This is a genomic window from Pandoraea sp. SD6-2, from assembly GCF_000389825.1.
GTDB classification, from domain to species: domain Bacteria; phylum Pseudomonadota; class Gammaproteobacteria; order Burkholderiales; family Burkholderiaceae; genus Pandoraea; species Pandoraea communis.
In genome coordinates this window covers 57,001-238,447 of sequence record NZ_KB944431.1, presented here as the reverse complement: position 1 = coordinate 238,447, position 181,447 = coordinate 57,001, and the positions used below count along the sequence as shown (strand labels likewise).

Genomic DNA, 181,447 nt, shown 5'->3' with positions numbered 1-181,447 from the left:
GTCAGGTGCGAGCCGTACAGACCCACGCTCACGCTGTTGACCTTCGACTCGCCCGGCAGACCCTTCGCCTTCGACTCCTGATTGCCAAAGCCAATCGAGCCACCCACCAACGTGTTCTGATTCAAGCGCTTGTCAACACCGATCGCACCGTCCAGACCCTTCACGTCGAACGACATGCCGTCGCCGCGCTGGCTCGTCTTGCCTCCGTTGAACGACGCCCAACCCGCGACGCCGTTATCGGTCACCATCGCACCGTTCGCGGTCTTGTCGTCGAACATCGCCCCGCCGGCGATCATCCGCGTTTGCATGCCGCGCTGGAACGACGTCGCTGCCGCTTGCGCTGCCACCGCGTTATTCACCAGCGACTCGCCCGAGAGCATACGAGCCGAACGGCGTTGCTCTTCCGTGCCTGCCGTTTGCAGGGCCATGGCCGACAGCACCTTGCCGCCGATCTTGCCCGAGGCCAGATCGCCCACCGTCACGCCGTCAACCGACGCCAGCACCGCTTGCTCGTTGGCGCTGTAACCACCGTCGGCCACCAGGAACTTCACGATGTTCTTGTCCGTGATCTTCGTGCCCGGCTCGCCAATCGGTTCCTGCCCAACATTCGGGTCCGCTTGCTTGCCGCCGGTGATGCTACCGACTTTCAACTTCCCGCCGGTCACTTCGACTCCATCGGCAGCTTCCACCACCTGGAACTTGCCCACAACATCGGAAAGTTCGATGTCATCGGCAACGGCGACCTTAATTTCCGTATTGCTGAAGTCGCTCTCCTGCTCGACCTGAATCGTGCCTCCGGTGGCCTGACCGTCGACCTTGGCAAAGCGCGAGTTGATCTTCGCGCCCGCTTCAGACTTGTAGCTCCCGACGCTGAGCTTGTTCGTGCCCAGATTGATCGTGCCAGCGTTGCTCATCTCCTTCACACCGCTCACGTCCTTATTCAGCACCACCGCAGCCGATTGCGCGACGCTCAACGCGCCCGAACCGAGGGCCTTTTCATGTGCCGCCGTCAGCGTGCCGCCTTGAACACTGATGACGTCGACTTGGCTCTGGTCGCCCGAGAGGGTCAGGTTGCCCGTGCCGACCTTAGTCAGAAGCATCGGCACTGCGGCCACCTGCGGTGCTGCCGGTGCTGCCGGTGCGCGTAAGGCGAGCGATTCGGATTCCTGATTCACCGCTGTCAACCACTCATCGACGAGCGATCCGATACCCGCCCCGGTTTTCACAAAACTGCCGCCAAATTCGCCATCCAGATTCGCAGCCCCCACCGTCAGTGCCGTTTCCCCTGTGATGACATTGCCAGTCCCCGACAGCGAACCGATCTCGATGGACTTCTTGACGCCGGGGACGAAAATCACCGTGCGCGCCATCGTCGTTTCCTCATTCGGTGAGGTCACCTCGACGGTATCTCCAACGAACGAAACGTCCAGCGTGCCACCGTTCATTCTGACGACTGCTTTATCTGCAGTAGTCTCGCCAACCAGGCCAATCAGGCCTTGATTGGACAGTTGGACGTTCTCAAGTGCCGTATCGTGAAACACGACCTTGCCCGATGCACGATTGTCGATGATCGCGTTCCCACCGGAGGCACCGGTAACAATCGCCGCCCCTTCGTTTCGGAGTGTGAGATTTTCGAGAGCGCCGTCGTCGAAAACGATCAATCCCGACGTCGTGTTCTCGATCTTCGCCGCACCGCCGGAGGATGCCCGCAACTCCGCAAACCCACCGTTGGATAAGCGCATTCGCTCGAGTGCCGAAGCATCGACTCTCAGATCACCATCGACCTCATTGAAAACTTCGGCATCCCCGCCCGATGATCGCGCTATGTCCAGGATCCCCGAGCTAACGATCGACGATTGCTCGACGTTTGCCCCTTCGAATCTGACAGTCCCGCCTTTCAAGATGGAGATTTCGCTGACACCGGCATCGGCGCCTTCCGCGAACGATACCTCCCCCTCGTCGAGCGCCCAGATCCATGCCCCTCCTGCGCTGGTACCCGATTCGAACTTAACGATCCCGCCTGCATCCAGCATGCTGGCATTCGCATTACCATCACGACCGACCAACAACGTCACACCGTCGGCGTCGCGATCAATCCCTTGACCGCCTTCCTTAAACGTCAAGGTTCCATTTGAGCCTACGGCAATCCCCAGCGTTCCTTTGCCCTCGATTCCCTGGTGGATGTTCAGTTGGCCCTGACGGACATCGAGGGAGTGATCCGCGCCCGCCGAAACACGTAACGTACCGACATTACGTGTCGAGTCCGTCAATCCAGTGATCGGGTTCGATCCGGTTCCAGAACGCTGCGTGATTTCGAGTAACGTTTGAGCACCGATCTGGACGTTCCCTTCGGCATAGCTCTCATCGAAATGCGAGTTGAACAGGTTGTCGTCGCGCCATGTCAGCGCGGCGTCGGCGCCGTTTTGCGACGGCGCCACCAACTCCCTGGTATTGGCCATGACCTTGAATGTCACGTCGTCGGCCTTGCCAAGCGCGTCGATACGCGCTTTCAGAGCAGCGACTTTTGCGTAAACGCCCATTGCCGCATCACTGCTCTTCGAGTGTTCTGCATTGTTATTCAGGAAGATATCAAGTTGCTTGCGTGCACTAGCAAATTCGTCCGGATCGGCGCCAATAACTTTCTGGATCTGCTGTTTGACATCGGCCAGATCCGTCACCTGCAATTTTCGCTCCCAATCAAAGCTCAGTGCCTTTCCTCCATCCTTTTCCAACTCGACAATCAAACCGTCGATTTGGCCGGTGATTTCCGCAAGCTTATTACCGTAAGCAACTACATCGGCGATATCCTTGGTACTCGAGTGAATGCTTGATCGCACCGTTTTCAACGCGTCCAGACGATCGAAGATATTGTCCTTTTCTTCACGTTCGCCCTGAACTTCTACGAGCCGTTCGTTCATTCTCTTGGCGACGTTTTTCTTTTCTTCGCTCCACGTTACCGTTTCACTTTCGATGACGTCTTCCGCCTGCGTGGGCATACTCATCGCCGCAAGCATCGTCGCGACCGCCAGACAGATTTTGGATTGACGAAGTGTTTTCGACGTCTGAAATTTGCTTTGCATTCGATAATCCCCAAAGAATTCTCTACGACGACGAATCAACTCATCGTCACCACAACGGCGGCACCCCACCGCGAAGTGGCGGATTCTAGATACAAGTTATCGAAAGCAATGCAATTGCTGATATTTTTGGTAATTAACCCAAACACCTCGCCTATTTTAAATTGCGATTAATCCCATTATTTTTGTTTAATTTTCCTCGGAAATTTCCTAAATTACTCCCCCAATCGACGTCAACATCCCAAAGCAGTCAGAACAATAGGTACGCATACAACGTTATTTGACCAAGATTCAGTGATTCCCCATCGTCCATGTAATGGGCTCGCGTCGCCGTATTCGCACTGCCGCCCGGTCATGGCAACTCAGCCCGCACGGGCATAAAAAAACCCGTCGCGCCCTTTCAGGCACGACGGGTTTTCCGTCATTCATTTCGTCAGATCAGCCTCATGGCCGCCTTCCGACGCTCACACGCACTGTCGTCGCATCGTCCTCTCGCTCAACCCACCGGCTTACGCTTGGGCTTGATATCGGTACTGTCGATTTCCTCGAGCACATCGCGAAACTCGGCAATGTCCTCGAAGCTCCGGTACACCGATGCGAAGCGGATATAAGCGATCTTGTCCAACCGCTTCAACTCGCGCATGACCAGTTCGCCGATGCGCTGGCTCATCACTTCGCGCTCCGCGCCGGCCAGCAACTTGTACTCGATGCGCGCAATCGCGGCATCCATGGCCTCGGCGCTCACAGGACGCTTGCGAATCGCCAGTTGCATGCTGGCGCGCACTTTCGCGCGGTCGTATTCGGCGCGGCTGCCGTCCTTCTTGACGACAGCCGGCATCGCCAGTTCGACACGCTCGTACGTGGTGAAACGCTTGTCGCACGACGGGCATTTCCGGCGCCGCCGGATGGCGGCGCCGTCTTCCGCTTCACGCGAGTCGATGACCTGCGTGTCGTCGTGCCGGCAGAACGGGCAACGCATGCGTCGGCGCTCGGCTTAGCCGTAGACCGGGAAACGCTTGGTCAACTCGGCCACTTGCTCGCGCACGCGTTCCAGGTTCTTGGCGTCTTCCGGGTTGTCGAGCACGTCGGCGATCAGGTTGCCGACCAATTCCGCTTCGGCTTCCTTGAAACCGCGCGTGGTCATGGCCGGCGAGCCCAGACGCACGCCGCTCGTCACGAACGGCTTTTCCGGGTCGTTCGGAATCGCGTTCTTGTTGACGGTGATATGCGCTTCGCCCAGCGCGGCTTCTGCCGCCTTGCCGGTAATGTTCTTGGCGCGCAGGTCGACCAGCATCACATGCGATTCGGTACGGCCCGACACGATACGCAGGCCGCGCTTGACCAGCGTCTCGGCCATCACGCGGGCGTTCTTCGCGACTTGTTCCTGGTAGGCCTTGAATTCCGGCGAGGCGGCTTCCTTGAACGCGACGGCCTTACCGGCGATCACGTGCATGAGCGGGCCGCCCTGAATACCCGGGAAGATCGCCGAGTTGATGGCCTTCTCGAATTCCGCCTTCATCAGGATCACGCCACCGCGCGGGCCGCGCAGGCTCTTGTGCGTGGTCGTAGTCACGAAATCGGCGTGCGGCACCGGGTTCGGATACACACCGGCAGCGATCAGACCGGCGTAGTGCGCCATGTCGACCATGAAGTACGCGCCGACCGACTTGGCGATCTGCGACATACGCTCGAAGTCGATCTTCAGGGCGAAGGCCGATGCGCCCGCCACGATCATCTTCGGCTTGTGTTGCTGCGCGAGCTTCTCGGCAGCGTCGTAATCGATGTCTTCCTGTTCATTCAGACCGTAGCTCACCACGTTGAACCACTTGCCCGACATGTTGACCGGCGAGCCGTGCGTGAGGTGACCACCGTGCGCGAGGCTCATGCCCATGATCGTGTCGCCCGGCTTGAGCATGGCGAAGTACACGCCCTGATTCGCCTGCGAGCCCGAGTTCGGCTGCACGTTCGCGGCGTCTGCACCGAACAGCGCCTTCACGCGGTCGATGGCCAGTTGCTCGACGATGTCGACGTATTCGCAACCACCGTAATAGCGCTTGCCCGGATAACCTTCCGCATACTTGTTGGTCAGTTGCGAGCCCTGCGCTTCCATCACGGCCGGGCTGGTGTAGTTTTCCGAAGCAATCAGCTCGATGTGGTCTTCCTGACGCTGATTTTCTTTCTGAATCGCGGCCCAGACGTCGGGATCGACGGAGGCAACGGTAGATTTCGATTTGTCGAACATGGCGTTTCCGTTGAATTGAACAGGTTTTCCGGGAGGGGATGGTGCAGCGCGCCTTCCTTTGTGCTTCGGAAGACGAGAGACAGGGCAGCACCAACCATCACGGCTGCCCAGGCGAACGGCAAATAAGACCCCGGCGCTTCCCGGTGGGTTGCTCCACCTCGGGCACACAAGGCTGTGGCCCTAATCGCCAGTCACGCGGGGTTTGTGGCGTCGATAGTTTATGCGAGCTTGCGGCGTTAGGCAACCGGCCCGGCCAACCGCACGACCACCTCGCCGAACGCCCCCTCGGCGGCCGTGGCGCCCGATCATTGCCAACGCCTTCTCCCGATATGAAATGCACGATATGCCGGGTGGACACGCTTAACTCACTGGTGAATATATCGCATATATTGCTGAAATAATTTCATCAATCGGCAACCTATGGGAATCTGAGTGACACACATCCCCAACCGGCTTTCCAGCATGTTCGCCTTTGTGGGCGACGCCAAACGCGGGCGGCGTGCCAGCCCGCGCGGGTCATGACGCCAGCGCCCCTACATGCCTCGCTCAGATGTCAGAAATGGCGACTGTTGTGCCTGGATGGCTGCGGCGCGCGTCGGATATAGCCGCTCCCAAGCTTGCGCTGCCCACGTACCGCCCAACAACGTCACAAGGCAGTCGCGGCGCGACAGAATGCGATGCGCCTGCGAATCCGGGTCGTCGGTACTTCCATCGTTGGTGGTGCCGGCCGGGAATGCCCGCGCAATGTCATGAGCATTCGCCGCCCACGGCAAGATGTCCGATGCGCCAATCCGGCCTAACCGGTAAGCCATCTCGGCCGCCAGTGCGTGCACGCCGGTCGGGTCCTTCAACTCATCCAACACGGTCTTGCCATCGGCGGCGGGCGTCAATGCGTCAAGCCGTCGCGCAAACGGTGCGCAATGCCCGCCGTGCCGAAACTGCGTCAGATCCGTCAGCGCACCTTCCGGAATCACCGCACCGTAATGTGACGCAGGCGACCTGTGCGACATATCCGGACGCCCGGAGAGTCCGGGCCAACGTGACGCCTCAGACGATGCGAACGCCTGCCCACGCGGCAACGTCACGCCATCGCCATCACGCTCGCCCTGAACCTCCGAGCCGAGACAAGCACTGAAGTCGACGGTCATGATGTAAGGCAAATCGTTCTTGTCGCGCCAGACGCCGATGTTCCCCATCGCGGCGTCACAGAGATTCCAGTTGCCGAGCCATAGTGCGGCGATGTAATGCCGCTCCAGCGCACATTGGTAGACGTCGGGAAGTGCGCGGCAAAGCATCGCGCGTCTGTCGTTGCGCGCTTTGACGATGGCGGCGTACGCCTGAGCGTCGGTCCGGGCTTGCGCGGCATTCGCGCCGCGTTGCTCCATCCGCCGGCCGATCTCGTGCACTTCGGCCCGGGCTTGCTTGCAAGCCTCGTCGGCACCGCCGCGCACACCGTCGATCACGCGCCATGCCGTATCGGTTTCGAGCCACTGACCCAGCGCCCGGTAGGCCGGCAGATACGCCGTCGCCAGATAAAGGCGCTCGGGCGCATGCGTCCCATCGAACGCGGACGAGCAGCCGCGCACCAGAAACGCCGCCGGCGTCGCCAGTCCCAGCGCGCCGCATAACCGCGAGGCAAACCACGACTGCGCAGCACGCCATGCGCTCGGACAAGCGCGGACAACGAACTGCGCTGCCTCCGCGTGTGGCGCCAGCCACAGGCGCGCCGTCTCCCGGCTCACCCCCGACGGCACGGCATCGTGCACGGGCTGCGCCTCCGAGAAGTCATGCGGGCCGACAGGGGGCAATGGCGAACCACTACCATCGTGTCCGGTGACGGGCCCAAATGCCGCAAGCGGCGCGGTGCCCGGCAGTGCCCCCTCCCGTTGTGCCCCGACTGCGGAGAAGCGGCCGGAAGCGATGCCCGTCGGCGAACAAGCGTTGATGTCCATCACGACACTCCTTGGTCGTATGGCAGGGCGTTCACGCGATAACCGCATGTCGGCCGCCCCGGTTGAGATCGGCAGATCTTGCTGCGCTAGCGGGCGGCGAGCTTTGGAAAATGTGGCAAGTTCGGATAATTCCGCCGCGCATGATAGGCTCGCGCCATGCCTACGTCGCCCCGCATTCTTGTCAGCAGTTGTCTTCTGGGCCATCCGGTCCGCTATCACGGGCGCCCCGCACCCTGCGAATCCGATGCCGCCGCTATTCTCGAGCGCTGGTGCGCCGACGGTCTCGTCATGCCGATCTGCCCCGAAGTGGCAGGCGGATTACCCACGCCGCGCGCGCCCGCAGAGATTGCCGGCGCAGCAGACGGCCACGCGGTGTGGCGCAAGCGCGCGCGCGTGGTGGACGACACCGGGGCCGACGTCACCGATGCCTTTCTCGACGGCGCGCAACGCGCGCTCGCGTTGGCGCAGCGTTACGGCATCCGCATTGCGGTACTGAAGGAAGGAAGCCCATCGTGCGGCAGCACATCGATCTACGACGGTTCGTTCAGCGGCAGGAAGATCGCGGGCGATGGCGTGACGGCCGCATGGTTGCGACAGCACGGCATTGAAGTGTTCAGCGAGCACACGCTGGCAGAGGCCGACGAGAAACTGCGCGCCATCGGCGACAACCGATAGCGCGCCCTCCCGTCACACGCGAGGCAGTCGTCTGCCAGGCATCAAAGCTCGATCTTCGTTCCCAGCACGGCAAGGAACTGCGCGATCCATGCGGGATGCGCCGGCCACGCGGGGGCAGTCACGAGATTGCCGTCGGTATGCGCCTCGTCGATCGCGATCTCCATATACTTCCCGCCCGCCAGACGCACCTCCGGCGCGCACGCCGGGTACGCCGAACACTCGCGCCCTTCGATGACACCGGCGGCCGCCAGCAACTGCGCGCCATGACAGATCGCGGCAATCGGCTTGTCGTTCCCGGCGAAGTGTTTCACTGTCGTGATCACCTCGTCGTTCAGACGCAGATACTCAGGCGCGCGGCCGCCGGGGATTACCAGCGCGTCGAAGTCCGCCGGCGAAAGTCCGTCGAACGTGGCATTCAGCGTGAAGTCGTGGCCACGCTTCTCGCTGTACGTCTGATCGCCCTCGAAATCGTGAATCGCGGTGCGCACCTTGTCGCCCGCCTTCTTGCCCGGGCAGACGACTTCCACCCGATGCCCCACGGCAGTGAGTGCCTGCACGGGCACCATCAACTCGTAGTCTTCGACGTAGTCGCCCGCTAGTACCAGAATCCGCTTCTTGCCCATGTGACTCTCCGTTCAGAGAAATGGAAGGGAAACAGCCCTTCCATGTTACTCAATTCCGGTGACACCGCCGGGACGGCGTCGAACCTCTCGGTTTCCCGCGCCGGACGAAAAAAAACCGCGTGCCGAAGCACGCGGTGTCAAGCCGGCGCAGAACGCCGTCGGTCAACCTGAAGCCCGCGCCACCCGGTCGTGTCCGGTAGGCGCGAGCCGATATCGTCAGAAGTCGTCAGTAGGTCTCAAGATGCAGACGCCCTTCCGTCTTCATCCGCTGCCAGAGAGACTGCCAGTCGAGTCCGGCTTCGCCCGCGATGGTTTGCAGCACTTGCAGCACGCCGTCCTCCATGCCTTTCAATCCGCACACGTAGATGTAGGTGTGCTCGTGACGCAGCAGCGCCGCCACATCGGCCGCGCGCTCGCGCATCGCGTCCTGAACGTAGCGCTTGGCTTGCCCCGGCGTGCGCGAGAACGCGAGATTCGTGTCGATGAAATCCTTCGGCAAATTGAGCAACGGGCCGAAGTACGGGAGTTCGCCCTGCGTGCGTGCACCGAAGAACAACATCAACTTGCCGGTCGCGCCCTTCAGACGGCGACGGCGGCGATACTCCGTCATGGCTCGCATAGGCGCCGCGCCCGTGCCGGTGCAGATCATCAGCAGATGCGAATCGGCGTGGTTCGGCATCAGGAACGTGCTGCCGAACGGGCCCATCACGTTCACCACGTCGCCCTTCTTCAGATCGCACAGGTAGTTCGAGCACACCCCGCCGACCGCTTGTTCCTGATGGTCCTTGGTCACGCGTTTGACCGTGAGCGCGAGGTTGTTGTAACCGGGACGCTCGCCATCGCGCGGCGAGGCAATCGAGTACTGACGTGCGTGATGCGCCCGCCCGTCGGCCGTTGTACCCGGCGGGATGATGCCGATCGACTGCCCTTCGAGCACCGGGAACGGCTGCTTGCCGAAATCGAGCACGATGTGATGGATATCGCTCTCGGTACTCGTGTCGGTCAAGCGATAGTTGCCCACCACGGTGGCCTGAACAGGCGTCTTGTGGTTGTACAGATTGACGTAGGGCTTTGCGGCAGACCACGGCGGCACGACCGAGCCGCGCACGAGATCCGAGCCGCCGATGACCGGCTCGGGCGCGTCGGCCAAGGCATTGCCGGCGGCGCCCTCTGCCGCGTCGCCGATCGTCCCCTGACCGGCGATGGCGTCGTCCTGAACGGGCAGCTCATCCCACGTGAGTTGCTCGTCAACGGAGTAGGCCTCGGCCGTGAGCACGTCGCGCCAGTTGTCGATGGCCCCCGTCGGGCAGGGCGAGATACACGCCATGCACCCATTGCACGTGTCTGCGCGCACAACGTAGTTGTTCTCGTCGTGCGTGATCGCATCGATCGGACACGTTTCCTCGCAGGTATTGCAGCGAATGCAGATCTCCGGATCGATCAGATGCTGCTTCAGAACTTCGACCGGAACGGGGCCGTTCATGATGCTGTCTCCTTGTGGGGAATGCGCTGCTGCTCTTTTAGTTGAAGCGCACGTACTCGAAGTCGATGGGCTGACGGTTGATGCCCAGCGGGGGCGGCGCAATCCAGTTGGCGAACTTGCCCGGCTCGACCACCCGGCCCATGAGAGACGCCACATACGCACGATCTTCCGACGACGGCAGCCACTCGCGCTCGTGGGCGGCCCATTCGGTCTCGTTCACCACGCGGCCGTCCGGCGACACACGTACCCCCGCGAACGTGCCGATCTGGCGGTTGAACGCCTTGTGCGGCACCGTCAGGCGGAAGTCGATACCGGCCTTCTCCAGCACTTTGTTCCAGCGATTCACGCCCGCGACCGAATCCTTGATGTAGTCGTCGCGCAGCACTTCGTTCATGGCGTTGAGCATCGGCACTTCGCGCTCCACGAGCTTGCCGTTGTCCACGTCGAGCAGGCGGTACATCTGGCCGTTCAGTCGATGGTCGTCGTCGCGCTTGCTTTCTTCATAGCGCCCCTTCAGGCCCGAACTGTAGAAGATCGCGGCGTTCGACGACTGGTCGGCGCCGAACAGATCGATCGTCACCGAATAGTGGAAGTTGACGTAACGCTGGATCGTCGGCAGATCGATCACTCCCGCCGCACGCAGTTGCGAGACGTCGTCCGTCTTGAGTTCGTTCATCACCTGAGCGGTGCGCGCGATCACGCGCGAAACACCCGACTCGCCCACGAACATGTGGTGCGCCTCTTCGGTCAGCATGAACTTCGTGGTGCGCGCAAGCGGATCGAAACCGGACTCGGCCAGTGCCGAGAGCTGGAACTTGCCGTCGCGATCGGTGAAGTACGTGAACATGTAAAACGCCAGCCAGTCCGGCGTCTTTTCGTTGAATGCACCGAGAATGCGCGGATTGTCGTCGTCGCCCGAGCGGCGGCCGAGCAGCGCTTCGGCTTCTTCGCGGCCATCGCGGCCGAAGTAGCGATGCAGCAGGTAGACCATCGCCCACAGGTGGCGGCCCTCTTCCACGTTGACCTGGAACAGGTTGCGCAGGTCGTACATCGACGGCGCGGTCAGCCCGAGGTGACGCTGTTGCTCCACCGAGGCCGGCTCCGTGTCGCCCTGCGTGACGATGATGCGGCGCAGGTTCGCACGGTGCTCGCCCGGCACGTCCTGCCACGCCGCTTCGCCCTTGTGCTCGCCGAAGTGGATCTTGCGGTCGGCTTCGCCCGGCGTGAGGAAGATGCCCCAGCGATAGTCCGGCATCTTCACGTGATCGAAGTGCGCCCAGCCGCTCGGGTCCACACTCACGGCCGTGCGCAGGTAGACGTCGAAACCGTGCGAGCCTTCCGGCCCCATGTCGCCCCACCAGGACAGGAAGTTCGGCTGCCACTGTTCGAGCGCGCGTTGCAAGGTGCGGTCGTCCGACAGATTGACGTTGTTGGGGATTTTCTCGCTGTAGTTGATCGAAGCCATCGTGGGAATCCTCGTGTCTCTTGCGTATTTTGTGAAAAACGTCTCGTCTGATGTTGCCGCCGCCCGGTGCGATTCCCCCGCGGCGGCACAGCGCATTCGTCAGACGCGGTTCAGATCGAACTGCGCCTTGTTGCCCTTGCCGTAGACCTTCAGTGCGCCCTTCTCGCCCACGGCGTTCGGACGGATGAAGATCCAGTTCTGCCACGCCGACAGACGGCCGAAGATACGCGTGTTCATCGTCTCTTTGCCGTTGAAGCGCAGGTTCGCTTCCATGCCGGTGAGCGCGTCGGGCGACATGGCCGCACGCTCTTCGATTGCGATACGAATTTCATCCGGCCAGTCCAGGTCGTCGACGGCGGCCGTTACCAGCCCCAGACGCTCGGCTTCATCCGGACGCACCGCGCGGCCAATGGTGGCGCGCACGGCGTCCAGCTCGGTCGCGTCTTCATAGAAGCGGCGCGCCAGACGCGACTGATCGGTGACCATCGGCAGCAGGCCGAAGTTGACCTCGGTCAGCGTGATCGCCGGCTCGTCTTCCTCGCTCGCAGGCAGCGCAGCCATATACGTGCGGTCGGCCGCGAAAGCGAATTCGGCGAGCGTGCCGGTGAAGCACGAGTCCGGCTCGATCAGTGCGAAGAGCGAGCGCGACGACACGTCGATGCGCGCGAACGTGCGGCGCAGCATGCCGATGGTCTCGCGCACGAACCAGTGATCCTGATGAGCCAGCAGCGAGGCGTCGGCGGCCAGCACGTGCTTGGCTTCGCCTTCGGTGCGCAACAGCCAGGTGCCGATGTCGAGTTCGTTCGTGCGCAGATTAAGGATGGCGTCGTCGAGTTCGCGCGCCATCTTCAGCGGCCACCAGTTCACGCCTGCGGCTTCAATGCCGGCGATGTCCGATGGCGGCACAGACGTCGGTGCCTTGACGGTCAGGCTGGCGGTGCGGTTGGTGCGATCGATTTCCACTTCGACGAATTCGTAGCGGATGGCATCCGGCGCATCGGTGCGCTCGATGCGCGTAAGCGTCACGCCCTTGCCCCCCGGACGATGGCTGTCCTGGGCCAGTTCCAAGGCGCGGGCCGAGATCGTCTGCGCGAATTGCGCGGGCTTGACCACTTCATCGACCAGACGCCATTGTTTGGCGCGCTCGCCGCGAATGCCCTCGACGATGGTGCAGAAGATGTCGGCGCGGTCGTTGCGCACATGACGCTTGTCGGTCAGACGCGTGAGGCCGCCGGTGCCCGGCAGCACGCCCAACAGCGGCACCTCCGGCAGCGCGACGGACGACGAGCGATCATCGACCAGATAGATCTCGTCGCAAGCAAGCGCCAGCTCGTAGCCGCCGCCTGCGCATGCGCCGTTCACGGCGGCGAGGAACTTCAGGCCGGAGTGGCGGCTGGAATCCTCGAGGCCGTTGCGCGTTTCGTTCGTAAATTTGCAGAAGTTGACCTTCCACGCATGCGAGGACAGACCCAGCATGAAGATGTTGGCGCCCGAGCAGAACACGCGGTCCTTGGCGCTCGTCACCACCACCGTCTTCACTTCCGGATGCTCGAAGCGGATGCGTTGAACAGCATCGTGCAGTTCGATATCCACGCCGAGATCGTACGAATTGAGCTTGAGCTTGTAGCCCTCGCGAATGCCGCCGTCTTCCGCGATGTCGATCGCGAGGGTGGCAACCGGGCCTTCGAAGCTCAGTTTCCAGTGCTTGTACTGCGTGGGGTCCGTACGGTAGTCGACGCGGGGTTTGCCGAACATGATTGCCTCCAACACGAATAATGATCTTGTTGAATTGCAATATAGTGCAGCACACCCCAACCGTCAATCGTTTATTTGATAAAAAATGAATTATTTTGCAGATTCAAGGATCTCAGTCTGACGACAGCTGCACTGCAAGGCGTCCGCGCAGTTGCAGATAGGCGTCGGCCAGTGCACGGCCGCCGGTGTCGAAGCTCATGTCGGCCTTGGCGTAGAAGTCCTGCCGGCCCGCCAGAATGCGCTTGAGGTCGTCCATAGCTTCCGCATTGCCCGACATCGGACGCAGATCGCCCTGCGCCACCACTCGTTTCATGTGTTCTTCGGGCGACGCCTGCAACCACACCGTATAGCAGTGCGTCAGCAGGAAATTGAAGGTGGCGGCATCGCTCACGATACCGCCGGGCGACGCGATCACGGCACGCGGATGCTCCGCCACCACGGCTTCCAGCGCGCGCAATTCGTAGCGCCGGTACGCAGAGGCACCATACAACGAATAGATTTCCGTCGGCGGGCAGCCCGCCAGTTGCTCGATCACGCGATTGAGTTCGACGAACGGCACATGCATGTCGTCGGCGAGCATGCGGCCCAGCGTCGACTTGCCCGCGCCACGCAGACCGATGAGCGCAATGCGCCCGCGCCGGTCCGGGTCGCGCTCGCTGCCGGCAAATAACTCACTCAATGCCTGACGCGCGCGCGTGAGCGCCTCGCCGTCGCGCCCGTGGAGGATCTCGCGGATGAGCAGCCACTCCGCCGACGACGTGGTCTCGTCGCCCACGATTTCCGCCAATGTGCAATTTAGTGCCTGCGCGAGCTGACGTAGAAACAGCACGGACGCATTGCCCACCCCCGACTCCAGATTGGCCACATGACGCTCGGAGACAGCCGCATCCAGCGCCAGCGCCTTGCGCGTCAGGCCCCGCCGAGCGCGCAGCGTGCGCACTCGCTCGCCCAGCGCGACCAGGAACGGGTCTTTCTCCCCGGCGCCCCGCCCCGTCGGCACCCCATCGGCTTGCGCACTCTTATTCATCAGGCGAGATCCTCGAAGCAGGTAACATGTAATATATTGCTTGACAGAGAAATTTGCATGCTCTAATTTTCACCATGCGTCGATAAAAAAGCAAACGCGGGCCAGACATTCTGCGCACCGCCATTGATCGGCGTCATATCAACAGACAGTGCGCAGACCGCGCTGCGCGAGCGACAGCGCATTGCACAGGCAATGCCGGCCCCGAACGATTCAGGCCCGCCACTGCCGCCGCGACCGGTACAGCGACTGCGACGTCCCCAGGAGACATGGATGGATGTGCCCCAATTTCAGGCGCTGATCGCCGAACTCACCCGGCAACTCGACGGCCGCGCCGTCGACGCCCCCCTCGCCGATTGGCTCAACGCGCACTACGGTGCCGGTTCTCCGGGTTATGAAGCGCTGGCCGACGCCTGCCGCACCGGTGTTGCCGAGGGCTGGCTGTGCAATCGCGAAGGCGGTGGCATTCGCTACGGGCGCGTCATCAAACCCACGCCCGACACGCACGGCTTTTCCGTCGACGTGGTGGACATGGCCGATCTGGCCGGCCCGCACCATGTGCATCCCCATGGCGAAATCGATCTGATCGTGCCGCTCACGCCGGGCGCGACCTTCGACGGGCATCCGGCGGGCTGGTGTGTCTACGGTCCCGGCTCGGCGCATCGGCCGACGGTCGCCAACGGACGCGCGCTCGTTCTGTATCTGCTGCCCGAAGGCGCTATCGAGTTCACGCGCAGCGCCTGATACGGCGTGCGCACGTTCCCCTGCTGGATTCACATCGGTTCATGGTCATGAGTACCCCTGCCTTGCTGGAAAACTACGTCGCCGGCCAATGGGTGGCCGGCGCCTCGCGCACGTCGAACACGAGTGAGCGCACCGCACTCATCGATCCCGTCACCGGCGAGACACTCGCCTACGTGTCGAGCGCGGGCCTCGATCTCGACGCGGCATTCACCTTCGCACGCGAGACAGCCGGCCCCGCACTCCGCGCCTTGTCGTATGGCGAACGCGCGCAACGGCTCTCGCAAATCGCCGCCACCTTGCAGACAAAGCGCGACGACTACTACGCCATCGCCACTGCCAATTCGGGAACGGTCGCCACCGACTCCGCCGTCGATATCGACGGGGCCATCTACACGCTGTCGACCTACGCAAAGCTCGGCGCCGCACTCGGCGACGCGCATACGCTGCTCGACGGCGCCGCCGTGCCGCTGGCCAAAGACGCATCGTTCGCGGTGCGTCACGTGTTCCGCCCAACGCCCGGCGTGGCGCTGTTCATCAACGCGTTCAACTTCCCCGCATGGGGACTTTGGGAGAAGGCGGCCGGCGCCCTGCTCGCGGGCGTGCCTGTCATCGTCAAGCCTGCGACGTCGACGGCCTGGCTGACGCAGCGCATGGTTGCCGACGTCGTCGCCGCAGGCATTCTTCCCCCGGGCAGCCTGTCGGTGATCTGCGGGAGCGCCGCCGGGCTGCTCGACCGGATCGGGCCGTTCGACGTGGTCTCCTTCACCGGCTCCGCCGACACCGCAGCCACGCTGCGCGCGCATCCGGCGTTCACGCAACGCTCGGCGCGCATCAACGTGGAAGCCGACAGTCTGAACAGCGCCATCCTGTTGCCCGACGCCGCACCGGGCACCACCGCCTTCGACCAGTTCGTGCGCGAAGTCGCGCGCGAGATGACCGTCAAGTCGGGCCAGAAATGCACGGCCATTCGCCGCGCGATGGTGAGCGTCGAACACTTCGATGCGGCCGCCGCCGCCATTGCCGAGCGTCTCGCCAAAACGGTCGTGGGCAACCCGCGCAACGAGACCGTGAAGATGGGGTCGCTCGTGAGCGCCGCGCAGAAGCGCGCCGTGCTCGACGGCATCGCCCATTTGCAGGCAGAAGCGGAAACGCTTTACGACGGCAATCGCGATGCCGTCTTCGTCGACGCCGGCCCGGACAGCGCCTGCGTCGCCCCGGTGCTGCTCGGCTTGCGCGATGGCGCGGCGGGCAAGCGCGTACACGACACGGAAGTCTTCGGTCCCGTGGCGACGCTCGTCGGTTATCGCGATCTCGATGAGGCCGTAGTCCTCGCCAAGCGCGGGCAAGGCTCGCTCGTCGTCTCGCTCTATAGCAACGACGCCATCGCCATGCGCGCGCCTGCCCTTGCACTGGCCGACGCCCATGGCCGCGTGCACGCAGTCGATCCGTCGGTCGGGAAAACGCAGACCGGACACGGCAACGTCATGCCGCAGTCGCTGCATGGCGGCCCCGGCCGTGCAGGAGGCGGCGAAGAACTGGGCGGCCTGCGCGCGTTGCGCTTCTATCACGTGCGCTCGGCCGTGCAAGGCCCTGCGGCACTGGTCGAAGCGCTGACGCAGGACGCTGTCGAATTTCCGAAGTCTTAACCTATAACGTCAGTAGCCATCGCAAGCCGTCGCAGTCAAGGTGATTCAAACAGGCGCCGTCAGAGCGCCATAAAGCACTCACGCCACGCGTGCGCCGTTCATTTGTGAGCGGTGCGTCGCGCGGTGATCCACCGGAGGCAACATGCAAGCCGTACTCACCCCACCGCCGGCGAACTTCAACTTCGCTGCGCATCTGGAGGCGCTCAATCGCGGGCGCGCTGCCAAGACTGCTTATCTCGACGACACGCGTACGCTCACCTACGGCGAACTGGCGGAGCAAAGCCGGCGGTTCGCGACCGGACTCGCCCGCGCGGGCATCCATCGCGAGGAGCGCATCCTGCTCGTCATGCTCGACACCGTCGACTTGCCGGTTGCGTTCCTCGGCGCGCTGTACGCCGGTGTCGTGCCCGTGGTCGTCAACACGTTGCTCACGGACGACGATTACGCATTCATGATCGCGCATAGCAAGGCGCAACTCGTGATCGCGTCCGGCGCGCTCATGCCGACGGTGCAGGCAGCGCTCGGGAAAGTGCCTTCGCCCCCGCCGTGTGTCGTCTCGCAACCGATTGCCGCCGAGGCAGACGCCGCGACCGTCTTGCCGACGTTCGACGCGCTTGTCGACGGCCCGCCAAGCGCACTGCCGGCCGAGACCGCGGGCGACGACATTGCGTTCTGGCTGTACTCGTCGGGCTCGACCGGCAAACCCAAAGGCACGGTGCATACGCATGCCAACCTTTACTGGACGGCCGAGACCTATGGCCGCCACGTACTCGGCATCCGAGAGGACGATATCGCCTTTTCCGCGGCGAAACTCTTCTTCGCGTACGGGCTGGGCAACGGGCTGACGTTTCCGCTGTCGGTCGGCGCCACGGTCGTGCTGATGGCAGAACGCCCGACCGCGCAAGCCGTAGCGCAACGGCTTTGCCAACATCGCCCAACGATCTTCTACGGCGTGCCGACGCTCTACGCCAACCTGCTCGCATCGCCGCACCTGCCCGCGCGCGAAGACGTCGCGTTGCGTTTGTGCACCTCGGCGGGCGAAGCGCTGCCGCGCGAAATCGGCGAGCGGTTCACGGCGCATTTCGGTGCGGAGATTCTCGACGGCATCGGCTCGACCGAAATGCTGCACATCTTCCTGTCGAACCGCGCGGGACAAGTCGCCTACGGCACGACCGGCGAGCCGGTGCCGGGCTACGCCGTGGCGTTGCGCGACGAGAACGGCCAGCCCGTGCCCGATGGCGAGATCGGCGACCTGTACATCAAAGGGCCGAGCGCGGCGCTCATGTACTGGTGTAATCGCGAGAAGTCGCGCTCGACATTCCTCGGCGACTGGCTCAAGAGCGGAGACAAATACCAGCGCCTGCCCAATGGGTATTACGTCTATGCCGGGCGCAGCGACGATATGCTCAAGGTGAGCGGCCAGTACGTCTCGCCCATCGAAGTGGAGATGGTGTTGATGCAGCACGACGCCGTGCTCGAAGCCGGGGTCGTGGGACGCGACGACAATGGCCTGACCAAGACGCAGGCATTCGTCGTCCTCAAGCCGGGCGTCACGGCGACCGAGGCGATGGCGACCGAGTTGAAAGCCTTCGTCAAGGCCCGGCTGGCACCGCACAAATATCCTCGCGAGCTGGTGTTCGTCGACGATCTTCCGAAGACGGCCACCGGCAAGGTGCAGCGCTTCAAGCTGCGCGAATTGCTTTAGGAGATGACAAGACGATGTCGGACGTACAGTTCGCCCGGATCGAGACGGCCTCGCACGGCCCGCTCTCGCTGGAGTATCGATGGATCAACCGCGAGCGCACGCACGCCCCGCTGCTGGTGTTTCTGCACGAGGGGCTCGGTTCCGTTGCGATGTGGAAGGACTGGCCGCAGCAGTTGTGCGACGCGGGCGGATATCGCGGCCTCGTGTATTCGCGCAACGGCTATGGCCGCTCCACGCCGCGCGCGCATGACGAGAAGTGGCCGGTGGATTTCATGCACCGTCAGGCGCGCGAGGTGCTGCCCGCGTTTCTCGATGCGGTCGGTGTCGGCCCCGAGCAGGCCGATCGCGTGTGGCTCGTCGGGCATAGCGACGGCGGTTCGATCTCGCTGCTGTTCTCGGCCGCGTTCCCGGACCGGCTCGCCGGTGCCGTGGTGCTCGCGCCGCACCTCTTCGTCGAGGATCTGTCGGTCGAGAGTATTGCGAAAACGAAGACCGTGTACGAGACGACCGATCTGCCCGCGAAGCTCGGCCGCTATCACGACGACGTCGAGTCGGCGTTCTGGGGCTGGAACGATATCTGGCTGAACCCGGCGTTTCGCGAATGGAATCTGGTAGGCGCAGTGGCAAGCATCTCGAAGCCGTTGCTCGCCATTCAGGGCGAAGACGACGAGTACGGCACGATGGCGCAGATGGACAGCATTGCTGCACATGTGCCGCATGCGAAGGTGGTGAAGCTGCCGGCGTGCGGACATTCGCCGCATCGCGATGCGCCGGCGCCGCTGGGTGAGGCCATCATCGCCTTCATTGCCGCTCACGCAGACCGTCAGGCAGCATGACGCGTGCGGGCGCCCCGCTTCGCAAGTTCGCGAGAAGCGCCCGCTGACAACGCGGCTCAGATCACGCGCACACCGGGGGTGCCCGGACGCATCGCACCGACGATGCCCGCTTCGTCGAAGCCGTCTGCACGGAACACCGCCAGCACATCATCGACCGCACCGGGCGCGCAGGACACCAGCAAGCCGCCTGCCGTCTGCGGATCGCACAGCAGATCGCGGTCACGCGCCGTCAGACGCTCGCCCATTTCCACGGACGCCCCATAGGACGCCCAGTTACGCCCGGACGCCCCCGTGATGCACCCGTTGTCGGCCAATTCCCGCACACCGTCGAACAGCGGCACATCGGACATGCGCAGATACGCCGCCAGATTCGCGCCGCGGCACATCTCCAGCGTGTGCCCGAGCAGACCGAAGCCGGTCACATCCGTGAGCGCATGCACGCCCGGCAACGCGGCGAGCGCCGGGCCGACGCGATTCAGGCGCGTCGTGGCATCGATCATGCGGCGATAGCCCGCCTCGTCCAGTTGATTCTTCTTGAGCGCCGCCGACATGACGCCCACGCCGAGTGGCTTGCCGAGGACCAGCACGTCACCTGCCTGTGCGTCCGAGTTGCGCTTCAGACGCTTCGGATGCACCACGCCAAGGGCGGCGAGGCCATAGATCGGCTCGACCGAATCGATGCTGTGCCCGCCTGCAATCGGAATGCCCGCCTCGGCACAGATCGACTCGCCACCGCGCAGAATCTCGCGAATCGTCTCGCGCGGCAGCACGTTGATCGGCATGCCGACGATGGCCAGCGCAAAGATCGGCTTGCCGCCCATCGCGTAAATATCGGACAGCGCGTTGGTCGCGGCGATACGGCCGAAATCGAATGGGTCGTCGACGATCGGCATGAAGAAGTCCGTCGTCGCGATGATGGCTTGCTCGTCGTTGAGCTGGTAGACCGCGGCATCGTCAGACGTCTCCGTGCCGACGAGTAGCGCTGCCGGCGCCGGCAGCGGCGCTTCGTTACGGGCGAGCAGTTCGGAAAGCACGCCCGGCGCGATCTTGCAGCCGCAGCCGCCACCGTGCGAGAGCGAAGTCAGACGCGGCGCGGCCGGTGCGGCGCCTGCTTGAGTTGCATCGATTGCGGTCATGGTCGTTGGTGTTCGTTGGGAATGGCCGGGAACCTGTCGCAAGGCGTACCGCAGTACCGCTCAAGGCGTCGTTGATACGCTCCGCTCCCGGAATGACAACAGTTTGCCAAAAGTCGACGTATTATGAAGCAGCTTTGGCGCATCGATAGGTTTCGGTCTGGTCGATAGACGTCTGTCGATGCCGCCATACTACCGATTCACATCGTCCCTGCATCGCGGGACGCCATTGCTGCCATATTGCCGCACGCTATCGCAACGCCCTAACCACCATGCGCCGTGAGCGCTGACGCCAAAAGGGGATCTCATCATGCAACGCCGCCGTTTCCTCTCGCTGGGTGCCTGCGCCCTGCCCGCCTCTGTCCTGTCGACTTCGCTGCTGTCCGCCCATGCGCAGGCAGCACCCTCACGCACACCGGCAGGCACGCCGTCGGCCGGCCCCGGCGAAGGCTGGCGTACCTTCGAACTGACGACGCAGGTCGACCTGCCGGCCGGTAACGGTAATGGCCCGGCAAACGTCTGGCTGCCGGTGGCAGCCTCGCCGTCCGGAGGCTACCAGCGCGCGCTCGGCGCACGCTGGGAGGCGCTGGGGGCCAATGCCGAGTTGCGCACGGTGCGCGGCGCGTCAGGCATCGATGTGCCGATGCTGGCCGTAGTCTGGCCCGATGGCGCAACACAAGCCCCGCGCACGGTCACGCTGGTGAACACCTTCGCCACGCGCGACCGGCATGTGGATCTGGCGCAGCCGCCCTCGGCCAATGCGCCACGCGAAGCGCCCGAAGTGCTGCGTCAATATCTCCGCCCGACGGCGCTTCAGCCGACCGACGGTCTCGTGCGCGAGACGGCCGAGAAGATCACACGCGGCGAAAAGGGTGACGTGGAGAAAGCGCGCGCCATCTATCAGTGGATCGTCGAGAACTGCCGCCGCGAAGGTTCGGTGCGCGGCTGCGGCACCGGCGACGTGCGCTACATGCTCACCACCGGCAACCTCGCGGGCAAGTGTGCCGATATCAATGCGCTCTTCACTGCGCTCGCACGCTCGGTCGGCATTCCCGCACGCGACGCCTACGGGGTGCGCGTTGCGGCGTCGAATGGCTTCAACAGCCTGGGCAAGGCAGGCGACGTCACGCGTGCGCAGCATTGCCGCGCCGAGTTCTACGCCGCCGGCTACGGCTGGGTGCCCGTCGACCCGGCAGACGTGCGCAAGGTCGTGCTCGAGGAAGTGCCGGGCGGCCTGCCGGTCGACGACCTGCGCGTGCGGGCGGCGCGTGCGATGCTCTTCGGGCAGTGGGAGATGAACTGGGTCGCGTTCAATCACGGCGCTGACGTGCCGCTGCCGGGCGCGCGAGCCGCGCAAGACAACACCGTCCCGTTCCTGATGTATCCGAACGGCGAAGTGGCGCGTGCCCAGCTCGACAGCCTCGATCCGGACACCTTCCGCTATCGCATGAACGCCCGCGAGATCACGGCCTGATACGAACCCTACGACCTCCGGAACATCACACGAAGGAGCGCATCGCCATGCAGCGCCGCCATTTTCTTCACACCCTCGGGGCTCTCGGGACAGCCGGCGCGCTAGGCGGCACCGGGGCACAGGCGTTGGCGGCCGGTCCGGCCAAGGGGGCGGCGGAAGTCGATGACAGCACGCTCGCCGGCACCTCCGGCGGCACGCTGTCGGCATGGCGCGGCACCACACCGGCGTTCTCGCTCGACGGACTCGATGGCAAGCCGTACGCGTTGTCGGAATGGCGCGGGCGCGTGGTCATCCTCAACTTCTGGGCGACGTGGTGCGGCCCCTGTCGCGAAGAAATTCCGGCGATGGGCGCGGTGGCGCGTCAATACCGTCAGCGAGGCCTCGCGCTGGTCGCGGTCAATTACAAAGAGCCGCTCGCCACAGTCAAGCCGTTCATCGACAAACTGCCTATCGACGGTACCGTTCTGCTCGATGCCGACGGCGCGGTCTACAAGCGCTTCGGATCGCTCGGCTTGCCCGCCACGTATCTCATCGATCGGGCGGGCAACGCGCGCTTCTGGCGCATGGGCGAACTGGAATGGAGCGACGTGGGCCTGCACGGCCACATCGAGGCGCTGCTCACGCAAAAGGGTGGCGCGACGGCCTGACGCTCCCCCACGCTGCGGCGCAGCCCGCATCGTTCGTCACTCGGCGGCGAGCGTCTGTGCCGTTTCATTGACGTGATCCAGCAGTCGCGCCGCCGGTCCGGCGAGCACGCCTTCGCGATGCGCGCAATACAGCGGTGCGCGCGGCGCTGGGGCGAGCGGCCGATAGACGATGCCCTCGACCTGCACGCGCATGAGCGAGGCGGGCACCACCGACACCCCCAGCCCGGCCGCCACGAGCGAGAGCGTCGTGAGCAGGCGCGGTGCTTCCTGCTCGATGTTCGGGCTGAAGCCCGCGCCATGGCACGCCGCGATGATGGCGTCGTATAACCCTTGCCCGGTGCGACGGCGATAGAGAATCAACTTCTCCGCCGCGATGGATGTCATCGGCACGGCCGCCTTGCCGGCGCGCCCCGTAAGCGCCAGCGGGTGCGCCGAGGGCACCGCAAGCACCATCGACTCTTCGAGCACCGGCACGAAGACGATCTGCCCGATATCGCCCTGCGGCTGCCGAATGAACGCGACGTCCAGATGACCGTCTCGCAGACCGTCGAGCAATTCGCTCGTGCTGCTCTCGTCGAGCATCAACGACACCGACGGGGCATCGCGCCGGAACGCGCGAATCACCGTCGGCACGAACGGATGCAGCGCCGCCGAACTGGTGAAACCCACAGACAACCGCCCTTTGACACCCGCCGCGACACGGCGCACGTCGTCCACCGCCTGGTCGAGCTTGCGCACGACGTCATACGCGTCGCCGAGAAACGCCTGACCGGCGTCCGTGAGCGCCATGCCGCGCGGCAAACGCTCGAAGAGCGTCACGCCCAACTGCGTTTCGAGCACCCGGATCTGCTGCGAGAGCGGCGGTTGTCCAATGCCCAGACGCTCCGCCGCACGCGTCATGTGCCCTGTTTCGGCCACGGCAATGAAATAGCGCAGCAGACGTATGTCGATATTTGCCATATTGTCTCGATATGAATCAAGTCACTTCCATATATTGGACAATATAGCGCAATCGTCCTACGCTCAAGGGGTTCCGCGCGGCGACTCGTGCATCACTGCCCCGATGACACGCCCTGCCCGGCGGCCCCCACCGCAGTTCAGTTTTTATATCGACCCCGCCATGAGCACTCCGGCCCCAACCGCCTCCGCCACATCCGGCACGGTACAAGTCTCCCCTGTCGCCGACGTCCCCGGCATTCGCGCCCTCTTCTTCGGTTTCCTCGGTCTCGGCATGACGGCGTTCGGCGGCGCGTTGCCGCTGGCGCGGCGCATGATCGTCGAGAAACATCGATGGCTCACGCCGGCCGAATTCACCGATCTGCTGGGCCTGTGTCAGTTTTTGCCCGGCGGCAACATCATCAATCTGTCGGTCGCGCTCGGCATGCGCTTTCGTGGCTGGCGCGGCGCGCTCGCGTCGATTCTCGGCCTGATAGCGGCGCCGTCTGCCGTGGTTATCGTGCTGGGCACGATCTATCGGCACTTTCAAAACGATCCGCATGTGAAGCATCTCTTCGCAGGACTCGCGGCGGCCGCAGCCGGCCTGTTGATTCAGATGGCGTGGAAAGTCGCGTGGCCACTGCGCAAGTCCCTCGCACTCGCCGGCGTGGCGGTCGCCTGCTTCATCGCGATTGCCGTACTGCGCGTGCCACTGGTGCTCACCATGCTTGTGATGACGCCAATCTCGATTTACGCCACGTGGCGGGTTTCGCAATGACCGGCACGCTCGTCTCGCTCGCGCTCATCTTCACGCAGTTGTCGGTGCTGGCGTTCGGCGGCGGCAACACGATCCTGCCGGAGATGGAGCGTCAGGTCGTCGATCTGCACCACTGGATGACGTCGGAGGAATTCAGTGCGCTGTTTGCGCTAGGGCAGGCAGCCCCCGGCCCGAACCTCATGATCGTCACGCTCGTTGGCTGGCACGTGGCCGGCTGGCAAGGCATGCTCGTCACGTCGCTCGCAAAGTTCGGGCCGTCCTCGCTCATCACCGTCGGCGTGCTGCACTTGTGGGAGCGCTTCAAAGACCGGCCGTGGCGTCGCATTGTGCAGGCCGGCCTCGTGCCGATGACGGCCGGTCTGGTCGCCGCGAGTGCCGCACTCATTGTCGAAGCGTCGGCAACGTCATGGCTGCTCGCGGGCATCACTGCCAGCGTGGCAGTATTCGCGATCCGCACCCGCGTGCATCCGTTGTGGTGGCTCGCGGCAGGCAGCGTTGCGGGGCTGCTGGGCGGGGCATATCTATAACCCCGCGTGGGCGATGCCGGTTACGCCCTGCCTTCCTCACACACCTGCGCAAAATCCGCACGCCAGTGGTCACGGCCTACCGCGCGAATACCGTCGACCAGATGAATCCAGTCGTTGGACCCGATCACCAGCGACGGCGGGGTATCGCCGCGCGCCAATGCGGCGAGACGGGGTGGGCAAGGTTCCCGTATCTCGGGCTTGCCGGCCACCAGCATCACGCGGGCAAGCCATTGCGAGACATCGACCGGGATCGTCGACGTGACGGCCTGCCCGGCCTGCGCCTGCGGCTCGTCGGACCAGCGCCATGCGAAGCGCGCACTGACGCTCGCGCGTATTGCGATACCCAGGGCGTCGAGCACGCGTTCGCAGGTCTGCCCTCGCTGGGCACCAGCCCTCAAGGCGAATTCGCCGATATCGCGCCAGTCGGCGGCACTCCCGCAATCCTCCCGCACGCTCGCCGCCATCAACGCGACGACACGAGACCGGACACGCCGCAGCGCGTCGGGATGGGTCAGTAGCCGCCGCTCCCTGCGCGTTTCTTTCGAAAGATCGTTCGTTGTCTCGGCCGGATCGAAAAGCTGAATGTCGACCGGATGAACGGTAAACGTCGGCGAGCCCGCGACGTCGTGGCGCCAGTCGGGTTCGAGACAGTCGCGCAGGAGCGCAAAGGCGCCGTCGAATCTGACCAGCGAGGGGTGAGCGTCGTTCACACGCAATGCCTCACGCATCGTCTGAGGCAGCCTGAAGCCCAGACCGTGCGCCAGAAGCTGACACAGCGAGGCCACTCTGTCGCTTTGCGCAACGCAGGTTTGCGGCGCATCGGCGATGTGAAGGATGAGGGCCTCCGCGATCTTCCGCTCGGCCAGCCTGCGCCCCGACGATGCGGCGCCTTGCGTGGAACCCTCCGGGAGTGACGCATTAGCGAACATCTGCGTCGCGTCGAATGCCGCGAGGCATTGCCGCATCGAAGTGAGATCCGCCGGGGTACGGCGACGAAGTTGCGTCTGCGTCTGAAGCGCCCACTGACGCTGCGCTTGGGCGCCCTCCCCCAAGGCGTTCTCCAGCGCACGCCACTCCGGCCATAGATAGCGAACCGCCGCGCCAATGGTCAGCGCACTCAGCGCACAGGCGAACGCCACGTCCGCCACACCTGCCACGCCTGCCGCGCCCGGCACGCTGAGCGCGCGTTCCTGATAATGGCGGCCGGTGCTTTGCCATGCGTCGCTCAGAAAATGATGCAGGCCGCTGTCTCTCAGACATGCGGCGGCGCCTTTGAAGTCGCCCCGGAACCCGTCGTAGACACAGTTCGCCACGTCGTAAGCCAGGTGCAGGAACGTACTGGCGGATGAGGAGGCCGCATGAGGCACAAATGGCATATCGCTTCCTTGTTTTGACGTCGGAAAAGCAAACATCCTCCGCTGAAGCCGCGCGAGAGGCTTCGGCATTCGCCCAGCCCCCTTTCGGGCACGTTGCCGCGGAATCTGGGATGATGTCGCCATTGCGTCGCCGCCGATTGCCCTGGAGAGAGCCCATGCCGACCTTCGCCACCCTCACCACGTTCGTTGTTGTCGTGCTCGGGCTGTTTCTGATTCCCGGCCCGGCGGTATTGCTGACCATCACCCGTACCGTGCAAGGCGGGCGGCGTGCAGGCATCATGACGGGGATGGGGATTGCGCTGGGTGACCTCGTGCACACGCTGTGTGCAGCCGTGGGGCTCTCGGCAGTGCTGATGACCTCGGCACTGGCGTTCGATGTAGTGAAGTATGTGGGGGCGGCGTATCTGATCTATCTGGGTATCAAGGCATTGCGCGAGCGCCCGTCCGATCCGCAACTGCCCGTGGCCCCGGAAGTCTCGCCCGGACGCGCCTTCGTGCAGGCCGTGGCCACCGAAGTGCTCAATCCGAAAACCGCCCTCTTCTTCCTCGCCTTCATGCCGCAGTTCGTGCATGCGAGCGAAGGCGATGTCTTCGCGCAGTTCTTGGGGCTGGGGCTGGTGTTCGTCGCGATGAGCGCGCTGTATACCGCAGCGATCGCGCTGTCGGTGCGCCCGCTCGGCAAGGTCGTTCGCCGCTTCAGAGGATTGCTGCGCTGGCAGGGCAAGATCATCGGCACGATCTTCATCGGCCTCGGTCTGCGGGTTGCCATGCAGCAGCGCTGATCCCCCTGCCGTTCAGTCGTCGATTGCCGTTGGTTTGGGGGGCGAGTCCCCCCGGAGGCACGGGTCAACCGGCCGGTGCCAGCGGTGTCCCTGCCTACACCGGAGTCGCTCACCATGCCTCGCATCGTCTCGCCGCTTCGCTTGCCGAGCCACGTAAGCTGCCCTGTGCGCGGACCATCACACCGGGCTTCCTCGCTCATGAGGCCCCTGGCGCTCGCGCTCAGCCTGATCGTCTGCGGGCTCGTGGCCAAGGCGGTCAACGCGGCCGATCCTGCCGCAGCCGCCGCCCCGGTAGCCATCTCCTTCTCCAAAGCGAATTCGGGTAACGCGCTGCCGCCCGGCTGGCAGAATTTGCCGGTCGTGAGCGGCAAGAAGCTCACCACCTACACGGTCGTCGCCGATGGCGGACGCAATGTCATCGAAGCCAACTCAGTCGATTCGGCTTCGGCACTGATGGCCAAGGGAGACAGTGTCGACATCGCTGCGACGCCGGGCGTGGCGTGGCGCTGGAAGGTCGACAAGGCCATCCCAGGCGCCGATAACCGCGTCAGCGACAAAGAGGATTCGCCCGCGCGGCTGGTGTTTTTCTTCGATGGCGATAAATCCACGCTGCCATTCGGCGACCGTGCGGCGATAACGCTGGCCAAGGTCGGCGGCGAAGATCTGCCCTACGCCACGCTGATGTACATCTGGTCTAACGACGCGGCACCGGGCAGCGTCATCCAGAACCCGCATAGCGACCGGGTGCAGATGCTTGTGGTAGCGGGCGGCGATGGGTCGCTCGGCAAATGGCAGACCTTCTCGCGTAACCTCGCGGCGGACTACGAACGCATCTATCAGGAGAAGCCGGGCAAGCTGCTCGGCTACGGCATCTTCACCGACAGTGACAACACCCATGCAAGTGCGCATGCATGGTACGGAGACATCCGGTTCGGCCCGGCAAAGTAGCGCGCGATGTCCTCCCCGGCAGACGAACCCTCTCGCCGGGAAAATCCGCTTCTGGTTTCACTAGCCGACACCCATGCGAGAAGTGTGCGCGAAAGCATCGAAAATAACGCTGAAAGCCCCGTCCGACGGGGCTTTTGCGCTATTGCAACAGTCGCTTGCATGCTACGCTATCTCGCCTAGAATCTGAGCCAGAGTTTGTCGATCGGCTCATTGCTGTTCACGCCTCTCACCGCCTTCGCGAGCGCCATGCAAAAGAATCGCCAGCCCAAGGACGTCACGTTCGCCTCCAGTCCGGTATTGCAGTCGCGCATGTCGTTGTGGCGCTCCAAACTCGTCGTCATCATGATCACCCTCGCGTTCATCGGGTTGGTCGTGCGAGCGTTCTGGATTGCCGGCCCCGGCAACGGTTTCTATATAGCGCAGGGCGAAAAACGTTACGAGCACACTATCGTCATGCCTGCGGTGCGCGGCAAGATCGAAGATCGGGATGGGCGCGTGCTCGCGACCAGTCTGCCGATGCGCACCGTCTGGGCGGTGCCCGCCGAAGTGCCCGACGACCTGTCCGACAGCGACATTCAGAAGGCCAGCAAGCTGCTCGACATCCCCGCGAAGGAACTGCGCACCAAGCTCATCGGCGAGAAGAAGTTCGTCTATGTGAAACGGCAAGTGTCGCCGGAAATCGGCAAGCAGGTCGAAGCGCTCGGTATTCCGGGCGTCTACGAAAGCAGCGAATACAAGCGGTTCTACCCCGAAGGCGACGTTGCGGCGCACGTCGTGGGCTTCACCAACGTTGAAGACAAGGGGCAGGAAGGCATGGAACTGGGCGAAGAGCCGCTGCTCGAGGGGACGGCGGGCGTGCGGCGCGTCATCAAGGACCGCATCGGCCGTACCATTCAGGACCTCGACGACTCCAGCCCGCCGCGCGACGGCAAGGACATTCACCTCACGCTCGACACCCGCGTGCAATACATCGCCTACGCGGCGCTGAAAAACGCGCTGGATCGCACAGGCGCGAAAGCTGCCATGGCGGTCGTGATCGATGCCAAGACGGGTCAGGTGCTCGCGTTGGCCAACTTTCCGACATACAACCCGAACGACCGCGAGCATCTGACGGGCGAACAACTGCGCAACCGTGTGTTCACCGACGTCTTCGAGCCGGGCTCGATTCTCAAGCCCTTCACCATGGCGCTGGCGCTGGACCTGCATCGTCTGACGCCGGCCACGCTCATCGACACCGGTCCGGGGCGATATGTCTTCGAAGGCGCGACCATCAGCGACGACAGCGCGAACGGCGTGCTTACGGCGGCCGGCGTGATCCAGAAGTCGAGCAACATCGGCATGACCAAGGTGTCGACCATGCTGCGCGCCGAGGAAATGTGGGACATGTTCACGGAGATCGGTCTGGGTCAGCAGCCGAAGCTGGGCTTCCCGGGAGCGGTATCGGGCCGTTTGCGCCCGTATAAGTCGTGGCGGCGCATCGAGCAGGCGACGATGGCCTACGGCTACGGGATTTCCGCGTCGCTGTTCCAGTTGGCACGCGCTTACACGATCTTCGCCAACGACGGCGTGCTCGTGCCCATCTCCATCATCAAGCCGGATACACCGGCGCAGCCCGAGGGCGTGCGCGTGATCGATGCGCGCACGGCTGTCGAGATGCGCAAGATGCTGGCCGCCGTGGTCGATACGGGTGGCACCGCCACCACGGCACAGGTAGCCGGTTACAGCATCGGCGGGAAGACCGGCACGGCCTACAAGGCGGGCGCGCACGGTTACGACCATTCGAAATATCGGGCGTCGTTCGTGGGGATTGCGCCGTTGTCGGCGCCGCGTCTGGTGATTGCCGTGTCGGTGGACGAGCCCAAGGCGTCGCAACACTTCGGCGGGCAGGCCGCCGGGCCTGCATTTGCGGAGATCGCGTCGCAGGCATTGCCGTTGCTGGGCATTCGACCGGATCTGCCGGTGCGTCCGGGGGTGATTCTGGCGGCACCGACCTCGGATACGCCGCCGGACGACAAAGCGCCTCGCGGATAAACCTCTCGCCGGTTCGGTGAGGCATCGGCGCTCAACGCCCTCTGTCCTCCCCGAATACCCGTCACGAATACCCATAAAAAAAGGCGGCTCGGAATTCCGAAGCCGCCTTTTTCACTTGCCCCGAACTGACGGGCAAGTCCGGGAACTTACATCCCCGGCATCATCAACGAGTTGGCGTTGTGCATGATCCACAGCGAGCCGACCAGCACGATGGCCACGATCAGCACAGTGAACAGAAACGCCATCACATTCCAGCGCTGTTCCGACGAGCGGTCCATGTGCAGGAAGTAGATCAGGTGGACGATGATCTGCACGAGGGCAGCGCCGAGAATCAGCGGCAGCACCGTCGACGGCGGCATCGTGCCATCCATCACCAGCTTGAACGGCACGACCGTCAGGATCACCGCGAGCACGAAGCCGATCAGGTACGACTTCACGCTGCCGTGGCTGCCACCGGCCGCATTGTGGCCAGCGTCGTGGCCGTGCGATTGCACCGATTTGCTATTGCTCATTTACATCGCTCCCATCAGGTACACGACCGTGAACACGCCGATCCAGACCACGTCCAAGAAGTGCCAGAACAGCGACAGGCATTGCAGACGCGTGGTGTTGGTGGCGCTCAGGCCCTTCTTGCCGATCTGGAACATCAGAACGGCCATCCACAGCAGGCCCGAGGCCACGTGCAGACCGTGGGTCGCCACGAGCGCGAAGAACGACGACAGGAAACCGCTGCGGTTCGGGCCGGCACCTTCGAGAATCAGGTGATGGAACTCATACAGTTCCATCGCGATAAACGCAGCGCCCAGCAACCACGTGATCGCCAGCCAACCCTGCACAGCGCCCTTCTTGCCGTTGTGCAGACCGATCATGGCAAAGCCATAGGTGATCGACGAGAACAGCAGGATGAACGTTTCGACCAGCACGAACTTCAGGTCGAAGAGTTCCTTGCCGGTCGGGCCGCCGGCCGTCGCGTCGCGCAATACGGCGAACGTCGCGAACAGGCTGGCGAACAGCACCAGGTCGGTCATCAGGTACACCCAGAAACCGAAGATCGTGTTGCCCCCGGTGTCGTGGTGCGCGTGGTCGTGCGCATGCGCATCGGCATGCGCGCCAGAGTGTTTGAGAACTTCGCTCGTCATGATTAAGCCTTTGCTGCTGCGGCCAGTGCCTGATGGTGAGCCGATTCAATGGCCACCACTTCCGGCGACTGCACGTAGTAGTCGATCGAATCGTCGTTGCTGCGGCAGATGAACGTCAAGATCATGCCGGCGAAGCCAACGATAGCCAGCCACCAGATGTGCCAGATGGCCGCGAAACCGAACACCAGCGAGAACGCACTGATGATGAAACCGGCACCGGTGTTCTTCGGCATGTGAATCGGGGCGTAGCTCGTCTTCAGATCGCTCTTGATGCCGTGCGCCTTGCGATAGGCCAGCTCGTCGACGTCATGCACGCGCGGCTCTTCGGCAAAGTTGTAGAACTGCGGCGGCGACGACGTCATCCACTCCAGCGTACGGCCGTTCCAGGGGTCGCCCGTGGTGTCGGCCAGCGCCTTGCGGTTCTTGATCGAGACAACCAGTTGCAGCACCTGGAAACCGATACCGGCGGCGATGAACAGCGCACCGATCAGCGCGGCGATCAGCCACGGCTGCCAATCCGGGTTGCTGTAGTGGTTCAGGCGACGGGTCATGCCCATCAGGCCCAGCACATACAGCGGCATGAACGCGAGGTAGAAGCCGATCAGCCAGCACCAGAAGCTTGCCTTGCCCAGACGTTCGTCGAGCTTGAAGCCGAAGGCCTTCGGGAACCAGTAGTTCATACCGGCGATGTAACCGAACAGCACGCCGCCGATGATCACGTTGTGGAAGTGAGCAATCAGGAACAGCGAGTTGTGCAGCACGAAGTCGGCGCCCGGCACGGCCAGCAGCACGCCGGTCATACCACCGATCACGAACGTGACGATGAAGCCCAGCGTCCACAGCACCGGCACGGTCATTTGCACGCGACCGCGGTACATCGTGAACAGCCAGTTGAAGATCTTCACGCCGGTCGGGATCGAGATGATCATCGTCGCGATACCGAAGAAGGCGTTCACGTTGGCACCGGAGCCCATCGTGAAGAAGTGGTGCGCCCACACGAGGAACGACAGCACCATGATCGCGGACGTGGCGTACACCATCGACTTGTAGCCGAACAGCTTCTTGCCCGAGAACGTCGAGATGATTTCCGAGAAGATACCGAACGCCGGCAAGATCAGGATGTACACCTCCGGGTGACCCCAGATCCAGATCAGGTTGAGGTACATCATCGGGTTACCGCCCAACTCATTCGTGAAGAAATGGAAGTCGAGGTAGCGGTCCAGCGAGAGCAGCGCCAGCGTCACCGTCAGCACCGGGAACGCAGCGCACACCAACACCATCGTGCACAGCGAGGTCCAGGTGAAGATCGGCATCTTCATCAGGTTCATGCCCGGCGCGCGCATCTTCAGAATCGTGACGACGAAGTTCACACCGGTGAGCAACGTCCCCAGACCCGATATCTGCAAGGCCCAGATGTAGTAATCCACCCCCACGCCCGGACTGTATTGAATGCCCGAGAGCGGCGGGTATGCCAGCCAGCCCGTGCGGGCGAATTCACCCACGCCCAGCGACAGGTTCACCAGCGCAGCGCCGGCCACGAACAGCCAGAACGACAGCGTGTTCAGGAACGGGAACGCCACGTCGCGTGCGCCAATCTGCAGCGGCACCACGAGGTTCACCAGCCCCGTCATGAACGGCATCGCCACGAAGAAGATCATGATCACGCCGTGGGCGGTGAAGATCTGGTCGTAGTGATCCGGCGGGAGAATGCCGCCCGAGTTGTGGGCGAGCGCCAGTTGCGTACGCATCATCATGGCGTCGGCAAAGCCGCGCAACAGCATGACGAGCGAGACGAGCACGTACATCACGCCGATCTTCTTGTGATCGACCGACGTGACCCACTCGTTCCACAGGTACTTCCATTTGCCGAAGTAGGTGAGCAACGCGACGATGCCCAGTACCCCGAGCACCATCATGCCGACCGCGCCGACGATGATCGGCTCGTGGTACGGAATGGCTTCGAGAGTCAGTTTGCCAAACAGCGTTGACATTGTTGTTTACTCCTTGTGCGCGTGCGCGGCCGTACCGGCGTGCATCGCGTGCGCGCCGGCGTTGTCCATGGCCATGGTCATCGACTGGCCGTTCTGCCCATTCGCAGCGGCGGCCGGAGCCGTCGCGGCGTCAGCGCCCGCGCCCTTCATTTCCATCTTCATGTCCATGCCCTTCATTTCCATGGCGCCGTGGTTTTCATGGCCTTCGTGCTGCTCGGCCATGCCAGTTGCCATCGGGGCGTGCAGGATCGATTCGAACATCTTCGCGTCGACCGAGCTGTAGTACGTGACCGGCGTGTTCTCGCTCATCGGCACGAGCGAAGTGTAGGTATCCTTGTCCAGGACCTTCTTCGACTCACGCACCTTGGCGACCCATTGCTGGAAGTCGCTGTCGGTCATCGCCAGCGTCTTGAAACGCATGCCCGAGAAGCCGCCGCCGCTGTAGTTCGCCGAAATGCCGTCGTACGAGCCGACATGATTGGCGATCAGGTGCAGCTTCGTTTCCATACCGGCCATCGAGTAGATCTGGCTACCCAATTGCGGAATGAAGAACGAGTTCATGATCGATTCCGAGGTGATCTTGAAATTCACCGGGGTATCGACCGGAACGGCCAACTCGTTGATCGACGCAATGCCCTGTTCCGGGTAGATGAACAACCACTTGTAGTTCATCGACACGACTTCGACCGTAATCGGCTTTACTTCGCTTTCCAGCGGCTTGTACGGATCGAGTTCGTGGGTGGAGACCCAGGTGATGCGCGCGAGAATCGCAATGATGATGATCGGCACGAGCCAGACCACGACCTCAATGGCCGTCGAGTGCGACCAGTTCGGCTCATAGCGCGCCGACTTGTTGCTCGCGCGATACTTCCACGCGAACCACAGCGTCATCAGGATGACCGGAATCACCACAATCAACATCAGCCAGGTGGCCGTGAGGATCAGGTTCTTGTTCTCTACTCCGATCTGCCCCTTAGGGTCGAGCAGCGTCATGCCGCAGCCAGCCAAAAGCAGCGGCGAGCACAAGGCGAGGAGCCTAAACAATCGCGGGTTTCTGTGTTTCTTCATGTCACACGACAGGGTTGAGTTGGCCAGCGAACGGCGCAACACGGGCTTACCGGCCTGATGCAGGGTCGCAGAAGGTTGGCAAGGGTTAAGGTGGGACGGGAGCAGTCGTCGCGCCGGTATTGCACCGGTCGAACTACGACGACTGTGTCATCGAAAAGACGGGAACCGGGGCAGATTGCCGACCGCAGACCTCAAGTCACTGTCCGACTTCTTGTCTTTTACTTCCATCACGGTGCGGCATTATGCCGAAGTTTAATTAGACCGGACATCGCGCACCCGCCGGCGCGACAATGTGTCGCGCAGGGCTCACGCGTACGCGCGCGACGATTTCCAAGCAGATCGGCACCTGTTTGGCGGTAAACGCTGTGCAATGCAGCAATTCGGGAAGGTTCTTGGATTTCAAGAGGTGCGACGTTGTGTCGCACCTCGTTTTGCGGTGTCGCAGCGAAATGCACCAATTTAGTGCGAAAGATCGCTGGAATGTAGGTGTGATGTATTGTGCCCGGCTTTTCAGTCGAGCGACAAGCGCACGGCAAATGCCATGAGCGCGGCGCCGAACGACCAGCGTTGTACTTTTTGTGCAAGCGGACGGGTGCGCAGCCAGTGCGCGATGCGCGCCGCACCGAACGCGAGCGTGGCATCGAAAATCGCCCCCACGACCAGCAACAGCGCGCCGAGTTCAAGCACCTGGGTCCAGACCGGGCCGGCTTCGGGGCGGATGAACTGGGGCAGCAGCACCGAACAGAACAGCAGCGCCTTCGGATTGAGCACGCTCGAGAGCACACCGCGTCGCACGGCGTGCGAAAGCGGCACGGCCGCCTGCGGCGGCGCCTCGGCCATCTCCATGCCGAAGGCCGGCGAGCGCCAGATCTGGATGGCCACCCAGGCAAGATAGAGCGCGCCGGCGATACGCACCGTCTCGAATAGCCACGGCGCCGCGCGCAAGAGCGCCGCCACACCGCACGCCGAGAGGGTCACATGTCCGGCGCGCGCCAGCGCCAGTCCGCCGGCAGTGGCCAGGCCGTGTCGCACACCGCGCGTCATGCTCGTCTGCATGACCAGCGCCATGTCCGGACCAGGCAATGCGTAGACGACGATCAGAGCGCCGATGAAAACGGTGAGCAACTGCAGCGAAACCATGATTTTTCCCCTAACGGCAAGAGTGGCCAAAACGATCTCAATGATCTCGCCAAATCACAGGAGATAAATAGCGTTTTCCACCCACTATGATTTACATATATGGTGTATTCCACCAACATATAGCGTCACACCGAAAAATCCCCCGACATCCCCATGTACCGCATTACCGCCAGGCTTAATCCGGACGGATGAGGGCAACACTTTCCCGCCATCGCAGATCGTGGTGGAATGCCATCTTTGCAGCAGCTTTTGTAGCGGGATACCGACAATGAACGAACTCGACGCCATCGATCAGGCGATTCTCGCCATCGTCCAACGCGATGGCCGCATCTCCAACGCCCGGCTAGCCGAGCGTGTGGCGCTCTCCGAAACGCCCTGCGCACGGCGTTTGAAACGGCTCGAAGCCGAGGGCTACATCACGGGCTATCGGGCCGAACTGTCGCATCGCGCGCTGGGTCTGGGCGTGACGGCCTTCGTCCATGTGCGCTTTGCCGTGCACGACCGCGCGCTGTCCGAGCAATTCGAGCGCGAAGTGCAAGCCATCGACCGTATCGTGTCGTGCCACAACATCTCCGGCAGCGCCGACTATCTGCTCGGGGTAGTCGCCACCGATCTCGACGACTACGGCATGTTCACGCGCGACGTACTGCGCGCCCTGCCCGGCGTGTCGTCGATCGAATCGATGCTGTCGCTGCGCGAGGTCAAACGCGATACCGGCGCGCCGTTGCTGTAATCCGACTCACAGTGGCGTGGCGCGAGTTTGCCCGTAAAATGTCGGGCTGACCCGACCTTAGGTGCCTCATGCCGGACGCCATGCCTGCCGTACCTTCCCAGCCGACCGCCTCGCCTTACGCTGCCAGTGGCGCGAGTGACGACGCGCTGATGTTCGACCTCGCGCCGGTCTCCCTCTGGCTCGAAGACTTCAGCGGCGTAAAGCAGTTGTTCGACGAATGGCGTGCGCAGGGTGTCACCAACCTGCGCGCCCACTTCAAGACCGACCCGGCGCACGTCTCGGCATGCTCGCGGCGCATTCGCGTCATCAAGGTCAATCGCCGGACATTGACGATGTTCAACGCATCGTCGCTCGATACGCTCGTGGCCAACCTGCCGCGCGTGTTCCGCGACGACATGCTCAAGACCCACGTCGAAGAGCTTTGCCAACTGTGGGACGGCCGCACGCACTTCACGAGCAAGACCGTCAACTACACGCTCGACGGCCGCCGTCTGGATGTGCTGCTCAACGGCTCGGTGCTGCCCGGCCACGAAGGCACCTTCGAGCGCGTGCTGATCTCGCTCGAAGACGTGACCGAACTCGAACACGCACGCCAGCGCGTGACAATGGGCGAGGAATACGCGCGAGGCCTCTTCGAGTACTCACCGGTCTCGTTATGGGTCGAGGATTTCAGCGCGATCAAACTGCTGCTTGACGATGCCCGCTCGCGCGGCATCACCGACTTCCGCACTTTCACCGACGTTCACCCCGAATTCGTCGAGCGCTGCATGAACGAGATTCACGTGCTCGACGTGAACCGCCACACGCTTGCGATGTTCGTCGCGCCCGACAAGGCCACCCTGCTCGCCCGCCTGCCCGACGTGTTTCGCGACGACATGCGGCACAACTTCCGCGAGCAGTTGATCGACCTGTGGGACAACAAGCTCTTTCAGCAACGCGAAGTCATCAACTACGCGCTCGACGGCAACGAGATCAACGTGCATCTTCAATTCGCGGTGCTGCCGGGTCACGAGTCGCGCTGGGATCTGGTGCTCGTTGCCCTCACGGACATCACCGCGCGCAAGAAGGCCGAGTCGTATCTCGAATTCCTCGGCAAGCACGACGTGCTTACCAAGCTGCGCAACCGCTCGTTCTATGTAGACGAACTCAACCGGCTCGAACGCAAGGGGCCGTACCCGGTGACGGTGATCGTGGCCGATCTGAATGGGCTGAAACTCGTGAACGATCAGTTAGGGCATGCCGCCGGCGACGGGCTGCTGCGACGCGCCGGTGAAGTGCTGAGCAAAGCCATTGCCGCACCGCAGATTGCTGCGCGCATCGGCGGCGACGAGTTCGCCTTGCTGCTGCCCTCCACCGACACCAGCGGCGGCGCGGCGATGATCGAGGGCATTCGCCAACTCGTGGAGTTGAACAATTCGTTCTATCCGGGCACGCCGCTCTCATTCTCGATGGGCATGGCGACCTGCGAAGCCGGCGAGCGGCTCGAAGCCACGATTCAACGTGCCGATCTGCTGATGTACGAAGAAAAACGCAGTCACTATGCCGGTAGCGTGAACGAGCGGCGTGCGACCGGCGGCACAGGCGGCAGCGGCGCGTAATCTCGTGCGTTGCCTAACGGCTCGCAGATTTGCGCGAGCCAGTCGACGAATGCGCGCACCCGTGGCGACACCCGCTTTTGCGCCGGATACGCCGCCGAGAGGCGCAGCGGTGGCGGCGGACACTCCGGCAGCACCGGCACCAGACGCCCCGACGTGAGATAGGGCGCGGCGGCCAGCAGCGTCGGTTGAATCAGCCCGAGGCCTTCGAGGCCGGCCGCCAGATACGCCACTTCATCCCCCACATGCAACTGACCGCGCGTGCGCACGCACGTCGCGCGTCCACCGACCATCAACCTCAGATCGCCGCAGCGCGTTGTGAGCGAGGTCGCCGGGGCGAGCGCTGACGGCGACGCCAGAGACTCCGCCGGCGCCGTCAGCCATTTCACCGACGTATGCATCGCGAGGGCATCGAGATCGGCGGGTGTGCCTTGCATGTCGAGATAGCGACGGCTCGCACATGTCACGCGCGGCAGATCGCCCAGATGGCGCGCCACCAGCCGCGAGTCGGGCAACTCCCCCAACACCACACCGCAATCCACGCCGTCACCGCGCCAGTCGCCGTGCGCCGGTGTAGCATCCAGCGCGATCTCGAGGCCCGGATAGCGCGCCTGGAATTCGACGAGCGACGGCATGACGACCTCGCGCGCGATGACCGGCGGCAGCACGACGGCGAGGCGTCCACGCAGTTGCGCCTGCGCGCCGAAAAGGCCCGACTCCACCTCCTCGACATCCGCCAGAATCGCCGCACACCGCTCGAAGTACGCGGCCCCCTCCATCGTGAGGGCGACACGCCGCGTCGAACGCGTGAAGAGCGCCACGCCGAACCATCGCTCCAGATGCTGCACCTGGGTGGTTGCGGTCGTACGCGGTATGTCGAGCGACGCCGCCGCCTTGGTGAAGCTGCCGACTTCGGCTACACGCACAAAGGTGCGCATCGCGGTGATGCGATCGATCATGCTGCCTCCTGCTTCGTGACGGGAACGGCTACCCTGCCGCGCAAGGTAATGACTGCCGCGCCCGCCGGTGCGAGGGCGAACAGCGCGAACAGCCAGACCGACGCACGCTGCGCTTCGTCCAATGCGCCTTGCGCCAGCCCCGCAGAGTTCGCCACAAGCCCCGCGAGGGCCGACCCCAGCGCCATCGAATACAACTGCACTGTCGTGATCGACGCCGACGCAAGTGCCGCCTCGCCGGGACGCGCCGCCGTCATCACGCGTGTGAGCAAATGGGGCCAGCCGATACCCACTCCCACGCCCACGCCGAACAGCGCCACGCAAATGCTCGCCACACCTGCGGCACTCGCGAAGAGCGACGGTTGCGGCAGCAGCCACGCGAGGGCCAGCATGCCGAGCGCGACAATCACCGGGCCGAGACGCACGCGCCGCTCGGCGGCATCGCCATGTCGCCCCGCACTCGTCATCGCCCCCACCGACCAGCCCGCCGCCATGAGCGCGGCGAGATATCCGGCGGTGAACGGTGTCTGAGCGTGAATCGTCTGCAGGAAATACGGGATATAGATTTCGCTCGTCATTGCCAGACCGAGCAGACTCATGACCGCGTACAGTCCGCCCAGCCGCGTGCGCAGCGAATACGCCCCCGTCGGCATGAGTCGCGGCAGCGCGTGCCGCGCGCTACGCTCGCGTTGCGCGAGCCACCAGGCGAACACGAGTCCCACGAGCATCCATATCGCCGCCAGCAAGTACGAGCCAACCACGGCGCCCAGCGATATCGCCACGGCCGACGCACACAGCAAGACCACTTTGAACCACGGGATGACATGCGCGTCGCCGTGAGACGGCGACGACTCACTCTCGCTCGCCACGGTGCGTCCGGCAGGCACCTGCGCGCGAATGATGAGGCCGAGTCCGACCACCACCGGCAGCAGCGACCAGAATGCCCAGCGCCAGTGACCGAACTGCGCAAAGACGCCGCCCACGGCAGGCCCGCAAAGCGTCGCGACACCCCACATGCCGGAGACGAGCCCCATCGCCCGCGACCACAGGGCCGGTGCGAAGACGATGCGGATCAACGCATAGCTGAGGGCCAGCAAAATGCCGCCGCCGAAGCCCTGCAAGGTGCGCCCCGCGAGCATCCACGGCATGCTCGGTGCGGCCGCACACAGGATCGTGCCCGCGCTGAAGCCCAGCAATGCCGCGACGTAGGCGGGGCGAGGACCCAGCGCCGTGAGCATCTTGGATGCCAGCACCGAGCCGAGAATCGATGCCACCACAAACAGCGTGGTGTTCCACGAATACAGATCCAGCCCGCCGATCTCCTTGACGATGGACGGCAGCACGGTCGTCGCCACATAGACGTTGGTAGCATGCAACGCCACCCCGCCCGCCAATGCCAGCGAACGCCAACCGTTACTGCCGCTCAACAGATCGCGCCAGCCCGGCGCTGTGAAATTCGTCGTGTTCGTTGTCATAGATGGACAGCCGCGTGTCGGGCGACTAATATGCAAGAAAGTTCTTGGATATTACATGCCTCACCATGAATTACCCAAATAACCACTTGGATAATAGGGCGGCGACACCCGGCCCCGGCTACGAGCGCGTGCTGCATTGGTTGAAGACGCAGGGCCCGGCCTCGACGGCGGAGGTCGCTTCTGCGTTGGGGATCACAGCGGAGGCGGCACGTCAGCAGGTACAGAAGCTGGTGGCGGATGGGCTGCTCGCCGGCGAGGCGATGCCGTCACGCGGCGCGGGCCGTCCGCGTCAGGCGTGGGCACTCACGGAGGCGGGGCACAGCCGCTTTCCCGACGCCCATTCCCATCTCACTATTCAGTTGATTGGCTCGATTCGTCAGCTCTTCGGCGAAGACGGGCTGGACCGTCTGATTACGCAGCGTGCCGAGGAAACACGTGCGCAATACCGGCAGGCCGTCGACCCGCTGCCGGGCCTGTCGGCACGGCTGGAAAGGCTCGCGGAGATTCGCTCGTCGGAGGGCTATATGGCGCGCGTGGAGCGCGACGGCGACGACTGGCTGCTCATCGAAGATCACTGCCCGATCTGCGCAGCCGCCAAGACGTGTCAGGGCTTTTGCCGCACGGAGCTTGAGCTGTTTCAGGAACTCGTCGGCGAGCGCGGCACCGTGACACGCGAGACGCATATCCTCGCGGGCGGGCAGCGTTGCACATACCGCGTGCGCACGCCGTGACTCACCGCCGCCTAGCGCGGCTGAAACGCAATCAGGCTCATGCCCGCAAGGGCGACGGCCACACCGGCAACGTCCCACGGTGTCGGACGCATGCCGTCCACCAGCCACAACCATACGATGGCCGCGCCAATGTACACGCCGCCGTATGCGGCATAAACACGTCCGGCCGCTGCCGGATGCAGCGTGAGCAGCCACGCGAACAGCGCCAGTGAAATGGCACCGGGTACAAGCAGCCATGCACTGCGATCCTGCTTTAGCCACAGCCAAGGCAGATAGCATCCGACGATTTCCGCCACGGCGGTCAGGATATAAAGCAGAAAGGTTTTCATCGCGCAATTATGCCCGGCGCCAATGCCACGCGTCATGTCGCACCCGGTGCGGGCTCGCGAAGCACGCAATGACCTACAATGCCGCGTTCACCGGAGAAGCCCATGGAATCGTTGGAAACACGCGTCGTCGAACTCGAAGTCAAGGCCGCGTTTCAGGAAGACCTGCTCGAGACGCTCAACGAGATCGTCACGCGTCAGGAGCAGCAAATCGATCTGCTGCAAAAGCAGCTCAAGGCGTTGTACCAGCAAATGCAGTCGCAGGGACAGAGTGGCCCCGACAGCAACCCGCGTCACGAAATCCCGCCGCATTATTGAAACGCGGAGAAAAATTGAGCCCGCGTGGCCGCAGCACCACGGCCGGCACGCTTGCGCGGTCCCTTTCGTTGCCAGCGCGGGTCGACGCGGTGTTCAGAACGAATCCGCGCCGTCCGGGTCACAATCTTCATTGACGACTCAGGCTCGACCGCGCCCTGCCCGTCCTTCGGACCTTCGCCCTATGATCTCTCGCCGCAAGCCTCTCACGACTAGCCTCGTCGATACCGTCGACGCCCTCGAGTCTGCCGTGGCCTCACGCCGCGACGCGCTGCGCCTCGCCGCCGCCGGGCTGGTCGGCCTGACGCTCGCCCCGCTCATGCGTTCCGCCGATGCCGCGTACAACATCTGGACCGGCGAGTACACGATGACGCGCAAGGAAATCGAGACGGCTATCGACAAGCGGTTTCCGACGACGCTCAATTACGGTCAATTGCTCTCCGTCGCACTGGCCCATCCGCAGATTGGCTTCAATCCGCAGACCAATCGCATCACCACACAGGTCGATGCGCAGGTGCAGAACGTGTTGCTGCAAGGCCAGCCACTGGCCGGAGTGCTCGCCATCTCCAGCGCGCTGAAATACGACCCGGTCAAACGCGCCGTGCTGCTCGACAACCCGAACGTCGAGCGCGTGGACCTGAACGGCATGCCCGCTGCGTACAGCCAGCAGTTGACGTCCGTTGGCGGCACCGTCGCTCAGCAGGTACTCAACCAATATCCGATCTACACGTTCAAACCCGAGCAATTGCGTTACGGCGGACGTGACGTCGAGCCGGGAGCCATCACCGTGCTGCCCGACGGCATCAAGGTCGAAGTGAAAACGAAGTGATCGGCGCCACGACGCGCGTCGCATAATACAAAAAGGGCAGCCCTGGAGCTGCCCTTCTTTCATCCGGCTACGTTCACCGGTGTACGACCAGGCCCTCGACGAACTCAGACCACCGTCAACGTCACATCGATGTTGCCACGCGTGGCGTTGGAGTACGGGCACACGATGTGAGCCTTCTGCACCAAGGCTTCGACCGTGGCGCGATCCACGCCCGGCACGCTGATCTTCAGTTCAGCCTGAATGCCGAAGCCGGTCGGGATCTGGCCAATACCGACGCTGCCATCGATCTTCGTGTCGGCGGGCAACGCGACCTTCTCTTTGCCGGCGACGAACTTCAGTGCACCCAGGAAACAAGCCGAGTAACCGGCGGCGAAGAGTTGCTCCGGATTGGTGCCGCCAACGCCGGGGCCGCCCATTTCCTTGGGAACGACCAGCTTGACGTCGAGCACGCCGTCGGAGGAAACGGCACGGCCGTCGCGGCCTCCAGTTGCGGTGGCGTGGGCGGTATACAGCACTTTTTCGATCGACATGACGAACTCCTGGTAAGTAGAAAATTTCACTTCCAAACTTCGACCGCCCCGGACCGGCACGCCATCGTGGCGTTGCCTTCTGGCCGGACGATCAACCTGACATACGCGCGTCGGATAACTGTCTTGACGCCTGCCCGTGCGCGTGTGTTCCTGTGTCAACGGTGCCGATGCGAGGTCCGTGCTTCGCGTGCCGCGCTTCGTTCAGCGGCTCGCATGCACGGCGCTCAACGCCGTCAACGATCTTAATCCACCTGCGGGACACCGTTCGTGAACGCCGGTCTGAACCCCGGCACCCGCCGTCCCGTTTCTTGACTATCCATGCAATCTATCTATTGACAGATAGATAACTTGACCCAAATAAACGGGAGGCCAACTCCCGTTGTTCTGCTTCCCCCACCTCGCCGGCCTTTCTCAGACCACGCCGCAAACGGAAGCCACCACATCCTCCACCCGCGAGGGTGCCCGAAACAATCGCGAGGCCATCACACTGCCCTGAAACCCTGCGAACAGCGCACGTGCCGTGGCGTCGGGCGACGAACTCAGTGTGAGCGATCCGTCTGTCACCCCCTGCGCCAGCACACGCGCCAACCAGGCTTCGTGGTGCGCAAAGAAGCGCTGCACAGCGTCACGAACCGTCTCGGGCAACGTCTCGATGTCAGCGGCCAACATGCCGCACAGACAGATCCGATGACCGTCGGCCACGATGCGCCCGAACCCTTGCGCATATAGCGCCAGCTTCTGTGTCGGCGGCAACGCATCGTCGATACCGGCCAGCCCTTCGTCGACGAACGCGTCATATGCCTTGATCGCCTCAAGCACCAGATCTTCCTTGGCCGGAAAGTAATAGTGGATGCTCGACGTCTTCACGCCCACCCGCTCGGCCAAATCCCGATAGCTGAAGCCGTTGTAGCCTCGCGTCATCAGCAACATCTGCGCATGTTCTAGCAGTTGCTCCCTGACGGTCGGTGCAGCCGGCGATGTGGTTGTGCGGTTCATGAAACGAACTTTATCTACTAGTAGGTAGACAGTCAAGCCCTTTCGTGAATCCGGTCGATTGATTTTGTCGATGGCGGCGATAGCTCACGAGACCGCGCTCGCGGCATTACCGGTCGTCACTCCACCGTCGAAGGTTGCTTCGGTGTACTCACCAATGCCGACATCACGTCACGCATCCAGACGTTGGCCGGATCGTTGTGAAATCGCGAATGCCAATGCAGATGGAGGTCGTAGGCAGGGACATTGAACGGCAACGGCATGAGCCTTACCCGCGCGAAGTCGGCAAAGCGGCGTCCGACCATGAGCGGCACCGTGGCAATCATGTTCGAGTCGGCGACGATGAACGGCACCCCCATGTAACGAGGCAGGGACAATCGCACATTGCGATGCACACCGAGCCGCTCCAGAGTCTTCTCGAACTGGTCGGCGCGACGCCCCTCCGGACGCACCGCTACATGGTCGGCCGCCTCGTATTCTTCCTTCGTCATCGTTTGCCCAATGTCCGGATGATCGATCCGCATCACGCAGACAAACGAGTGCTGATACAACAGCTTCTGACGGATCGATGCGCTCTCCAGATCGGGGAACACGCCCACCGCCAGCGCGATATCGCCTTCGGTCAGTCCCACCTCCAACTCCTGCGGTGTGGGAGCAACCGTCTTGATCTTCACATGCGGCGCCACGCCGTCGAGATGTCTGAGCAAGCGCGGCAAGAACACCATTTCTCCGATGTCCGACATGCACATCACGAACGTCTCACGCGAAGACGCCGGGTGGAACGTCGGACGCGGCAGGATTTCATCCTGAATCAGATACAGCATGCGCGTCACCGGCTCCGCCAGTTCCTGCGCACGCGCTGTAGGTTCCATGCCGCGCGCCGAACGTACAAACAGCGGATCGTCGAACATCTGACGCAATTTCGACAGCGCAAAACTCATGGCCGGCTGACTCAACCCGAGCACGATGCCCGCCTGCGTCACGCTGCGCGTGCGCATCATCGCGTCAAAGGCCTTCAGGAGATTCAGGTCGACCTGATGAATATCCATATTTTGGATTTGCCAAATAAATTGAATCGAATTGACGGATTATATTCGGCTACCTAGCATGAGTCACCGTCTTCGAGAGGCTCCGGAGAGTGCGTCCGAGACGGCGTTTTTCACCTAGAAAAAACGTTGGAGTGAGACACCATGCCTCGTCGTTTGCGAAGCAATTTCCCCCGTGGTTCCTATCTGTGGGCGGTGCGTGCCGCCCAATGGCGTGCCTTGGGCATCGCCGAAGAAGATCTCGAAAAACCGAAGATCGCCATTGTCAACTCATCTTCCGAGCTTGCCAGTTGCTTCAGTCACCTCGACGGTGTCGCGGCCGCGCTCAAGGAAGCCATTCGCGCCGCCGGCGCCCTGCCCTTCGAAATCCGTACGGCCGCGCCGAGCGACTTCATCACCGGTGCCGGTGCACGCGGCGCGTACATTCTGTCGGCGCGCGATCTCGTCACCAATGACATCGAAGTCGCCGTCGAAGGCGCACTGCTCGACGGCATGGTATGTCTGGCCTCGTGCGACAAGACCGTACCCGGTCAGTTGATGGCGGCAGCCCGGCTGGACATCCCGAGCCTTATCGTGGCTTGCGGCTATCAGGCCAGTGGCGAATATCGTGGCAAACACGTCGATATCGAAGACGTTTTCGTCGGCGCGATGCATGTGGTCACCGGCGGCCTGCCGGTGGACGAACTCGTCGGCATGGCGCGCAATGCGATTCGCGGGCCCGGCGTGTGCTCGGGGCTGGGTACGGCAAACTCGATGCACCTGGTGTGCGAAGCCCTCGGCATGGCGCTGCCGGGCAGCACACCGGTGGCCGCCAACAGTGCGCAAATGTTCGAGACGGTGCGTCAGGCAGGCAAACGCATCGTCGAAATGGTGGAGGCCGACCTCACCCCCCGCAAGATTCTCAGTCCCGGTGCATTCGCCAACGCCGCGATGGCGGTGCTCGCCGTCGGCGGCTCGATCAACAGCGTCAAGCATCTGCAAGCGATTGCCAGCGAAGCGCAATGCGATGTCGACGTCTATCACTTGTTCGAATCGCTGGCCGACCAGATTCCGGTACTCACGGGCATTCGCCCGGTCGGAGACGACACCATCGAAGCGTTCGATGCGGCGGGCGGGTCACGCGGCGTGCTGCGCCGTCTGTTGCCGTGGCTGCATGGCGACGCGATCACGGTCACCGGAACGACGATGGCGCAGAACGTGCAAGACGCGCCCATTCGCGACGACAACGTCATACGTCCGATCGAGCGCCCCTTCGCGTCGCGCCCGGCCATCGTGCTCGTGCGCGGCAATCTGGCGCCGGAGGCCGGCATTGTGAAGTTCGGCATCTCCCCCGGCAAGGCCCGCCGCTTTGAAGGCTCGGCGGTGTGCTTCGATACCTCCGACGCTGCGGTCGAGGCCCTGCGCCGTGGCGACATCCGTCCCGGTCACGTGGTGGTCATGCGCGGCGCGGGCGTCTGTGGCGGTCCTGCGATGGGCGGCGGCGCGTCGCGCGTGGTGTTCGCTATCGACGGCGCGGGGCTCAGCGAGTCGGTCGCGCTGCTCACCGACGGGCACCTCTCGGGACTCGTGTGCAAGGGCCTGGTCGTTGCGGAGATCTCGCCCGAAGCCGCGACCGGCGGACCGCTCTCCCTCGTGCGCGACGCAGACACCATCGTCATCGATCTCGACACCCGCCGTTGCGACGTGCAACTGAACGACGCGCAATGGGCCGAGCGCAGCGAACAGCCGCGCGCACCGTCTGCCTCATCGGCACGCGGGTGGCTCAAGCTGTATCGCGAGAACGTGTCATCGATGCCGCAAGGCGCCGTGCTGAGCGGTCGGCGTGACGACGGAGATCGCTCATGAGCGCCGCGGCCACTGTCGACGTCGATCAGGCGATCGAAACGCAGAAGGTTGGGAAGTTCTCGATTCGCATCATCGTCCTGATGGGCCTGATGATGCTCACCGAGGGCTACGATCTCGGCGCGCTCTCGTTTGCCGCGCCCGCCATCGGCCGTGCCTGGGGCATCGGTCGCGGCGCACTGGGTCCGGCATTCGGCGCGTTCGTCTTCGGCACGATGCTCGGTGCATTTGTCCTCGGTTATCTGGGCGACGTCATCGGACGCAAGCGCACGATTCTCATCGGCTCCGTCATCCTCGCCGTGCTCACGCTCGCCGTCGTCTTCGCCAGCGACCTGCGCACCCTGCTCGTGTTGCGCTTTATCGCGGGCATCGGCATCGGCGGTGTCGTGCCCAATGCCATCGCGTACATGACGGAATTCGCCCCTCGCCGGTTGCGGGCCACCTGGGTCACGTTGATGTACACGGGATACAGCATCGGTACCGGGCTGGGCGGTGTGGTCGCGGCGTGGATGATTCCGCACTTCGGCTGGCAGGCCATTTTCGTCATCGGCGGTGTCGGGCCGTTGCTGGCCGCTGTCATGCTCGCCCTATGGGTGCCGGAGTCGATCCGCTTTCTCGCGCTGAAGGGCCGCCGTGCCGACGAGATCGCACGCGTGATTTCACGGCTTCATCCTGGAAAGGTCTTCAACGCGCAGATGCGTTTCGTCGTCGGCAGCGAAGCCTCCGGGGCGCAACATGCCCGGCTGCGACAACTCTTCGCCGGGCGTCTGCGACGCATCACCCCCGTGCTGTGGGCCGTGTATGTCGCAAACTCCATGGCGCTGTTCTTCCTCGTGAGCTGGCTGCCGATGCTCATCGAAGCCATCGGTGTGCTTCCGGCGCGTGCGGCCCTCGTGTCCAGCGCATTCTCGGTGGGCGGCACCATCGGAGGACTCGCCCTGATGCGATTCGTCGACACACGCGGCGCACTGATCGTCGCGGTGTTGCCCGTCATCGGCTGCCCGCTTGTCGCCGCGCTCGGCGCCAGTATTCCCGAGGGCATGCTGATCGCGGCGGTCTTCATGATCGGGTTTTGCGTCATCGGCACGCAATTCGGCCTCAACGCGGTGGCAGCGATGGTCTATCCCACCGCCTTGCGCGCCAAGGGCGTGGGCGTGGCGGTGGGCATCCAGAAAATCGGCGCGATTGCAGGCCCGGTCATCGGCGGCGCCCTGCTCTCGCTTCACTGGCCTGTCAGCGCCTTGTTCTACTTCGGCGCGGTGCCAGTGGGCCTCGTGGCGATCTTCGCCTTCGCGCTTGGCATGCTCCAACGGCAAGACGATCCCGAACGCGCGGAGCACGCACCGCACGCCGCAGGTTCCGCGTGACATCGCCCCTCAACGAAATGCGCAAGAGGAACCAACATGCTTGACATCACACCGCTGCGCGCGCCGACGGCGAACGCGAGCCGAACAGGTGAAGCGAATGGGACGAGCGAGACCGCCTTCGCTTTCGATTTCGTCGGTCAGGTGCATGGCTTCGACACCGCCGCGCCGGTCGACGCGGACACCGCGCACGCCATCGACGACGCGATGACCCGCTACGGTGTCCTCGTCTTTCGCGGCCAGTCGCTCACACCGCAGCAGCAACTGGATTTCGCCAGCGCGCTGGGTCCGCTCGATATCGGCTTCAAACGCGTCGCCAAACCGCACAACCGCCTCGGGTACGACACGCTCGCCGACATCTCCAATCTCGACGAAAGCGGTGCCGTCGCCAGTCGCGAGCATCGCCGCATCGTGGGCAACATCGCCAACCAGTTGTGGCACAGCGATAGTTCGTTCCAGCGCCCGTCTGCCCGCTACTCGATGCTCTATGCCGTGGTAGTGCCACCGGAGGGCGGGGAAACGGAGTTCGCCGACATGCGCGCTGCGCTCGAGGCATTGCCGGCGTCTCAGCAAGCGTCGCTGCGCGAGTTGCAGGCCGAACACGACGCCTTGCACTCGCGCATTTTTCTCGGCGATACCGAGTACGACGCCGCCCAACGCGCCGCCATTCCCCCAACGGTCTGGCCGTTGGTGCGCCGGCACCCCGGTGGCCGATCGTCGTTGTTCATCGGGGCGCATGCCAGCCGCATTCTCGACATGACCCTCGCCGAGGGCCGCATGCTGCTGCTCGATCTGCTCGAACACGCCACGCAACCCGCCTTCGTCTATCGCCATACCTGGCAACCGGGCGATCTGGTGATCTGGGACAACCGATGCACGTTGCATCGCGGCCGGCGTTTCGACCTGACGCAGCGGCGCGAATTACGACGGGCCACCACACTCGACGCCTGAACGGCCCTCATCATATTCAAGGAGACACCCCCATGCGACTGACCCCCGACGAGCAAGCCATGCTCGACGGCACACAGGGCCCCGCCGTGCAGAAGGCGATGGATCTGCTGGTGCGTTACGGCGAAGCGCTCGGTGCCGAACGCTTCGTCGATACCAACAACGTGTGCGGCACGCTCGGCGCCACCACGCCGTTTCTGCGCGACTTCGGCACGCGCGGCGGCGCGCTCGATCTCGACGCCGTCTTTTCCGAGTTCAACCTCGACAGCGCCGAAGTCGTGCCCGTGCCACGGATGAAGGCCTACAGCAGCCATCTCCAGCAAGGCTTCGATCCCGAGCATGCCGAGCGCCAGGGCATTGCCCCGGAAGTCGTCAAGCTGTATCGCGCAGGCGAAGCGTATGCGGGCCGGCTTGGCGTTCAGCCCCTGCACACCTGTGCGCCATATCAGGTCGGCAACGTGCCGGTGCGCGGCGAGCATTGCGCGTGGATGGAGTCGTCGGCAGTGGTGTATATCAACGCCGTGCTCGGCGCACGCAGCAACGCCGAAGGGCGCGAGAGTGCAGGCGCCGCCATGGTCACCGGCAAGATTCCCTACTGGGGCCTGCATCTGACGGAGAACCGCTACGGCACCGACCTCGTGCAGGTCGACGTGCCGATCGACAACGTCTTCGAATGGGGACTGCTCGGCTATTACGTCGGCGAAGTCGTCTCTGAAGGCATTCCCGTTTTGCAGGGCATCCAAGGGCCGGCCAACCTGCCGCGCCTCAAGCACTTCGGCGCAGCGGCGGCATCGTCGGGCGGCGTGGAGATGTATCACATCGTTGGCACGACGCCGGAAGCGCGAACGCTCGACGAAGCGTTCGGTCCGCGCAAGGCCCGCCAGACGCTGCGTTACGGCGCGGCCGAACGGCGTCTCGCTTACGAACGCGTGAACACGACGGCGCGCGACAGCGACGTCGACTTCGTGATGCTCGGCTGCCCGCATTACTCCATCGAACAGATCTGGGAAGTCTGCCAACTGCTCGAAGGCCAAAAGGTGCATGAGAACACCGAACTCTGGATCTTCACCCCGCGCGCCACACGTCACCTGGCCGATCAGGCGGGCTACACACGCATCATCGAAGCCGCCGGCGCGCATCTCATGAGCGACACATGTTCCGCGCTCGGGCGGGTCATGCCCAAGGGGACGCGGGTGGCCGCTGTCGACTCGGCCAAGCAGGCGCATTACCTGCCGGCCATCATGAACATTCAGGCCTGGTGCGGCACCACGGCCGAGTGCATTTCGGCCGCCGTCAGCGGTCGCTGGACAGGAGCACTGGCATGAACGCCACGACTCACATCGAACGGCAGGACACCCCGCAAAGCGCCACGCAGACCTTCGTGCTGCACGGCCGGCGCGTTGTCGGCGGGCGCACCGAGGGCGAGGCGCTCGTCACCCATGACCGCATCTCCGGCTGGGGCGGCATCGACCCGCGCACCGGCACGGTCATCGAAACGCGTCACGAACTTCGCGGCGTGAGCTTCGCGGGCAAGGTGCTGGTGTTCCCCGGCGCGAAGGGTTCGTCGGGATGGTCGAGCCAGTTTCACATCGCACGACTGGCGGGCACCGCGCCGATCGCCATGTTGTTCAACGAGATGACGACCAAGATGGCGCTCGGTGCCGTGGTCACACACGCCCCCGCGTTGACGGACTTCGATCGCGACCCGCTTTCGCTCATCCAGACGGGCGACTGGGTGGTGGTCGATGCCGATCGCGGCGTGGTCGAAGTGACCCGGCGCGTCGCCGGCGCTTGAGCGTTTCCATGCGCATGGCGAGGGGCTTCCGCCCCCGCCATGCGCGAGTCGTTGCCCGCCTTTTTTCCCTGACCTAGCTTTACTGGAGATGCAATTGGACACCAATACTCGCGTGGTACGCCGCGCGACCCACACCCCCGCGTGGCACGTCGATGCCGATATCTGCATCGTGGGCGCCGGTATTTCAGGCACCTCCGCCGCGCTGGAAGCTGCTGCGCTCGGCCGCAAGGTCGTTCTCGTCGACAGCCTTCCCTCGCTTGGCGGTCAGGCCGTCAATTCCATCATCGGCACCTTCTGCGGGCTGTTCTCCAACGGCCCGAAGCGCTTTCAGGTCACGCACGGCATCGCCGACGGCATTCTGCGCGACCTGGGCGCCCAAGGCGCATTGCACTACAAGGAAGGCCCGCTCACGACGGTGGTGCTGTACGACGAAGTCGCGCTCTCGCGCTGGATCGAGCAGAAGATTCTCGACGCAGGGATCACCGTGATTCTCGGCGCCGTCATCGGGCATGTGGCCACCGAAGGCCGCCGTGTGCAGCGCGTGACGCTCGCCACGCGGTACGGCGACGTGCACGTCGATGCCAAGGGCTTTGTGGACGCCAGCGGCGACGCAGCGCTTGCCTGGAACGCCGGACTGTCGTGCCGCGAACCGATCACGCCCGTGCACGGCACGCAGATGGTCGTGATCGAAGGGCTCGACGAGACGCACGCGCCGACCCAGGCCGAGTTCAAGGAACGCGTGGCGAGCCGCGCGAACGCTTACGGACTGGAGCGCAAGGACGGTCTCGTCTTCTATTTCCGCGGCCGCAACATCGGTATCGCGAACATGACGCACATCGAAACGCCGCTGGAGCCGGTGGCCGCATCGCACACGGCGCTGGTGGGGCGCGACCAGGCAGACCGCGCCTTCGAATTCCTCAAGGCGGAATACTCCGAGGTGTATCGCAACGCACGCATTCGCAGCTACGGGCTGCCGGGTATCCGGCAAACGCGCTGGATCGTCGGTACCCACACGCTCACTTCCGAAGAAGTGATTGCCGCGAAATCGTTCCCCGACGCGGTGGCGCGCACCGCCTGGCCCATCGAGCTGCACGATCGTCCGGAAGGGTACGTGTGGCAGCCGTTCGGCGACGACCACCTGCACACCGTGCCGCTGGGCAGCCTGCTCGCTGCCGACGCCGATAACGTGGTGGCCGCGGGCCGCTGCATCGACGCAGACTCCAGTGCGCTGTCGAGCGTGCGCGTGATGGGGCCGTGCATTGCGATGGGCGCCGCCGCCGCGCACGCGCTCGATCTGGCCGATACGGGCAGCGTTCACGACATCGACCGTGCGGCGTTGCGCCAGCGAATTGCCGACAACGTCGACCGGATCGATCCACCGCATTTGTCATGAAACAGCGCGAGCATCGCGGCAGGACTACATAACGACATTTGCCGGGAACGCACGCGAATCTGCGCGGCGTCCCGGTTTCCTGAAGCCGGCGCTTACGGGCGATTCGGCATATGGAGGAGACATGGCAACGCTGCAAACGATGGACATTTCGCGTCTCATCGACGCGCAAAAGCCCGGGCGCTTCGCATTTCTGACGATCTTCTGCGCCTGGATTCTCATGCTCACTGATGGGTACGAGCTCACGGCCCTCGCCTATGCGGCCCCATCGTTGGTGCGAGACTGGCAGATTCCTCGCGCGGCGCTGGGCCCCGCCTTCGGCATCAACGTGTTCGGGATCATGGTCGGCTCGATCCTGTTCGGTTTCCTCGGCGATCGCTACGGACGCAAACGCGCGCTGCTCTGGGGCACGGTTTGGTATGGCGCTCTCACACTGGTGACGGTGAAGGCAACCACCATCGACCATCTGCTGGTTCTGCGGTTTCTCGCCGGCATCGGCATCGGCGGCGCCGTCCCCAACGCGTTCGTGCTCATTTCGGAGTTCGCCCCCAAGCGCCTGCGCGCAACCTGGGTGACGCTCATGTTTACCGGCTACACGATCGGCGCGAGTCTCGGCGGTGCCGTCGCGGCCACGCTCATCGGGTCGTACGGATGGCACGTCATCTTCCTGATCGGCGGCATCGCGCCGCTCGCGGTGGCGGCCGTGCTGGCGCTCGTGATGCCCGAGTCGCTGCGCTTTCTCGTGCTCAAGGGCTGGCGTCCCGCAGAGGTCGTGCGACTGGTGCGCAAAATCGATCCGGCGGCCAATGTGGATACGTCCACTCGCTTCTACGCCGGCGACGAACCCGCGCCGTCGCCGTTCCGTTGGGCAATGCTGTTCGAAGGACGCCTGCGCACGCTCACACCGGTGCTGTGGCTCGCCTACATCGCCAATTCGATGGCCCTGTTCGCGTTGCAGAACTGGCTGCCGATCCTGGTCGAAGCCGTGGGGGTGCCCGCACGACAAGCCGCGCTGGTGTCGGCCATGTTCTCCATCGGCGGCACGGCGGGCGGCCTTGCGCTGATGCGTTTCATCGACCGCTACGGCGCCCGCATGATCGTGTTTCTGCCGCTCTTCGGATGCCCGCTCGTTGCCCTGCTAGGCAGCGGCATGCCCGCCATGCTGCTGACCGCCGCGGTGTTTCTCGTGGGATTTTGCGTGGCCGGGACGCAGTCAGGTCTGAACGCCGTGGCACCGACCGTGTACCCCAGTACGATCCGGGGCAAAGGCACGGGTATCGCCATCGGCGTGGCCAAGGTCGGGTCCATCTCGGGGCCGATGATCGGCGGCCTGCTGCTCTCGCTCTCGCTACCGGTGTCGACGCTGTTCGTCGCGGCTGCCGTGCCGGTGGCTGTCGTCGTGTTGCTGGCGCTCGTGCTGGGGCGCACGACACGCCGTGCCAACCCGGACGACGGCGCGGGGCCGCACCCGGCCTCGGCGGCCGCAAAAAGTTGACCTGGTTGATCTGAGCCTGCCAGGGAACACAAGACACCGCCTAATCATTACAAGACATTCTGGAGACAACATGATCCAACGCCATTCGCGCGCGGGACGGCCCTTCTCGTCCCCGCGTTTGCACAAACGCCGATCCGCCCGTACTTCGACCCGGGCCTTGCTGAGCATTTCCCTCGCCATTACGTCACTGCCCGCCCTCGCACAAAGCTCGGTTCAGCTTTACGGCATCATCGACAACGGCATCAGCTATACCAACAACGTCGCGTCTGCGGTCGGCGGCAAGGGCGCGAGCCGTGTGGGCCTGGCCACCGGCTTCGGCAGCGGCGACCGCTTCGGTCTGACGGGCAGCGAAGATCTCGGCGATGGCAACAAGGCCATATTTACGCTCGAGAACGGTTTCAGCGGCATCACCGGATCACTCGGTCAAGGCGGGCGCATGTTCGGACGGCAAGCATTTGCCGGTCTGTCGAATCCGCGCTGGGGCACCCTCACCTTCGGACGCCAGTACGAGTTCGGCTTCGTCTATCTGTCGCCGTTCGAATCGTGGACACAGTTCGGCAGCATCTACGGCGCTCACATCGGCGACGTCGACAACACCTTCTCGACGTTCCGGCTGAACCAGTCTGTGAAGTACGAATACTCACCGATGGCGGGCCTCACGCTCGGCGCCCTGTACGCGTTCAGCAATCAGAGCGCGACCAGCGGCAGCACCGGCTTCTCGAATAACCGGGCGCTCGGTCTTGGTATTCAGTATCAGCGCGGGCCGATCGGTGCAGCGGCGACCTTCCTGCATCTGAGCAATCCGTCGGCATCGGCGGCCAACTCGACCAATCCGGGCGGCGCCATCGGCGACGAATACACGTTGTCGACGAGCCTGTTCTACAACTCGGCCTTCGTTTCGCGTCAGGACGTCATCGGTGTCGCCGGCAGTTACAGCTTCGGTAACGCGCGCGTGAGTGCGGTCTTCACCGACACACGGCTTCGTTATCAGAACGGGCAGGACTTGCGTGTCGACAACTACGAAATCAATACGCGTTATCAATTCTCGCCGGCCGTCGTTGCCGGGATCGGCTACATCTTTACCGACGCATCGGGTTACACCGGTACGGGGGCGACGTCGTTCGCCTCGGGCACGCGCCCGCGCTGGCATCAGATCGACGCGGGAGCGGCGTACTACTTCTCGAAGCGCACCGACCTGCATGCGTCAGTGATCTATCAGCGTGCCGCAGGCGACGCGACAGTGGCCGCCATCAACGCGTTCGGCCCCGCCGGGGCCGGCGTGAAGAATCAGGTGGCTGTGCTCGCGGGTCTGCGTCATCGGTTCTGATCGTTTGCGATACGTGCTCTCCCCCACCGATACCTTCGGCATCGCTTTCGGTATCGGTGGGCCCCGCGTTTTTTTAGCGACCGCAGCCAAGCACGTCGTTGGCGAGAAAGCATGCCTGTCGATTGGCGAACCGATAAATAAGCTAGTATTGCGGCACTGTCGCCTACCGAGCGGCTAATCGACTGGAACGCCGGCCCCCATCCGGGGCGCGTGCGCAATGTGGTATGGAACTCGACGCCATTGATTTGAAGATTCTGCGGGAGCTGCAAGCCGACGCCCGCCTCACCAATGTGGAACTCGCCTCGCGAGTCAGCCTTTCGCCGTCGCCCTGTCTGGCGCGCGTGAAGGCGCTCGAAGCGGCGGGCTATATTCGCCAGCGCGTCACGCTGCTGGACCCGTCCCGGCTCGGGCTGCATATCAACGTTTTCATCCACGTCACGCTCGAGAACCAGAATCGTGACCGCCTGGATGCCTTCGAAGCAGCCGTCACCGCGCTGCCGAACGTCATGGAGTGTTACCTGATGTCGGGAGACGCCGACTATCTGTTGCGCGTCATGGTGAGCGACATGAGCGCTTACGAAACGCTGATTACCGATCGTCTGTCCCGCATCCCCGGCATCCGCAACATCCGCTCGAGCTTCGCGCTCAAGCAGGTCATGTACACCACGGCAGTCCCGGTGCCGGACACCTCAGGCGATGCCTGAGGCGGCCGCTGCCGGCAAACCCGCGACACCCCAAGCCGGCCAGCCCCCGCATGGCGGGGCCCGCCAGCAGATCGCACTGCATGTCGCAGCGATGTTGTTCGGCGCGTCGGCACTGTTCGGCGAACACATCGCCGCGAGCAGCACCCTGATCGTCTTCGGTCGCGGCCTCTTCTCATGGCTTGCGCTGAGCGCCATCGCCCTTGCCGGGCTGGCGGGCATGCGCAGCGCGTCACGACTCTCGGGCGGGGCACCGTGGCGGGGACTTTCCTGCGCATCGGCGTTGCGACTCATCGTGGCTGGCGTGTTGCTCGCCGTGCACTGGCTCGCCTTCTTCCTCGCGATCAAAGCGGGCGGCGTCGCCGTCGGCACGCTCGGTTTCGCGTGCTTCCCCGCGTTCGTGATCCTGCTCGAATGGCCCCTGCGCCGCGAACGTCCAACGCTTGGCGACGCCGGGGTCATCGGACTCGTGTGCATCGGACTGGCGCTCGTCACACCGGCGTTCGACTGGCAGGCAGGCGCCACAGTGGGCCTCGCATGGGGCGTACTTTCCGGCGCCATCTACGCAGTAATCGCGCTGTCCAATCGTGTGCTGGGTGCGCAAGCGTCGCCGTTGCAGGCCAGTTGGTGGCAGTGCCTGGGCATCCTTCTCGTGCTCGGCCCGTTTGCATGGCGCGAGGCACTCACACTGCCCGCCCCCCAATGGGGATGGCTCGCGTGCCTTGGCGTTGTCTGTACCGCGCTGGCGTACACCCTTTTCATTCACGCACTGCGCACGGTCAAAGCCAGTCGGGCGGCAGTCGTCATCGCCCTCGAACCGGTGTATGCCATTGCCTTCGCCTGGGTGCTGTTCGGCACCTCGCCCACGCTCAAGATGGCGGTGGGTGGCGTGTGCATCGTCGGTGCCGTCGCCTGGTCCGGTTCGATGCGCTCGCGCCGCAGCCCTCACTGATGCCCTCGCCCCTCAGACGAACATACCGCCCGACGCTTCAATGCGCTGCGCATTGATCCAGCCCGTCTCCTCTGCCAGCAGTGCCGCCACCATGCCGCCGATATCGTCAGCCTCGCCCACGCGGCCGAGTGCCGTATTCGCCGCGACCATCTGATTGACGCCCGGATTGTCACGCACCGTACCGCCGTTGAAATCCGTGGCGATGGCCCCCGGCGCGACGGTGTTGGCCCGAATGCCGCGCGCCCCCAGTTCCTTCGCCAGATAGCGCGAGAACACCTCGATACCGCCCTTCATCATCGCGTAGGCCGAAGCGCCCGGCAGCGAGAAGCGTGCCAGACCGCTCGACACGTTCAGAATGCGCCCGCCGTCGGCGATCAGCGGCAGCAACGCCTGCGTCAGGAAGTACGGCCCCTTCAGATGAACACGCACCAGGTCATCGAACTGGGCTTGCGTCGTTTCGGCAAATGCGCTGTGCAAGCCCGTGCCGGCGTTGTTGAGCAGGAAGTCGAACGTGTCGCGCTTCCACACGTCGCTCAACACGCGTTTGATCTCTGCAGCAAACGAGGCGAACTGCGACGCGTCCGACACGTCGAGCGGCAACGCCACGGCATTCGCCCCAAGCTTGACGATCTCGGCCACGACCGCATCGGCTTCTGCGTGCTGGCTGCGATAGGTGAGGATGACGTCGATACCGCGACGGGCGGCAGCCAGTGCCGAAGCACGGCCCAGGCCGCGGCTGCCACCGGTGATGAGAACGATTTTGCGGGTCATGGTAATTCTCCTGAATGCTGAGGGCGGTGCACGCTGGCAGCGCCCCGTCGAACAATGTCGGCTGCCCGTTCTATCCGGGCCGTTTCATCCCCGCACCTGCCGGCTCTCGCCTGCGCGCTTGGTCATCGATTGCCGACAGAGCGCTTCAGGTGCTGCGATATGTTCAACATGCTATTGCAACGAATTTAACCAATAAACCCGTCTAATTTGATTAAACTGATCAAATTCAAATAACAATGGATCGGCCGATCAACGCGCCGATCCTCTCTCTCCATGCATCAGCTCGACGCCATGCGCATCTTCGTGCGCGTCACCGAAACGGGCAGCTTCACGCAGGCCGCCGACAGTCTCGGCCTGCCGCGCGCCAGCGTTTCCAACGCCATCAAGCAACTCGAAGCCAAGTTGGGCACGCGCCTGCTGCATCGGACCACCCGGCGTGTGCAGCTCACGCAGGACGGTCAGGCGTGTCTCGAGCGATGCATGGATTTGCTCGCCGACATGGAAGAGTGGGAGACGATGTTCGCCGCGCGCGACGAAGCACTCACGGGCCGCCTGCGCATCGATCTGCCCGCCACGCTCGCGCGTACGACCGTCATTCCGCAATTGCCCGGGTTTCTGGCACAGCACCCGGCGCTACGCGTGGAATTGTCGAGCACCGACCGGCGCGTCGACCTCGTGCGCGAAGGGTTCGACTGCGTGTTGCGCGTGGGTGCCATCGCAGACTCGACGCTGATTGCGCGTCCGCTCGGTCACATGCGTCAGATCAACGTCGCAAGCCCGGCCTACCTCGAACGTTACGGCGTGCCACACACGCTCGACGATCTGCGCAAGCATCAGTTGATTCACTACACGACGACACTGGGCACTCGCCCGGTCGGCTGGGAGTACTTCGATGGCGAGCGCTACACGCAATGGCCGATGGAAGGCGTGCTCACCGTGAACAATGCCGACGCCTATCAGGCGGCGTGCCTCGCCGGGCTCGGGCTGATTCAGGCGCCGGAGAGCGGCGCGCGCGAGCATTTGGCCATCGGCGCGCTCCAGGAAGTGCTGCCCGAGCATCAGGCAGAGCCGTTGGCCGTGACGCTGCTCTATGCGAACCGGCGTCACTTGCCGCGGCGCGTACACGCGTTCATGAACTGGCTCACCGACTTGCTGACACCCCGTCTGACCCATCTCTGAGGCGGCGGGGACGCGCCCCGCACTTGGGCGTCTACAGCCCGCGCTCGACCATGGCGACGAGCCGCTGCCCCAGCACGTCGACCTGATCGCCGGGCAGATCGCGCAGCGGGCCGTCGATCACCAGCACCGCCAGGCCATGCACGGCGGCCCACGCCAGATACTCTGCGCCGGGCCGCTGCGCCGCGCCGATAATGCCGGCGGCAACCATCCCGTCGAGTGCCGCCCCCAAAAGCTGGAAGGGATTGAGCCCGCTCGTCCCCGCTTTCTCCGGCGTCGCCGCCGAACGCACATTCTCCGACGGTGCAAACGCCGTACGGAACAGCCCCGGCTGCGCACGCGCAAAGTGCAGATAGCCAATGCCGACAGCCCGCAAGCCCGCACGGGCACGGCCGGCGGCGTCGAGCGCCGCCATCCCCGGTGCCGCCATCTCGTGCTCAATCGCCAGCGCCAGTTCGGCCAACGCCGCCGAGCGCACAGCATCGAGCAAATCCTGACGATTCGCAAAATGACGATACGCCGCGTTGGGCACCACCCCGGCGCGACGCGTGGCCTCGCGCAGAATCACAGCGTCCGGCCCCCCATCGCGTGCCAGCGCTATCCCCGCCTCCAGCAACGCCCGGCGAAGGTCGCCATGCCGGTATGTCGTGCGTGCCGGCCCGGTCGCTGCGTCTTGTTCTGTCATGACAACTCCTTGTGGACAGTGTCCATTATGTCTGCTATTGTTTGTGTACACTGTCCACAAAGGCAAGTTGCAGCGCGACATATCAGCGCAACACGGGAGGAGGCACTATGGTGGAGACATATCCGGCACATGGCGACGAAGCGGCCATTTGTGCGATCAATGCGGCATGGCTCGACGCCGTGCGCAACAAGAAGGTCGGCACATTGCTCGATCATTACGACCCCGATGTCGTGGTGTTCGACGTGATGCCGCCTGTCGAGCATCGCGGCCTTGAGGCGTATCGCCGTTTGCTCGAGGGTTGGTTCGGCCATGCGGCCGGGCCGATCCATTTCGAAGTCACGCAATGGCATCTCGAGCACGCCGGCGATCTGGCGTTCAGCCACAGCGTGAATATCGTGCGCAACACCGGTGCCGACGGACAGACATACGGCGCCACCGTGCGTGCGACGGTGTGCTATCGCAAGACACAAGGCCGTTGGCGTGTGGTGCATGAGCATGCCTCGGTACCCATGTCGTTCGCGCCTTAGCACTTTCCTGCCGGGGCGTCGTCATGCCCCTTTTTAAGACATCGAGAGGAGCGCTCCATGCAAGTCCATTCCTATTTGTTTTTTGAAGGTCGTTGCGAAGAAGCCATTACGTTTTACGAGAAAACGCTGGGGGCGAAGCGCGGCATGCTCATGCGCTACAGCGAGAGCCCCGAGCGTTGCCCGGAGGGGATGCTCCCGCCGGGAAGCGAGAACAAGATCATGCACGGCGAATTCACCATCGGCGAATCGATGGTGATGGCCTCGGACGGCAGGGTGAGCGGCAAGCCCAAGTTCGACGGCTTCTCGCTGTCGGTCGACTTTACGGAAGTGGGCGCGGCCGAAAAGGCCTTCAACGCCCTCGCGGACGGCGGTGAAGTCAACATGCCGCTCGCCGAGACCTTCTTCGCGAAGACGTTCGGCATGGTCAAGGATCGCTTCGGCATGAACTGGATGGTGATCGTGCCGAAGGAAATGCAGAAGGGCTAAAGATTCAGGATGCACCGGGGGCCAACGCGGTTGCTTGGCTGCCTGCGGGCGGGCATGCGGGGACAGACGACACCCCCCGATGCCCGCCGTTCTTTTGCCTGCGCAGCCTACCCAACAAGTTCCGCACGCCTGTGCTATCGTCGCCGCCATGCCATCCGTGATCTCAATCCAGAATCTGTCGAAGACGTACGCGACCGGCTTCCAGGCACTCAAGAACATCAACCTGGAAATCCAGCGCGGCGAAATCTTCGCCCTGCTCGGCCCGAACGGTGCCGGCAAAACGACCCTCATCAGTACCATCTGCGGCATCGTGCGCCCAACCTCGGGCACGGTCACCGTCGACGGTCACGACATCGTCACGGACTACCGCGCCGCGCGTGAAGCCATCGGCCTCGTACCGCAGGAACTGACCACCGACTCGTTCGAATCGGTGTGGGCCACCGTCTCTTTCTCGCGTGGCCTGTTCGGCAAGCCCGCGAATCCCGCATACATCGAAAAGGTGCTGCGCTCGCTCTCGCTGTGGGAGAAGAAGGACAGTCGCATCATGCAGCTCTCGGGCGGCATGAAGCGACGCGTGCTGATCGCCAAGGCGCTCTCGCACGAACCGCGCGTGCTGTTCCTGGACGAGCCCACGGCGGGTGTCGATGTCGAGCTGCGCCGCGACATGTGGCGTCTCGTGCAATCGCTGCGCGAGACCGGCGTCACCGTGATCCTCACCACGCACTACATCGAAGAAGCCGAGGAAATGGCCGACCGCGTGGGCATCATCACCGGCGGTCAGATCACGCTCGTGCAGGAGAAGACCGAGCTGATGCGGCACATGGGCAGCAAGCAGCTCACGATGCAACTCGCCGAGCCATTGTCTGCCGTGCCCGAATCGCTGGCCCGCTACGGCCTTGCGCTCGGCAACAACGGCACCGAACTTGCCTTCAACTACGACGCCAATATCGAGCAAACCTCCATCGCGACCCTGCTGCGCGACATGGAGCATGCCGGTCTCTCGGTGAAGGATCTGCACACGACGCAAAGCTCGCTCGAAGACATCTTCGTCTCGCTCGTACACAAAAAAGAAGGATGAGCCGCGCCATGAATTTCTACGCCGTCAGGGCGATCTACAACTTCGAGATGGCTCGCACGCGTCGCACGCTGATGCAGAGCATCATCTCGCCCGTCATCTCGACGTCGCTTTACTTTGTGGTGTTCGGCGCAGCCATCGGCTCGCGCATTCCCGAGATCGAGGGCGTGCCGTACGGCGCGTTCATCGTGCCGGGCCTCATCATGCTTTCGCTGCTTACGCAGAGCGTGACGAACGCCTCGTTCGGCATCTATTTCCCACGATTTACCGGCACGATCTACGAGGTACTCTCCGCGCCCGTGTCGTATATGGAGATCGTGGTGGCGTATGTGGGGGCCGCGGCGACCAAGTCGATCATTCTCGGTGTCATCATGCTCGGCACCGCCGCGCTGTTCGTGCCGCTGCGCATCGAGCATCCGCTCTGGATGGTGCTGTTTCTGGTGCTCACCGCCGTGACGTTCAGCCTGCTCGGCTTCATCATCGGTATCTGGGCCGACGGATTCGAGAAGCTGCAACTGGTGCCGCTGCTCATCATCACGCCGCTCACGTTCCTCGGCGGCAGCTTCTATTCGACAAGCATCCTGCCGCCGTTCTGGCGCACGGTCACGCTGTTCAATCCGGTCGTGTATCTCATCAGCGGTTTTCGCTGGAGCTTCTACGGGCTGGCAGACGTGAGTGTGGGTGTCAGTCTCGGCATGACGATCGTCTTCCTTGCCGTCTTCCTCGCCATCGTTGCCTGGATGTTCAAGACAGGCTACCGGCTCAAGAACTGATGCTGCGTGCCGGACGGTGAATCGTCCGGCACCGCCCATCCCTCCCACCCCTCCCCTCCCTGCACCGGCCCTGCGCTCCGGCCATCCGCATCAGAGCGGCGGCGTTTCCCGGAATGCAGGCAGCGCCTCGGCCTGCGCGGAGAACTTGGCGACTTCCGGAAAGTCGTTGCCGAAGTCGATTTCCGGCAACATCAATTGATGGAAGCGCCACGCCACGGCAATCGCCACACCATGCTCGCCGATACCGTCCGGCGTCGCCAGCACGGGCTTGCGCGCCAGTTCGGTCTCCAGTTCGCGGAACGCCGCGTGCACCTGTTTGCGAACGCGATCCGTCCAGGGCGTGTGGCGCTTCTCGCTCGGGCGCAGCTCGCGCTCGTACACCAGTTGCACCGACTTCTCGCATGCCGCCAGTGCCAGCCCCGTGAGGCGCAACGCGCGCAGGTGTTCGGCGGGGTCGACGGGCACGAGCCGCCGCGCCGGTTCGACCAGCGTCTCGGCGTATTGCAGGATGAGCGTCGAGTCCATGAGCACCGTGCCGTCGTCGGTCACAAGTGTCGGGGCTTTCACGACCGGGTTGATCGTCGAGAATTCGTCGAACGTTCGAAAGACGGACAGCGAGCGATGTTCGTACGGCAACCCCAGCAGCTTCAGACAGATCGCCGTGCGGCGCACGTACGGGGAATCCAGCATTCCAATCAATTGCATGTCTTGCTCCTGTGGTCGGCAGTCTCTGCCGGTGCTCGTGTGATCGGTTCGGTTGTCATGCGACGGGCAGCGCCCGCATCCGCACAAGCATAGCGGACGTCCAACGCCGCGCAAATCGAATTCGATTGCGGTTTTCTGTGAATCCGGCTCACAAGCGGCCTGTGGCGCGACACCGGGCCGGAAACCTGTCGCACCGCTTGCCGACACCTGCGAGCGCGTCGCATGACAGGTAGAATGTGCCGCATGGCCGACTCGACAGGGAGACATCTCATGAACATCCTGATGGTTCTGACCTCGCACGACCGCCTTGGCGACACGGGCAAGAAGACCGGCTTCTGGCTCGAAGAATTCGCCGCGCCTTACTACGTATTCATCGACGAAGGGCTGGATGTCACGTTGGCATCCCCCGCAGGCGGTCAGCCGCCGCTCGATCCGAAGAGCGACGAGCCCGATGCGCAGACCGACGCAACGCGGCGCTTTCGCGAAGATCCCGAGGCCCAGAAGGCGCTTGCCAACACCCTCCGGCTGGCCGACGTCAAAGCCACCGACTACGACGCCCTCTTCTACCCCGGCGGCCACGGCCCGCTGTGGGATCTGGCGCAAGACCCGAACTCCATCCATCTGATCGAATCCTTCGAGCGCGCGGGCAAGGCGACCGGCTTCGTCTGTCACGCACCGGGAGTGCTGCGACAGGTGCGCAGCGAGAACGGCGAGCCGCTCGTACGTGGCCGTCATGTGACCGGTTTCACCAACGCCGAAGAGGCGGCGGTCGGCCTCACCGATGTGGTGCCGTTCCTCGTCGAAGACGAACTCAAACGTCTGGGGGGTCTGTACGAGAAAGCCGGCAACTGGCAATCACATGTGGTCGGTGACGGACGGCTCGTGACGGGCCAGAATCCCGCCTCGTCGGAAGAAGCGGCGCGTACCGTGCTTGCAATGATAGAGCCTCGTCTGCCATGAATTCGCGGGCGCCATCCGTCGACGTGCGGCGTCTCGTGCCGGGCGATGCGCTCGCATTTCAGGCATTGCGGCTCGCAGGTCTGCAAGCCCACCCCGAGGCGTTCGGATCGACTTATGAGGAAGAGAAGGACTTGCCGGTCGAACGGGTGCGTGAACGGCTGGTGGCGCGCACCGATGGCGGTGTCTTCGGCGCGTTCGAGAACGAACGGCTAATTGGCGTGCTGGGTCTGGGACGCGGGGAGCGCACGAACTTCGCGCACGTCGGCTTTTTGTGGGGAATGTATGTGCACTCGGACGCAGCGGGGCGCGGCGTCGGGCGTGCGCTGGTCGAAGCGGCACTCGCGCTCGCGCGCTCGCAGCCGGGGCTACGTCACGTCACCTTGCAAGTGAGCGCCGACAATCGCCCTGCGATCGCGCTTTATCAATCGTTCGGCTTCGTCGAAATCGGGCGCGAGCCCGACGCCATGCGCGCCGGCAACGGTTTCCAGGACGAACTGCGCATGTACCTCCCCATCGCCACGCGCTAACGTGCGGGAGCCTCCGGGCCCCCGCGCCGCCGCGCATCGTACATCGCGCAAATCAGATCTTTTCCATCTCGTACGGGCCGAGATAATCCTTCTTGCCCACGTCCACCCCTTGTGCACGCAGGATGTCGTGCGTGGTCGTCACGTGGAAATAGAAGTTCGGCAGCGCGAACTTGAGCAGATAATCGACCGCATCCATCGTGGTCTGATATTCCTTGAACTTCAGCGTGATCTGGCGCGACTCAGCGCCGTCGAAGCGGTCTTCGAGCACACCGGCAATGAACGCCTCGGTATTTGCGATGCGATCACGCAATTGATCGAAGGTCGTCTCGTTATCGTCGAACTTCGGCGACTCCACGCCGGTGAACCGAGCCACGGCAAACTTCGCCGTGTCGCTCACGCGCTGCACCTGCGCGACGAAGTCGAGCATGTCGGGGGCGAGCTTCGCTTTCAGAATCGTTTGCGGGTCGAGTGACTTCGCCTCGCAATGGGCACGGGCCGTCTTGATGTAGTCGGCCATCACGGTCAGACCACGGAGATAGACGGGGATGGTGGCGCGATAGAGTGAAATCGACATCATGAAACTCCTCGGGGGATGGCGTTGCGGGTAACGCGCACAAGTCGCGCAGACGCCCATGCTATCAGCGCCCGGGAATTCTCGCCGTGCACCGGACGGCTTACGGAAACTCGACAGGAGCGCTCGTCGGGCGCAAATGCGCGAAGCATTCGCCGTAAGCCTCGCACCCCGGACATCCCGGCGCGGGTGCGGGCGCACGGCCATACGCTCTGGCGCACGCCTCGGCGAGGAAGCGCTTCCAGCGCAGGTTGGCGGTGTTCTCAATCACCAGCGACGGGAAGCAATGCGTGAGCAGGGCCGTCACATCTTCACGACCGGTCAGGCCGAGGTCTCGCCACAGATGATCGGGACGCAGACACGCCGTGGCGAGAATCGTCGCCATATCGGCCGCATCCGCCGGGTGCAGGATCGGATCGGCCCGGCGGCGCAGCATCTCGCGCATCTCCGCGACGAAAGTGGCGTGCGATGCCCAGGCGGGCGTCGGCAAATCGGCCGCGAGTGCGTGCCACGCCTGGGGCACCGGTGCGAAATGGCGACGCAGCAACGCTGCCATTGCCGCGCCCGAGAGCCCCAGACGCGCCACGCGCTCGGGCGTCGCATTCGCGCGCAATAGCGACGCGAACAGCGCCGCCTCGGTGCGCGAATGCGATGGGGTCAGCGAAACGCTCATGGCCATTCAGTCCCTCGACACGTCGAATGGGTAGGGGATGAGGCAAGACGGGGCGTCGTCAGGCAGCAATGGCGCCCAGTAGCATGCCGAAGTATAGCGGGTCGGTGCAACGCCGCCCGTCACGGGGCGATGATATGCTCCATCAGCGCCCGGAGCCGCTCCCGCACGCCGCTCCACAGGGACAAGATCCACACAACAGCAGTCGTCAGAGGAGCCATCATGGGTACCCCGCGCCACATCCCCACACCGACCGAGGCCTCCAGTTTCGCCCGCGCATGGGTCAGTCATTTTTCCAAACCGGCCGCCATCGGCATGGCGCTCGCGTTCGTGGCGGGTTACATCGACGTCGTGGGCTTCATTGCACTCTTCGGGCTTTTCACCGCGCATGTGACCGGCAACTTCGTGATGATCGGCGTACAACTGGTCGCCAGCACGCATGTGGGCGTGCTGGCCAAACTGCTGGCGCTGCCCGTGTTCGTTGTCTTCGTCGCGCTCGTGAAGCTGGTCGTGCAAGGCTTTTCGCGCACCGAGCGCCGACCGCTGCGCCTGCTGCTCGCGGTGCAGACGCTACTGCTGCTCGGCTTCATGATCGTGGGCATGGCGGCACAGCCCATCGTCTCGGCAGACGCACCGCTCGCAATTCTGTCGGGCATGTTCGGCGTGGCCGCCCTCGCCATCCAGAACGCCGTCGGACGCCTCGTGCTCGCCGACCTCGCACCAACGACGATCATGACCGGTAACACCACGCAGATCGTGATCGACATGGTCGAGTTGGCAAGCGGCAGTTGCGGCGACGACAAGGCCGCACGCGCCCGTTTGCGCAAGATGATTCCGGCGCTTGCCGCGTTTGCGGTCGGCGCCGTTTTCGGCGGCTTCGCGTATCACGGCGCGGGCTTCTGGTGCGTGATGCTGCCGGTGGTATTGCTCATCGCACTGGCGGTGGCGAACGAGTGACTTGCCGGTGCCCGCCGTCTTCGCGCGAAGCGAGGCACGCCCGACGCGTTCGCCGGCGGCAGGCGGGTCAAGCGTTGACGCCCGGGTCTCCCTACGCAATACGGCGAACGCGTCCGCGCCTCGGCCGGACGCGGTAAAATCACCGCTTTCGCAAGCCCACGTCCCGACGCGCCTTGCGCATACCGCACTCATCTCCCCAAGCCCAGATTTCCGACAGTGACTGCCACCTCCACCGACCTTCATCCGACCGACGACACCCTCGACAACACCGATGCCATCCACGAAGATCGCCTGTGGCGCGACGACGGATGGACGGCGAAGGTCGTCAAGAACGAGGAAGACGACGGATGGGCCGTCGCCATGTACCAGGATGGGGAGTCGGAACCGGCGCTCGTCGGGCCGTGGACGATGGGGCGCGACAAGAAGAATCCGAAACCGCTCGACGTCAACGCGTTTCACACGCTCGTGAAGACGGCTGACGAAGTGCTGCGGCGTCACGAACAGCAATTGCGCGCGCAGTTGCACAAACGTGTGAGCGTCGACGGTCCCGACGGCGACATCGACGTCACGCTCGACATCGTGCCCGACGACTACGATCCGTACGCCATGCTGAGCGCCATCGACCGCTTCGGTGAAACGCTCGCCTCGGTCAAGGTGCCACCCACGTTCAAGCTCTCACGCAACAGCGCCCGCGCGTGGGTCGAGAACGACTTCCAGCGCCCCCAGTAAGCGCCCGCTCACTCACGCCTCCCCCTGTCACGACGCCGGCTCGATGCCAGCACGACGCCGGCGAAATCGGCTGGCCATCCGCGCCATCCAGTTACGCCGGATACCGGGATAACCTGCCGTCTGGCAGAGCGTCCTGACGACATCTAGGATAGGCCTCGTCGATCCTATCGATCTGATCGACCTCGATAGCTCGCATCGCGAGCGGGCACTCACATCGCCCTGCGTCGATGCATTGCCATACCCATGTCAGGAGCCCCCATGAAACGCTTTCACATCGCGCTCGCCGTGCGCGATCTCGACGAATCCATTCAAGACTATTCGACGCGTCTCGGTCAGCCGCCTGCGGCGGTCGTGCCCGGCGCCTACGCCATGTGGCGCACCGACCTGCTGAACTTCTCGATCAACCAGTCGCCCGCGCAAGCCGGTACGCTGCGGCACATCGGCTTCGAAGACGACAGCGTCCCCGAATATTCCAGCAGCACCGACTGCAACGGCCTGCTCTGGGAAGCGTTCTGCGCAGCAGAGCAGGACCGTCGCATAGTGAGCACTTACGGGGTCGCGGTACGTGGTTCGTAACGCGTAGCCCCCTTCCCTTGCTGCCGCAGCATCGCCGCGCGGCAGCGGGCTTACGCCGCCTCAGGGGCTGTACCGAAACCAGGCAACGGCCGCTGCCAGCGCTGCGCAATGAACACCCCGGCAAGCGCCACACCGCCGCCGATCAGGTGGAACGTGTGCAAGCGCTCACCCAGCAACACCACCGCAATCGCCGCCGTCATGACGGGCAGTACGTTGATGAACATGCTGCACCGATTCGGCCCCAGATGGCGAATGCCCTGAATCCAGAGGATCGGCAACAGAATCGACGCCCCCAGCCCCGCGTACAACACCAGCGGCACCGTGGCGGTGTTGAGTTGTGCCTGACCGGCGGGCACGAGCGCAAGCATCGGGATCATCGTCACGAGTGCTGCCCAGGCCTGCACGTAAGTCGACTGCGCAGGCGGCACGGCCACGTGCCAGCGTCGCAGCAACACGCTGTACAGCCCGTAGGATGCCGACGCGATCAACATGAGCACGTCGCCCAGATGTACGCCGCCGTCGAGCAGTTGTGACGGATGCCCCTGCCCGATCAGATACACCAGTCCCGCCAGTGACAGCAGGCCACCGACGAGCATGCCGAGCGTTGGCGGCTCACGCAGCAGCACGACGCTCCACAGCAACGTGAGCAGCGGCGCGAGGGCCGTCACGATGGCCATGTTCGTCGCCGTCGTGCTGTGCGCCGCCAGATACGACAGGCTCTGATAGAACGACATGCTCAGGAAACCGAGGAAGCCGAGTTTGGCCAGTTGAGGGCGAATGTGCCCCCAGTTGCGCGCCAGCGGGCGAATGACGAATGGCGTCATGACGGCAAGCGCCAGCACCAGCCGGTAGAACGTGATGGCCGACGGCGCGATGGTCGTGGCCGAGAGCTTCGAGACGATGACATTGCCGGCCCACAACAGCATGGCGCCCAGCGGATACAGGAGGTACCCCATGACGATTTTCCGCAAGTATGAAAAGGAAGCGTCATCGTCGGGCATGCCGCAATGGGGTGTCTCACGCTAAAATTCCAGAACCTGTCTTGAAAAGGACACTCATGAATACCGTCCACCGGCCCCGGGATACCCGCTTGACCGACCACCTTCGCTTCGAAAATACGCCCATGCCAATGGCGGCGATGGCGGTCGACTATGCGCACAACGAGTTCATCGCGTCGCATTCTCATCGCCGCGCGCAACTGCTCTACGCCATCGAGGGCGTGATGATCATCGCGTCGGCGTCGGGTCGCTGGGTGGTGCCGCCCACGCGCGGCGTCTGGCTGGCAGCCGGGCTGGAACATACGGTCCAGATGAGCGGCAACGTCAAGATGCGCACGGTGTTCGTCGAGCCCGGCACGGAACCCTTACCCAATGAGAGTTGCGTGGTGGAAATCACGCCACTCATGCGCGAACTGATTCTCGCGGCCATTCATGTGCCGATCGATTACGCGGACGACTCGCGCGACGCACGCCTCATGCGTCTGCTGCTCGACGAACTGATCGCCCTGCCAGTGCTCCCGCTGTATCTTCCGTGGCCGCGCGACACGCGTTTGGCGCGCACATGCGACCGCCTGATGCAGGCCCCATGCGACGACGCAACCATCGACGACTGGGCTCGCGACACCGGCCTGTCGGCGAAGACCTTCCAGCGACGCTTTGCCCGGGAGACGGGTATGACGTTCGGCCGCTGGCGTCAACAAGCCCGCCTGCTTCAGGCCCTGGAAGCGCTCGCGCGGGGTGAGAAAATCGTGAATGTCGCGCTCGATCACGGCTATGCAAGCCAGAGCGCGTTTGCCGCCATGTTCAAGCGTCATTTCGGCGTACCACCGTCGGCGTTTTACCGATAATGCAGGGGTACGTCGTCGATACCGTAGCGAATTCAAAGGAGACAACCCCATGCATTACCTGCTCACTTACGACCTCGTCGACGATTATCTCGAGCGTCGTGCCCAATACCGCAACGCCCATTTGGCGCTCGCCTGGCAAGCTGCCGATCGCGGTGAACTGCTGCTCGCCGGTGCGCTCGAATCCCCCGTAGACGCGGCGGCATTGCTCTTTGAAGGCGAATCTCCCGCAGCGGCCGAAGCGTTCGCAAAAGCCGATCCGTATGTCGTGAATGGTCTGGTGAAGGCGTGGCGCGTGCGGCCGTGGAAAACCGTCGTGGGCAAAACAGCGAGTTCGCCGGTGCGCTAAGCGAGACGCATGAGGATATGCGGCACAGGACGCCGCCTGCCATGCGGCGCCGAGAAGAGAATTCCGTCGCGGAAAAAACAAAACGCGCTTGGCAGTGAAGCCAAGCGCGTTTGTCGACAACCGATTGTACGTCGTGTTTTCGGACATTTCCGAGAATCACGCCGATGAATCTGGCGTCCCCTAGGGGATTCGAACCCCTGTACTCACCGTGAAAGGGTGATGTCCTAGGCCTCTAGACGAAGGGGACATAAAGTCTTCCGTTTTGGTGGAGGTAAGCGGGATCGAACCGCTGACCTCTTGCATGCCATGCAAGCGCTCTCCCAGCTGAGCTATACCCCCGTACGGCGAAGAAACGAGACTATAACGTGGTTTTCGAAAGTTGTGAAGCCCCCTGCGCGAAAATTTTTCGACGCCGTTAGCCTTCACTGACTCAGGCCGCGCGCTTCGATGGGCCACAGCCCTTCGACACGGCCATGCCTTACGGCCACATACCGATCGTAGAGATTGACTGTCGGATCGCAATGCCCAGGCACGAGCAGAATTGGCTCGCCGAGCCACGGTGCGCTGTCCTCGCCGGAAGCCCCCAGCTCAAGCACGCCATGCTCATCCGACGCTGTGCGATAGTACGGCTTGCCCGCCTGTTGCGACGACCAGAAACGCGGCAGCCCCGAATCCGTCGCCACGCTCTTGAGCCCCGCATCGCACACGATGATGCCCGCGCGCGCCGTGCTCATGACCGTCGACGCGAGAAACAGGCCATGGCGGAAGCGCCACTCGTCGCGCCACTCGAGCGAGCCGTAGTGACCGTCGAGAAACACATACGAGCCGGGCTGAATCTCGGTATAGACGCCACTCTCGATATCGAACTCGGCCGTGCCCGTGCCGCCGCCCGTCACCACCGGGCAGGCAATCCCGCGTGCCTCGAGAAAGCGCACGTAGGTCGACGCGCGGTCGGCGGCAAGCCGCGCCGCGTCACGACGCCGGTCCCAGCTATCGATGTGTTGCGCACTGCCGTGATACGCCTGCAACCCGCCAAAGCGCAGCCCTTCGTAATGATCGATGGCATCGACCAATTGCGCTACGGCGTCCGTCGAATCCACCCCGCAACGCCCCTGCCCCACGTCGACCTCAGGTAGCACCGCGATACGCACACCGGCGCGCTGTGCCGCCTTACCGAGCGGCGCGACCTGACGTACGTCGTCCACACAGACGGACAGCGTGACGCGCGACGCCATCTCCACGACGAGCGCCACGCGCGCTTCACCCACGAACTCATTGCTGATGTGGATGTTGCCGATCCCCGCATTGACGAAAGGAATCGCTTCCGTGACCTTCTGACAGCAGATGCCGACGGCGCCCGCCGCGATCTGCGCTCGCGCAATCGTGACGGACTTGTGCGCCTTGGCGTGCGGACGCACCGCGACACCCCGCACGGCGGCGGCACTCGCCATACGGGCGACGTTCGCGTCGAAGGCGTCGAGGTCGAGCAGCAAGGAAGGCGTTGCCACCTGCGCGAGCGAATCGCCCACGCGGGCAACCGGGGGTACCGCTACATTGGCAGACGTCAAAACCGTATTGAGTGAATCGGGCATCACAATCCCCTGGAGGGCATTTGCAAGAAAATTGCAGCATTCAGACAGGCAGCGCCCGGGCCAGCACACACGCGACGTGAAGCGCATCCGTGTGCGCACCATCGTGAATCTGATGCCGGCAACTGGTGCCGTCGGCCACAACGATAGCGTTCTCCTTGCGCTTCCGGATCGCCGGCAACAGCGTCAATTCGGACATGGCGCGAGAGGTATCGTAGTGCTCGGCCTCATAACCGAAGCTGCCCGCCATGCCGCAGCATGACGACTCGATCGATGATACCTTCAGCCCCGGCACCCAACCAAGCACGGCCCTCACGGCCGAGTAGGCATCGAACGCCTTCTGGTGGCAGTGCCCGTGCACGAGCGCCTCGCCCACGCCGTCTGGCAAGGCCCGCCACGCCACATCGAAACGCCCTGCCGCCTTCTCACGAACCAGAAATTCCTCAAACAGGAACGCATTGTCCGCCACCTTGCGGGCCGCATCGCCGAAACCGTAGCCGAGCACTTCGTCGCGCAACGACAGCAGGCACGACGGCTCCAGCCCCACAATCGGCACGCCGCGTTCGACGAACGGCATCACGGCGTCGAGCAACCGCCGGGCTTCCGCTTTCGCTTCGTCCACCAGCCCCGCCGCGAGGAACGTGCGCCCACAGCACAGCGCACGCTCGCCCGCGCGCTGGTTCACGTGAACGGTATATCCGGCGGCTTCGAGCACACGCTTGGCGGCACGCGCGTTCTCCGGCTCCATGTAGTTGTTGAACGTATCGACGAAGAGCAGTACCTGACGCTGCCCGGCCGCTTCCGGCACCGGCGTTGCAGCGAGCGGCGCCTGACACGCCAGGAACGACGGCTTTAACGCCGGCACCGAGCGCTCCAGCGCCAGACCGAGCCAGCGCTTCGCGGCGTTGCTGCCCGGCAGACGCTGCGCGGCATCGAGCAGGCCGCCTACGCGGCTGGCCCACGGCGCATAGCGCGGCAGGTAGGCGATCAGCTTGTCGCGCAACGATACGCCGTGACGCTTGGCCCGCGCATGACGCGCCTCGATCTTGAAGCGCGCCATGTCGATGCCCGTCGGGCAATCGCGCTTGCAGCCCTTGCACGACACGCACAGATCGAGTGCTGCCTTGACGTCGTCGCTCGCGAGCCCTTCGTCGCCCAATTGTCCGGACACGGCGAGACGCAGCGTGTTGGCGCGTCCGCGCGTCACATGCTGTTCATCGCGGGTGACGCGATAGCTCGGGCACATCGTGCCTGCGTCGAACTTGCGGCAATGTCCATTGTTGTTGCACATCTCGACGGCCGACGCGAGGCCGTGCGTGACATCGGTGCCGGTATCGGGCGCGCTCTGCTCGCCGGTCAGCGCGTCACGCGTCACGTTCCACGCCGTCCAGTCGAGCGCGGGGGTAATCGGCCTGGCTGCGTAGCCCGGCGCGAAGCGGAACAACTCGCGCGTATCCATCTTCGGCGGACGCACCATCTTGTCCGGATTGAAACGGTTCTGCGGATCGAACAGTTGCTTGATCTCGCCGAACGCCGCATTGATGCGCGGCCCGTATTGCCAGGCCACCCACTCGCCGCGGCACAGCCCGTCGCCGTGCTCGCCCGAGTACGCGCCCTTGTATTCGCGCACGAGCGCCGCCGCCTCTTCGGCGATGGCACGCATCTTCACCGCCCCGTCACGACGCATATCCAGAATCGGGCGCACATGCAGCGTGCCCACACTCGCGTGCGCGTACCAGGTACCCTCCGTGCCGTTGCGATGGAACACTTCGGTCAGCCGCCGCGTGTACTCCGCAAGATGTTCCAGCGGCACCGCGCAGTCTTCGATGAACGACACCGGCTTGCCGTCGCCCTTCATGCTCATTATGATGTTCAGGCCTGCCTTGCGCACTTCCCACAGCGCCTTCTGCGGCCCCGCTTCGGGCATCTTCACCACGCTGCCGGGCAGTCCGAGATCCCCCATCAGCGAGGCGAGATCGTCGAGCTTCGCGCGCAGCGCGTTAGCGTCGTCGCCCGCGAACTCCACGAGCAGAATCGCTTGCGGATCGCCAGCGAGCGCCGTCTCGATCACCGGGCGGAACGCCGGGTTGTCCATCGCCAGATCGATCATCGTGCGATCGACCAGTTCCACCGCGACCGGCCCCAGCCTGACGATGTGCTGCGCGAGAGCCATCGCCTGATAGAACGTGGGGAAGTTCACCACACCGAGCGTCTTGTGCACGGGTAGCGGCGCCAGCTTGAGCGTGATCTGACGGCTATACGCGAGCGTGCCTTCCGAGCCGACCAGCAAATGCGACAGATTGGCCACACCGTCGTGTGTGTACGCCCGCGGATTGAGGCAGTCGAACAAATCGAGGTTGTAGCCCGCCACGCGTCGCAGCACGCGCGGCACGCGCTCACGCAGTTCGTCACGCTCACGCACGGCAATCTCGTGAACGCGCTCGAGAATCGCCCGCATGCGAGCGTCGGTGGGCGGCGTGCGCAGCGAACCGAAGTGCAATGGCGCGCCATCGGCCAGCACCGCATCGATGGAGAGTACGTTGTGCACCATGTTGCCGTACTCGAGCGAGCGCGAACCGCACGAGTTGTTGCCCGTCATGCCGCCGATGGTGCATTGCGCCGCTGTCGATACGTCCACCGGGAACCACAGGCCGTGCGGCTTGAGCCACGCGTTCAGGTGATCGAGCACGATGCCCGGTTCGACGGTGACGGTGCGCGCCTCGGCGTCGAACGCCACCACGCGGTTGAGCCACTTGCTGTTGTCGATGACCAGCGCCTCGCCAATAGTCTGGCCGCATTGGCTCGTGCCCGCGCCGCGTGCGAGCACCGGCACCTGTTGGTCACGTGCGATGTCGAGGGCGCGAATCAGGTCCTCCTGATCGCGCGGCACTACCACGCCGATCGGGAATATCTGGTAGATCGAGGCATCAGTCGCATATCGGCCACGACTCGCGCGATCAAAGCACACATCGCCACGCATCTCTCGACGCAGACGATCCTGCAAGGGCGTGAGGGCCACGCCGGCACGCTGCATCGGCATCAGATGCACGGGCTGGGCGACGGGATCGGCGTGGGAAGTCTCGCGGGCGTTCGATTGGGCATTCATGACGTTGCTGGCGTTGAGCTGACAGGGCCGTTGCGCGGGCCCGCCCGGGCGGGCAGAAGATATGGCGAACGTAAAGGTAGAGCGTGTCCGGCTGACGTTTTGCAGGAGATGTCGCCGATGCCGCCCGATGCCGCGCGCGCCGAGCCTCCGGCACGCGCGGCGATCAGGCGCACATCACATGGACATCGCACGCCCATCAGGCCGGCTGGCGCGCGTTGCTCGCTTTGGCGGCATCGCCGGCCATCGAAAACTTGCTCTCGGGCTGCATGCGGAAAGCCAGCACCACACCGAGGGCCATCAAGATCATGCTGCCCACGAACGGCAGTTCCCAGTTACCCGTGCGGTCGATGAGATAGCCCGAAATCACCGGCGAGAGGATCGCGGCCAGCGCCGAACCGGTGTTCATCATGCCGCTGGCCGTGCCCGAGTATTCCGGGGCGACATCCATCGGGATCGCCCACATCGGGCCAATCGTCATTTCGGCGAAGAAGAAGCCGAACGCGAGACATGCCATTGACACGTACAGATGGTGCGTGAACATCATCGGCACGAGCGAGATCAGCGTGAGCAGCATGCACACGGACACCATCCAGCTACGTGCGCGCTTCAGGTTTCCGGTGCGCTCGTACAGCTTGTCCGTGACGATCCCGCCGAGCGTATCGCCGATCACACCGGCGAAGAACACGCTCGATGCGAACAGCGCCGACTTCTTCAGGTCGAGGTCGTAGCTGTGCAGGAAGTATTGCGGAATCCACGACAGGAAGAGCCACAACGTCCAGCCGTAGCAGAAGTACACGATGGTGACCGGCATCATGCGCTTGAACAGCGGCCCCCACGGCACCGACGCACTCTTTGCCTTCAGGGCAGGCAGCACGGCGAGTTCTTCGGTCGTGATGCGCGGATGATCTTGCGGACGCTCCGTGAACGTGAGCCCCCAAAGCACCACCCAGACCAGACTCACGATCCCGCACAGATAGAACGATTCGCGCCAGCCGTGCGTCGTCATGATGAACACCACCACGGCCGGGGCAACGGCATTGCCGATGCGCGACGCCGCGTGCGTGATGCCCTGAGCGAAACCGCGCTTTTCTTTTGGGATCCAACGGGACATGGCCGACGTTGCCGCCGGAAACGTTGCGCCCTCACCAAGACCCAGCAGCAGACGTGCCAGCAACAGTGTGACGAGACCGCCCGCCATGCCGGTGAGAATCGTCGCAACGGCCCACAACGCACCGCAAAAGAGCAGCGTACGCTTCGCACCGAAGCGGTCGCTCACCCAGCCGCCGATGATCTGAAAAACCAGATAGGGATAAGCGAAAGCGGAGAAGACGAGACCGATTTCGGTCTTGTTGAGATTGAATTCCTTGCCGAAGCCGGCGGCAGCCGTACTGACGTTGACACGATCGAGATAAGTGATGAAGTACATGACGCATAGCATCACCAGCACGACCCGCGTCGCTCTGAAAAGCTTCATTGCATGTCTCCTGAAACATCCTGTGAAGCGCCCCTGCCTGCAGATGGCGCAAAAGGTGTTGCTGCGGTACGAGCCCTTCTGTGGTGGGGCCCATTACCGCCTGAATGACAAGTAAAGCGTTCACTGCAAGGGCACCGGCAACGGCGGCGGCGCCCTTCGTCTCCTGTTAAGGATAACTAACGGCTCGTCAGGCAGCGGCCTTGAGCGACGGCGTGTCTTTTGCCTGTGCCAGATAGTCCATCGCGGCAACGACACCCGAACCGGCGAGTTTGACGCCGGAAATCTGCAGACCCATTTCGCAACCCGCGAGCGTTGCCATGAGCGTGAGGTCGTTACAGTCGCCCAGATGGCCGATGCGGAACATCGTGCTGCGAATCTTTCCGAGCGCCTGCCCCAGCGACATGTCGAAGCGTTCGTAGATACGCTTGCGCACTTCGTCGGCATCCACGCCTTGCGGCATGACCACACCGGTGAGCACCGGGCTGTACACCGCCGGGTCCTGACACTGGATCTCGAGACCCCAAGCGCGCACGGCGCGGCGCGTGGCTTCGGCCAGACGCTGGTGGCGCGCGAACACGTTGTCCAGCCCCTCTTCGAGAATCATGTCGAGCGCCTCGGACAGGCCGTACAACAGGTTCGTGTTCGGCGTGTACGGCCAGTAGCCGTTCTTGTTCGCTTCGATGATTTCCTGCCAGCCCCAGAAAGCGCGCGGCAGTTTGGCGCTGCGGCCGGCGTCGAGCGCCTTGGGCGAGACCGCGTTGAAGCTGATTCCCGGCGGCAGCATCAGGCCCTTCTGCGACCCCGAAACGGTAACGTCCACGCCCCATTCGTCGTGACGGTAATCGGCCGAGCCGAGGCCCGAGATCGTGTCGACGAGCAGCAGCGCGGGATGCCCGGCAGCGTCGATGGCGCGACGCACCGCCGCGATATCCGAAGTCACGCCGGTCGAGGTTTCGTTGTGAACCACGCACACGGCCTTGATGTCATGCGCGGTGTCGGCGCGCAGGCGCGCTTCGATCATGTCCGGCTGAACGCCGCGACGCCAACCGTCGGTGCCCGGCAAGCCGATGAACTCCGGCTTCAGGCCAAGGTTCTCGGCCATCTTCTTCCAAAGCGTGGAGAAGTGTCCCGTCTCGAACATGAGCACGTGATCGCCGGGCGAGAGTGTGTTCGTCAGCGCAGCTTCCCATGCCCCCGTGCCCGAGGCCGGATAGATCACCACCGGCTGCTCCGTCTTGAAGATCTTCTTGATGTCGGCCAGTACCTTGCGACCGAGCGCGCCAAATTCCGGGCCACGGTGATCGATCGTCGGGTAACTCATGGCGCGCAGAATGCGATCGGGCACCGGGCTGGGACCAGGGATTTGCAGGAAGTGGCGACCCGAGGGGTGGAAATCGAGCTTCAGCATGAACGTCTCTCTCCTGTTCAAAAATTCTCTTTTGAATTTTGCATTCAAAATACTTTAACAGAGCCGAGGACTTTCGCAATAGGTGAGAAGCGCTTTCAATACAGGCGTTTACCCTAGAGATACGGGTGCCTGACACCGTACGTTACAATCGCGGACATGAAGGCTTGATGATTTTGAATGCAAAAAATGGAAAACACGTCGACGATTGCCGCCCCAGACATTCCGCGCGTGGAGCGCTTGCGTTTGCACGACACGGTGGTCGAGCATCTGCGCAAGCTCATCATCGAGGGGGTTCTCTCACCCGGTGTCAAACTCAACGAACGCGAGTTGTGCGAAACCCTCGGCATCTCGCGCACCCCGCTGCGCGAAGCCTTCAAAGTGCTTGCCGCCGAGGGTCTTATCGAGATTGCGCCAAATCGCGGGGCGAGCGTCGCCCGCATGACGGAAAAGGAAATCCGGGAGATGTTCGAGTTGATGAGTGGGCTCGAGGCATTTTCAGGCGAGTTGGCTGCCGAGCGCATGACGCCCATCGAGCTGGCGGAAATCAAAGCGTTGCATTACGCAATGCTCGCGTGCCGCGCGCAACAGGACCTGCCGGGCTATTACGCGCGCAATCAGGCCATTCACGATCGCATCAATGAAGCGGCGCGCAACGGGGCGTTGCGCCAAACTTATGTGTCGATCAATCGTCGTCTCATGGCGCTGCGCTTTCGCTCGAACTTCCATGCGGACAAGTGGGACCGCGCTATTGCAGAGCACGAGCAGATGATCGATGCGCTGGAAAAGCACGATGGCAAACGCCTCGGCGAGATCCTGCGCAAGCACCTGCTGGCCAAGCGCGACGCCGTCCTGCAAATCCACGCCGAACCGGCGAGCGACGCGCCGAGCAACTGAGCCGGCACTTCCAAAACAAAAAGGCGTGGGCACCCTATCCGGCGCCACGCCTTTTTCATTGGTACTGCGATTCGTCTCTAGCGAGCTTTCGCGGGCCCGCCTGCCGCTCACGCGTCTTGCCGAATCAACCCTGGCTCAGAGACGGCGCTCGGCCGCTTCGCGCGCGCGACGCGCAAGCACGGCGGGCGATTCGAGGACCTCACCCGCGAGACGGGCGACGAGCGCCGCGACGTTGCGGCCGTACTGCTTGCCGGCGATCACATCCGCCGGATCGAGTGCATAGGCGGCGTCGACTTCCATGCCCGACGCCGTGACGGCCGGAAAATCGCTGGCGTGACGCTTGCCGGCGGATGCGCCCGGTGCAATGCCGGATGCGTCGACATCGGCCCACACCATGCCCTGCTGCACGGCAAGCGCCGCGAAGTAGTCGAGGGTATTGCGCTTGTCATCGGACGAACGGCAACTGAACGAGAATCCGCCAGCGACCTTGTCGCGCCAACTGGGTGCCCGCCACAGGCCGGTCGTTGCGTCGGCAAATGCCTTGAACGGGGCGGCGATACCGCCCTGATAGGCCGGAGCACCGAAAATGATGGCGTCGGCGGCCGCCAGACGCGCGAGCATGGCTTCGTCGTGCCATTGCCCGTCGACGAGTTGGTGCGGCTCGATACTGAGCAATTGTGCGTGTGCGCCGGCGTCGTTCACGCCTTGCGCGACGGAATGGGCAATCATGGCGGTTGCGCCGCCTTGCGAGTAGTACACGATTGCGATATTGGACATGGCGTAGTGCTTCCCGAATGGATGTCCGCCCCATGGCACCGCCGGGATCGCGCTTCCCTACGCTTCCTCTGGCTTGTCTGGACATCAGTCAAGTCCAAATAATGCCAGTGATAACCCCTAGGGAATAGCCCGCATAACTGGACATGACTGTTCCGCCAAAGATAACAATCCAATGGCTGCACCACGCTGTCGGTCAATCAGCACCCAGCTGACGGGAAGATGGCGCCACGCTGACCGCGCGCGGATACGCGCTAACGGCGGGCCGGTGCGCCAAGCCGCACGGAGAGTTGATCGGCCAGTTCGCGCATCTGGCATCCGATGCGCCGACCGGTCTCCGAATCGATCTCATTTGTGAGAAAACTGACGGCAAGCCCGGCCACGGCGCGCTCGCCGCTGGCATCGAACACCGGTGCACCGAAGCAGATCATGCCTTCGCGCATCTGCCCGTTGTCGATCGAATAGCCATCGCGACGCACCTGCGCCATTTCCTCGGCCAACGCCGCATAAGTGCTCACGCTCGCCCGCGTAAGCGGCGCAGGCCATACACCGGCCAGCAGATCAGCAGCCTCGCCGGGCGGCAGTGTCGAGAGCATGGCCTTGCCGGTCGCGGTGTAGGGCGCGGGCAGCCGCATGCCAATGCGGAAGGTCACGCCGAGCGGCCGGTTGCCGTTATGGCAGGCCAGATAGATCACCTCCGCGCCGTCGAGCACGGACAGTGTCACGGTTTCCTGCGCAAACGCGCGCGACGCCTCCCAGACCGCCCGGAATTCCTCGGTAATGTTGGTCTGCGTCAGAAACGCGTTCGCCCATCCCATCACGTAAGAGCCCATCGTCATGCCGCCATTGGCATGGCGCTTGACCAGCCGCAGCTTGACCAGCGTATCGCACAGGCCATGCAACGTGCTCTTGGGCACCCCCGTCTCGCGCGCCAGATCGGCCAGCGCCACCGGCTCGGACGAGGCCGCAATCACATCCAGGACGTGCACCGCGCGCACCACGGCAGGCGCCGTGGTCTTGATCGGCTCGGTGGCAAGGGCGTCGGAAGAAGCGTTGGCGGGTACGTCGAGTGTGCGCTTGGGCATGAACGGGGTGTCGGCTTCGAAATCGTGAGGATGGATCGGGTGGCGGGCCACGCGCGAGCATGGTACGGGCAAGTCATTCTCATTCCGCCCTAGGAAAACCCCTTAGTTGCCCCCGAAACGTTCAATACGTAGAATCATGTTCAATACATAGAATATCGTTCAATAGATAGAACGGCAAGCAGCAACCGAGAGACTGCCGCGCGCCGTTTCGCCAACAGGAAAAGCCGGCGAGCCCGGTCAACAGCCATGCAACTCAAAGACACTACCCTCTTCAAGACACTCGCCTGGGTCGACGGTCAATGGATCGCGGCCGACAGCGGCAAGACGTTCGACGTGCTGGACCCGGCCACGGGCGAGGTGCTGGCCAAGGTGCCGGAACTTGGCGCCGAGGAAACCACGCGTGCCGTGGTGGCGGCCGAAGCCGCACAAAAGCCGTGGGCTGCCCGTACCGGCAAGGAACGTGCCGCTGTGCTGCGCCGCTGGTTCGATCTGATGATCGCCCACACGGAGGATCTGGCGTATCTGATGACGCGTGAGCAAGGCAAGCCGCTCGCCGAGTCGCGCGGCGAGATCGCCTATGCCGCCAGCTTCGTCGAGTGGTTCGCAGAGCAAGCCAAACGCGTGGATGGCGATGTGCTCGCCACGCCCGCCTCGGACAAGCGCCTCGTCACGCTCAGGCAGCCCGTTGGCGTGTGCGCGGCCATCACGCCGTGGAATTTCCCCGCGGCGATGATCACACGCAAGGTCGCCCCGGCACTGGCCGCCGGCTGCGCCATCGTGGTCAAGCCTTCCGAACTCACGCCGCTCTCCGCCTTTGCGCTAGCCGAACTGGCACACCGCGCCGGCATTCCGGGCGGCGTGTTTCAGGTCGTGACGGGTGACGCGCGTGCCGTGGGTGGCGTGCTCACTTCGCACCCGAGCGTGCGTAAGTTGTCGTTCACGGGGTCGACCGGCGTGGGCCGCCTGCTCATGGCGCAGTGCGCACCGACCGTCAAGCGCATGTCGCTGGAGCTGGGTGGCAACGCACCGTTCATCGTGTTCGACGATGCGGACCTCGACGCCGCCGTCGAAGGGGCGATCGCGGCGAAGTACCGCAATGGCGGCCAGACGTGCGTGTGCGCGAACCGTTTCTATATTCAGGACGGCGTCTATGATGCGTTCGCCGCGAAGTTCGCGCAGCGCGTGGCCGACATGAAGGTCGGCAACGGTCTGGAAGACGGTGTGCTGATCGGCCCGCTGATCGAAGGCAAGGCGGTGGAAAAGGTGGTCACGCTTGTGGAAGACGCCAAGTCGCGCGGCGGCCGTGTGCTGGTGGGCGGCGAAGCGCATGCGCTGGGCGGCACCTACTACGCACCGACGGTGATTGCCGACGCAACGTCGCAAATGCGCGTGGCACGCGAAGAAATCTTCGGCCCGGTAGCGCCCTTGTTCCGCTTCACGGCCGACGCCGAAGCCGTCGCACTCGCGAACGACACGGAATTCGGTCTCGCGGCGTATCTGTACACACGTGACATCTCGCGCGCATGGCGCACGGCCGAAGCGCTGGAGTACGGCATGGTCGGCCTGAACACCGGCTTGATCTCAAATGAAGTCGCCCCGTTCGGCGGCATCAAGCAATCGGGCGTGGGCCGCGAAGGCTCGCACTACGGCATCGAGGAATACCTCGAACTGAAGTACCTGTGTCTGCAAGTGTGATGGACGGGCCTGGAAACAGGCCCCGCCATCGCACCGAAGCGCCGGAGCATCAGAACTCCGCAAGTTCATAAATCGACAGACAAGTCGCAACACCACCAAAGGAAACCAGTATGAAGCGCGTTATCCAGCGCGGCATGAAGCCGCTCGCTCTCGCACTCGCGGCCGGCGCCGCCATCGCCTCGGTTGCCACGACGGCGCAAGCGCAGACGTCAACGGCCGCGAAGCCGATCAAGATCGGCATCGTGACGTTCATGTCGGGCGCCGCCGCAGGTCCGTTCGGCGTGCCCGCCAAGAACGCCGCCGAAATCACGGCAGCCGAACTCAACGCCGGCAAGGTGCCGGCCCCGTACGCCACGAAGGGCTTCGGCGGCGCACCGATCGAACTCGTCTACATCGACGAAGCGGGCAGCACGAGCAAGCAAGTGAGCGAATACCGCAACCTGCTGAATCAGGGCGTGGACTATGTGGTGGGCTACACGTCGTCGGGCAACTGCCTGGCCATCGCACCGGTCGCAGAAGAACTGAAGAAGGTCACGCTGCTCTTCGATTGCGGCACGCCGCGCGTGTTCGAAGACGCCAGCTTCAAGTACGTCTTCCGCCCAGTCGCCACGGCCACGATGGACAACGTAGGCGCAGCCCGCTACGTTGCCGAGCGCAAGCCGGATCTGCAAACGTACGCCGGCATCAATCAGAACTACGCCTGGGGTCAGGACGCCTGGGCCGACTTCGAAGGCACGCTGAAGGCGCTTAAGCCGAACGCGAAGGCTGTCAGCTCGCAAATGCCGCAGTTGGGCGCCGGCCAGTACAACGCTGGTATTTCGAGCCTGTTGTCCGCGCACCCGGACGTGCTGCATTCGAGCTTCTGGGGCGGCGATCTGGAAGGCCTCGTGGTACAGGCCGGTCCGCGCGATCTGTTCAAGAAGTCGCTGACAGTGCTCACCGCAGGCGAGACGGCCACGCACGGCAAGACGCGTCTGCCGGACGGCGTGATCATCGGTGCACGCGGCATGTACGGCATGTTCGCGCCCGACAACGCACTGAACCGTTGGCTGCGCACCGCTTACAGCGCGAAGTTCAACGATACGCCGAGCTACCCGTCGTACAAGATGAACCAGAGCATCCTCGCGCTCAAGGCGGCTTATGAGAAGGCGCAGGCGGCCAATGGCGGCAAGCAGCCCACGCCCGAGCAGGTTATCGCTTCGTTCGAGCACCTCGCGTTCGACGCACCGGCCGGCAAGATCGGCCTGACGCTGGGCAAGGGGCATCAGGCAGCGCAGGGCACGGCGTTCGGCATTGTGAAAAACGTGAACGGTAAGGTCACCGTGACCGACGTGAAGCAGTATTCGATCGCGGAAGTCACGCCGCCCGAGGGCGTGAAGTCGGCCGATTGGATCAAGGGCGGCCTGAAGCACTGAGGCGTCTCGTTCAGGAGGACTCACGAGTCTTCCGCGCAATAAAGCTGCAACGACCTTGAGTCGTACCCGCAAAGCGGGCGTGGCGGACTGTGTGCCGCCCGCCGCTTTGCGTTCCAAGGAGAATGCGAGATGTCGCAGATCTACGCCGTCCTGGTGGACGGGGTGATGTACGCCGCGTGGCTGTTCCTGGTTGCCCTGGGACTGACCCTCGTCTACGGCGTGCTCAAAATCTTGAACATGGCGCACGGCAGCCTGTACGCGTTGGGTGCGTACGCTGGCGTGACGTTGATCGGCCCGTGGGTTGCCCAGGGCGGCAACCTTTACGTGAGCTATCTGTTGCTCGTGCTGGCGGCCATTGTCGCGGGCGGAGCCATCGGTTTCATCATGGAGCGCGGGGTGCTGAAGCGTTTCTATGGGCAAGACCCCGTGGTGCTGCTGCTGGTGACCTATGCGCTCTTCCTGATCATGGAAGACGCGATCAAGCTGGTATGGGGCGTGGACCCATACACGGTGTCGGAGCCGTACAGCTTCCTCGGCAATTTCGATCTGGGCGATCTTTCGTACCCGAATTACAACTTCCTGATCGTGGGCGTGGCGCTCGTGGCCGGTATCGGCCTCACGTCGTTCCTGAAGTTCACGCGCAGCGGCCGTTTGCTGCGCGCGGTGATTCACGATCGTGAGGTCAGTCAGGCGATGGGCATTCGCGTGAGCCGCTATTTCGTGGTGACGTTCATGGCCGGCGCCGTGCTGGCCGCCATTGGCGGTGCGCTGACAGCGCCGACGGTGTCGGTGGCGCCGGGCATGGGGGTCGAGATCGTGGTGCTCACTTTTGCGGTGGTGGTGATCGGCGGGCTCGGCTCGCTGCCCGGCGCGGCGTTTGGCGCGCTGCTCGTGGGTCTGGTGCGCGCGAGTGCGGTGCATTACTGGCCGCAAGGTGAGCTGTTCTCGATTTACATCGTCATGGCGCTGGTGCTGGCTGTGCGTCCGAAAGGCATCTTCGCTCCGATGGAGGCTCGCAAGATATGAGTTCCGCAATCTGTTCTCACCTGCGCGCGCCCGGCACGTGGCTCGCAGTGATCGGTTTCGCCACCATCGGTGCGGCAGGTCTGGCGCTGCCGCAGTGGCAGTTTCTAGTGTCGGTGGCACTGTCGAAGGGTATCGTCGCGTTGGGACTGGCGCTGTTGCTGCGCACGGGACTGGCCTCGTTCGGGCAGGCGTTGTTCTTCGCAGTCGGCGCGTACTGCGTGGGCCTCGGCATGAACTATTACGGGCTGACGGCGCTGTTCTCGCTGCTGGCGATCTCGATGATCGTCTCGGCCGTTCTCGCACTGGTGCTGGGTTTCCTGCTGGCACGCTACCGCGACATTTTCTTCGCGATGCTCACGCTGGCGCTGTCGATGATCTGCTACGGCCTGTTGCTCAATAACGTGGAACTCGGCGGCAGCGACGGCTTCAACGTGAACGCTCCGACACTGGGCAGCAGCGCTGAGCCGTGGCAGCTCACGGGCACGAATCTGTTCGCGGTGGGTTTCATCGCGGCGATTGTCTGTGTGATGGCGGTTGCGCTGTATATGCGCTCGACGCCGGGCCGTCTCGGCCCCGCGATCAAGGACAACGAGATCCGCGTGGAGTATCTGGGTACGTCGGCGCGCGCGAACATTCATCTGACGTATGTGATTGCCGGCGCCCTTGCGGGTCTGGGCGGCGCGTTGCAGGCGTTCAACATCGGTCACATCGATCCGGACATGGCGTTCTGGACGACCTCGGGTGAGTTCGTTTTCATCGCGGTGCTCTCGGGCACGCGCTTCGCCTTCTCGCCGTTCATCGGTGCGTTGTTGCTGGAAGTGGCGCGCGCGATGGCGTATCGCTACGCACCGAACACGTGGCAGATCGTAATGGGCGCGATCATGCTGGCGATCATTGCGTTCCTGCCGGGCGGGCTGACGAGTCTGGGGCTGGCGCGTCGCAAGCGGGGGGCTGTGCATCCGGTCACGCAGACGGCAACGACGACGGCGACCGCTTCGGGCGACGCCGCATGAAGGGGCACGAGATGGCATCGAAACACATCATTGAGGCCACGGGCCTGTACAAGACGTTCGGCAGTGTCTCGCCGGCGAAGGACATTACGGTCAATATCGACGCGCAAAGCGTGGTAGGGCTGATCGGCACGAACGGTGCGGGCAAGACGACGTTCGTGAACATGCTCACGGGCTATATCAAGCCGGATCGCGGGGAGATCGTGTTCCGCGGCAAGCGCATCACGGGGCTCGCACCGCGCAAGATTACGCGTCTTGGCATTGCACGTTCGTTCCAGATTCCGCAGCTCTTCGGCTCGCAGACGGCGCGCGAGAACATCGAGATCGCGCTGGCGATTTCGGGGCTATCGGCCGAGCTGGCGAACGAGAGTCTGGCGCGTCTTGGCGTGCTGGAGTTCGCGGACATGATGTCGGGCACGTTGCCCGAGGGCGTGCGCAAGCTGCTGGATATTGCGCTGGCGATGGTCTGCAAGCCGGAAGTGTTGTTGCTCGACGAGCCGACTTCGGGCGTGGCGGCGGAAGAGAAGTTCGACGTGATGAATCGTGTGCTGGATGCAGCACGCGCGCTGGGCATTACGGTGCTTTTCGTGGAGCACGATATGGAAATCGTGCGCCGCTACAGCGATCGGGTGCTGGCGTTTTGCGACGGCCGTATTCTGGCGGACGGCACGGCCGATGTGGTACTGGCCAACGCCCAGGTGCGCGAGTTGATCATTGGCGAGACGGTGGCTGCGGTGCCGGGCGCCGGGAATGTGGCAAGCGAGGTGGCCCATGCTTGAGGTCGGAAATCTGAATGTGCGCTTCGGCGCGACGGACATTCTGCGCGGGGTGCAGTTCTCGGTGCCGAAGGGCGCGATTGTCGGTCTGATCGGCCGCAACGGTGCGGGCAAGACGACGACGTTGCGCGCGATCATGGGACTGGTGAAGCCGAACGGCGGCACGCTGACGTTCGACGGCGTGGATCTGGTGAAGGCGCCGCCGCACGAGCGCACGTCGCTGGGTATCGGCTACGCCCCGGAAGATCGCCGTCTGATTCCGGACATGACGGTGGAGGAAAACCTGTGTGTGCCCGCCTGGGCACTGAAGGCGAAGGACGTGCAGGAACGTCTGGACAAGGTTTACCGCATCATTCCGGAAGCCCGGGAGTGGGCGCCGCGCCGTGCCTTGCAATTGTCGGGAGGCCAGCAGAAACTGGTGGCTGTCGGACGCGCGCTCATGACCAGTTCGCGTCTGCTGATGCTCGACGAACCGTTCGAGGGCGTGGCCCCGGCGCTCTCGAAGCGCATTGCCGAGGTGATCGGCCAGATGCGCGGCGCCGGTCTCGCGGTGATTCTGTCGGGCGCAGATCTGCAACACGCAGGCGCGGTGCTCGATAGCGTCTACCGAATCGATCGCGGCCAGATGGTCGCGTCAATCTGAGAAGGTCTCAAGAGGAAAACGATGATGAACGCTTTTCGTTTCCAGACGGTTCCAACGGTCGTCGTGGAATTTGGTGCAGCACGCCGTCTGGGCGCGCTGTTGCGCGAGCAGTATCCGGCGGGCAAACGCCTGTGCGTGGTGACGGACGGCTTTTTGCACAAGAGCGGTCTGCTGGCCCCGGCGCTGGCAGATCTCGCCAAGCACGACTGGCAGGTCTCGGTGATCGACGACGTAATCGCCGACCCGCCTGAGCATGTGGTGCTGGAAGCCGCCGAACGCGCCCGCGCCGCCGACGCAGAGATCGTGCTGGGGCTGGGCGGCGGCTCGTCGATGGACGTAGCCAAGCTACTCGCCGTACTGCTGCCCGGCACGCAGTCGATCAAAGAAATGTACGGCGTCAAGAATGTCACGGGCACACGCCTGCCGCTGGTGCAAATGCCGACGACCGCCGGTACGGGCTCGGAAGTGACCGCCGTGTCGATCGTGACAACCGGCGAAACGACGAAGATGGGTGTCGTAGCGCCGCAACTTTACGCAGACCTCGCAATTCTCGATGCGGAACTCACGCTCGGTCTGCCACGCGTCGCCACCGCCGCAACGGGTATCGACGCGATGGTGCACGCCATCGAAGCCTATACGTCCGCGCATCTGAAGAACCCGATTTCAGACACGCTCGCCGTGAAAGCCCTCGAATTGCTCTCGCGCAATCTGCTGCCCGCCTGCAACGACGGCAACCACCGCGAGGCCCGCGAAGCTATGCTGCTCGGCGCCATGTTCGCCGGACAAGCTTTCGCAAACTCGCCCGTCGCCGCCGTTCACGCCCTCGCCTACCCGATCGGTGGCATCTTCCACGTCGCCCACGGCCTCTCTAACGCCCTCGTGCTCTCGCATGTCATGCGCTTCAATGCCCCTGCCGCGAGCAAGCACTACGCCGAACTGGCCGATGTCATCCTTCCCGCCAAGATCTCCGGCAGCGATGAGGCAAAAACCAACGCGCTCATTCAACACATCGAGCAACTCATCGTCGATACCGCGATTCCCCGTACCCTGCGGGAAGTTGGCGTCAAGCAAGACGACATCGCCCGCATGGCCAGCGACGCCATGCGCCAGACGCGCCTTCTCGTGAATAACCCGCGTGAAGTCACCGAGGCAGACGCTTTCGCTATCTATAGCGCCGCGTTCTAAATCGACAGGCCCCTTGCCCTGCACCCCGGGTCGGCTTGATCGGCCGACCCGTTGCTGCACCCGCCCAGAGTACCTCTCCGACGGACCGAGGCCCCTTTCCGCCTCTCAGACATAAACCCAACTCGATTCAGAAAGGGGCCCCGATCCGTCTCTTTCCCCGTTCTCCCCCCCTAACGCTAGCGCAGCGGCACCGATGCCAAGGTGGCAACGACCGTCTCCGCCAACTCCTCCGGATCCACCGCACTCACGTCTGAATCTGTCTGCAACGGCACCGATTGACACTGCGGCGTCAGTCGCAAATAGGGGGGCTCAGCCTTCGCAAAGAGCGTCACGCTCGGCGTGGATGTCGTGTGCGCCACATGCATCAAACCACCATCGGCACCCACGAAAAGTGCAGCGTTTGCAATCACTCGCTTCGCTTCACGCAACGTCAACTGACCCACGTACGACGCCAATTGCAGATTGACAAATTTCGCCGTCATCAACGCCTTCGCCGCATCAGCTCCATTGCCCGATCCCAACAACACAATGCCCGCCGGCATCCCCGGTTGGTACGCTATGTCGTATGCCTGCAAGAACTCACGCCATTGCGCATATGTGCGGCGCGGCTCCACACCCCCCATCGCAAGCACCAGAAACGGCCCCGCCGGCAGTTGCTGCGCCACAGCCTCCGGTAACTCCGACTCCCTGCGTAGATACGGCTTTGCACGCGCAAACAAGTCGTCGGACGCCAGCCCCAACGAGAAGACATCGTTGACGGCCGCAAAGCTGAACTGTGTCTGATTACGATCCGGGCCGTGGAAGAAGCGGAACAAGCAGGCAAAGGGCAGCGACGGGAAGAATTTTCGCTTCAGCCGCAGAGTCGGATAGTTGAATTCCTGCAATACGATGACGTCGTATTCGCCCGGATTCACGCTCGCGGGATCGTCGTAGACGTGACGGAAGATATCGTCACCCTCGAACAACGCCTTCAGCCCCGGCGTAATCAGCAGATCGACAGGCCCCTCACGTCCACGCAACAGCGCCCGGCCTGACATGTCCATCACGGCATCGCCCACCGACGCCTTGCCGCCATAGATCCACAACACCCGCGCATTCGGCGCCACATGACGCACTTCTCGATTCGACTGCCCGCTTATCGCGAGACGCAAGCGCCGGTGCAGATATTTTTTGGCAACGCTCAACGACGACGTGCGTTGCATGAAGACGTCGGGCTCGTGATACACCCACGCATAAGGAATGCGGGTGCTCGGCTCGGTAAGGGCGCCTAGACGGCGGGCAATGAAGCGCTGCAATGGCATGGTCGAATCGAAAGCAGGTGGGCCGCCGCCTCGCCCCCGCATGCCCGTGAAATAAGCTCACGCCGCGAGTCAGGCGACAGCGCCGGAAGTTCGGGAGTATGCCACGTCTGTCCGCGAAAACGGCACCGCAACCCCTTCCCTTGCCGCCCGCCCGTCGCCGCCTGCATCTCCCGTTTTCCCTCGACAAGGCCCGTCACACCACCTGAAAGTGGTGCGTGCCGTCTCGATGCAGTTGATCGACGAGCCCAAACTCCCAGTCGAGATATGCCTGCATCGCCTCAGCAGCGTTATCGGTGCCTTCATACGGACGGCGATATCGATCATCACGCACACTGGCCAATCGCGTCTCGCCCGACTCCAACGGCAGTCCGGCATTGATCCACGCCTGCGTACCACCATCGAGCACCACGATCTCGGCATCGCTCAGACGTCGCAGATCCGCAGCCGCAAAGCGCGCGAGCAAGCTCGAGCCGCAGGTGAGCACGTAACGCTGTGCAGGTCCGATCTTGCGCAACGCCTCAGCCAGCCGCGCACGAATGACGAACCACGCGCCCGGTATGTGACGTTTGACGTAATTGACACCGGACGTGAAGTCGAGCACCGCGACCTGCCCCGGCACCGCCTCGTCGAGCCACCGCGCCAGCAACGCGGGTGAGACGGTCGCCACGTCAGGCGCGCTCGGCGTATGCAATGGCCAGCCACCCCGCGCACTGCGCGCCTCGGCGCTGTGCGGTTCGACCACGTACACGGTCCAGCCCATCTGCGCCAGCCACGAACCGGTCATATCGGCACGCACGCCATCGTCGTCCGCCAACACGATCCACGCGCCACGCACCGGCACCTGATGGTCGGTCTCCTGCACGAGTTGCCCGCCCGGCGCACTCGCAAAGTCAGGCAAGTGCCCCGCTTCATATTCTTCCGGCGTGCGCACGTCAAAGCGATACACGGTGCGCCCCGGCGCATTCAGCGACGCCACGTCGGCTAGCGCGATGCGGCGTACCCCGGCACGATCGGCAACGGCTCTCGCCCCCTCCCGCGCAACCGCCAGTGTCGCTTCACGCACGGTGGACGGATGACGGCGATCCGCCCCTCGCTCGAGGGTCTGACCGGCCAGCGTCCAGCCAATGGTGCCGTTGCGCAATGCCGCCACCGGATTCGGCAATCCGGCATTGACGAGCGATTGCGTGCCGATGATGCTTCGCGTGCGCCCCGCGCAGTTGACGATCACGCGCGTGGCCGGATCCGGTGCGAGTTCACGAACACGCAGCACCAATTCGGCACCGGGCACGCTCGTCGAACCGGGAATGTTCATGGTCTGGTATTCGTCGAAGCGGCGCGCGTCGACAACGACCATGTCGGCCTCGGCATCGAGCAGTGCCTGCACTTCCTGCGCCGACAGCGACGGCGTATGACGCAATCCCTCGACCCACTCGCCAAAAGCCTTGCTCGGCACGTTGACGTCGCGGAACACTTCACCGCCCGCAGCAATCCAGCCGTCGAGGCCGCCCGCGAGCAAATTGACGTTCGTGTAGCCCAGTTTGCGAAGCACACTCGCTGCGAACGGCGCGAGATCCTGAGCGTTGTGCTCGCCGTACACGACGACCCGTGTGTCGCGTCGCGGAATGCGCGCCCATGCGTCGATTTCTACACGCGAGAGCGGAAGATTCGCAGCCCACAACGGATGTGTCTGCGCATACGGATCTTCTTCACGGACGTCGAGCAGAGCAATTTCCTCGCGCGCGAGCAACGCGGCGCGCACGTCGGCAAAGGTCAGTTCGGGGAAGGTGAAATCGGCGGCGGCGAGCGCCTGGTCAGCCGTCTGCGACGGCGCGTCAGTCGAGTGAGCGGACACGGTGGTTCCTTGAATTCGTCGAACGTTGCTTCGGTATCGTGTGTCGGCACGGCGAGGTGCCCCGTCTGCGTATGCCAGCGGCCATTGTCGCAGAAGGGCCCCGCACAAGTGGCACACCATGTGGTGCACTGCGGCATGTGCAGTGCGGCTGATGGGCGCGCGGCTCTCAGACGCGTGGCGCCGCTCTGCCCCAAGGGTTCGGTAACTGCGCGTTCGCATAGCCGGAGACGAAGCCTTTGCGCTCGCCCGACTCGGTGAACACGCTGCGATGCACCGCACCAATGTTGGCGCCATACACGTGAATGCTCACCGACACCCGGTCGGCGTAGGCGTTGGTCACACGGTGAATGTCCCCCAGACGCGGCGACAGCACCTCCACGTCGCCCGGCGACAAACGCACCGGCTCGCCCGCAATGACAGGCACGCCCTTTGCGTCGAGCACGTAAGGCAGGGAGTCCTCCGCGCCGCGCAGCATGCCGATCAGGCCCCACACGGTGTGGTCGTGAATCGGTGTGCGCTGCCCCGGCCCCCATACGAAACTCACGATGGAAAAACGCTGTGCGGAATCGCAATGCAGCAGGTATTGCTGATAGTGATCGGGATGCGGGGTCGCGAACGCCTCGGGCAGCCAGTCGTCGCGAGCGACCAATTGGGCGAGCAGCCCGGCGCCCTCTTCAAGGAGCGTCGTCTCGTGCGGACGGCGTTCTAGCAGTCGCGAGAATGCGGCAACAAAGTTGCGCAGCGGATCGAGCGCTTCGTAATCATGGTCGGGCACATCACCGCTCAGTGCGATGCCATCCAAAATGGCGGTCATACGGATTCCCGGAAAGCAGCGAGCGCCCGCCGGCCGGCAGCGCCCAGAATGGTGTCGTTTTGCGGCGTGTGAATGCGGCTGCACAGCACGTCGCGGTGGTAACGCTCAAGCGGATTGTTACGCGAAAGTCCATGATTGCCAGAGAGCTGCAAAGCGAGTTCGAGAACCCGAATGGCATTGCCCGTTACCGTGAACTTTAACGCACCGCTGGCGATGTCGTCATCCGGCACGCCGGCGTCAGCCGACTCGGCCGCCCCATCGAGCAATCGCTGGTTCACATGCAGCAATGTCGCAATCTCGCCCACCGTCTCCTGAATGCGTGGCACGCTGGCGAGCGGCGCGCCAAGATTACCCGGCACGCGCGTGTTCAGGAACGTCACGAGCCAATCGACACCCGCGCGCGCCACCGCGTCATAGAGGGTGCCCAGCAACACGCTCATCCACGCCTGTTGTTCCATGTGCGCGTCGTTATCCGGCTGACCGATGCCCGCCGGCGCCCACTCATGGGGCAAGCGAATATCGACAGCATTGCCGAAAGGCAGGTCGACATCTTCAAGAACGACTTCGTGACTGCCCGACGCGCGCAGCCCAAGGTGATCCCAGTTCTGAATGACGCGAATACCCGGCCGGTCGGGCAGCGCCTGCGGACCATCAGGACGTGGCACGAGAAATACCCCGACACGCGGCTCCGGTTCGTCGGTTCGTGCCCAGACCGACAACCAGCGTAACGCCGGAATGCCGGTGCAGTAGAGCTTGCGGCCAGACAGCCGCCAGCCGGACTCGGTACGTCGTGCCATGGTGGACGGCAAGCCGCCCCGGGCTGGCGTGCCCAGATCGGGCTCGACGCGCAGCGCATTGATCAACGCGCCGTCGCGCACCGCACTATCGAAAACCGCACGTCGTTGCGCCTCGGGCCAGTGCGTGCTCGTCCGGACGAGCGAGCGGTGCTGAAGGTAGGTCATCGTCAGCACGAGCGCGGTGGCCGATTCGCCCGCCGCAACGGCGCCGACGATGCGCCGCGCCGCGACCAGCCCGCCACCACCGCCGCCCTGCGCACGCGGCACGATTTCGGCAATCAGCCCGTGACGATGCAACAGGGCGAAGTTCTCGAACGGGAAGCGTGCCTCGCGGTCGAGCGCCGCCGCACGCTCGGCGAGCGTGCGTGTAATGGGAGGCAGCAAGGCAGCCAGTTGCGCAAGACGTGCCGGACCATCGGCCCGCGGCAGAGGTAGCACCGCGCCGGACGGCGCCTGGTTCGCTGGCGACGGCAACGCGTCGGACAGCAACGGCGATTGACCAAGAGAAGACATGGCTTTTGGAATAAGCAAATACGCGTTTGGCACAGCGCGTGCCTTCTTACGCAGTGCTCATAGCGTAAGGCCCGGCTCAGCCTCGCCCAACCATCCATATCGAATAATCTTTGCGGAAATGATTATTTAACGGCCGCGAATTGTTTGCGTAGGCTCACTCACGTTCACCGTCTGTTTCCGATCGATGGGCGTGTAGCGCAAACCGACCCACGTCGCCGTGCACGCGTCCTGCCCCAAATAAGGAGAGCGTTCATGAGCGTCGAGATCATCGGCATGATTCAAAGCAGTAAGCAATCCGAAATTCATCCGCAAAACGGCCCGGCGGTCGACCGCGACTACGTGCGTAATTTCGCCCGCGCCCACGAGCAGTCCGGCTTCGACCGCATTCTCGTACCGCACCATTCCACCAGCCCGTCCGCCACGCTCACGATCGCCTACGCGACGACGGTGACCGAGAACATCCACTTCATGCTCGCGCACCGCCCGGGCTTCGTCGCGCCGACGCTGGCCGCGCGCCAGATCGCCACGCTCGATCAGTTCAGCGGCGGCCGTCTCGGCGTTCACTTCATCTCGGGCGGCTCCGATGACGAACAGCAACGCGACGGCGACTTTCTCTCGCATGACGAGCGCTACGCGCGTACCGACGAGTATCTGAGCATCCTGCGTCGCATCTGGACTGAAGACCGCCCGTTCGACCATGACGGCACGTATTACCGCTTCAAGCAGGGCTTCTCGGAGGTCAAGCCGGTGCAACAACCACACGTGCCGATCTTCTTCGGCGGTGCGTCGGAAGCCGCGCTGGAAGTCGCCGCCAAGCACGCAGATATCTATGCCCTGTGGGGCGAATCGCTCGATCAGGTGCGCGACATCACCACGCGCGTACGCGCGGCCGCCGCAGTGCACGGCCGCGTGCCGCGCTTCTCGGTGTCGTTCCGCCCGATTCTCGGCGAGACCGAAGCGAAGGCCTGGGCGCGCGCCGATCAAATTCTCGCGCAGGCGAAAGCTATTCGGGAAGCCGCTGGCCTGACGCAAGGTTCGGCGCTGCAAAGCGAAGGCGCACGACGCCTGCTCGCCGCCGCCGATAAGGGGGCGCGCCTCGACAAGGTGCTGTGGACGGAGATCGCCAAACTCATCGGCGGACGCTCGAATTCGACCGCGCTCGTCGGCACGCCCGAGCAAGTCGCCGACGCGCTGCTCGATTATTACGACCTCGGTGTGACGACGTTCCTCATTCGCGGCTTCGATCCGCTGGGCGACGCCATCGACTATGGCCGCGAACTCATTCCGCGTCTGCGCACCCTGGTGGCCGAACGCGATCGTCAAAACGACGCCACGCGCCGCGCGGCCTGATGAAGGAGAGACTGCCCATGGCTGCCGTTCTGCCCGTCGACACGCATACGTTCGCACGCTCGACGTCCACCCCCGCCCCGACACGCACCACGCCCACCGGGCTCGTGCTCAACGCCGCGCCGCAGCAGCGCTTCTGGTTCGACGCGCCGCCGGTGCGCAACGATGTGCTTGCCGAGCGCCGCCACCGCCAGACACGTCTGGCCGCCGCGTTTCGCATCTTCGCGCGCCACGGCTTCGACCTCGGACTGGCCGGACACATCACGGCGCGAGATCCCGAGCTGACCGACCACTTCTGGGTCAATCCGCTGGGCGTGCACTTCTCGCGCATCAAGGTCTCCGATCTGCTGCTTGTCAATGCCAGGGGCGAGACGGTCGTGGGCGACAAGCCGCTCAACAAGGCGGCGTTCGCGATCCATGCCGCCATTCACGAGGCCCATCCGCATCTCGTTGCCGCCGCACACACGCACTCGACCTACGGCAAGGCATGGTCGACGCTCGGACGCGCGCTCGATCCGCTCACGCAGGATTCGTGCGGTTTCTTCGAAGACCACGCACTGTTCGACGACTTCACCGGCATGGTGGTCGACGACAGCGAAGGCAACCGTATCGCCCGCGCGCTGAACAAGCCCGACGGCAGCGGCACGGTCAAGGGCGTCATTCTCAAGAACCACGGCATTCTCACAGCGGGCCCGACCGTCGAGGCCGCCGCATGGTGGTACATCGCCCTCGAGAACGCCGCGCACACGCAGTTGCTCGCGCAAGCCGCCGGCACGCCGCAGCCGATCGACGATGCGACGGCGCGCCACACGCACAGTCAGGTCGGCGGCCCGGAAGGCGCGCTGTACTCGTTCGAAAGCCTCTACGAAGGACTGGTTGCCGCCGAGCCGGATCTGCTCGACTGACGTCGCGGGGCGTGCCTCACGCGCCCCATTTCGCCACCCGCACACAAACATCAGAAATCATCAGGGGAGTCGTCTCCATGAAGTTTCGTCACACCGCCAACGGCTCGGAAGTCACGACGCAACACGAAGTTCACCCCGGCCGCCGCAAGGTGCTGCGCGCGGGCACGGCCGCCGCACTGGCCGCCCCGGCCCTCTTGCTCGGACGCCGTGCGTGGTCGCAACCGCGCAAGCTCACGTTCGCATGGAATCAGAACTCGTTCTGCCTCACGCCGATCGTCGCCGCGCAGGAACGCGGCTTCTTCGAGAAGAACGGCCTGCAAGTCGACCTGATCAACTACAGCGGCTCGACCGACCAGTTGCTCGAATCGATTGCCACCGGCAAGGCAGACGCCGCCGTCGGCATGATCCACCGCTGGCTCAAGCCGCTCGAAGCCGGTTTCGACGTGAAGATCATCGGCAGTTCGCACGGCGGCTGCGTGCGCTTGCTGGGCGCGAAGGCCGCGGGCGTGACGTCGCTCGCCGCGCTCAAGGGCAAGACCATCGGCGTCTCCGACCTTGCCGCACCGGGCAAACACTTCTTCCAGATCCTGCTCGCCAAGAACGGCATCGACGCCGAGCGCGACATCACCTGGCGTCAGTACCCGGCCGACCTGCTTGGCGTGGCCGTCGACAAGGGCGAGATTCAGGCGATTGCCGACGGCGACCCGAATCTGTATCTGCTGGAGAAACGCACCAAGGGCGCGTACGTCGAACTGGCCACCAACCTGAGCGGCGAATACGCCCGCAAGGTGTGCTGCGTAATCGGCGCGCGCGGGGAACTGGTGCGCAACGACCGCGCAGCAGCTAGCGCGCTCGCACGCTCCATCGTGCAAGCCACCGAGTTCGTGAACGAGAACCCGAACGAGGCCGCGAAGATCTTCGCCAAGTATTCGCCGAAGATCAGCCCCGAAGACCTGCGCAAGCTGTACGCAACGCTCACCTACTCGCACCATCCGACCGGCGCAGACCTGCGCGATGAAATCGCCTTCTTCGCCGACGACTTCCGCCGCATCGGTGTGCTCAAGAAGAGCACCGACCCGCAGAAACTGGCGCAGCACGTCTACGCCAATGTCCTGGGATAAACGACCATGAGTGCCATTCTCGACAACGCTGCGCTACGCGGGGCCTCTCCTGCCGGCGCACTGGAACTCGCCGAACAGACGGCGGGCACAACGCTGCGTGTGCCCGTGCCCCGCTTCGACGACACCGACATCGATCAACGCTTCGCCGCCCCCCGCACGCCCGCCTTGTGGGGCACCGGATTCGCCGCCGCGCTCGCATGGGCCGCCTTCGGCGCGCTCACGCTGCGCTGGCCCAACAAGATCGTGGGCTTCTCCGACTGGGCCTTTACCGACGAACTGGGCGCGTTCGCACTCGTCGCCGCCGCCATACTCGCTGTGCTGTCGGTCGCAGGCCGCGCCACCCCGCCGTTGCTGCGTTTGCGCGAAGCACTTACCGGTGCGGGCCCGTGGCTCGTCGCCATCGCGCTCGTGCTGGCCGCGTGGGAAATCCTCACCGCAAAGACCGGATCGCTGCCCACGCCGTTCTTCGCCCCGCCGCAAGCCCTCATCGAGGTCTATACGGACGATTGGCGACGCCTCGGCGACAGCGCCGTGAACACGCTCAAGCTGCTCGGCATCGGCTTCGGACTCGGTGCCATCGCAGGCTTTCTGATCGGTGTGTCGATCGGCTGGTCTCGCGCGATCGGTTACTGGGTCCATCCGGTACTGCGCGTACTGGGCCCGGTGCCTGCCACCGCCCTGCTGCCGCTCACGTTCTACTTCTTTCCGTCGAGCTATTCGGCCGCAACGTTCCTGATCGCGCTGTCGACGGCATTTCCTGTCGCGGTGCTCACGTGGTCAGGCGTCGCAGGGGTGAACAAGAGCTACTACGACGTTGCCCGCACGCTCGGCGCGTCGGATGCATTTCTGGTGCTGCGCGTCGCGATTCCCGCTGCACTGCCCAACGTTTTCGTCGGTCTTTTCATGGGGCTTGGGGCATCGTTCTCGGTGCTCGTCACCGCCGAGATGATGGGCGTGAAGTCCGGCCTCGGCTGGTACCTCACGTGGGCGCAGGGCTGGGCCTCCTACGTGAACATGTACGCCGCCCTGATCGTCATGGCATTGCTCTTCTCCGGTGTCATTACGCTGCTCTTCACCGTGCGTGACCGCGCGCTTGCGTGGCAGAAAGGAACCGTCAAATGGTAAGCGCCGCAACGTCTTCTCCTACACTCGACCCGCGGGACGCTGGCGCTCCGGCGTCTCATCCCGCGAGCGACAGCGCCGCCTCCGCGAACGACACCGGCGCGCGGATCGATATTCGCGGCGTCGATCATTGGTTCGGCACGCGGCAGGCACCGTTGCAAGTGCTCGACGGGGTGAACTTGAGCGTCGCGCCCGGCGAGTTCGTGGCGTTGCTCGGCCCAAGCGGCTGCGGCAAGTCCACGTTGCTGCGCCTCGTTGCCGGACTCGAGACCGCGACACGCGGCACGATCACGCAGGATGGCACGGCGATTACGCGTCCCGATCCGTCGCGCATCGTGGTGTTTCAGGACCCGACGCTTTACCCGTGGCGGCGCGTGCGCGATAACGTCGCACTCGGTCTGCAAGCCCGCGGCGTGCTCGGCAAGGAACGCCAGCGAGTCGACGCAGCGCTCGCACGCGTGGGCCTTTCGGAGTTTGCCGATGCGTTTCCGCATCAACTCTCCGGCGGTATGGCGCAGCGCGTGGCACTCGCCCGGGCGCTCGTCAACGACCCGCGTCTGCTGGTGCTCGACGAGCCGCTCGGCAAACTCGACTCGCTCACGCGCCTGGCGATGCAAAGCGAACTGGTCGATCTGTGGCAACGCGCCGGTTTCTCGGCGCTGCTCGTCACGCACGATGTCGAGGAAGCCCTCTTCCTGGCGCAACGCGTAATCGTGTTCAGCCCGCGCCCGGCGAAGATCGTGGCGGAGCTACGTGTCGATCTGCCCTATCCGCGCCATCGCGGCGACGCGCGCATTACCGAACTGCGCCACGAAGCGCTCCGACACCTGGGGCTCGATGCAAGCTGGTAATCGCGCAGGTCGTGGTGTCACGAAGCGAATGAAGTCGACGTACCGGCCGTCATCGGCGTTATCGGCGTCATCGGAGCGCCTCCCGGCGGAGCGCGCCCGATGACGTCGCCCCCCTCGCATCTCTGGCTTAACGCCCTGCTGCAAGCCCTTCAGTTCGTGCAGTCCGCCGGGCTGGACACGCTCTATGCGCTCGGCATCACCGGCGACTCGCATGGCGCGCCGGCGTGGCCGTGGGACGTGCGCATCGCCGGTGAAAATCTCGTCATCGACGTTGCCCTCGCCCGTCAGTTCGGCGGGATGCTCGCGGCCATCGCGTTTGCGCTCGCCTGCGTGCTGCTGGCGCTGTTCTGGCGACGCGCGTGGCGCTGGCTGCTCGCCGCCGCCCTTGGCGCACTTGTGCTGGCCCCATGGCCGTCCCCATCGCTTTGGCTGACGGCCGCCGTGCCGACCAGTTTCCATACGAGCCCGACGGGCTTCTCCGTGCAGAGCATCTCGCGAGGCTCACGTGTGTATGCGGCCCAGTGCGTTGCATGTCACGGCGCCGACGGACGCGGCGAAGGCCGGCTGGCCTCCACGTTGCACCGGTGGCCGCCGACCATGGCGAGCGCCTTACTAAGCCGCCGCGCAGACGGTGAACTGTTCTGGCATGTGTTGTATGGCATGCGCGACGATCGGGGCATGACGATGCCCGGCTTCGCCGGACGGCTGAGCGATCGCGAAATCTGGGCCGCACTCGATTACATGCGCGTGCTCTCGGCGTCGGCCGGCATGGCCGCTGGCGGCAGTTGGCCCGTGCCGATTGCATTGCCCTCCCTCGCAGTGACGTGCACCAACGGCCCCACCCGGAATATCGCCGTGTGGCGCGGCAATCAGCGGGTGCGCGTCGTCGCGGTCGATGCCAATCATCCGCCCCCGTTTGAAGACCCGCGTTTCCTCACCCTGCTGGTCGAGCGCAATGGCCCGTCACCACATCAAGGGGCCGGCATTCGCAAGGTGGCAGCGCAACGTCCGGAGCGCACGCCGGCGGCCAATGTCACAACCCTGTTCGGTGCGCGAGCCGACTGCGTGGCCGATGACCCCGAGGCATGGCAGGTCTTCGCACAGATTGCCGGGGCTTCCCCGTCAAGCGTCGCAGGCACCGAATGGCTGGCAGACCGTGACGGCTGGTTGCGCGCCCTCGCCCCCGCCGGCCGCCGGGGCTGGGCCGACGGCGGCCTGATGTGCACAACGTCGACCGCCCTGCCGGACGGCGCTCTGGCGGCCCTTCGCGCAGACCCGCTCACCACCGCGCTGCGCCAAATGGACGACGACCCCGTGCGCTTCGTCAAAGGCGGCTTCGTGCACTAGCCATCGCTCAGCGTCCGCTCCGGACTTCCCCTTTTCCAATCCACCACAGGCATTCATCATGACGATTTCCCGACGCCGCTTTCTCCAATACGTCACGACCACCAGTGCGGCGGGTGCGCTGACCACACTCGCGCTGCCCGGTGTGTCTTACGCGCAGTCCGGCCGCCCGATCCTCAAGGCTGGCGATCAGAAAGGCGGTCTGCGTGCGCTGCTCGAAGCCGCAGACGAACTCAAGGCATTGCCCTACGACATTCAGTGGACCGAGTTCCCCGCCGCCGCACCGCTGGCCGAAGCGCTCAATGCGGGTGCCGTCGATTGCGGTCCGATCGGCGACGCGCCGGTGATCTTTGCGCTGTCGGCGGGTGCCGCCATCAAGATCATCGGGGCCAATCGCTCCGATGCGTACGGCACCGCCGTGATCGTGCGGCCAGACGCCACGCTGCGCACCGCCACCGACCTCAAGGGCAAAAACATCGGCACGACGAGAGGCTCCATCGGTCACTTCGTCACGCTCAAGGCGCTCGCCGCCGCCGGTCTGGCACCGAACGACGTCAACTTCCGCTTCCTGCCGCCAGCCGACACCATCACCGCGCTGGCCAGCGGCTCGGTCGACGCATGGGCGACATGGGAGCCCTACACCGCCGTGGCGGAGACCACCGGGCGCGGACGCGTGCTTGTGAACGGACGCGGACTCTGGTCGGGGTTGAGCTATCTCGCGGCGACCGACACCGCCATCGCGAGCAAACAGGACGTGCTGCGCGATTTCCTCGCGCGTGCCGTGCGTGCCCAGGTCTGGTCCTATCAGCATGTCGATGCATTCTCTGCGGCCATGGCGCGTATCGTCGGCATCCCGCCCGAGGCCGCGAAACTACAGTTCTCGCGACGCGCCACGAAATGGCGCAACATCGACGACGCGCTCGTCGCAGAGCAACAGCGTACGGCCGACTTTTACTCGCAAGTCGGCTTGCTCCGGCAACCGCTCGACGTGAAGACTACGTTTGACCGGCGCTTTCCCATCAAGGCCTGATGGCGGCAGCGGAGGGCGGGGAAAGCTCCGCCATGCACGCCAGCGCATGAGCCGTCGCGGGAATTGTTGGGATACGCAGTCTAAGATCGACTTTGAACGCGCTTCGGCGTGAGGCTGGAAAGTGTCTTAATTCCGGCAGCAGTCAATAGGCCAGAAGTGCTGACGATCCCGGCAGCAGTCCACGAACACCACGCAGGTGATGTTGCAATAACAATAAGGAACGGACGCCGATCGCAAGATCGTACAAGCTACTCAAGTTCAGCTCGATTACCCTATGAACCTTTTTGGGAAAGAACAGGATCGGTCAGATCATGATGCGAAAAATTTTCTGGGACGAACCTTACAAAACAACGCTGGATACCATCGTCAGTCAAGTTGACGGTGAGCAAGTCCAGGTCGAGTCGACGATATTTTTTGCGTTCTCCGGCGGCCAGGAGAGCGATTATGGTTCGCTTGGCGGATACCCGGTTATCAAGGCCGAAAAGCTTGGTCTGGAAATCGTTTATACCTTGCCGCACGACCATTCGCTACGTGTGGGGGACTGCGCCACATGGCGAATTGACTGGGAGCGGCGCTATCGTCTGATGCGCCTGCACTTTGCCGCAGAAATGGTCTTGCAGTTGGTATATCGGCTACGCCCGGGCATCGAGCGCATCGGCGCCCACATCGCACAAGATAAGGCGCGCATCGATTTCGCGAGCGATGTCAGCCTGGCACCGTTGTTTCCCGAGATTGAATTAGAGGCAGCGAATTTGACGTCGCGCAACCTCCCTATCCTCACAGGTTTCAGCGACGTCCAAACACAGCGAAGGTACTGGAAAGTCGATGGCTTTGCGATGATGGCATGTGGAGGCACGCATCCAAAATCGACTCGCGAGATTGGTGCGGTGAAACTCAAACGCAAAAATACGGGGCGAGGAAAGGAGCGAATTGAGATCTTGCTGGTGCAAGCCTAGTGTGTTGCATTGACCGGGGGAATCCACAGCCAGAATCCGACACTCAAATGGATTTTCGTAGCAGCCAATCACGAGCGAATAGTGCGCGGCGTCGTCCGGTGGCCTTCAACAACGATCGACCTTCCTGGCCTACGGATGAATGGTTTCGCCGCGATTCAGCGTGCTGTTGAACGCCTCGATTTTACGCACCCGTGTTTCGGGCTTTTTAGCGTTCTGCATCCGAAACAGGATCGCGTAGCGGTTATGGCCGCCAGCGCGACGAGTGCCGCCTGTGGTAGCGTGACGCTTTCCGTCTCACTTGCGTGCGCGTCACGCCGCGCCCTTTCGCCATGCTCGACTTCGACGCCGACGCGCTGATGCGCCTCGTCACGACGCCCATGCCATTCGGCAAACACAAAGGCACCTACATCGCCGATCTGCCGGGCAACTACCTGAGCTGGTTCGCCCGCGAAGGTTTCCCGCCGGGCGAGATCGGCCGCCTGCTCGCCCTCATGCACGAGATCGATCACAACGCCTTGGGTGAATTGCTGCGGCCGCTGCGCGCGAAAGCGCAGGCCGTGCGCGCCCGATAAGCCGGAATCGGCCGGCGCGCCGCCCGCACGTCCAGGCACATCCTCGCAGGGCCGTCAGGCCCGCACGGCGCCAGTGAGCATCGGCGGCAGATGGCGGCGTACCCACTGCGTTTGCTGCTCGTAGGCGTGTGCCAGTTGCAGCACGGCAAGATCCGCTTGCGCAGGTCCGATGATTTGCAGTCCCATCGGCAAACCGCGTGCATCGAACCCGACCGGCACGCTGATCGCCGGCAACCCGGCCAGCGTCGGCCCGATCACGACTTCCATCCACCGGTGGTAGGTGTCCATCGGCTTGCCCGCCAAGGATGTCGGCCAGTGCATTTGCGCATCGAACGGGAACATTTGCGCCGACGGCAGCAACAGGAAGTCGTAACGCTCGAACAATCGTGCGAGCGAGCGGTACCACTCACTGCGATCGACGCTCGCGCGAAACACGTCGGCAGCGCGCAACGCGTCGCCCCCTGCGACTTCCCATTGCGCCTCCGGCTTGAGCTTGTCGCGACGTGCCGGATCGGCATACATCGCGCCCAGCGAACCGTTCACGAGCCAGTGACGCAGCGTAAGCCACGTCTGCCACAGCCGGTCCGGTGCAAAGTCGGGCATGCACGGCGCCACTTCGCATCCCATCGCCGTGAAGTCGCGCAACGATGCTTCGCACAACGCCATCACGCCGTCTTCCATCGGCAGATAACCGCCGTAGTCGCCGAGCCAGCCCAGCTTCACGCCCTTCACGTCACGCGATAGCGCACTCGCGAACGGCGGCGTCTCGCCAGCGAGCGAAAGCGGGCTTCGCGCGTCGTAGCCGGCCTGCGTTGCGAGCAATTGGGCGACGTCGGCCACCGTTCGGCCCATCGGCCCTTCGGTGCTCAGTTGCTGGACGAAGACTTCGGGTGTCGGGCCATACGGCACACGGCCCTGCGACGGCCGCATGCCGTACACGTTGCCGAACGCCGCCGGGTTGCGCAGCGATCCCATCATGTCGCTGCCGTCCGCCACCGGCAGCAGGCGCAGCGCCAGCGCACTGCCTGCCCCGCCGCTGCTGCCACCGGCGATGCGCGTTGTGTCGTAGGCGTTACGCGTGGTGCCGAAGACCGGGTTGTAGCTGTGCGAACCCAGTCCGAACTCGGAAACATTGGTCTTGCCGATGAAAATCGCGCCCGCAGCGCGGATGCGCGCGACGCTGATGCTGTCCTGCGTGTCGGGGGCTGCCGACGTCAGAGGCGAGCCCTTGCGTGTGGGAAATCCGGCACAGGCGGCCATATCCTTCACCGCGTGCGGCATGCCGTGCATCCAGCCAAGATACTGACCGTTCGCCAGTTGCCGGTCGCGCTCGTCGGCCTGCGCCAGCAACGCGTCGGCATCTCGCAGCGACACGATGGCGTTGACCGCCGGGTTGTACTGCGCAATATGAGTGAGATAGGCCTGCATCACCTCACGGCACGAAACCTGACGCGTGCGAATGGCGCCGGACAGTGCGAGCGCGTCGAGCGCGACGATATCGTTCAGGGGAGTGTCGGGGGTAGCCGTGGTGTTGGCTGCGGCTGCACTCGTTTGGGCAGCCATGGGGGGCAGGTCTGGCACGATGGCCATGCGTCTATCTCCTTGGCGGTGGCGTCGATCGGTGCGACGCCGTTGTCTGTCACGCCATTGTCGGTCAAACCCGCCAAGGATGCCGAGGGGAAAATTAAGTCCGCCACGGCGGTGGAAATACGTCAGTTCTCATCTTCAGCGATGCCCGGCGCATCAGTGCGTCAGCGGATCGAGACCGGTCGATTCGACATCCTTTGCAACGGCAGGCGCGGCCATGTACGTCAGCAGCTTCTTCGCCTCGTCAGGATGCGGCGCATTCACCGGTACGCCGCCCGCGAAGCGCGTGACCGATTGCAGCGACTCGGGAATCTTGCCCGCGAACACGGCGCCCTTGACCGGCAGCAGTTCGCTCACCTGTTGCAATCCCAGTGCGTAGTCGCCGGCGGCCACCTTCTCGGCGACGGGCGTCTTCTGCACCATCACCGATTTGCCTTGCATCTGCTCGGCGATGCCCAGTTTCTTGAAGAGCTCACGCTCGATATACACGCCGCTGGCGCTGTCGGAGTACGCGACCGACTTCGCGGCCAGCAGCGCCGCCTTCAGCTTCTCGGGGGTGCTGACATCCGGCACGGTGTCGCCCGCTTTGACGACGACACCGATACGCGAATCTGCCAGATCGACGCGCGAATCGGGGCGCACCTTGCCCGCCTTGATGAGATCGTCGAGCGCGTAACCGACCATGATGACGACGTCGGCCGACTCACCCCGCGCCAGACGATTCGGGATCGCCTCCGGCGCTTTGCCCATCGACGGCCCCCAGGCTGTGTCGACGTGGTCGCCGCTCGATGCCTCGAACTTGGGCAGCAGCAGCTTGTACGCGGCCGTGAAGCCGCCGGAGTTCATCACGCGCAGGTCTTCTGCGTGAGCGGATGTGGCAGCGAACAGCGCCGTCATCGCGACGCCCGCACCGAGCGTGGCAAACAGGCGTCGGGCTGCGCTCGTGCGCACAGAGATGGAAGTGTTTTTCATGGCGCGCGCTCTCAGCCTGCGGCAAGTTCGGTACGGGTGCGGCCTTGCCCGCCGGGGCGGCCACGATAAAGCGCCAGCGTCGCACAGATTGCGCATAGCGCGGCGAAGCTCATCCAGTAACCCGGCGCAGCCTTGTCGCCCGTGGCATGGATCAGATACGTCGACAATGCGGGCGTGAAGCCGCCGAAAACCGCCGTCGCCAGGCTATAGGCCAGCGAGAATCCGGCCACGCGCACGTCTGGCGGCATCACTTCGGTGAGCGCTGGGATCATCGCGCCGTTGTACATGCCGTACAGGAACGAGAGCCACAGCAACGCGATCAGCATGCGCGTAAAGCTCGGCGCCTGCACGAGGAACGACAGAACCGGATAGGCGCTCACCAGCGTAAGGCCCGCGAAGAGCAGCAGCACCGGACGACGGCCAATGCGGTCGGAGAGCGTGCCGCCGATCGGCAGCCAGATGAAGTTCGACACGCCCACGCACAGCGTGACGAGCAGCGCATCGGCGCTCGAGAGGTGCAGCACGCTCTTGCCGAACGTCGGTGCGTAGACAGTAATCAGGTAGAACGCCGTCGTGGTCAGCGCCACGAGCATCGTGCCGCCGAGCACCACGCCGGCATTGGCGGCCATCGAACGGAATACTTCGCCGACCGACGGGTGATGCTTGCGTTGCTTGAACTCCTCGCTCTCTTGAAGCGAGCGGCGCAGCGCGAAGATCACCGGCACGATCATGCAGCCCACGAGGAACGGCAGGCGCCAGCCCCACGAGGCAATCTCTTGCGCCGTCAACGTGAGCGAGAGCACAAAGCCAAGGCCCGCCGAGACCACGATGGCGACCTGCTGGCTCGCGGACTGCCAGCTCGTGTAAAAGCCCTTACGGCCCGGCGTGGCGATTTCCGCCAGATACACGGACACACCGCCCAGTTCGGCACCGGCCGAGAAGCCTTGCAGCAGACGGCCGATCAGCACCAGCACCGGCGCGGCCAGACCGATGGTTTCGTAACCCGGCACGAAGGCGATGAGAATGGTGCCGCTCGCCATGATGGCCAGCGTGGTGACCAGCCCTTTGCGACGGCCGACGTTATCGATGTACGCGCCCAGCACGATGGCGCCGAGCGGGCGCATCAGGAAACCCGCGCCGAAAACGGCAAAGGTCAGCATGAGCGATGCGAATTCGCTGTCCGTCGGGAAGAAGACGCGAGAGATCTGGGTGGCGTAGAAACCGAACAGGAAGAAATCGAACTGCTCGAGGAAGTTGCCGGCCGTCACACGCAGAACCGCGCCGGCTTTCGATGGGCGACGCGAAACCGCGTCTTGGGGGCGCTGTGACATGCGCTGTCTCCGTTTTGCATGCAGCCCGGGGGGCGGGCCGCCAATGAATCGTCGCATTGCGTCTCTGCCAGGGACGTGTCGAACCGTCGTGGACGCTTTTTTGAAACCGCCAATGGTGCGCCGGAAGTTCCCCGGTTGTGAATTGCAAGTTTTGGAAAGATTGATGCGCATACGCTATCAATCATAGGATGCTAATGCGCCTACCGATCGGTAACACGTTACACTCTGCGCCACGCCCGAACCCGCGGCTATCCCCCGGTGTCCGTGCCGCGTGCGGCGCTTGCCCGACTCTCATCCCCCCAATGTCATGGCGATCAATTTCGATCTGAACGATTTGCAGGCCTTTCGCGCGGTGGCGCAACTCGCGAGCTTTCGCCGCGCGGCCGAAGCCATTCACCTCTCGCAGCCCGCACTCTCGCGCCGCATCGACAAGCTCGAGGAGGCGCTGGGCGTCAAGCTCTTCGAGCGCAGCACGCGGCGCGTGGCACTCACCAACGTCGGGCGCGCGTTTGCACGCGATGCCGAACGGATTCTCGACGATCTGGATAACGCGCTACTGGGTATTCGAGACGTGGCGTCGTCGAGCCTCGGGCATGTGACCATCGCCTGTGTGCCGTCTGCCGCGTATTACTTCATGCCGCAGGTGATCTCGCGCTACCACCAGGCGTATCCGCGCATCCGCATCTCCGTGCTCGACGCCAGCGCCAACGAGGTGCTTGCCGCCGTGGTGAACGGCGATGCCGATTTCGGGTTGAATTTCATCGGTAGTCAGGAGCCGAACATCGAGTTCAAGCTCCTGCTGCAGGAGCGTTACGTGGCGGCGTGCCGGCGCGATCATCCGCTCGCGGGCAAGAAGCGGGTGACGTGGCGAGAGCTTTACGAGTACGACTACATCACTGTCGGGAAGGCCTCGGGTAACCGCCTGCTGCTCGATCAGGCGCTGACGGCGCTGCCGCAACGCCCGCCGAGTATCTGCGAGACACAACATGTGACGACGATGCTCGGACTGGTCGAAGCGGGCCTGGGTGTGGCGGCCGTGCCGACGATGGCGATGCCGGGCGGCGACCACCCGTTGCTCACGAGCGTGCCGCTGGTCGATCCCGTGGTGACGCGCCGCGTCGGCATGATCCGGAGCAAGGCGCGGCCGCTCTCGCCAGCGGCCGCCCAGTTGTATCGCTACGTGGCCGAGATGAAGGTGCCGTCGCGGCGCCGCACGGGCGGCGAGGCCGTATAGCCGAATCGCAGCGAATGCACGCAAGGTAACATTTCGTTACCGACCTTACGAGAAGTGAAACATTGAGGTAGCGGCGACGGAACGATGCGTCTTTATACTTGCCTCGCGTTCATTCGAATCCACTTCAAGACTCATGCTCAAGCGAATTTTCCCGATGGTGGCGATCGCCGCCGTGGCAGCAACGACTTCCCTGACGGCTTCGGCCAGTGACATGAACAATGCCCTTGGCGGCGCGCTGGGCGGCGTGGCAGGCGCGGCCGTGGGCGGTGCGCTTGGGGGCAGCACCGGTGCTGTGGTGGGAGGTGCGGTTGGCGGTGGCGCCGGCGGCGCAATCACGTCGAACCGGCGCGAGCGCACGGGCGCCATTGTCGGTGGTGCGCTGGGCGGTGGTGCCGGTACGGCGGCAGGCAATGCGATGGGCGGGCGCTCCGGCGGCCTGATCGGCGCGGCCGTCGGCGGCGGCGCGGGTGCCGCGCTCGGCGGCAACATGTCGCGCTCGAACTCGTACGACGATGACGACCACTACCGCGGAAAGCGCCGCGGTCATCACAAGCACCATCATTGATCGGTCTGCGCCGGTCTTCACCGAAACGAAGCGTCCCGTGATTGCAGGGCGTTGTCCGGATGGGGTTGCCCCCGACGGAAATAAAAAAAGCCGCAGCGCGATTCGCTGCGGCTTTCGTGTTTTTCCAGCCGGCCGATTACCGTCCGCCTGGCTCCGGCAGGTACGGGCCAATGCCCGTCGGATAACTGCCCGGGATCAGCATCGACGAATCGAGACGGTCAATGGTCGTGCGGCCGGTCAGTGCCATGGTCACATCCATCTCCTTCGCAATGACCTCCAGCGCGCGGCGCACACCCACCTCGCCCATCGCCCCCAGACCGTACAGGAACGGACGCCCGATGAGCGTCCCCTTCGCGCCCAGGGCCATCGCCTTGATCACGTCCTGACCGGAACGGATGCCGCCGTCGAGCCAGACCTCCGTGTCGCGCCCCACCGCCGCCACAATGTCGGGCAGCGCGCGAATCGTCGAGATCGCACCGTCAAGCTGACGCCCGCCGTGATTGCTCACCACGATCGCGTCGGCCCCGGTGTCGCGTGCGGCACGCGCATCTTCAGGGTCGAGCACGCCCTTGAGCACGAGTTTGCCGCCCCAACGCTTCTTGATCCACTCGACGTCGTTCCACGACAGACGCGGGTCGAACTGCGCCGCCGACCAGGCGGCAAGCGAACCGATGTCATCCACGCCCTTGGCATGACCCACGATGTTGCCGAAGGTGCGTCGGCGTGTTCCCAACATGCCCATGCACCAGCGCGGCTTGGTCATCATGTTGGCAATGTTCGGCAACGTCAGCTTCGGCGGCGCCGACAGGCCATTCTTGATGTCTCGATGACGCTGACCGCTGATCTGCAAGTCCATCGTCACCATCAGTGCCGAACACCCTGCGGCCTTGGCCCGGTCGATCAAACGCTCGATGAAGTCGCGATCGCGCATCACATACAACTGGAACCAGAACGGCGCCTTGGTGTGTGCCGCCACGTCTTCGATGGAGCAGATCGACACGGTCGAGAGCGTAAACGGCACACCGAACGCTTCAGCCGCACGCGCCGCGAGAATCTCGCCGTCCGCATGCTGCATGCCTGTCATGCCCGTCGGCGCCAGCGCCACCGGCATGGCGACCGACTCTCCCAACATCGTCGTGCGCGTGCTGCGATGCTCGATGTTCACGGCAACGCGCTGCCGGAACTCGATACCGCCGAAATCCGCCGCATTCGCCCGATAGGTCGCCTCCGTCCACGACCCCGAATCGACATACTCGTAAAACATGCGCGGCACGCGCCGCTGTGCGAGAACCCGTAAGTCCTCGATGGTGGTAATCACTGCCATGCTGTGTCTCTTCTTCCGGGAAATTCCAACCGTCTTTTGGCGATTAGTTAATATGTTATATAATTTTTACTTCGGCTTGACGAGGTCCACGAGGGACTGCGTGTGTTTAATTGTCTTGAGCACGATGTTCGACTGAATCGACATCACGGCAGGCGCCCGGTATAGCTCATTGACGATGAAATCGGAGTAGTGCGCGAGGTTACGGGCTCTTACCGTCAAGATGTAATTGGCCGAGCCGGTGACGATTCGCGCAGTCACGACTTCCGGCCAGTTCTGCACACATGCGAGAAATTTTTCATGCCACTGATCGACGTCCGGTCGGAGCGTGATTTGCACTAACGCCTCGAACTCCAGGCCGATATGCTGTGCGTCCACGATGCAGCGGTATCCGGAAATCACCCCGCGGTCCTCGAGCAATTTCACCCGGCGAAGGCAGGCCGACGGCGACAAGCCGACGGCATCCGCCAACTCCTGGTTGGAGATGCGTCCGTTGAGTTCCAGATGGCGGAGGATGCGCAGATCGGCAAGGTCGAGGTTCATTGGCAGAATCCGTCAAGTTTTGACGAATTCTGGCAGATCCTTCGATTCACCGCCAGTTGCCCGGCAGGAATGGCAAGCCGATTCGTACCGAGAAGAATCCGTGACCGTCTATATCGGAAGGCGCAGCGGATCCGTTTTTAAGTCCGTCGCCCGTCTACAAGAGAAAGGAGACCCATGAAGTCTGCAATTCCGGCCAGTCTGGCCATCCTCTCGGCCGCTTGCGGCCTCGCCTTCAGCACCACCGCTACCGCCCAAAGCGCCGTCACCCTGTACGGAATCGTCGATCAAAGCGTGCGGTATCAAACCAACGCCAACGCCAACAACGACGCCCTGTGGCAAGTGACCAACGGCGCCGTAACCAACAGCCGTTTCGGCTTCAAGGGCTCGGAAGACCTCGGCGGCGGCACAAAGGCGATCTTCCAGTTGGAGTCGGGCATCAACCCGCAAAACGGTCAACTCACGAACGGTCCCCGACTGTTTGACCGCTATGCTTTCGTCGGCCTGCAAAACCAGTACGGCGCGATCAAGATCGGCCGTCAGGCAACCGAGGCGTTCAACGTCTACGGCGACTTCGATCCGCTCACGATCGGCAACTATGCGAATAACTCGTGGATGTACAACATCACGCGTGGCCGTGTGGACAACGCCGTGAGCTATGCCGGCACGTTCGGCGGCCTGTCGGTCGGTGCGACTTACGGTTTCGGCAACACCGCCGGCACGATGGCCGCGAGCAACTACTGGGGCACCCGTGCTGCCTACACGATGGGACCGTTGCAGGTCGCCGGCGTGTATCAGCAAGCGCGAGACGCCGCCAAGCGCGTGCAGCAGATGTGGGGGCTGGGCGGTATCTACAGCGTCTCCATCGCCAAGGTGTTCGTCGGCTACATGGGCGGTCGCGATCGCAGCGGCTGGCTCGACGGCACGCTCAACGACCCCGCGCACGCCGTCACCACAGGTAACCTGAACGACAATCCGCGCAAGGACATGACGTTCTATCTCGGCACGACGATCCAGGCCATGCCGAACCTCGCGATCACGGGTGCCGCGTATTTCGACGACATCAAGAACATCAACGCGCAGGCGAGCGATGCCGGTTCGGGCCGTCGCTACACGTACGTGCTGCTCGCCGAGTACGCCCTGTCGAAGCGCACGCAAGTCTACGGCACCGTCGACTACAACAAGGTCAGTGGCGCCGCACGCGTGGAACTGCCGGGTAACGCGACGCAAGTGGGCGTGGCAACGGGCATCCGTCACATCTTCTAAGCCGATGGCGCGAAACGCAGACTCGCGTTGCCCGCCTCAAGCGTGACGCTTGCTGCCGTACTCCATCATTGAAAACGACTCGGGGGCACCGAAAGGTGCCCCCGAGTTCGTTGCCTGCCTGAACTTATTTGGCCGACTTGCGCTGCTTGACGATCCGCTCCAGCAATTGCCGTGTCTGCTCGAGTACCGCCTCACGCACCATCCGATTACGATCGGCATTCGGTTCGCTGGCCCATCCCATCGAACAATCGACGGAGCGGCGCATCACGCGAAATGCCATGCCCAGCGTGCTGATGCACACGGCGCGAATGCGCATCTCCTCGTTGTCAGGCGCCACCCCCGCGAGGCGGGTCACGATGTTCGCGCCAACCGCCGCGAGCCGGCTTGAAAAGCGCTCGTGAAACGCCTTGAACCCGGCTTCCGGCCCGAGCCCCGCTTGCTCGCGAGCCATGAACATGTGCCAGCCATCGATCTCCGGGACCTCCTCCATGAAGCCTGCCTTGCGGATCTGTAGCTCGCAAAAGGCGTCCATGAGTTGCTTGTCGGTCGCGCCGGGATCGGCCACCACACGCTCGGCCGACTCGATGGCCTCTCCCATCTGGCCCAGCACAAGACCCAGGATGTACTCGACGCACGCCTTGTACACCCCTTCCTTGTTGTCGAAGTAGTACTGCAGCGCCGGCGCGTTCACCCCTGCCTCGTTCGCGATGTCTCGCGTAGACGCGCCGGCAAAGCCGTACTCTCCGAAACACTTGATCGCCGCGAGGACGATGCGCGCGCGCGTTTCCTCGCCACGTTGATACCCCGTGTCGACTGCATGCCGCGCACGCGTTGCCACGCCCCGAGCACGCCCTGCACGTGAAGTCCCTGTCATGTATGTCCTTGCTTGCCAAAACTTTCGTCAAAAATATAACACTTGACACAAATCGATCAACTGGAATAATTGTGCCGAATGGAATAATTTGAGGAAATTCCCATGACCAACGCAGCACAGGTCGAACAGGCGGAAGCGGCGCCGCCCACCGCACGTCAGGCGCAAGCGCCGGCCGGCAAGGTCGCAGAGCCCAGCCAGACGAAGGCCCCGGCCAACCCACGTCGCAAACAGATCCTGCTCGGCGCGCTGGCGCTGGGCGTCGTCGCAGCGCTGGGTTGGGGCGGACACTGGTGGTTTGCCGGGCGCTTCATCGAGTCGACCGACGACGCCTATCTGCAGGCCGACAGCATGACCGTCGCACCGAAAGTGGGCGGCTATGTGACCGAAGTGCTGGTGCGCGACAACGAAACGGTGACGGTCGGCCAGCCGCTCGTGCGTCTCGATGGGCGCCAGTACCAGGCTGCCTACGACGAGGCGCAAGCGACCGTCGTGGCCCGCGAAGCCGACGTGGCCCGGGCACAGGCGGAACGCTCCCAGCACTCGGCGACCATCGCACAGGCACGCGCTGAACTCGACAGCGCACGTGCGAACGCCGCGTACTCGTCCGGTCAGGTCAAACGCTACGTGCCGTTGGTCGCGACCGGTGCCGAAACCGACGAGCGTCTCGCGGAACTGCGCAATGCCAGCGCCCGCGCCGACGCCTCGCTCAAGAGCAATGAGGCCAGCCTGCAAGCGAGCGAGCGGCAGACGGACACGCTCACCGCCGCGCTGGCGCAGGCCAAAGCGCAGTTGACGGTGGCACAGGCAAGCGCGCGCAAGGCAGACCTCGACCTCGCGGACACGGTGGTCAAGAGCACGCTGGCCGGACGCGTTGGCGATCGGGCGGTGCGCGTCGGCCAGTTCGCGCAGCCGGGTACGCGACTGCTCACCGTCGTGCCGGTGCAAAGCCTCTATCTGACGGCAAACTTCAAGGAAACGCAGGTCGGCCGCATGCGTCCCGGCCAGCCGGTGACGGTGCATGTCGACGCCTTGCCCGGCGAGCCGATCCATGGTGTGGTCGATTCGCTCTCCCCCGGCACCGGCGCGCAGTTTGCGCTGCTGCCCGCGCAGAACGCCACCGGTAACTTCACGAAGATCGTGCAGCGCGTGCCGGTGCGCATCCGTCTCGATGTGCCGGCGTCGCTGCGTTCAGTGTTGCTGCCGGGCCTGTCGGTCACGGCAGACGTCGATACGCATCGCAACGCCCCGGCCGCGCCAGCCAAACAGGCGGCCCGCTCGGGCCAGGCCAGCAGTGCCACCGCCCAACAGCTCTCGCTCAGTGCGCCGCTCGATGCCACCGTTTGCCCCCTTGCGAGCACGGCGCCGTCGCCCACGAACGTTGGAGTGCAATGTGGCTGACGGTCGCGTTGTGAGCGCGTCGACGCCGTCGCTCTCGCCGGTCACGCCGACGCGCGATCAGGCGCTCAGCACCGTGGCGGCGGGCGGCGACGGCGGTAGTGGTGGTGCACACGTTGGCGCCGTAAGCGCCGCTGCACCCCGCAACGCGTCGGCGTCGGACTGGATCGCCGTGGCCGCCGGTGCGCTGGGCGCACTGCTGGCCACGCTCGATATTTCGATCACGAACTCGGCACTGCCGCAGATTCAAGGACAGATCGGGGCCTCGGGCACCGAGGGCACCTGGATATCGACCGGCTACCTGATGTCGGAAATCGTCATGATTCCGCTCGCCGCGTGGCTCACGCGCGTGCTCGGGCTGCGACGCTTTCTGATGCTCAACGCCGTCTTCTTCACGCTCTTCTCGATGATGTGCGGTGCGTCGAGCAGCCTGCCCGAGATGATCGTCGGCCGCATCGGACAGGGCTTCGCCGGTGGCGCCATGATTCCGACGGCGCAGATGATCATTCGCACGCGTCTGCCACGCCATCAGATGGCGGTCGGCATGGCGATGTTCGGTCTGATCGTGCTGCTGGGGCCATTGCTCGGCCCGGTGGTCGGCGGGTGGCTGACCGAGAACGCCAACTGGCGCTGGTGCTTCTTCCTGAATCTGCCGATCTCGGCGGCCATCGTCACGCTGCTCATGCTCGGTCTGAAGCGCGAGCCGGCCAATCTGCAAGCCTTCTTCAAGGCAGACTGGCTGGGCATCGTGGGCCTGACCATCGGCTTGAGTTCGCTCACCGTGGTGCTAGAGGAAGGACAGCGCGAACGCTGGTTCGATTCGCACCTGATCATCGGGTTGTCGATTGCGTCGGTCATCGGCATCGGCATGATGCTCGTGGCGCAGTTCACGGCCGAGAAGCCGATCGTCAAGCTCTCGCTGCTGGGCAACAAGAATTACGCGAGCGTGATCTATATCGTCTTCACGGTGGGCGCGGGACTCTACGGCGTGTCGTATCTGCTGCCGCAGTTCCTCTCCACGATTGCGGGCTACAACGCGCAGCAGTCGGGCAACATCATGCTGCTCTCGGGGCTGCCCGCGTTCCTGATGATGCCGTTCTTGCCGCGCCTCATCAGCCGGGTGGACATCCGTCTGCTCGTGATTCTCGGGCTACTGTGCTTCTTCGCGAGTTGCATGCTCGACATCAGCCTGACGGCACAAAGCGTGGGCCACGACTTCACGCTTTCGCAATTGCTGCGTGGCGTGGGGCAAATGCTCGCGATGATGCCGCTCAATCAGGCGTCGATGGCAGCCGTCGACGCGCACGATGCCGGCGACGCGGCAGGTCTGTACAACATGGCCCGCAATCTCGGCGGGTCGGTGGGACTCGCATTGCTCGGCACGCTGATCGACCGGCGCACCGACTATCACGACGCCATGCTGCGCGAGACAATCACCGCCAATAGTGCGCTGGGGCAGGAACATCTCGCGGCCAATGCGGCGGGCTTCTTCGCACAGACGGGCGACATGATGCACGCGCAACTCCAGGCCACAGCACAGCTCGCCGCCGACATTGCGCGGCAGGCGAGCGTGATGACGTTTTCCGAAACTTTCTACGCACTAGGTATCGCGCTGCTGCTTTGCGTGCCCCTGGCCCTACTGCTCAAGCAACCGACCGGATTCAGATCCGGCGGCCATTGAATCATCATGACGTTTCCTATCCGAACACTGGCCCTCGCGGCATGCCTTCTCGCCACTGGCTGCACCGTCGGTCCCGACTATCGTGGCGCGCCCGAAGTCGCGGGCGACGCCCTGCGTGCCGGGGCAACGTTCGCGCATGCGGGCGAAGGCGTGCAGGCACACACGCCCGGCGCCGCCCGGTGGTGGACGGCGCTGAACGATCCGCAGCTCACCGCGCTGATCGACGACGCCATCGCGCATAGTCCGGACATCCGGGTGGCACAGGCAAAGGTGCGTCAGTCGCGCGCGAGCCTGCGCAGTCATCAGGCCGACCTGCTGCCGAAGGCGGGCGTCGATCTGGCGATGGTGCGCACCCGCTCGCCCGATCTGAGCCTGCTTGGCGGCAACAACGGTAGCGGCAATGGCCGCGGCCCGCTCGACCTCTACGTCGCCGGGTTCGACGCCAGTTGGGAAATCGATTTGTTCGGCGGCACGCGACGCGCCGTCGAAGCCGCCGGTGCCGACGCCGACGCGGCGTCGGAGGATCTGGCCGATGCCCACGTGCAACTCGCCGCCGAAGTCGCCCAGACTTACGTTGCGCTGCGCGATCAGCAGGCACGGCTTGCTCTCGTGCACGATTCGGCGCAATTGGAAGGCGAAATGCTCGATCTCACGCGTCAGCGCCGGGCGGGCGGTGTCGCCTCGGAACTCGACGTCGAACGGCTCGTGACGCAAGTGGAGCAGACGCAATCGCGCGTGCTGCCGCTCGAAGCGGACGTCATCGAATCGCTCGATCAGTTGGCACTGCTGACGGGGCGCGCACCGGGCGCACTGGATGCCGAATTGCAGGCATCCAAGGCACTCCCTAGCGTGCCCGCGAAGGTGGCTATCGGCGATCCGTCTGCGCTGTTGCAAGCGCGACCGGACATTCGCGCCGCCGAGCGCCGTCTGGCATCGCAGAACGCGCAGATCGGCGTGCAGACCGCCAACTGGTTTCCGAAGCTCTCGATCATGGGCGAACTCGGATATTCGGCGCTGGACCCCGGCCATCTCGTGCGCAAGGACAACTTCAGTTGGATGACGATGCCGCGTCTGCAATGGAACGTGCTCGACTTCGGACGCGTGCAGGCCGGCGTCGACGGCGCAAAGGCGGGCCGCGATCAGGCGCAGGCGAAGTACGAGAGCGCCGTGCTCACCGCGTTACGCGACGCCGACGTGGCACTTGCCCGCTACGGGCATCAGCGCGAGAACGTGTACCGGCTGCGCAGCGTGGAGGCGTCGGCCACGCGGGCGGCGACGCTCACACGTCAGCGCTACCGCGCGGGCACCGCGAGCACACTCGATTGGCTGGATGCGGAACGCACGCGCTTTTCCGCCGAGCAAGACCGTATCGCCGGTGACGCACAGCTTCTCAAATCGTTCGTGATGTTGCACAAGGCGCTGGGTCTGGGATGGCAGGTCGCCCCGGAAAGCGGCGAAGGCTGACGCGACGGCGCTGGCACGATGGCGTTCGATGCGGGACGTCGTCGCGCCTGACGATGGCGGGAACGATGAATGCCGAACCGTGCGATACTTTTCGTCGGCACAAACGAAAACGCTCCAGAAGCTTTCGCCTCTGGAGCGTTCTTGCCAACTGGGTTGGCGCGGCTGGCAGGATTCGAACCCACGACCCCTTGGTTCGTAGCCAAGTACTCTATCCAACTGAGCTACAGCCGCACTTACTGCACGTGAGACATCGATCAGACGATCCTGCTGCTGTCGATCTGCCTTCTCATCGACGCGGGCCGAATGTACATGACATGCGGCGCGTCACTGGGAAAGACTCTCCCGAAAAACTAAGGGTCTCCCCGTGAGGAGACCCTCGAATTAGGTGGCGCGGCTGGCAGGATTCGAACCCACGACCCCTTGGTTCGTAGCCAAGTACTCTATCCAACTGAGCTACAGCCGCGTCGTGAGAACAGAATTATGTAAGAAACCGGACCGCCACGCAAGCGTTTTTTGCAATTCTTTTGTCACATCTGCGGTTTGTCCGTTACATCGGCCATTCCGTGCGGGATTAGCGCGGAATCCCCCGCACTGGCAAGCCTTTGCCGCTAGAGCAATTACTCCATGCAAACCCGCATCAAATCAGGGCTTTCCATGTGCTCGCCCTGGAGACGGCACGGTATGCTACGGCTTTTTGCAGCGCGTCGATGGGCGCGTTTGCCGCGCATGCGAGACCGGACAGGGGAGACGACACGTCCGGAGCCCCCTCTCGTATTGCCAAAATGTACTGCGATGAAACGACGCACCGCGCGCCCAATCTCTTCCCCCGGCGACGACGATGCGATAAAAATCAAATTCAAGGAGGCGCTCATGGAAAAAGTCTGGCTCAAGAGCTATCCGCCCGGCGTGCCGGCCGAGATCGACGTCAACAAGTATCGTTCGCTGAACGATCTGTTCCTGCAAAGCTGCCAGAAGTTCGCGGACCGCCCGTCGTTCACCAACCTCGGGGTAACGATGACCTTCGCGGACCTCGAGCGTAAATCGCGCGACTTTGCCGCGTATCTGCAAAGTCTGCCCGGACTGGAACGCGGCTCGCGCGTGGCAATCATGTCGCCGAACCTGCTGCAATATCCGGTCGCCGTCTTCGGCATCCTGCGTGCGGGGATGGTTGTCGTCAACGTCAATCCGCTCTACACGGCAGGCGAACTCGAGCACCAGCTGATAGACGCCGACTGCGGTGCCATCGTGGTGATCGAGAACTTCGCCGCCACGCTGCAAAAGGCACTGCCCAACACACCGGTCAAGCACGTCGTCACGACGGCCATCGGCGATCTCGTGCCCGCGCCGAAGCGCTGGATCGTGAACTACGTCGTGCGTCACGTGAAGAAGATGGTGCCCGAGTGGAACATCCCCCACGCCGTGCCGTTCCGTACCGCGCTTGCGCAAGGTGCACGTGCACAGCATCAGGAAGTGCAACTGGGTCACGACGACATCGCGTTCCTGCAATACACCGGCGGCACCACGGGGGTCGCCAAGGGCGCCATGCTCACGCACGGCAACATGATCGCCAATATGTTGCAGGCGCGCGCCTGGATCGGCTCGGGTCTCGAGGAAGGCAAGGAGATCATCGTCACCGCCCTGCCGCTCTATCACATCTTCTGTCTGACGGCGAACTGCCTGGTGTTCCTCCAGTTGGGCGCACTCAACCTGCTCATCACCAACCCGCGCGACATGCCCGGCTTCGTGAAAGAGCTGGGCAAATGGAAGTTCACGTTCATGACGGGCGTGAACACGCTCTTCAACGGGTTGCTCCACACCCCCGGCTTCGACCAACTCGACTTCAGCGCGCTCAAGTGTGCGCTTGGCGGCGGTGCTGCCGTGCAGCGTGCGGTGGCCGATCGCTGGCAGAAGGTAACCGGCCATCCGCTCATCGAGGCGTACGGTCTGACGGAGACGTCGCCCGCCGTGTGTATCAACCCGCTCGGCAGCGAGTTCAACGGGTCCATCGGCCTGCCGATCTCGTCAACGGACGTCAGCATCCGCAACGATGCCAACGAAGCCCTCGGCTTCGGCCAGGAAGGTGAAATCTGCGTGCGTGGCCCGCAGGTCATGAAGGGCTACTGGCGTCGACCGGACGAGACGGCAAAGACCATCACGCCGGACGGTTGGCTGCGCACCGGCGACATCGGCACGATGGACGAGCAGGGCTATGTGCGCATCACCGACCGCAAGAAGGACATGATCATCGTGTCGGGCTTCAACGTGTATCCGAACGAGGTCGAGAGCGTGCTGGCCATGTGCCCGGGCGTGCTCGAAGCGGCAGTCGTCGGCGTGCCGAGCGATCGCACCGGCGAAGCGGTGAAGGCCGTGATCGTCAAGAAATCGCAGGATCTGACCGAGAAGGTCATCATCGACTTCTGCCGTCAGCACCTGACAAACTACAAGGTGCCGCATTTGATCGAGTTCCGCAAAGACCTGCCCAAGACGCCCGTGGGCAAGGTGCTGCGCCGCGAACTGCGCTGATGGCTTTGCCCCGCAAGTTGTTTCGTCGTACGTAACGAAGCGAAGCGGAACAGAAATTCGCACGACAACACAAATGGCCGGGAGCGAACCCGGCCATTGTCATTTCAGCTATCGAGACGTCGATCGAGGCATTCGCCTCGACCGGTAACCTTTGGTTACAGACGTCTCCTGCGCTCCTTGGTAAAACACGGATACGTCTGGCGGGTCATCAGGCCGAACGCCCGGTGATTCGCGTCAACACATGGGCAGCGGCCGCCATGCCGAATGTGGCTGTCACACACATGCTCGATCCGAAACCCGCGCAATTCAGGCCCTGTGGCCCCGCAGCCGCTTCGGGGCTTTCTCCCGGTGCACAGACCGCTTCCGGATACTGCAAGGGCTCGTCCGAGTACACGGCGGGCACATTGAACTTGGCTTTCGGCCCACGGACAAAACCATGTTGCTTGCGTAATTGCGCACGCACTTTCGCAAGCAGCGGATCCTGGATCGTGCGGGCGAGATCGTCGATACGGATACGTGTCGGATCGAGCTGGCCGCCCGCCCCGCCAACGGTGATCAGACGCTGCTTATGCGCGACGCACCAGGCGATAAGCGCAGTCTTCACCCGTACGCTGTCGATGGCGTCGACGACCCAGTCGAAGCCGCCGCTCAACATGGCATCGAGGCTCTCCAGCTCCACGAAGTCCTCGACAAGCGTAAGCTGGCAAGCAGGATTGATGGCCACGATTCGCTCGGCCATCGCGGCAACTTTCGGCTTACCGTAGTTGCCGTCCAGGGCGTGCACCTGACGATTGGTATTGCTCTCGGCGACGTTATCGAGATCGATGAGCGTGAGTCGGCCCACGGCGCTGCGCGCGAGCGCCTCGGCCACCCACGAACCGACGCCGCCGATGCCGATGACGGCCACGTGGGCATCGCGCAAGCGCGCGAGACCGTCGTCACCGTATAAACGCGCGATGCCGCCAAAACGGCGGTTCGCGTCAAAATCTTCCTCCGATGGCGGGGCAGGCACCGGAGCAACAACAATCGACGGGGTACTGTTCATGATGCGATGGGTAACGTCCTTGAAATGGCTAGCGATCACGATAGTCGCCATCGTGCTGGCATTCGCGGCGTTCATCACGTGGTTTGACTGGAACTACGCCCGGCCCTTTATCAACCGGGAAGTGAGCACCGCGACCGGCCGCCCGTTCGAAATCCGGGGCGACCTCTCGCTGCACTGGCTGGCGCCGAACGCACAGGCCCCTGGACTGGGGCGCTGGCTGCCGCAGCCTCGCCTGATCGCGAATGATATCGTGTTAGGCAACGTTGCGTGGAGTCAGACGCCGGACATGATCACGCTCGGACGCCTCACGTTCTCGCTCGAATGGCTACCGCTGCTCGACAAGCATGTGGTGCTGCCCGAAGTCGCCTTATCTGCGCCCAAAGTCATCGTGGAGCAGCGCGCCGACGGACAGAACAACTGGACCTTCACGAAGGGCGATGGCCAGCCGTCCCCGTGGAAACTGGCCATCGGCCGCCTGATTCTCGAAGATGGGGTGGTGCGCGCCAATATCGCTCCCCAGCAACTCGATCTGACCGCGAACATCGCGACCATCGATGGGCAGGCCCCCTACGGCATCGGTGTCTCGCTCAAGGGCACTTTCCGAAAAGTTGCCGTGACCGGCAAGGCGCGGGCCGGCGACGTCCTCTCGCTCGAAGACGCCGGCGACCCTTACCCGCTCGACGCCAGCGTGCGCATCGGCCGCACGCAGATCGCCGCGACGGGGACGTTCACGAATCCGGCCACGCTGTCGGCGCTCGACATGCATCTGCGCCTGGCCGGCCCGACGATGGCCGACCTCTATCCGATTACCGGCGTGTTGCTGCCGGAAACGCCTGCCTACGAGACCAACGGGCATCTGCTGCACACGGCCGGCGTATGGCGCTATGAACGCTTCCAGGGCAAGGTCGGCCAGAGCGATCTGTCGGGCACGCTCGTGTTCCGCCGGCGCGAGCCGCGCAACATCCTGCAGGGCGCAGTCGTATCGAATCAGTTGCGGCTGGTCGATCTCGGGCCGGTCGTGGGCGGACGGAATCCGTCCGGCGGCAGCGATCTGTCGGGCAAACCCAAAGCGCCGCCGTCAGACAAGGTACTGCCGGTCGATCCCTTCAAGACCGACCGCTGGCGCGCCATCGATGCCGATGTGCAATTCACCGGCCGCAAGATCATCAAGGACAAGAGCCTGCCGATCGACAACCTAGTCACGCACATCGTGCTCGACGACGGCGTGCTCTCGCTCCGGCCGCTGGAGTTCGGTGTCGCCGGGGGACGCATCACATCAACACTGGTCCTCAACGGCCAGACCGAACCGATGAAGATGGACTCGCAGGTCTCGCTGCGCCACCTGAAAATAAAACAGTTGCTGCCCGACGTCGATTTGATGAAGACGAGCGTGGGCGAAGTGAACGGCGACGCGGCACTGACGGCAACCGGCAATTCGATTGCCGCACTGGCCGGTTCGGCCAACGGCGAACTCAAAACGCTGATCGACCGCGGCTCGGTGAGCAAGTTGCTGCTGCAATACCTGGGGCTCAACGTGGGAAACATCGTTCTGACCAAAATCTTCGGCGATAAACAGGTCGAGATGCGATGCGCGGCAGCAGACTTCGCGGTACGCGACGGCCTGATGGACACACGCACGTTCGTGATCGACACCGAGGACACGAGCATCGGTGTCACCGGCCAGGTCGATCTCAAGCGCGAGCGCTTCAACCTGACGATCCGGCCTGAGCCGAAGCACTTCGGCCTCCTGTCGCTGCGCTCGCCGTTTTATGTGCGGGGAACGTTCAAGCACCCGGACGTCGACGTCAACGTGCCGATGCTGGTTGCGCGTGCCGGAGGCGCCATTGCACTGGGCGTGCTCGCTCCGTACACCGCGCTCGTGCCACTGCTTGAACTCGGCCCTGGCAAGGACAGCCCGTGCGGCGAACTGCTCGCCAGCCTACAACATCCGGCGAGCCGGAATCCGTCGACCGTCAAATCGGCGCCCGACGCCAACGGTGCCAAAACGGGTGCGCAACGCAGCCGAACCAATGGTCAGCGCACGCCAACGCCGGCGGCCACGGCGCCCGTTTCCGGTAACGGCCGGGAAGCACCGTGACTCCCGGTCGCTTCGCGCATGGGTTTCGCACCGCCGAAACGATGTCCATGCCATGCGCAGGGATTTGCCGCCGTCACGTCACGCGACTTCGAGACCCGCGACGGCCATCCGGCAAAACTACTTCACTCCTTAAATATCAAGCACATGGCGTGAGATGACCGCCTCGCGGGGCATTCGAAGCATTGGTGCCCCCCTATGCGACGAATCGCCACGCGCGCACGTTCGCCGACTCTTCGCTATACTGTGTCGCAACCCCAACCGCAACAGACTGATATTGACCGTCGTGACTCAGACGCTTTCGCTCGCGGACCTGCGCAAAAACTACGCCCTCGGCTCACTTTCCGAGACCGACGTGGCGTCGAGCCCATTCGGACAATTCCGACGATGGTTTGAGCAAGCGCTTGCCGCCGAACTGAACGAGCCGAACGCAATGACGCTCGCCACGGTCACGCCGGACGGTCGGCCGGACGCCCGTATCGTGCTCCTCAAGGGTGCGGACGAACACGGGTTCACGTTCTTCACGAATTACGAGTCGCGCAAAGGCCAGGAACTGGCCGCCACGCCATACGGCTGCCTGCTGTTCCACTGGATCGAACTTGAGCGTCAGGTGCGCATCGAGGGCCGTGTCGACAAGGTAAGCGAAGCCGAGAGCGACGCTTATTACCACTCGCGCCCGGTGGGCTCCCGTCTGGGCGCCTGGGCCTCGGTGCAAAGCGCCGAAGTGGCCGATCGCAGCATCATCGAGCAACGCGAAGCGGACTTCCGGCGCCAGTTCGGCGACGCCCCGCCGCGCCCGCCGCACTGGGGTGGCTACCGGCTTGTCCCGGAGACCATCGAATTCTGGCAGGGCCGCGAATCGCGCCTGCACGATCGCATCAAGTATTTCCGGCTTGCCGACGGATCATGGCGCGTGGCGCGCCTGTCCCCCTGAACGTTTTGTGTCGGCTACGCCGACGCGGTACGCCTGCCCGCCCGTTCTGACGAGGAGACGTCACCGTGCCGTGCGGTACGGATTGCAGTTTTTTTGGTGACACTTGGAGCATATCCATGTTGTGGGAGAAAAAACTCGAAAACTGGGTCAGCGGCGTCAAGACATCATCGAACCTGCCGATCCGGCTCGCACTCTGGAATGGACAGCACTATGATTTCGGTGCCTTCGACAACCCCAGCGTAACGTTGCGCATCAATGGCCCTGCGGCCATGACGCGTCTACTGAGTCCCAGCCTCGATAATCTCGGCGAGGCGTACGTGAAGGGCGAAATCGACGTCGAGGGTAAGCTCGCCGACGTCATCAACATGAGCTACGCGCTCGCCGGTAGCAGTCTCTCGGCTATCGGCCCGCTGGAACGTGCCGTACGCCACTTCAATCACAGCAAGAAGTCCGACAAACGCTCGATCGAGTTTCACTACGACGTGTCGAACGAGTTCTACCAGTTCTGGCTGGACAAGAACATGGTTTATTCGTGTGCCTACTTTGAAAACGGCGACGAAGACCTCGACACGGCTCAAGAGAAAAAGATCGATCACATCCTCACCAAGATCCAGTTGCAGCCGGGGCAGACCCTGCTCGATATCGGCTGCGGCTGGGGCGCCCTGGTGATTCGTGCTGCGCAGAAATTCGGTGCGAAATGTGTCGGCGTCACGCTCTCCGAGAATCAGTTCGCTCTCGCCACGGAACGGGTCAAGCAACTCGGTCTCGAGAATCAGGTCGAAATCCGCATTCAGGATTATCGCGACGTGACAGGCGAGTTCGACCGCATCACGAGCGTGGGGATGTTCGAGCATGTCGGGCGCAAGAACCTGCAGGACTATTTCGCCAAGATTGCATCGCTGCTCAAGGACGACGGCATCGCCATGAACCACGGCATCACGTCGACCGATCCGGATAGCGGCGAGACGGCGATGGGCGGCGGAGAGTTCATCGATAAGTACGTGTTTCCGAACGGCGAGTTGCCGCACATCAGCCTCGCGCTGGAATCGATGCAGCGCGGCGGGCTGGAAGCTAGTGACGTGGAAAGCCTGCGCCGTCACTACGCGCACACGCTCACGCTCTGGTCCGAGCGCTTCGAAGCGCACGCCACCGAGTTGCGCAGGTTGGCCGGCGAAGAGCGCTTCCGTGTCTGGCGCGTGTATCTCGCGGGTTGCGCGTATGCGTTCGAGCACGATCACGTCTCGATCTATCAAATCGTTTGCCGCAAGGCGGGCCTGTCGGCCAAGCGTCTGCCCTGGTCGCGCCGTTACATGTACGAGAACCGATGAGCCAGTTCGATCTGTTCGGCACGCCGCCTGACGATCCTCCGACAGGCGGGCGTGCCGGGCAGGTCGATGGCAACGCTCCCGCGCAGCAAAGCACCGAACCTCGCAAGCGCGCAGCGCGCCGTGGCGGCGTCGGTGCTGCCGATATTCCCCCTGCCATGCAGACGCTGGGCAATCAATTGCCAGGCCGCATTCGCCTGGGCACCTCGTCGTGGTCGTTTCCCGGCTGGAAAGGCATCGTCTGGGACGACGATTACAGCGACGCCAAACTCTCCCGCCAAGGACTGACGGCCTACGCGAACCATCCGGTGTTGCGCTGCGTCGGCATCGACCGGTCGTTCTACAAGCCGATGTCGATCGTCGAGTATCAAAAGTATGCGCAGCAGGTGCCGGACGACTTCCGGTTTCTGGTCAAGGCGCCGAGCGCTGTGACCGATGCGGTCGTTCGCGGCGAGAAAGGCGAAGGGCTGAGCCCGAACCCCTGCTTTCTCGATGCACGGATCGCCACCGAGCAATTTGTCGCGCCCTGTCTGGCCGGACTCGGGCCGAAGGCGGGCGTATTGGTGTTTCAGGTGTCGCCGCTGCCCGTCGAGTTGCTGCGCGACATTCCCGCGCTGGTTCAACGCATAGAAGCGTTTTTCGCCGCCCTGCCGCCATTGCCTCAAGGGGAAATATCGCCCGAAGGCGCCGCCACTGCGGGGCCGTGCTATGCGCTGGAAATTCGCGACGGCGCATTGCTCACACCACGTCTCATGCGCGCGTTGGGACAGTTGGGAGTGCGCTATTGCATCGGCCTGCACGCGCGCATGCCTCACGTGGAACGTCAGGCGGCAGCGGTGGCCATGCTCGACGAAACGGGGGCGGGCCCGCTCGTCGTGCGCTGGAATCTGAACAGTGGGCATCGCTACGAACAAGCCAAGGCGAAATACGCGCCGTTCGACAAAATCGTCGATCCCGATCCGGCAACGCGCGACGTGCTCGCCGCTCTCGCCACGCATTACGCCCTCGCCGGACACCCCGTCTACGTGATCGTCAACAACAAGGCCGAAGGCTCCTCCCCCCTGTCATGCCAAGCGCTCGCCGAACGGATCAACGAGTTGTCTCGGGCGTCGTCCGCCGCCGACGCGAATTGACGACGATCGCCTAGCCCTCCAAGCTCAATTTCGCCGCCCTGAAACGACGATGGCCCGAGCCGGCAAACCGCCGGACCCGAGCCATCGTCATCGCACTGAGCGTGGAGGCCTTACGCTACGAGATGCGCAATCGGCACGTCAGGATTCACATCGGCCTCGTAATCGACACCGTCGATCTCGAAGCCGAACAGACGCAGGAACTCGTGCTTGTAGCCCGCGAAATCCGTGAGTTCATACAGGTTCTCGTCGGTCACCTTATCCCACAGCGCCGAGACTTCCGCCTGCACATCCGCCGAGAGTTCCTTCTGGTCGGTACGCACGCGGCCTTCGTCGTCGAGTCGAGGCGTCGCGCCGTACAGGCTGTCCTGGTACAGACCGTAGATCTGCTCGATGCAACCTTCGTGCGTGCCCTTGGCCTTCATGACCTTGAACAGCAGCGAGAGATAAAGCGGCATCATCGGAATGGCCGAGCTGGCCTGCGTGACCAGCGCCTTGAGCACGGCAACACGTGCGTCGCCACCGCTCGCGGCGAGCTTGGCGCGAATATTCAGCACCTTCTCGTCGAGGTCCTTCTTGGCCGCGCCGATGGAACCGTTCCAATAGATGTCGTGAGTGATCTTCTCGCCGAGATACGTGAACGCCGTCGTCTTGGCGCCCGGGGCGAGCACGCCGGCCTCGGCAAGTGCGTCGATCCACATCTGCCAGTCTTCGCCGCCCATCACGGCCACCGTATTGTCGATCTCTTCCTGCGAGGCCGGCTCGAACACCGAAGCCTTGACGACTTCCTTGTCGGTATCAATACCGCGCAGCGTCACCGACTTGCCGATCGGCTTGAGCACCGAACTGAACACCTGCCCCGTTTCCGGATGCGTACGGCGCGGCGCCGCGAGGCTATAGACGACCAGATCGACCTGACCGAGATCGTTCTTGATCGTCTCGATGGTCTTGGCCTTGATTTCCTTGGAGAACGCGTCGCCGTTGATGCTCTTCGCGTAAAGCCCCTTCTCGGTGGCGAACTTGTCGAAGGCCGCGGTGTTGTACCAGCCCGGCGTTCCCGGCTTGGTCTCGCTGCCCGCACGCTCGAAGAACACACCCAGCGTCGCGGCATCGGCGCCGAAGGCGGCGGTAATGCGCGCGGCCAACCCGTAGCCGGTCGACGCACCGATCACGAGCACCTTCTTCGGGCCATTCGCGATCGGACCCTGAGCCTTCACGTAGTCGATCTGTTGCTTGACGTTGGCTTCGCAGCCGACGGGGTGGGTGGTGACGCAGATGAAGCCGCGCACGCGTGGCTTGATGATCATGGAAACCTCGTTCACAAAATTCGTTGATGCCGGCTCACCCGGCAAACACCGCGCATTGTAAACGAGGTCGGGCCTGGCCCGGCATTTTGACGGGCTTTTGCCCGCTCTAGGCTTTGCTTTTGCGCCGTGCGGCGTCGCCCGTTCGGACAACGCCGAACCGTTTTCGGCTTATTCCGGCGCCACCACGGCCGAACGGTCACGGCGCTTGGGAAACTGAATCTGCCGGATGCGCCGCACCAGCAAGGCGGCAACGATCGCCGCAATGCCCGTGAGCAGCACCCCGGCATGCACAGCGTTCACGAGCGTCTGCCGGGCGGTTTCCACCAACGGGGCGCCGTCGATGCCCATGGCGCGCAGGTCCGTCAGCAGGTCGGCGCGCAAAGCCTGATCGATCAGAATGCGTGGGTCGAGTGCTCGCGCAACGGCGTGCGCCGCCGGCGTGCCATCGTAGCTCGACACGGCGCCGGCCACGCCATTGGCGTACCAGTGATTGACGAGCGTGCCCACGATCGTCGTGCCCAGCATGCCGCCGACCATGCGAGTGGACTGCAGCAACGCGGTGGTAATGCCGAAACGCTCGCGCCCGGCGATTTCCTGTCCGAACACGTTCATGTTGTTCAGGATGAAGCCGATGCCAATGCCCGCACAGGCCATCATCAGCGCCAGCAAGCCGTGCGACGTATCGCGATGCGCCAGCCCCACGCCCGCCGACGCCACCGCCAGCAGACAAAAGCCGAGGATCAGCATATTAGTGGGCCGCGACAGACGCACCACGATCGGCGTATTGATGAAACTGCCCAGGGCGATGCATGCCGCGATAGGCGTGGCAATCAAGCCCGCGCCCTGCGGACTCAAGCCGAACCCGCCTTGCAACAGCAACGGCGCGAAGAAGATCAGCGAATACATCACGAAGCCGATCAGTACCGACAGCGTGAAGAGCACGATGAGCTGCGGGTGCCGGAACATATCGAGCGGCACGATCGGGTGCGTGGCTCGGCGCTCTGCGCGCAGCAGCATCCAGAAGCCGAACACGACGGCAGCGATCAGCAGCAGATTCCCGAGCGATGCACCATGCGCCGGCACGTTCTCGATAAACACCTGGAAGCCGCCGAGCACGACGGCGATCCACGCTGCGCCACGCCAGTCCACGCGAACGTCGCCCTGATGGGCCGGCGGGAATTTCGGCAGGTATCGCCATACGAAATACAGCGCTGCCAGGCCGACCGGCAAGTTCACGAAGAACGTCGAACGCCAGCCGAAATGCTCGGAGAGCAACCCGCCCAGCGACGGCCCGGCCGCCGTGCCGATGCCGTAAGCCGTGGTGATCACGACCTGCCAGCGCACGCGCGAGCGAGCGTCGGGGAACAGGTCGGGCACCGACGCGAACGCCGTGCCGACCATCATGCCGCCCCCGATCCCCTGCAACCCGCGCGCGAACACGAGGAACGGCATGTTGGGGGCCAAACCGCATAGCAGCGAGGCGATGGTGAAGGTCAACACTGAAGCGATCACGAACTGGCGGCGGCCGAAATAATCGCCGAGGCGCCCGAACACCGGCACGGTGACGACGGAGGCCAGCAGGTAAATGCTCGCGATCCAGGCGTAATACTCAAACCCTTTGAGTTCGGCGACGATCGACGGAAGGGCAGTACTGACAACGGTCTGGTCAAGAGCGACCAGCATGTTGACGAGCGCGATGCCGATCATGGCCATCAACGCATCGCGAAAAGGCAGGGGGCGCACGGCGGACTACCTGAAGACTTCATGGAGGGAAGCGGCCATTCTATGCGAAAAATAATGAATATATGAACGTCCGGAGGCCACGCGCCCATACGCGTTCCGGGCCAATTCGCCCGGCGCACCTTGACGCTCCGCCATCCTCGCGCCCACGGCGTCCGATGACGGAACGGCATGAGGGAAATTCAACGGCAGGCCGCGCAACATTCACCTGGCCAGGCGACGGCCCTCTTGTTTTTCTCTCGCTTCGTCAAAACAGGGTGTTGTCCGATACCCCTTTCGGACGCTCCTTTACCCCGTAAGCCGGCGTACTGAGCATCATCGACAGGGTTGGCCCGATGCCGCAAGGCCAGCCCTTTTGGGGGCTCGGATGACGTCCCGACACGACGGCTGGCATCCATATGACGTGGCAGCCTCGGCGGCGCGATGCAAATTCGGCAACGCCCCGGCCATTTCCGAAAACCGTGCCTTGACAATGGCCGCACCATCGCTCGACGCCTCAGGAAGCGTCGTCGTCACTTCTCGGGAGATACGACCATGAAAAATCGACCTGTGCGCGAAGACTATCGACGCTGGCTTGAAGCGCAGACCGTCACGGTGTCAGACGACAAGTCGCACACGGCGAGCACCGTCCCGGCGCTGCCATCGGTACTGCCATTTTCCGGCTATGTGGTCTGGTTTCACACGAGTCTCACGTATCTCGACATTCGCTTCGATCACCATCGCTTCGAGATCGTGACGCAGAAGGTGCAGAGCGCGGCAGAAGCGTTCTTCTTCGACAGCCTCGACGCTGCCTACGGACATGCCGCCCATGTGGGAGAGCCCTGCCTGATCCTGTTTGCGGCAGCCAGCGGTGCGTCCGTTAGTGTCGTCGGCTGATGTCGAGCGTACGGCAAAGGCTACCGTCAGGCGCACGTTGATTTGCCTCAGCGCCCCCCCCCTTTCCCGCATCACCTACCCTCAGGGAGCATGAACTATGCCGTTCCTCGCCATAGCAATTCCTTACGCGCAACTCAACCCCGTTTCGTATGAGATTGATGCTCGCGCGAATCGCCATGAGATCGTCATCGATATGGAGAATATCGCGAACCAGCCTCGCGCCTCGCAACCCACGTCGTCCGAGGCGAAGCTGGACGTTGCTCACTTTCGCCGTGCCACCATCCAATGCCATCCCGTTCCGGTGAACGACTACTTCAATAACGTGCTCGCTGAACTCGTCACCCCGCAGAGCGAGTGCGGAACCCGGCGATACGCCAGCAACGCCGAACTGCGCAAAGTGCTTGGCGAACTTCTGACGTTTCACCCCGCAGCGGGCACAATCTCAGTCGACGCGCGAATCAAGGCAATGGGCCTGCCTTCGCTGCTTCGCGACGACCCGGAGTATTTACCGGGAACGCTGAGCGCATTGAGCTATGACGTCGGGGCGCACAGCATCGACATAGGGCGGTTCACGTTCCCGGCGCTTGACACGGTGGACGAGGCTGCGTTTCTCTTCGCCGGCGAGAGCGAACTGGCGTTTCTCCATGAAGGCAATCCGCACGCTTCGCGTATACGGGAAGATCACGCGCAGATTCTCGGCTTTCACTACCGGGCAGCGGGCATGCGCGGACAGACCACCTTGCCGCCGGCCGGATATGCCCCTGCGACACAGGACGAAACGACCCTCAACGATTTCACGGCCCAGTTGGCGCGATGTCGGCAACGCTCCGATCTGGGCCGCTCACCACGGTCGAGTGATAATCGCTACACCCGCCACGATCCCCGCGACCCAATGCAAAACGGCCCCTGCTCGATTCTGTGACGCAGCGGTAGCGCACCGCCGTCCCGAGTCTGCGAAAGCGGGCCGATATCTCGGGAATGGCGGCGGCCGCCGCGATTACGCTGCCGACTTGAGCCGGCGCGCGAACTTCTCGCGGAATTTCTTGAGCTTCGGGGCAACCACGTAAGCGCAGTAGCCCTGATCGGGATGCTGGCGGAAGTAGTTCTGGTGATACGCCTCGGCGGGCCAGAACGTCTGCGTCGGCACCACTTGTGTGACGATCGGTGCGGGGTACGTCATCTCGGCCATCAGTTCGGCGATGAGATGCTCAGCGACCTCCTTTTGCTTCTCGTCCTGATAGAAGATGGCGGAGCGATACTGCGTGCCGACGTCATTGCCCTGACGATTGACGGTGGTCGGGTCGTGAATCTGGAAGAACACGATCAACAGTTCCTCGAAGGAGACCACGTCCGGATCGTAGGTCAATTGCACCACTTCCGCGTGACCGGTATCGCCTTCACAGACCTGATCGTAGGTCGGGTTGTCGACGTGACCGCCTTCATAACCCGAGACGACGGACTTTACGCCGTCCAACTGCTGATAGCAGGCTTCGAGACACCAAAAACAGCCACCCGCCAGCGTGGCGACTTGGGTACGGGTATCGCTCGGGGAGTTCGTCTGCTCTGTCATCATGACCTCGCTTGTCGGCTATGTTTTATGCGGCAGCGCACAAAAGAAATAGGGCGGGCGATCGATGGCTCGATCGCCCGCCCTATTGTCGCGCAGAAGTCCTGCAAACGGCGCAAATTGCGCCTACGGGAGGCTCGCGCGGCGCATCGGCGCGTTCAGGCCCGCAACTGCGTGATGAGCGGATGCAGGAGACGAGCGCCAACGCGTGCGGTCAGACCGTCGCGATCATACGTCGGGTTGTACTCGGCAATATCCGCCACACGCAACTTGCCCGAACGGCGCACCACGCCGATGAGCGTTTCCACAACTTCCAACGCCACGCCATGCGCCGCCGGCGCAGACACGCCCGGGGCTTTCTCGCCGGGCAGCACGTCCATATCGATGGTCAGGTACACATGGCTCACCTGTGCGAGCTTCTTCTCGAGCTGCTCGCACATTTCCGGCAGACGGTGCGCAAGCATCGTCTCGTCCAGCCAGTAGTCCACATTCAGCGCATTCGCACGCTCGAAGAGTGCGTCGGTGTTGCTGTAGCGGCTCACGCCAAGGCAGGCGTAATGGAACGGCGCCTGACGTCCCGCGAGCAACTGCGAGATCTGCCAGAACGGCGTACCCGAGCTGGCCGTCGGCTGCGCACGCAGGTCGAAGTGCGCGTCGAAGTTGAGGATCAGGATCGGCTCGTCGCGCAGGCGGTCGCCGAAATGCTCGGCAACGCCAAGGAACGTACCGTAGGCAATCTCATGTCCGCCACCCAGCACCACCGGAAGCGCACCTGCGGCCAGCACCCCGGCCACGCGGTGGCCGAGCGCCGCTTGCGCCGCTTCGAGCCGGTCGTCCGCGCACACGATATTGCCGCCGTCGAACACGAGGGGCGTGCCCTTCACGGGCAGGCTCGCCAGCGCGCGGCGCAGCATGTCAGGGCCAGCGACCGCGCCCTGACGCCCATGATTACGGCGCACGCCTTCGTCACTGCAAAAGCCCAGCACGACCGCGCCACCGGCAGCCTGCGACGCATCGTAATCGCGCAGCACCTGATGCAGACGCAGGGTATGGCCGGCCTCGCCGGTATCCACACGGCCTTGCCAGACCGTTCGATCAATTGTCATACGTTTTCCCGCCTTGCCTTATCGTGCGATGACCGCTTGCAGGAATTCACGCGTACGCGCTTCGCGCGGTGCGGTGAAAATCTGCTCAGGCGCACCCGCTTCGATGATCCGGCCCTGGTCCATCACAACCACGACATCGGCCACTTCTCGTGCAAATCCCATCTCGTGCGTAACCACCAGCATCGTCATGCCATCGTTCGCGAGTGCCTTCATCACCTGCAGCACTTCACCCACGAGTTCCGGATCGAGCGCCGAGGTCGGCTCGTCGAACAACATGACTTGCGGCTGCATGGCCAGCGCGCGCGCAATTGCCACACGCTGCTTCTGACCACCCGAGAGCGTGCTCGGGTAGACGTCGGCCTTGGCCGCCAGCCCCACCTTGGCGAGCAATTCGCGGGCGAGCTTCTCGGCATCGGCGCTCTTCATGCCGCGCAGCTTGCGCGGTGCGAGCGTGACGTTATCGAGCACGGTCAGATGCGGGAACAGGTTGAACGACTGAAACACCATGCCCACTTCGGTGCGCAGATGATTGAGCGCGTTCTCGCCCATCATCTGGCCGTGATCGACGAGCTTCTTGCCCACGATTTCGATGGTGCCCTGCTCGGCTGTCTCCAGCCCGTTGCAACAACGCAGGAACGTACTCTTGCCTGAACCGCTCGGGCCGATGACCACCACCACCTGACGCGCATCGACTTCGAAGTCGATGCCCTTGAGCACCTGATGGCTGCCGTAGGCCTTGCCCAGCCCTTCGATCTTCAGGATCGGGGCGCCGAATTCCTTCTTCACTTCGCTCATTGCACGGCACCTCCGGCACGCAGGGACTTCTCGGCGCGCTGCAGGAGCAGCGTGGTGGCACCGGTCAGAATCAGATAAACAAACGCAATCGCCAGATACACTTCCAGCGAGCGGTACGACACGCTGATGATCTTCTGGCCTTCGTGCATCACGTCGTGAATGGTGAGCAGCGACACGAGGGCCGAGTTCTTGATCAGCGCAATGAATTCGTTGCCCAGCGGCGGAATCATGCGCACGACGGCCTGCGGCAGAATCACCGAACGCATGGCCTGACCGTAAGGCATGCCGAGCGAGCGTGCCGCTTCCATCTGACCGCGCTCGATCGACTGGATGGCACCGCGCACGATTTCCGAGACATAGGCACCGCTATAGATGCCAAGACCCAGCACACCGCACATGAATGCCGGCAGCAGAATGTCGAACTGAGGCAGGCCGAAGAACAGGATAAAGAGTTGCACCAGCAACGGCGTGCCACGGATAAACGTGACATAGGCGGTACAAATGCCGTAGCGAATGCGATGCGCCGGATTCAGGCGGCCCATGCCGACCAGCAAACCCAACACGCAGCCCAGCGCCAGTGCGCAGGCAGTTACCTCGACGGTAACGAGCGCGCCGCGCGCGAGGTCCTGCCAGTTTGCCCACACCGGCGAAAAATCGAGTTCCATGCGTACTCCGTCAGTTGCTCTACTGCTTCATTGCATCGGCGGGTGCCGTCGTCCCATTCAGAGGGACGGCGGACCCGCCCGGGTATTACGTTAGCGACGTGCTTACTTCGCGGTACCGAAGTACTTGCTGACCAGCGCGGCGTAGGTGCCGTCTGCACGGACCTTTTCCAGCGCCTTGTTCAAGTCGTTGGTCAGTTCGGTGTCGCCCTTGCGCACGGCGAAGCCATAACGCTCGACGGTCAGCGTCTTGTCGAGCACCTTCACGCCGGGGTTGGCCTTGGCGTACAGCAGCGCTGCCGGCTTGCCGGTCACGGCAGCATCGGCACGGCCGATCTTCACGAGTTCGAACATCTGGTCGTTCTTCTCGACTTCCACGCGCTCGACCTTCGGATAGCTTTCCTTCAGGAACTGCACCGACTTCGTACCCACCTGCACCGACACCTTCTTGCCTGCCAGATCGGCCGGTTCCTTGATGCTGGTGTTGTCAGCCTTGACCATGATGGCCAGACCGCCGGTGTAATACGGATGCGTGAAGTTCACGACCTTCAGACGCTCGTCGGTGATGTAGATCGCCGAAGCGGCCACGTCGACACGCTTGGACAGCACGGCCGGGATCAGGCCCTTGAAATCGATATCCGTCCATTCGACCTTCTTGCCCATTGCCTTGCCCAGCGCTTCGATCATTTCGACGTCGAAGCCGGTGCGCTTGCCGTTTTCCACGTATTCGAACGGCGGGAAGGTCGCGTCGGTGGCAACACGCAGCACGTCGTCGGCAGCGAAGACCTTGCTCGAGCAGGTGACGGCCAGCGCCATCGTGAACAGGATGTGACGCAATTTCATCTGGTACTCCTTCGTGTAGTCTCGGTCGGATAAAACCGGTTAAAAGTACTGCAATCGATTCGAAATACGCTCGGCTGCCGCCACCGTGAGGCGGATCAGCTCTTCGTGGCGCTGAGCCACACGCACGGCCGGCGCCATCAGGGTGATGGTGCCTTCCAAACGTTCCTTGGCGGCGAACACCGGGGCTGATACGCCCCAGACGCCGAAATCCACTTCACTTTCGGACACCGCATATCGCTGCTTGCGAATCTCTTCGACCTGTGCGGCGAGACGCTCCTGCGCCACCGGCTGGCCGGCCAATTGGCGGCCGATCAGGCTTTCGCGAGTGGCTTGCGGCAGGAACGAGAGCAGCGCCTTGGCGGAGGCGCCGTGCACCAGCGGGTGCGCGCGTCCCTTGGCAAAGGAGCAACGCAGCGACTGCTCGCTCTCGTGCATGTCGAGGCAGACGACCTGGCCATTGGCGGCCACGAGCAGACCGACGGTTTCGCCGGTGCGCTGCACGAGCGCGTCGATTTCCTCACGTGCCTGGGTGACAAGATGCGAGTTGTGGTCGAAACCCCACGCCAATTGCACGCCGACCGGCCCCGGTTCGTAGAGCGCCTCATGGGCGTGCTCTTGCACCAGGCCCCACTTCTTGAGCGGCACGAGGTGGCGGTAAACCGTGGAGAGCGGCAGGCTCGTTTGCGCGGCGATCTCGCGTGCCGCGATCGGTCGTCCGTGACGCGCCACAGTCACAAGAACTTGCAGCACGCGCTCGGAGACCGATTGAGCTTCGGTGGTGTCCATCGTCTTGAAAACAAAAGAAAGCGGAAAAATCAGCGGGCTAGCTGCCGATGACGACATGGGCGCTATCTTGCGATGCAATTCCCAAAGTAAAAAATTCGATTCTCACCGCATGGTAACAAATTGGGAGATTGCGCATAGGTATTTTCCCTTATGCAGTGCAGAATGCAGGCACAAAAAACGCCGAATCCCTGTTCACACAAGGGATTCGGCGTTTTTAAGCGAAACCGGGATAGAGATTCCGATTACCGACCGGCAGTAGACTTTTGCGAATCCGGCGCCGCCGATAACCAGGCGATGAGAATCGGCTTTTGCACTTTCCCAAGTGCGCTTTTGGGTAGCGTGTCGAGAATGACGACCCGTCTCGGCAATTTGAAGCGAGCGATGCGCTCGCCAAGGAAGTCGAGCACGGTTTGCGGCGTGACACTCGCCGATGGCAAAGGCACGATGACGGCGACGGGCACCTCACCCCATCGTTCGTCCGGCACGCCGACGACGGCGGCCTCCAGAACGCCGGGGCAATCAACCAGCGCATTCTCGATTTCCGCTGGATAAATGTTCTCGCCACCCGAGATGATCATGTCCTTGCTGCGGCCCACGACTTCGAAGCAGCCGTCCTCGTGCAACCGCGCCAGATCGCCCGAATGGAACCAGCCGTGCGCGAACGAAACGTGTCCGGGCGCACGCCAGTATTCGCGCATCACGTTCGGTGCGCGCAAGAGTATTTCGCCGACGTCTCCCGCAGGCACGTCCTGCCCGGCCACGTCGGTCAGCCGCACTTCGACGCCCGGGCATGCACGGCCGACCGCACCGGGATGCGCCTTCGCTTCGCCGAAGCGCAGCGCAATCGACACCGGGCCGGTTTCCGTCGCTCCGTACACCTGCCCGAGCGGGATACCTCGCGCGTGGAACGCATCGATGGCGGACATCGGCACCACGCTGGACCCGGCCATCACCCCACGTAGCGACGACAAATCCGTGGTCGGCCACGCCGGATGCAACTGCACGGCCCGCAGCGTGGCGGGCACCATCAGCGAGAGCGTCGGACGATGCTTTGCGACGTCCGATAGCCAGGCGCCCGGATCGAAACGCGGGTGCAGCGTAACGCTCGCCCCGCGCAGCAATGCAGGCAACGTCTGGATACATAGGCCGCCGACGTGGAACATCGGCAAGGTCGACAGGATGTGGTCGTCGGCGCGCATGTCGTGCGCCCACCAACTGGCTTCGGCATTGGCGAGCAGCCCCGCCTGTGTGTGCAATGCGCCCTTGGGTTCTCCCGTCGTGCCGGACGTGTACACGAGCAGCACCGGCGCATCGGCCGCAACGTCGGGATAGTCGACCGGCTTGGTCGATGGCACGGCGATAAGCCCTTCGATCGGTGCGATGGCGGGCGGCGGGAGGCCGGTGACAGCCTCCTGTTCAAGCGAGTCGCGAATCTGACGAGCGGCATCGCGATGCGTCGCGTCGAACCACAACACACGCACGCCTGCGTGGCGCACGATGGCGGCCAGTTCGGGCACGGCAAGGCGGAAGTTCAACGGCAGGAAGATCGCACCGGCGCGGGCGCACGCGAACAGCAGCGCCAGTTGCAACTCGTCGTTCAGGCCGAGACACGCGACACGCTCGCCCGGCGCGATGCGCCAGGTGCTGCGCAAATGCCCGCCCACCCGCTCGACGCGTCGCCACAACGCGGCATAGTCGGTCTGCTCCGATTCATCGCCAATGCCACACCGCAACGCCAACCGCTCCGGCGTGGCGCGTGCGTGACGGGCAAGCGCTTCTACAAAAGGCGTCAACTTGTTCTCCGTAACAAGACAGACGGCGAGACGCCGGGCCGACGACCGGTTCGTGATGGCCTTCGACAGTGCGTTCCATGCGCCCCGCCCACCTCGCCGCTTCGCTGATTCGCGATGCCGGCGCGCTGCTTACTCGTCGGACTCGCCCGGTTCGTAGAGCGCCTCGCGGCCGATACGATCGAGGCACAGCTCTGCCGTCCACGGCAGCATCAACGCGCCGCAACGCGAATCGCGATACATGCGCTCGAGCGGCAGCGTTTTGAGCATCGACTGCCCGCCGCAGGTGCGAATGGCGAGACGGCACAGCTCGTTGGCATTCTCCATGATCGTGTACTGCGCTGCATACGCTCGCATACGCGCCTCCTTGCCCGGATCGGCTCGGCCGTCCTGCAAGGCGCGAAGGAACAGCGCGCGCGTTTGCTCGAGCATGATATGCATTTGCGCGACGGCAATCTGCTTGGTCGGATACATGCGACGTTTGACCGGCGCGCCCATCCCTTCCGCTTCCCCGCGAAGATAACGCACCGTGAAATCGTAGGCGGCCTGAGCGATCCCCATGTACGTCGGGGCGAGCGTCATGAACATGTGCGGCCAGCGGCTCGCGGCCTGATAGTAGACGCCTCGCGGCATCAGTTGCAGTTCGTCGGGGACGAACACGTCCTTGAAGAGCAACGTGCGCGAGACGGTGCCCCGCATCCCGAGCGGATCCCAGTCACCGGTGACGCTCACGCCCGGCGCGTCGCCCGGCACGGCGATGTAGAACGTGTCCTTCATCGACAACTCGGGCTTGTCCTCGGTACACAACACGCCGTAGTAGTTGGCCGCCCCCGAGAGCGACGCGAAAATCTTGCGTCCATTGATCTTCCAGCCGCCGTCAACCTTCGTCGCGGTCGTGCCGAATGGCGCCTTGCCCGCCGCCGCCGCGCTGCCTTCCGAGAACGGCTGTGCGTAGATCGCTCCGTCCTGAATCACGCGCGCAAAGTGATGCTCGCGATAGCGCGCGTGTTCCGCACGCTGCTCGGGCGTCATGTCGAGATCGTCGGCAAGAATGCCGGTCCACATCATCGAGCAGGTGTGCATGTTGAACGTGAGCGCCGTGGCGCCACAGTGACGACCCAGCTCGGCGGAGACCATCATATAAGTGGCGAAATCGGCGCCCAGACCACCGTCCGACTCGGGAATGCACAACTTCAGCAGGCCAGCGGCACGCATGTCGTCGTAATTCTCGAACGGGAACGACGCTTCGCGATCCCAGCGGGCGGCACGCGGCGCGAGCGACTCGCGCCCCACTTGCTCGGCCAGCGCCAAAAGGTGCCGCTGCTTGTCTGTGAGCGGGTAGTGCTCGCCGACGATCGAAGGGGGCTGATAGGCCACGGTAGTCTCCTAGAGTGTTGCGAGGAAAGCGCGCACCTCGGCGTCGAATGCCGCCGGGTGCGTCAGATTCATGAGATGTCCTGCGCCGGGCAGGCAAACGTATCGAGCCTGCGGGATCGACTCGGCCATACGCGCCATGACTTTCGGTGGCGCATTGGTGTCGTGCTCGCCCGCGATGAGCAGCACCGGCACAGTCAGACGAGCAAGCGCGGCGCGCTGCTCGAAACCGACCAGCGCTTGCAGCGCCGCACGGTAGGCGTCTGGGGTAAGCGCGCCCATCGCGTCGACCGCCAGTGCGTGCGCGCGGGCACGCGCAGCGGCATCCGGCTCGCCGAGCATGCCCGGCACGATGGCCTCGGCCATCTCGCGCAGCGTCTTGCCCGCATCGAGCGGCGCCGTGCGCTGACGCACGAACTCGCGCTGAAAGTCGCCATCCGGTTTGCCGAATGCGGGCGACGTGCCGCACAACACGAGCGCAGTAATATCCCGCGTGAACGGCTCGCCGCGTGCCATCAACTCCTGCGCGACCATGCCACCCATGCTGTGTCCGACGAGCACGAATCGCGACGGCCCCAACGCATCGAGCAACGTCCTCAGGCTGTCGGCCAGCGACGCCATCGCCGGCTCGGCAGGCATGGCGCTCTCGCCGTAACCGGGCATGTCCCAGGCCACGACGCGATAGCCCGCCGCCACGAATGTCTCGAATTGCGACGGCCAGACCTGACGATTGCCACCGATACCGTGCAGCAGCACGAGCGTGAGCGGGCCATCGCCCGCCGTGCGGCAGGCAGGTACGGAAAGCGTCATGATGCGAACTCGCCTTGCAATTGCCCGTCGCGCACGACGACATCCCCATCGAGCGCGATCGTGCAGCGCCGTAGCGGCAAATCGAAGTGACCGAGCGTATGACGTCCCGCCACTTCGTTGGCGCCCGTCGAATACAGGAAGTTGCCCGCGAAGGCGCGCTGCTCCGTGCCGTTGCAATCGCGCTTGTCGTAGCAGGCGAGTGCATCCCAGCGCGCCCGCGGGTTCAGGCCGAAGCCAACGTGCGAGACGGCATACGCTTCGCGATCTCCCCACGCAGCGAAGTACTCGCGCATGAGGTCGACGTCGACGCCTTCGCCGTCGATGGCGACGACATAGTCGTCCTCGACCGTGAGTTCGATGCGATCGCGCAGATATTGTTTGAACGTCAGATTGATGTCGCCGGGGGCGAGCACGAGCCGGCCGTTCACGCTATGGGCAGCGGGGAACGCCAGCGCCAGACCGCCCGGCCAGTGGGCGACCTGTCCGGGCTTGGCGCACCAGCCCCAGACACCGCCCACGCGGGCGTCGCGAAGACCGATGCGCAGATCGGTGCCAGCGCCGGACGTGACGTGCATTTGCGCGGCGCCGCGCAAACGCTTGATCGCTGCACGCACTTTCGGCTCGAGCGCCGGATCGGTCGCGCAGCGTTCCAGAATTTCGGGATGTTCGTTGGAGACCATCAGCACGCGCGCGCCACCGCCCAGAATCTCGGGCAGTTCGGGGGCATGCAACAGGCCTTCGACAGTGCAATCGACGACAAGCGTCGCCGCCCGCAGCGCCGCCACGACCGGGGCCAATTGACCCAGCGCATCGCTCGCGCCCGTCGAACGCACCGGCACAGGGGCACTCACGCGCGGGCTTGGGACAACGAGCCGGAAAGGCCTGGCGCCAAGCGATTCGGCGGCAAGCTGGGCTAATTCCACGTTGACAGGCCGGGATTGCGTTTCAGCTACAATCGCCACCACATCGCCGGGTCGTATGTCGCAGCGCCGCAAGGTCGCGGCAAATACGTCGATCCACTTATGCTCGATTCGCTCGATCAGCATATCGTCTCCTGAGCGTCTGACCCTCTCGCCCGCCGGGGGCTGCTTCGCCCCGTGGCACGCTGCTGGCCGTCATGCGTCTTGTCGATCTGTTGTTCGTGCCATAGTATATGAATATTCATACAAATCAACCCGATCAAATTAGCCGGACGGGAGTGCAGGGACAGTGAACGCCAAACGCGCCGCAGTGCCAGATTTCGACAACGCAGCTTTTCGTCATGCGCTCGGTCAATTTGCGACCGGGGTAACGGTAATCACCACGCGAGCCGACGACGGCTCGCTTATCGGTATCACCGCCAGTTCGTTCAATTCGGTGTCGCTCACGCCGCCGCTCATTCTGTGGAGTCTCGCCACGCGAGCGGGCAGCATGCCCGTCTTCCGCGAAAACTCGCACTACGCCGTGAATGTGCTCGCGGCCGATCAACTCGACATCTGCAAGCGCTTTGCCACGATGAAAGGCGACCGTTTTGCGGGTGTGCCATACACGTTGTCGCCGTCGGGCACGCCAGTGCTCGATGGTGCGCTTGCCTGGTTCGAGTGTCATAACCGCAGCCGTTACAACGAAGGCGATCACGTCATCTTCGTCGGTGAAGTCGAGCGTTGCGGCGTTCACGCGAACGTTTCCGAGCGCATGCCGCTGATCTTTCACGCCGGCGGCTTCCACAAGCCGCAGTCGCTCGGGTAAGCCCCCCATGCCAGCCGGCGGAGCACCGTTCGTCGACGATTATCTGGCGTATCTGCTCGCCCGGGCGAGCACGCTGGTCTCCAATGAGTTTCATCGCGAAGTCGCCGCGGCTGGCCTGGGCGTGTCGGAGTGGCGAGTGCTCGCCACGCTCTCCGATGGCCGCGCGCGCACCATCAATCAACTGGCCGACATCGTGCTCGCCAAGCAGCCGACGCTCACCAAAGTCGTCGACCGGCTGGAAGCGACAGGCGACGTTGTGCGTGGCGAATGCGCGACGGATCGGCGTCAGTCACTGGTCTCGCTGACCGACACCGGACGGGCGCGCGTCGCGCCGTTGCTCGCCAGCGCACGCCGGCACGAAGCCGGGGTGCTCGCCCGCTTCGGCACGGAACAATCCGCCTTGCTCAAAGCCACGTTGCGCCGTCTGATCGAGGAAATGGCGCAAGGAACGCAGAACCCTCAATAGGCCCTTTCCGATCACTGCACGGGCGCGTCCGAAAACGCGAATCGCGCAGTACGGCGAATCGTCAAAAATTCGACCACTTCGCCATATTGTCGAATTTTCTTTCGTAAATCTCCAAAAAACACGTTTCCACTATCAATTTCACTCATCGCGATCCACGAATACGCAAGCACTTGCGACGCGAATTCTTCTAAGATGCGCATATCGATTCACGCTATGGCGCACGTCCATGACCGCACCCAGCCAACGCCCTGCCGATGCGCGCAACGAGCGCCGCATATGGGATATCAGCGCCCCGCTCTCGAGCGACACCCCCGTCTGGCCCGGTGACACGCCGTTCTCCGAACAGTCCGTCTGGCAGATCGGACCGGGCTGCCCGGTCAATGTGGGACGCATCACGCTATCGCCACATACAGGTGCGCATGCCGACGCACCGCGTCATTACGACGACGACGGCGCCTTCATTGGCGAAGTGCCGTTGGAGACGTATCTGGGGCCATGCAGGGTGATGCATTGCCTCGGCGCATCGCCGGTCGTCACGCCGGAGATGGTTGCGCCGCATCTGACGGATGTACCGCCGCGTGTGCTGCTGCGCACGTATGAGCGCGCGCCGGTGGTGCGCTGGGATAGCGCGTTTTGCGCAGTGGCGCCCGAGACCATCGACCTGCTCGCGTCGCACGGTGTGACGTTGGTCGGTATCGACACGCCGTCGCTCGATCCGCAGGAGAGCAAGACGATGGACGCGCATCACCGCATTCGCGCGCATCGCATGGCCATCCTCGAAGGGCTGGTACTCGACGCAATTGCACCGGGCGACTACGAACTCATCGCATTGCCACTCAAGTTCATGCGGCTCGATGCGAGCCCGGTACGCGCGGTACTGCGCTCCCTTTGAACGGACTTCTTTTTCTGTATTGATTTCACTCACAAAGCGCAAACCATGACGTCTTCTCGCAACGATTGTCTGGCCCTCGATGTGGCCGATCCGCTCGCCCCGCTGCGCGCGCAATTCGATCTGCCACCTGATGTGATCTATCTCGATGGCAATTCGCTGGGCGCCCGCCCGCTGGCTTCTGCCAAACGCGCACAGGAAGTGATCGCCGCCGAATGGGGCAAGGGTCTCATCCGCAGTTGGAACGAGGCAAACTGGTTCGCGCTGCCGCGCACGTTGGGCGATGCGCTGGCACCGATCGTCGGTGCGGGCAAAAGCGAAGTCGTGGTAACGGACACCACGTCGAGCAACCTGTTCAAGGTGATGGCCGCCGCCCTCGATGCGCAGCGCAAGCGTGGGCCGCAACGCAAAGTGATCGTCTCGGAGCGCAGCAACTTCCCGACCGACCTCTACATCGTGCAAGGCCTCACGCGCCTGCTCGACGACGGCTACTCGCTGCGTCTGATCGATTCGCCGGACGAACTGCCGAGCGCGCTGGGTAACGATGTCGCTGTGGTGCTGCTCACGCATGTGAACTACCGCACCGGCGCCATGTACGACATGGCCGCACGCACAGCGGAGATCCATGCGGCCGGTGCACTGGTGGTGTGGGATCTCTGCCACTCGGCCGGTGCGGTGCCGGTCGATCTGAACGGCGCCGGCGCAGACTATGCCGTGGGCTGCACGTACAAATATCTGAACGGCGGCCCGGGTTCGCCGGCGTTCGTATGGGTCAACAAGCGTCACCAGGACACCTTCTGGCAACCGCTGTCGGGTTGGTGGGGCCATCGCACGCCGTTCGCCATGCTGCCGGAATACACGCCGGACGAAGGCATTGGACGTTATCTGTGCGGCACGCAACCGATTGTCTCGCTCTCGCTCGTGCAGTGCGGTCTGGATATCTTCGCGCAGACGTCGATGGACGCGCTGCGTCGCAAATCGCTCGCGTTGACCGATCTGTTCATCCAACTGGTGGAAACGCGCTGCGCCGAATTCCCGCTGACGCTGGTGACGCCGCGCGATCACGCCGCACGAGGCTCGCAGGTGAGCTTCGAGCATCCGGAAGGATTTGCCGTGATTCAGGCGTTGATCGCACGCGGGGTCATCGGCGACTATCGCGAGCCGCGCATCATGCGTTTCGGCATGACGCCGCTGTATACGAGCTTTGCCGATGTCTGGGATTCGGTCGAGATTTTGCGCGACGTGCTGAGCACGGGCTCGTGGGACAAGCCCGAGTTTCATCGTCGCGGCGCGGTGACCTGAGAGAGGAATGATCAGCATGAGCAAACCCTCCTCTACAAGCGGCCACAAAGACACGCCGGTGGACACCACACCCGCACAAGGCGGGTGCCCGTTCGGGCATCAGGGCGCAGACAACGCGACGGGCGACGCGAAAGCCTCGCAAAGCGCGCCCGCCGACGCGACCCAATGGCACGATGCTCAACTCGATTTTTCCAAGAGCATGAGCTACGGCGACTACCTGTCGCTCGATCCGATTCTGAATGCACAACATCCGCGCTCGACCGATCACAACGAGATGCTGTTCATCATTCAGCATCAGACGAGCGAGTTGTGGATGAAGCTCGCGTTGTACGAATTGCAGGCGGCACGCTCTGCGGTTCACAACGACGAATTGCCGCCCGCATTCAAGATGCTTGCGCGGGTATCGCGCATTCTCGAACAACTGGTTCAGGCATGGAGCGTGCTGGCGACGATGACGCCGTCCGAGTATTCGTCGATGCGTCCGTCACTGGGTAGCTCGTCGGGCTTTCAGTCGTATCAGTACCGCATTCTGGAATTCATGCTGGGCAACAAGAATGCGGCGATGCTCAAGCCCCATTCGCATCGTCCCGACCTCTTCCAGCAGGTGGAAGCGGCGCTCAACGCCCCGTCGTTCTATGACGAGGTGGTGCATCTGCTCGCCCGTCGAGGCTTCGCGATTGCCCCGGCACGGCTCGAACGCGACTGGACGCAGCCGACGCCTCACGACGAGACCGTCGAGGCGGCGTGGCTCGAGGTGTATCGCAATCCGTCGCAGCACTGGGAGTTGTATGAGATGGCCGAGGAATTGGTCGATCTCGAAGATGCCTTCCGCCAATGGCGCTTCCGCCACGTGACGACTGTCGAGCGCATCATCGGCTTCAAGCAAGGCACAGGCGGCACCAGCGGGGCACCCTATCTGCGCAAGATGCTCGATGTGGTGCTGTTCCCCGAGTTGTGGCACGTGCGAACGTTGCTGTGATGTCGTTGCGGTGAGAACACCTACCGCATAGATTCGGCGAGCGCCGCCCCTTTTTCCGGGGCTACAGCGCTTGCCCGCCCCCCCCCCTGACTCCGCTCCCGAGCCGTGCCTGTTGAGTCGCTACGTCAAGGGAGCGGACAATCACTGCCATCGTACGCCCCGCCGCGCAGCGCTCATCGTGTCGATGGGTGTCGTCGGATCGATATCGGTTGTGGATCGGGTTGGGGGCCGCCTGCGGTGCGACTTAAAGCGCATTGGAGTGCCGCAGGCGGCCCCCAACCCGATCTGCCACCAACCTAAGCCTGTCCGCTCAGACGCGCGGCCAGTTGCTTCAGACGCGGACCGATCTCCTCGCGGAAGAGCGCATCCGGAATCGACGACGACGGGCCGCTGCAACTGATGGCCAGCCAGCGGTTTTGCCGCACGTCACGGAGCGGCACTGCGACCGCATTCACGCCTTCATGCCACTCGCGAAACGAGTAGCAACATCCCTCGCGCCTGTACGACTCGATCCCTTTCTCGACGCCGGACTGGAGCACGTCCCAACCGACATTGCGCAACGCGGCCGGATTCGCATCGTAGGCATCGCGTAGATCGGCGAGCATCGTCTCACGCTCGATCGAGGGCATCGCCGCGAGGTAGACGCGCCCCATCGAACTCGTCAGCATCGATAGACGTGAGCCCGCCGTGAGACCCAGCGTGAGGTGCGCCGAGTCGCTGCGGATGGTTTCGAGATACATCATGTCGATACCTTCCCGGCAACCGAGTGAAATGGAACACCCCATTTCCTTGGCCAGCGCTCGCATGTGCGGGCGAGCCAGCGTCAGCATGTCGGTACCGCTCAGGAACGCGTACCCCAAGGCCAGCACGCCGGCATCCAGTGCGTACTTGCCAAGCTCGGCGTCGTAGCGCAGATACCCCAGCGCCGTCAGCGTGTAAGCGAGGCGACTGACGGTCGCCTTCGGCAGCCCGGTGCGTGCTGCAAAGTCGCGGTTACCCAGCAGCGCGTCGTCGGGTCCGAAGGCGCGCAGCAGATCGAGACCCCGTGCGAGTGCCGTGACGAACTTGCGCTCGTCGTGCGAAGGCGGCACGCCATGGGCCGGCGCACCGGTGAAGGCTGACAGGGACGTTTTGACCACAACCATCGCGCACTCCGCTTCAAATAGGTTCGGCCAGTACACGCACTGGCCGTTGCCTGACAAAAAATTTTAGTGTTAAACTAACTTCGATTTCAGAACATTGTTCCGCATTGCGGAACTTTCGTCAAGTCGACGAGCTTTCCCGGTGCGGGATACGGCAACGTATGCCGCACATGCGCCAAACGGGCCGACGAGGATGGCGTCGGCCAATTTTTGAGAACGTCGGAGGAGATAGGTCATGGCAGGCAATGCACAGTTTCATTGGGAAGATCCGCTGTTGCTGGACGCACAGCTCACGGGCGAAGAGCGCATGATTCGCGACGCCGCCGCCGCGTACTCGAACGACAAGCTCGCGCCGCGCGTGCTCGAAGCATTCCGTCATGAGCGCACCGACGCCGCCATCTTTCGCGAGATGGGTGAGATCGGCCTGCTCGGCCCGACGATTCCCGAGGAATACGGTGGCCCTGGCCTGAGCTACGTGGCCTATGGGCTGATCGCACGCGAAGTCGAACGCGTCGACTCGGGCTATCGTTCGATGATGTCGGTACAGTCGTCGCTCGTCATGGTGCCGATCTTCGAATTCGGCAGCGAAGCACAGAAGCAGAAGTACCTGCCGAAGCTGGCCAGCGGCGAGTGGATTGGTTGCTTCGGTCTGACCGAACCGAACCACGGTTCCGATCCGGCCGGCATGACTACGCGCGCCAAGAAAGTTGCAGGTGGCTATGAATTGAGCGGCGGGAAGATGTGGATCACCAACTCCCCCATCGCCGACGTCTTCGTGGTCTGGGGCAAGCTCGCCGACGAGAATGGCGAGGAGAAGATTCGCGGCTTCATTCTGGAAAAGGGCTGGAAAGGCCTGTCGGCCCCGGCGATTCACGGCAAGGTCGGCCTGCGCGCCTCGATCACCGGTGAGATCGTGATGGATCAGGTGTTCGTGCCGGAAGAGAATCTGATGCCGGGCGTCTCCGGCCTGAAGGGGCCGTTCACCTGCTTGAACTCGGCGCGTTACGGTATCGCCTGGGGTGCGCTGGGCGCCGCTGAATTCTGCTGGCATACCGCGCGTCAATACGTGCTCGACCGTCAGCAGTTCGGCCGGCCGCTCGCCGCCAATCAGTTGATCCAGAAGAAGCTCGCCGACATGCAGACGGAAATCACGCTGGGCTTGCAAGGCTGCCTGCGTCTGGGCCGCATGAAGGACGAAGGCACCGCGGCTGTCGAGATCACGTCGATCATGAAGCGCAACTCGTGCGGCAAGGCACTGGACGTCGCACGTCTGGCACGCGACATGCTGGGTGGCAACGGCATCTCCGATGAGTTCGGCATTGCCCGTCACCTCGTGAACCTCGAAGTGGTCAACACCTACGAGGGCACCCACGACATCCACGCACTGATTCTCGGCCGCGCGCAAACCGGCATCCAGGCGTTCTTCTGATCGATCGTCACGAGGGATCGGGTTGCATGAACCGCGAGCGGTCGCGCAGTGCAGATCGCGCAGCGCATCGCGGTTCATGCGACTTGTCTGGTACGCGTCGTTTCTCAGGCCGCACTTCGCGGGCCGTCAATCCCCCGGGCGACGGCGCGTACCAAACAAAAAAGCCAGCTCTGTCGAGCTGGCTTTTTCTCATCCGCTGTCTTCTGCGGCGTTAGCCGGATGACTTGTTCGGCTGCGGCGTGAGACGTAGATACGGACGCACGGCCTTGTAACCCTTCGGGAATTTCTCCTTGAGCACGGCTTCATCCTTGAGCGACGGGACAATCACGACGTCCTCACCATCCTTCCAATTACCCGGTGTGGCGACCGAGTAATTGTCGGTCAGTTGCAGCGAGTCGATAACACGCAGGATCTCGTCGAAGTTGCGGCCCGTGCTGGCCGGATACGTGATGATCAGGCGCACCTTCTTTTTCGGGTCGATCACGAACAGCGAGCGAACCGTCACGGTTTCGCTGGCATTCGGATGGATCATGTCGTAGAGCTGCGAAACCTTGCGATCGCCGTCGGCCAGAATCGGGAAATTGACCGTGGTGTTCTGAGTCTCGTTGATGTCCTTGATCCAGCCCTTGTGCGACTCAACGTCGTCAACCGACAGCGCGATGGCCTTCACGCCGCGTTTCTCGAACTCACCCTTGAGTTTTGCGGTCAGACCCAGTTCGGTCGTGCACACCGGCGTGTAATCGGCCGGGTGCGAGAAGAGCACACCCCAACCGTCACCAAGGAATTCATGGAACTTGATTTTGCCAACCGACGAGTCCTGCTCGAAATCGGGGGCAATGTCACCCAAACGCAATGTCATTTACGGTCTCCTTGAGAACCTTCAAGTCAGTGGGGTAAAGACTAAAGGATGCTAAGCTTTGCCAGAACGAATAAAAAATTGATTGCACATAATTATTCGCAATATGGCGCCCTCGGGGGATGTTGTTTTATGGCAACGATTCGTTGAAAGCGTTACGATAACACCCATATCCCCTTCGCATTTTCCTCCCAGAATCGGGTAACGACTACGTCGCATAGTGCACACCAACAAGGAGAAGTTTATGACTGATATCAAATCCGTATTGGCCGACGCCGAAGACCTGCTCAAACAAGCCGCCAACACGACCGGTGAGCGCGCATCCGAATTGAGCGACAAGGCCCTGACGCTGCTCAAGCAAGCCAAGGAAAAGGCTTCCGACGTGCAGGTGGTCGTTGTCGAGAAGAGCAAGCAAGCCGCTCGCGCGACCGACGACTATGTTCACGACCATCCGTGGCAAGCGGTGGGCATCGCCGCCGGTATTGGCGTGGTGATCGGCCTGCTGCTCAACCGCAAGTAAGCTGCGTCGACGCCAGTCGCTTTCTCGCCTATTCTGCCTATGGCGGAGCCCACCTGACCGGTGCGACGGGTCAGGTGTGCCGCCCACAAGTCCAGCCCATGACCGCCAATGATCGCACGACCCCGCCGCGGCCTTCACTGCGGCGCCTCGCCGGTGCGTTGCTCGAGATCCTGCAGTCGCGCATCGAACTCATCGGCATCGAATTGACCGAAGAGAAAGAACGTCTGATGGGCGTCGCTTTCCTTGGTCTGGCCGCGATGCTCTTCGGCGTACTCGCTCTCGTGTCGCTGGCCGCGCTGGTGATCGTGATTTTTTGGGACACCTATCGCCTCCAGGCCATGACCGGCATCTTCGTCGTGTATCTGTTGCTCGCCGGCTGGTGCGCATTGCGCGCGCGCAACATTCTGCGCGATGCCCCGATGCCGTTCGAAGCCACACTGGCCGAGTTCGAAAAGGACCGCGACGCACTGCGTCCGGACTGAAGGAGATCTGCCCGTGCCGCTGGAACAGAACCGCCCTCGCCGCACGCGACCGTCACGACGCTCGCGTCATGACCTCCTCGCCATTCGCAAGGAACTCGTGCTCACGCGTATCGCTGTTGAGCGCGCCGAACTGATTCAAGCCTCGCACGTTACGCGCGAACGCCTGCGCAATTTCCGTTGGGTACGCTATCTGCTGCCCGGTGGCTTTGCCAACCTCGCCAGCATTAGCGGCCTCGCCAGTTCCGGACTCAAGCTCGGCGGACTGCTTGAACGCTATCCGCTGGTCAGTTCCGTTGCCTCGCTGGCGCTCACCGGTTTGTCGCATACCCCTGTCGGACGCGTGGTACGCCGCAGTCTCAAGTGGGGCAGCCTCGGCGTTCTCGCATGGCAAGGGATCAAGCTCTGGCAGGAATCGACGAAGCCGTCGACGCCGAAAGCCGGTGCACCCTATCCGTCAGATATGTCCGACACACCTCGCGCGTCTGCGACAACCTCGTCCCGACGCAACGACATCGGCCCCCCGCCGGTCACGTAATCGCTGCGCCCCGGCTCACGCATCACAGCGTCGAGCCACACGGGCGCGTCCGTAGGCATTGATGATGATGCAAACGCGCCGCCCGTGCCCCGCAATGCGCACCGTCCCCGACAACCACCCTCGTGTCTGCGTTCGCATGAAACCGTCTTCTGCGAACGCGAGGCCTTCGGTGTTGTACAACCCCCATCGCACGTCGATACTCACGCCCGGTGGCAATGGCGCGTATCGCCCCAGCACTTGATCTCCCGCATCGAAGCGATCGTTGCGATTCTCGTCGACGAACGTCACCCAGCCGCTATTCAGACTCCCGCCGTCATGTGGGGCCATTGCCACGCGCCGGTGCCGTCCCAGCGCCTCGGAACGCGCTGCCTGCAGCGATGCCAGAAACGCTCGCGCCGTGATGTCTACCGCCCCCCGGCGGCGAACCGTGTCGATGGAAGGCGAAACCGCCATCAGTGCAACGGCGAGCACAGCCATCGCAATGACACACTCCAGCATCGTGACGCCGCGTGCGGCACGTAGATCAGGACGCATCGCAATGCTCGCTACGCGTGCCCGGCGCGAGTGTCACAGCACTGCTGTCATGCCACCTGGCAACCTCACGCCAACTCAACGAACGCGATGAAAACGATGCTAGTTCACCGCCACCACCCGCTTTCCCCGTTCGTTGCCGGACTTCATAGATCGCCTGCAAATACACGCGCGTGCCTGGCAACTCGCCACACCCCATCGCACTCACGCGATACCGCCGCACTGGCACGTCGCGCGTTTCCGGTTCGCCCGCCAAATACGCCGAATACGCGATTCTCTCGATGAAGTAGCGCGCCCTTCGCGTCGCAACGACGGCGGCACTGCCATTCCATTCGACCGTTCGCCATCTCGGCACACGGCGCTGGTACCAGATGTCACCGCGATGGTTCGCCTCAAGCACGCCCTGTGGTCCCGCCTCGAATGCCGGCACGGCAGCAATATCCGCAGCTCGCGCCTCATGCGTCAGCCAATCGCGCGCTTCGGCAAGCGCCCGGTCCGCCGCCGCAAACGCCCCTGCGCGATCGTTCGTATAGGCAACGAAACGGCTGGCCAATTGGCGATGGTGCATGCCGGATGCGGCAAGCGTCATCAGCGCCGCCAGCCACATCACCATGAAGACGCCAACCATTTCGCCTCCTCGCCGACGCCACCATCGTTGCGACGATAGGCCACCGCATTGAATACGTGCAGATGAACGTCACCGGCGTTGCCCAGCCGCTTGTACTCACGACCACCGGACGCCGCATCGAACACTTCGACCACCCGCGTGGTCCGTGGTTTGCCACCGCTTCGCGGCGCGCCGCGCAAGACCAGCGAAAAGGCCACCGCCGCGACGTTCTCCCATCCGCCCTCCCCGGGTGGCGGGCTTGGCGGCCTGCGGCGCAGACTTCTCACGGGCTCAACCCAACGTAAAGGCCCGGTCCCGCCGACGCGAAACCCTAGCCGAACGTACATCGCCTCCACCCCGCTCACCAGCACCTGTGCCGGATGCAGATCCGTCGAGCGCGTTTGACGCTCACCGTAGCGGCAGTAGAGCGAGGGAATCTCGTCCTCGCCCTTATCGACATAGAAGATGCTGAGATGTCTGTCGTCCAGACGTCCCGTCGCTCGGGTACGCATGCCCGCGCAGTTGTGGATGGCACCGTTGCCCTCCGACAATCCCGCCCCCTGGAACTGCACTTCCAGCAGTGAGCTGCCTTGCCAGCCCGATCGCGCACACGTGTCGACGGTGCCCGCGCATGCTGCACTCGCTCGCAACGACGGCCACTCGCGCTTCACAGGCCCCGGCGGCCAGATCGCGCCCTCCATCGGGTCCCAGTTCCGGTATCCCGCCATGCCGACGGCACGGGTGAGTTGGGTCAATGCAAAGATCGCGCGCTCGGTAACGTCGTATCGCTCCGCCTGAACCCGCCACAATCGAATGCCCGCGAGATAGATCGCGATCGCCGCCGTCACGATCAGCAACCCGAGCGGCATTGCCAGCACCCACTCAAGCAGCGTAAATCCCGCCATACGACGCACGCACGCCTTGTTCCCCCTGCCCAAACGCGGCGGCCACATCACGGGGATCGACGAGCGTGCCATACGTCGTTCCCCGCTTGCGCTGGCAATGCCAACGCGACATTTGTCTTCGAAGGAGCAAGCTCGGCGGATGTCATTGCCCCCGCCGCCTGCCAATGGGCGAAACCCTGCGCGCCTGCCATGAGCGCCGCCAGTGTGAACATGACGTCAAGCATTGCGCCCCCGCGAAAGCGGGTCTTGCAGCGCCCGCCGCTCGTCGGTTTCCCTTCCGCCGCCTCGCCTTGCGGCCTCCCCCGCGTACGCGACGGCAACGGCAACTGCCCTCGGCCTCGCCGTCCGCCAGCATCGCGCGATGGGGTTCGCCGAGCGCTTCGCATCGGCGGAAAGCGGTGATTAGCCAGCGTATCGCGAAGCGCCTGCCGGTCGGCGCGACGCCGCTGGTGTCGTCGATCCTGTTGCATGGTTCGGTCTCTCGTCTCGTTGATGACGCGTCCATCGTCGCCCACGCTTCGCCACACGCCAATCGGATGGCGCCGCAAAACCTGCCCCGTCATGCGCCACCTCACTTTCCACACGCGACGCCACATCCCTCAACGAACGTCCATAAAAAAAACGGCGACCGAAGTCGCCGTCTTTGGGCTGACCGCACCGAACGAGTTCGGCACCGCCTCATTGGCTCGTGACGGGCAACCGCGTGCCCGGCAACGTTATCCCTTCAGCTCGTCGACGAGTGCGACATAAGCTTCTTGCGCCTCTTCTTTCGACTTGCCTTTGAGCATTTCCCAGGCATCGAACTTGGCACGGCCGACGAAATCCGTCATGCCCGGACGCGTGCCGGACACGTCACCCTCGGTGCCTTGTTTGAAGAGCGCATAGATACGCAGCAATGTGAAATTGTCGGGGCGTTCCGGCAGCGTCTTGGACTGGGCTACCGCCTCGTCGAAGCGAGCTTGAAGATCGCTCATGGTGTCTCTCCCTGGAAAAGCAGTCAGCTTATATATGCCCCGTGCGACGATTCGCCACTGTCTGGAAACGCTCGCGTCGACGCTCGGGGTGTTGCGAATACAACGCGATCAAGGATAGCGACGAAGCGCTACGCGAGGTAGGGGCGAGCGTAGAACCCGGCGTCTAAACTTCTTGGGAACTGAGCCAATTTCTCGCACGACATGACGCACAAAAACGAAACGCCCGGCACATGGCCGGGCGTTTCGAAGTTCAAGCATTGCGTCTCAGCGAGACAAGTGGTTCACACCGCCGTCTGCCTCACGACATCGTCGACGCAAGCGACACGATCACGACGATGCTGCCGCAGGTGCCGACGCCGTCCCGGCGTTGGCCGGAACCGAGCGCTCTTCCCAACCACCGCCGAGCGCCTTGTACAGCGTGACGAGATTGCTCCAGCGCGCCAGACGCGTGGCGATCAGTGTTTGCTGCGCCGAGTACAGCGAGCGTTGCGACACAAGCGCGTTCAGGTAGCTGTCCACACCGTTGCGATAGCGCAGGTCCGAGAGCTTGTAGCTCTCGTCGCTCGCCTTGACGAGCGACTCCTGCGCCGAGACCTGATCGTCGAGCGTGCCGCGTGCGGCCAACCCGTCGGACACCTCGCGGAACGCCGTCTGAATCGCCTTCTCGTAGTTGGCGATCTCGATACGCTTCTGCACCTTGGCCAGATCGAGGTTGGCGACGTTCTGCCCGCCCGCGAAGATCGGCAGCGTGATGGTCGGTGCGAACGACCATGCACCCTGCCCGCCCTTGAACAGATTGCTCAGCGAGGCACTGGCCGTGCCGGCGTTTGCCGTCAGAGAAATCGTCGGGAAGAACGCCGCACGTGCGGCGCCGATGTTCGCGTTGGCCCCCTTGAGCGTGTGCTCGGCCGCCGTGACATCCGGACGCCGCAGCAACAGATCCGAAGGCAACCCGGCCGGCAAGTCGGTAAGCAGACCTTGCCCATCGAGCGGACGTCCCGGCGGCAAATCGGCCGGCAACGGCTGGCCGATGAGCAGCGCGAGCGCATTTTCGTCCTGTGCGACCTGACGCGTGTACTGCGCGAAATTTGCCCGCGCCGTATCGACCGGCGTTTGCGCCTGACGCAGATCCAGCCCGGAGGCCGTGCCCACGTTGAAGCTGCGCTTGGTCAGGTTATACGACGATTCCTGGCTCTTGAGCGTGTCGGCAGTGAGTTTGAGCAACTCCTGATCCGCCAGCCAGGTGAGGTACGCCGTCGCCACTTCCGAGATCAGCGTCATATGCGCTGCCTTGGCCGCGTCCTCGGTCGCCAGATACTTCTCCAACGCCTGATCCTTCAGGCTCTGGATGCGACCGAACAGATCGAGTTCATACGACGTGAAACCCACACCTACCTGATAGCTGCGGTTGATCCCGGCACGTCCCGACGACGACAAATCCGCCGGCGAGCGCTGAACCGACGCCTGCCCCGCCGCCCCGACCGAGGGCAGCAGCGCCGAGCGCTGGATCTGATACTGCGCACGCGCCGCTTCGATGTTGAGCATCGAGACTCGCAGATCGCGGTTGTTCTCCAGCGCGATCTCGATCAGCTTCTGCAGGCGAGGATCGGTGAAGAAATCTCGCCAGCCCAGATCGGCGGCTGCCAGGGCATTGCTGCCGGCAGTACCGTTCTGGTTCGCCGCCCCGGGCGTCTTGTAGGCCGGGCCAGTGGGGAACGACGTGGCCACCGGTGCCTCGGGCCGCTCATAGTGCGGCGCGAGGGTACAGCCTGCCAGGAACGCTGCCGCCAAGGCCATCGGCAATGCATTGTGCTTCATAGTCAGTTTCCTTCCTTGGCGGGGCCGGCGTCGAGCGGCTCGTGACGCGCTTCCGGATGTTCCACGGTATCCAGTTCCTCATGAGCGAAGCGCTTGCGCACCATCACGAAGAAAATCGGCACGTAGTAGATGGCCAGGAACGTTGCCGCCAGCATACCGCCGATCACGCCGGTGCCGATAGCGTGCTGCGAGGCCGAGCCGGCGCCGTTCGAGATCGCAAGCGGCAACACCCCGAGAACGAACGCCATCGACGTCATCAGGATCGGGCGCAACCGCAGTCGCACCGCCTCCATCGTCGCTTCCATCAGCGAGCGGCCTTCCTCTTGCAGATCCTTGGCAAATTCCACGATAAGAATCGCGTTCTTCGCCGACAGACCCACCGTGGTGAGCAGCCCCACCTGGAAGTACACGTCGTTCGACAACCCGCGCAGCGTTGCGGCCAGCAGTGCACCCAACACACCCAGCGGCACCACCAGAATCACCGAGAACGGAATCGACCAGCTCTCGTACAACGCCGCCAGACACAGGAACACGATCAGGATGGAGATGGCGTACAGCGCCGGTGCCTGCGAGCCGGAAATGCGCTCTTCAAACGACAGCCCCGTCCACTCCAGACCGATACCCGGAGGCAGTTGCTTTGCAATTTCCTCCACGGCCTTCATGGCGTCACCCGACGACTTGCCCGGTGCCGGCATCCCCTGAATTTCCACCGCAGGCACGCCGTTGTAACGTTCCAGACGCGGGGAGCCGTAAATCCACTTGCCGGTGGCGAAGGCCGAGAACGGCACCATGGTTCCGCTAGCGTTGCGCACGTACAGCTTGTTGATGTCCTGCGGCAGCATGCGGTCCTTCGGTTCCGCCATCACGTACACCTTCTTCACGCGCCCCCGGTCGATGAAGTCGTTCACGTAGGACGAACCCCACGAGGCCGAGAGCGTGGTGTACACATCGGCAATCGACAGCCCAAGTGCCGCCGCCTTTTCTTCGTCGACGTCCACCTTGTACTGCGGCGTGTCGTCAAGACCGTTCGGACGCATGTTCGCCAGATTCGGATTCTTTGCAGCCAAACCGAGGAGCTGGTTACGCGCCGCCATCAACGCGTCGTGGCCGAGGCCTGCGCGATCCTGCAGTTCGAAGTCGATACCGCCCGCGTTACCCAGTTCAGGCACCGACGGCGGGTTGATCGCGAAGATCATGGCGTCCTTCACGCTCGCGAACGCCTTATACGAACGCGCAATCACCGCCTGCACCTTCAGATCGGACGACTGACGGTCTTCCCACGGACGCAGCATCGTGAACGCCAGACCCACGTTCTGACCACGGCCGTTAAAGCCGAAGCCCGTCACCGTGAAGATCGAACGCACGGCGTCCTTTTCCTTCTCGAGGTAGTGCGTCTCGACCTGCTTCATGACTTCGAGCGTGCGCTCTTGCGACGCGCCCGGCGGCAATTGCACCAGGTTGAAGAAGTAGCCCTGATCTTCATCCGGCAAGAACGCCGTCGGCATGCGCATGAACAGGAAGCCCACCGTCGCGACGATCACGACATAGACGATCAGGAGCGGCGTGCTGCGCTTCAGAATACGCTCCACCTGCCCCTGATACTTCTTCGAGCCCTTGTCGAACGTGCGGTTGAACCAGCCGAAGAAGCCGCGCTTTTCGTGCACTTCGCCCTTCTTGATCGGCTTGAGAATCGTCGCGCACATGGCCGGCGTCAGCACGATGGCCACCAGCACCGACAATGCCATGGCTGCCACGATCGTCAGCGAGAACTGGCGATAGATGGCCCCTGTCGAGCCGCCGAAGAACGCCATCGGCACAAACACCGCCGAGAGCACGAGCGCCACGCCTACCAGCGCGCCGACGATCTGGTCCATGGCCTTCTTCGTCGCTTCCTTCGGACTCAGCCCCTCTTCGGCCATCACCCGCTCGACGTTTTCCACCACCACAATGGCATCGTCGACGAGCAGACCGATGGCGAGCACCAGACCGAACATCGACAAGGTGTTGATGGAGAAGCCTGCCGCGCCCATGATGCCGAACGTACCGAGCAACACGACCGGCACGGCGATCGTCGGGATGATCGTTGCCCGCAGGTTTTGCAGGAACAGATACATCACCAGGAACACGAGCACGATACCTTCGATGAGGGTCTTGATCACTTCTTCGATCGAGATCTTCACGAACGGCGTGGTGTCGTACGGGTAATCGACCTTCATCCCGGCAGGGAAGTACGGCTCCAGATCGGAAACCGCCTGCTTGACCGCCGTGGCCGTTTGCAGCGCGTTCGCGCCCGTAGCCAGCGTGATGGCCAGACCCGCGGCAGGCTTGCCGTTATAGCGTGCAACCACCTGGTACGATTCGCCGCCGAGTTCGACACGGGCGACGTCGCCCAGACGCACCTGCGAGCCGTCCTTGTTGACCTTGAGCAGAATCTTGCGGAACTGCTCCGGCGTTTGCAGACGGCTTTGCGCCGTCACGGTCGCGTTGAGCTGTTGCCCCTTGACCGCCGGCGCACCGCCCAGCTCGCCCGCCGAAATCTGCACGTTCTGCGCCTGAATGGCGCTCGAAACGTCAATGACGGTCAGGTTATAGCCGTTCAGTTTCTGTGGATCGACCCAGACACGCATCGCGTATTGCGAGCCAAAGAGCTGCACCTGACCCACGCCGTTCACACGGCTGATCGGATCCTGCACGTTGGCGGCAATGTAGTTCGCAAGGTCGATGTCGGTCATCCGGCCATCGTCGGAGTACGCGCCGATCACCAGCAGGAAGTTCTTGGTCGCCTTGGCCACCTTGATACCCTGCTGTTGCACCTGCTGCGGCAGCAGCGGCGTGGCAAGTTGCAGTTTGTTCTGCACCTGCACCTGTGCGATGTCCGGGTTCGTGCCCTGCGAGAAGGTCAGCGTGATCTGCGCCGTACCCGAGCCGTCGGACGTCGACGACATGTACTCGAGGTTGTCGATACCGTTCATCTGCTGTTCGATCACCTGCGTGACCGTATCCTGAACGGTCTGCGCCGAAGCGCCCGGGTAGGTCGCAGTGATCTGCACCGAAGGCGGTGCGATGGGCGGATATTGCGAGACCGGCAGCTTCAGGATCGAAAGCGCACCGGCCAGCATGATGACAATCGCGATCACCCACGCAAAAATCGGGCGATCGATAAAAAACTTTGCCATGAATGAGGCTCCGCGTTATTGAGCGTTGGCGGCCGAGGCAGTGCTCGCCTGCGAGGCAGGCACCGCAGCAGCCGGTGCGCTGGCACCCGCCGGAGTCGCCCCCGGTTGTTGCGCCGGCACAGCCTTTGCCGGTGCGCCCGGGCGTACCTTCTGCAGACCCGACACGATCACCTGATCGCCCGCTGCCAGCCCCGAACTCACCAGCCACTTGTCGCCGATCGCGCGATCGGTCACCAGTTGACGCAGTTCGACCTTGCCTTCCTTGTTCACGATCAGCGCGGTCGGCTGGCCCTTCTGGTCACGTGTGACACCCTGTTGCGGCACGAGCAGCCCCCCTTCCTTCACGCCTTCCTGAAGCTTGGCGTGCACGAACATACCGGGCAGCAACTCACGATTCGGGTTCGGGAAGATGGCGCGCACGGTCACCGAGCCGGTCGACTGGTCCACCGTGATGTCGGAGAACTGCAGCTTGCCTTCGAGCGGGTACTTCGTGCCGTCTTCCAGCGTCAGTTCCACCTTGGCGGCGTTCTTGCCCCCGCTTTGCAGCTTGCCGTCGGCCAGCGCACGGCGCAGACGAAGCCCTTCCGTCGCCGATTGCGTCACGTCCACGTACATCGGATCGATCTGCTGAACGGTCGTCATCAGCGTGGCGGCCCCCGATTGCACGTAAGCGCCTTCGGTCACCTGCGACAACCCCGTACGGCCCGAGATCGGGGCCGGCACGTCGGTGTAGCCGAGGTTGATTCGCGCCGTTTCGACCGCCGCCTTGCCGGATTGCACATCGGCGTCGGCCTGCAGCGCAGCGGCGACGGCGTTGTCGTAGTCCTGCTTCGAGACAGCCTCGACTGCGACCAGTTGCTTGTAGCGATCGGCCAGCAGCTTTGTCGAGGCCTGATTCGCGGTGGCCTTGGCCAAGGTGGCCTTGGCGTTGTCGTAAGCCGCCTGATACGTGGCCGGATCGATCTTGTACAGACGCTGGCCTGCCTTGACGTCACCGCCTTCGGTGAAATCGCGCTTGAGCACGATGCCATCGACACGCGCGCGCACGTCGGCAACGCGGAAGGGCGAAGTGCGTCCTGGCAGGTCGGTCGTCAGTGTTACGTTCTGAGGTTGCAGCGTCACGACGCCGACTTCCGGCACCATGCCCTGCGGCTGCTGCGGCTTCTTGCCGCATGCGGCCAAGGTCAATACCGCGAGTGCCACGGCCGTGACCATCCCCAGTGAACTTCTCTTGACGTGCATATACGCCCCCGATAAATGGAATGCGGTCAAACAAATTGACGATACGTTGCGACGATTGCGGTTGCGACGATTGCAGCGGCGAAGACCGGTCTGCAGTCCCGTCGCATAAAGACGGGTCGGCGAATGCCCAAGGCCCGGGTGATCTGGCCTCAAATGGCTCCCTCACATGGGTGAGGCTTTTCCCCTAGACGAAGGAGCTTAAATGTTCCCTGTGCAATAGAGCAAGCGGCTGCTATTATAGATACATTCATGAATGTATGTAAATCACATTGCGTTGCATCAAAGTGCACCGTGTTTTTCATCGCATTTCGCAAAATTTCCGCCGCCCCACCCCTGTGACACGACGATGGCCCGTAGAACCAAAGAGGAAGCGATCGAGACCCGCAATCTGTTGCTCGACACCGCCGAGACGGTGTTCGCACAGAAAGGGGTGTCACGCACATCGCTCGCCGACATCGCCGAAGCCGCTGGCCTGACCCGCGGCGCCATTTACTGGCACTTCAAGAACAAGATCGACCTGTTCAACGCCATGATGGATCGCATCCGTCTGCCCATGGAACGCATGATCGACGAGGTATGCACCGAGCCGGAGAACGGCGATCCGATGGAGCGAATGCACGATATCTGCAAGCTCGTGCTCAAGGAGACGGCGCGTAACGAGCGCCGCCGTCGCGTGCTCGACATTCTGTTCCACAAGTGCGAATACACGAACGAGATGCTCTCGGTGCTCGAGCGTCAGCGTGAAGCGTGCGCCGACGGCAAGCAGCGCATCATGAGAGACATGGAACGCGCCATTGAGCGAAATCAGTTGCCGAAGCGTCTCAACACGCGCGTGGCGGCGATCATGCTGCACGCGCTTGTGGTCGGCATGATGTCGGACTGGTTGTTCCTGCCCGACTACGATCTCGGCGTGGAGTGCGATGCGGTGGTCGACGGCTTCTTCGACATGCTGCGCATGAGCCCGGCGATGCTGCGCCCGGAGAGTGAAACGCCACAGGCCGGCCTCGCCTGAGCGCACGCGTCGAACGGCGCATCCGGTCTTTCGAGACCACCCCCTATATTAATTAGCAGGCGCCCGTCACCGGGCGCTTGTTCGTTGGTGCCCGCCTCTGCGCGAGGTGGCGTACATCGTCCCGCTTGTCCCGATCGTCCCGATTTCTCCGTTTCACAACGCGTGAGTTGCCGCACCGCACGACTTTCGGACACCGCCATACGGCAGATACCTACACAGCGTCGCAGCGTTATATATAATTCTACATAACGCGTTGCCCCACTTCGCGACCTGCAACCCGGCCTCGCTGCCCGATTGCATCCACGAGTCAGCTCAAGGCGCGCGACCTGTTCGCCGCCAGACATCGAGCCGACCTAGCCACCCCATGCTGGAGACCACATTCGTGAAAGCTGTCGTCATCGCTAGCCTGAAGTCCCGAACCCCGCGCAAGTCCGGCACGATGCTGCGTCGCGCACTGGGCGTTGCCGCCGTCGGCACGAGCCTGTTGTTTGCCGGCCACGCCGCAGCCCAGCAAGTGTTCGCCGCGGCCAGCATGAAAGACGCGCTCGATGACTTGTCCGCCGCCTACACCAAGGAAACCGGCAAGAAGCCGGTGCTCGTGTACGGCGCGAGTTCGACGCTGGCCCGCCAGATCGAAAAAGGCGCACCGGCCGACGTGTTCATCTCGGCCGACCAGGACTGGATGGACTACGCCCAGAAGCATGACCTGATCGACACCAGCACACGTCGCAACCTGCTTGGCAACGAATTGGTGCTGATCGCGCCGGCCACCACCACGGGCGACATCGATCTGAAGCCGGGCGCCGACCTCGACGCGAAGCTCGGCGATGGCCGCCTCGCCATGGGGGATCCGGCCCACGTGCCGGCGGGCCTCTACGGTAAAGCGGCGCTCGAGAAGCTCGGCATCTGGTCGAAGGTGCAAGGCAGGGTCGCCGCCGCCGACAACGTGCGTAACGCCTTGCTGCTGGTCGCGCGCGGTGAAGCGCCCTACGGCATCGTGTACAAGACCGACGCCAACGCCGAGAAGCGCGTGCGCATCGCCGGCACGTTCCCGGCCGACAGTCATGCCCCGATCGTCTACCCGGTTGCCGTGACGAAGCAGGCCAACCGTGCCGACGCCGATCCGTTCTACAAATTCCTGCAAACCCCCACGGCTCAGGCCACGTTCCGGCGCTTCGGCTTCAGCCGTCCCTAAGCATGTTCATGAGTCTCAGCCCGGAAGAATGGGGCATCGTCGAACTCAGCCTGCGCATCGGCTTGTGGGGCACGCTTTGCAGCCTGCCCTTCGCCTACGGCGCTGCCTGGCTGCTCGCTCGCCGGCATTTCCCCGGCAAGGCGCTGCTCGACGCCATCCTGCACTTGCCGCTCGTGCTGCCACCGGTGGTCGTCGGCTTCGCCCTGCTCGTGCTGTTTGGCGCGCAGGGCGCTATCGGCAAGCTATTGCGCGAGTGGTTCAACTTCACCTTCGCGTTTCGCTGGACGGGCGCTGCGCTCGCGGCAGGCGTGATGGGCTTCCCGCTGCTCGTGAGAGCGATCCGGCAAGCGCTCGAAGCGTCGGACACCAAGCTGGAGCAAGCTGCGCAGACACTCGGCGCCGGCCCGTGGCTCACCTTCTTCACGGTCACACTGCCGCTCACTGCCACCGGCGTGCTGCATGGCTTCGTACTCGCGTTCGCCCGTGCGCTCGGCGAATTCGGTGCAACGATCACGTTCGTGTCGAATATTCCCGGACAAACGCAAACGCTGCCGCTGGCGATTTACACCGCCACGCAGGTGCCGGATGGCGACGCGATGGTCTGGCGTCTGTGTGCGATCTCGGTCGTATTGGCCGTGGCAACGCTCATCTTCTCCGAAGTGCTGATCCGCTTCGGTAATCGCAAGGCGCTCGGTTATGACGGTTGAAGTTCGTCTCCAGCATTCGTTCGGCGACTTCAGGCTCGACGCAGCGTTCGCCGCAGGCATGGGCGTGACCGCGCTGTTCGGGCCGTCGGGCAGCGGCAAGAGCACCGTCGTCAATGCCGTTTCCGGCCTGCTCAAACCCGACGCAGGGCGCATCGTCGTGGGCGACGACGTGCTCTTCGACAGTGCCGCCGGGGTCAACCTGCCGACGTGGCGCCGCCGCATCGGCTACGTGTTTCAGGATGCCCGCCTGCTGCCGCATCTGACGGTACGTCAGAACCTGCTCTTCGGCCGCTGGTTACGACGCCGCGACGTGGCCGCCGCAGGCACCGGGGCAATTGCGCTGGAGCACGTGGTCGACGTGCTGAATCTGGAACACCTGATGAGCCGCCGTCCGGGGGCGTTGTCGGGCGGTGAGAAACAACGCGTGGGTATCGGCCGCGCCTTGCTGTCGTGCCCGCGCATGCTGCTCATGGACGAGCCGCTGGCTTCGCTCGATCATGCGCGGCGTCTCGAAGTGCTCGACTACCTGAACCGCATTCGTCACGAGTTGAAGTTACCCGTGTTGTACGTCACGCATTCGCTCGACGAGGTGATGCGACTGGCCGATCAGGTGGTGTTGTTCAAGGACGGCCGTACGATCTCGCAGGGTGCACCGGCCGACGTGCTCAATACGCATCGCGACGCGCTCGACGGCGCGGACGAAGCGCCGGGCACCGTGCTGGAGACACGCATCGTCGGGCACGACACGCAGTACGGTCTGACCGAGCTTGCCGTGAACGGCAGCGATACGATCCGGCTGCGAGTGCCGCGCGCCAGCGGCGACGCAGGCGATGCCTGCCGCATTCTCGTGCGCGAGCGCGATATCGCCGTGGCCACCGCGCCGCCCGTCGATACCAGTGTGCTGAACGTGCTGCGCGCACGCGTGACGACGCTGCGCGATCTTGGCGACTCCGTGGAAGTCAGCGCCACGCTCCTCGGCGATACCGCAGGCACGGCGCTGCGCGCACGCATCACCCGCTTCTCTGCCGATCAACTGCAACTGGCGTCGGGCCGCGACGTGTTTCTGCTCATCAAATCGGTGGCGCTGACGCGCTAGCTCGTCGTTGCGCGGCACCGCTGCCAGCGTCGGTGACGTCACAATAGACAAGGCGTCGCAACGGAAGTCCGCTGCGACGCCTTGTTGCTTCCCATCGCCTGACTTAATAGCCCTTGCCCATCCCATCGCCTTTGGACATGCCATCGTCCTTGTCCATCTTGCCCTTGGCGTCGTGCTTGCCCATGGCACCGCCCTTCGACATGGCATCGCCCTTGCCCATCGCGTCGCCCTTGGACATCTTGCCGCTCTTGTCCATGTCCTTGTCCTTGTCCTTGCTCATGGCATCGCCTTTGCTCATGGCACCGCCCTTCGACATCGCATCGCCCTTGCTCATCGCGTCCTGCGCAAAAGCGGCACCGGTGCCAAGCGCCAGTCCCATTGCCATCACCGCCAGATATCGCATTTTCATTGCCGTAATCCTCCAAATGTGAGTGAGCCCTGCCGGAGCGCCAGGTCTGCGCTCCGTGAATCGTGCAGTCACGCGTTGGCGTCAACTGCCGCCGAACCAGTTGTAGCCCTGGTCCTCCCAGTACCCGCCCGGATACGTGTTGGTCACGAAAATCGCGCGGATATGTTTGGGATTCTTGTAGCCGAGCTTCGTGGGAATACGCAGCTTCATCGGGAAGCCGTACTCCCTTGGCAGCGTCTGGCCGTCGCAGGTGAGCGCGAGCAACGTCTGCGAATGCAGTGCCGTGGGCATGTCGATGCTCGTGTAGTAGTCGTCCGCGCATTTGAAGCCGACGTAGCGCGCAGTCGTGTCCGCGCCGATACGTCGCAGGAAGTCGGAGAACGTCACGCCACCCCAGCGGCCGATGGCGCTCCAGCCCTCCACGCAGACGTGACGCGTGATCTGCTCCGCCGCACGCGGGCGCGCGAACTCACGGAGCGCATCGAGACGCCATGGCGCCTTGTCCGCAATCAGTCCGGACAGTTCCAACCGATAGTCGGCTTCTTCGACCACCGGTGCTTCGTCCATCGAATAGAACGCGTTGAACGGGAACGGACGTGTGATGCTCGACGCCGGGAACGTCGGCGCCAGCACGTCCTGACGAAACAGGGCGGCCTGTACGCGGTCGTTCCAGCGCGAGATCTTGTCCAGCGCCGCATCCACGCTGGCGTTGTCGTCCAGCGAGCCCCCCGAGAGCAGCGCCACGCCGCCGAGCGACAGCGTGCGCGTCAGGAAGGCTCTGCGAGAAGGCTCGGCCACACGACGCGTCATCAACGCACGCGCTTCGTGCAGAATCGCTTCGCCGTCGCGCACGACCGGGGCGATGGGCGGAACGTTGCGGGATTGTCGTTCGAAGGTCATGGCAGTTCGGTCTCTCGTGGCGGGCGCACTCAGCGTCCGGTAATCATCGTGCGCAGTGTGCGAGGCACTAGCGCCACCATGGCGACATGGACCACGACGAACGCGACGAGGCCCGCCATCGCGACGAAATGCACCACGCGCGCGCCCTGAAATCCGCCGAACGCCGTGCAAAGCCAGCCGAGCTGCACCGGCTTCCAGATCGCCAGCCCCGACGCCACGAGCAGCACCAGGTCAAGCACCGCGAACAGATATGCGGCGCGTTGCACCTGGTTGTACTGACGGGGATCGTCGTGCGCGAGACGGCCGCGCAGCGCAGCGAAGGCATCGCGCAGCACGCCGCGCAAGGTCAGCGGAAAGAAGCGGCGCGACAGGCGGCCGCTCGCAAGATTGGTCGACAGATAGACGAGTCCGTTGGCCGCCAGCAACCACATCGCCGCAAAGTGCCAGCGCAGCGCGCCGCCAAGCCAGCCGCCCAGCGTGATCTCGTTGGGGAAGCGAAAACCGAAGATCGGTGAGGCGTTGTAGATACGCCACCCGCTCGTGATCATCACGAGCACGGCCAGCACGTTCAGCCAGTGGGTGACGCGCAGCCAACCCGGCTGTACCGGCCCGGGCCGCGCCGGGGGCTGTGCCGCAAGCGGCACGGACTTCGTCAGGCGGGACATGGTGACCTCCATCGCGGGGTTCGCGTCAATGGAGTCAGTGTCGCCTCAGACCGGTGACGAAGTCCTCACGAAGACTTAACGTTTTCGTGATAGTCCGGAAGCAGGGGAATCAGCGACCGGAAGCCGGTGTTTGCTTACGCTCCGGCTTCGTCCGGGTCGACGGCCTTGCCGCCTTTGAGGTAGGCGTCGAAGATCGGCACGTGGGCATCGAGCAGCAAGCGGATTTCCTTGATGAGCGTGTCGTAGTGCGCCATGAGGTTCTGCGCGAACGGCGTGAGTTGCGCGCCGCCACCTGACACGCCGCCGATATGGCGGGTGACGAGCGGCTCGCGGAATTCGTGATTCATCGCTTCGACGAGCAACCAAGCCCGCCGGTACGACATGCCCATGCGGCGCGCCGCCGCAGAAATCGACCCTGTCGCTTCGATGGCTCGCAGCAACGTCAGACGTCCCGGCCCGAACACCGGCGTGTCGCCGTCGCGAATGCGCACGCGCACGTCGTAGCTCGCTTCTCCGACAGGTGCCGGGGGCTTGCTCGCCGCCTCCAGCGCTTCGGCCGCGGCCAGCAACTCCCGCGCAAGCGCGTCGGCGTTGCGCGCGCCGGCGGTAAGGGCGACGCTCGCCTTGCCCGCTTTTTCCGGCTTGCCTACGGTCGCTTTGCCCGCTTTCCCCTGACGGCGCTCAACTGGCATGGTTGCCCCACAACACGATCAGAATCAGCACTACCACCGCCACGGCCCATGGCCACCAGCGTGCCATCTTTGCGCGCATGGAAGACGTATCGCGTGCATCGGCAAACGTCGCTAGCGCGGCGGCCACCTCGCCATCGGCGGCGACGGGGTCGTTGCACTTGTGATGGGGGGCGATGGCGGCCGTCAGGCGCTTAAAGAACTCGTCGGCGAGCCCGCGGACCGCCTCTTTGACTTGAGGGGTGTCCAGATGGGTGTACTCGCTGCCGAATTGCGCCTTCATGTCATACGTCAGCAATGTGTTCATCGGTCCTTGCGATTGCAACGTGAGCGCCGCCCGGCCGCGCGTGTGCCCGGCCGACGAGCCCAGTCCGTCGAAATTCAATGTATACGCGCTTGGTGCCACCACATCGGAGAGCGTGATGCGGCCATTCCAGCGTCCGCTCAGCGGCCCCAGCGAGGCGACGACGACGATCGCCCACGTCGTGTCGTCGATACGGTCAAGCGATTCGCAGCCGGGAATACACCCGCGCAGGACGCCTGGGTCGTTCAGCGCGATCCATGCGACATCTCGTGCCACCGGCAACTGCCGGCTATTTTGCAGTTCCATTGCCCCTCCCCAAACGCGATGTGATGACTCGTTGGTGTTGCGGCGGTATTTCGGCGTTACCTCGAACCTCGAAGTATTGTGACACGAGTCAACTCACGTCAGATGACGGCGGCGACGTTGGGATCGATGCCCGCTCCGCCCCCCAAAAATGACCGTCATGCGCCCGCGAAGCAGGCAGATGAGCGGAGTATCGGCGCAAATACAGCGCATGCCAAGGCGCGATATACTCGCCGGATCACATCGGGCGACGAATTGAAGGGCATGGAAGGGGGTGGCCCCGCGTCTTGGCTCCCATCGGCTGGCCGCTCGCATATTGGCGAAGGAACCGTGCTATGGACAGTGTCGATCTGGAAGTGCTGAAGTCCGCCGTACAGTGGACCCGCGCGGGCTTTTTCGTCACGCTGGGCACCGTTGTACGCACCTGGGGCTCTGCCCCGCGTCCCGTGGGCTCGATGCTCGCGATTCGTGAAGACGGCCACATGGTCGGCTCCGTCTCGGGCGGCTGCGTCGAGGACGACCTCATCGACCGCATTCGCGACGGCGACTGGCCACAGGACCGTCCCCAACTCACCTGCTATGGCGTGAGCGCCGAGGAGGCCCACCGCTTCGGGTTGCCCTGCGGTGGCACGTTGCAACTGGTGCTCGAGCCGTTGCGCGATGCGTCGCGCGTTGCGGACCTGCTCGACGCCATCGCGCAATTCCGCCTCGTCGTGCGCGAACTGGACATGGCGACCGGCGCGGTACGCATTGCGCCGGGCCATCACACGCCTTCGCTCGAATTCGACGGTATCCGGCTCATCACCTCGCACGGCCCGCGCCGCCGGCTGGTGGTGATCGGCGCGGGACAACTCTCAAAATACGTCGCCGGTATGGCGTGCGCGCTCGACTATCACGTGATCGTCTGCGATCCACGCAGTGAATACGCCGACGAATGGCAGGTGCCGGGCACCGAGTTATCGCGCGAGATGCCGGACGATCTGATCGTGCGGCTGCAGCTTGACTCTCACAGCGCTGTGCTCACGCTCACGCACGACCCGAAGCTCGACGACATGGCGCTGCTCGAAGCGCTCAAGTCCCCCGCGTTCTACATTGGTGCCATCGGCTCACGCGTGAACAATGCGCGCCGCCGCGAGCGTCTGTCGCTCTTCGATCTGAGTTCGACAGAAATCGAACGACTGCACGGCCCGGTCGGCATGCACCTTGGCGCGCGCACGCCCGCAGAGATCGCCGTGGCGATTCTCGCCGAGATGACGGCGATCAAGAACGGCATCGCCGTCAAACAAACCTTCGCGGTACGCGCATCCGAAGACACGGCCGAAGGCCAAGCCTCCGCGTGCCAGAGCGCGGTCTGAACCGCGACACCCTCGGACGAATCGCGTCTCGCTTCATTTCCCGCAGCACAAAAAAAAGCGCCGCCACGTCAAACATGGCGGCGCAACTCGCTCACTCGTTGCAGAGTGGTATTGCCTGGGTTACCTCGTCATCCGTGATCCTTCGCCTGAGGCGACTGATCGGCACATCATTCGCGCGGCCACAGGAACATGGCTGCGGCGTGCCCCTTGGCGGACACGCGGACATCCTTCGTCATCGGCTTGCCGCCATACGTCGCCTTCACGGTGTAGTTGCCTTCGGGCAGCTTCACGAGCATGAACGGCCCTTTCGAGCGCGTATCGAGCACCGTGGTGCCGCCGTGCATGATCTGCACCTGTACATCGGCCACGTACTCATTTGCGCCGTCGCCGCGTGCCGCCATCTCGATAGACAACGGCCAGCGCGACGCCTCACGCTTGAAAGCCCCGGATTCGTCGCTGTCGATGCCGCCCGAGACATACGTCACATTCCCCTGCTGCATCGACGGCGGCAGCATCCCGCCTTGCGCATGGGCAGCCGAGATACCGCCCAGACTCCCAGCCATTACTGCGGCCGTCGCGGCGGCCACCGACCAGCGTTGCCATTGTTGCCACATATTCGACCTCCCGTTCATGTCATCACGATGCCGGATCGCACCGGTGGTGAGGCAGTCGTCACATCACGACCGCTCCCCCACCTGCGCACAAGGTAGTGCGTGGTATCCCGAGGGAGCCTCGCCCAGCGTTCAGCCGAGATCGACCGGGATGAAAATCTGTTGTCCGTCGCGCTGCACGAGCAGCGCGACATTGTTGCCCGCCTTCTTGAGCTTGTCGCTCAGTTGCGAAGCGCTCGTCACCGGCGTGCCGTTAAGCGACAGGATGATATCGCCCGGCTGCACCCCGGCCTGTTCGGCAGGCCCGCCCACACGCGCCACGAACAAACCGTTCGTGACTTGCGCCGCGCGCTTCTCCTCGGGGGAAAGATCGCGTACCGCGAGACCCAACCGCCCGTGCGTGGCCGAGTCGTCACGGCTCGCAACGTCCTGCTTCTCACCCAGCGCCGCCACCGTCACGCTCACGTCCTGCTTCGCGCCATTGCGCCAGACCGTCAGGGTTGCCTTCTGGCCCGGACGCATATCGGCAATCTTCTCCGGCAACTGCACCGAATCGTCGATGGTCGTACCGTTGACGGCCAGAATCACGTCGCCCGGCTTCAGATCCGACTTCGCCGCAGGGCCGTTCTTGTCGATGGACGACACGAGCGCCCCCGTAGGCTTGGGCAAACCGAACGACTTCGCCAGCGACTGGTTCACTTCCTGAATCGCTACGCCGATCCGGCCGCGACTCACCTTGCCGTACTGCTGGAGCTGCGACTTGACCTTCATCGCCATGTCGATCGGAATCGCGAACGACAACCCCTGGAAGCCACCGGTGCGCGAATAGATCATCGAGTTGATGCCGATGACTTCGCCGTTCAGATTGAATAGCGGCCCGCCCGAGTTCCCCGGATTGACCGGTACATCCGTCTGAATGAACGGTGTGTAGTTCTCGTCTGGCAAGGCGCGAGCCTTCGCCGACACGATGCCTGCCGTCACGGTGTTGTCGAAACCGTAGGGCGACCCGATGGCCACCACCCATTCGCCGGCCTTCGACTTCGACGGATCGCCGATCTTCACCGTCGGCAGATCCGTCGCGGCAATCTTGAGCAACGCGACGTCGCTCGCCTTGTCGCTGCCCACGACCTTTGCCTTGTACTCGCGCTTGTCGGTCAGCTTCACCGTGACCTGACTCGCGTCGTCGACGACGTGCGCGTTGGTCAAAATGTAGCCGTCCTGGCTCACGATAAAGCCGGAACCGAGGCTGCGCGTCGGCCCGCCGCTGCCGTCGTTGCCGTCGCTTCCGTCACCGCCGCCATCGTTGCCCGGTGCACCGTAAAAACGACGGAAAAACTGGAACAGCGGATCGTTCTGATCCATGCCCGGCGGCATCGGAATCGCAGCCGAACCGCGCGCCGCAGAAGGTTTCCCATCGTGCGTCACACTAATGTTGACTACGGCCGGTCCGTATTGTTCCGCCAGTTGCGAGAAGTCCGGCACCAGCATGCGCGGCGCGGTATTCGGGGTGTTTTGCGTGTTGGCGACAGGCATGGCATTGGCGTCGCTGAGCATCTCCGAGGCGACTGGTGCCTGCCAGTGCTGGCGCCCCGCCACGTAGCCGCCCGTCAATGCGACAAGCACGGCACCGGCAACCAGCGTACGAGTGAGCTTCGAGGTTCGCATGTGTCTCTCCTTACAGACGACCACGTTTGACATGACTGTGATCGTAGAGAGGCTCCCTTAAGGCAACCTTAAGCGGCTCGAAAGTGACTCATCGAATGCTGTCGCGCGCCATCTTGAGTGCTATGCGTTACGACAGCAAGCGTTTGAAGGGACATCTCGCGTGGTTCGCCTTGCGCGTGACGCATACCGCTGCCTACGGTGGCGGGGTGGCGCAATTCCGCGTCGCAAGTTTTCAACCACGGGAGAATGACGATGGCTACCACCGAAACGACACTTTGCCCCATGCGCACAGATCGCCGTCACGCAGTTCGCTGGATGGGATATGCAGGCGCTGCCTTATGCCTGACCTTCGCGCTTTCAGTGAACGCCGCGCCCGGCAACGGCTCACGAGGCGATGGCAAAGGCACGCAAGGCCCTGCCGATTCGACGCAGGCGCAAGCGCAGATGCCGGGACAGGAACAAGGTCAGATGCCAGGAAAAATGCAGGGCCCGAACGGCAAGTGCACGCCGGACACGCCCACCGATCAGGCCATCGTCGGCAAGTCGCTCGCGGACGCCGAATCGATGTTGCAAGGTTGTCCGTGGCGCATCGGCATGCAGGACGGCAAGATCATGCCGACCACGCGCGACTATCGTCCGGATCGCCGCACCCTCACGATCGAAAACGGCAAGGTCACAAGCGTGACGCGCGGATGAGTTCAGGTTTTCACCGAAGGCGCGGTGCGTCAATGCACCGCGCGATGTCGTGTGCGGCGGGTGCGATTGCCGTGACCGCACAGCGCATCGACGTCCGGCAACACGAGCCGGACACAGCACGCGCACGGTATCTCGTGCGCGAATCCAAAATCGTCAGAGCGCTGGCGGGGGTGTCGACGCGGCGCTACCGAAGCTCACGCGCACACGCAGCCCCTGAGCGCTGCGCGCGTCGAACAACTCCACGCGCGCGCCATGCGCAAGCGCGATGTTGCGCACAATGGCAAGCCCCAATCCACTGCCCTGTGCACGCGGCGCGTTCGCCTCGTCCGGCGTCGGCGCGCCGGACGGCGGCGCCGGATGCCCTGCCCCTGCCTCGGCCCCGTCTGCCGACGCTGCCCCGCCGCGGAAGAACCGGTCGAACACGCGCTCGCGCTCAGCCGGCGCAATCCCCGGCCCGGTGTCTTCAATCTCGACCACCGGCGACGGCATTGCCGCCACCAGACGAACGTCCACATGACCGCCGCGCGGTGTGTATTTCAGCGCGTTGTCGACGAGATTGCCGAAGAGTGTCTGCAACGCATCTGCATCGCCGCGCACGCGGCTGATCGCGGCCAACGCGTCTGGGGCATCCAGCCCGAGATCGATCCCGCGCGCCGCAGCCAACGCCGCGTGATGCGCCACCACGTCTTGCAGCAATGGGGCGAGCGGCAACTCGACGAACGCGGTGGCGGCGCGCGTGGCATCGGGCTCCTGGCGCGCCAGCGTGAGCAGTTGCGCCACCATGCGCGAGGCGCGCTGCACGCCGTCACGCAGATCGCGCATGGCCTCGCTCCGCGCCGTCTCCGTATGGGCCCGCTCGAGCAACTGCACTTGCAATTGCAGCGCGGCGAGCGGCGTGCGCAATTCGTGTGCGGCATCGGCCACGAAGGCCTTTTGCTGCACAAGCGCCTCGTCGAGCCGGCCAAGCAGACTGTTGAGCGCACGCACCAGCGGCCGCACCTCGTCAGGCAATCCGGCTTCGGGCAATGCCTCCAGCGCCCCCGGCGCACGCGCATCGAGCGCCTTCGTGACACGACGCAACGGTTGCAAGCCGCGTCCGACCACGATCCAGACGAGCAATGCCAGCAGCGGCATCGCCACCACCAGCGGCAACAACGTGCGTAGCGCCATCGACACGGCGAGCGAATCGCGGATGACCATCGGCTGCGCGAGTTGCACGACGTTATCGCCAACGAGCGCCGCATACACGCGCCAGTCGCCTGCGGGGGTCTGCACTGTGGTGAAGCCGAGTTCGGCGCGCGGCGGCAGCGGCGTGCGCGGATGCGAGTAATACAACTCGACACCGTTGCGGCTCCATATCTGGATGACCAGCCCGCCCGAGTCGCTATGGTCGCCCGGCACGCTCGAGAAAGGCTCCGCAGGCAACGACAGCGCCATCTGCTGCAACTGGAAATCGAACAGGGCGTTGGCTTCGGTACGCGCCTGACGGAAGATCGCAATGCCCGCGAGCAACAACGCCACCGTCAGCGTGATCAGCAGCCCGACAAGAAGACGACGGCGGATCGAACGCATCAGTTCGCCTCCGGCGACGCCGGCATCATATAGCCGACGCCACGCACAGTGCGGATGGCGTCTGCCCCCAGCTTCTTGCGTAGCCCGTGGACATGAACTTCGACCGCATTGCTCGCCACTTCCTCCCCCCAGCCATAGATACGCTCTTCGAGTTGTGCCTTGGACAGCACCGCGCCCGGCCGGTTGAGCAGGGCTTCGAGCACCGCGTATTCGCGTGCGGAGAGCACCACCGGCACGCCACCGCACGTCACTTGTCGCGTCGCAGGATCGAGCACGATGCCGCCGTGACGCAGCAACGGCTCGCTGCGCCCGGCCTGGCGGCGCACCAGCGCGCGCAGACGCGCTGCCAGTTCATCGAGATCGAAGGGTTTGACGAGGTAATCGTCCGCGCCGGCGTCGAGCCCTTTCACGCGGTCGGCGACCGCATCGCGCGCCGTGGCGATGAGCACCGGCAGCGTCTCGCCGCGCGCACGCAACGTGCGTAGCACGTCGATACCGTCACGGCGCGGCAGACCAAGGTCGAGCAGCAGTGCATCGTACGACTCTAGCGAGAGCGCATCGAGCGCACGTTGTCCGTCTCCCACATGATCGACGGTCCAGCCGTCCTGGCGCAGACCTTTCATGACGGCTGCGGCGATCATCGTATCGTCTTCCACCAATAAAATTCGCATGGATTGAGCACCGGTTGAAACCCTCTCCGGACGTCACTGGCCGTACAGGCAACGTCGCCTCGCGTGCGCGATGTTGCCTATGCGTGACACTCGCCGGATTTCGACTCATTGTAGCGACAGTTCGTTGCATGACCGACATACAATGGAACGCATGCCGCCGCGATGTCAGACGCACATCGCGGCCCGCGCCCCATATCATTGTCATTGCTTCGCCGCCGCGTCCGCATCGCTTCGCCTGGGCATTCCCAGCCTTCAGGCCGTACGGTTTCGCTGCGCGCAACACTGGAGAACCTCGCCCGTCATGCGCGTCCCTCGTTTGCTCAGCAGCGCCCCACGCCCCCCCTCTTCACTGCATTCGCCGGCATCGCGCCGCGTCATGGGCGACGTCGTACGCGTGTGCTGCACGGCGTTGACGCTCGCGATGGTCATGAGTGCGCCCGTGCAGGCCAAGCCCGCCAAGCACGCGAAGATGCCCCACGTGCCGCAGGCTGCCACGCACGCCACGCCGCTGCCGCCCGAGTTGTCCCGCGCGCTCGCGGCAAGCAAGGTGCCCGCATCGCACGTGAGCGTGATCGTCGCGAAGGTCGACAATCCGCTGCAAACGCGCGGTTTGATCGCAGCGCCGCTGCTCGCCGTCAATCCGAACGTGCCGCGCAATCCAGCCTCGACGATGAAACTCGTCACCACGATTGCCGCGCTCGACACGCTCGGCGCCGACTACCGCTGGCGCACACAGGCATTCACCGACGGCGCCTCGGACGGCCGCACGCTCAACGGCAATCTGTACTTCAAAGGCTCGGGCGATCCGAAGCTCGTACCCGAAGAGATGGAGAAGTTCGTCGCCGAACTGCGCAACACCGGCGTGACGACCATCAACGGCGACCTCGTGCTCGACCGCTCGGCCTATAGCTCGGACATTGGCGCACTGGGCGCCATCGACGGTGGCGACGACCGGCCGTATAACGTCGCGCCCGATCCCTTGCTGTATTCGTTCAAGGCATTCTCGTTCAGCTTCACCGGCAATGCGAACGGTACCGTCGACGTGGGCGTGCTGCCGCCGCTGGCGAACTTGCAGATTTCGAACGAGATGTCGTCCACCCCGGCCGGCAATTGCGGCGACTGGCTCACACGCATTCATCCCACACTGAACACGACGCCCGACGGCGCGTATGTCGCGCATTTCTCGGGCACGTACCCGGCGTCTTGCGAAGACAAGGGGTGGAATGTGGCCGCACCGGATCGCGATCGCTTCTTCTTCGGTGGCTTCCGTGCCTTGTGGCAAGCGTCGGGCGGGCAATTCAACGGCAATGTGCGCACCGGCGCCGTGCCCCCGGGTGCGCGTCTGCTCGTCACGCATCGCGGCCAGACGCTGGCCGAAGTCGTGCACGACATGAACAAGTTCAGCAACAACGTGATGGCGCGTCAGTTGTTCCTGACGCTGGGTCTCGCCGCCGACAACAACCGCACGCCCGCAAGCCTTGCGCGCTCACGCGATGTACTGAACCGCTGGCTCGACAAAAACGACCTCGCCATGCCGGGACTGATAGTCGAGAACGGTTCCGGCCTGTCGCGCATCGAGCGCATCAGCGCCGCCGAGCTGGCGCGCCTGCTGCAACACGGCATCAACAGTCCGACGGGACAGGTGCTCGTCGAATCGATGCCGACCGTCGGCGTCGACGGCACCATGCGCAACCGCCTCATGAACCGCGACGTGGCCGGCAACGCCCACATCAAGACCGGCACGCTCGACGACGTGAGCGCGGTGGCGGGCTATGTCGGCACGCGCGCCGGCGACATCTACGTCGTGGTCTCGCTTGTGAACGACCCGCGCGCGAGCAGTGCACGCGGGTTCCACGACGCGCTCATCTCCTGGGTGTACGAAAATGGCCGCTGAGCGGGCCTGTGTCAGCAAAACCCACGTAGAGGCGGTGAAGACGGGCATTTGACGTTTCCCTCTAACCGCCGCGCTACCCGATCGCATTCGAGTCAGAATAGACGTTTCATCGGTGCCACCTTCGCCCACTTCTCATGAAGGCGGGGGGCACCGGTTCAGATGACCCCATCGTGAGGAGACACGAGGTCATGAACGTCGAGTTGATTTTGCTGGCGCTCGCCCCGGTGTTCGTGTTGTGCATCGGCATCGAGGCCTGGTACTGGCGGCGCCGCAACCCCGGCATGTACAGCCTGAAGGACACCGTAAGCAACGCGACGCTCGCGCTCATGCATCAGGGGGCGGACAAGCTCGCGTGGCTGCTCATCGTGCCGTTCTACGCGTGGCTCTATGACCATTACCGCATCTACACAATGCCGGCGGGGTGGGTCGGCTTCGTGCTGCTCTTCGTCGTACAGGACTTTCTCTACTACGTGTTTCATCGCGCCAGCCATCGCATTCGCTGGCTGTGGGCCGCGCACGTCGTGCATCACTCGTCGGAGCGGCTCAACCTGTCGACCGCCTTCCGTCAAAGCCTGATGTATCCGGTCGCAGGCATGTGGTTGTTCTGGACACCGATGGCGCTCATCGGCTTCACGCCGGTACAGATCGTCGGCGTGGTGCTGCTCAATCTCGCCTTCCAGTTCTTCGTGCACACTCAGGCGATTCCGAAACTGGGCTGGCTCGAATATGTGCTGAACACGCCGTCGATTCACCGTGCGCATCACGCGCGCAATCCGCGTTATATCGACCGCAACTATGCCGGCGTGCTGGTCATCTGGGACCGCATGTTCGGGTCGTACGTGGAAGAAAGCGAGGCCGAGCCGTGCGAATTCGGCATCGTCGACCAGATCCATACGCATAACCCGATCACGCTGACGTTTCACGAATGGCGCACGATGGCGCGCGACGTCGTCACGATGAAGGGATGGCGGGACAAGGGGATGGCGCTGTTTGGGCCGCCCGAGTGGCGGCACGCGTGGCAGGCAGCACAATTGACGCAATTGGCCGCCGGACAAGCGGCAATGCCGTCGGCGGGCGGATTACCGGGAACTGCGGAGCACGTCGGCAGCGTCAACGTGTCGCAAAAGACGCTGTGACACGTTGCCCCGGCGCCGAAGCGGCACGGATGCCTTACGCGCGCGCGAAAGCCGCAGCGGCGCGTCCGAGACGGTCGCCGACTGCCGCCCACTCGGGCGTGTCCGGCAAGCGCTCGAACAGGATGTGCGTGACGTCGGCGCGATCGAGCCTTCGCAGCATCGCGTAAAGGTCGGTGGCAAGCGCCGCCGGCGTGCCGGGCAGCACGATCTTCACGACATCGGCCGACGTTGCGACGTCGGCCGGCAGGGCTGCCAGCGTTGACGCGAAGGCCACCACGGCAACGCGCTCGCCGTCAGGACGCACAGCCAGTGTCGGCGCGACTTGACCCGCGTCGCACAGATACAGTGGCGTGTGCGGCGCGTAATGCGCCTTGAGCGTGCCGGCAGCGCGCGGCGCACCGCTGTCCTGCCCCGGCAGACGCGGCATCTCGCCCAGTACCTCGGCGATCTGCTCGGGCGAAATATGCCCCGGACGCAGCAACGCAGGAAAACCGCGCGACAAATCCACAATCGTCGACTCGATGCCGACGGCGGCCTCGCCGCCGTCGAGCACATGCACGGTGACACCCGGCAACCCGGCGAACTCGTCACGCACGTGCTGCGCGGCGGTCGGGCTCACCTGACCGAAGCGATTGGCCGACGGCCCAGCCACCCCGCCCTGCCCGCCCTTGATCCGGGCAAACTCGCGCAGCAGCGCTTGCGCCACCGGGTGCGACGGGCAACGCAACCCGACCGAATCCTGTCCGCCGGAGACGATATCGGAGATGTGCGGTGCACGTTTGAGAATCAGTGTGAGCGGGCCGGGCCAGAACGCGTCCATCAGCTTGCGCGCCGCCGGCGTGACGTTGTCGCTCCAGTAACCGGGGTCGCCTTCCGGAGAAAAATGCACGATGACCGGATGATTCGCCGGGCGGCCCTTCGCGGCGTAGATCGCCGCAACCGCGGCCGGATTCTCCGCGTCGCCGCCGAGGCCATAGACCGTTTCCGTCGGGAACGCGACCAGTTCGCCGGCCGCGAGTTGTTCGGCCGCCAGGGTGATCGCGTCAGCCGGCGGCATGACGATGCGTGGCGCTTGAGGCGACGTCATCGCTCAGTCCTCCAGCGGGATGTTGAGGCTCGCCGCTGCCGTCACACAGGCCTTGCGGGCTTCGTCCAACGACGCGCCGGCAAACGTGATGTGACCCATCTTGCGGCCCACGCGGGCGTCTTCCTTGCCGTAAAGATGCAGGCGTGCCGACGGCAGCGCCACCACGTCGGCCCACGCCGGCGTGCGAGGCTGATCCTTGGCGGCGCCCTCGAACCACACGTCGCCGAGCACATTGAGCATCACGGCCGGCGAGTGCTGACGCGTCTCACCGAGCGGCAGCCCGGCCATCGCCCGCACTTGCTGCTCGAACTGGCTGGCCGCACATGCGTCGATCGTGTAATGACCGCTGTTGTGCGGACGCGGCGCCATTTCGTTGGCGACGAGCGAGCCGTCCTTGAGAATGAAGAACTCGACGCACAGCACGCCCACGTAGTCCATTTTCGACGCAATCGCGGCGGCGGCGGCACGCGCAGCGTCGGCAACTGCCGGGGCGGCGTCGGGTGCGGGAACCGTCGTGGTGGCGAGAATGCCGTCGATATGCACGTTCTGTGCGAGCGGGTAGGTGGCGACCGAGCCATCGGCGCCGCGCGCGCTCAGCACCGAGACCTCGAAGGCCAGCGCCAGACGCTTTTCCAGCACGCAAGGCACACCGCCCAGCGCAGCGTAAGCATCGCGCGCCTCGGCCACCGTGTTCACGCGCACCTGCCCCTTACCGTCATAGCCCAGACGCGCCGTCTTCAGAATGCCCGGCAGCACGCCTTCGATGGACGCATCGCCGATAGCGGCAAGCGCCTGGTTCGATTCAATGACCAGATGCGGCGCCACGGGCACGCCGCAGCTTTCGATGAATCGCTTTTCGGCCACCCGGTCCTGCGCAATCGCGACGCAGCGCCCAGCGGGACTCACGGTCGTGGAAGCGGCGAGAAAGTCGAGCGACTGGGCCGGCACATTCTCGAACTCGGTCGACACGGCAGGGCACAGCGCGGCCAGCTCGGCGAGCGCCTTCTCGTCACGGTAATCGGCAACGATCAGGCGGTCAGCAACGGCGCCGGCCGGACAACGCGGGTCGGGATCGAGCACACAGACCCGGTAGCCCATCGATTGGGCGGCAAAACAGAACATGCGGCCGAGTTGGCCGCCGCCCAGCATGCCCAGCCATTGGCCGGGAAGGACAGGCGTAGCGGAAGCAGAATTCATCTTCGTTGAGACGCTGACAGTAGCGGGGACGTACTTTTCTTTTACAGCGCGGGCAACGTCATGCCGCGTGCGGCTTCGGTCTGCTTCGCGCGGAACGCTTCGAGTTTGCCGGCAAGCGTCTTGTCGCCGGCCGCCAGCATGGCGACCGCGAACAAGGCTGCGTTGGCCGCCCCTGCTTCGCCAATGGCGAACGTGGCGACCGGCACCCCCTTGGGCATCTGGACGATCGAGAGCAACGAGTCTTCGCCGCGCAGATACTTGCTCGGCACCGGCACACCCAGCACCGGCACGGTCGTCTTGGCGGCGATCATGCCCGGCAGATGGGCGGCACCGCCCGCACCCGCGATGATCGCGACGAGGCCGCGCTCGCGGGCGGCTTCGGCGTAACGGAACATGTCGTCGGGCATGCGATGCGCGGAGACGACCTGCGCCTCATAAGGCACGCCGAACTCGGCCAGAATCGCGGCCGCGTTCTTCATCACTTCCCAGTCCGAGTTGGACCCCATTACCACGCCCACGCGCGGGGTCACTGCTTGTTTCTCGCTCATGTCTCGATGCCCCGCTCAGGCCAGTTGCTGGCCGGTCAGGCGCTCGAGCGCCTCGCGGTACTTGGCAGCCGTCTTCTCGACGACCTCATCCGGCAGCTTCGGCGCCGGCGGCGTCTTGCCCCACGGTTGGGTCTCGAGCCAGTCGCGCACGAACTGCTTGTCGAACGACGGCGGGTTGCTGCCCACGGCGTACGAATCGGCAGGCCAGAAACGCGACGAATCGGCCGTCAGCGCTTCGTCCATCAGATGCAGGCGGCCCTCGTCGTCCAGACCGAACTCGAACTTCGTGTCGGCGATGATGATGCCGCGCGTGGCCGCATAGGCCGCCGCTTCCTTGTACAGACGAATCGAGATTTCGCGGATCTGCTCGGCGAGTTCGCGGCCGATACGGCTCACCATGTCGTCGAAGCTGATGTTCTCGTCGTGTTCGCCCAGCTCGGCCTTGGCCGCCGGGGTGAAGATCGGTTCGGGCAGTTGTTGCGCGTTTTGCAGACCGGCGGGCAGCTTCACGCCGCACACGGCGCCCGTCGCCTGATAGTCCTTCCAGCCGCTGCCGGCGAGATAGCCGCGCACCACCGCTTCCACGAGGATCGGCTTGAGGCGCTTGACGACGACCGCACGGCCGGCGACCTGCCCGGCTTCGTCGGCGGACACGACCGTCTCGGGCGCCACGCCCGTCAGGTGATTCGGCACGACGTGCGCCAGTTTGTCGAACCAGAAGTTGGCCATCTGGTTGAGCACTCGGCCCTTGCCCGGAATCGGCTCGCCCATGATCACGTCGAACGCCGAGAGGCGGTCGGTCGTTACGATCAGCAGCTTGTCGTCGCCGACGGCGTAGTTATCGCGCACTTTGCCGCGCGAGAGCAGCGGCAGGCTCTTGAGGGAGGATTCGTACAGGGCGTTCGGAGCGGGGGTAGTCACGGCGGGACCCAATGTCAGGAAGGGCAAAGGCGTAATTATACGCGCGTCGGGAGGGCGCTTCACGAAGATGTCGCCCCCGGCGTGTCATCGGACGGAATGTAAGCGCCCTCGCCCCTCGCCCGCCGGTAGGGTGTTGCGATCAAGCACCGGCGACACGCGGCCGATTCGCCCATCTCACGACGCGGGCGTCATCGGATGCCATCGGACGCCATCGAACTCAGGCAGCGTCGTCACGGAATAGCAGGTCGAGCCTCGCCCTTTCGCCCTCGCGCACGAGGAGCGCCACGACCGGCACCCGTGAAACCGGATTCGACATCATGCTGAAGCGACGACGACATTGGCGATACCAGTCGGCCATCGAAGCGGCGTCGTAGTACTTGTTGTCGCAGGTGAGCCCTTCATCGTCGACGGTGACCAACCGAATCGCGTTCCGATCGTTCGGATCGATCGCCTCCTGAGATATCCGGTCGATATGGCCGCTGAGGTAGCTGGGAGTCAGGAACCTGATCCCGCGCTGCACGTTGAACTCGTCGCCAAGCCAGAGCAGTGCCGTGCCGGGCGGCAAGCCGCCGGAGGCGAGTGCCGGCGACACGCGGGCAAAGTTGTCTTCGAGCAGCGTTGCCAGCGTGCGGCGCGCATCGTCGCCGGCCCAGTCCACATTAGCATATCGACCGGTCGCCAGCGCCGGCAGCCGTGCTTTGAGCAGATGGATTTTCCGCTCCTGATGGAGATCCCCCCGGCCAGGGTTGCGAAGGATGTCGAGCAACCTTGCGAACTCGGCGATCAGATCGAGGCTGCGGGCCGCCAGGTTGATGTGGTGGTCGCTGAGTCTGGAGCGTTGTTCGACGACTCGCTTGCCCAGCCCGACACGCACGTTCGTTTCGCCATTTTCCAATTGCAGCGCCGCGCTGGCAATCACGGCGCAAGGCCGGGAAATACCACGCTCCGAACACACGAGCGCGATCTTGCCCGGGTTCTCACGCATGTACGCGGCCACGCCGCGCCCGGCATCCCATAGCACGTCGCGGGGAATCTCGGCATCGAAACGCTCCATGCCGATGAACTCCATGAACTGCACGTGGGACAGCCCGCCGTCGAGCTTCACGGGCCCTTGCGGCACGCGCTCACCGGCAGCGTCGAAGTCGAGCCGGCCCTGGCGGATCACACCGGAGATGTAAGCGCTAATGGATCTCTCGGCGTATCCCGCCTTGCTTGGCTCGCGCAGCGGATCACCAGCATTGGCGGGCCCCTGCATCGCGCCCGGCTCGACACAGAAAATCGCGCCGATCTGCGGACGAGCCTTAAGCAGGCGGGTAAGCACTTGCGCCTCTGCCGGGGTTGCCGTCGGTCCGACAACAAACCGGTGCCCCCCCAGCTCGATCAGGCCGTAACGGGTACGTTCGTTACCCAAACAGAACAGTTGGGCCGGGTTGACGCCATAAGTATCGATCCAATCTTGTGTTGCCCGCGCAATCGCAGACAGCGACTGCGGCTTGATGCCGTCACGCGCCCAAAGCTGGATTGGCTTCTCGACTTGGGCCGTTCCGTCGGTGTGATCGATATCGGCACCTCGCCAGTCGGCGGCCATCGGTGTCATCGCGATCTCGGAGGGACCCGGCGTCGGCTCATGCGCGGCACCCGGTGCCGAATGCCTCGCGGCCCGAGATCCGCCAGCGGAGGTCTGCGCACGCTGAGATACGGCGCTCACGTCGCCGGCCAGGGACGTGCGCCCCGACGACGGTGGGGAAGTTTCGTTGGGATTGGGGGCAC

At 63.7% G+C, this 181,447-nt stretch carries 167 protein-coding genes, 4 tRNA genes, 1 pseudogene and 1 riboswitch; of the genes and pseudogenes, 86 read left to right on the top strand and 86 right to left on the bottom strand.

Annotated features, from left to right (window positions below):
- The 4 genes from C266_RS08645 to C266_RS08630 form a co-directional block, all read right to left on the bottom strand.
- Positions 1-3,080 (bottom strand): autotransporter outer membrane beta-barrel domain-containing protein (locus C266_RS08645; protein WP_010808638.1); only part of this gene is annotated, 3,080 nt, incomplete at its 3' end.
- 493 nt (positions 3,081-3,573) lie between these two features.
- Positions 3,574-4,056 (bottom strand): transcriptional regulator NrdR, encoded by a 483-nt coding sequence (gene nrdR / locus C266_RS08640; protein WP_010808637.1) that lies wholly within the window; start codon positions 4,054-4,056, stop codon positions 3,574-3,576.
- A gap of 15 nt (positions 4,057-4,071) precedes the next feature.
- Positions 4,072-5,319 (bottom strand): serine hydroxymethyltransferase, encoded by a 1,248-nt coding sequence (gene glyA / locus C266_RS08635; protein ID WP_010808636.1) that lies wholly within the window; start codon positions 5,317-5,319, stop codon positions 4,072-4,074.
- 98 nt (positions 5,320-5,417) lie between these two features.
- Positions 5,418-5,524: riboswitch (ZMP/ZTP riboswitch) on the bottom strand.
- Between the two features lie 328 nt (positions 5,525-5,852).
- Positions 5,853-7,271 carry a hypothetical protein gene (locus C266_RS08630; RefSeq protein WP_010808635.1) on the bottom strand — a complete coding sequence of 473 codons (1,419 nt, stop codon included), beginning with the start codon at positions 7,269-7,271 and terminating at the stop codon, positions 5,853-5,855.
- Between the two features lie 156 nt (positions 7,272-7,427).
- Here C266_RS08630 and C266_RS08625 point away from each other — a divergent pair, with 156 nt between their 5' ends.
- Complete coding sequence (locus C266_RS08625; protein WP_010808634.1) at positions 7,428-7,946, top strand: DUF523 domain-containing protein; 519 nt, start codon at positions 7,428-7,430, stop codon at positions 7,944-7,946.
- 41 nt (positions 7,947-7,987) lie between these two features.
- Here C266_RS08625 and C266_RS08620 read toward each other — a convergent pair whose 3' ends face one another.
- The 5 genes from C266_RS08620 to C266_RS08600 all read right to left on the bottom strand — a co-directional run bounded on the left by C266_RS08620 (position 7,988) and on the right by C266_RS08600 (position 14,299).
- A complete protein-coding gene (locus C266_RS08620; RefSeq protein WP_010808633.1) occupies positions 7,988-8,569 on the bottom strand; it encodes a DJ-1/PfpI family protein in 582 nt (193 codons plus the stop codon).
- Between the two features lie 226 nt (positions 8,570-8,795).
- Positions 8,796-10,052 (bottom strand): benzoyl-CoA 2,3-epoxidase subunit BoxA, encoded by a 1,257-nt coding sequence (boxA, locus tag C266_RS08615; protein ID WP_010808632.1) that lies wholly within the window; start codon positions 10,050-10,052, stop codon positions 8,796-8,798.
- Positions 10,053-10,089: 37 nt separating this feature from the next.
- Positions 10,090-11,517 carry a benzoyl-CoA 2,3-epoxidase subunit BoxB gene (gene boxB, locus C266_RS08610; RefSeq protein WP_010808631.1) on the bottom strand — a complete coding sequence of 476 codons (1,428 nt, stop codon included), beginning with the start codon at positions 11,515-11,517 and terminating at the stop codon, positions 10,090-10,092.
- Between the two features lie 99 nt (positions 11,518-11,616).
- Complete coding sequence (gene boxC, locus C266_RS08605) at positions 11,617-13,272, bottom strand: 2,3-epoxybenzoyl-CoA dihydrolase (protein WP_010808630.1); 1,656 nt, start codon at positions 13,270-13,272, stop codon at positions 11,617-11,619.
- Between the two features lie 112 nt (positions 13,273-13,384).
- Positions 13,385-14,299 (bottom strand): helix-turn-helix transcriptional regulator, encoded by a 915-nt coding sequence (locus C266_RS08600; protein WP_010808629.1) that lies wholly within the window; start codon positions 14,297-14,299, stop codon positions 13,385-13,387.
- A 270-nt stretch (positions 14,300-14,569) separates the two neighbouring features.
- Between C266_RS08600 and C266_RS08595 the strand changes: the two genes are divergently transcribed.
- The 4 genes from C266_RS08595 to C266_RS08580 all read left to right on the top strand — a co-directional run bounded on the left by C266_RS08595 (position 14,570) and on the right by C266_RS08580 (position 19,227).
- A complete protein-coding gene (locus tag C266_RS08595) occupies positions 14,570-15,040 on the top strand; it encodes a DUF4863 family protein (RefSeq protein ID WP_010808628.1) in 471 nt (156 codons plus the stop codon).
- Between the two features lie 41 nt (positions 15,041-15,081).
- Complete coding sequence (locus C266_RS08590; RefSeq protein ID WP_010808627.1) at positions 15,082-16,686, top strand: 3,4-dehydroadipyl-CoA semialdehyde dehydrogenase; 1,605 nt, start codon at positions 15,082-15,084, stop codon at positions 16,684-16,686.
- A 142-nt stretch (positions 16,687-16,828) separates the two neighbouring features.
- Positions 16,829-18,391, top strand: coding sequence for a benzoate-CoA ligase family protein (locus C266_RS08585; protein WP_010808626.1), 1,563 nt, complete (start codon positions 16,829-16,831; stop codon positions 18,389-18,391).
- 14 nt (positions 18,392-18,405) lie between these two features.
- Positions 18,406-19,227, top strand: coding sequence for an alpha/beta fold hydrolase (locus tag C266_RS08580; RefSeq protein WP_010808625.1), 822 nt, complete (start codon positions 18,406-18,408; stop codon positions 19,225-19,227).
- A gap of 56 nt (positions 19,228-19,283) precedes the next feature.
- On the opposite strand, the gene selD is transcribed toward C266_RS08580, so the two are convergent.
- Positions 19,284-20,363: a selenide, water dikinase SelD gene (gene selD, locus C266_RS08575; RefSeq protein WP_010808624.1), complete on the bottom strand. Its 1,080-nt coding sequence runs from the start codon at positions 20,361-20,363 to the stop codon at positions 19,284-19,286.
- A 307-nt stretch (positions 20,364-20,670) separates the two neighbouring features.
- Here selD and C266_RS08570 point away from each other — a divergent pair, with 307 nt between their 5' ends.
- Together C266_RS08570 and C266_RS08565 are read left to right on the top strand one after the other, a co-directional pair.
- Positions 20,671-21,834: a transglutaminase-like domain-containing protein gene (locus C266_RS08570; protein ID WP_010808623.1), complete on the top strand. Its 1,164-nt coding sequence runs from the start codon at positions 20,671-20,673 to the stop codon at positions 21,832-21,834.
- 47 nt (positions 21,835-21,881) lie between these two features.
- Positions 21,882-22,481 (top strand): TlpA disulfide reductase family protein, encoded by a 600-nt coding sequence (locus tag C266_RS08565; protein ID WP_010808622.1) that lies wholly within the window; start codon positions 21,882-21,884, stop codon positions 22,479-22,481.
- Between the two features lie 36 nt (positions 22,482-22,517).
- Here C266_RS08565 and C266_RS08560 read toward each other — a convergent pair whose 3' ends face one another.
- Positions 22,518-23,441 carry a LysR family transcriptional regulator gene (locus C266_RS08560; RefSeq protein ID WP_010808621.1) on the bottom strand — a complete coding sequence of 308 codons (924 nt, stop codon included), beginning with the start codon at positions 23,439-23,441 and terminating at the stop codon, positions 22,518-22,520.
- A 160-nt stretch (positions 23,442-23,601) separates the two neighbouring features.
- Here C266_RS08560 and C266_RS08555 point away from each other — a divergent pair, with 160 nt between their 5' ends.
- Both C266_RS08555 and C266_RS08550 read left to right on the top strand, forming a co-directional pair.
- Positions 23,602-24,195: a chromate transporter gene (locus C266_RS08555; RefSeq protein WP_010808620.1), complete on the top strand. Its 594-nt coding sequence runs from the start codon at positions 23,602-23,604 to the stop codon at positions 24,193-24,195.
- Positions 24,192-24,722, top strand: coding sequence for a chromate transporter (locus C266_RS08550; protein WP_010808619.1), 531 nt, complete (start codon positions 24,192-24,194; stop codon positions 24,720-24,722). Before C266_RS08555 ends, C266_RS08550 begins: the two co-directional genes overlap by 4 nt.
- A gap of 20 nt (positions 24,723-24,742) precedes the next feature.
- Here C266_RS08550 and C266_RS08545 read toward each other — a convergent pair whose 3' ends face one another.
- Positions 24,743-26,098 (bottom strand): hypothetical protein, encoded by a 1,356-nt coding sequence (locus tag C266_RS08545; protein WP_010808618.1) that lies wholly within the window; start codon positions 26,096-26,098, stop codon positions 24,743-24,745.
- Positions 26,099-26,253: 155 nt separating this feature from the next.
- Between C266_RS08545 and C266_RS08540 the strand changes: the two genes are divergently transcribed.
- The 3 genes from C266_RS08540 to C266_RS08530 all read left to right on the top strand — a co-directional run bounded on the left by C266_RS08540 (position 26,254) and on the right by C266_RS08530 (position 29,859).
- On the top strand, positions 26,254-26,880 hold the full coding sequence (locus tag C266_RS08540) for a LysE family translocator (protein WP_010808617.1): 627 nt from the start codon (positions 26,254-26,256) through the stop codon (positions 26,878-26,880).
- Between the two features lie 198 nt (positions 26,881-27,078).
- Complete coding sequence (locus C266_RS08535) at positions 27,079-27,828, top strand: DUF3047 domain-containing protein (protein ID WP_010808616.1); 750 nt, start codon at positions 27,079-27,081, stop codon at positions 27,826-27,828.
- Between the two features lie 246 nt (positions 27,829-28,074).
- Positions 28,075-29,859 carry a penicillin-binding protein 2 gene (locus C266_RS08530; RefSeq protein WP_036662207.1) on the top strand — a complete coding sequence of 595 codons (1,785 nt, stop codon included), beginning with the start codon at positions 28,075-28,077 and terminating at the stop codon, positions 29,857-29,859.
- 146 nt (positions 29,860-30,005) lie between these two features.
- On the opposite strand, the gene C266_RS08525 is transcribed toward C266_RS08530, so the two are convergent.
- The 5 genes from C266_RS08525 to C266_RS08505 all read right to left on the bottom strand — a co-directional run bounded on the left by C266_RS08525 (position 30,006) and on the right by C266_RS08505 (position 35,197).
- Positions 30,006-30,371, bottom strand: a complete 366-nt coding sequence (locus tag C266_RS08525) for a cytochrome o ubiquinol oxidase subunit IV (protein WP_010808614.1) — start codon at positions 30,369-30,371, stop codon at positions 30,006-30,008.
- Complete coding sequence (locus tag C266_RS08520; RefSeq protein ID WP_010808613.1) at positions 30,372-30,998, bottom strand: cytochrome o ubiquinol oxidase subunit III; 627 nt, start codon at positions 30,996-30,998, stop codon at positions 30,372-30,374.
- 2 nt (positions 30,999-31,000) lie between these two features.
- Complete coding sequence (cyoB, locus tag C266_RS08515) at positions 31,001-32,980, bottom strand: cytochrome o ubiquinol oxidase subunit I (protein WP_036662191.1); 1,980 nt, start codon at positions 32,978-32,980, stop codon at positions 31,001-31,003.
- 15 nt (positions 32,981-32,995) lie between these two features.
- On the bottom strand, positions 32,996-34,057 hold the full coding sequence (gene cyoA, locus C266_RS08510) for a ubiquinol oxidase subunit II (RefSeq protein WP_081636215.1): 1,062 nt from the start codon (positions 34,055-34,057) through the stop codon (positions 32,996-32,998).
- 510 nt (positions 34,058-34,567) lie between these two features.
- A complete protein-coding gene (locus C266_RS08505; RefSeq protein WP_010808610.1) occupies positions 34,568-35,197 on the bottom strand; it encodes a LysE family translocator in 630 nt (209 codons plus the stop codon).
- Between the two features lie 268 nt (positions 35,198-35,465).
- Here C266_RS08505 and C266_RS08500 point away from each other — a divergent pair, with 268 nt between their 5' ends.
- Entirely contained in the window at positions 35,466-35,930 is a 465-nt protein-coding gene (locus C266_RS08500) for an Lrp/AsnC family transcriptional regulator (protein ID WP_010808609.1), read from the top strand.
- 80 nt (positions 35,931-36,010) lie between these two features.
- Entirely contained in the window at positions 36,011-37,528 is a 1,518-nt protein-coding gene (locus tag C266_RS08495; protein ID WP_051126202.1) for a sensor domain-containing diguanylate cyclase, read from the top strand.
- On the opposite strand, the gene C266_RS08490 is transcribed toward C266_RS08495, so the two are convergent.
- Together C266_RS08490 and C266_RS08485 are read right to left on the bottom strand one after the other, a co-directional pair.
- Complete coding sequence (locus C266_RS08490; protein ID WP_010808607.1) at positions 37,468-38,484, bottom strand: LysR family transcriptional regulator; 1,017 nt, start codon at positions 38,482-38,484, stop codon at positions 37,468-37,470. The genes C266_RS08495 and C266_RS08490 overlap by 61 nt on opposite strands.
- The gene (locus C266_RS08485) at positions 38,481-39,956 is read right to left on the bottom strand and encodes an MFS transporter (protein WP_010808606.1); all 1,476 of its coding nucleotides are present in this window, start codon (positions 39,954-39,956) and stop codon (positions 38,481-38,483) included. Before C266_RS08485 ends, C266_RS08490 begins: the two co-directional genes overlap by 4 nt.
- Before the next feature lie 65 nt (positions 39,957-40,021).
- On the opposite strand from C266_RS08485, the gene C266_RS08480 reads away from it, so the two are divergent.
- A complete protein-coding gene (locus tag C266_RS08480; RefSeq protein WP_036662082.1) occupies positions 40,022-40,687 on the top strand; it encodes a metalloregulator ArsR/SmtB family transcription factor in 666 nt (221 codons plus the stop codon).
- A gap of 11 nt (positions 40,688-40,698) precedes the next feature.
- Here C266_RS08480 and C266_RS08475 read toward each other — a convergent pair whose 3' ends face one another.
- On the bottom strand, positions 40,699-41,016 hold the full coding sequence (locus tag C266_RS08475; protein ID WP_010808604.1) for a YnfA family protein: 318 nt from the start codon (positions 41,014-41,016) through the stop codon (positions 40,699-40,701).
- Positions 41,017-41,127: 111 nt separating this feature from the next.
- Here C266_RS08475 and C266_RS08470 point away from each other — a divergent pair, with 111 nt between their 5' ends.
- Both C266_RS08470 and C266_RS08465 read left to right on the top strand, forming a co-directional pair.
- Positions 41,128-41,331, top strand: coding sequence for a SlyX family protein (locus C266_RS08470; protein WP_010808603.1), 204 nt, complete (start codon positions 41,128-41,130; stop codon positions 41,329-41,331).
- A gap of 181 nt (positions 41,332-41,512) precedes the next feature.
- On the top strand, positions 41,513-42,157 hold the full coding sequence (locus tag C266_RS08465; protein WP_010808602.1) for a DUF1439 domain-containing protein: 645 nt from the start codon (positions 41,513-41,515) through the stop codon (positions 42,155-42,157).
- A 104-nt stretch (positions 42,158-42,261) separates the two neighbouring features.
- Here C266_RS08465 and C266_RS08460 read toward each other — a convergent pair whose 3' ends face one another.
- The 3 genes from C266_RS08460 to C266_RS08450 all read right to left on the bottom strand — a co-directional run bounded on the left by C266_RS08460 (position 42,262) and on the right by C266_RS08450 (position 44,729).
- Positions 42,262-42,687: an organic hydroperoxide resistance protein gene (locus tag C266_RS08460; protein WP_010808601.1), complete on the bottom strand. Its 426-nt coding sequence runs from the start codon at positions 42,685-42,687 to the stop codon at positions 42,262-42,264.
- Positions 42,688-43,098: 411 nt separating this feature from the next.
- Positions 43,099-43,683, bottom strand: a complete 585-nt coding sequence (locus C266_RS08455) for a TetR/AcrR family transcriptional regulator (protein WP_036662081.1) — start codon at positions 43,681-43,683, stop codon at positions 43,099-43,101.
- Positions 43,684-43,799: 116 nt separating this feature from the next.
- Positions 43,800-44,729: a LysR family transcriptional regulator gene (locus C266_RS08450; protein ID WP_010808599.1), complete on the bottom strand. Its 930-nt coding sequence runs from the start codon at positions 44,727-44,729 to the stop codon at positions 43,800-43,802.
- Positions 44,730-44,870: 141 nt separating this feature from the next.
- Here C266_RS08450 and C266_RS08445 point away from each other — a divergent pair, with 141 nt between their 5' ends.
- From C266_RS08445 to C266_RS08400, 10 genes are all read left to right on the top strand, one after another.
- A complete protein-coding gene (locus C266_RS08445; RefSeq protein WP_010808598.1) occupies positions 44,871-46,571 on the top strand; it encodes a dihydroxy-acid dehydratase in 1,701 nt (566 codons plus the stop codon).
- Positions 46,568-47,935, top strand: coding sequence for an MFS transporter (locus C266_RS08440; RefSeq protein ID WP_010808597.1), 1,368 nt, complete (start codon positions 46,568-46,570; stop codon positions 47,933-47,935). Before C266_RS08445 ends, C266_RS08440 begins: the two co-directional genes overlap by 4 nt.
- A 36-nt stretch (positions 47,936-47,971) precedes the next feature.
- Positions 47,972-48,883, top strand: coding sequence for a TauD/TfdA family dioxygenase (locus tag C266_RS08435; RefSeq protein WP_010808596.1), 912 nt, complete (start codon positions 47,972-47,974; stop codon positions 48,881-48,883).
- A 32-nt stretch (positions 48,884-48,915) separates the two neighbouring features.
- Positions 48,916-50,205, top strand: coding sequence for an aconitase X catalytic domain-containing protein (locus tag C266_RS08430; protein WP_010808595.1), 1,290 nt, complete (start codon positions 48,916-48,918; stop codon positions 50,203-50,205).
- Positions 50,202-50,675: an aconitase X swivel domain-containing protein gene (locus tag C266_RS08425; RefSeq protein WP_010808594.1), complete on the top strand. Its 474-nt coding sequence runs from the start codon at positions 50,202-50,204 to the stop codon at positions 50,673-50,675. The genes C266_RS08430 and C266_RS08425 overlap by 4 nt, the downstream gene beginning before the upstream one ends.
- Positions 50,676-50,763: 88 nt before the next feature.
- Positions 50,764-52,068, top strand: coding sequence for an FAD-dependent oxidoreductase (locus C266_RS08420; RefSeq protein ID WP_036662078.1), 1,305 nt, complete (start codon positions 50,764-50,766; stop codon positions 52,066-52,068).
- A 121-nt stretch (positions 52,069-52,189) separates the two neighbouring features.
- The gene (locus C266_RS08415; RefSeq protein ID WP_010808592.1) at positions 52,190-53,560 is read left to right on the top strand and encodes an MFS transporter; all 1,371 of its coding nucleotides are present in this window, start codon (positions 52,190-52,192) and stop codon (positions 53,558-53,560) included.
- Between the two features lie 157 nt (positions 53,561-53,717).
- A complete protein-coding gene (locus C266_RS08410; RefSeq protein ID WP_036662173.1) occupies positions 53,718-54,887 on the top strand; it encodes a porin in 1,170 nt (389 codons plus the stop codon).
- Positions 54,888-55,111: 224 nt separating this feature from the next.
- The gene (locus tag C266_RS08405) at positions 55,112-55,591 is read left to right on the top strand and encodes an Lrp/AsnC family transcriptional regulator (RefSeq protein WP_010808590.1); all 480 of its coding nucleotides are present in this window, start codon (positions 55,112-55,114) and stop codon (positions 55,589-55,591) included.
- Entirely contained in the window at positions 55,584-56,540 is a 957-nt protein-coding gene (locus C266_RS08400) for a DMT family transporter (protein ID WP_010808589.1), read from the top strand. The genes C266_RS08405 and C266_RS08400 overlap by 8 nt, the downstream gene beginning before the upstream one ends.
- A gap of 12 nt (positions 56,541-56,552) precedes the next feature.
- On the opposite strand, the gene C266_RS08395 is transcribed toward C266_RS08400, so the two are convergent.
- The gene (locus tag C266_RS08395; protein WP_010808588.1) at positions 56,553-57,311 is read right to left on the bottom strand and encodes an SDR family NAD(P)-dependent oxidoreductase; all 759 of its coding nucleotides are present in this window, start codon (positions 57,309-57,311) and stop codon (positions 56,553-56,555) included.
- Positions 57,312-57,584: 273 nt separating this feature from the next.
- Here C266_RS08395 and C266_RS08390 point away from each other — a divergent pair, with 273 nt between their 5' ends.
- A complete protein-coding gene (locus tag C266_RS08390; protein WP_010808587.1) occupies positions 57,585-58,490 on the top strand; it encodes a LysR family transcriptional regulator in 906 nt (301 codons plus the stop codon).
- A gap of 31 nt (positions 58,491-58,521) precedes the next feature.
- Here the strand turns inward: C266_RS08390 and C266_RS08385 are convergent, their stop codons facing one another.
- Positions 58,522-59,172 (bottom strand): TetR/AcrR family transcriptional regulator, encoded by a 651-nt coding sequence (locus C266_RS08385; protein ID WP_010808586.1) that lies wholly within the window; start codon positions 59,170-59,172, stop codon positions 58,522-58,524.
- 107 nt (positions 59,173-59,279) lie between these two features.
- Here C266_RS08385 and C266_RS08380 point away from each other — a divergent pair, with 107 nt between their 5' ends.
- The 4 genes from C266_RS08380 to C266_RS08365 all read left to right on the top strand — a co-directional run bounded on the left by C266_RS08380 (position 59,280) and on the right by C266_RS08365 (position 62,033).
- Positions 59,280-59,699, top strand: coding sequence for a nuclear transport factor 2 family protein (locus C266_RS08380; protein WP_010808585.1), 420 nt, complete (start codon positions 59,280-59,282; stop codon positions 59,697-59,699).
- 57 nt (positions 59,700-59,756) lie between these two features.
- Complete coding sequence (locus C266_RS08375; protein ID WP_010808584.1) at positions 59,757-60,185, top strand: VOC family protein; 429 nt, start codon at positions 59,757-59,759, stop codon at positions 60,183-60,185.
- 148 nt (positions 60,186-60,333) lie between these two features.
- Positions 60,334-61,263 carry an ABC transporter ATP-binding protein gene (locus C266_RS08370; protein ID WP_010808583.1) on the top strand — a complete coding sequence of 310 codons (930 nt, stop codon included), beginning with the start codon at positions 60,334-60,336 and terminating at the stop codon, positions 61,261-61,263.
- Positions 61,264-61,271: 8 nt separating this feature from the next.
- Positions 61,272-62,033: an ABC transporter permease gene (locus C266_RS08365; RefSeq protein ID WP_010808582.1), complete on the top strand. Its 762-nt coding sequence runs from the start codon at positions 61,272-61,274 to the stop codon at positions 62,031-62,033.
- 90 nt (positions 62,034-62,123) lie between these two features.
- On the opposite strand, the gene C266_RS08360 is transcribed toward C266_RS08365, so the two are convergent.
- Positions 62,124-62,738 (bottom strand): glutathione S-transferase, encoded by a 615-nt coding sequence (locus C266_RS08360; RefSeq protein ID WP_010808581.1) that lies wholly within the window; start codon positions 62,736-62,738, stop codon positions 62,124-62,126.
- Between the two features lie 270 nt (positions 62,739-63,008).
- On the opposite strand from C266_RS08360, the gene C266_RS08355 reads away from it, so the two are divergent.
- Together C266_RS08355 and C266_RS08350 are read left to right on the top strand one after the other, a co-directional pair.
- Positions 63,009-63,698, top strand: a complete 690-nt coding sequence (locus tag C266_RS08355) for a type 1 glutamine amidotransferase domain-containing protein (RefSeq protein ID WP_010808580.1) — start codon at positions 63,009-63,011, stop codon at positions 63,696-63,698.
- Positions 63,695-64,225, top strand: a complete 531-nt coding sequence (locus C266_RS08350; protein WP_010808579.1) for a GNAT family N-acetyltransferase — start codon at positions 63,695-63,697, stop codon at positions 64,223-64,225. Before C266_RS08355 ends, C266_RS08350 begins: the two co-directional genes overlap by 4 nt.
- Before the next feature lie 52 nt (positions 64,226-64,277).
- Here C266_RS08350 and C266_RS08345 read toward each other — a convergent pair whose 3' ends face one another.
- Positions 64,278-64,802: a DUF1993 family protein gene (locus C266_RS08345; protein ID WP_371257045.1), complete on the bottom strand. Its 525-nt coding sequence runs from the start codon at positions 64,800-64,802 to the stop codon at positions 64,278-64,280.
- Between the two features lie 97 nt (positions 64,803-64,899).
- A complete protein-coding gene (locus C266_RS08340; RefSeq protein WP_168162882.1) occupies positions 64,900-65,469 on the bottom strand; it encodes a nitrogen fixation protein NifQ in 570 nt (189 codons plus the stop codon).
- A gap of 219 nt (positions 65,470-65,688) precedes the next feature.
- Between C266_RS08340 and C266_RS08335 the strand changes: the two genes are divergently transcribed.
- The 3 genes from C266_RS08335 (at position 65,689) to C266_RS08325 (ending at position 67,728) form a co-directional block, all read left to right on the top strand.
- The gene (locus C266_RS08335) at positions 65,689-66,423 is read left to right on the top strand and encodes a YoaK family protein (RefSeq protein ID WP_010808576.1); all 735 of its coding nucleotides are present in this window, start codon (positions 65,689-65,691) and stop codon (positions 66,421-66,423) included.
- Positions 66,424-66,639: 216 nt separating this feature from the next.
- Positions 66,640-67,152, top strand: coding sequence for a hypothetical protein (locus tag C266_RS08330; RefSeq protein WP_010808575.1), 513 nt, complete (start codon positions 66,640-66,642; stop codon positions 67,150-67,152).
- Between the two features lie 258 nt (positions 67,153-67,410).
- Complete coding sequence (locus tag C266_RS08325; RefSeq protein WP_010808574.1) at positions 67,411-67,728, top strand: hypothetical protein; 318 nt, start codon at positions 67,411-67,413, stop codon at positions 67,726-67,728.
- A gap of 50 nt (positions 67,729-67,778) precedes the next feature.
- On the opposite strand, the gene C266_RS08320 is transcribed toward C266_RS08325, so the two are convergent.
- Positions 67,779-68,684: a DMT family transporter gene (locus C266_RS08320; protein ID WP_010808573.1), complete on the bottom strand. Its 906-nt coding sequence runs from the start codon at positions 68,682-68,684 to the stop codon at positions 67,779-67,781.
- Positions 68,685-68,851: 167 nt separating this feature from the next.
- On the opposite strand from C266_RS08320, the gene C266_RS08315 reads away from it, so the two are divergent.
- Both C266_RS08315 and C266_RS08310 read left to right on the top strand, forming a co-directional pair.
- Positions 68,852-69,574, top strand: coding sequence for a helix-turn-helix transcriptional regulator (locus C266_RS08315; RefSeq protein WP_036662167.1), 723 nt, complete (start codon positions 68,852-68,854; stop codon positions 69,572-69,574).
- A gap of 49 nt (positions 69,575-69,623) precedes the next feature.
- Positions 69,624-69,920, top strand: a complete 297-nt coding sequence (locus C266_RS08310; protein WP_010808571.1) for a YciI-like protein — start codon at positions 69,624-69,626, stop codon at positions 69,918-69,920.
- Positions 69,921-70,091: 171 nt separating this feature from the next.
- Here C266_RS08310 and C266_RS08305 read toward each other — a convergent pair.
- The 6 genes from C266_RS08305 to C266_RS08280 all read right to left on the bottom strand — a co-directional run bounded on the left by C266_RS08305 (position 70,092) and on the right by C266_RS08280 (position 77,497).
- Positions 70,092-70,167, bottom strand: a tRNA-Glu gene (locus tag C266_RS08305).
- Positions 70,168-70,183: 16 nt separating this feature from the next.
- Positions 70,184-70,259 (bottom strand) — tRNA-Ala (locus tag C266_RS08300).
- Positions 70,260-70,342: 83 nt separating this feature from the next.
- On the bottom strand, positions 70,343-71,512 hold the full coding sequence (locus C266_RS08295; RefSeq protein ID WP_051126199.1) for a DSD1 family PLP-dependent enzyme: 1,170 nt from the start codon (positions 71,510-71,512) through the stop codon (positions 70,343-70,345).
- Between the two features lie 40 nt (positions 71,513-71,552).
- Positions 71,553-74,615 (bottom strand): FAD-binding and (Fe-S)-binding domain-containing protein, encoded by a 3,063-nt coding sequence (locus tag C266_RS08290; protein WP_010808569.1) that lies wholly within the window; start codon positions 74,613-74,615, stop codon positions 71,553-71,555.
- A gap of 196 nt (positions 74,616-74,811) precedes the next feature.
- A complete protein-coding gene (locus C266_RS08285; RefSeq protein WP_010808568.1) occupies positions 74,812-76,089 on the bottom strand; it encodes an MFS transporter in 1,278 nt (425 codons plus the stop codon).
- Between the two features lie 187 nt (positions 76,090-76,276).
- Positions 76,277-77,497, bottom strand: coding sequence for an alanine--glyoxylate aminotransferase family protein (locus C266_RS08280; RefSeq protein WP_010808567.1), 1,221 nt, complete (start codon positions 77,495-77,497; stop codon positions 76,277-76,279).
- A gap of 177 nt (positions 77,498-77,674) precedes the next feature.
- Between C266_RS08280 and C266_RS08275 the strand changes: the two genes are divergently transcribed.
- Positions 77,675-78,391 carry a GntR family transcriptional regulator gene (locus C266_RS08275; protein WP_036662075.1) on the top strand — a complete coding sequence of 239 codons (717 nt, stop codon included), beginning with the start codon at positions 77,675-77,677 and terminating at the stop codon, positions 78,389-78,391.
- Positions 78,392-78,526: 135 nt separating this feature from the next.
- Here the strand turns inward: C266_RS08275 and C266_RS08270 are convergent, their stop codons facing one another.
- Positions 78,527-79,168 carry a flavodoxin family protein gene (locus tag C266_RS08270; RefSeq protein ID WP_010808565.1) on the bottom strand — a complete coding sequence of 214 codons (642 nt, stop codon included), beginning with the start codon at positions 79,166-79,168 and terminating at the stop codon, positions 78,527-78,529.
- 251 nt (positions 79,169-79,419) lie between these two features.
- Positions 79,420-80,322, bottom strand: coding sequence for an IclR family transcriptional regulator (locus tag C266_RS08265; protein WP_010808564.1), 903 nt, complete (start codon positions 80,320-80,322; stop codon positions 79,420-79,422).
- A 174-nt stretch (positions 80,323-80,496) separates the two neighbouring features.
- Here C266_RS08265 and C266_RS08260 point away from each other — a divergent pair, with 174 nt between their 5' ends.
- From C266_RS08260 to C266_RS08230, 7 genes are all read left to right on the top strand, one after another.
- Entirely contained in the window at positions 80,497-81,945 is a 1,449-nt protein-coding gene (locus C266_RS08260; RefSeq protein ID WP_010808563.1) for an NAD-dependent succinate-semialdehyde dehydrogenase, read from the top strand.
- A 110-nt stretch (positions 81,946-82,055) separates the two neighbouring features.
- Positions 82,056-83,360 carry an ABC transporter substrate-binding protein gene (locus C266_RS08255; RefSeq protein ID WP_010808562.1) on the top strand — a complete coding sequence of 435 codons (1,305 nt, stop codon included), beginning with the start codon at positions 82,056-82,058 and terminating at the stop codon, positions 83,358-83,360.
- Between the two features lie 129 nt (positions 83,361-83,489).
- Positions 83,490-84,386, top strand: coding sequence for a branched-chain amino acid ABC transporter permease (locus C266_RS08250; protein ID WP_010808561.1), 897 nt, complete (start codon positions 83,490-83,492; stop codon positions 84,384-84,386).
- Positions 84,383-85,399 carry a branched-chain amino acid ABC transporter permease gene (locus C266_RS08245; RefSeq protein WP_010808560.1) on the top strand — a complete coding sequence of 339 codons (1,017 nt, stop codon included), beginning with the start codon at positions 84,383-84,385 and terminating at the stop codon, positions 85,397-85,399. The genes C266_RS08250 and C266_RS08245 overlap by 4 nt, the downstream gene beginning before the upstream one ends.
- Before the next feature lie 11 nt (positions 85,400-85,410).
- Positions 85,411-86,175: an ABC transporter ATP-binding protein gene (locus tag C266_RS08240; RefSeq protein WP_051126198.1), complete on the top strand. Its 765-nt coding sequence runs from the start codon at positions 85,411-85,413 to the stop codon at positions 86,173-86,175.
- On the top strand, positions 86,168-86,815 hold the full coding sequence (locus tag C266_RS08235) for an ABC transporter ATP-binding protein (protein WP_010808558.1): 648 nt from the start codon (positions 86,168-86,170) through the stop codon (positions 86,813-86,815). The genes C266_RS08240 and C266_RS08235 overlap by 8 nt, the downstream gene beginning before the upstream one ends.
- A gap of 24 nt (positions 86,816-86,839) precedes the next feature.
- Positions 86,840-88,000 (top strand): iron-containing alcohol dehydrogenase, encoded by a 1,161-nt coding sequence (locus C266_RS08230; RefSeq protein WP_010808557.1) that lies wholly within the window; start codon positions 86,840-86,842, stop codon positions 87,998-88,000.
- A 176-nt stretch (positions 88,001-88,176) separates the two neighbouring features.
- Here C266_RS08230 and C266_RS08225 read toward each other — a convergent pair whose 3' ends face one another.
- The 4 genes from C266_RS08225 to C266_RS08210 all read right to left on the bottom strand — a co-directional run bounded on the left by C266_RS08225 (position 88,177) and on the right by C266_RS08210 (position 93,277).
- Positions 88,177-89,301 (bottom strand): glycosyltransferase family 9 protein, encoded by a 1,125-nt coding sequence (locus tag C266_RS08225; RefSeq protein WP_010808556.1) that lies wholly within the window; start codon positions 89,299-89,301, stop codon positions 88,177-88,179.
- Between the two features lie 193 nt (positions 89,302-89,494).
- Entirely contained in the window at positions 89,495-91,273 is a 1,779-nt protein-coding gene (locus tag C266_RS08220) for a rhodanese-related sulfurtransferase (RefSeq protein WP_081636213.1), read from the bottom strand.
- A 46-nt stretch (positions 91,274-91,319) separates the two neighbouring features.
- A complete protein-coding gene (locus C266_RS08215; RefSeq protein ID WP_010808554.1) occupies positions 91,320-91,967 on the bottom strand; it encodes a cysteine dioxygenase type I in 648 nt (215 codons plus the stop codon).
- Entirely contained in the window at positions 91,964-93,277 is a 1,314-nt protein-coding gene (locus tag C266_RS08210; protein ID WP_010808553.1) for an acyl-CoA dehydrogenase family protein, read from the bottom strand. Before C266_RS08210 ends, C266_RS08215 begins: the two co-directional genes overlap by 4 nt.
- 252 nt (positions 93,278-93,529) lie before the next feature.
- Between C266_RS08210 and C266_RS08205 the strand changes: the two genes are divergently transcribed.
- The 8 genes from C266_RS08205 to C266_RS08170 all read left to right on the top strand — a co-directional run bounded on the left by C266_RS08205 (position 93,530) and on the right by C266_RS08170 (position 101,953).
- The gene (locus C266_RS08205) at positions 93,530-94,627 is read left to right on the top strand and encodes an LLM class flavin-dependent oxidoreductase (RefSeq protein ID WP_010808552.1); all 1,098 of its coding nucleotides are present in this window, start codon (positions 93,530-93,532) and stop codon (positions 94,625-94,627) included.
- Positions 94,628-94,644: 17 nt separating this feature from the next.
- Complete coding sequence (locus C266_RS08200) at positions 94,645-95,529, top strand: class II aldolase/adducin family protein (protein WP_010808551.1); 885 nt, start codon at positions 94,645-94,647, stop codon at positions 95,527-95,529.
- Positions 95,530-95,606: 77 nt separating this feature from the next.
- Entirely contained in the window at positions 95,607-96,650 is a 1,044-nt protein-coding gene (locus C266_RS08195; protein ID WP_010808550.1) for an ABC transporter substrate-binding protein, read from the top strand.
- Positions 96,651-96,656: 6 nt separating this feature from the next.
- A complete protein-coding gene (locus tag C266_RS08190) occupies positions 96,657-97,775 on the top strand; it encodes an ABC transporter permease (protein ID WP_010808549.1) in 1,119 nt (372 codons plus the stop codon).
- Complete coding sequence (locus tag C266_RS08185; protein WP_010808548.1) at positions 97,769-98,623, top strand: ABC transporter ATP-binding protein; 855 nt, start codon at positions 97,769-97,771, stop codon at positions 98,621-98,623. The genes C266_RS08190 and C266_RS08185 overlap by 7 nt, the downstream gene beginning before the upstream one ends.
- A gap of 99 nt (positions 98,624-98,722) precedes the next feature.
- On the top strand, positions 98,723-99,970 hold the full coding sequence (locus C266_RS08180; RefSeq protein WP_010808547.1) for a cytochrome c: 1,248 nt from the start codon (positions 98,723-98,725) through the stop codon (positions 99,968-99,970).
- Between the two features lie 58 nt (positions 99,971-100,028).
- Positions 100,029-100,997, top strand: a complete 969-nt coding sequence (locus C266_RS08175) for an ABC transporter substrate-binding protein (RefSeq protein WP_010808546.1) — start codon at positions 100,029-100,031, stop codon at positions 100,995-100,997.
- Between the two features lie 311 nt (positions 100,998-101,308).
- The gene (locus tag C266_RS08170) at positions 101,309-101,953 is read left to right on the top strand and encodes an alanyl-tRNA editing protein (RefSeq protein WP_010808545.1); all 645 of its coding nucleotides are present in this window, start codon (positions 101,309-101,311) and stop codon (positions 101,951-101,953) included.
- Positions 101,954-102,082: 129 nt separating this feature from the next.
- Here the strand turns inward: C266_RS08170 and C266_RS27320 are convergent.
- Positions 102,083-102,196: pseudogene (locus C266_RS27320) on the bottom strand (YdeI/OmpD-associated family protein); the annotation flags it as partial.
- 86 nt (positions 102,197-102,282) lie between these two features.
- Here C266_RS27320 and C266_RS08165 point away from each other — a divergent pair.
- Positions 102,283-102,525: a DUF3820 family protein gene (locus tag C266_RS08165; protein WP_036662073.1), complete on the top strand. Its 243-nt coding sequence runs from the start codon at positions 102,283-102,285 to the stop codon at positions 102,523-102,525.
- 54 nt (positions 102,526-102,579) lie between these two features.
- Here the strand turns inward: C266_RS08165 and C266_RS08160 are convergent, their stop codons facing one another.
- From C266_RS08160 to C266_RS08150, 3 genes are all read right to left on the bottom strand, one after another.
- Positions 102,580-104,088: an amidase gene (locus C266_RS08160; protein ID WP_051126195.1), complete on the bottom strand. Its 1,509-nt coding sequence runs from the start codon at positions 104,086-104,088 to the stop codon at positions 102,580-102,582.
- A 180-nt stretch (positions 104,089-104,268) separates the two neighbouring features.
- Positions 104,269-105,009: a substrate-binding domain-containing protein gene (locus C266_RS08155; RefSeq protein WP_051126194.1), complete on the bottom strand. Its 741-nt coding sequence runs from the start codon at positions 105,007-105,009 to the stop codon at positions 104,269-104,271.
- Positions 105,010-105,095: 86 nt separating this feature from the next.
- Positions 105,096-106,415: an MFS transporter gene (locus C266_RS08150; protein ID WP_010808540.1), complete on the bottom strand. Its 1,320-nt coding sequence runs from the start codon at positions 106,413-106,415 to the stop codon at positions 105,096-105,098.
- 307 nt (positions 106,416-106,722) lie between these two features.
- Here C266_RS08150 and C266_RS08145 point away from each other — a divergent pair, with 307 nt between their 5' ends.
- Together C266_RS08145 and C266_RS08140 are read left to right on the top strand one after the other, a co-directional pair.
- Complete coding sequence (locus C266_RS08145) at positions 106,723-107,649, top strand: LysR family transcriptional regulator (protein WP_010808539.1); 927 nt, start codon at positions 106,723-106,725, stop codon at positions 107,647-107,649.
- Positions 107,650-107,782: 133 nt separating this feature from the next.
- Positions 107,783-108,214: a hypothetical protein gene (locus C266_RS08140; protein WP_010808538.1), complete on the top strand. Its 432-nt coding sequence runs from the start codon at positions 107,783-107,785 to the stop codon at positions 108,212-108,214.
- Positions 108,215-108,350: 136 nt separating this feature from the next.
- Here C266_RS08140 and C266_RS08135 read toward each other — a convergent pair whose 3' ends face one another.
- Together C266_RS08135 and C266_RS08130 are read right to left on the bottom strand one after the other, a co-directional pair.
- Entirely contained in the window at positions 108,351-109,538 is a 1,188-nt protein-coding gene (locus tag C266_RS08135; RefSeq protein WP_010808537.1) for an alpha-hydroxy acid oxidase, read from the bottom strand.
- A 66-nt stretch (positions 109,539-109,604) separates the two neighbouring features.
- Complete coding sequence (locus tag C266_RS08130; protein WP_010808536.1) at positions 109,605-110,078, bottom strand: Lrp/AsnC family transcriptional regulator; 474 nt, start codon at positions 110,076-110,078, stop codon at positions 109,605-109,607.
- A gap of 174 nt (positions 110,079-110,252) precedes the next feature.
- On the opposite strand from C266_RS08130, the gene C266_RS08125 reads away from it, so the two are divergent.
- A complete protein-coding gene (locus tag C266_RS08125; protein ID WP_010808535.1) occupies positions 110,253-111,341 on the top strand; it encodes a porin in 1,089 nt (362 codons plus the stop codon).
- 124 nt (positions 111,342-111,465) lie between these two features.
- Here the strand turns inward: C266_RS08125 and C266_RS08120 are convergent, their stop codons facing one another.
- The gene (locus tag C266_RS08120) at positions 111,466-112,215 is read right to left on the bottom strand and encodes a CerR family C-terminal domain-containing protein (RefSeq protein WP_051126191.1); all 750 of its coding nucleotides are present in this window, start codon (positions 112,213-112,215) and stop codon (positions 111,466-111,468) included.
- A gap of 102 nt (positions 112,216-112,317) precedes the next feature.
- Here C266_RS08120 and C266_RS08115 point away from each other — a divergent pair, with 102 nt between their 5' ends.
- The 3 genes from C266_RS08115 to C266_RS08105 all read left to right on the top strand — a co-directional run bounded on the left by C266_RS08115 (position 112,318) and on the right by C266_RS08105 (position 116,755).
- Complete coding sequence (locus tag C266_RS08115) at positions 112,318-113,613, top strand: HlyD family secretion protein (RefSeq protein WP_010808533.1); 1,296 nt, start codon at positions 112,318-112,320, stop codon at positions 113,611-113,613.
- Between the two features lie 169 nt (positions 113,614-113,782).
- Positions 113,783-115,291, top strand: coding sequence for a DHA2 family efflux MFS transporter permease subunit (locus C266_RS08110; RefSeq protein WP_246831160.1), 1,509 nt, complete (start codon positions 113,783-113,785; stop codon positions 115,289-115,291).
- A 6-nt stretch (positions 115,292-115,297) separates the two neighbouring features.
- Positions 115,298-116,755 (top strand): efflux transporter outer membrane subunit, encoded by a 1,458-nt coding sequence (locus C266_RS08105; RefSeq protein ID WP_010808531.1) that lies wholly within the window; start codon positions 115,298-115,300, stop codon positions 116,753-116,755.
- A gap of 154 nt (positions 116,756-116,909) precedes the next feature.
- On the opposite strand, the gene C266_RS08100 is transcribed toward C266_RS08105, so the two are convergent.
- Together C266_RS08100 and C266_RS08095 are read right to left on the bottom strand one after the other, a co-directional pair.
- Positions 116,910-116,986: transfer RNA gene (locus tag C266_RS08100), tRNA-Arg, on the bottom strand.
- Between the two features lie 155 nt (positions 116,987-117,141).
- A tRNA-Arg gene (locus C266_RS08095) sits at positions 117,142-117,218 on the bottom strand.
- Between the two features lie 407 nt (positions 117,219-117,625).
- Here C266_RS08095 and C266_RS08090 point away from each other — a divergent pair.
- On the top strand, positions 117,626-119,278 hold the full coding sequence (locus C266_RS08090; protein WP_010808530.1) for a long-chain-fatty-acid--CoA ligase: 1,653 nt from the start codon (positions 117,626-117,628) through the stop codon (positions 119,276-119,278).
- Positions 119,279-119,486: 208 nt separating this feature from the next.
- Here the strand turns inward: C266_RS08090 and tcdA are convergent, their stop codons facing one another.
- The gene (gene tcdA, locus C266_RS08085) at positions 119,487-120,323 is read right to left on the bottom strand and encodes a tRNA cyclic N6-threonylcarbamoyladenosine(37) synthase TcdA (protein WP_036662069.1); all 837 of its coding nucleotides are present in this window, start codon (positions 120,321-120,323) and stop codon (positions 119,487-119,489) included.
- Between the two features lie 19 nt (positions 120,324-120,342).
- Between tcdA and C266_RS08080 the strand changes: the two genes are divergently transcribed.
- The 4 genes from C266_RS08080 (at position 120,343) to C266_RS08065 (ending at position 125,810) form a co-directional block, all read left to right on the top strand.
- Complete coding sequence (locus C266_RS08080; protein ID WP_246831158.1) at positions 120,343-122,421, top strand: AsmA family protein; 2,079 nt, start codon at positions 120,343-120,345, stop codon at positions 122,419-122,421.
- 283 nt (positions 122,422-122,704) lie between these two features.
- Entirely contained in the window at positions 122,705-123,352 is a 648-nt protein-coding gene (gene pdxH, locus C266_RS08075) for a pyridoxamine 5'-phosphate oxidase (RefSeq protein ID WP_036662137.1), read from the top strand.
- 116 nt (positions 123,353-123,468) lie between these two features.
- A complete protein-coding gene (locus C266_RS08070) occupies positions 123,469-124,680 on the top strand; it encodes a cyclopropane-fatty-acyl-phospholipid synthase family protein (protein ID WP_010808526.1) in 1,212 nt (403 codons plus the stop codon).
- Positions 124,677-125,810 (top strand): DUF72 domain-containing protein, encoded by a 1,134-nt coding sequence (locus C266_RS08065; protein ID WP_010808525.1) that lies wholly within the window; start codon positions 124,677-124,679, stop codon positions 125,808-125,810. Before C266_RS08070 ends, C266_RS08065 begins: the two co-directional genes overlap by 4 nt.
- A 110-nt stretch (positions 125,811-125,920) precedes the next feature.
- Here the strand turns inward: C266_RS08065 and fabV are convergent, their stop codons facing one another.
- A complete protein-coding gene (gene fabV / locus C266_RS08060; RefSeq protein ID WP_010808524.1) occupies positions 125,921-127,114 on the bottom strand; it encodes an enoyl-ACP reductase FabV in 1,194 nt (397 codons plus the stop codon).
- A gap of 168 nt (positions 127,115-127,282) precedes the next feature.
- The gene (locus tag C266_RS08055; protein WP_036662135.1) at positions 127,283-128,821 is read right to left on the bottom strand and encodes an MFS transporter; all 1,539 of its coding nucleotides are present in this window, start codon (positions 128,819-128,821) and stop codon (positions 127,283-127,285) included.
- 567 nt (positions 128,822-129,388) lie between these two features.
- On the opposite strand from C266_RS08055, the gene C266_RS08050 reads away from it, so the two are divergent.
- Together C266_RS08050 and C266_RS08045 are read left to right on the top strand one after the other, a co-directional pair.
- Positions 129,389-129,730 (top strand): hypothetical protein, encoded by a 342-nt coding sequence (locus tag C266_RS08050; RefSeq protein ID WP_010808522.1) that lies wholly within the window; start codon positions 129,389-129,391, stop codon positions 129,728-129,730.
- Positions 129,731-129,827: 97 nt separating this feature from the next.
- Positions 129,828-130,652 (top strand): hypothetical protein, encoded by an 825-nt coding sequence (locus C266_RS08045; RefSeq protein ID WP_010808521.1) that lies wholly within the window; start codon positions 129,828-129,830, stop codon positions 130,650-130,652.
- 75 nt (positions 130,653-130,727) lie between these two features.
- Here C266_RS08045 and msrA read toward each other — a convergent pair whose 3' ends face one another.
- The 10 genes from msrA to C266_RS07995 all read right to left on the bottom strand — a co-directional run bounded on the left by msrA (position 130,728) and on the right by C266_RS07995 (position 140,509).
- Positions 130,728-131,303, bottom strand: coding sequence for a peptide-methionine (S)-S-oxide reductase MsrA (msrA, locus tag C266_RS08040; RefSeq protein ID WP_010808520.1), 576 nt, complete (start codon positions 131,301-131,303; stop codon positions 130,728-130,730).
- 152 nt (positions 131,304-131,455) lie between these two features.
- Positions 131,456-132,403 carry a formimidoylglutamase gene (gene hutG / locus C266_RS08035; RefSeq protein WP_010808519.1) on the bottom strand — a complete coding sequence of 316 codons (948 nt, stop codon included), beginning with the start codon at positions 132,401-132,403 and terminating at the stop codon, positions 131,456-131,458.
- Between the two features lie 18 nt (positions 132,404-132,421).
- The gene (locus C266_RS08030) at positions 132,422-133,198 is read right to left on the bottom strand and encodes an amino acid ABC transporter ATP-binding protein (RefSeq protein WP_010808518.1); all 777 of its coding nucleotides are present in this window, start codon (positions 133,196-133,198) and stop codon (positions 132,422-132,424) included.
- Positions 133,195-133,863 carry an amino acid ABC transporter permease gene (locus C266_RS08025; protein WP_010808517.1) on the bottom strand — a complete coding sequence of 223 codons (669 nt, stop codon included), beginning with the start codon at positions 133,861-133,863 and terminating at the stop codon, positions 133,195-133,197. Before C266_RS08025 ends, C266_RS08030 begins: the two co-directional genes overlap by 4 nt.
- Before the next feature lie 102 nt (positions 133,864-133,965).
- Entirely contained in the window at positions 133,966-134,703 is a 738-nt protein-coding gene (locus C266_RS08020) for a transporter substrate-binding domain-containing protein (RefSeq protein WP_010808516.1), read from the bottom strand.
- A 39-nt stretch (positions 134,704-134,742) separates the two neighbouring features.
- Positions 134,743-135,489, bottom strand: coding sequence for an IclR family transcriptional regulator (locus tag C266_RS08015; protein WP_036662131.1), 747 nt, complete (start codon positions 135,487-135,489; stop codon positions 134,743-134,745).
- 242 nt (positions 135,490-135,731) lie between these two features.
- A complete protein-coding gene (locus tag C266_RS08010) occupies positions 135,732-137,282 on the bottom strand; it encodes a class I adenylate-forming enzyme family protein (protein ID WP_010808514.1) in 1,551 nt (516 codons plus the stop codon).
- Positions 137,283-137,411: 129 nt separating this feature from the next.
- Positions 137,412-138,656, bottom strand: coding sequence for an acyl-CoA dehydrogenase family protein (locus tag C266_RS08005; RefSeq protein ID WP_010808513.1), 1,245 nt, complete (start codon positions 138,654-138,656; stop codon positions 137,412-137,414).
- 9 nt (positions 138,657-138,665) lie between these two features.
- The gene (locus C266_RS08000) at positions 138,666-139,463 is read right to left on the bottom strand and encodes an alpha/beta fold hydrolase (protein ID WP_010808512.1); all 798 of its coding nucleotides are present in this window, start codon (positions 139,461-139,463) and stop codon (positions 138,666-138,668) included.
- A complete protein-coding gene (locus C266_RS07995) occupies positions 139,460-140,509 on the bottom strand; it encodes a hypothetical protein (protein WP_010808511.1) in 1,050 nt (349 codons plus the stop codon). The genes C266_RS08000 and C266_RS07995 overlap by 4 nt, the downstream gene beginning before the upstream one ends.
- Before the next feature lie 163 nt (positions 140,510-140,672).
- On the opposite strand from C266_RS07995, the gene C266_RS07990 reads away from it, so the two are divergent.
- The 5 genes from C266_RS07990 to kynA all read left to right on the top strand — a co-directional run bounded on the left by C266_RS07990 (position 140,673) and on the right by kynA (position 144,827).
- The gene (locus C266_RS07990) at positions 140,673-141,191 is read left to right on the top strand and encodes a flavin reductase family protein (RefSeq protein ID WP_010808510.1); all 519 of its coding nucleotides are present in this window, start codon (positions 140,673-140,675) and stop codon (positions 141,189-141,191) included.
- A gap of 7 nt (positions 141,192-141,198) precedes the next feature.
- Positions 141,199-141,657, top strand: coding sequence for a MarR family winged helix-turn-helix transcriptional regulator (locus C266_RS07985; protein ID WP_010808509.1), 459 nt, complete (start codon positions 141,199-141,201; stop codon positions 141,655-141,657).
- Between the two features lie 226 nt (positions 141,658-141,883).
- Positions 141,884-142,549, top strand: coding sequence for an arylformamidase (gene kynB / locus C266_RS07975; RefSeq protein ID WP_010808507.1), 666 nt, complete (start codon positions 141,884-141,886; stop codon positions 142,547-142,549).
- 45 nt (positions 142,550-142,594) lie between these two features.
- On the top strand, positions 142,595-143,848 hold the full coding sequence (kynU, locus tag C266_RS07970) for a kynureninase (RefSeq protein ID WP_010808506.1): 1,254 nt from the start codon (positions 142,595-142,597) through the stop codon (positions 143,846-143,848).
- A 16-nt stretch (positions 143,849-143,864) separates the two neighbouring features.
- Positions 143,865-144,827, top strand: a complete 963-nt coding sequence (gene kynA / locus C266_RS07965; RefSeq protein ID WP_010808505.1) for a tryptophan 2,3-dioxygenase — start codon at positions 143,865-143,867, stop codon at positions 144,825-144,827.
- Positions 144,828-145,123: 296 nt separating this feature from the next.
- Here kynA and C266_RS07960 read toward each other — a convergent pair whose 3' ends face one another.
- Complete coding sequence (locus C266_RS07960) at positions 145,124-145,972, bottom strand: IclR family transcriptional regulator (RefSeq protein ID WP_010808504.1); 849 nt, start codon at positions 145,970-145,972, stop codon at positions 145,124-145,126.
- Between the two features lie 232 nt (positions 145,973-146,204).
- Between C266_RS07960 and C266_RS07955 the strand changes: the two genes are divergently transcribed.
- Complete coding sequence (locus C266_RS07955; RefSeq protein ID WP_010808503.1) at positions 146,205-147,398, top strand: acyl-CoA dehydrogenase; 1,194 nt, start codon at positions 146,205-146,207, stop codon at positions 147,396-147,398.
- Positions 147,399-147,609: 211 nt separating this feature from the next.
- On the opposite strand, the gene C266_RS07950 is transcribed toward C266_RS07955, so the two are convergent.
- Positions 147,610-148,257 (bottom strand): peroxiredoxin, encoded by a 648-nt coding sequence (locus C266_RS07950; RefSeq protein WP_010808502.1) that lies wholly within the window; start codon positions 148,255-148,257, stop codon positions 147,610-147,612.
- Between the two features lie 214 nt (positions 148,258-148,471).
- Between C266_RS07950 and C266_RS07945 the strand changes: the two genes are divergently transcribed.
- The 3 genes from C266_RS07945 to C266_RS26120 all read left to right on the top strand — a co-directional run bounded on the left by C266_RS07945 (position 148,472) and on the right by C266_RS26120 (position 149,791).
- Positions 148,472-148,774, top strand: coding sequence for a YqjD family protein (locus C266_RS07945; RefSeq protein WP_144265750.1), 303 nt, complete (start codon positions 148,472-148,474; stop codon positions 148,772-148,774).
- A gap of 98 nt (positions 148,775-148,872) precedes the next feature.
- Complete coding sequence (locus tag C266_RS07940) at positions 148,873-149,256, top strand: phage holin family protein (protein WP_010808500.1); 384 nt, start codon at positions 148,873-148,875, stop codon at positions 149,254-149,256.
- 13 nt (positions 149,257-149,269) lie between these two features.
- The gene (locus C266_RS26120; protein ID WP_010808499.1) at positions 149,270-149,791 is read left to right on the top strand and encodes a DUF3318 domain-containing protein; all 522 of its coding nucleotides are present in this window, start codon (positions 149,270-149,272) and stop codon (positions 149,789-149,791) included.
- Between the two features lie 15 nt (positions 149,792-149,806).
- Here C266_RS26120 and C266_RS07930 read toward each other — a convergent pair whose 3' ends face one another.
- The 7 genes from C266_RS07930 to C266_RS07900 all read right to left on the bottom strand — a co-directional run bounded on the left by C266_RS07930 (position 149,807) and on the right by C266_RS07900 (position 159,044).
- Entirely contained in the window at positions 149,807-150,325 is a 519-nt protein-coding gene (locus C266_RS07930; protein WP_010808498.1) for a GspH/FimT family pseudopilin, read from the bottom strand.
- Positions 150,315-150,950: a pilus assembly protein gene (locus C266_RS07925; protein ID WP_010808497.1), complete on the bottom strand. Its 636-nt coding sequence runs from the start codon at positions 150,948-150,950 to the stop codon at positions 150,315-150,317. Before C266_RS07925 ends, C266_RS07930 begins: the two co-directional genes overlap by 11 nt.
- A complete protein-coding gene (locus C266_RS07920) occupies positions 150,929-151,906 on the bottom strand; it encodes a PilW family protein (protein ID WP_010808496.1) in 978 nt (325 codons plus the stop codon). The genes C266_RS07925 and C266_RS07920 overlap by 22 nt, the downstream gene beginning before the upstream one ends.
- A 644-nt stretch (positions 151,907-152,550) precedes the next feature.
- Positions 152,551-152,808 (bottom strand): acyl-CoA-binding protein, encoded by a 258-nt coding sequence (locus C266_RS07915; RefSeq protein WP_010808495.1) that lies wholly within the window; start codon positions 152,806-152,808, stop codon positions 152,551-152,553.
- 327 nt (positions 152,809-153,135) lie between these two features.
- Positions 153,136-154,626 carry an AdeC/AdeK/OprM family multidrug efflux complex outer membrane factor gene (gene adeC, locus C266_RS07910; protein ID WP_010808494.1) on the bottom strand — a complete coding sequence of 497 codons (1,491 nt, stop codon included), beginning with the start codon at positions 154,624-154,626 and terminating at the stop codon, positions 153,136-153,138.
- A gap of 2 nt (positions 154,627-154,628) precedes the next feature.
- A complete protein-coding gene (locus C266_RS07905) occupies positions 154,629-157,802 on the bottom strand; it encodes an efflux RND transporter permease subunit (protein WP_010808493.1) in 3,174 nt (1,057 codons plus the stop codon).
- Between the two features lie 15 nt (positions 157,803-157,817).
- Positions 157,818-159,044, bottom strand: coding sequence for an efflux RND transporter periplasmic adaptor subunit (locus C266_RS07900; protein WP_036662063.1), 1,227 nt, complete (start codon positions 159,042-159,044; stop codon positions 157,818-157,820).
- Positions 159,045-159,390: 346 nt separating this feature from the next.
- Between C266_RS07900 and C266_RS07895 the strand changes: the two genes are divergently transcribed.
- The 4 genes from C266_RS07895 to modC all read left to right on the top strand — a co-directional run bounded on the left by C266_RS07895 (position 159,391) and on the right by modC (position 163,054).
- Positions 159,391-160,056, top strand: a complete 666-nt coding sequence (locus tag C266_RS07895; protein WP_010808491.1) for a TetR family transcriptional regulator — start codon at positions 159,391-159,393, stop codon at positions 160,054-160,056.
- A 382-nt stretch (positions 160,057-160,438) separates the two neighbouring features.
- On the top strand, positions 160,439-161,251 hold the full coding sequence (gene modA, locus C266_RS07890; protein ID WP_246831157.1) for a molybdate ABC transporter substrate-binding protein: 813 nt from the start codon (positions 160,439-160,441) through the stop codon (positions 161,249-161,251).
- Between the two features lie 8 nt (positions 161,252-161,259).
- On the top strand, positions 161,260-161,958 hold the full coding sequence (modB, locus tag C266_RS07885) for a molybdate ABC transporter permease subunit (RefSeq protein WP_036662124.1): 699 nt from the start codon (positions 161,260-161,262) through the stop codon (positions 161,956-161,958).
- Positions 161,948-163,054, top strand: coding sequence for a molybdenum ABC transporter ATP-binding protein (modC, locus tag C266_RS07880; RefSeq protein ID WP_010808488.1), 1,107 nt, complete (start codon positions 161,948-161,950; stop codon positions 163,052-163,054). Before modB ends, modC begins: the two co-directional genes overlap by 11 nt.
- 103 nt (positions 163,055-163,157) lie before the next feature.
- On the opposite strand, the gene C266_RS07875 is transcribed toward modC, so the two are convergent.
- The 5 genes from C266_RS07875 to C266_RS07855 all read right to left on the bottom strand — a co-directional run bounded on the left by C266_RS07875 (position 163,158) and on the right by C266_RS07855 (position 166,327).
- Positions 163,158-163,463 carry a hypothetical protein gene (locus C266_RS07875; RefSeq protein WP_010808487.1) on the bottom strand — a complete coding sequence of 102 codons (306 nt, stop codon included), beginning with the start codon at positions 163,461-163,463 and terminating at the stop codon, positions 163,158-163,160.
- An 81-nt stretch (positions 163,464-163,544) separates the two neighbouring features.
- Positions 163,545-164,363, bottom strand: coding sequence for a molybdopterin-dependent oxidoreductase (locus C266_RS07870; protein ID WP_010808486.1), 819 nt, complete (start codon positions 164,361-164,363; stop codon positions 163,545-163,547).
- Positions 164,364-164,392: 29 nt separating this feature from the next.
- Positions 164,393-165,028, bottom strand: coding sequence for a cytochrome b/b6 domain-containing protein (locus C266_RS07865; protein ID WP_246189893.1), 636 nt, complete (start codon positions 165,026-165,028; stop codon positions 164,393-164,395).
- A gap of 134 nt (positions 165,029-165,162) precedes the next feature.
- Positions 165,163-165,720 (bottom strand): winged helix-turn-helix domain-containing protein, encoded by a 558-nt coding sequence (locus tag C266_RS26115; RefSeq protein ID WP_010808484.1) that lies wholly within the window; start codon positions 165,718-165,720, stop codon positions 165,163-165,165.
- The gene (locus C266_RS07855) at positions 165,710-166,327 is read right to left on the bottom strand and encodes a CoxG family protein (RefSeq protein ID WP_010808483.1); all 618 of its coding nucleotides are present in this window, start codon (positions 166,325-166,327) and stop codon (positions 165,710-165,712) included. Before C266_RS07855 ends, C266_RS26115 begins: the two co-directional genes overlap by 11 nt.
- Positions 166,328-166,659: 332 nt before the next feature.
- Between C266_RS07855 and C266_RS07850 the strand changes: the two genes are divergently transcribed.
- On the top strand, positions 166,660-167,679 hold the full coding sequence (locus C266_RS07850) for an XdhC family protein (protein WP_010808482.1): 1,020 nt from the start codon (positions 166,660-166,662) through the stop codon (positions 167,677-167,679).
- A 167-nt stretch (positions 167,680-167,846) separates the two neighbouring features.
- On the opposite strand, the gene C266_RS07845 is transcribed toward C266_RS07850, so the two are convergent.
- Both C266_RS07845 and C266_RS07840 read right to left on the bottom strand, forming a co-directional pair.
- A complete protein-coding gene (locus C266_RS07845) occupies positions 167,847-168,293 on the bottom strand; it encodes a carboxypeptidase regulatory-like domain-containing protein (RefSeq protein WP_010808481.1) in 447 nt (148 codons plus the stop codon).
- A 129-nt stretch (positions 168,294-168,422) separates the two neighbouring features.
- Positions 168,423-169,955, bottom strand: a complete 1,533-nt coding sequence (locus C266_RS07840; RefSeq protein WP_010808480.1) for a DegQ family serine endoprotease — start codon at positions 169,953-169,955, stop codon at positions 168,423-168,425.
- 252 nt (positions 169,956-170,207) lie between these two features.
- Between C266_RS07840 and C266_RS07835 the strand changes: the two genes are divergently transcribed.
- Positions 170,208-170,651: a hypothetical protein gene (locus C266_RS07835; RefSeq protein ID WP_010808479.1), complete on the top strand. Its 444-nt coding sequence runs from the start codon at positions 170,208-170,210 to the stop codon at positions 170,649-170,651.
- Between the two features lie 153 nt (positions 170,652-170,804).
- Here the strand turns inward: C266_RS07835 and C266_RS07830 are convergent, their stop codons facing one another.
- Together C266_RS07830 and C266_RS07825 are read right to left on the bottom strand one after the other, a co-directional pair.
- Entirely contained in the window at positions 170,805-172,223 is a 1,419-nt protein-coding gene (locus tag C266_RS07830) for an ATP-binding protein (RefSeq protein WP_010808478.1), read from the bottom strand.
- Positions 172,223-172,894, bottom strand: coding sequence for a response regulator transcription factor (locus C266_RS07825; protein WP_036662059.1), 672 nt, complete (start codon positions 172,892-172,894; stop codon positions 172,223-172,225). Before C266_RS07825 ends, C266_RS07830 begins: the two co-directional genes overlap by 1 nt.
- Positions 172,895-173,270: 376 nt before the next feature.
- On the opposite strand from C266_RS07825, the gene dacB reads away from it, so the two are divergent.
- Positions 173,271-174,788, top strand: a complete 1,518-nt coding sequence (gene dacB, locus C266_RS07820; protein ID WP_010808476.1) for a D-alanyl-D-alanine carboxypeptidase/D-alanyl-D-alanine-endopeptidase — start codon at positions 173,271-173,273, stop codon at positions 174,786-174,788.
- 188 nt (positions 174,789-174,976) lie between these two features.
- A complete protein-coding gene (locus C266_RS07815; protein WP_010808475.1) occupies positions 174,977-175,924 on the top strand; it encodes a sterol desaturase family protein in 948 nt (315 codons plus the stop codon).
- Positions 175,925-175,958: 34 nt separating this feature from the next.
- Here C266_RS07815 and C266_RS07810 read toward each other — a convergent pair whose 3' ends face one another.
- The 5 genes from C266_RS07810 to C266_RS07790 form a co-directional block, all read right to left on the bottom strand.
- Entirely contained in the window at positions 175,959-177,011 is a 1,053-nt protein-coding gene (locus C266_RS07810) for an L-threonylcarbamoyladenylate synthase (protein WP_010808474.1), read from the bottom strand.
- Between the two features lie 3 nt (positions 177,012-177,014).
- The gene (locus tag C266_RS07805; protein ID WP_036662056.1) at positions 177,015-178,208 is read right to left on the bottom strand and encodes a 5-(carboxyamino)imidazole ribonucleotide synthase; all 1,194 of its coding nucleotides are present in this window, start codon (positions 178,206-178,208) and stop codon (positions 177,015-177,017) included.
- Between the two features lie 41 nt (positions 178,209-178,249).
- A complete protein-coding gene (gene purE, locus C266_RS07800) occupies positions 178,250-178,756 on the bottom strand; it encodes a 5-(carboxyamino)imidazole ribonucleotide mutase (protein WP_010808472.1) in 507 nt (168 codons plus the stop codon).
- Between the two features lie 15 nt (positions 178,757-178,771).
- A complete protein-coding gene (locus tag C266_RS07795; protein ID WP_036662115.1) occupies positions 178,772-179,677 on the bottom strand; it encodes a phosphoribosylaminoimidazolesuccinocarboxamide synthase in 906 nt (301 codons plus the stop codon).
- Positions 179,678-179,894: 217 nt separating this feature from the next.
- Positions 179,895-181,274: a hypothetical protein gene (locus tag C266_RS07790; RefSeq protein WP_010808470.1), complete on the bottom strand. Its 1,380-nt coding sequence runs from the start codon at positions 181,272-181,274 to the stop codon at positions 179,895-179,897.
- Between the last annotated feature and the right edge of the window lie 173 nt (positions 181,275-181,447).

Coding starts and splice junctions, on each gene's coding strand:
- nrdR (WP_010808637.1), bottom strand. CDS start 4,056: ATGCGTTGCCCGTTCTGCCGGCACGACGACACGCAGGTCATCGACTCG.
- glyA (WP_010808636.1), bottom strand. CDS start 5,319: ATGTTCGACAAATCGAAATCTACCGTTGCCTCCGTCGATCCCGACGTC.
- C266_RS08630 (WP_010808635.1), bottom strand. CDS start 7,271: ATGGACATCAACGCTTGTTCGCCGACGGGCATCGCTTCCGGCCGCTTC.
- C266_RS08625 (WP_010808634.1), top strand. CDS start 7,428: ATGCCTACGTCGCCCCGCATTCTTGTCAGCAGTTGTCTTCTGGGCCAT.
- C266_RS08620 (WP_010808633.1), bottom strand. CDS start 8,569: ATGGGCAAGAAGCGGATTCTGGTACTAGCGGGCGACTACGTCGAAGAC.
- boxA (WP_010808632.1), bottom strand. CDS start 10,052: ATGAACGGCCCCGTTCCGGTCGAAGTTCTGAAGCAGCATCTGATCGAT.
- boxB (WP_010808631.1), bottom strand. CDS start 11,517: ATGGCTTCGATCAACTACAGCGAGAAAATCCCCAACAACGTCAATCTG.
- boxC (WP_010808630.1), bottom strand. CDS start 13,272: ATGTTCGGCAAACCCCGCGTCGACTACCGTACGGACCCCACGCAGTAC.
- C266_RS08600 (WP_010808629.1), bottom strand. CDS start 14,299: ATGAATAAGAGTGCGCAAGCCGATGGGGTGCCGACGGGGCGGGGCGCC.
- C266_RS08595 (WP_010808628.1), top strand. CDS start 14,570: ATGGATGTGCCCCAATTTCAGGCGCTGATCGCCGAACTCACCCGGCAA.
- C266_RS08590 (WP_010808627.1), top strand. CDS start 15,082: ATGGTCATGAGTACCCCTGCCTTGCTGGAAAACTACGTCGCCGGCCAA.
- C266_RS08585 (WP_010808626.1), top strand. CDS start 16,829: ATGCAAGCCGTACTCACCCCACCGCCGGCGAACTTCAACTTCGCTGCG.
- C266_RS08580 (WP_010808625.1), top strand. CDS start 18,406: ATGTCGGACGTACAGTTCGCCCGGATCGAGACGGCCTCGCACGGCCCG.
- selD (WP_010808624.1), bottom strand. CDS start 20,363: ATGACCGCAATCGATGCAACTCAAGCAGGCGCCGCACCGGCCGCGCCG.
- C266_RS08570 (WP_010808623.1), top strand. CDS start 20,671: ATGCAACGCCGCCGTTTCCTCTCGCTGGGTGCCTGCGCCCTGCCCGCC.
- C266_RS08565 (WP_010808622.1), top strand. CDS start 21,882: ATGCAGCGCCGCCATTTTCTTCACACCCTCGGGGCTCTCGGGACAGCC.
- C266_RS08560 (WP_010808621.1), bottom strand. CDS start 23,441: ATGGCAAATATCGACATACGTCTGCTGCGCTATTTCATTGCCGTGGCC.
- C266_RS08555 (WP_010808620.1), top strand. CDS start 23,602: ATGAGCACTCCGGCCCCAACCGCCTCCGCCACATCCGGCACGGTACAA.
- C266_RS08550 (WP_010808619.1), top strand. CDS start 24,192: ATGACCGGCACGCTCGTCTCGCTCGCGCTCATCTTCACGCAGTTGTCG.
- C266_RS08545 (WP_010808618.1), bottom strand. CDS start 26,098: ATGCCATTTGTGCCTCATGCGGCCTCCTCATCCGCCAGTACGTTCCTG.
- C266_RS08540 (WP_010808617.1), top strand. CDS start 26,254: ATGCCGACCTTCGCCACCCTCACCACGTTCGTTGTTGTCGTGCTCGGG.
- C266_RS08535 (WP_010808616.1), top strand. CDS start 27,079: ATGAGGCCCCTGGCGCTCGCGCTCAGCCTGATCGTCTGCGGGCTCGTG.
- C266_RS08530 (WP_036662207.1), top strand. CDS start 28,075: ATGCAAAAGAATCGCCAGCCCAAGGACGTCACGTTCGCCTCCAGTCCG.
- C266_RS08525 (WP_010808614.1), bottom strand. CDS start 30,371: ATGAGCAATAGCAAATCGGTGCAATCGCACGGCCACGACGCTGGCCAC.
- C266_RS08520 (WP_010808613.1), bottom strand. CDS start 30,998: ATGACGAGCGAAGTTCTCAAACACTCTGGCGCGCATGCCGATGCGCAT.
- cyoA (WP_081636215.1), bottom strand. CDS start 34,057: ATGAAGAAACACAGAAACCCGCGATTGTTTAGGCTCCTCGCCTTGTGC.
- C266_RS08505 (WP_010808610.1), bottom strand. CDS start 35,197: ATGGTTTCGCTGCAGTTGCTCACCGTTTTCATCGGCGCTCTGATCGTC.
- C266_RS08500 (WP_010808609.1), top strand. CDS start 35,466: ATGAACGAACTCGACGCCATCGATCAGGCGATTCTCGCCATCGTCCAA.
- C266_RS08495 (WP_051126202.1), top strand. CDS start 36,011: ATGCCTGCCGTACCTTCCCAGCCGACCGCCTCGCCTTACGCTGCCAGT.
- C266_RS08490 (WP_010808607.1), bottom strand. CDS start 38,484: ATGATCGATCGCATCACCGCGATGCGCACCTTTGTGCGTGTAGCCGAA.
- C266_RS08485 (WP_010808606.1), bottom strand. CDS start 39,956: ATGACAACGAACACGACGAATTTCACAGCGCCGGGCTGGCGCGATCTG.
- C266_RS08480 (WP_036662082.1), top strand. CDS start 40,022: ATGAATTACCCAAATAACCACTTGGATAATAGGGCGGCGACACCCGGC.
- C266_RS08475 (WP_010808604.1), bottom strand. CDS start 41,016: ATGAAAACCTTTCTGCTTTATATCCTGACCGCCGTGGCGGAAATCGTC.
- C266_RS08465 (WP_010808602.1), top strand. CDS start 41,513: ATGATCTCTCGCCGCAAGCCTCTCACGACTAGCCTCGTCGATACCGTC.
- C266_RS08460 (WP_010808601.1), bottom strand. CDS start 42,687: ATGTCGATCGAAAAAGTGCTGTATACCGCCCACGCCACCGCAACTGGA.
- C266_RS08455 (WP_036662081.1), bottom strand. CDS start 43,683: ATGAACCGCACAACCACATCGCCGGCTGCACCGACCGTCAGGGAGCAA.
- C266_RS08450 (WP_010808599.1), bottom strand. CDS start 44,729: ATGGATATTCATCAGGTCGACCTGAATCTCCTGAAGGCCTTTGACGCG.
- C266_RS08445 (WP_010808598.1), top strand. CDS start 44,871: ATGCCTCGTCGTTTGCGAAGCAATTTCCCCCGTGGTTCCTATCTGTGG.
- C266_RS08440 (WP_010808597.1), top strand. CDS start 46,568: ATGAGCGCCGCGGCCACTGTCGACGTCGATCAGGCGATCGAAACGCAG.
- C266_RS08435 (WP_010808596.1), top strand. CDS start 47,972: ATGCTTGACATCACACCGCTGCGCGCGCCGACGGCGAACGCGAGCCGA.
- C266_RS08430 (WP_010808595.1), top strand. CDS start 48,916: ATGCGACTGACCCCCGACGAGCAAGCCATGCTCGACGGCACACAGGGC.
- C266_RS08425 (WP_010808594.1), top strand. CDS start 50,202: ATGAACGCCACGACTCACATCGAACGGCAGGACACCCCGCAAAGCGCC.
- C266_RS08420 (WP_036662078.1), top strand. CDS start 50,764: ATGCAATTGGACACCAATACTCGCGTGGTACGCCGCGCGACCCACACC.
- C266_RS08415 (WP_010808592.1), top strand. CDS start 52,190: ATGGCAACGCTGCAAACGATGGACATTTCGCGTCTCATCGACGCGCAA.
- C266_RS08405 (WP_010808590.1), top strand. CDS start 55,112: ATGGAACTCGACGCCATTGATTTGAAGATTCTGCGGGAGCTGCAAGCC.
- C266_RS08400 (WP_010808589.1), top strand. CDS start 55,584: ATGCCTGAGGCGGCCGCTGCCGGCAAACCCGCGACACCCCAAGCCGGC.
- C266_RS08395 (WP_010808588.1), bottom strand. CDS start 57,311: ATGACCCGCAAAATCGTTCTCATCACCGGTGGCAGCCGCGGCCTGGGC.
- C266_RS08390 (WP_010808587.1), top strand. CDS start 57,585: ATGCATCAGCTCGACGCCATGCGCATCTTCGTGCGCGTCACCGAAACG.
- C266_RS08385 (WP_010808586.1), bottom strand. CDS start 59,172: ATGACAGAACAAGACGCAGCGACCGGGCCGGCACGCACGACATACCGG.
- C266_RS08380 (WP_010808585.1), top strand. CDS start 59,280: ATGGTGGAGACATATCCGGCACATGGCGACGAAGCGGCCATTTGTGCG.
- C266_RS08375 (WP_010808584.1), top strand. CDS start 59,757: ATGCAAGTCCATTCCTATTTGTTTTTTGAAGGTCGTTGCGAAGAAGCC.
- C266_RS08370 (WP_010808583.1), top strand. CDS start 60,334: ATGCCATCCGTGATCTCAATCCAGAATCTGTCGAAGACGTACGCGACC.
- C266_RS08365 (WP_010808582.1), top strand. CDS start 61,272: ATGAATTTCTACGCCGTCAGGGCGATCTACAACTTCGAGATGGCTCGC.
- C266_RS08360 (WP_010808581.1), bottom strand. CDS start 62,738: ATGCAATTGATTGGAATGCTGGATTCCCCGTACGTGCGCCGCACGGCG.
- C266_RS08355 (WP_010808580.1), top strand. CDS start 63,009: ATGAACATCCTGATGGTTCTGACCTCGCACGACCGCCTTGGCGACACG.
- C266_RS08350 (WP_010808579.1), top strand. CDS start 63,695: ATGAATTCGCGGGCGCCATCCGTCGACGTGCGGCGTCTCGTGCCGGGC.
- C266_RS08345 (WP_371257045.1), bottom strand. CDS start 64,802: ATGATGTCGATTTCACTCTATCGCGCCACCATCCCCGTCTATCTCCGT.
- C266_RS08340 (WP_168162882.1), bottom strand. CDS start 65,469: ATGAGCGTTTCGCTGACCCCATCGCATTCGCGCACCGAGGCGGCGCTG.
- C266_RS08335 (WP_010808576.1), top strand. CDS start 65,689: ATGGGTACCCCGCGCCACATCCCCACACCGACCGAGGCCTCCAGTTTC.
- C266_RS08325 (WP_010808574.1), top strand. CDS start 67,411: ATGAAACGCTTTCACATCGCGCTCGCCGTGCGCGATCTCGACGAATCC.
- C266_RS08320 (WP_010808573.1), bottom strand. CDS start 68,684: ATGGGGTACCTCCTGTATCCGCTGGGCGCCATGCTGTTGTGGGCCGGC.
- C266_RS08315 (WP_036662167.1), top strand. CDS start 68,852: ATGCCAATGGCGGCGATGGCGGTCGACTATGCGCACAACGAGTTCATC.
- C266_RS08310 (WP_010808571.1), top strand. CDS start 69,624: ATGCATTACCTGCTCACTTACGACCTCGTCGACGATTATCTCGAGCGT.
- C266_RS08295 (WP_051126199.1), bottom strand. CDS start 71,512: ATGCCCGATTCACTCAATACGGTTTTGACGTCTGCCAATGTAGCGGTA.
- C266_RS08290 (WP_010808569.1), bottom strand. CDS start 74,615: ATGAATGCCCAATCGAACGCCCGCGAGACTTCCCACGCCGATCCCGTC.
- C266_RS08285 (WP_010808568.1), bottom strand. CDS start 76,089: ATGAAGCTTTTCAGAGCGACGCGGGTCGTGCTGGTGATGCTATGCGTC.
- C266_RS08280 (WP_010808567.1), bottom strand. CDS start 77,497: ATGCTGAAGCTCGATTTCCACCCCTCGGGTCGCCACTTCCTGCAAATC.
- C266_RS08275 (WP_036662075.1), top strand. CDS start 77,675: ATGCAAAAAATGGAAAACACGTCGACGATTGCCGCCCCAGACATTCCG.
- C266_RS08270 (WP_010808565.1), bottom strand. CDS start 79,168: ATGTCCAATATCGCAATCGTGTACTACTCGCAAGGCGGCGCAACCGCC.
- C266_RS08260 (WP_010808563.1), top strand. CDS start 80,497: ATGCAACTCAAAGACACTACCCTCTTCAAGACACTCGCCTGGGTCGAC.
- C266_RS08255 (WP_010808562.1), top strand. CDS start 82,056: ATGAAGCGCGTTATCCAGCGCGGCATGAAGCCGCTCGCTCTCGCACTC.
- C266_RS08250 (WP_010808561.1), top strand. CDS start 83,490: ATGTCGCAGATCTACGCCGTCCTGGTGGACGGGGTGATGTACGCCGCG.
- C266_RS08245 (WP_010808560.1), top strand. CDS start 84,383: ATGAGTTCCGCAATCTGTTCTCACCTGCGCGCGCCCGGCACGTGGCTC.
- C266_RS08240 (WP_051126198.1), top strand. CDS start 85,411: ATGGCATCGAAACACATCATTGAGGCCACGGGCCTGTACAAGACGTTC.
- C266_RS08235 (WP_010808558.1), top strand. CDS start 86,168: ATGCTTGAGGTCGGAAATCTGAATGTGCGCTTCGGCGCGACGGACATT.
- C266_RS08230 (WP_010808557.1), top strand. CDS start 86,840: ATGAACGCTTTTCGTTTCCAGACGGTTCCAACGGTCGTCGTGGAATTT.
- C266_RS08225 (WP_010808556.1), bottom strand. CDS start 89,301: ATGCCATTGCAGCGCTTCATTGCCCGCCGTCTAGGCGCCCTTACCGAG.
- C266_RS08220 (WP_081636213.1), bottom strand. CDS start 91,273: ATGGTGTGCCACTTGTGCGGGGCCCTTCTGCGACAATGGCCGCTGGCA.
- C266_RS08215 (WP_010808554.1), bottom strand. CDS start 91,967: ATGACCGCCATTTTGGATGGCATCGCACTGAGCGGTGATGTGCCCGAC.
- C266_RS08210 (WP_010808553.1), bottom strand. CDS start 93,277: ATGTCTTCTCTTGGTCAATCGCCGTTGCTGTCCGACGCGTTGCCGTCG.
- C266_RS08205 (WP_010808552.1), top strand. CDS start 93,530: ATGAGCGTCGAGATCATCGGCATGATTCAAAGCAGTAAGCAATCCGAA.
- C266_RS08200 (WP_010808551.1), top strand. CDS start 94,645: ATGGCTGCCGTTCTGCCCGTCGACACGCATACGTTCGCACGCTCGACG.
- C266_RS08195 (WP_010808550.1), top strand. CDS start 95,607: ATGAAGTTTCGTCACACCGCCAACGGCTCGGAAGTCACGACGCAACAC.
- C266_RS08190 (WP_010808549.1), top strand. CDS start 96,657: ATGAGTGCCATTCTCGACAACGCTGCGCTACGCGGGGCCTCTCCTGCC.
- C266_RS08185 (WP_010808548.1), top strand. CDS start 97,769: ATGGTAAGCGCCGCAACGTCTTCTCCTACACTCGACCCGCGGGACGCT.
- C266_RS08180 (WP_010808547.1), top strand. CDS start 98,723: ATGACGTCGCCCCCCTCGCATCTCTGGCTTAACGCCCTGCTGCAAGCC.
- C266_RS08175 (WP_010808546.1), top strand. CDS start 100,029: ATGACGATTTCCCGACGCCGCTTTCTCCAATACGTCACGACCACCAGT.
- C266_RS08170 (WP_010808545.1), top strand. CDS start 101,309: ATGATGCGAAAAATTTTCTGGGACGAACCTTACAAAACAACGCTGGAT.
- C266_RS08165 (WP_036662073.1), top strand. CDS start 102,283: ATGCTCGACTTCGACGCCGACGCGCTGATGCGCCTCGTCACGACGCCC.
- C266_RS08160 (WP_051126195.1), bottom strand. CDS start 104,088: ATGGCTGCCCAAACGAGTGCAGCCGCAGCCAACACCACGGCTACCCCC.
- C266_RS08155 (WP_051126194.1), bottom strand. CDS start 105,009: ATGACGGCGCTGTTCGCTGCCACATCCGCTCACGCAGAAGACCTGCGC.
- C266_RS08150 (WP_010808540.1), bottom strand. CDS start 106,415: ATGTCACAGCGCCCCCAAGACGCGGTTTCGCGTCGCCCATCGAAAGCC.
- C266_RS08145 (WP_010808539.1), top strand. CDS start 106,723: ATGGCGATCAATTTCGATCTGAACGATTTGCAGGCCTTTCGCGCGGTG.
- C266_RS08140 (WP_010808538.1), top strand. CDS start 107,783: ATGCTCAAGCGAATTTTCCCGATGGTGGCGATCGCCGCCGTGGCAGCA.
- C266_RS08135 (WP_010808537.1), bottom strand. CDS start 109,538: ATGGCAGTGATTACCACCATCGAGGACTTACGGGTTCTCGCACAGCGG.
- C266_RS08130 (WP_010808536.1), bottom strand. CDS start 110,078: ATGAACCTCGACCTTGCCGATCTGCGCATCCTCCGCCATCTGGAACTC.
- C266_RS08125 (WP_010808535.1), top strand. CDS start 110,253: ATGAAGTCTGCAATTCCGGCCAGTCTGGCCATCCTCTCGGCCGCTTGC.
- C266_RS08120 (WP_051126191.1), bottom strand. CDS start 112,215: ATGACAGGGACTTCACGTGCAGGGCGTGCTCGGGGCGTGGCAACGCGT.
- C266_RS08115 (WP_010808533.1), top strand. CDS start 112,318: ATGACCAACGCAGCACAGGTCGAACAGGCGGAAGCGGCGCCGCCCACC.
- C266_RS08105 (WP_010808531.1), top strand. CDS start 115,298: ATGACGTTTCCTATCCGAACACTGGCCCTCGCGGCATGCCTTCTCGCC.
- C266_RS08090 (WP_010808530.1), top strand. CDS start 117,626: ATGGAAAAAGTCTGGCTCAAGAGCTATCCGCCCGGCGTGCCGGCCGAG.
- tcdA (WP_036662069.1), bottom strand. CDS start 120,323: ATGAACAGTACCCCGTCGATTGTTGTTGCTCCGGTGCCTGCCCCGCCA.
- C266_RS08070 (WP_010808526.1), top strand. CDS start 123,469: ATGTTGTGGGAGAAAAAACTCGAAAACTGGGTCAGCGGCGTCAAGACA.
- C266_RS08065 (WP_010808525.1), top strand. CDS start 124,677: ATGAGCCAGTTCGATCTGTTCGGCACGCCGCCTGACGATCCTCCGACA.
- fabV (WP_010808524.1), bottom strand. CDS start 127,114: ATGATCATCAAGCCACGCGTGCGCGGCTTCATCTGCGTCACCACCCAC.
- C266_RS08055 (WP_036662135.1), bottom strand. CDS start 128,821: ATGATCGGCATCGCGCTCGTCAACATGCTGGTCGCTCTTGACCAGACC.
- C266_RS08050 (WP_010808522.1), top strand. CDS start 129,389: ATGAAAAATCGACCTGTGCGCGAAGACTATCGACGCTGGCTTGAAGCG.
- C266_RS08045 (WP_010808521.1), top strand. CDS start 129,828: ATGCCGTTCCTCGCCATAGCAATTCCTTACGCGCAACTCAACCCCGTT.
- msrA (WP_010808520.1), bottom strand. CDS start 131,303: ATGATGACAGAGCAGACGAACTCCCCGAGCGATACCCGTACCCAAGTC.
- hutG (WP_010808519.1), bottom strand. CDS start 132,403: ATGACAATTGATCGAACGGTCTGGCAAGGCCGTGTGGATACCGGCGAG.
- C266_RS08030 (WP_010808518.1), bottom strand. CDS start 133,198: ATGAGCGAAGTGAAGAAGGAATTCGGCGCCCCGATCCTGAAGATCGAA.
- C266_RS08025 (WP_010808517.1), bottom strand. CDS start 133,863: ATGGAACTCGATTTTTCGCCGGTGTGGGCAAACTGGCAGGACCTCGCG.
- C266_RS08020 (WP_010808516.1), bottom strand. CDS start 134,703: ATGAAATTGCGTCACATCCTGTTCACGATGGCGCTGGCCGTCACCTGC.
- C266_RS08015 (WP_036662131.1), bottom strand. CDS start 135,489: ATGGACACCACCGAAGCTCAATCGGTCTCCGAGCGCGTGCTGCAAGTT.
- C266_RS08000 (WP_010808512.1), bottom strand. CDS start 139,463: ATGACGCTTTCCGTACCTGCCTGCCGCACGGCGGGCGATGGCCCGCTC.
- C266_RS07995 (WP_010808511.1), bottom strand. CDS start 140,509: ATGCTGATCGAGCGAATCGAGCATAAGTGGATCGACGTATTTGCCGCG.
- C266_RS07985 (WP_010808509.1), top strand. CDS start 141,199: ATGCCAGCCGGCGGAGCACCGTTCGTCGACGATTATCTGGCGTATCTG.
- kynB (WP_010808507.1), top strand. CDS start 141,884: ATGACCGCACCCAGCCAACGCCCTGCCGATGCGCGCAACGAGCGCCGC.
- kynU (WP_010808506.1), top strand. CDS start 142,595: ATGACGTCTTCTCGCAACGATTGTCTGGCCCTCGATGTGGCCGATCCG.
- kynA (WP_010808505.1), top strand. CDS start 143,865: ATGAGCAAACCCTCCTCTACAAGCGGCCACAAAGACACGCCGGTGGAC.
- C266_RS07960 (WP_010808504.1), bottom strand. CDS start 145,972: ATGGTTGTGGTCAAAACGTCCCTGTCAGCCTTCACCGGTGCGCCGGCC.
- C266_RS07955 (WP_010808503.1), top strand. CDS start 146,205: ATGGCAGGCAATGCACAGTTTCATTGGGAAGATCCGCTGTTGCTGGAC.
- C266_RS07950 (WP_010808502.1), bottom strand. CDS start 148,257: ATGACATTGCGTTTGGGTGACATTGCCCCCGATTTCGAGCAGGACTCG.
- C266_RS07940 (WP_010808500.1), top strand. CDS start 148,873: ATGACCGCCAATGATCGCACGACCCCGCCGCGGCCTTCACTGCGGCGC.
- C266_RS07930 (WP_010808498.1), bottom strand. CDS start 150,325: ATGCGTCCTGATCTACGTGCCGCACGCGGCGTCACGATGCTGGAGTGT.
- C266_RS07925 (WP_010808497.1), bottom strand. CDS start 150,950: ATGGTTGGCGTCTTCATGGTGATGTGGCTGGCGGCGCTGATGACGCTT.
- C266_RS07920 (WP_010808496.1), bottom strand. CDS start 151,906: ATGGCACGCTCGTCGATCCCCGTGATGTGGCCGCCGCGTTTGGGCAGG.
- C266_RS07915 (WP_010808495.1), bottom strand. CDS start 152,808: ATGAGCGATCTTCAAGCTCGCTTCGACGAGGCGGTAGCCCAGTCCAAG.
- adeC (WP_010808494.1), bottom strand. CDS start 154,626: ATGAAGCACAATGCATTGCCGATGGCCTTGGCGGCAGCGTTCCTGGCA.
- C266_RS07905 (WP_010808493.1), bottom strand. CDS start 157,802: ATGGCAAAGTTTTTTATCGATCGCCCGATTTTTGCGTGGGTGATCGCG.
- C266_RS07900 (WP_036662063.1), bottom strand. CDS start 159,044: ATGCACGTCAAGAGAAGTTCACTGGGGATGGTCACGGCCGTGGCACTC.
- C266_RS07895 (WP_010808491.1), top strand. CDS start 159,391: ATGGCCCGTAGAACCAAAGAGGAAGCGATCGAGACCCGCAATCTGTTG.
- modB (WP_036662124.1), top strand. CDS start 161,260: ATGAGTCTCAGCCCGGAAGAATGGGGCATCGTCGAACTCAGCCTGCGC.
- modC (WP_010808488.1), top strand. CDS start 161,948: ATGACGGTTGAAGTTCGTCTCCAGCATTCGTTCGGCGACTTCAGGCTC.
- C266_RS07875 (WP_010808487.1), bottom strand. CDS start 163,463: ATGAAAATGCGATATCTGGCGGTGATGGCAATGGGACTGGCGCTTGGC.
- C266_RS07870 (WP_010808486.1), bottom strand. CDS start 164,363: ATGACCTTCGAACGACAATCCCGCAACGTTCCGCCCATCGCCCCGGTC.
- C266_RS07865 (WP_246189893.1), bottom strand. CDS start 165,028: ATGTCCCGCCTGACGAAGTCCGTGCCGCTTGCGGCACAGCCCCCGGCG.
- C266_RS26115 (WP_010808484.1), bottom strand. CDS start 165,720: ATGCCAGTTGAGCGCCGTCAGGGGAAAGCGGGCAAAGCGACCGTAGGC.
- C266_RS07855 (WP_010808483.1), bottom strand. CDS start 166,327: ATGGAACTGCAAAATAGCCGGCAGTTGCCGGTGGCACGAGATGTCGCA.
- C266_RS07850 (WP_010808482.1), top strand. CDS start 166,660: ATGGACAGTGTCGATCTGGAAGTGCTGAAGTCCGCCGTACAGTGGACC.
- C266_RS07845 (WP_010808481.1), bottom strand. CDS start 168,293: ATGTGGCAACAATGGCAACGCTGGTCGGTGGCCGCCGCGACGGCCGCA.
- C266_RS07840 (WP_010808480.1), bottom strand. CDS start 169,955: ATGCGAACCTCGAAGCTCACTCGTACGCTGGTTGCCGGTGCCGTGCTT.
- C266_RS07835 (WP_010808479.1), top strand. CDS start 170,208: ATGGCTACCACCGAAACGACACTTTGCCCCATGCGCACAGATCGCCGT.
- C266_RS07830 (WP_010808478.1), bottom strand. CDS start 172,223: ATGCGTTCGATCCGCCGTCGTCTTCTTGTCGGGCTGCTGATCACGCTG.
- C266_RS07825 (WP_036662059.1), bottom strand. CDS start 172,894: ATGCGAATTTTATTGGTGGAAGACGATACGATGATCGCCGCAGCCGTC.
- dacB (WP_010808476.1), top strand. CDS start 173,271: ATGGGCGACGTCGTACGCGTGTGCTGCACGGCGTTGACGCTCGCGATG.
- C266_RS07815 (WP_010808475.1), top strand. CDS start 174,977: ATGAACGTCGAGTTGATTTTGCTGGCGCTCGCCCCGGTGTTCGTGTTG.
- C266_RS07810 (WP_010808474.1), bottom strand. CDS start 177,011: ATGACGTCGCCTCAAGCGCCACGCATCGTCATGCCGCCGGCTGACGCG.
- C266_RS07805 (WP_036662056.1), bottom strand. CDS start 178,208: ATGAATTCTGCTTCCGCTACGCCTGTCCTTCCCGGCCAATGGCTGGGC.
- purE (WP_010808472.1), bottom strand. CDS start 178,756: ATGAGCGAGAAACAAGCAGTGACCCCGCGCGTGGGCGTGGTAATGGGG.
- C266_RS07790 (WP_010808470.1), bottom strand. CDS start 181,274: ATGACACCGATGGCCGCCGACTGGCGAGGTGCCGATATCGATCACACC.